This window comes from Microbispora rosea (assembly GCF_900156315.1).
Classification (GTDB): Bacteria; Actinomycetota; Actinomycetes; order Streptosporangiales; family Streptosporangiaceae; genus Microbispora; species Microbispora rosea.
Window position 1 is genome coordinate 225,440 of the sequence record NZ_FTNI01000001.1, and the last position, 228,317, is coordinate 453,756.

At 72.4% G+C, this 228,317-nt stretch carries 203 protein-coding genes, 3 pseudogenes and 3 riboswitches (2 of these 209 running past the window's edge); of the genes and pseudogenes, 126 read left to right on the forward strand and 80 right to left on the reverse strand.

Annotated features, from left to right (window positions below; translation table 11 throughout):
- Both BXA11_RS01060 and BXA11_RS01065 read right to left on the reverse strand, forming a co-directional pair.
- Window positions 1-641, reverse strand: partial view of an acyltransferase family protein gene (locus BXA11_RS01060; RefSeq protein ID WP_076431974.1) — the 5' portion only. 526 nt of this gene lie to the left of the window's left edge; 641 of the gene's 1,167 nt are visible here — the first part of the coding sequence; it begins with the start codon at window positions 639-641; its stop codon lies off the left edge, out of view.
- Window positions 631-1,683 (reverse strand): alpha/beta hydrolase, encoded by a 1,053-nt coding sequence (locus tag BXA11_RS01065; RefSeq protein WP_275409671.1) that lies wholly within the window; start codon window positions 1,681-1,683, stop codon window positions 631-633. The genes BXA11_RS01060 and BXA11_RS01065 overlap by 11 nt, the downstream gene beginning before the upstream one ends.
- 134 nt (window positions 1,684-1,817) lie before the next feature.
- Between BXA11_RS01065 and BXA11_RS01070 the strand changes: the two genes are divergently transcribed.
- Window positions 1,818-3,062 (forward strand): sensor histidine kinase, encoded by a 1,245-nt coding sequence (locus BXA11_RS01070; RefSeq protein WP_076431976.1) that lies wholly within the window; start codon window positions 1,818-1,820, stop codon window positions 3,060-3,062.
- A complete protein-coding gene (locus tag BXA11_RS01075) occupies window positions 3,059-3,712 on the forward strand; it encodes a response regulator (protein ID WP_076431978.1) in 654 nt (217 codons plus the stop codon). The genes BXA11_RS01070 and BXA11_RS01075 overlap by 4 nt, the downstream gene beginning before the upstream one ends.
- A 101-nt stretch (window positions 3,713-3,813) precedes the next feature.
- Here BXA11_RS01075 and qcrB read toward each other — a convergent pair whose 3' ends face one another.
- From qcrB to ctaE, 4 genes are read right to left on the reverse strand one after another with little or no spacing between them, the layout of a single operon-like run.
- Window positions 3,814-5,445 (reverse strand): cytochrome bc1 complex cytochrome b subunit, encoded by a 1,632-nt coding sequence (qcrB, locus tag BXA11_RS01080; RefSeq protein WP_076431980.1) that lies wholly within the window; start codon window positions 5,443-5,445, stop codon window positions 3,814-3,816.
- A complete protein-coding gene (qcrA, locus tag BXA11_RS01085; protein WP_076431982.1) occupies window positions 5,442-6,521 on the reverse strand; it encodes a cytochrome bc1 complex Rieske iron-sulfur subunit in 1,080 nt (359 codons plus the stop codon). Before qcrA ends, qcrB begins: the two co-directional genes overlap by 4 nt.
- On the reverse strand, window positions 6,518-7,327 hold the full coding sequence (gene qcrC / locus BXA11_RS01090; protein WP_076431984.1) for a cytochrome bc1 complex diheme cytochrome c subunit: 810 nt from the start codon (window positions 7,325-7,327) through the stop codon (window positions 6,518-6,520). Before qcrC ends, qcrA begins: the two co-directional genes overlap by 4 nt.
- Before the next feature lie 17 nt (window positions 7,328-7,344).
- A complete protein-coding gene (ctaE, locus tag BXA11_RS01095) occupies window positions 7,345-8,013 on the reverse strand; it encodes an aa3-type cytochrome oxidase subunit III (RefSeq protein WP_432871498.1) in 669 nt (222 codons plus the stop codon).
- A 111-nt stretch (window positions 8,014-8,124) separates the two neighbouring features.
- Between ctaE and BXA11_RS01100 the strand changes: the two genes are divergently transcribed.
- From BXA11_RS01100 to BXA11_RS01110, 3 genes are all read left to right on the forward strand, one after another.
- Window positions 8,125-8,520, forward strand: a complete 396-nt coding sequence (locus tag BXA11_RS01100; protein WP_076431986.1) for a DNA-binding transcriptional response regulator — start codon at window positions 8,125-8,127, stop codon at window positions 8,518-8,520.
- A gap of 308 nt (window positions 8,521-8,828) precedes the next feature.
- Window positions 8,829-9,878 (forward strand): anthranilate phosphoribosyltransferase, encoded by a 1,050-nt coding sequence (trpD, locus tag BXA11_RS01105; RefSeq protein WP_076431988.1) that lies wholly within the window; start codon window positions 8,829-8,831, stop codon window positions 9,876-9,878.
- 98 nt (window positions 9,879-9,976) lie between these two features.
- Window positions 9,977-10,780, forward strand: coding sequence for a sensor histidine kinase (locus tag BXA11_RS01110; RefSeq protein WP_076431990.1), 804 nt, complete (start codon window positions 9,977-9,979; stop codon window positions 10,778-10,780).
- A 122-nt stretch (window positions 10,781-10,902) separates the two neighbouring features.
- On the opposite strand, the gene BXA11_RS01115 is transcribed toward BXA11_RS01110, so the two are convergent.
- The 3 genes from BXA11_RS01115 to BXA11_RS01125 form a co-directional block, all read right to left on the reverse strand.
- Window positions 10,903-11,190: an Lrp/AsnC family transcriptional regulator gene (locus BXA11_RS01115; RefSeq protein ID WP_030508908.1), complete on the reverse strand. Its 288-nt coding sequence runs from the start codon at window positions 11,188-11,190 to the stop codon at window positions 10,903-10,905.
- Between the two features lie 94 nt (window positions 11,191-11,284).
- Window positions 11,285-13,006 carry a DEDD exonuclease domain-containing protein gene (locus tag BXA11_RS01120; RefSeq protein ID WP_076432433.1) on the reverse strand — a complete coding sequence of 574 codons (1,722 nt, stop codon included), beginning with the start codon at window positions 13,004-13,006 and terminating at the stop codon, window positions 11,285-11,287.
- Between the two features lie 66 nt (window positions 13,007-13,072).
- Window positions 13,073-13,654 (reverse strand): GNAT family N-acetyltransferase, encoded by a 582-nt coding sequence (locus tag BXA11_RS01125; protein WP_143734037.1) that lies wholly within the window; start codon window positions 13,652-13,654, stop codon window positions 13,073-13,075.
- A gap of 324 nt (window positions 13,655-13,978) precedes the next feature.
- On the opposite strand from BXA11_RS01125, the gene BXA11_RS01130 reads away from it, so the two are divergent.
- The 5 genes from BXA11_RS01130 to BXA11_RS01150 all read left to right on the forward strand — a co-directional run bounded on the left by BXA11_RS01130 (window position 13,979) and on the right by BXA11_RS01150 (window position 19,765).
- A complete protein-coding gene (locus BXA11_RS01130) occupies window positions 13,979-15,295 on the forward strand; it encodes an NYN domain-containing protein (RefSeq protein ID WP_076431994.1) in 1,317 nt (438 codons plus the stop codon).
- 148 nt (window positions 15,296-15,443) lie between these two features.
- The gene (locus BXA11_RS01135; RefSeq protein ID WP_030508912.1) at window positions 15,444-16,406 is read left to right on the forward strand and encodes a C40 family peptidase; all 963 of its coding nucleotides are present in this window, start codon (window positions 15,444-15,446) and stop codon (window positions 16,404-16,406) included.
- A gap of 318 nt (window positions 16,407-16,724) precedes the next feature.
- A riboswitch (cyclic di-AMP (ydaO/yuaA leader) is annotated at window positions 16,725-16,879 on the forward strand.
- Window positions 16,880-16,953: 74 nt separating this feature from the next.
- A complete protein-coding gene (locus BXA11_RS01140; RefSeq protein ID WP_239104794.1) occupies window positions 16,954-17,535 on the forward strand; it encodes a C40 family peptidase in 582 nt (193 codons plus the stop codon).
- 103 nt (window positions 17,536-17,638) lie between these two features.
- Window positions 17,639-18,556, forward strand: coding sequence for a gluzincin family metallopeptidase (locus BXA11_RS01145; protein WP_143734038.1), 918 nt, complete (start codon window positions 17,639-17,641; stop codon window positions 18,554-18,556).
- A gap of 99 nt (window positions 18,557-18,655) precedes the next feature.
- A complete protein-coding gene (locus BXA11_RS01150) occupies window positions 18,656-19,765 on the forward strand; it encodes a glycosyltransferase family 4 protein (protein WP_076432000.1) in 1,110 nt (369 codons plus the stop codon).
- A 7-nt stretch (window positions 19,766-19,772) separates the two neighbouring features.
- Here the strand turns inward: BXA11_RS01150 and BXA11_RS01155 are convergent, their stop codons facing one another.
- From BXA11_RS01155 to BXA11_RS01170, 4 genes and pseudogenes are all read right to left on the reverse strand, one after another.
- Complete coding sequence (locus tag BXA11_RS01155; RefSeq protein WP_083743866.1) at window positions 19,773-21,074, reverse strand: Nramp family divalent metal transporter; 1,302 nt, start codon at window positions 21,072-21,074, stop codon at window positions 19,773-19,775.
- A gap of 217 nt (window positions 21,075-21,291) precedes the next feature.
- Window positions 21,292-22,189 (reverse strand): annotated as a pseudogene (locus BXA11_RS01160) (manganese catalase).
- 243 nt (window positions 22,190-22,432) lie between these two features.
- Window positions 22,433-23,287, reverse strand: coding sequence for an SAM-dependent methyltransferase (locus BXA11_RS01165; RefSeq protein WP_239104796.1), 855 nt, complete (start codon window positions 23,285-23,287; stop codon window positions 22,433-22,435).
- A gap of 297 nt (window positions 23,288-23,584) precedes the next feature.
- Complete coding sequence (locus BXA11_RS01170; protein WP_076432002.1) at window positions 23,585-25,384, reverse strand: AMP-dependent synthetase/ligase; 1,800 nt, start codon at window positions 25,382-25,384, stop codon at window positions 23,585-23,587.
- Between the two features lie 237 nt (window positions 25,385-25,621).
- Between BXA11_RS01170 and BXA11_RS01175 the strand changes: the two genes are divergently transcribed.
- The 7 genes from BXA11_RS01175 (at window position 25,622) to BXA11_RS01205 (ending at window position 31,700) form a co-directional block, all read left to right on the forward strand.
- Window positions 25,622-26,389 (forward strand): metallophosphoesterase family protein, encoded by a 768-nt coding sequence (locus tag BXA11_RS01175; RefSeq protein ID WP_076432004.1) that lies wholly within the window; start codon window positions 25,622-25,624, stop codon window positions 26,387-26,389.
- 14 nt (window positions 26,390-26,403) lie between these two features.
- On the forward strand, window positions 26,404-26,841 hold the full coding sequence (locus BXA11_RS01180) for an SRPBCC family protein (protein WP_076432006.1): 438 nt from the start codon (window positions 26,404-26,406) through the stop codon (window positions 26,839-26,841).
- Window positions 26,838-27,998 carry an ArsA family ATPase gene (locus tag BXA11_RS01185; protein WP_076432009.1) on the forward strand — a complete coding sequence of 387 codons (1,161 nt, stop codon included), beginning with the start codon at window positions 26,838-26,840 and terminating at the stop codon, window positions 27,996-27,998. The genes BXA11_RS01180 and BXA11_RS01185 overlap by 4 nt, the downstream gene beginning before the upstream one ends.
- Window positions 27,995-28,444, forward strand: coding sequence for a hypothetical protein (locus BXA11_RS01190; RefSeq protein ID WP_076432011.1), 450 nt, complete (start codon window positions 27,995-27,997; stop codon window positions 28,442-28,444). The genes BXA11_RS01185 and BXA11_RS01190 overlap by 4 nt, the downstream gene beginning before the upstream one ends.
- A gap of 194 nt (window positions 28,445-28,638) precedes the next feature.
- On the forward strand, window positions 28,639-29,583 hold the full coding sequence (locus BXA11_RS01195; RefSeq protein WP_030508924.1) for an ROK family glucokinase: 945 nt from the start codon (window positions 28,639-28,641) through the stop codon (window positions 29,581-29,583).
- 4 nt (window positions 29,584-29,587) lie between these two features.
- Window positions 29,588-30,331: an endonuclease/exonuclease/phosphatase family protein gene (locus BXA11_RS01200; RefSeq protein ID WP_076432014.1), complete on the forward strand. Its 744-nt coding sequence runs from the start codon at window positions 29,588-29,590 to the stop codon at window positions 30,329-30,331.
- Window positions 30,332-30,500: 169 nt separating this feature from the next.
- Window positions 30,501-31,700, forward strand: coding sequence for a hypothetical protein (locus BXA11_RS01205; protein WP_076432016.1), 1,200 nt, complete (start codon window positions 30,501-30,503; stop codon window positions 31,698-31,700).
- Window positions 31,701-31,757: 57 nt separating this feature from the next.
- On the opposite strand, the gene BXA11_RS01210 is transcribed toward BXA11_RS01205, so the two are convergent.
- Both BXA11_RS01210 and BXA11_RS01215 read right to left on the reverse strand, forming a co-directional pair.
- Window positions 31,758-32,261, reverse strand: a complete 504-nt coding sequence (locus tag BXA11_RS01210) for a hypothetical protein (protein ID WP_076432018.1) — start codon at window positions 32,259-32,261, stop codon at window positions 31,758-31,760.
- Between the two features lie 12 nt (window positions 32,262-32,273).
- Window positions 32,274-33,038 (reverse strand): alpha/beta hydrolase, encoded by a 765-nt coding sequence (locus BXA11_RS01215; protein ID WP_076432020.1) that lies wholly within the window; start codon window positions 33,036-33,038, stop codon window positions 32,274-32,276.
- Window positions 33,039-33,156: 118 nt separating this feature from the next.
- Between BXA11_RS01215 and BXA11_RS01220 the strand changes: the two genes are divergently transcribed.
- Both BXA11_RS01220 and BXA11_RS01225 read left to right on the forward strand, forming a co-directional pair.
- Window positions 33,157-33,855, forward strand: a complete 699-nt coding sequence (locus BXA11_RS01220; protein ID WP_030508929.1) for a lysophospholipid acyltransferase family protein — start codon at window positions 33,157-33,159, stop codon at window positions 33,853-33,855.
- A gap of 253 nt (window positions 33,856-34,108) precedes the next feature.
- Complete coding sequence (locus tag BXA11_RS01225) at window positions 34,109-35,647, forward strand: MDR family MFS transporter (protein WP_051761868.1); 1,539 nt, start codon at window positions 34,109-34,111, stop codon at window positions 35,645-35,647.
- Window positions 35,648-35,934: 287 nt separating this feature from the next.
- Here BXA11_RS01225 and mmuM read toward each other — a convergent pair whose 3' ends face one another.
- The 3 genes from mmuM to BXA11_RS44265 all read right to left on the reverse strand — a co-directional run bounded on the left by mmuM (window position 35,935) and on the right by BXA11_RS44265 (window position 41,092).
- Entirely contained in the window at window positions 35,935-36,789 is an 855-nt protein-coding gene (gene mmuM, locus BXA11_RS01230; protein ID WP_076432022.1) for a homocysteine S-methyltransferase, read from the reverse strand.
- A 579-nt stretch (window positions 36,790-37,368) separates the two neighbouring features.
- The gene (locus tag BXA11_RS01235; protein ID WP_076432024.1) at window positions 37,369-40,044 is read right to left on the reverse strand and encodes a VIT domain-containing protein; all 2,676 of its coding nucleotides are present in this window, start codon (window positions 40,042-40,044) and stop codon (window positions 37,369-37,371) included.
- Window positions 40,045-40,048: 4 nt separating this feature from the next.
- On the reverse strand, window positions 40,049-41,092 hold the full coding sequence (locus BXA11_RS44265; RefSeq protein WP_244303558.1) for a helix-turn-helix domain-containing protein: 1,044 nt from the start codon (window positions 41,090-41,092) through the stop codon (window positions 40,049-40,051).
- A 461-nt stretch (window positions 41,093-41,553) separates the two neighbouring features.
- Between BXA11_RS44265 and BXA11_RS01245 the strand changes: the two genes are divergently transcribed.
- Complete coding sequence (locus BXA11_RS01245) at window positions 41,554-42,645, forward strand: alkaline phosphatase PhoX (protein ID WP_239104807.1); 1,092 nt, start codon at window positions 41,554-41,556, stop codon at window positions 42,643-42,645.
- A gap of 113 nt (window positions 42,646-42,758) precedes the next feature.
- On the opposite strand, the gene BXA11_RS01250 is transcribed toward BXA11_RS01245, so the two are convergent.
- The gene (locus BXA11_RS01250; protein ID WP_083743869.1) at window positions 42,759-43,979 is read right to left on the reverse strand and encodes an MFS transporter; all 1,221 of its coding nucleotides are present in this window, start codon (window positions 43,977-43,979) and stop codon (window positions 42,759-42,761) included.
- A 99-nt stretch (window positions 43,980-44,078) separates the two neighbouring features.
- Between BXA11_RS01250 and BXA11_RS01255 the strand changes: the two genes are divergently transcribed.
- On the forward strand, window positions 44,079-44,537 hold the full coding sequence (locus BXA11_RS01255; RefSeq protein WP_239104810.1) for a winged helix-turn-helix transcriptional regulator: 459 nt from the start codon (window positions 44,079-44,081) through the stop codon (window positions 44,535-44,537).
- A gap of 213 nt (window positions 44,538-44,750) precedes the next feature.
- Here BXA11_RS01255 and BXA11_RS01260 read toward each other — a convergent pair whose 3' ends face one another.
- A complete protein-coding gene (locus BXA11_RS01260; RefSeq protein WP_076432028.1) occupies window positions 44,751-45,659 on the reverse strand; it encodes a bifunctional helix-turn-helix transcriptional regulator/GNAT family N-acetyltransferase in 909 nt (302 codons plus the stop codon).
- A 263-nt stretch (window positions 45,660-45,922) separates the two neighbouring features.
- Here BXA11_RS01260 and BXA11_RS01265 point away from each other — a divergent pair, with 263 nt between their 5' ends.
- The 4 genes from BXA11_RS01265 to thiI all read left to right on the forward strand — a co-directional run bounded on the left by BXA11_RS01265 (window position 45,923) and on the right by thiI (window position 50,410).
- The gene (locus BXA11_RS01265; RefSeq protein WP_030508938.1) at window positions 45,923-46,948 is read left to right on the forward strand and encodes a 6-phosphofructokinase; all 1,026 of its coding nucleotides are present in this window, start codon (window positions 45,923-45,925) and stop codon (window positions 46,946-46,948) included.
- Window positions 46,949-47,132: 184 nt separating this feature from the next.
- Complete coding sequence (gene macS / locus BXA11_RS01270; RefSeq protein WP_076432030.1) at window positions 47,133-48,275, forward strand: MacS family sensor histidine kinase; 1,143 nt, start codon at window positions 47,133-47,135, stop codon at window positions 48,273-48,275.
- Between the two features lie 95 nt (window positions 48,276-48,370).
- Window positions 48,371-49,021, forward strand: coding sequence for a response regulator (locus tag BXA11_RS01275; RefSeq protein WP_030508940.1), 651 nt, complete (start codon window positions 48,371-48,373; stop codon window positions 49,019-49,021).
- Between the two features lie 192 nt (window positions 49,022-49,213).
- The gene (thiI, locus tag BXA11_RS01280) at window positions 49,214-50,410 is read left to right on the forward strand and encodes a tRNA uracil 4-sulfurtransferase ThiI (protein WP_036407118.1); all 1,197 of its coding nucleotides are present in this window, start codon (window positions 49,214-49,216) and stop codon (window positions 50,408-50,410) included.
- A gap of 87 nt (window positions 50,411-50,497) precedes the next feature.
- On the opposite strand, the gene aroF is transcribed toward thiI, so the two are convergent.
- Window positions 50,498-51,556 (reverse strand): 3-deoxy-7-phosphoheptulonate synthase, encoded by a 1,059-nt coding sequence (gene aroF, locus BXA11_RS01285; protein ID WP_076432032.1) that lies wholly within the window; start codon window positions 51,554-51,556, stop codon window positions 50,498-50,500.
- A 251-nt stretch (window positions 51,557-51,807) separates the two neighbouring features.
- Between aroF and BXA11_RS01290 the strand changes: the two genes are divergently transcribed.
- Window positions 51,808-52,428: a molybdopterin-dependent oxidoreductase gene (locus BXA11_RS01290; protein ID WP_076432034.1), complete on the forward strand. Its 621-nt coding sequence runs from the start codon at window positions 51,808-51,810 to the stop codon at window positions 52,426-52,428.
- Between the two features lie 27 nt (window positions 52,429-52,455).
- Window positions 52,456-53,598 (forward strand): sensor histidine kinase, encoded by a 1,143-nt coding sequence (locus BXA11_RS01295; RefSeq protein WP_076432441.1) that lies wholly within the window; start codon window positions 52,456-52,458, stop codon window positions 53,596-53,598.
- Between the two features lie 49 nt (window positions 53,599-53,647).
- Here the strand turns inward: BXA11_RS01295 and BXA11_RS01300 are convergent, their stop codons facing one another.
- Window positions 53,648-55,015, reverse strand: coding sequence for a sensor histidine kinase (locus BXA11_RS01300; RefSeq protein WP_076432036.1), 1,368 nt, complete (start codon window positions 55,013-55,015; stop codon window positions 53,648-53,650).
- A 214-nt stretch (window positions 55,016-55,229) separates the two neighbouring features.
- On the opposite strand from BXA11_RS01300, the gene BXA11_RS01305 reads away from it, so the two are divergent.
- Window positions 55,230-55,958, forward strand: coding sequence for a LytR/AlgR family response regulator transcription factor (locus BXA11_RS01305; RefSeq protein WP_030508946.1), 729 nt, complete (start codon window positions 55,230-55,232; stop codon window positions 55,956-55,958).
- 32 nt (window positions 55,959-55,990) lie between these two features.
- Here BXA11_RS01305 and BXA11_RS01310 read toward each other — a convergent pair whose 3' ends face one another.
- Complete coding sequence (locus BXA11_RS01310; RefSeq protein WP_030508947.1) at window positions 55,991-56,572, reverse strand: TetR/AcrR family transcriptional regulator; 582 nt, start codon at window positions 56,570-56,572, stop codon at window positions 55,991-55,993.
- A gap of 77 nt (window positions 56,573-56,649) precedes the next feature.
- Here BXA11_RS01310 and BXA11_RS01315 point away from each other — a divergent pair, with 77 nt between their 5' ends.
- Both BXA11_RS01315 and BXA11_RS01320 read left to right on the forward strand, forming a co-directional pair.
- Entirely contained in the window at window positions 56,650-57,594 is a 945-nt protein-coding gene (locus BXA11_RS01315; RefSeq protein WP_076432038.1) for an ATP-binding cassette domain-containing protein, read from the forward strand.
- Window positions 57,591-58,418, forward strand: coding sequence for an ABC transporter permease (locus tag BXA11_RS01320; RefSeq protein WP_076432040.1), 828 nt, complete (start codon window positions 57,591-57,593; stop codon window positions 58,416-58,418). The genes BXA11_RS01315 and BXA11_RS01320 overlap by 4 nt, the downstream gene beginning before the upstream one ends.
- 444 nt (window positions 58,419-58,862) lie before the next feature.
- Here the strand turns inward: BXA11_RS01320 and BXA11_RS01325 are convergent, their stop codons facing one another.
- A complete protein-coding gene (locus BXA11_RS01325; protein ID WP_076432042.1) occupies window positions 58,863-59,702 on the reverse strand; it encodes a deoxyribonuclease IV in 840 nt (279 codons plus the stop codon).
- Window positions 59,703-59,888: 186 nt separating this feature from the next.
- Between BXA11_RS01325 and uraD the strand changes: the two genes are divergently transcribed.
- From uraD to alc, 9 genes are all read left to right on the forward strand, one after another.
- Complete coding sequence (gene uraD, locus BXA11_RS01330; RefSeq protein WP_076432044.1) at window positions 59,889-60,362, forward strand: 2-oxo-4-hydroxy-4-carboxy-5-ureidoimidazoline decarboxylase; 474 nt, start codon at window positions 59,889-59,891, stop codon at window positions 60,360-60,362.
- Complete coding sequence (uraH, locus tag BXA11_RS01335) at window positions 60,359-60,706, forward strand: hydroxyisourate hydrolase (protein WP_030508952.1); 348 nt, start codon at window positions 60,359-60,361, stop codon at window positions 60,704-60,706. The genes uraD and uraH overlap by 4 nt, the downstream gene beginning before the upstream one ends.
- A gap of 1 nt (window position 60,707) precedes the next feature.
- Entirely contained in the window at window positions 60,708-61,580 is an 873-nt protein-coding gene (pucL, locus tag BXA11_RS01340) for a factor-independent urate hydroxylase (protein ID WP_076432046.1), read from the forward strand.
- A gap of 3 nt (window positions 61,581-61,583) precedes the next feature.
- On the forward strand, window positions 61,584-62,441 hold the full coding sequence (locus BXA11_RS01345) for an FAD binding domain-containing protein (protein WP_076432048.1): 858 nt from the start codon (window positions 61,584-61,586) through the stop codon (window positions 62,439-62,441).
- Entirely contained in the window at window positions 62,441-62,941 is a 501-nt protein-coding gene (locus BXA11_RS01350; protein WP_076432050.1) for a (2Fe-2S)-binding protein, read from the forward strand. Before BXA11_RS01345 ends, BXA11_RS01350 begins: the two co-directional genes overlap by 1 nt.
- Window positions 62,942-63,039: 98 nt before the next feature.
- Complete coding sequence (locus tag BXA11_RS01355; RefSeq protein WP_030508956.1) at window positions 63,040-64,407, forward strand: 8-oxoguanine deaminase; 1,368 nt, start codon at window positions 63,040-63,042, stop codon at window positions 64,405-64,407.
- A gap of 43 nt (window positions 64,408-64,450) precedes the next feature.
- The gene (locus tag BXA11_RS01360; RefSeq protein WP_076432443.1) at window positions 64,451-65,632 is read left to right on the forward strand and encodes a glycerate kinase; all 1,182 of its coding nucleotides are present in this window, start codon (window positions 64,451-64,453) and stop codon (window positions 65,630-65,632) included.
- Window positions 65,633-65,739: 107 nt separating this feature from the next.
- On the forward strand, window positions 65,740-67,032 hold the full coding sequence (gene allB, locus BXA11_RS01365) for an allantoinase AllB (protein WP_244303561.1): 1,293 nt from the start codon (window positions 65,740-65,742) through the stop codon (window positions 67,030-67,032).
- Window positions 67,029-68,006, forward strand: coding sequence for an allantoicase (gene alc / locus BXA11_RS01370; RefSeq protein ID WP_076432052.1), 978 nt, complete (start codon window positions 67,029-67,031; stop codon window positions 68,004-68,006). The genes allB and alc overlap by 4 nt, the downstream gene beginning before the upstream one ends.
- A 103-nt stretch (window positions 68,007-68,109) precedes the next feature.
- Here alc and BXA11_RS01375 read toward each other — a convergent pair whose 3' ends face one another.
- From BXA11_RS01375 to thiO, 5 genes are all read right to left on the reverse strand, one after another.
- Entirely contained in the window at window positions 68,110-68,859 is a 750-nt protein-coding gene (locus tag BXA11_RS01375; RefSeq protein ID WP_204053481.1) for an NUDIX hydrolase, read from the reverse strand.
- 172 nt (window positions 68,860-69,031) lie between these two features.
- Window positions 69,032-71,092: a Stk1 family PASTA domain-containing Ser/Thr kinase gene (pknB, locus tag BXA11_RS01380; protein WP_076432054.1), complete on the reverse strand. Its 2,061-nt coding sequence runs from the start codon at window positions 71,090-71,092 to the stop codon at window positions 69,032-69,034.
- A 210-nt stretch (window positions 71,093-71,302) separates the two neighbouring features.
- Window positions 71,303-72,067 carry a thiazole synthase gene (locus BXA11_RS01385; RefSeq protein ID WP_076432056.1) on the reverse strand — a complete coding sequence of 255 codons (765 nt, stop codon included), beginning with the start codon at window positions 72,065-72,067 and terminating at the stop codon, window positions 71,303-71,305.
- Between the two features lie 2 nt (window positions 72,068-72,069).
- Entirely contained in the window at window positions 72,070-72,270 is a 201-nt protein-coding gene (gene thiS / locus BXA11_RS01390; RefSeq protein ID WP_030508963.1) for a sulfur carrier protein ThiS, read from the reverse strand.
- Complete coding sequence (gene thiO, locus BXA11_RS01395) at window positions 72,267-73,403, reverse strand: glycine oxidase ThiO (protein ID WP_076432058.1); 1,137 nt, start codon at window positions 73,401-73,403, stop codon at window positions 72,267-72,269. The genes thiS and thiO overlap by 4 nt, the downstream gene beginning before the upstream one ends.
- A riboswitch (TPP riboswitch) is annotated at window positions 73,392-73,502 on the reverse strand. (Overlaps the previous gene by 12 nt.)
- Window positions 73,503-73,612: 110 nt before the next feature.
- Here thiO and BXA11_RS01400 point away from each other — a divergent pair.
- From BXA11_RS01400 to thiE, 4 genes are all read left to right on the forward strand, one after another.
- Window positions 73,613-74,152 carry a dihydrofolate reductase family protein gene (locus BXA11_RS01400; protein WP_076432060.1) on the forward strand — a complete coding sequence of 180 codons (540 nt, stop codon included), beginning with the start codon at window positions 73,613-73,615 and terminating at the stop codon, window positions 74,150-74,152.
- 148 nt (window positions 74,153-74,300) lie between these two features.
- Window positions 74,301-75,479, forward strand: a complete 1,179-nt coding sequence (locus BXA11_RS01405; RefSeq protein ID WP_030508966.1) for an NAD(P)/FAD-dependent oxidoreductase — start codon at window positions 74,301-74,303, stop codon at window positions 75,477-75,479.
- Window positions 75,480-75,522: 43 nt separating this feature from the next.
- Window positions 75,523-75,897 carry an Rv2175c family DNA-binding protein gene (locus BXA11_RS01410; protein ID WP_030508967.1) on the forward strand — a complete coding sequence of 125 codons (375 nt, stop codon included), beginning with the start codon at window positions 75,523-75,525 and terminating at the stop codon, window positions 75,895-75,897.
- A gap of 28 nt (window positions 75,898-75,925) precedes the next feature.
- Window positions 75,926-76,579 (forward strand): thiamine phosphate synthase, encoded by a 654-nt coding sequence (gene thiE, locus BXA11_RS01415; RefSeq protein ID WP_076432062.1) that lies wholly within the window; start codon window positions 75,926-75,928, stop codon window positions 76,577-76,579.
- A gap of 58 nt (window positions 76,580-76,637) precedes the next feature.
- Here the strand turns inward: thiE and BXA11_RS01420 are convergent, their stop codons facing one another.
- Window positions 76,638-77,705, reverse strand: a complete 1,068-nt coding sequence (locus tag BXA11_RS01420) for a polyprenyl synthetase family protein (RefSeq protein ID WP_030508969.1) — start codon at window positions 77,703-77,705, stop codon at window positions 76,638-76,640.
- Between the two features lie 140 nt (window positions 77,706-77,845).
- Between BXA11_RS01420 and metF the strand changes: the two genes are divergently transcribed.
- Window positions 77,846-78,775, forward strand: coding sequence for a methylenetetrahydrofolate reductase [NAD(P)H] (gene metF, locus BXA11_RS01425; protein ID WP_076432064.1), 930 nt, complete (start codon window positions 77,846-77,848; stop codon window positions 78,773-78,775).
- A 15-nt stretch (window positions 78,776-78,790) separates the two neighbouring features.
- Here the strand turns inward: metF and BXA11_RS01430 are convergent, their stop codons facing one another.
- Complete coding sequence (locus BXA11_RS01430) at window positions 78,791-79,369, reverse strand: GNAT family N-acetyltransferase (RefSeq protein WP_076432066.1); 579 nt, start codon at window positions 79,367-79,369, stop codon at window positions 78,791-78,793.
- Window positions 79,370-79,413: 44 nt separating this feature from the next.
- Window positions 79,414-79,890: a YbaK/EbsC family protein gene (locus tag BXA11_RS01435; RefSeq protein ID WP_030508972.1), complete on the reverse strand. Its 477-nt coding sequence runs from the start codon at window positions 79,888-79,890 to the stop codon at window positions 79,414-79,416.
- A 126-nt stretch (window positions 79,891-80,016) separates the two neighbouring features.
- On the opposite strand from BXA11_RS01435, the gene BXA11_RS01440 reads away from it, so the two are divergent.
- A complete protein-coding gene (locus BXA11_RS01440; protein WP_239104814.1) occupies window positions 80,017-80,904 on the forward strand; it encodes a L,D-transpeptidase family protein in 888 nt (295 codons plus the stop codon).
- Between the two features lie 401 nt (window positions 80,905-81,305).
- On the forward strand, window positions 81,306-81,743 hold the full coding sequence (locus BXA11_RS01445; RefSeq protein ID WP_076432068.1) for an SAV_6107 family HEPN domain-containing protein: 438 nt from the start codon (window positions 81,306-81,308) through the stop codon (window positions 81,741-81,743).
- A 223-nt stretch (window positions 81,744-81,966) separates the two neighbouring features.
- Here the strand turns inward: BXA11_RS01445 and BXA11_RS01450 are convergent, their stop codons facing one another.
- Entirely contained in the window at window positions 81,967-83,211 is a 1,245-nt protein-coding gene (locus tag BXA11_RS01450; RefSeq protein WP_076432070.1) for an arginine deiminase, read from the reverse strand.
- A gap of 203 nt (window positions 83,212-83,414) precedes the next feature.
- Window positions 83,415-83,909 carry a transcriptional regulator BldD gene (bldD, locus tag BXA11_RS01455; protein ID WP_030508976.1) on the reverse strand — a complete coding sequence of 165 codons (495 nt, stop codon included), beginning with the start codon at window positions 83,907-83,909 and terminating at the stop codon, window positions 83,415-83,417.
- A gap of 488 nt (window positions 83,910-84,397) precedes the next feature.
- Between bldD and pyrR the strand changes: the two genes are divergently transcribed.
- The 20 genes from pyrR (at window position 84,398) to BXA11_RS01565 (ending at window position 107,867) form a co-directional block, all read left to right on the forward strand.
- Window positions 84,398-84,955, forward strand: coding sequence for a bifunctional pyr operon transcriptional regulator/uracil phosphoribosyltransferase PyrR (gene pyrR, locus BXA11_RS01460; protein ID WP_030508977.1), 558 nt, complete (start codon window positions 84,398-84,400; stop codon window positions 84,953-84,955).
- On the forward strand, window positions 84,952-85,887 hold the full coding sequence (locus BXA11_RS01465) for an aspartate carbamoyltransferase catalytic subunit (protein WP_030508978.1): 936 nt from the start codon (window positions 84,952-84,954) through the stop codon (window positions 85,885-85,887). Before pyrR ends, BXA11_RS01465 begins: the two co-directional genes overlap by 4 nt.
- A gap of 26 nt (window positions 85,888-85,913) precedes the next feature.
- On the forward strand, window positions 85,914-87,215 hold the full coding sequence (locus tag BXA11_RS01470; RefSeq protein ID WP_076432072.1) for a dihydroorotase: 1,302 nt from the start codon (window positions 85,914-85,916) through the stop codon (window positions 87,213-87,215).
- Window positions 87,212-88,330 carry a glutamine-hydrolyzing carbamoyl-phosphate synthase small subunit gene (carA, locus tag BXA11_RS01475; RefSeq protein ID WP_030508980.1) on the forward strand — a complete coding sequence of 373 codons (1,119 nt, stop codon included), beginning with the start codon at window positions 87,212-87,214 and terminating at the stop codon, window positions 88,328-88,330. Before BXA11_RS01470 ends, carA begins: the two co-directional genes overlap by 4 nt.
- Window positions 88,323-91,601, forward strand: coding sequence for a carbamoyl-phosphate synthase large subunit (gene carB / locus BXA11_RS01480; RefSeq protein WP_030508981.1), 3,279 nt, complete (start codon window positions 88,323-88,325; stop codon window positions 91,599-91,601). The genes carA and carB overlap by 8 nt, the downstream gene beginning before the upstream one ends.
- A 133-nt stretch (window positions 91,602-91,734) precedes the next feature.
- Complete coding sequence (locus BXA11_RS01485; RefSeq protein ID WP_030508982.1) at window positions 91,735-92,592, forward strand: dihydroorotate dehydrogenase electron transfer subunit; 858 nt, start codon at window positions 91,735-91,737, stop codon at window positions 92,590-92,592.
- A 21-nt stretch (window positions 92,593-92,613) separates the two neighbouring features.
- Window positions 92,614-93,588, forward strand: coding sequence for a dihydroorotate dehydrogenase (locus BXA11_RS01490; protein WP_030508983.1), 975 nt, complete (start codon window positions 92,614-92,616; stop codon window positions 93,586-93,588).
- Window positions 93,585-94,283 (forward strand): orotidine-5'-phosphate decarboxylase, encoded by a 699-nt coding sequence (gene pyrF, locus BXA11_RS01495; RefSeq protein WP_030508984.1) that lies wholly within the window; start codon window positions 93,585-93,587, stop codon window positions 94,281-94,283. Before BXA11_RS01490 ends, pyrF begins: the two co-directional genes overlap by 4 nt.
- A gap of 219 nt (window positions 94,284-94,502) precedes the next feature.
- Window positions 94,503-94,826: an integration host factor, actinobacterial type gene (gene mihF, locus BXA11_RS01500; protein ID WP_030450375.1), complete on the forward strand. Its 324-nt coding sequence runs from the start codon at window positions 94,503-94,505 to the stop codon at window positions 94,824-94,826.
- A gap of 122 nt (window positions 94,827-94,948) precedes the next feature.
- Window positions 94,949-95,509: a guanylate kinase gene (gene gmk, locus BXA11_RS01505; RefSeq protein WP_030508985.1), complete on the forward strand. Its 561-nt coding sequence runs from the start codon at window positions 94,949-94,951 to the stop codon at window positions 95,507-95,509.
- 13 nt (window positions 95,510-95,522) lie between these two features.
- Window positions 95,523-95,786 carry a DNA-directed RNA polymerase subunit omega gene (gene rpoZ / locus BXA11_RS01510; protein ID WP_030508986.1) on the forward strand — a complete coding sequence of 88 codons (264 nt, stop codon included), beginning with the start codon at window positions 95,523-95,525 and terminating at the stop codon, window positions 95,784-95,786.
- A gap of 14 nt (window positions 95,787-95,800) precedes the next feature.
- Entirely contained in the window at window positions 95,801-97,078 is a 1,278-nt protein-coding gene (coaBC, locus tag BXA11_RS01515) for a bifunctional phosphopantothenoylcysteine decarboxylase/phosphopantothenate--cysteine ligase CoaBC (RefSeq protein ID WP_076432074.1), read from the forward strand.
- 68 nt (window positions 97,079-97,146) lie between these two features.
- The gene (locus tag BXA11_RS01520) at window positions 97,147-97,515 is read left to right on the forward strand and encodes a hypothetical protein (protein WP_076432076.1); all 369 of its coding nucleotides are present in this window, start codon (window positions 97,147-97,149) and stop codon (window positions 97,513-97,515) included.
- 165 nt (window positions 97,516-97,680) lie between these two features.
- A complete protein-coding gene (metK, locus tag BXA11_RS01525; RefSeq protein WP_030508989.1) occupies window positions 97,681-98,868 on the forward strand; it encodes a methionine adenosyltransferase in 1,188 nt (395 codons plus the stop codon).
- Between the two features lie 154 nt (window positions 98,869-99,022).
- Window positions 99,023-101,629, forward strand: coding sequence for a primosomal protein N' (locus BXA11_RS42975; protein WP_159454723.1), 2,607 nt, complete (start codon window positions 99,023-99,025; stop codon window positions 101,627-101,629).
- Window positions 101,630-101,669: 40 nt separating this feature from the next.
- Window positions 101,670-103,337, forward strand: a complete 1,668-nt coding sequence (locus BXA11_RS01545; protein ID WP_076432078.1) for a hypothetical protein — start codon at window positions 101,670-101,672, stop codon at window positions 103,335-103,337.
- A gap of 23 nt (window positions 103,338-103,360) precedes the next feature.
- Complete coding sequence (locus BXA11_RS01550) at window positions 103,361-104,602, forward strand: hypothetical protein (RefSeq protein ID WP_076432080.1); 1,242 nt, start codon at window positions 103,361-103,363, stop codon at window positions 104,600-104,602.
- A 46-nt stretch (window positions 104,603-104,648) separates the two neighbouring features.
- On the forward strand, window positions 104,649-105,197 hold the full coding sequence (gene def / locus BXA11_RS01555) for a peptide deformylase (RefSeq protein ID WP_030508993.1): 549 nt from the start codon (window positions 104,649-104,651) through the stop codon (window positions 105,195-105,197).
- Window positions 105,197-106,126 carry a methionyl-tRNA formyltransferase gene (fmt, locus tag BXA11_RS01560; protein WP_030508994.1) on the forward strand — a complete coding sequence of 310 codons (930 nt, stop codon included), beginning with the start codon at window positions 105,197-105,199 and terminating at the stop codon, window positions 106,124-106,126. Before def ends, fmt begins: the two co-directional genes overlap by 1 nt.
- 241 nt (window positions 106,127-106,367) lie before the next feature.
- A complete protein-coding gene (locus tag BXA11_RS01565; RefSeq protein ID WP_076432082.1) occupies window positions 106,368-107,867 on the forward strand; it encodes an RsmB/NOP family class I SAM-dependent RNA methyltransferase in 1,500 nt (499 codons plus the stop codon).
- A gap of 65 nt (window positions 107,868-107,932) precedes the next feature.
- On the opposite strand, the gene BXA11_RS01570 is transcribed toward BXA11_RS01565, so the two are convergent.
- Window positions 107,933-108,841: a winged helix-turn-helix transcriptional regulator gene (locus tag BXA11_RS01570; protein WP_239104820.1), complete on the reverse strand. Its 909-nt coding sequence runs from the start codon at window positions 108,839-108,841 to the stop codon at window positions 107,933-107,935.
- Window positions 108,842-108,863: 22 nt separating this feature from the next.
- Between BXA11_RS01570 and BXA11_RS44270 the strand changes: the two genes are divergently transcribed.
- The gene (locus BXA11_RS44270) at window positions 108,864-110,171 is read left to right on the forward strand and encodes an MFS transporter (protein WP_076432086.1); all 1,308 of its coding nucleotides are present in this window, start codon (window positions 108,864-108,866) and stop codon (window positions 110,169-110,171) included.
- Window positions 110,172-110,293: 122 nt separating this feature from the next.
- Complete coding sequence (gene rpe, locus BXA11_RS01580) at window positions 110,294-110,968, forward strand: ribulose-phosphate 3-epimerase (RefSeq protein ID WP_030508998.1); 675 nt, start codon at window positions 110,294-110,296, stop codon at window positions 110,966-110,968.
- 171 nt (window positions 110,969-111,139) lie between these two features.
- Here the strand turns inward: rpe and BXA11_RS01585 are convergent, their stop codons facing one another.
- The 5 genes from BXA11_RS01585 to BXA11_RS01605 all read right to left on the reverse strand — a co-directional run bounded on the left by BXA11_RS01585 (window position 111,140) and on the right by BXA11_RS01605 (window position 117,192).
- Window positions 111,140-112,171, reverse strand: coding sequence for an ABC transporter ATP-binding protein (locus BXA11_RS01585; RefSeq protein WP_076432088.1), 1,032 nt, complete (start codon window positions 112,169-112,171; stop codon window positions 111,140-111,142).
- A complete protein-coding gene (locus tag BXA11_RS01590) occupies window positions 112,168-113,232 on the reverse strand; it encodes an ABC transporter ATP-binding protein (RefSeq protein WP_051761873.1) in 1,065 nt (354 codons plus the stop codon). Before BXA11_RS01590 ends, BXA11_RS01585 begins: the two co-directional genes overlap by 4 nt.
- A 52-nt stretch (window positions 113,233-113,284) precedes the next feature.
- Window positions 113,285-114,265: an ABC transporter permease gene (locus tag BXA11_RS01595; protein WP_076432090.1), complete on the reverse strand. Its 981-nt coding sequence runs from the start codon at window positions 114,263-114,265 to the stop codon at window positions 113,285-113,287.
- A 78-nt stretch (window positions 114,266-114,343) separates the two neighbouring features.
- A complete protein-coding gene (locus BXA11_RS01600; protein ID WP_076432092.1) occupies window positions 114,344-116,140 on the reverse strand; it encodes an ABC transporter substrate-binding protein in 1,797 nt (598 codons plus the stop codon).
- Between the two features lie 32 nt (window positions 116,141-116,172).
- Entirely contained in the window at window positions 116,173-117,192 is a 1,020-nt protein-coding gene (locus tag BXA11_RS01605; RefSeq protein WP_076432095.1) for an ABC transporter permease, read from the reverse strand.
- Between the two features lie 339 nt (window positions 117,193-117,531).
- A riboswitch (FMN riboswitch) is annotated at window positions 117,532-117,682 on the forward strand.
- Between the two features lie 132 nt (window positions 117,683-117,814).
- On the opposite strand from BXA11_RS01605, the gene ribD reads away from it, so the two are divergent.
- The 6 genes from ribD (at window position 117,815) to BXA11_RS01635 (ending at window position 122,666) form a co-directional block, all read left to right on the forward strand.
- Entirely contained in the window at window positions 117,815-118,978 is a 1,164-nt protein-coding gene (gene ribD, locus BXA11_RS01610) for a bifunctional diaminohydroxyphosphoribosylaminopyrimidine deaminase/5-amino-6-(5-phosphoribosylamino)uracil reductase RibD (RefSeq protein ID WP_239104821.1), read from the forward strand.
- Window positions 118,979-119,587: a riboflavin synthase gene (locus BXA11_RS01615; RefSeq protein WP_076432100.1), complete on the forward strand. Its 609-nt coding sequence runs from the start codon at window positions 118,979-118,981 to the stop codon at window positions 119,585-119,587.
- Entirely contained in the window at window positions 119,584-120,216 is a 633-nt protein-coding gene (locus BXA11_RS01620; protein ID WP_076432102.1) for a nicotinamide mononucleotide transporter family protein, read from the forward strand. The genes BXA11_RS01615 and BXA11_RS01620 overlap by 4 nt, the downstream gene beginning before the upstream one ends.
- On the forward strand, window positions 120,213-121,493 hold the full coding sequence (locus tag BXA11_RS01625) for a bifunctional 3,4-dihydroxy-2-butanone-4-phosphate synthase/GTP cyclohydrolase II (RefSeq protein WP_083743872.1): 1,281 nt from the start codon (window positions 120,213-120,215) through the stop codon (window positions 121,491-121,493). Before BXA11_RS01620 ends, BXA11_RS01625 begins: the two co-directional genes overlap by 4 nt.
- A 76-nt stretch (window positions 121,494-121,569) precedes the next feature.
- Window positions 121,570-122,040 carry a 6,7-dimethyl-8-ribityllumazine synthase gene (gene ribH, locus BXA11_RS01630; RefSeq protein ID WP_076432106.1) on the forward strand — a complete coding sequence of 157 codons (471 nt, stop codon included), beginning with the start codon at window positions 121,570-121,572 and terminating at the stop codon, window positions 122,038-122,040.
- A gap of 176 nt (window positions 122,041-122,216) precedes the next feature.
- Window positions 122,217-122,666, forward strand: coding sequence for a PH domain-containing protein (locus tag BXA11_RS01635; protein WP_076432108.1), 450 nt, complete (start codon window positions 122,217-122,219; stop codon window positions 122,664-122,666).
- A 69-nt stretch (window positions 122,667-122,735) separates the two neighbouring features.
- Here BXA11_RS01635 and BXA11_RS01640 read toward each other — a convergent pair whose 3' ends face one another.
- The 5 genes from BXA11_RS01640 to BXA11_RS01660 form a co-directional block, all read right to left on the reverse strand.
- Window positions 122,736-123,893, reverse strand: a complete 1,158-nt coding sequence (locus tag BXA11_RS01640; RefSeq protein WP_076432110.1) for an LLM class flavin-dependent oxidoreductase — start codon at window positions 123,891-123,893, stop codon at window positions 122,736-122,738.
- Entirely contained in the window at window positions 123,890-124,882 is a 993-nt protein-coding gene (locus BXA11_RS01645) for an ABC transporter substrate-binding protein (protein ID WP_076432112.1), read from the reverse strand. The genes BXA11_RS01640 and BXA11_RS01645 overlap by 4 nt, the downstream gene beginning before the upstream one ends.
- Window positions 124,879-125,640, reverse strand: a complete 762-nt coding sequence (locus tag BXA11_RS01650; RefSeq protein ID WP_373320534.1) for an ABC transporter ATP-binding protein — start codon at window positions 125,638-125,640, stop codon at window positions 124,879-124,881. Before BXA11_RS01650 ends, BXA11_RS01645 begins: the two co-directional genes overlap by 4 nt.
- Window positions 125,637-126,482: an ABC transporter permease gene (locus BXA11_RS01655; protein ID WP_076432114.1), complete on the reverse strand. Its 846-nt coding sequence runs from the start codon at window positions 126,480-126,482 to the stop codon at window positions 125,637-125,639. The genes BXA11_RS01650 and BXA11_RS01655 overlap by 4 nt, the downstream gene beginning before the upstream one ends.
- Before the next feature lie 79 nt (window positions 126,483-126,561).
- Window positions 126,562-127,521: a helix-turn-helix transcriptional regulator gene (locus tag BXA11_RS01660; protein ID WP_076432116.1), complete on the reverse strand. Its 960-nt coding sequence runs from the start codon at window positions 127,519-127,521 to the stop codon at window positions 126,562-126,564.
- Between the two features lie 90 nt (window positions 127,522-127,611).
- Between BXA11_RS01660 and BXA11_RS01665 the strand changes: the two genes are divergently transcribed.
- The gene (locus BXA11_RS01665) at window positions 127,612-128,745 is read left to right on the forward strand and encodes an epoxide hydrolase family protein (protein WP_076432118.1); all 1,134 of its coding nucleotides are present in this window, start codon (window positions 127,612-127,614) and stop codon (window positions 128,743-128,745) included.
- 33 nt (window positions 128,746-128,778) lie between these two features.
- Here the strand turns inward: BXA11_RS01665 and BXA11_RS01670 are convergent, their stop codons facing one another.
- Window positions 128,779-129,375 (reverse strand): hypothetical protein, encoded by a 597-nt coding sequence (locus BXA11_RS01670; RefSeq protein ID WP_204053483.1) that lies wholly within the window; start codon window positions 129,373-129,375, stop codon window positions 128,779-128,781.
- 1,237 nt (window positions 129,376-130,612) lie between these two features.
- Between BXA11_RS01670 and BXA11_RS01675 the strand changes: the two genes are divergently transcribed.
- Complete coding sequence (locus BXA11_RS01675; protein ID WP_076432122.1) at window positions 130,613-130,879, forward strand: DUF4031 domain-containing protein; 267 nt, start codon at window positions 130,613-130,615, stop codon at window positions 130,877-130,879.
- Between the two features lie 114 nt (window positions 130,880-130,993).
- Here the strand turns inward: BXA11_RS01675 and BXA11_RS01680 are convergent, their stop codons facing one another.
- The 7 genes from BXA11_RS01680 to BXA11_RS01710 form a co-directional block, all read right to left on the reverse strand.
- Window positions 130,994-131,608, reverse strand: coding sequence for an HD domain-containing protein (locus tag BXA11_RS01680; protein ID WP_076432124.1), 615 nt, complete (start codon window positions 131,606-131,608; stop codon window positions 130,994-130,996).
- Between the two features lie 79 nt (window positions 131,609-131,687).
- Window positions 131,688-132,341, reverse strand: a complete 654-nt coding sequence (locus BXA11_RS01685) for a UbiX family flavin prenyltransferase (protein WP_076432127.1) — start codon at window positions 132,339-132,341, stop codon at window positions 131,688-131,690.
- Window positions 132,338-133,177: an ABC transporter permease gene (locus tag BXA11_RS01690; RefSeq protein WP_030509020.1), complete on the reverse strand. Its 840-nt coding sequence runs from the start codon at window positions 133,175-133,177 to the stop codon at window positions 132,338-132,340. Before BXA11_RS01690 ends, BXA11_RS01685 begins: the two co-directional genes overlap by 4 nt.
- Window positions 133,174-133,974, reverse strand: a complete 801-nt coding sequence (locus BXA11_RS01695; protein ID WP_030509021.1) for an ABC transporter ATP-binding protein — start codon at window positions 133,972-133,974, stop codon at window positions 133,174-133,176. Before BXA11_RS01695 ends, BXA11_RS01690 begins: the two co-directional genes overlap by 4 nt.
- Window positions 133,971-135,011, reverse strand: a complete 1,041-nt coding sequence (locus BXA11_RS01700; RefSeq protein ID WP_076432130.1) for an ABC transporter substrate-binding protein — start codon at window positions 135,009-135,011, stop codon at window positions 133,971-133,973. Before BXA11_RS01700 ends, BXA11_RS01695 begins: the two co-directional genes overlap by 4 nt.
- Window positions 135,008-136,501, reverse strand: coding sequence for a UbiD family decarboxylase (locus BXA11_RS01705; protein ID WP_076432133.1), 1,494 nt, complete (start codon window positions 136,499-136,501; stop codon window positions 135,008-135,010). Before BXA11_RS01705 ends, BXA11_RS01700 begins: the two co-directional genes overlap by 4 nt.
- A 180-nt stretch (window positions 136,502-136,681) precedes the next feature.
- The gene (locus BXA11_RS01710; protein ID WP_076432135.1) at window positions 136,682-137,440 is read right to left on the reverse strand and encodes an IclR family transcriptional regulator; all 759 of its coding nucleotides are present in this window, start codon (window positions 137,438-137,440) and stop codon (window positions 136,682-136,684) included.
- 272 nt (window positions 137,441-137,712) lie between these two features.
- Here BXA11_RS01710 and BXA11_RS01715 point away from each other — a divergent pair, with 272 nt between their 5' ends.
- The 14 genes from BXA11_RS01715 (at window position 137,713) to BXA11_RS01780 (ending at window position 150,135) form a co-directional block, all read left to right on the forward strand.
- Entirely contained in the window at window positions 137,713-138,933 is a 1,221-nt protein-coding gene (locus tag BXA11_RS01715; protein ID WP_239104822.1) for a flavin-dependent oxidoreductase, read from the forward strand.
- A gap of 146 nt (window positions 138,934-139,079) precedes the next feature.
- The gene (locus BXA11_RS01720) at window positions 139,080-139,400 is read left to right on the forward strand and encodes an ArsR/SmtB family transcription factor (protein ID WP_030509026.1); all 321 of its coding nucleotides are present in this window, start codon (window positions 139,080-139,082) and stop codon (window positions 139,398-139,400) included.
- Between the two features lie 107 nt (window positions 139,401-139,507).
- Entirely contained in the window at window positions 139,508-140,410 is a 903-nt protein-coding gene (locus tag BXA11_RS01725; protein WP_076432139.1) for an AAA family ATPase, read from the forward strand.
- Window positions 140,403-141,608, forward strand: a complete 1,206-nt coding sequence (locus tag BXA11_RS01730; RefSeq protein ID WP_076432142.1) for a vWA domain-containing protein — start codon at window positions 140,403-140,405, stop codon at window positions 141,606-141,608. The genes BXA11_RS01725 and BXA11_RS01730 overlap by 8 nt, the downstream gene beginning before the upstream one ends.
- Window positions 141,601-142,701: an XdhC family protein gene (locus tag BXA11_RS01735; RefSeq protein WP_076432145.1), complete on the forward strand. Its 1,101-nt coding sequence runs from the start codon at window positions 141,601-141,603 to the stop codon at window positions 142,699-142,701. The genes BXA11_RS01730 and BXA11_RS01735 overlap by 8 nt, the downstream gene beginning before the upstream one ends.
- Window positions 142,698-143,273: a nucleotidyltransferase family protein gene (locus BXA11_RS01740; RefSeq protein WP_076432147.1), complete on the forward strand. Its 576-nt coding sequence runs from the start codon at window positions 142,698-142,700 to the stop codon at window positions 143,271-143,273. The genes BXA11_RS01735 and BXA11_RS01740 overlap by 4 nt, the downstream gene beginning before the upstream one ends.
- 77 nt (window positions 143,274-143,350) lie before the next feature.
- The gene (locus BXA11_RS01745) at window positions 143,351-144,151 is read left to right on the forward strand and encodes an SAM-dependent methyltransferase (protein ID WP_076432149.1); all 801 of its coding nucleotides are present in this window, start codon (window positions 143,351-143,353) and stop codon (window positions 144,149-144,151) included.
- A 95-nt stretch (window positions 144,152-144,246) separates the two neighbouring features.
- Window positions 144,247-145,281 (forward strand): LLM class F420-dependent oxidoreductase, encoded by a 1,035-nt coding sequence (locus tag BXA11_RS01750; protein ID WP_076432151.1) that lies wholly within the window; start codon window positions 144,247-144,249, stop codon window positions 145,279-145,281.
- A 145-nt stretch (window positions 145,282-145,426) separates the two neighbouring features.
- Window positions 145,427-146,488: a M24 family metallopeptidase gene (locus BXA11_RS01755; protein WP_076432153.1), complete on the forward strand. Its 1,062-nt coding sequence runs from the start codon at window positions 145,427-145,429 to the stop codon at window positions 146,486-146,488.
- A gap of 25 nt (window positions 146,489-146,513) precedes the next feature.
- On the forward strand, window positions 146,514-147,074 hold the full coding sequence (efp, locus tag BXA11_RS01760) for an elongation factor P (RefSeq protein ID WP_030509034.1): 561 nt from the start codon (window positions 146,514-146,516) through the stop codon (window positions 147,072-147,074).
- Between the two features lies 1 nt (window position 147,075).
- On the forward strand, window positions 147,076-147,486 hold the full coding sequence (gene nusB / locus BXA11_RS01765) for a transcription antitermination factor NusB (protein ID WP_030509035.1): 411 nt from the start codon (window positions 147,076-147,078) through the stop codon (window positions 147,484-147,486).
- A 114-nt stretch (window positions 147,487-147,600) separates the two neighbouring features.
- Window positions 147,601-148,323 (forward strand): methyltransferase domain-containing protein, encoded by a 723-nt coding sequence (locus tag BXA11_RS01770; protein WP_030509036.1) that lies wholly within the window; start codon window positions 147,601-147,603, stop codon window positions 148,321-148,323.
- A 42-nt stretch (window positions 148,324-148,365) separates the two neighbouring features.
- Window positions 148,366-149,610 (forward strand): DNA polymerase IV, encoded by a 1,245-nt coding sequence (locus BXA11_RS01775; protein ID WP_076432155.1) that lies wholly within the window; start codon window positions 148,366-148,368, stop codon window positions 149,608-149,610.
- A 147-nt stretch (window positions 149,611-149,757) separates the two neighbouring features.
- Complete coding sequence (locus BXA11_RS01780) at window positions 149,758-150,135, forward strand: DUF3040 domain-containing protein (RefSeq protein WP_030509038.1); 378 nt, start codon at window positions 149,758-149,760, stop codon at window positions 150,133-150,135.
- A gap of 120 nt (window positions 150,136-150,255) precedes the next feature.
- On the opposite strand, the gene BXA11_RS01785 is transcribed toward BXA11_RS01780, so the two are convergent.
- The 3 genes from BXA11_RS01785 to BXA11_RS01795 form a co-directional block, all read right to left on the reverse strand.
- Entirely contained in the window at window positions 150,256-152,700 is a 2,445-nt protein-coding gene (locus BXA11_RS01785; RefSeq protein ID WP_076432157.1) for a transglutaminase TgpA family protein, read from the reverse strand.
- Window positions 152,701-152,735: 35 nt separating this feature from the next.
- On the reverse strand, window positions 152,736-153,992 hold the full coding sequence (locus BXA11_RS01790; protein WP_076432159.1) for a DUF58 domain-containing protein: 1,257 nt from the start codon (window positions 153,990-153,992) through the stop codon (window positions 152,736-152,738).
- A gap of 77 nt (window positions 153,993-154,069) precedes the next feature.
- Window positions 154,070-155,050 carry an AAA family ATPase gene (locus tag BXA11_RS01795; RefSeq protein WP_030509041.1) on the reverse strand — a complete coding sequence of 327 codons (981 nt, stop codon included), beginning with the start codon at window positions 155,048-155,050 and terminating at the stop codon, window positions 154,070-154,072.
- Between the two features lie 499 nt (window positions 155,051-155,549).
- Between BXA11_RS01795 and mraZ the strand changes: the two genes are divergently transcribed.
- The 18 genes from mraZ to BXA11_RS01885 all read left to right on the forward strand — a co-directional run bounded on the left by mraZ (window position 155,550) and on the right by BXA11_RS01885 (window position 177,216).
- A complete protein-coding gene (gene mraZ / locus BXA11_RS01800; RefSeq protein WP_030509042.1) occupies window positions 155,550-155,981 on the forward strand; it encodes a division/cell wall cluster transcriptional repressor MraZ in 432 nt (143 codons plus the stop codon).
- A 283-nt stretch (window positions 155,982-156,264) separates the two neighbouring features.
- Window positions 156,265-157,188, forward strand: a complete 924-nt coding sequence (rsmH, locus tag BXA11_RS01805; RefSeq protein ID WP_083743875.1) for a 16S rRNA (cytosine(1402)-N(4))-methyltransferase RsmH — start codon at window positions 156,265-156,267, stop codon at window positions 157,186-157,188.
- On the forward strand, window positions 157,185-157,964 hold the full coding sequence (gene ftsL / locus BXA11_RS01810; protein WP_143734039.1) for a cell division protein FtsL: 780 nt from the start codon (window positions 157,185-157,187) through the stop codon (window positions 157,962-157,964). Before rsmH ends, ftsL begins: the two co-directional genes overlap by 4 nt.
- Window positions 157,965-158,899: 935 nt before the next feature.
- Window positions 158,900-160,630, forward strand: coding sequence for a peptidoglycan D,D-transpeptidase FtsI family protein (locus BXA11_RS01815; protein WP_239104823.1), 1,731 nt, complete (start codon window positions 158,900-158,902; stop codon window positions 160,628-160,630).
- Window positions 160,631-160,709: 79 nt separating this feature from the next.
- Window positions 160,710-162,281, forward strand: coding sequence for a UDP-N-acetylmuramoyl-L-alanyl-D-glutamate--2,6-diaminopimelate ligase (locus BXA11_RS01820; RefSeq protein WP_076432457.1), 1,572 nt, complete (start codon window positions 160,710-160,712; stop codon window positions 162,279-162,281).
- Between the two features lie 63 nt (window positions 162,282-162,344).
- A complete protein-coding gene (locus BXA11_RS01825) occupies window positions 162,345-163,712 on the forward strand; it encodes a UDP-N-acetylmuramoyl-tripeptide--D-alanyl-D-alanine ligase (RefSeq protein WP_030509047.1) in 1,368 nt (455 codons plus the stop codon).
- Window positions 163,709-164,785 (forward strand): phospho-N-acetylmuramoyl-pentapeptide-transferase, encoded by a 1,077-nt coding sequence (gene mraY, locus BXA11_RS01830; RefSeq protein ID WP_030509048.1) that lies wholly within the window; start codon window positions 163,709-163,711, stop codon window positions 164,783-164,785. The genes BXA11_RS01825 and mraY overlap by 4 nt, the downstream gene beginning before the upstream one ends.
- On the forward strand, window positions 164,767-166,143 hold the full coding sequence (gene murD / locus BXA11_RS01835; protein ID WP_076432164.1) for a UDP-N-acetylmuramoyl-L-alanine--D-glutamate ligase: 1,377 nt from the start codon (window positions 164,767-164,769) through the stop codon (window positions 166,141-166,143). The genes mraY and murD overlap by 19 nt, the downstream gene beginning before the upstream one ends.
- Window positions 166,140-167,624: a putative lipid II flippase FtsW gene (ftsW, locus tag BXA11_RS01840; RefSeq protein ID WP_083743877.1), complete on the forward strand. Its 1,485-nt coding sequence runs from the start codon at window positions 166,140-166,142 to the stop codon at window positions 167,622-167,624. Before murD ends, ftsW begins: the two co-directional genes overlap by 4 nt.
- 1 nt (window position 167,625) lies before the next feature.
- Window positions 167,626-168,705: an undecaprenyldiphospho-muramoylpentapeptide beta-N-acetylglucosaminyltransferase gene (gene murG, locus BXA11_RS01845; protein WP_030509051.1), complete on the forward strand. Its 1,080-nt coding sequence runs from the start codon at window positions 167,626-167,628 to the stop codon at window positions 168,703-168,705.
- A complete protein-coding gene (gene murC / locus BXA11_RS01850) occupies window positions 168,702-170,126 on the forward strand; it encodes a UDP-N-acetylmuramate--L-alanine ligase (protein ID WP_076432167.1) in 1,425 nt (474 codons plus the stop codon). Before murG ends, murC begins: the two co-directional genes overlap by 4 nt.
- Before the next feature lie 55 nt (window positions 170,127-170,181).
- Window positions 170,182-170,853 carry a cell division protein FtsQ/DivIB gene (locus BXA11_RS01855; RefSeq protein WP_076432170.1) on the forward strand — a complete coding sequence of 224 codons (672 nt, stop codon included), beginning with the start codon at window positions 170,182-170,184 and terminating at the stop codon, window positions 170,851-170,853.
- Window positions 170,854-171,100: 247 nt separating this feature from the next.
- Entirely contained in the window at window positions 171,101-172,564 is a 1,464-nt protein-coding gene (gene ftsZ / locus BXA11_RS01860; protein WP_076432172.1) for a cell division protein FtsZ, read from the forward strand.
- Between the two features lie 33 nt (window positions 172,565-172,597).
- Entirely contained in the window at window positions 172,598-173,311 is a 714-nt protein-coding gene (locus tag BXA11_RS01865; protein WP_076432175.1) for a YggS family pyridoxal phosphate-dependent enzyme, read from the forward strand.
- 134 nt (window positions 173,312-173,445) lie between these two features.
- Entirely contained in the window at window positions 173,446-173,973 is a 528-nt protein-coding gene (locus tag BXA11_RS01870; RefSeq protein WP_030509056.1) for a cell division protein SepF, read from the forward strand.
- An 83-nt stretch (window positions 173,974-174,056) separates the two neighbouring features.
- Window positions 174,057-174,344, forward strand: coding sequence for a YggT family protein (locus tag BXA11_RS01875; protein WP_030509057.1), 288 nt, complete (start codon window positions 174,057-174,059; stop codon window positions 174,342-174,344).
- A gap of 49 nt (window positions 174,345-174,393) precedes the next feature.
- Entirely contained in the window at window positions 174,394-175,257 is an 864-nt protein-coding gene (locus BXA11_RS01880; RefSeq protein ID WP_076432178.1) for a DivIVA domain-containing protein, read from the forward strand.
- Between the two features lie 45 nt (window positions 175,258-175,302).
- Complete coding sequence (locus tag BXA11_RS01885) at window positions 175,303-177,216, forward strand: hypothetical protein (RefSeq protein WP_076432180.1); 1,914 nt, start codon at window positions 175,303-175,305, stop codon at window positions 177,214-177,216.
- A 34-nt stretch (window positions 177,217-177,250) separates the two neighbouring features.
- On the opposite strand, the gene BXA11_RS01890 is transcribed toward BXA11_RS01885, so the two are convergent.
- The 6 genes and pseudogenes from BXA11_RS01890 to ileS form a co-directional block, all read right to left on the reverse strand.
- Window positions 177,251-177,586: an SH3-like domain-containing protein gene (locus BXA11_RS01890; protein ID WP_076432182.1), complete on the reverse strand. Its 336-nt coding sequence runs from the start codon at window positions 177,584-177,586 to the stop codon at window positions 177,251-177,253.
- Window positions 177,583-178,302, reverse strand: coding sequence for a thiocyanate hydrolase subunit gamma (scnC, locus tag BXA11_RS01895; RefSeq protein ID WP_076432185.1), 720 nt, complete (start codon window positions 178,300-178,302; stop codon window positions 177,583-177,585). The genes BXA11_RS01890 and scnC overlap by 4 nt, the downstream gene beginning before the upstream one ends.
- Window positions 178,299-178,604, reverse strand: coding sequence for an SH3-like domain-containing protein (locus BXA11_RS45225; RefSeq protein WP_076432186.1), 306 nt, complete (start codon window positions 178,602-178,604; stop codon window positions 178,299-178,301). Before BXA11_RS45225 ends, scnC begins: the two co-directional genes overlap by 4 nt.
- Entirely contained in the window at window positions 178,601-179,041 is a 441-nt protein-coding gene (locus tag BXA11_RS45230) for an SH3-like domain-containing protein (RefSeq protein ID WP_076432187.1), read from the reverse strand. Before BXA11_RS45230 ends, BXA11_RS45225 begins: the two co-directional genes overlap by 4 nt.
- Before the next feature lie 86 nt (window positions 179,042-179,127).
- Window positions 179,128-180,189, reverse strand: a pseudogene (locus BXA11_RS44280) (HoxN/HupN/NixA family nickel/cobalt transporter).
- Between the two features lie 324 nt (window positions 180,190-180,513).
- Window positions 180,514-183,672: an isoleucine--tRNA ligase gene (gene ileS / locus BXA11_RS01915; protein WP_076432188.1), complete on the reverse strand. Its 3,159-nt coding sequence runs from the start codon at window positions 183,670-183,672 to the stop codon at window positions 180,514-180,516.
- A 699-nt stretch (window positions 183,673-184,371) separates the two neighbouring features.
- Here ileS and BXA11_RS01920 point away from each other — a divergent pair.
- Genes BXA11_RS01920 through BXA11_RS01930 form a run of 3 tightly spaced genes read left to right on the forward strand, consistent with a single transcriptional unit; the run spans window position 184,372 to window position 186,291 of the window.
- Complete coding sequence (locus tag BXA11_RS01920) at window positions 184,372-184,764, forward strand: TraR/DksA family transcriptional regulator (protein WP_076432189.1); 393 nt, start codon at window positions 184,372-184,374, stop codon at window positions 184,762-184,764.
- A 53-nt stretch (window positions 184,765-184,817) separates the two neighbouring features.
- A complete protein-coding gene (lspA, locus tag BXA11_RS01925) occupies window positions 184,818-185,369 on the forward strand; it encodes a signal peptidase II (protein WP_239104824.1) in 552 nt (183 codons plus the stop codon).
- Window positions 185,362-186,291, forward strand: coding sequence for an RluA family pseudouridine synthase (locus BXA11_RS01930; RefSeq protein WP_030509066.1), 930 nt, complete (start codon window positions 185,362-185,364; stop codon window positions 186,289-186,291). The genes lspA and BXA11_RS01930 overlap by 8 nt, the downstream gene beginning before the upstream one ends.
- 92 nt (window positions 186,292-186,383) lie before the next feature.
- Here the strand turns inward: BXA11_RS01930 and BXA11_RS41845 are convergent, their stop codons facing one another.
- Together BXA11_RS41845 and BXA11_RS01940 are read right to left on the reverse strand one after the other, a co-directional pair.
- Window positions 186,384-187,967: a serine/threonine-protein kinase gene (locus tag BXA11_RS41845; protein WP_076432190.1), complete on the reverse strand. Its 1,584-nt coding sequence runs from the start codon at window positions 187,965-187,967 to the stop codon at window positions 186,384-186,386.
- A 93-nt stretch (window positions 187,968-188,060) separates the two neighbouring features.
- Window positions 188,061-189,947 carry a serine/threonine-protein kinase gene (locus tag BXA11_RS01940; RefSeq protein WP_076432191.1) on the reverse strand — a complete coding sequence of 629 codons (1,887 nt, stop codon included), beginning with the start codon at window positions 189,945-189,947 and terminating at the stop codon, window positions 188,061-188,063.
- Between the two features lie 360 nt (window positions 189,948-190,307).
- Between BXA11_RS01940 and BXA11_RS01945 the strand changes: the two genes are divergently transcribed.
- Window positions 190,308-193,142 (forward strand): M14 family zinc carboxypeptidase, encoded by a 2,835-nt coding sequence (locus BXA11_RS01945; protein WP_204053485.1) that lies wholly within the window; start codon window positions 190,308-190,310, stop codon window positions 193,140-193,142.
- 65 nt (window positions 193,143-193,207) lie between these two features.
- Entirely contained in the window at window positions 193,208-194,638 is a 1,431-nt protein-coding gene (locus BXA11_RS01950; RefSeq protein WP_076432193.1) for a M1 family metallopeptidase, read from the forward strand.
- A gap of 68 nt (window positions 194,639-194,706) precedes the next feature.
- Here the strand turns inward: BXA11_RS01950 and BXA11_RS01955 are convergent, their stop codons facing one another.
- Window positions 194,707-195,378, reverse strand: coding sequence for a response regulator (locus tag BXA11_RS01955; protein ID WP_076432194.1), 672 nt, complete (start codon window positions 195,376-195,378; stop codon window positions 194,707-194,709).
- Entirely contained in the window at window positions 195,375-196,520 is a 1,146-nt protein-coding gene (locus BXA11_RS01960; protein ID WP_076432195.1) for a sensor histidine kinase, read from the reverse strand. The genes BXA11_RS01955 and BXA11_RS01960 overlap by 4 nt, the downstream gene beginning before the upstream one ends.
- Window positions 196,521-196,642: 122 nt before the next feature.
- On the opposite strand from BXA11_RS01960, the gene BXA11_RS01965 reads away from it, so the two are divergent.
- Window positions 196,643-197,449, forward strand: a complete 807-nt coding sequence (locus tag BXA11_RS01965; RefSeq protein WP_083743879.1) for a CPBP family intramembrane glutamic endopeptidase — start codon at window positions 196,643-196,645, stop codon at window positions 197,447-197,449.
- A 55-nt stretch (window positions 197,450-197,504) separates the two neighbouring features.
- Here the strand turns inward: BXA11_RS01965 and BXA11_RS01970 are convergent, their stop codons facing one another.
- Both BXA11_RS01970 and BXA11_RS01975 read right to left on the reverse strand, forming a co-directional pair.
- Window positions 197,505-199,367: a cellulose binding domain-containing protein gene (locus BXA11_RS01970; protein WP_076432197.1), complete on the reverse strand. Its 1,863-nt coding sequence runs from the start codon at window positions 199,365-199,367 to the stop codon at window positions 197,505-197,507.
- A 158-nt stretch (window positions 199,368-199,525) separates the two neighbouring features.
- Complete coding sequence (locus BXA11_RS01975; protein ID WP_076432198.1) at window positions 199,526-200,248, reverse strand: DUF2470 domain-containing protein; 723 nt, start codon at window positions 200,246-200,248, stop codon at window positions 199,526-199,528.
- A gap of 68 nt (window positions 200,249-200,316) precedes the next feature.
- Between BXA11_RS01975 and rpsD the strand changes: the two genes are divergently transcribed.
- Complete coding sequence (rpsD, locus tag BXA11_RS01980) at window positions 200,317-200,931, forward strand: 30S ribosomal protein S4 (RefSeq protein WP_076432199.1); 615 nt, start codon at window positions 200,317-200,319, stop codon at window positions 200,929-200,931.
- A gap of 33 nt (window positions 200,932-200,964) precedes the next feature.
- On the opposite strand, the gene BXA11_RS01985 is transcribed toward rpsD, so the two are convergent.
- On the reverse strand, window positions 200,965-201,726 hold the full coding sequence (locus tag BXA11_RS01985) for a GNAT family N-acetyltransferase (RefSeq protein WP_239104825.1): 762 nt from the start codon (window positions 201,724-201,726) through the stop codon (window positions 200,965-200,967).
- 138 nt (window positions 201,727-201,864) lie between these two features.
- Here BXA11_RS01985 and BXA11_RS01990 point away from each other — a divergent pair, with 138 nt between their 5' ends.
- Together BXA11_RS01990 and BXA11_RS01995 are read left to right on the forward strand one after the other, a co-directional pair.
- Window positions 201,865-202,638: a MerR family transcriptional regulator gene (locus tag BXA11_RS01990; protein WP_076432201.1), complete on the forward strand. Its 774-nt coding sequence runs from the start codon at window positions 201,865-201,867 to the stop codon at window positions 202,636-202,638.
- Window positions 202,639-202,868: 230 nt separating this feature from the next.
- The gene (locus BXA11_RS01995) at window positions 202,869-203,360 is read left to right on the forward strand and encodes a hypothetical protein (protein ID WP_076432203.1); all 492 of its coding nucleotides are present in this window, start codon (window positions 202,869-202,871) and stop codon (window positions 203,358-203,360) included.
- Window positions 203,361-203,445: 85 nt separating this feature from the next.
- On the opposite strand, the gene BXA11_RS02000 is transcribed toward BXA11_RS01995, so the two are convergent.
- Window positions 203,446-206,103, reverse strand: a complete 2,658-nt coding sequence (locus BXA11_RS02000) for a serine/threonine-protein kinase (RefSeq protein WP_076432204.1) — start codon at window positions 206,101-206,103, stop codon at window positions 203,446-203,448.
- 340 nt (window positions 206,104-206,443) lie between these two features.
- Between BXA11_RS02000 and BXA11_RS45600 the strand changes: the two genes are divergently transcribed.
- Both BXA11_RS45600 and dnaE read left to right on the forward strand, forming a co-directional pair.
- On the forward strand, window positions 206,444-207,460 hold the full coding sequence (locus BXA11_RS45600; protein ID WP_083743880.1) for a chorismate mutase: 1,017 nt from the start codon (window positions 206,444-206,446) through the stop codon (window positions 207,458-207,460).
- Window positions 207,461-207,539: 79 nt separating this feature from the next.
- Window positions 207,540-211,061, forward strand: coding sequence for a DNA polymerase III subunit alpha (dnaE, locus tag BXA11_RS02010; RefSeq protein WP_076432206.1), 3,522 nt, complete (start codon window positions 207,540-207,542; stop codon window positions 211,059-211,061).
- A gap of 345 nt (window positions 211,062-211,406) precedes the next feature.
- Here dnaE and BXA11_RS02015 read toward each other — a convergent pair whose 3' ends face one another.
- Window positions 211,407-214,286, reverse strand: a complete 2,880-nt coding sequence (locus BXA11_RS02015) for a transglycosylase domain-containing protein (protein ID WP_076432208.1) — start codon at window positions 214,284-214,286, stop codon at window positions 211,407-211,409.
- Between the two features lie 52 nt (window positions 214,287-214,338).
- A complete protein-coding gene (murA, locus tag BXA11_RS02020; RefSeq protein ID WP_076432210.1) occupies window positions 214,339-215,643 on the reverse strand; it encodes a UDP-N-acetylglucosamine 1-carboxyvinyltransferase in 1,305 nt (434 codons plus the stop codon).
- Window positions 215,644-215,744: 101 nt separating this feature from the next.
- On the opposite strand from murA, the gene BXA11_RS02025 reads away from it, so the two are divergent.
- A complete protein-coding gene (locus BXA11_RS02025) occupies window positions 215,745-216,236 on the forward strand; it encodes a hypothetical protein (RefSeq protein WP_076432212.1) in 492 nt (163 codons plus the stop codon).
- On the opposite strand, the gene BXA11_RS02030 is transcribed toward BXA11_RS02025, so the two are convergent.
- From BXA11_RS02030 to BXA11_RS02040, 3 genes are all read right to left on the reverse strand, one after another.
- Entirely contained in the window at window positions 216,233-217,645 is a 1,413-nt protein-coding gene (locus tag BXA11_RS02030) for an amidase (protein ID WP_076432214.1), read from the reverse strand. The genes BXA11_RS02025 and BXA11_RS02030 overlap by 4 nt on opposite strands.
- A 94-nt stretch (window positions 217,646-217,739) precedes the next feature.
- Window positions 217,740-218,237, reverse strand: coding sequence for a Cys-tRNA(Pro) deacylase (ybaK, locus tag BXA11_RS02035; protein ID WP_030509932.1), 498 nt, complete (start codon window positions 218,235-218,237; stop codon window positions 217,740-217,742).
- A 56-nt stretch (window positions 218,238-218,293) separates the two neighbouring features.
- Window positions 218,294-218,650: an arsenate reductase family protein gene (locus BXA11_RS02040; RefSeq protein ID WP_076432216.1), complete on the reverse strand. Its 357-nt coding sequence runs from the start codon at window positions 218,648-218,650 to the stop codon at window positions 218,294-218,296.
- 132 nt (window positions 218,651-218,782) lie between these two features.
- Between BXA11_RS02040 and BXA11_RS02045 the strand changes: the two genes are divergently transcribed.
- On the forward strand, window positions 218,783-219,436 hold the full coding sequence (locus BXA11_RS02045; RefSeq protein ID WP_076432218.1) for a hypothetical protein: 654 nt from the start codon (window positions 218,783-218,785) through the stop codon (window positions 219,434-219,436).
- On the opposite strand, the gene BXA11_RS02050 is transcribed toward BXA11_RS02045, so the two are convergent.
- The 5 genes and pseudogenes from BXA11_RS02050 to BXA11_RS02065 form a co-directional block, all read right to left on the reverse strand.
- Complete coding sequence (locus tag BXA11_RS02050; protein ID WP_076432220.1) at window positions 219,425-220,831, reverse strand: NAD(P)/FAD-dependent oxidoreductase; 1,407 nt, start codon at window positions 220,829-220,831, stop codon at window positions 219,425-219,427. The two genes, BXA11_RS02045 and BXA11_RS02050, sit on opposite strands and share 12 nt — an antisense overlap.
- Window positions 220,831-221,175 (reverse strand): (2Fe-2S)-binding protein, encoded by a 345-nt coding sequence (locus BXA11_RS45605; RefSeq protein ID WP_308441004.1) that lies wholly within the window; start codon window positions 221,173-221,175, stop codon window positions 220,831-220,833. Before BXA11_RS45605 ends, BXA11_RS02050 begins: the two co-directional genes overlap by 1 nt.
- 30 nt (window positions 221,176-221,205) lie before the next feature.
- Window positions 221,206-222,404: pseudogene (locus BXA11_RS44300) on the reverse strand (NAD(P)/FAD-dependent oxidoreductase); the annotation flags it as partial.
- A complete protein-coding gene (locus BXA11_RS02060; RefSeq protein ID WP_076432222.1) occupies window positions 222,290-223,738 on the reverse strand; it encodes an FGGY family carbohydrate kinase in 1,449 nt (482 codons plus the stop codon). The gene BXA11_RS02060 and the pseudogene BXA11_RS44300, both read right to left, overlap by 115 nt.
- Before the next feature lie 43 nt (window positions 223,739-223,781).
- Entirely contained in the window at window positions 223,782-224,546 is a 765-nt protein-coding gene (locus tag BXA11_RS02065) for a DeoR/GlpR family DNA-binding transcription regulator (protein ID WP_076432224.1), read from the reverse strand.
- 199 nt (window positions 224,547-224,745) lie between these two features.
- On the opposite strand from BXA11_RS02065, the gene hisD reads away from it, so the two are divergent.
- The 5 genes in view from hisD to hisH are tightly spaced (each overlapping or abutting the next) and all read left to right on the forward strand, a layout consistent with a single transcriptional unit that may run on beyond the window.
- A complete protein-coding gene (gene hisD, locus BXA11_RS02070; protein ID WP_076432225.1) occupies window positions 224,746-226,053 on the forward strand; it encodes a histidinol dehydrogenase in 1,308 nt (435 codons plus the stop codon).
- Entirely contained in the window at window positions 226,050-227,126 is a 1,077-nt protein-coding gene (locus BXA11_RS02075; protein ID WP_076432227.1) for a histidinol-phosphate transaminase, read from the forward strand. The genes hisD and BXA11_RS02075 overlap by 4 nt, the downstream gene beginning before the upstream one ends.
- Window positions 227,123-227,728 carry an imidazoleglycerol-phosphate dehydratase HisB gene (gene hisB, locus BXA11_RS02080; protein WP_030509942.1) on the forward strand — a complete coding sequence of 202 codons (606 nt, stop codon included), beginning with the start codon at window positions 227,123-227,125 and terminating at the stop codon, window positions 227,726-227,728. The genes BXA11_RS02075 and hisB overlap by 4 nt, the downstream gene beginning before the upstream one ends.
- Entirely contained in the window at window positions 227,728-227,880 is a 153-nt protein-coding gene (locus BXA11_RS43600; RefSeq protein WP_167769238.1) for a hypothetical protein, read from the forward strand. The genes hisB and BXA11_RS43600 overlap by 1 nt, the downstream gene beginning before the upstream one ends.
- Window positions 227,877-228,317, forward strand: partial view of an imidazole glycerol phosphate synthase subunit HisH gene (gene hisH / locus BXA11_RS02085; RefSeq protein WP_167769239.1) — the 5' portion only. 192 nt of this gene lie beyond the right edge of the window; 441 of the gene's 633 nt are visible here — the first part of the coding sequence; the start codon lies at window positions 227,877-227,879; the stop codon falls past the right edge of the window. Before BXA11_RS43600 ends, hisH begins: the two co-directional genes overlap by 4 nt.

Consider the following 228,317-nt stretch of genomic DNA (forward strand, 5'->3'; position numbering starts at 1 on the left):
AGCCGTCCGCGCGCCCACAGGGCGCCCAGACAGTACGGCACCAGCCAGCCGGTCCCCACGTTGAGCCAGCCGGCCCAGGACGGCCCGTCCAGGCCGAACCTGACGAGGTCGGCCAGCGCGACGGCGGCGAGCGGCCACGCCGGGTGCAGCCGGGCGGCGAGCGGAGTCGCCGCCGTCAGAGCGGCGAAGACCAGCAGGAACCACATCGGCGACCACACCAGCTTGACCAGCGCGTAGACGGTCCCCGGATCGGCCCCCCACGCGAGCATCGCGACCGCCGCCGCGGTCCACACCCCCACCAGAGGCACCACCGGGCGGAACAGGCGGGCCATCCGGGCGGCGGCCCACCGCCCGTGGCCCTCGCCCCGGGCCCGCGCGCGGCCGTGGCTCTCGACGGCCACCCGCCCGCCCACGAAGAAGAACACGGCCATGGTCTGGAGCAGCCAGGAGGCGGGCGCGAGTTGCGGCATGTACTTCAACGGGCTGGTGACGCGCAGCACGCCGCTGTCGGCGACGGGGGCGGTCACCAGCCAGTGACCGGCCACCACACCGGCGACGGCGAGGGCGCGCAGCGCGTCGACGGCCCGGTCGCGCCCGCCGGGTGTCGCCGCCTCCACGCGCTGGACGAGGTCACGAAGCATGGCTCACTCCGGTGGGAGCATGCCCCGACAGGATCCGGGCGATGTTCGTCAGAGCGGGCGATCCGTCTTTCAGATAGTCGCTGTGACCGCCGTCGCCCGCGGCGAAGATCCGGGCGCCGAACCGGGGGTCCACGGGATCCTCTCCGAGCCCGATCGTGGCGAAGGGCAGGCGCACCGCCGCGTGCGGCAGGCCGCCGACCCAGTCACCGGTGCTGCGTGCGGCCCACACGGTCGCCCGGGTGCGCATCGCCGCCACGTCGTCCACGCCCGCGCCTGGACTGCCGTACAGGATGATGTCCGCGACGTCCAGACCGTGCGCGGCCCGGCCGCACAGCACGCTCCCGTACGAGTGACACAGCAGGCCGATGCGGGCGGCGGGCCTGAGCCGGGCCAGGTCGCGGACGAAGGCGCGCAGTGCGGGGACGGCCTCGTCCGCGCGGCCGGTCGTCAGCGCCTGGAAACTCACGACGCTCGGGGGCCGGTAGCCGAGCCAGGCGACGACGGCCCCCCGGCCGCCCAGCGCCCGCTGCAGCCGCATCGAGCCGCCCCGCAGGAGTCCGTAGGTGTCGAGGCCGGTGCCGGAGCCGGGGACGATCACCGCGATCCGGTCGGCCGCCGCCAGGTCGCCGAACACCTCGGCGACCCGGCCGCCGTCGCGGCCGTCGAAGGACAGGAAGCTCCGGGCGGGGTCGGCCATCGCCCGCAGCATCGCGGCCCGCCATCGGTGACCGGCGGCCGTGGCGGTCGGCATCGCCGCCTCGATCGCGCCGCGGGTGGCGGCGTACCGCTCGGCCAGGCTCGCGGCCGTCACGGCCCGCAGTGGGGGCAGGCGGGGCGGGACGGGCGCGGCGACCGCCTCGGGACGCGTCGCACCGGTCACCGGGAAGGCGAGCGCGGCGGCGACGAACGCGGCGAGCAGCCTCCGGCGCAGGCGCCCCCCGGCCGGGCGGGGGTGGCGGCGTTCGCCCGTGCCGCCGCGGGGGAGGGGGAGTGGGGAAGGCCGCCGGTCGTGGGCGCCCGTCGGCTGCGTGGTGTCGATCACCCGATTCACGGTGCCGCGAGCTGCGCCCCCGCCACATCGGACTGTCAGCGACATTCGCCGCGACACCGGTCAGACCGTGGATGTAAACCCCTGGTCGGATGCTCGCAAATGGGACACTCGTCTACGCTCTGAGCATGCCGGTCGCGCCCCCGAGTCCCTCCCTGAAGCGGCTGCCGCCCGGGACCTGGGTGGTCCTCGCCTGGTGCGGGGGCATGGCGGTCACGTTCCTGCTGCGACTGCGGCTGCCCGGAGAGTGGTACCCCGCCATGCGGCCGGCGGCGCAGTTCTTCCGCTGGGACGGCCTGGTCCACATGGCGCTGGCCACCGCACTCGTGCCGGCCTGTGGCGCCCTGCTGCGCCGCCGCCCGTTGCCGGCTCTGGTCCTGGGGCTCGCCGCGTCCGTTTTCGGGACGTTGCCCCTGGGCGTGGCGGAGATTCCGCTGCCGCAGTTCCTCGCGGCCGAGGTCGCGGTGTTCTTCATCGCCGCGGAACGGCCGCGCGGAACCGGCGTCGTCGCGGTCGTCATGGCCCTCGCCACGCTGGGCGCCCATCTGGCGGTGCGGCTGATGTGCGGGTGGCCGATCGGGGTGTCGTCCGAGACGGCCGTGGCCCTCACGACCGTCATCGCCTGGCTGCTCGGCAACTCGGTGCGTGAGTCGCGTGAGCATGCCGAGGAGCTGCGCGCCCGGGCGGCGACCCAGGCGGTCAGTGACGAGCGGCTCAGGATCGCTCGTGAGCTGCACGACATGGTCGCCCACAGCATCGGAGTCATCGCCCTGCAGGCGGGCGCCGCGCGGCGGGTCATCGACACCCAGCCGGAGCGGGCACGGGACGCGCTCGGCGAGATCGAGACGGCAGGCCGCCAGACGCTGTCGGGGCTGCGCCGGATGCTCGGCGGACTGCGCGGCCCCGGGCAGGGGCGTCCGGCGTCGCCCGGGCTCCTGGGGACGGCGTCCCTGGAGACGGCGTCCCTGGAGACGGCGCCTCTGGAACCGGGCGCCGGCCTCGCCGGCGTCGACCGGCTGGCCGCCACGACCACGCAGGCGGGCGTACGGGTCGACGTGCGCCGGCTGGGGGAGCCTCGTCCACTGCCGCCGGAGATCGACGTGTCGGCCTACCGCATCGTCCAGGAGGCCGTGACCAACGTGGTGCGTCACGCCGGCACGGCGTCGTGCCGCGTGTGGATCGACTACCGGGACGACGAGGTGCGCATCGAGGTGCTCGACGACGGGCGCGGCGGTGACAGCGGGGAAGGTTACGGCCTGATCGGGATGCGCGAGCGGGTCGGCGTCCTGCACGGGACCTTCGCCGCCGGCCCGCGTCCCGAGGGAGGCTTCCGGGTCGAGGCCCGGCTGCCCGTGCCCGCGGAGGTGCGATGACCGTCCGCGTGCTGCTCGCCGACGACCAGCCGCTGGTCCGCGCCGCCCTGCAGATGGTGATCGCCGACGCGCCCGACCTCGACCTCGCCGGGGAGGCGGGCACCGGCGCGGACGCGGTGCGGATGGCAGAGGAGGCCGGGCCCGACGTCGTGGTGATGGACATCCGCATGCCCGGCATGGACGGGATCGAGGCCACCCGGCTGATCACCGAGGGCTGCGGCGCCCAGGTCCTCGTCCTGACGACCTTCGACGACGACGAGTACGTCCACGGCGCGCTGCGCGCCGGGGCGTCCGGGTTCCTCGTCAAGGACATGGCCCTGGACGACATCCTCGCCGCCATCCGGGTGGTCGCCGCCGGGGAGGCCCTGATCGCGCCGCGCGTGACCCGCCGGCTGATCGAGGAGTTCGCGGGCCGTCCCGCGCCCGGCCCGCGGCCTCGTCAGGCCACGGGGCTCACCGAGCGGGAGGCCGAGGTGCTGACCCTCGTCGGGCGCGGCCTGTCCAACGCGGAGATCGCCGCCGAGCTGTTCATCAGCGCCGCCACCGTCAAGACGTACGTGACGCGGCTGCTCGCCAAGCTCGGCGCCCGCGACCGCGTGCGGCTCGTCATCATCGCCTACGAGACGGGCCTCGTGTCCCCGACCGGCTGAGCCGGATACGCGCAGATGGCGCGAGGCGGGAAGCACAACGGCCCGGCGGGGGAGTGGTCTCCCCCTGCCGGGCCGCTTCGTGCCGGTCGGTCAGGTGCCCGTCAGTGGAGCTCCTTGCGGTCGCCGGCGCCGACGCCCGCGTGCTCCTCCTCGTGGCCCTCCTCGTGGTGGCCGTCGGTCAGCGGAACCCGGTCGGTCCCGTACGCCTGACTCATCTTGAGCCGGAGCCGGCCGAGGGCGCTGCGGGCGCCCTTGGGCGGGATGCCCTCGCCGTCCTCGGCGCTCTCGAGCATCGGGATCTCCTGCTTGCCGCGGATGTGCTCGGCGATGTCCTCCGCCGGCGGCGTGTGGACCTCGATGTACTGGCCGTTCGGCATTCGCTTGATGACGCCGGACTCCACGCCGTGGGACAGCACCTCGGCGTCCTTGCGCTGGAGGCCGATGCACATCCGGTAGGTGATCCAGTACGCGATGGCCGGGCCGATGAAGATGGCGAACCGTCCGAACCAGGTCGTGCTGTACAGGTCGAGGTGGAAGTTCGCCGACAGCTCGTCGTTGGCGCCCAGCAGCCACAGGATGCCGTAGAACGTCATGCCCGAGATGCCGATGGCCGTGCGGTGCGGGTTGTTGCGCGGCCGGTCGGCGATGTGGTGCTCGCGGCGGTCGCCCGTGACCCACTGCTCCAGGAACGGATACAGCGCCAGGCCCGTCATGACGAGGCCCAGCGGCACCAGCGCCGGGATCAGCACGCTGAACGTCACCGTGTGGTCGAGGAAGTTGATCTCCCACGACGGCATGAGGCGGAGCGCGCCCTCCAGGAAGCCCATGTACCAGTCGGGCTGGGATCCGGCCGAGATGTCCGCCGGCGTGTACGGCCCGAACAGCCAGATCGGGTTGATCTGGGCGAACGTGCCGAGCAGCGCGATGACGCCGAACGTGAACAGGAAGAACGCGCCCGACTTGATCATGAAGGCGGGGTAGAACGGGGCGCCCACCACGTTCTTGTCGGTCCTGTTCTTGCCCGGCATCTGCGTGTGCTTCTGCACCCACATGAGGATCATGTGGGCCGAGACCAGCGCGAGCAGGATGCCCGGGATCAGCAGGATGTGGATCGAGTAGAACCGCGAGATGACGTCGTGGCCCGGGTACTCGCCGCCGAACAGGAAGAACGAGACGTAGGTGCCCACGATCGGAATCGACTGGGCGACGCCCTGGGTGATCCGCAGACCCGCGCCGGAGAGCAGGTCGTCGGGGAGGGAGTAGCCGGTGAGGCCCTCGAGAAGCGCCAGCGAGAGCAGGAGGATGCCGATGATCCAGTTGAGCTCACGCGGCTTGCGGTACGCCCCGGTGAAGAAGATGCGGAGCATGTGCACCGTCATGCCGCCCACGAACAGCAGCGCCGCCCAGTGGTGGATCTGCCGCATGAGCAGACCGCCACGGACGTCGAAGCTGATGTTCAGCGCCGAGGCGTAGGCCTCCGACATCTTCACCCCGTACAGCGGGGCGTAGTTGCCGGTGTAGGTGACCTCGGCCATACCCGGCTTGAACCAGAACGTCAGGAACGTACCGGTCAGCAGCAGGATGACGAACGAGTAGAGCGCGATCTCCCCCAGGAGGAACGACCAGTGGTCGGGGAAGATCTTCCTCAGGTTGCGCTTGAGGAAGTTCCCCGCGCCGATGCGGTCGTCGACGAACGTCGAGGCGCCTGCGATGGCCTTCGGGGGAGCGTTCATGATGCGTTCTCCCTAGCTTCGGCTTCAGCGTCGCCGCGCTCCCAGAAGCTGGGACCGACGGGGACCTTGAAGTCGGACTTCGCGACGAGGTAGCCCTCCTCGTCGATTCCGATGGGGAGCTGCGGCAGCGGCCGGGCGGCGGGGCCGAAGACGACCCTCGCTCCGTCCGCCGCGTCGAAGGTCGACTGGTGGCACGGGCAGAGGATGTGGTGCGTCGTCTGCTCGTAGAGAGCCGCCGGGCAGCCCACGTGGGTGCAGATCTTGGAGTAGGCGACGATGCCGTCGTGCGTCCAGTTCAGGTTCGTGCCGGACTTGAGCTCCTCCGGCCGGAACTTGAGCAGGATCAGCGTCGCCTTGGCCAGCGCGTTCAGGTCCTCCTCGTAGCCCTCGGGGACCACGGAGAGAATGCCGCCGGGCGAGTTGAAGTCGGCCGCGCGGATCGGCTGGCCGGAGCCCTCGACCACGAGGCGGCGCGGCTTGCCGTCCTTGGTGGGCTCACCCCAGACGGTGTGCCTGAGCGCGGTCCCGGGGAGCGGGCCGAGGTCCTTCAGCAGCACCAGCGGGGCCAGGCCCAGCGGAGCGGCGGCCAGCAGCAGCGTGCGGCGCAGCAGCCGGTGCTTGACGAACCCGCTCTCGTCGGCGCCCTGGACGAAGGTCTCCTTGACGTACTCACGCGTGCCGTCGTCGGAGCGCATGTCGTGGCGCTCCTGGACGAGGTTGTACTTCGGCATGATCTGCCGTACCCAGACCGTGAGTCCCGCGGCCAGCGCGAGCAGGGCCAGGGCCAGGGTGCCGCCGAGCGCGAAGTTCGAGGCGGCCGTCTTGTCGATCGTGCCGACCTGGAAGATCACGTACGAGGCGATGAAGCCGGCCCCGGCCAGGAAGGTGACCAGGAACAGCAGCGCGACGAGGCGCTCGGCCTTGCGGGCCTTGACCGGGTCCTGCGGGATCACGCCCGGAACGCCCTCGGGGGCGTGGATCGGGTCGGTGTCGACGATCGGCGCGTCCGCGGGCGGAGTGCCGATGACGCGGGCGCGCACCCGGCCGCTCTCGGGGTACTCGTTCTGCTCTGTCATGCCGCCCGTCGCTTCTTCGCTGTGATCCAGATGGAGGCCAGGATCAGGAGGCTGAGACCCACGACCCACGCTACAAGGCCCTCGGTGACGGGGCCGATGCGGCCCAGACCCGAACCGCCCGGGTCGACCTGCGACCGCACGTGGGTGATGTACGCGATCATGTCGCGCTTCTGTTCCGGCGTGATCGTGGAGTCGTTGAACACCGGCATCGCCTGCGGGCCGGTGGCCATCGCCTCGTAGATCTGCGTCGGCGTCGCCGGGTTCAGCGGCGGCGCGTACTTGCCGTAGGTCAGCGCGCCGCCGGCGCCCACGAAGTTGTGGCACTGGATGCAGTTGGCGCGGAAGAGCTCGCCGCCCTTGGCCGGGTCACCCTTGGCCGGGTCGACCTGCTCGGCGCTGGGCACCGTCGGGCCGCCGCCCAGCGACTGGACGTACGCCGCGAGCTGGTCGACGGCCTGGTCGGTCGCCCACTCCGCGCGCGGCTTGCGCGGAGCCTGGGGACCCGCGTCGGCGGCGGGCATGCGGCCACTGCTCACCTGGAAGTTCACAGCGGCGGCTCCGACGCCGATGAGCGTCGGAGCCTTCTTGGTGCCCTCGGCGTTCAAGCCGTGGCAGCTCGCGCAGTGCGCCACGAACAGGCTCTTGCCCTGCGCCACGTCGTCGGCCTTGCCGGACGCGATCGCGGCGTCCGCGGTGCTGCCGTTCGGCGCCGTGAGCGCGTAGCCGCCGCCGAGCAGGCCCAGCGCGAGCGCCACGACGGCGACTCGCGCGAGGGGATGGCGCCGTCGGGCGGTGATGGAGTTCACCGAAATCCCCGTTCCGATCATTTGATGATGTAGATGGTCGCGAAAAGGCCGATCCAGACCACGTCGACGAAGTGCCAGTAGTAGGACACGACGATCGCGCTGGTCTGCTGCTCATACGTCAAGCGCTTCGCGGCGTACGTACGTCCCAGGATGAACAGGAACGCGATCAGACCACCCGTCACGTGCAAGCCATGGAAGCCCGTGGTCAGGTAGAACACCGAGTCGTACGGAGAGTGCGAGAGGATGTGACCCTCCTCCGCCAGGTGCCCGTACTCCCAGAGCTGTCCGCCCACGAAGAACGCACCCATCAAGAAGCTTACGACATACCAGAATCGCAGCTTCTTGACCTGGCCTTTCTCGACGGCCCACACGCCCAGCTGGCACGTGACGCTCGACAGAACCAGGACGGTCGTGTTGAAGGTCGCGAACGGGACGTTGAGGTCCGCCTCGGGCCAGTGCGTGCCCTGCCCCAGGCTGACCGACCGGATGGTGAAGTACATCGCGAACAGCGCCGCGAAGAACATGAGCTCAGAGGACAACCACACGATGGTGCCGACCTGAACCAGGTTCGGCCGGCTGGACCCGTGCGGTCTCGTCGTCGTAGTAATTGCGGATGCTGTCGCCACGCCCAGCATTATTGCGGCTCCCCAGGTCGGGTCGCCCCACGACCCCCCGCTAGGGTCCATCTGCGCCTACGAAACGGGCATGTCATGGCAATCGCCCCGGGGCTGCGAGCCCTGCAGCCGCGCCGGTAGCATCACGATGACCATACCCCGCGATTCGACAGTGAGCGTGAAATGAGGGTTCTCGTCTACAGCGACGACGCAAGCACCCGGGAGAAGGTGCGGCTGGCCATCGGGCGGCGCCCCGCCGCGGACGTGCCCCTCGTCGAGATCGTCGAGTGCGCGACCCAGCCGGCCGTGATCAAGCACCTCGACTCCGGCGAAATCGACGTGGCCGTCCTCGACGGCGAGGCGCAGCCGGCCGGCGGGATGGGGGTCAGCAGGCAGGCCAAGGACGAGGTGCACAACTGCCCGCCGATCCTGCTGCTGATCGCCCGCAGGGACGACCGCTGGCTGGCCAACTGGTCCCGCGCCGACGCCGTCGTCGCGCAGCCCATCGACCCCGTCGTCCTCGCCGAGGCGGTGGCCGATCTCATGCGGCGCCGCCTCAGCCTCACCAGGGCGCACTGAGCCGCGCGCACCGAGCCGCGCACCGGCCCGCGCGCCCTCAACCGGGCGTACCGAGCCGGGCGCACTCAACGGGCGCACTGGACCGGGCGTACCGGACCGGGCGCACTCAAGCGGGCGCACGGAGCCCGGGCGGGCCGAGCCCCGGCGCATCGTCGGGCGGGCCCGTAACCGGGAACGCCGGCGCCGGACGCACGTCGACGCCAGGCGCAGGCGCGCCCGGCCCACCGGTCCCGTGCCCCGGCCCGCCCGGCCGTACCGCACAGCCGACACGCCGACCCGACCCCACATCGAATCCCGCGGAGCCCACCATGGACACGCGCACCACCTGGCCCTCCACGCTGAACGCCCTGCTGGCGGGCGAGAACCTGACGGCCGACGAGACGGCCTGGGTAATGGGGGAGATCATGTCGGGGTCGGCCACCCCGGCGCAGATCGCCGCCTTCGCCGTCGCCCTGCGGGCCAAGGGCGAGACCGTCGCCGAGGTGACGGGCCTCGTCCGCACCATGTTCGAGCGCGCGACCCCGCTCACGGTAGAGGGGCCGGTGGTCGACATCGTCGGCACCGGCGCCGACCGGGCGCACACCGTCAACATCTCGACCATGGCCGCGATCGTCGCGGCGGCGGCCGGGGCCCGGGTCGTCAAGCACGGCAACCGGGCCGCCTCCTCGCTGTGCGGCGCGGCCGACGTGCTCGAACACCTGGGCGTCGCCCTCGACCTGTCGCCGGAGACCACCGCCAGGGTCGCGGTGGAGGTCGGCATCGCCTTCTGCTTCGCGCCCGTCTACCACCCCGCGCTGCGCTTCACCGGCCCGCCGCGCAAGGAGATCGGCGTGCCCACGGTGTTCAACTTCGTCGGGCCGCTGGCCAACCCCGCGCGCCCCGCCGCCCAGGCAATCGGCGTGTTCGACGCGCGCATGCTGCCGGTCATGGCCGGGGTCTTCGCGGAACGCGGCGTGTCGGCGCTGGTCTTCCGGGGCGACGACGGCCTCGACGAGCTGTCCACCGCGGCCCCGTCGACGGTCTTCGTCGTCCGGGACGGCACCGCGACCCAGACGACGATCGACCCGGCCGACCTCGGCATCCCCCGCTCCCAGCCGGGCGACCTGCGCGGCGGCGACGTCGAGTTCAACGCCGGGGCGGTGCGCGACCTGCTGCGCGGCGAGACGGGACCGGTGCGCGATGCGGTGCTGCTGAACGCGGCGGCCGGCCTGGTCGCCTACGACGGGCCGGGCGACGACCTGATCGGCGACCTGCGCGCGGCGTACGCCCGCGCGGCCGAGGCGGTCGACTCGGGCCGGGCCGCGCAGACGCTGGAGCGCTGGGTCGAGATCAGCCGCGCGCTCGGCGGCAAGGCCTGATCACGCTCCTGATCCGGATCTCCTCCACCGCGGGAGGGATCAGCGGTCCGTCTTGATGGGGACGTGCCGGGTTCGGCCTGAGCCGTACCGTTCCCGCCATGATGCGCCTGTCCGCCCTTCGCGTCATCCACTGCTGGGCCGCGTCGGCCCGGGGTGGGATGGCCTCACTCGCCGCCGGTCTCCGTGGTGCGCCCTCCGCCGGTCGTCGCCCCGGCGCGGTCTCCCCCGGAGGAGACCGCGCTAGGGGCGGCCGGCGGGTCGGGGCGGAGGGCGGGGACGGCGCGCGGCCTGGAAGGCCCGCTCACCTCGCGGCCGAGGACGACGTCGTCAGGGAACGCCTGCGGATCGCCTCGGAACTGCACGACCTGGTGGCCCACGACCTCAGCGTGATGACGCTGGGCGTGGGAGCGGGCCGGGTGATCATGGACCAGGACCCGGAACGGGCGCGGCGGACCTTCCGCGAGGCCGAGGAGTCGGGCCGGCGCGTCCTGTCCGACCTGCGCCGGATGATGGGCCTGCTGCGCGTGGAAGGGCAGCGCCACGGCCCCCAACCGGGCCTGGGAGAGCTGCCCGGGCTGATCGACGACTTCCGGGCGAGCGGGCTCGCCGTCCGGCTCACCGAGGTCGGCGCCCGGGGGAGCGGCCCCACGCTGGAGCTGTCGGCCTACCGCATCGTGGAGGAGGCACTGGGCAACGCCCTGTGGTACGGCATGGCCCGCTCGGCGACGGTCACGCTGCGGTGGCTGCCGGCCCTCCTCGAGGTCGTCGTCCACGACGACGGGCTGCCCCGCGACCGGCTCGTCGGCACCTGGGAACGCGCGGCGCTGTTCGGCGGCTCGGTCGCCGCGCACCGGCTTCCCGGCGGGTTCGAGGTCCGCGTCCGGCTGCTCCGCCCGGCCTGACCCGCCGCGCCGCCCAGCCTTGCTCCGTGCCGCTTGAGCCCGCCCGGCGTGCTCGGCGCCGCTTCAGCCCGCCGAGCCTGCTGCGCGCCGCCCCGGGCGACCATGGCGCGTGGCCGGCGGGATCAGTCCGCGTCGGCGAGGCCGATGGAGAAGGCCGCCTCCAGGTCGTGGCGGGAGTAGGTGCGGAAGGCGATGTGCGTCTCGGTGTGACGCACCCCGGGCACCTTGTTGACACGGCCGGGCACCACCTCTGCCACCGCCTCGTAGCGGCCGACCCTGACCATGGCCAGCAGGTCGAACTCGCCGGTGATCGAGTACACCTCGCTGACGCCCTCGATCTCGGCGATGGCCTCGGCGACCTCGGGGATCCTGTCGACGTCCGCCTTGATGTGGACGATCGCGGTGACCATGGGCGTCTCTCCTGCTGTCTCGCGGCTCGGGTCTGTCGACCCCGACATTAGTGCCACCCCCGCGGCCTCACCTCCGCGGCCTCACCCCGCGGGCTCACCGCAGGGGCCGTCCCTCCCGGCGGTCGCCGCGCTGGTGCCGGTAGGCGCGCTCGATGCGCTCGACCAGCCGCCCCGCGCCGTACGCGGGAAGGCTCCAGGTGCCGTCGACCTGGACGAGACGCACGCCGGGGGAGTCGAGCCAGCGCAGCACGCACTCGGTCTCCTCGGCGCTGGCGGCCGGGGTCGGGCCGGGGCCGGGGACGACGGTCTCCGCCGTGGCGACCAGCGCGTCCACGTACGGCGTGGGGTGGGCGCCCCGGGGCATCACGCCGGCCGCGGCGAGCCTGCCGTGCCGGATGACGTGGATGTCCCAGCCGCCGTCGAAGGCGGGGCTGGCCGCGACCATCTGCGGGATGCCGGTCAGGGAGCGCAGGCGCTGCATGCGCGCGGCGGTCCTGACGTATGCCGCGAGCCGGTCCCGGTCGACGGCCGCCTCCTCGTATCGCTGCTCGGCCGACAGACGGCTCATGCGCGCCTCCATCGCCGAGAACACCGCCTCCGCGTCGAGCTCCATCGCGTGCCGGGCGCGGCGGGCGTGGCGGGCGTAGCTCTCCTCGCTCTCGCGGCCCTCGCAGGGCGCGCCGCAGCGGCCCATCTCGGCGAGCGCGCACGCGGGGCGCCGCACGCGGGCCGACAGCCGTTCGGTGCACTGCCGCAGCGGCAGCGCCTCGTGCATGGCGGTCCGCGCGTCGTCGGCGGTGCGGCTGCTGCCGAACGGGCCGAGATAGGCCGCGCCGTCGTCCTTCACCTCGCGCACGACGCTGAGCCGTGGGAACGCCTCGTCGGTCAGCTTGAGCCAGACCGCCCGCTCCGGGAAGCGGGACCGCCTGTTGTAGCGGGGCTTGGTGGCTCCGATCATCCGCAGCTCGCGGATCTCCGCCTCCAGCGCGGTGGCGCAGACGATCGTCCTGACCCGCTCGGCGATGCCGACCATCTCGCGGATGCGGGAGCGCGTCTCGCTCGCGGTGAAGTAGCTGCGCACGCGGTTGCGCAGGTTGGAGCTCTTGCCGATGTAGAGCGCCTCACCCTTGACGTCCTCGAAGATGTAGACGCCGGGCGCGCCGGGCACCCCCTCGGCGAGGTGGCGCTTGCGCTGCTGCTCCGGGGTGGGGGCGCGCACGAAGCCGCGCAGGTCTTCCAGCGTGTGCACGCCGAGCGACCCGACCCGCGCGATGAGGCCGTGCAGCACGTCGACCGTGGCCTTCGCGTCGGCCAGCGCCCGGTGGCAGGGCTCGGTGGAGCTGCGGAAGACCCGCGCGAGGGTGGCCAGCTTGCAGTTGGGGGTCTCGTCGCGGGTGAGCACGCGGCGCGCGAGGTCGGCCGTGTCCACCACGGGGTTGGCCGGGGGCGGGTAGCCGTTGACCTGGCACGCCGCCTTCAGGAACGACATGTCGAACGGAGCGTTGTGCGCCACCAGCGCGGCGCCGGCGACGAACTCCAGAAAGCTCGGCAGCACCTCGGAGAACTTCGGCGCGGCCACGACCATCGCGTCGGTGATGCCGGTCAGCACGGAGATGAACGGCGGGATCGGGCCGCCGGGGTCGACCAGTGTGGCGAACTCGCCGATCACCTCGCCGCCGCGCACCTTCACCGCGCCGATCTCCGTGATGGCGTGCTCCGCGGCCGACCCGCCGGTGGTCTCCAGGTCGAAGACGACGAACGTCACCTCCCGCAGGGGAGTGCCGAGCTCGTCCAGCGTGCCCTGTACCGCATCCACGCCCATGACCATAGAAGTCCCGACCGACAATTGCCGCCCCCGCCCCAGGCGAAGGCAAAGCGACGGTCAGGCGGGCGGCCGCGCGCCGGCCGCTCCTGCGTGCCATTCGCGGGCCAGCATCGCGTAGATCAGCTCGTCGCTCCACGCGCCGGCGAAGAACTCGTTCTCCACCAGGTGGGCCTCCTTGCGCATGCCGAGCCGCTCCATGAGGCGGGCGGAGGCGGTGTTGCGCGCGTCGCAGTTGCCGTGCACGCGATGCAGCCCGAGACCCTCGAATGCGATGCGGAGGACCTCGCGGGCCGCCTCGGTGGCCAGCCCGCGGCCCTGGTACGCCGGGTTGAAGACGAAGCCGATCTCGCCCTGGCGGTGCTCCCGGCTGCGCAGGAACAACGTGAGGTCCCCGATCACGGGCCCGCCGCCGGCCGACTCGGCGGCCACGCACAGCATGTCGCCGCCCTCTCCGAGCGACGCGCAGGCGATCTTCCGGTCGAGCGCGGCCTTCGTCTCCTCCCGCGTGCGGGCGTCCCAGTAGAGGTATCTGGCGACCTCGGGCAGGGAGTGGAAGGCGTGCAGGTCGTCGAGGTCGGTCTCGGTGAAGGGGCGCAGGACCAGCCGGGGGGTCGTGATCGGATAGGGCGGCGTGAACACGCCGCCAAGCGTACGGGCGGGGACCGGGCGCCCCATCGAGGGGTTGTGCCGCGCCCGGGCCTCCGGTGCGGGACGCCGTGACAGATCATGAACGCGACATGGACACGGTGCGACGGCCGTACCCTTGAAAGAAGACAGGAACAAGGGAGTGTCTCGCAGATCTTGCCGTGTGATGGCGGTCCGGTGGGCGCGCCGTGAGGCCCACGCCTCGCGGACGGCGGGCATCGGGACGTTCTCGCACTCGGGGGCGACAGCACCGCGAGGCGCCGCCGGGGCGACCGCAGTGGGCAGCAGATCCGTAGGACACGGCCGAGGAGCGACGAGATGAGTTCAGCCGGAGAAGGCCTGTCTCGTCCGTTGCCCGAGCAGGTGCGTTTACAGGTGGTGGAGGTCGCGGCGCAGGTGCTGGGCTCGATGCCCGCCGCGGCCGTGCCGCCGCCGTTGCGCAACATCGCCAAGTTCGACCCGCGCAAGCGCGCCCGTCTGGGCAGCGCGCCGATCGCGGCCCAGCTGGAGAACGACAAGGAGTTCCGCGAGCGGGTGGCCGAGGCGGTGGAGGTCGCCTGGCCCGAGCTGGTGGGGAGCCTGGCCGAGGGCACGGTGCCCCCCGCGGCCGAGCCGGTGCTGGTCGCGGCGGCGGCGTACCTGACCCGCCCGCCCGGCTGGCCGGACCTGGTCGAGCAGGCGCGGACCGACCTGGAGCAGGCCGCCGCCGCGGGCACCCAGCGGGAGCAGGCGGAGACGCGGCTGCGCGAGCAGCTCGCGGCGCAGCGTGCCTCCGCCAAGGAGGAGATCGACCGGGCACGCGAGCAGCTCAAGGCGGCCCGCGCGGAGAACTCCGACCTGCGGCGCAAGCTGCACGACGCCCGCGAGCGGGTCAGGGCCGCCGAGGCCAGGGCGGCCGAGCTGGAGGCCGAGACGGCCGAGGCGCGGACCAGGGCCGCGAGCGCCAACGGCGCGGCCGAGACCGAGGTGCGCCGGCTCAGGGAGCGCCTGGCGGACGCCGAGCGCCAGCTGGAGGCCAGCCGCAGGGCCGCCCGCGAGGGCCGCAGCGTCGAGGACGCCCGGGTGCGGGTGCTGCTGGACGCGCTCCAGGACGCCGCCTCCGGGCTGCGCAAGGAGCTCGGGCTGCCCACGACGATCACCAGGCCGGCCGACCACGTGAACGCGGTGCAGCCCGGCGAGCCGGGCGTGACGGCCGTTCCCGCGCGGGCGCTGGCCAACGACGACCCGCAGCTCCTCGACCAGCTCCTGGCCATCCCTCATCTGCATCTGATCGTCGACGGCTACAACGTGACCAAGACCGGCTACCCGTCGCTGACCCTCGCCGACCAGCGGGCCCGGCTGCTGACCGGGCTCGGCGGGCTCGCCGTGCAGACGCGGGCGGAGGTGACCTGCGTGTTCGACGGCGCCGAGCTGAACGGGCCCGTCCAGGTCTCCGCGCCGCGTGGGGTGAGGGTGAGGTTCAGCGCGCCCGGGGAGATCGCCGACGACCTCATCCGCGCACTGGTGCGGGCGGAGCCGCCCGGGCGGGCCATCGCCGTGGTCTCCTCCGACAGGGAGGTGGCCGAGTCGGTGCGCCGCATGGGCGCCCGGCCGGTGCCCTCGCTCCTGCTGCTGCGCCGTCTCGGCCGCGGCTGAGCCGCCGCGCGCGCAGCCCGCGACAGCGTCGTCACCAACGGTGATGACTGCCGCGAATACCTGCGAATAGGTTGAAGCTTCAAGATCGCCTAGATAGAGTCGCGCCGCAGGTTCGTTGATCTAAGAGGTTGATCCTCAAGGGGGCTCAGTGCGAGGGCGTGTGCCGGTGGCCGCCGGTCTGGCCGCCGTGGTCCTGCTGACGCCGATGACGGGCGCGGAGGCGGATCCGAAGCCCACGGTCGCGCAGGCCAAGGCGAAGCTGAGCAAGCTCAACGAGCAGGCCGACAAGCTCGTGGACCGCTACAATGCGGCCAACGAGAAGTGGAAGAAGTCGCGGCAGAAGTACCTCGCGATCAACGAGGACTACAAGAAGCAGAACGTCCGGGTCGAGGCGCTGCGCTCCGGGCTGGTCTCGATGGCCGTCAGCAGTTATCAGGTCGGCGAGATGGGGTCGTGGGGCGGCGTCTTCTACAGCTCCAACCCCGATGCCATGCTCAGCGGCCTCGCCACGCTCAACCACATGTCGGCCGAGCGGGCCGGGCGCCTCAGGGAGTATGAGGGCGCCATCAAGGACCTCAAGGACCGCCGCGACCAGAGCAAGGTGGTCTACAAAGAGGCCGCCGACGTCAAGGACGAGCTGGCCGGCGAGAAGGAGAAGGTCGACAAGCTCGTCCGGGAGCAGATGAAGCTGCTGCGCTCGCTCGGGACGTTCAACCCCGGCAACCCCAACAGCGCCGGCGTCGTCTACACCGGGCCGGCGTCCGGCAACGCGCTGGAAGCCCTCCAGTTCGCCTACAAGCAGGTCGGCAAGCCCTATCGCTACGGGGGCACCGGACCGGGCGCCTGGGACTGCTCCGGGCTCGTGCAGGCCGCGTGGGCGGCGGCGGGCGTGCGGCTGCCCCGGACCAGCTACGAGCAGTGGGCCTGGGGTGCGAGCCGCCGGGTCTCGCTGGACGAGCTCCAGCCGGGCGACCTGCTCTGGCACGCCGGATACGGGCACGTCGGCATCTACGCCGGCGACGGCAAGGTCGTCCACGCCCCTCAGACCGGCGATGTTGTGAAGATTGTCTCACTTGCGGAGTATCACGCGATCGGAGCTGTGCGCCCCTGAGGGGTTGGCCGCCTCTGTGACGGTGTGTGGTTTTCGGGGCTGTTGTGACCGCGTTCAGCCCTTGTTGCGCAGATTGTGAGCAGAGTCACACTTGGGCCCCTCGCGAGGTGGGTACGCTGCGATTTCTTCTCCGCGGCCTTCGTTATCCGATCTTTATCCGGCGGGCGGGCTTTGCCGAACGCCGCGAGTCCTCGGTAGCTTCTGGGCCGCGGCGAGCACGCCTCGCCGCCGCGCGTCCCGGTCCGGCCGGCCGGGCCGCGCAGTCATCCACCGGCATCGGCGTCCTCCAACACCCTCCCCCTCGCGGGATCCCCCGGCGCCGATGACCAGCCGAGTCCGTGCAGTCAGGAGGCACGGAGCCGGGGAACCATCGACCTTCACGCGAAGGTCCGGGGTGAATCGGCGCATCGCGCGCCGTAGGGCGACTTCCCCGCCCGAACCCGTCAGCTAACCCGGTAGGCGTGAGCGGAAGACCCGAGGAGAGATCCTGTCTACCACCCCCGCTAGTCTGTCCCGTCTTGCCCGAATTGCCGTTGGTGGTGCCGCGTTGACGGCATCCGTAGGGGTCGCCGGAGCACATCCGGCGGCGGCCGATACGGCGGCCGACACGGTGACGGTCACGGTCGTCAAGACGGCCACAGCGACGAAGACGGCCACGAATACGAGCGACGGGAACAGCGCGAAAACCGCCGCCCGCAAGGCCGCCGCGAAGAAGCGGACCAAGAAGCACGCCGCCAAGCGGAAGATCAGCAGGACCTCGCTCCAGCGGGCCAAGGCCCGGCGCGCGGTGAAGACCGCCGAGAAGCAGATCGGCGACCCTTACCGCTACGGAGCCACGGGACCGGGCGCGTTCGACTGCTCGGGCCTGGTCCAGTACGCCTGGCGCAAGGCGGGCGTACGGCTGCCGCGCACGACGTGGTCCATCCGCGGCGCGGTCAGGACGAAGGTGTCCTGGGGGCACTTCGAGCCCGGTGACCTCATCTTCACCAGCGGCGGCGGCCACGTCGGCATGTACGTCGGGCACGGCAAGATGATCCACGCTCCGCACAGCGGCACGCGGGTCAGGATCGACAAGCTGGACGCCTACCGGAAGAGCACCTTCGTGGGTGCCGTCCGTCCGGGCGTCTGACGGGCGCCGGTCACCAGCCCCCTCGACCGGCGCCGTCCCTACGGCCCCGTCCATCTCGCCGAGGTGGACGGGGCCGTGACATGTGCTGGCTACCATGCACGGCGTGACTGTCACGAGCGGCGTGCCCGGGGGCGGCCTGCCGAGCGTGCGCGCTGGAACCGACCGGCGCCGGCCCGAAGCCGCGCCCCGCGGGGTCCCTCCCCGCCGGGTCGTGGCCGTGGCCGTCGCGCTGGCCGTGCTGCTGGCCGGGCTCGCCGCTGCGGCGCCGCCCGACCCGCTGCGCGCCCTGCGGCTGGACGCCCGCGCCGCCGTGCGCGAGCATCCGGGCATGTGGACCGGCGCCTCCGTCGCCCGCGGCGAGCGTGCCGTCGTCGTCGGGTCGCCCCGGCCGCTGGTCGCCGAGGTCGCCGCACTGGCCGATCGCGCGGGCCGCACGGTCACGAGGATCTGGGGCGGGCGCGGCGGCGCGGTGGTCCTCGTGCCGCGCACCGAGGAGCAGGCCGCCGTGCTGGCGACGCCGGCGAAGGTGGACGGCCTGGCGGCGGTCGCCACCGGCGGCCGTGTGATCGTGCAGCCGGCCGCGTTCGCCCGCCTGTCCGCGACCGGCCGCCTGGTCGTCGTGACCCATGAGCTGACGCACGTCGCGACCTCCGGTCCCCACGCGGTGCCGATGTGGCTCATGGAGGGCTTCGCCGACTACGTGGGCTACCTGGACAGCGGACTGCCGGTCCGTACGGTCGCCGCCGAGCTGGCCGCCGACGTGGCGGCGGGGAGGGCGGCGCTGGACGGCCTGCCGGGGCCCGCCGACTTCGCCGCCAGGCCCGCCCAGGCGTACGAGGAGGCGTGGCTCGCCTGCCGCTACATCGCAGCCCGCTTCGGCGAGCGGAGGCTGGTCGCCCTCTACCGCGCCGCGCTGCGCGAGGAGATCGGCGCCGCCATCGGAGAGCAGCTCGGGCTGACCGCCGACGGCCTGACCAGCGCCTGGCGGTCGTGGGCCCGCGAGCAGCTCGCCCGGCCCTGATCCCGATCTTCTAGGGACGACGGTGCGGCGGCGGCTGCGACAATGCGTTCTCGGGCGGCGCGGGCGGACCGTGCGATCACGCCGGCAGCGGGGGTGAGGATGACGAAGCGGACGCTGATCGTCACGAATGACTTCCCGCCCAGACCGGGCGGCATCCAGGCGTTCGTGCACGGCCTCGCCTCGCGCCGGCCGCCCGGCTCCGTGGTCGTGTACGCCCCGCGCTGGAAGGGATGCGAGGAGTTCGACTCCCGCCAGCCGTACGAGGTGGTCCGGCATCCCTCCTCGCTGATGCTGCCGACGCGCTCGGTGGCGAGAAGGGCGGCGGCGCTCGTGGAGGACGGCGCCACCGTCGTCTTCGGCGCGGCCGCGCCGCTGGGGCTGCTCGCTCCCGTCCTGCGCGCCGCCGGCGCGGGCCGGATCGTCATGCTCACCCACGGGCACGAGGCGTCGTGGGCCCGCCTGCCGGGCGCGCGCGCCCTGCTGCGCCGCATCGGCGCGGGGGCCGACGTGGTGACCTACCTCGGCGACTACACCCGCCGCCGGATCGCCCGGGTCGTGCCCGCCTCCAGGCTCGTACGGCTCGCGCCCGGCGTGGACACCGCACTCTTCCATCCGGGGGCGGGCGGCGACCGGATCCGCGCGTCGCTCGGCCTGGGCGACCGGCCGGTGGTCGTGTGCGTCTCCCGGCTGGTGCCGCGCAAGGGCCAGGACGTGCTGCTGCGGGCCTGGCCGCTCGTTCTCCGGCGGGTTCCCGGCGCGGTCCTCCTCCTGGTCGGCGGCGGCCCCCTGCGGCGGTCGCTGGAGCGGACGGCCGCCGGGGCCGGGCCGCGCGGCTCGGTGGTCGTCACCGGGTCCGTCCCCTGGGCGTCCCTCCCGGCCTACTACGACGCGGGCGACGTGTTCGCCATGCCCTGCCGCAGCAGGTTCGGCGGGCTCGACGTCGAGGGCCTCGGCATCGTCTACCTGGAGGCGTCGGCCACCGGGCTGCCCGTGATCGCGGGCTCCTCCGGCGGCGCCCCCGACGCCGTACGGCACGGCGAGACGGGCCTGGTGGTCGACGGCACGTCGCACACGGCGGTGGCCGGCGCGCTGAGCGATCTGCTGGCCGACCCGGCCCGCGCCCGCGCGATGGGCGAGCGGGGCCGGGCCTGGATCGAGGAGGAGTGGCGCTGGGACCTCGTCGCGGCCCGGTTCGCCGCACTGCTGTGAGGCCGCCTCAGCCGCTGAACACGTCCACGAGGAGGAAGCCGTTCAGCGCGCTGATCACGGCGGCGACGGCGACGCCGGCGACCGTGGTGAGGCGGCGGTTGACCAGCTCGCCCATCAGCTTCCTGCTGCCGGTGAACGCCACGAGCGGGACCAGGGCGAACGGGATGCCGAAGGACAGCGCGACCTGGCTCAGCACGAGCGCCCGCGTGGGGTCCACCCCGGCGGCCAGCACCGCCATGGCTGGGATGATCGTGACCAGCCGCCGCGCCAGGAGCGGCACGCGGCGGCGCAGGAACCCCGCCATGATCACCTGCCCGGCGTAGGTGCCCACGCTGGAGGAGGCCAGGCCCGAGGCGAGCAGCGCGAGCGCGAACGCGACGGCCGCCCCGGGGCCGAGGACCTGCCCGAGCCCGGCGTGGATGGCCTGCAGGCTGCCGGGATCGCCGCCGCCGAACGTGACGGCGGCCACGGTCAGCATCGCCATGTTCACCAGCCCGGCGGCGCCGAGGGCGACGGCGATGTCCACCCGGCTGGCGCGCACGGCCTCCCTGCGCACGGCCTCTCTACGCACATCCTCGCTGCGCACCTGCTTTCCGGGCCCGCCGTGCGCGCCCTGGTGCTGGGTGAGGGCCGAGTGCAGGTAGACGACGTGGGGCATGACGGTCGCCCCGACGATCCCGGTGGCCAGCAGCAGGCTGTCGGTCCCGGCCAGGCGGGGCACGAAGCCGCCCGCCACACCCGAGAGGGACCCCGACAGCAGCACCTGGTAGGCGAATCCGGCCAGGACGACTCCGAGCATCGCCGCGACGGTCGCCTCGAACCGGCGGCGCCCGCGCGGCGCGAGCATGAGCAGCAGCGAGGAGACGACGGCCGTGATGGCGGCGGCCGGCAGCAGCGGCACGCCGAACAGCAGGTTCAGGGCGATCGCGCCGCCGATGAACTCGGCCAGGTCGGTGGCGGCGGCGACCAGCTCGGCCTGCACCCACAGCGGCAGGCTCACCCGGCGCGGCAGGTGGTCGCGGCACAGTTCGGGCAGGTTGCGGCCGGTGGCGATGCCGAGCTTGGCCGAGAGCGCCTGCACGAACATGGCCAGCACGTTCGCGAGCGCGATCACCCACAGCAGCATCGTCCCGTATTGGGCCCCGCCCGCCATGTTGGTCGCGAAGTTGCCCGGATCGATGTACGCCACGGAGACGACGAAGGCGGGGCCGCACAGCCCGGCCAGCCGCGCCAGGCGGCCGGGCGCCGCCCGCCCCTCGGCGCGTACGGCGGGCGCGGGCCCCTTCAGGGGACGGCGGGAGTCGAGCACGAAAGCCTCACAGGAAACACGGGAGCCTCAGGCGGGAAATGCGGGGTGCGGCAGGGCGGGCTCCCGGCGGGCGTGCCAGGGGCCCGGGCCGGGCGCCGTGGTGCGGCATCTGCGGAACGGCGCAGGCGCCGTCAGGTCGCGCGTGGTGCGAGGGAAGGAGCGGAGGGCGGAGCCCGACCGGCCCCCGCGTCCGGCTCGCGGGCTCGGCGAGGCCCGGTCAGGTGAGCTTGTCCTTGAGCTTGTCCATCGGGCCCACCTCCGTGCCGAGGGCGGGGCTCTTCGGTTCGCCCATGCTGCCGTCGTAGGTGTCGTACAGATTCGGGTCGGGCGGCGGCGCCATGGCGAGATCCCCGAGCGGCTCGGGGTTGAGGAGATAGGAGAACTGGTGGCGGCCGTCGGGCTGCGGGCCGCTCGCCCAGCCGCCCGCCTGGGCCTCGGCGCCGTCGGACAGGTCCCAGATCGTCTCCGCGTGCTCGGCGTGCTCCTCGTCGAACAGCGCGTTGGGCACGACGACGTCCTCCAGGCCGTCCGTCCGGAGTTCCTCGATGGCCTTGAGCCACAGGTTCTGGTGCAGGGTGTCGCGGGCGAGGTTGAACTTCAGCGTCCTTCACGCCCCGGTCGTCCGTCATGTGATAGAGCCGGGCGGTCTGCAGCCTGCCGTGCGCCTCGGCCGCGACGTTCGCCTGGAAGTCCGCCAGCAGGTTGCCGCTCGCGACGATGTAGCGGCCGTTCCAGGGATGCCCGTTGCTGTCGGCGGGCATCGGGCCACCGCCGGCCACGATGGCCTGCTGCGGGTCCATCCCGCCGAGGACCGCGCCGAGCACGGGGTCGACGGTGGCCATCTTCGTGACCGCCGTGGAGGGCGCGCCTTCGAGGAGGCGGGCGACCATCGTGGCGAGCATCTCGACGTGCCCGATCTCCTCGGTCGCGATGTCCATGATCAGGTCCTTGTACTTGCCGGGCATGCGGCAGTTCCAGCCCTGGAACAGGTACTGCATCGTGACCGTCATCTCGCCGAAGGCGCCGCCGATGAGCTCCTGGAGTTTGCGCGCGTACACCGGTTCCGGCTTTTCTGGCTTGGCCTCGAACTGCAGGCGGCGGTTGTGCCGGAACATATGACTCCTTGAGTGGAAGACCACAGGGAGCCGCAGGCCCTACGGCGGGCCAAGGGCGCGACCCCGCTGGTGCATGTGGTGGGGGGTCACGCATAAATCCCAACACGTGGCGCAACGGGACCACAGGAGCGACACCTAACGAAGGGTCCAATGGATGGACAGGTGCCGCCCCACGCCTTGATTAGGTGCGAAAAACCAGCTGTTCGCGCAAATGCGACACACCGGCCCGCGCGAGCGGCGCGGTCAGGGTTTGCGGCCGACGCCGCCGGCGACGCAGATGCCGCCGAGGTCGAGGGGGTGGCGCACGGGTTCCTCGGGACGCCACTCGGGCACGTGCACGACGCCGGGCTCGACCAGGTCGAGGCCGGCGAAGAACCGCGCGATCTCGGGCATGTCCCGTGCGCGGCCGGTGCCGAGCATCTGCAGCAGCACCGCCTCCAGTTCGCGCATCTCCGGCGCGCAGGAGCAGAAGTGGGTGAGCTGCATGTAGCTGCCCGGGGCGAGGCGCGCCTTGTAGGCGTCCACCAGGCCGTTCGGGTCCTCCGCGTCGGCGAGGTGGTGGACCACGGCCACCAGCAGCAGGCCGATGGGGCGGGAGAAGTCGAGGAAGCCCTCGACGTCGGGGTGGTCGAGGATCACCTCGGGCTCGCGCATGTCCGCGGTGATCACGCGGGTGCGCTCGTCGGTCTGCAGGATCGCCCGGGCGTGGGCCAGCACGATGGGGTCGTTGTCCACGTAGACGACCTTCGCGGCGGGATTGATCCGCTGCGCGACCGAGTGGGTGTTGTCCATGGTGGGCAGGCCCGAGCCGATGTCGAGGAACTGGTCGACGCCCTGCTCGGCCATGTACTTCACGCCGCGGAACAGCATGGCCCGGTTGTTGCGGGTGCCCTCGCCGCGGTCGGGGAAGTGCCGCATGCCTTCCATGGCGATCGCGCGGTCCACCGCGAAGTTGTCCTTGCCGCCAAGGAACGCGTCGTACACCCGCGCGATGCTGGGCTTCGTCGTGTCGATCTCCGGGGGGAGATAGTCGGGATCGCGGTGCGTCCAGTCCCAGCTGCCGGCCCTGTCGCCCATCGCCCGCCCTTCTCCAGCCATCGATCATGGATGCGTCTGGAGCATAACCAAGCAAGGCGCAACATTGCGGGGCCGCCCCGATATTTTCGGGGACCGTGCGGGGCCGGCAAGGCATCGCCACAGGTCGCCTGTCGCCGGCGACACGGAGGATCCGCACCTGTCACGGTATTCCGGTCGTCCCGATCACGGGGCATCGTGGTCGATTTCGTGACCGTATCCCGCTTCGTCCTGGCGGTGCGCCGAGAATCGCTGAAACTTTCAAAGACTCATCGACAGATTTCGGCGCACCGTGTCGTGTCGCGGCCGGCGGTGCGCCGCTCAGCCGCCGTACAGCTCGTCGATCTGCTTGGCGAAGTCGCGGGCGACGACGTGCCGCTTGATCGACTGCTTCGGCGTGACGTGGCCGCTGTCCTCGCTCAGCTCGATGTCGAGGATGCTGAACTTCTTGATCTGCTCGGCCTTGGAGACCATCCGGTTGGCGTCGTCGACGGCCTGCTGCACCTCCGCGACGACGGCCGGGTCCGAGCAGAGTTCGGCCATGGAGGCGCCGGAGCGGCCGTTGGCCTGCTTCCACTGCTCCATCGCCTCCTGGTCGAGGGTGACGATCGCCCCGATGAACGGTTTGCCGTCGCCGACGACCATGACCTGACTGATCAGGCGGTGCGCCCGGATGGCGTCCTCCAGCGGCGCCGGCGCCACGTTCTTGCCGCCGGCGGTGACGAGGATCTCCTTCTTGCGGCCGGTGATGCTCAGGTAGCCGTGTTCGTCGAGGCGGCCGACGTCCCCGGTGTGGAACCAGCCCTCCGGGTCGATCGCCTCCTTGGTGGCGCGCTCGTTGTTCCAGTAGCCGTCGAAGACGTGGCGGCCCTTCACCAGGATCTCGCCGTCGTCGGCGATCCGGATGCTCACGCCGGGGAACGGCTTGCCGACCGTGCCGATCTTGTTGGCGCCCGGGATGTTGACGGTCGAGGGCGCGCTGGTCTCGGTCAGCCCCCACCCCTCGAACACCTCGATGCCCACCCCGCGGAAGAAGTGGCCGAGCCGCTCGCCGAGGGCCGAGCCGCCGGAGACGGCCGCCGTCAGCGCGCCGCCCGTGGCCGCCCGCAGCTTGCCGTACACGAGCTTGTCGAAGGCCGCGTGCTTGAGCCGGGCGCCGAGGCCGGCCCCGCCGGAGCTCTCGGCCTTGCTCCACTCGATCGCGGCCCGTACGGCGGCGTGGAAGATCTTGCCCTTGCCCTCCGCGTTGGCCTTCTGCTCGGCGGCGTTGTAGACCTTCTCGAACACGCGTGGCACGCCCAGCAGGAACGTGGGCTTGAACTCCCGCAGGTCGGGGGCCACGTTCTTCATGTTCGGGCTGTGCGCCAGCACCGTGCCGGTCTCGATCAGCACGACCTGGATGAGCCGGGCGAAGCTGTGCGCCAGGGGGAGGAAGAGCAGCGCGGCCCGGCCCTCCACGTCGAACAGCGCCTCCAGCGGTCCGCGGGAGACGTTGCGCGCGGTGAACAGCAGGTTGTCGTGGGTCAGGCGGCAGCCCTTCGGCATGCCGGTGGTGCCCGAGGTGTAGATGATCGTGGCGAGGTCGCGCCCGCCCCGGCTCGCCCTGCGCTCGGCGAGCGTGTCGTTGGACACGTCGGCGCCGAGGCGCTCCAGCTCGGCGAACCCGCCGCCGTCGATGCGCCACAGCAGCGGCAGCCCGGGCACGGCCTCGCGGACGGTCTCCTCGTGCGCGGCCGTCTCGACGAACGCGGCCTTGGCGCCGCTGTCGGTCAGGATCCACTTCACCTGCTCGGCGGAGGAGGTCTCGTAGATCGGCACCCCGACCGCGCCGGCCGCCCAGATGGCGTAGTCGGCGACCGTCCACTCGTAGCGGGTGCGCGACATCAGGCCGACCCGGTCGCCGGGCTCGATCCCGGCGGCGATCAGTCCCTTGGCGACGGCCGCCACCCGGTCCCTGAACTGCGCGGCGGTGACCGGTGTCCACGGCGCGGCCGGATCCTCACCCTCCTTGCGGCGGATGACGACGGCGTCCGGCTCGTCCACGCCGCGCTGGAACACCACGTCGGTGCAGTTCGCCGACAGGGGCACGTCCACCAGCACGGGAACGCTGAACTCGCGCACGGGTCACTCCTTCGCGCACGGCCGCGCGACCCCCGGAGCGCAGGGCGGGGACCGCGTTGCGGGCATAACTCTTCGTGTCTCACCGGACGCTACCGCGCCAAGTTACGCATGGGTAGGTCCGTCACCCAGGCGTTATCCAGGGGCAAATCGACGCTATCAGTGTCCCCCGCGCCGCGGGCCCGACACCTTTCCGTTACCCAAGCGGGTGCTAGGTAAAGCGGCCGTTACCATGTCCGCATGCGCATCCACGTCGTCAGCGACGTCCACGGCCGGGCCGACGCGCTCGCCCGCGCGGGCGACGGGGCCGACGCCCTGATCTGCCTCGGCGACCTGCTCCTCTTCATCGACTACGCCGACCACTCGCAGGGCATCTTCCCGGACCTGTTCGGCGCGGAGAGGGCGAGCGAGTACGTGGGACTGCGCGCGGCGGGCCGCTTCGACGAGGCGCGGCAGCTGTCGGCCGGGCTGTGGGCCACCCTCGACGGCGACCCCCGCGACTTCATCGAGGCAGCCGTCCGCCGCCAGTACGAGCAGATCTTCGCCGCCATGCCGACGCCGGCCTACCTGACGTACGGCAACGTGGACCTGCCGCGCCTGTGGACGGACCATCTGCGGCCCGGCCAGCGGGTCCTGGACGGCGAGGTGGCCGAGATCGGCGGGCTGACCTTCGGGTTCGTCGGCGGCGGCCTGCGCACCAGATACCGCACGCCGTACGAGATCGACGACGAGGAGTACGCGCGCAAGGTCGAGGCGGTGGGCGAGGTGGACGTGTTGTGCTGCCACATCCCGCCCGCCATCCCCGACCTGCTGTACGACGTGGTGGCCCGGCGGTTCGAACGGGGGAGCGAGGCCACGCTGGAGGCGATCAGGAGGACGCAGCCGCGCTTCGCGCTGTTCGGCCACGTTCACCAGCCACTGGTCAGCCGCACCCGCGTCGGTCGCACGGAATGCGTCAACGTCGGCCACTTCCGCGGCCGTGGCACGCCTTTCGCCCTGGAATGGTGAAGTACGGTTGGCGCATGGCTGATCGCACTTCGTCGAGCATCACGATCGGCGCCGGCCGGTCGACAATCATGGCCGTCATCGCGGACTTCCCCGCCTATCCGGAGTGGGCCGGCCAGGTGAAGAAGGCCGACGTCCTGGAGACGGACGCGGACGGCCGGGCCTCCCGGGTCCGCTTCGTCCTCGACGCCGGCGTGATCAGCGACGAGTACGTCCTCGGGTACGACTGGGACGGCGACGCGGGCGTGAGCTGGCGGATGGTCGAGGCCGGGAAGATGCTGTCGGGCCTGACCGGCAGCTACCGCCTGGACGACAGCGGCGGCGGCACCGAGGTCACCTACGACCTCGCCGTGGACCTCAAGGTCCCGATGATCGGCTTGATCAAGCGCAAGGCCGAGAAGGTCATCGTCGACACCGCGCTGAAAGGGCTCAAGCGGCGCGTCGAGAGCCGATGAGGATCCTCCTCTTCACGGGGAAGGGCGGGGTCGGCAAGACCACGGCGGCCGCCGCGACCGCCACGCTCGCCGCCGAGCGGGGCAACAAGACGCTGGTCGTCTCCACCGACACCGCGCACTCGCTCGCCGACGCGCTCGGCGTGCCGCCCTCGTCCGAGCCTGTCGAGGCCGCGCCCGGCCTGCACCTGCAGCAGGTGGACACCCAGAGGTCGCTGGAGCGGCACTGGGGCGAGTTACGCGACTACGCAGGCAACCTGCTGGCCGAGCTCGGTCTCGACGAGGTCACCGCCGAGGAGATCACCGTACTGCCCGGCGCCGAGGAGATCCTCGCGCTGCTCGAACTGCGCGAGCAGGCCCGCACCGGCCGCTGGGACGTGATCGTCGTCGACTGCGCGCCGACCGCCGAGACGCTGCGCCTGCTCGCCCTGCCGGAGGCGCTCGACTGGCACGTCAACCGCCTGCTCCCCACCGGTAGGCGGATGCTCAGGGCGCTGTCGCCGGTCATCCGGCACGTCGCCAAGGTGAGCGTGCCCGAGGGCGAGGTCGTCTCGGCGGGGGAGCGGCTGCACCGCGGCCTGCTGGAGGTGCGCGCGCTGCTGACCGGCGACGACGCGTCCGTGCGGCTCGTGCTGACCCCCGAGGCGGTGGTCGTCGCCGAGGCCCGCCGCACCCTCACCTCGCTCAGCCTGTACGGCTACCGCGTCGACGCGGTGATCGCCAACCGGGTCTTCCCCGCGGAGGGCGCCGACGAGTGGCGGCTGGGATGGGTGGAGGCCCAGACCAGGCAGCTCGCCACGGTGCACGAGTCGTTCGCCCCGCTGCCCGTCCTCACCGTCCCCTATCTCCCGGCGGAGCCGGTCGGGACCGCCGCTCTGTCGGGCCTCGCCGCGCGGATGTACGAAGACCGGGACCCCTTCGCGCGCCCCGGCGTCGAGCCGCCGCTGAGGTTCACCAACGACGAGCTGGCGCTGTCCCTGCCGCTGGCCGACCGCGACGACCTCGACCTCGCCCGCAAGGGGGACGACATCATCGTCACCGCCGGGTCCTACCGGCGCGTCATCGCCCTGCCCGCCGCCCTCGCCCGCCGTGAGATCTCTTCGGCCGCGCTCCGGGACGGCCGGCTCCGGGTACGGTTCGAGGCAGGAGGGGCGAAATGACGGATTCCAACGACACAACTCCGCGCAGCCAGGACCCGCTCGGGTCGGCGGCGGAGGAGGCGATGAAGCTGCTGGACGCCGTGCAGCGGCGCATGGGCCGGGAGTTCGGCAAGGGGCTCGTGAAGGGCGGCGTGAGCGGCTTCGGATCCGCCTTCGCCGGCGTCGGCGCGGGCGGCCGGGGCGGCGACGACGTGTGGAGCGAGGCCGTCGCGGAGGACCACGACGAGTACGTCTGCCGGGCCTGCCCGGTGTGCCGGGTCATCGCGGCACGCCGCGAGGCCGGCGGCGACGTCACCGGCCACCTGATCGCGGCGGGCGGAGAGCTGTTCGCGGCGTTCCGGGAGGCGGTCGACGCCCTGCAGCGTCCCTCGGCGAGCGGCAGGGAGCGCCCGGCCGGGGAGCGGCGACCCGGCGAGCCGAAGGTCGAGCACATCGACCTCGGTTGACGGGCCGGCCGAGGGCGGGCGACGACGGGATTGCCACAACCCGGCTCGATCGGCTTCAATCGGCGCGGCATGATCGCTCGGGCGGTAGCGGCCCGGGCGCAGGCGGATCCGGGCGAGAAGCCGATCTGGGCGAAACGCGGATCTGGTCGAGAAGCGGATCCGGGCGAGAAGCGGATTGGGCGGGAGGAAGACGAATGGCGCTGACCATCGGCGTGGACGTGGGCGGTACCAAGATCGCGTACGGTGTCGTCGACGAGCACGGCGCCATCCTCGAGCGGGGCCTGCGGCACAGCCCGGCGGGCAGTCCCGAGAAGATGGCGCTCACGATCGCCGATGCGGTGACCGAGCTCGCGGCCCGGCACTCGGTCGAGGCCGTCGGCATCGGCGCGGCGGGCTTCGTCGACGAGACCCGCTCGATCATCCGCTTCGCCCCCAACCTCGCCTGGCGCGAGGAGCCGCTGCGCGAGAAGGTGGGCGAGCTGGTCGGCCTGCCGGTCGTGGTCGAGAACGACGCCAACGCGATGGCCTGGGGCGAGTACCGGTTCGGCGCGGGCCGGGGCGAGAGCCACGTCGTGTGCGTGACCGTGGGCACGGGGATCGGCGGCGGCATCGTGCTCGGCGGCGAGCTCTACCGCGGCCGGTGGGGCATGGGCGCCGAGCTGGGCCACATGCAGGCGGTGCCGGGCGGCCGTCCCTGCGGCTGCGGCAACAGCGGCTGCTGGGAGCGGTACGCCAGCGGCAGCTCGCTGCTGCTGGAGGCCAGGAACAACGCGCAGGCCGACCCCGACGGAGCCGAGCATCTGCTGCGGCTCGGCGGCGGCTCGGCCGAGGGCATCCAGGGCGAGCACGTGACCGAGGCGGCGCGCCAGGGCGACCGGGCGGCGCTGGCCGCCTTCGAGTCGCTCGCCCAATGGCTCGCCCAGGGGCTGGTCGACATGGCGGCCGTCCTCGACCCCGGGTGCTTCATCATCGGCGGCGGCGTCTCCGGCGCGGCGGACCTGTTCGTCGACCGGGTGCGTGAGGAGTTCGCCGCCCGGCTGACCGGCCGGGGCCACCGCCCGCTCGCCGAGATCAGGGTCGCCGAGATGGGCCCGTCGGCGGGGCTCGTGGGAGCCGGCGACCTCGCCCGGCTCCGCTGACGGCGTGCTGCGGGTCGCGACCTACAACGTACGGGGACTCAAAGACGACCGGAGGGCGCTGGTCCGGGTGATCCGGGCCCTGCGGCCCGACGTGCTGTGCCTGCAGGAGGCGCCCCGCCTGCCCGGCTGGCAGCGGGAGCGGCGGGCGCTGGCCCGCGCGGCCGGTCTGTCCGTGGCCGCCGGAGGCCGCGTGGGCGGGACCGCCGTCCTCACCGCCCCGGCCGTACGGCTCCTGCGCGGGCGGGGGCACCGCCTGCGGTGGTTCGCCGGGCTCGAGTGGCGGTCCGTCGCGCTCGCCGTCGTGGAGAAGACGGTGGGGAAGGACCGCGAGCGGTACGCCGTGTGCTCGGCCCACCTCGACCTCCTGGCGGGGGCGCGCCTGAGTCACGCCGCGCAGATCGTGCCGATCCTGGAGCGCGCGGCCCGGGAGTTCGAGGCCGCGCCGGTGCTGGCCGGGGATCTCAACGAGGTTCCCGGGGCTCCCGTCTGGCGTCTCCTCGGGGGCCGCTACACGGACTGCTTCACCGCCGTGCGGGACGCCGCGCCGCGGATCGGGGCGGACGGAGACGACGGCCGGGAAGGTGCGACGTTCCCGGCCCGCGACCCCCGCGTGCGGATCGACGCGATCTTCGCGGGACCGGGCCTGACCGTCGTGTCGTACGGCGGCACGGAGATCCCGGCCGAGGACCTGCGCGCCGCGAGCGACCACCGGCCGGTCGTCGCCGAGATCGCCCTGACGCGGCCCTGACGACGCCCTGACGCCGTCCGCCCGGGCCAGACCCGCCGCGGCCGTGCCGGCGGCGGCGCGGATTCCGGCCGGCCGGAGAGGGCCGATACGGCCGCGCCTCCGCATCTCTAGGTAGTCGGATTCGCGACCTGTGTGACGGGGAGTGCCCGGCCACCCGTACGATCGTTTCATGACCCGCCGCCTCACACGGCGTGCGGTGCCGTTGTGTGTGCTGTTCGCCGGTCTGCTGACCGGTCTCCTCCCGCGCGCCACATCGGTCGCGCACGCGCACGCAGGGATCGTCCGCGCCCAGACGGAGCGCGGCCCGTCGGGGAACGAGGTCGCCCAGGACGCGGGCTCCTCCACCGGACGGCTCCAGCCCGACGGCTCGCTGTCCGACGTGGCCGGCCTGTCGGCCACGGACATCTGGGCCGTGGGCCAGCAGAACGCCTGGGACTTCTGGCGCAACCAGGGGATCATCACGCATTGGGACGGCTCCTCCTGGCGTGAGGTGCCGATCCGGGGCGACGCCACCGGCGCCGGCCACCTGCGGTCGGTCGCCGCCGCCTCCGCCACCGAGGTCTGGGCCGTCGGCGACGGCCACGACGGCCTGCCGTACGTCGCGAAGGGCACGCGCGACGGGTTCGACCGCGTCGGCGTGCCGCAACTGCGCACCGGGGACTGGCTCGGCGGGCTCGCCGCCTCGTCCGGGCGGGTGGTCGCGGTCGGCAGCCGGGACGGCAAGGCGTTCCTGCTGAGCAGCGGCGGCTCCGGCAAGGGCACGGTCTGGAAGACCGGCCAGGGCCCGGCGGGCGCGATGTACGGCGTGGCGCTCGCGGGCAGGTCGGACGGCTGGGCGGTGGGCGACTCCGGCTCCGGGCCCCTGGCCATGCACCTGACCGGCAGCGGATGGAAACAGGCCGACCTGCCGGAGATCAAGGGCGGCTTCCTGCGGGACGTGTACGCGGACGGCCGCAAGCGCGCGGTCGCGGTCGGCGGCGTCTACCAGCGCGACGGCGGCATCGCCCCGCTGGTGCTCGACTGGGACGGCAGGCACTGGAAGCGGGTGACGCCGCCGGAGCGGCGCGCCGAACTGTACGGCGTCACGGGGGACGGCGACGGCGCGTTCTGGATCTCGGGATACGACCCGAGGCACGAGGCCGAGGGCTTGCTGCTCCGATACGACGGATCGCGCTGGACCACGCTGCGGGGCCCGGCGACGACGGAGGAGCGCACGGTGCGGCTGCAGGCGGTCGCGCACGTCGGCGACCTCACCATGGCGGTCGGTCACAGCCTGGACGACAAGGGCCGCTACACCGACCTCGTGGAGCGGTTCGGCCCGCCTCCCGTCGACGGCGGCACGGTGAAGGCGGCCTCCGAAGCCGAATGAACGCCGGCGCGGCCTGACCAGGACCGGCCGGGGCGTGCGCCGTCGTCCCGGCCGAAGTCAGACGACCGCGCCGTCGTCCCAGCCGGAGTCGGCGGGCGGGCCGTCGCCCATGCGCACGACGAGGATCACGAACCCCGCGATGAACGCCGCCACCGCGGCGAACACGATCCAGCCGTCCATGGGCCACTGCAGCAGGGCGGCCAGGAGCAGGTAGGCCGGGCCGCCGAACAGCGCCAGCCAGGAGAGCCGGCTGAGGGCGTCGCCGTGCGGAAGCGGCGGAGGGGGCGGCGGGATGTAGTGGTCGTCGTCGCCGGGGGTGGGAGCCCGCTCCTCACCGGTCCGGTCGTCGTCCCCGACCCCGTCGCCGAGAGCGTCGTCGCCGAGAGCCACGCCACCCGGAGCACCACCGCCGCGGGCGTCGTCGCCGTCGCCCGCGTCGGCCTGCTCGGTGACGTTCTCCCGGTCGGGCCATGGTTGTTCGGCCGAGGCGTCCTCGGCTGTCTCGTTGAACGAGGCGACGATCTGGCGCCAGACCTCGTCCTCGTCACTTTGCGGCGTCACGTCGATCCCGGGTCACAAGTCCTTCGTCAAGGGTACCGAGGCATGGGAGCGGATGAACTCCAGGCTCCCTTCGAAGATCACAGGCGCGTCGTTGTCGAGGGTGGCGACGTGATAGCTGTCCGCCAGCTCTCTGACCTCCAGATTGTTTCCCATTCTCGCCTGCAGGAACGCGACGCTCCCCGGCTTTACCACGTGGTCGTCGCTGCTGTGGAACACCAGCACCGGCTGGGTCACCTTGGCGATGTCGGATTGGACGAGCTTCCACAGCCGGGGCAGCGTGGCGGCGGCCCGGACGGGCGTGCGCGGATAGCCGAGCTCGCTCGCGCCCTCCTTCTTGATGTCGCCCGCCACCCCCGGGGTCGAGCGTACGACGTACTTGAGCGCCGGGGCCAGGTGCAGCAGCGGCACGTCGTTGATCACGGACGGGTTGACCACCACGACGCCCGTGACGGCGTTCCCGTGGACCTCGGCCAGGCGCAGCGCCATGCAGCCGCCGAGGGACAGGCCCATCACGAACGCCTGCGCGCACCGGCCGCGCAGGTCGGCGAACGCCTTGTCCAGCTCGGCGTACCAGTCCTCCCAGCGGGTGCGGCTCATCTCCTGCCACGTCGTGCCGTGGCCGGGCAGGCGGGGCAGGGACACCGTAAGTCCCGCCCGGGCCAGATGCTCACCCCACGGTCGCAGGGATTGCGGCGAGCCGGTGAACCCGTGGCAGAGCAGGACGCCGGTCTCACCGCCCTCGTGGTGGTACGGCTCCGCACCCGGTAGCACTGGCATGGGAGACCTCCGCGAAACGGTGGCGTGTTCCGCCCGATACTCGCACGTTGGTCAGCGTTAGTGCGAGAGGGCTGCGCGTGCGAAGATGACTGCACATCTGAGCCGAGGGGGTGCCCGAGTGTTCTACTGGGTGGTCAAGGCCATCATCTGGCCGATCCTCCGCTTCGTGTTCCGCCCCTGGGCAGAAGGGGTGGAGAACGTGCCGAAGGAGGGTCCGGTCATTCTGGCCGGCAACCACCTGTCGTTCGCCGACCACTTCTTCGGGGCCGGATTCCTCCCGCGCAAGGTCATCTCTCTGGGCAAGGCCGAATACTTCACCGGCCGGGGGGTCAAGGGGCTGGTGAGCCGCGCGTTCTTCTCCGGCGTCGGCACCGTGCCCATCGACCGCTCCGGCGGAAAGGCGAGCGAGGCGGCGCTCCGCACCGGCCTGCGCATCCTCAAGGACCGCCAGGTGCTCGGCATCTACCCGGAGGGCACTCGCTCGCCCGACGGGCGTCTCTATAAGGGCAAGACCGGTGTGGCGCGGCTTGCCCTGGAGTCCCGCGCACCGGTGATCCCGTGGGCGATGGTCAACACGTTCGAGATGATGCCCCCCGGCCGGCCGCTCCCCAAGTTCGGCATCCGCCCCGGCGTCCGATATGGCAAGCCGATCGACTTCTCCCGTTACTACGGCATGGAGAACGACCGCCTCGTGCTGCGGGCGGTCACCGACGAAATCATGTACGCGCTGATGGAGCTGTCGGGCCAGGAGTACGTCGACAAGTACGCGGCGGCGGCCAAGACGGAAACGACCAGGGCAGCTCGCGAGAATTCCTAATACTTCCGGACCGGACGGGTAACGTTGCGGTGTTCGCCGCGCACATTGGGACGTTCAGACACGTTCGGATCGGAAGGCGTAGGAGCATGCCAGCACGCAGGCACCGCATTTGGGCCGAGCCCGGCGCCGCGAGGCACGGAGCGGACGACAGGGCGGACGACGGAGCGGACGGCGCGTCCACGACCCCGGCGAGCAGGTCCGCCGCATTCCGCAGGACCGCGGCCGTCGGAGTCGCCGCTTGCGGGTGCCCCGCATGAGCGTCCGCGAGGAGCAGCAGGCCGACACCGGATATCTGCCGCACCGCCAGATCCTGGTCGTGCTCTCCGGAGTGGCGGCCGGAATGCTGCTGGCCGCCCTCGACCAGAGCATCGTCGGCACGGCCCTGCCGCGCATCGTGAGCGAACTCGGCGGCCTCGACAAGCTGTCGTGGGTGGTCACCGCCTACCTGCTCACCTCGACCGCGGCGACCCCGCTGTGGGGCAAGATCTCCGACCTGTACGGCAGGCGGATGATCTTCCAGGCCGCCATCGGCATCTTCCTGCTCGGCTCGGTGCTGGCCGGGCTGAGCCAGAACATCGGTCAGCTCATCGGGTTCCGGGCGATCCAGGGCCTGGGCGGCGGCGGGCTGATGGCGCTGGCGTTCAGCATCATCGGCGACGTCATCCCGCCCCGTGAGCGCGGCCGATACCAGGGCTACTTCGGCGCCGTGTGGGGCACCTCCAGCGTCGCCGGGCCGCTGCTCGGCGGCTTCTTCACCGACGGCCCCGGCTGGCGGTGGATCTTCTGGATCAACCTGCCGATCGGGCTGATCTCGCTCGTCGTGACCTCGATGGCGCTGCGGATCCCCTTCACCCGCCGCAGCCACCGCGTCGACTACCTGGGCGCGGCGCTGATCGTGGCCGGGGTGTCGTGCTTCCTGCTCTACCTCGACTGGGCGGGCGGCGACATCGGCTGGACGGCTCCCGGCTCGCTGGCCCTGCTGACGGGCTTCGTGGCGTTCGCGGCCCTGTTCGTGTTCGTCGAACTGCGGGCGCCCGAGCCGATCCTGCCGATGCGACTGTTCCGCAACAAGATCTTCAGTGTGGGCAACGGCTTCAGCTTCCTCGCGGGCCTGGCGATGTTCGGCGGCATGATCTTCCTGCCGGTCTATCTCCAGGCGGTCCAGGGCATGTCGCCCACCGTGTCCGGACTGGCGCTGCTGCCGGCCGTCTTCGGCATCTTCTCCACGTCCATCACCTCCGGCCAGATCATGAGCCGGACCGGCCGATACAAGATCTTCCCGATCCTGGGCGGAGCGGTCCTCCTGGTGGCCATGTGGCTGCTGTCCACGATCAAGGTGGGCACGCCGTACTGGCAGGTGGCGGTCTACGCCTACCTCTTCGGCGCCGGGCTCGGATTCACCATGCAGACGATCGTCACGGCCATCCAGAACGCGGTGGAGCGCGCCGACATGGGCGTCGCGACGAGCTCGGCGACGTTCTTCCGGATGATGGGCGCCGCCATCGGCACGGCGATCATGGGTGCGGTCCTCACCAGCCGGCTCACTCACTACCTGACCGCCGAGTTCGGCGGCAGGATGCCGCCGGGGCGGGTGGACGCCAACAACGTGCAGGCGATCCAGCAGTTGCCGCAGCCGTTCAAGGATCACGTGCTGGTCGCGTTCACCAGCGCGATCGACGACGTGTTCCTCGCCAGCCTGCCCTTTGTCGCCCTCGCGCTGGTCGTGGCCTTCTTCCTCAAGGAGATCCCGCTCGCCGCGCGGAGCACCGAGGGCCCGGCCGCCATGGGCTGATCACGCGTGTAGCCGACGGCGGCGTACGGCCCGGGAGCGGGCGGTTCGCCGCCGGTGCGGAGCGCCGCCGGGTGACGGCCGGAACGCGGCAGTGTCTTCGCGCCCGGCTCTCGCGGTCTCTGCCCGGCCCGGCTCCCGCGGACCTTGCCCGCCCGGCCGGCACGGTCTTGGCGCGGCCCGGCTTTCGCGGTCCTTGACCCGGCTTTCGCGGTCTTCGTGGGGCCCGGCTTCCGCCACCGGTGGAGGGAGCCGGGCGACGCCGGTCTTTCCGCTCTCCGGAAGCGGGCTCAGGTGAGGTGGGAGCGGATCTCGCGAATGTGGGCCGGGGTGGTGCGGCAGCAGCCGCCCACATGACGGGCGCCGAGCGCGGCCCATTCGGCCGCCGCCCTGCCGAACTCGACGGGATCGGCGAGACCCAGCCAGCGCCGGTTCGCCGGGTCCCACGTCTCGCCGGAGTTCGGGTAGACGATCGAGGCTCCGCGTTTGATCAGGTCCGGGATGAACCGCGGCGCGGTGCAGTTCGCGCCCACGGCGACCACCTGAGGGAGGTCCGTGAAGATCGCCGCGGACTCCTCGAACGGCGTTCCGTCGCTGATGTGCTCGCCGTCCCGGCAGGAGAAGGTGACCCACGCCTGCACGGACGGAGTCTCGCGCAGGAGCCTCGCGAGCGCCCGCGCCTCGGCCTGCGAGGGGATCGTCTCGCACGCCAGCAGGTCGGCCCCTGCATCGGCGAGGATCTCGAACCGCTCCCGATGCCACTCAGTAAGGCCGTCCTCGTCGAGGTCGTAGTCGCCGGTGTACTCCGCGCCGTTGGCCAGGTAGGCGCCGTACGGTCCCACGCTCGCGGCGACGAGCCCGTGCCCGGCTTCGTCCCTCGCCTGTACGGCAAGCGTCACCGACAGCCGTATGAGGTCGCGGGCCTCCTGGGAGGTGAGGCCGTGCCGTACGAACCCGGGGACGCTCGCCTGGTAGCTCGCCGTGGTGGCGACGTCGGCTCCGGCCCGGAAGTAGTCGAGGTGCGCTTGACGGATGACGCCGGGGTCGTCGGTGAGCAGCCGTGCCGACCAAAGGTCGTCGCTCAGGTCGCAGCCGAGTGTCTCCAGGTGCGTGGCGAGACCGCCATCGAGGACGATTGGGTTCATACCGGGCAACACTACGTGCTCACATGCATCGGCGTGCGGCCCCGTCGCCGGCTGGACCGAGGCTCCGGCTCGGCCGGCCGAGCCGGAGGCCGCGACTCGCGTGCCGGGAACCGATCGGCGATCCCCGGCGTTGGCGGCATATGGGGCTGAAAGGGCTCATCAATCGGTTGCTGCGCCGCCGGTCTCCCGTCCCCGCAGGTGGACGCGACGATCGGCCCGACACGGGAGGGGTGAGGGAGCCGCGGCGTCCCGCACCCACCCCGCCGTCCGATGTCATTCGCCTACCCGAACCCTCGTAGGGGCTCCGCTCACAGCGGAACCCGAACCGATGCGGCCGGGGCCCGGCTTCCCCGCCGGTGCCCCGGTCGCGCTGGTTCTCCTCTCGGCAGGCCGATCCCTCCGGGCGGCGCCGTCCGATGAGCCGGCGGTCGGCTGACCGCACTTCGCGTGGCCGAACTGCTGGCGACAGAGCTGGACGGCACGCCGGGTGGTGCGGCGCGGTGGGCCGGCCCTCCTCGCCGGTGTCCCGGCCGCGCTCGCTTCAGCCCCGTCGTGCGGTTGCCTCTCCCGGACGCCGTCTCACGATCGTTTCCAGAAGGGACGCCGGCCCTCCTTCGCTCCGGGCGCGGACCCCGGGAATGTGGATCCCGGGGATGTGGACCCGGGGGACGTGGGATCCGTCGTGGAGGCGGAGCCGGAGCGGCCGGTCAGGGCCGTCAGCAGGTCGGCCGTCCGCCGCCACAGGTCGTCGAGTGAGACCTCGGCCCACTCGGCCCTCTCCAGGTCGGTCGCGAGCGTGGCGAGGTCCGGGTGACCACCCACCATCTGGGCGACGACGCGGAGGCGACTGGCGAGATCCGCCAGATAGCGCCGCCGCTCCCGCTCGGGCAGCGACTCCGCCTGGCCCAGCCTCGCGAGCTCCTCGGCCAGCACAGGCCGGATGCCCTCGACATCCGTGACAGGGGCGGTTCCTTCGCCGGGATGCGGAAGGAAACGACCGACGGAGAACCCGCGGGACGCCCGTCTCCGAGCCGGTGCGGGCGCCGCGGCGTAAGGCGGGGCAGCGGGTGCGGCAGGAGGTGCGCCGGGCGGCGGAGCCGCTGCGATGGGCCGGTCCGCCGCCGAACCGGGAGGCGTCTCGGGCCCGGCCGGGATGAACGCGGCCATCTTCGCCATCATCGGAGCACCGGCCGCCATCATCGGCATCGCTGTCGGCATCTCCCAGCCGCTCGGCGGTTCGACGGGCTGGATCACCCGGTGCTCCGGGCCGCCCTCGCCGGTGACGCGCGTGTCGACGGCCACGAAGGCGGTGAACCGGCACAGCACGCCAAAGCGCAGCGACGCGTCGACGATCCGCTGTTCGAGGGAGTGGTCGCCCATGGCGTATCGGTCTTCCAGACCGCGCAGATGCGCCCGCGCCCACACGGCCCGGGCCGCCGGGCCGTGGGCGCGACGGCCCTCGATCCGCTCCTCCCAGGGGCGGCCGTCGGCCGTGCGGCCCTGCACCGTGAGGGCTCCGGCGGGCCGCCGCCCTCGGTAACGCCCGCTCACGACCAGGGGGACGCCGGGGTAGAGCGAACCGGCATGCGTGACGGTGTGCGCTACGAGATCCAGGCCTTCCGCCTTCAGCGCGACGTCCGTCACCAGTGGCGAGCCGATGCGGCGGTGGATGTGCTCCATCGCCGCGTCGAGCCGGTCCTCCGACTCGACCAGCTCGCACCGGCCCGAGCCGAGCAGGGCCAGCCTCCCGAGGAACCCCGCGTTCACCGCCCTGTCGATGCCCACGGTGTGCACCCGGATGCCGTGCAGCCGGGCGCCGATGCGTTCGAGGATCTCGTCCTCGTTGCCGACCTGGCCGTCGGTCACCAGGACGAGCACCCGGTCTCGTGCCTGCTCGCCGTACACTCCGGATCCGCCGTGCCGGCCGTCCTCACCCGGCTGACCGGGGTTCGTGCCGGTGGCCTTCCCCGGAGCGGGCGCGGTGTGGCCGTCGAGCAGCCGCAGGGCCTCCTCCAGGGGAGCGAGCATCTCCGTCCCTCCGCGCGCGTCGAGCCGGGACAGGTGCTCGACGGCGCGGTAGCGGTTGCGGTCGCTCGCATCCACCAGTCCGCCCGAGAAGGCCCGCTCCACGACCGAATCGAACGAGAGCACGGCGAACCGGTCATGCCGGGTCAGCGTGTCGACGATCCGGGCGGCGGCCCGCCGTGCGGCCACCATCTTCCAGCCCGTCATGCTGCCGGAGCGGTCGAGCAGCAGGACGACGTCACGGGACGCGGTCCGAGTGGCGTCCTCCGGCGGCGGCAGCAGGGTCAGCACGAAGGTTCCCTCGGCGTCGGCCGTGTCTTCCGCCGTGTCCTCCGCTGTGTCCTCCGCCGTGTCCCTCGCTGTGCCTTCGGCGGAGCCGCTGCCGTCGGTCGTGCCTTCGCCGGGTGAGCGGGCGTCCGCGGCGTCGTCCGGGACGAGCGCGAGCGACGAGGAGGCGTCGAACGCCAGGCGCAGGATGAAGTCACGGTCGAGCCGCTCGCCGGGCCGCAGCCTGATCGTGTCGCCCTCCCTGTCGACCTCATGCAGGCTGGAACGGACCTCACGCAGGTCGAGCCCCGTGGGGTCGATCGTCGTCGCGAGCGACAGCCGTACGGGATAGGGGAAGCCGGGAAGCAGGACGGGCGGCGTGATCCGGGAGGCGTCGGGCACGGCGTCGGTGTCGGGTGCCACGCCGCCACCGGCAGACGGGCCGGGCAGCGGTGCCCCGGGGATGTAGCGGGGGGCCACGACCAGCGGGAAGCGGAACTCGGCCGCGCCGTCCTCGTAGGGAAGCGGCTGGCTCAGCGTGAGGCGGACCACCACGCGCTCCCCGGGAACGATGTTGCCGACCCTGATCGTGAACACGTCGGGCCGGTCCTCCTCGGCGATCGCCGCGCGCCTGCCCTCGGCGAGCGCCCGGTCGTAGTCGGCCCGTGCCTGCCCGCGCTCCTTGAGCACGCCGTCGACCACCCGGTCGTCCGCCTCCATCCGGAAGGCGGTGACCGCGGCCCGCGGCGGCAGCGGGAAGACGTACGTCGCCTCCAGCGACACGTCGAAGGCATTGCGGAAGGTCTGGACGACCTCGACGCCGGCCACCAGTCCGGTGACGTGGGCGGCGACGTCCACGCTTTCCAGCGGAAGGTTGCCCTTCTCGGTCTCCAGTGCTCCGAGCCCGGCGTCCGGCACGGGCCGGCACTCCTCCGGCCGCAGAGGTGTGATGGGAACGGTCATGACGTCATCCCTCCAGCGTGTCGGGCATGTCGGAAGCGTGTGGATCGAGTGCCGAGGCGTCACGGGGGTCATGGGCGCTCTCGAACGGCCCGGCCAGACCGAGCGTGGCGAGGGCCGCGAGAAGCGGCGCCGCGGCCTGGCGCAGCGCGGCCACGTCGTGGCCATGTGGGACCCGGTGGGCCGGATCGAGCAGGACCGTCACCCCGGGCGCGAGCCGTACACCGTGCACGACGTCGACGGGCCCGCTGTTCACGGCCACGGTGTCGACGGGCCCGCTGTTCACGGCCACGGTGTCGACGGGCCCGCTGTTCATGGGCGCAGCGTCCCCGTGGGTGGTGTCCCCGTGCGGGGTGTCTCTGTGCGGGGTGTCTCTGTGCGCGGTCAGGAAGTGGCCGGAGTCCGCAGTGGCGGCGGATGAGGCCGGGCGCGCCCAGAAGCGGTCTCGCGCCGCCGGCCGCGCGACGTCCGGGATGGCGGGCTCGGTGCCGGTTTCCGGACTCGCCCCGCACCAGCCGGGGGCCGGCGATGTGGCGGTGTCCGGCGGGCCAAGAGGGCGGTTCGCGCCGTTCGGCGGGGCCGGGACCGCCGGGCTGCGCGGAGGGGGCGGGGAGAGCGGCCGAGGCGCCGGTCCGGACGACGGCTCGGCGAGCCCGGCGACGCGCTGGAGCATGGCGTCGGTCGCGCCCGCCAGTTCCGCCTGGATGTCGGCGATGGACAGGCCGTCCGCCTGGCGGCGCTTCACGGCCACAAGCTGGAGCAGGTGGCGGCGGCCGTAGAGGGCCACCCGGCCGCGCCGGCCCAGCGGGGGGTCGAGCAGCCCGATCGTCGTGTACCAGCGGATGAGGCGCTCGTTCGGCACTTCGCGGACCCTGCCGTTGGCGCGCGGCTCCGGACCGCCGACGCGCAGTTCCCGGTCCTTGGCCTGTGGCTCCGGACCGTCGTCGCGCGGCTCCCGGGCGTGCCGCTCCTGGCCGTGGACGTGCCGCTCCTGGCTGAGCAGGTCCGCCGCCCGCTCCGCCAGTTCGCCGATCGTCCAGGTGTCGCTCATGCCTCCACGATGACACTGTCACAATGACACTGTCAACATCGCTTCCGTTATGCGGCGGCATGGTTTTCGAAGAGTTCGTCTCGGCGAGGGACGCCGCTTCTCCCGTCGTTCACACGAGACGGCTCGACTGGGTGCCGCGACGTGTGCGACGTGCCGCCGCGGGACAGGAGAACGCGGGACAGGAGAACGCGGGACAGCAAACGCCGGACAGGCGGACGCGGAACCAAAGGCGCAGCAGCCCACGGCGGAGCATCCAAGCGCGGAGCAAGAAGACAACGGAACACGGCGCGGGACAGACGGACCCGGGGGCAGGAACCCCCGGTCGGGTGCCCGCCGGGCGGGCAGGGGAGCGAGGCGGCTCGGCCCGATCCGGCCCGGCGCGGCGGCCGTGCGGAAACGAGCGAACGGCCCGTCGGTGGGCGGCCGGCATGACCAGGGGCAGGTCAAGGAGGCGGTCAGCGGTGCAGGGTACTTCCGTCCGATCGGCGGCGCTCTCGGCGCTGCCGGGAGCGATGTGGCGCGCGACGTTCGCACGGCCTGACGACGGAGGCGAGCCGCCCGGCGGCGAGCCGTACGGGCCGGGGGACGGCCCGTTCCCGGCGGACGTGCTGCGGGCCCTGCCGCCGGGTTTCGCCGGCCGGGTCGTGGCGCGGTCGGGCGAGCGTGCCGGGGGAGTCCTCTGGCACGCGGCCCCGGACGGCGGCGGATGCTTCCCCGACGAAGACGGCTGGATATACGTGTCCAACTGTGCGCTGCCACTGCTCGGCGGCGTGACGGCGCTGCGTTTCGCCCCGGACGGAACCCTGCGCGGCGGTTATCGCATCCTGTCCGGCGCCGACCGCTGCGGGGCCGGCGCCGCGACACCGTGGCACACCTGGCTGTCGGGCGAGCGGACGCCGTACGGCCGGGTCTTCGAATGCGATCCGTACGGCCTGCGCGCCCCCATGCCCCGGCTCGCGATGGGCCTGTTCACCCATGGTGGCATGGCCTGCGATCCCGACCGTGGCGTCGTCTACCTGACGGAAGGGGAGCCGGACGGATGCCTGTACCGGTTCCGCCCTGACGACTGGGGCGACCTCACGACGGGCGTGCTGGAGGTGATGGCCGGCGACTCCGGCGAGGAGTCCGTGACCTGGGAACGGGTGCCGATCCCGGCCCTCCCTGACCACGTGCCCCTGCGTGAACAGGTCAAAGGGGCCAGGAGGTTCGCGGGCGGAGGTGACTGCCGCTGCTCCGACGGCCTGGTGCGGTTCGTCACCGAGGGCGACGGCCGGGAGTGGGCGTACGACGCCGGCCGCGAGCGCCTCATGGTGCTGCGCGAAACGGCAGGAGGGCAGGGCGGCGGTGCGGACGGCGAGATCGTCCTCGTCGCCGGTGACCGAGCGGTGCCGTTCCTGCGCGTCACGGGCGGCTGGACCGTCGCGGGCCCTTCGATGTCCCCGGCCGGCGACCGGCTCTACTTCTCCTGCCGTCCACCCAGGAACGGGTCGCCGGCCCCGGCCCCCGTGACCGTCGAGGTCCGCGGGCCGTTCCGCGATCTCGCCGGCGCCTGAGCCGGCGCCCCCACAAGCCGGGCTGCTCCGCGTCACGTCGAGGTCCACGCCGCGCGGCACACGCGGCGAGGTGATGACGATTCGGCGGATGCTCCGCGGACCGGACGGCTTGGTCAGCCTCTTGCGCTTCCTCCTGCGCCCGGCGCGCGTGCCTGCCTTCTCGGATCGGAGGTTCGCCCTGTCGAGGAGCGGTCCGGGCCGGCCGCCCAGACGACCAGCGCGCAGGCCGCGAACGCGGCCCCGAGGAGACTGCAGCCCGCCCAGCCGTGGGCGGTGAAGACGGCGGTGGTCGCGGCCGCGCCGAGGGCGGAGCCGAGCGAGTAGAAGACCATGTAGCCGCCGATGACGCTGCTGGTGCGCTCCGGATGCGCGGCGGTGAGCAGGTGCTGGTTGCTCACATGCACGACCTGGACCGCGAAGTCGAGAACCACGATTCCGGCGACGAGGAGCCACAAGGACCATGGCAGCCGCGCGATCGCTGCCCACGAGACGACGAGCAGGGTGAGCGCGAGACCGGTGACCGGGGTCGTCCGTCCCGCGTCCGCCCATCGTCCCGCGCGTGCCGCTCCGAGTGCACCGGCGAGTCCGGCGATGCCGAACAGTCCGATCTGGCTCTGGCTCAGCTGCCAGGGCATGCCGGTGAGCGGCAGGGAGAGTCCGCTCCACAAGGTTCCGAAGGAGGCGAACAAGAAGAACGCGATGAGCCCGCGTGTCAGGAAGAGTCGCTGCCCGAACAGTCCGCCGAGTGAGACGACGGCTTGCCTGTACCCCTGATGCCGGTTGGGGCGCTCCTCCGGCGGCAGGACGGCGAGGACGAGGGCCGCGAGCCCGAGTGACAGCGCCGCGAGCACGGCGTAAGAGCTTCGCCAGCCCCACGCCTCGGCGAGTGCTCCGGTGACGACCCGCGCGCCCAGGATGCCGGCCACGACGCCCGAGGTCACGACACCGATGTTCCGTCCGCGTTCGGCGGGCGGTGAGACCGACGCGGCGTAGGCCACGGTGGTCTGCACCACGACGGCGAACACCCCTGCCGCCGCGATCCCCGCGAGCGCCACCCATGCGGCTGACGCCGAGGCCGCCACGATCATGCCCACAGCGCTGATCGCCAGGTGCGCGGCGATGAGCGGGCGCCTGTCGACCACATCGCCGAGCGGCACCAGCAGCACCAGCCCTGCCAGGTAGCCGATCTGGCCGGTCGCGACGATCCATCCAGCGCGGTCCGCGGCCAGACCGAGATCTCGTCCCATCGGCTCCAGAACCGGCTGCGCGGCATAGATGCTCGCCACAGCGACACCACACACGACCGCGAGCAGTAACCGCCGCCACGCGTCCATCGCACCCCGAGCCCGATCCCGATCCCTATCAGTAGCAAAATGCAACCAATTCGACCGTAGGGCAGAATGGTTTCAATCCGCAACTGATTGGGAGGTGCCGTGTCGACCAGCGCCATGCGCGTCCCGGACCCGGGCTGGACCGACCCCGAGTGCCCGGTGGCTCGCACGCTCGATCTCGTCGGCGACAGGTGGAGCCTTCTCGTCATCCGTGACGCGATGGACGGGGCGCGGTCGTTCACCGAGTTCCAGCGGCGCACCGGCATCGCCCGCAACATCCTCGCCGACCGCCTCCGCAGGCTGATCGCTCAAGGGCTCCTCGCCCAGCACACCGCACCGTCGGGACGCCGGCAGGAATACGTGCTCACCGACGCGGGCCGCGACCTCTTCCCGGTCATCCTCACCCTGCGGCAGTGGGGAGAACGCCACGCCTTCGCCCCTGGCGAGACCCATTCCGTCCTCGTCGACCGGCACGGCATCCCCGTGCCGGAGGTCACGCCGACCGGCGCCGACGGCACCCCTCTCGACACCGGCACCACGCTCGTGCGGAAAACCCGATAAGGAACCCGGACGCGCCGTGACGAGGGGGCCTCGCCGGCTTCATCGGGCCTGCGCCGCGTCCGGGGGAGGAGCGGCAAGGCCGAATGCGGGGCGGGGCGAAAGCCCGCCCGGCCCCGCGCCGCCGGGGCCCTCATCGCCTAGTGTCCGGTCCACCTGCCCGAACGCCGTGATGTCACCGTTAGGGCCGCGGCAGCCGCCGGACGGAGCCGGAGGTCACAGGTCCTTGGCCCATACCTGGTCGGTGACGGGGATGCCCGACTCCTCGCCCGGATGCTGCTCCACCAGCTCGAATCCGGCGGCCTGGTAGATCCGGCGGGCGCTGACGAGCACGTCGCGGGTCCAGAGCACGATCCGGCGGTAGCCGGCGGACGCGGCGAAGCGCAGGCACTCGTCGACCAGGCGCCCGCCGATGCCCATGCCGCGGGCGGACGACTCGACCAGCAGCAGGCGGAGCTGGGCCGTCGTCTCGTCCTTGCGCACGCAGAAGATGCACCCCACCGGCTCGCCGCGCACCTCGGCGATCCAGGCCGCCTCCCCGCGGGGGTCGTGGTCCTCGACGTACTCGGCGACGATCCGCGCGACCAGGGCCTCGAACGCGGCGCCCCAGCCGTACTCCTCGCTGTAGAGGACCCCGTGCCGGTGCACCACCCAGCCGAGGTCGCCCGCCCGCGGCGGCCTGATCACGTACGGCTCGCGCCGCTCGGCAGGCTCCAGCAGGCTCCGCACGGCGCCCATCGCGGAGACGAGCCGACGGCGCTCCGGATCGGTCAGCTTCGCCAGCAGGGTCTCGATCTCGGCGGCCGAACGCCGGTCGAGCACGGCGAAGGTGTCGCGACCCTTGGGGGTGAGCCGTACGACCTGGCGGCGGGCGTCCTCGGCCGACCGCTCCCGGGACACGAGCCCGTCGCCTTCGAATCTGGCGAGGATCCGGCTCAGGTAACCGGGGTCGAGACCGAGCATGGCCCTGATGTCGGCGGTGTCGGCCGCCTCCCTGGTGCCGAGTTCGAACAGCACCCGCGCTTCGGTCAGGGAGTAGGAGGTGTCGTGCATTCCGGCCCCGAGTACGCCGATGACGGACGTGTAGAAGCGGTTGAACGCACGGACTTCGGGAACTATGTCCATTTTTCCCTTGCCTAACTCAAGGAAATGATTGACGGAGTCAAAGATAGAGCCGCGGCGGGTCGTTGGGAAGACGCCACTTACGACGCGGGTGGTCTCGTCGTGCGAGACTGAGTTGGTCCGGTCGGCCGGGTGGCGTAGCCTCTCCTTTTGGTCTAGACCATTGAGACAGGCTCAGGCAGAATGCGATGCGGTGGAGCGCCGGGGCCTGCGTCGGGCCGGCCGCGCCATTCCACGCGTAATCCCAGATGGAGGAAGAACCCGTCATGCGTATTGGAGTCCTGACCGGAGGCGGCGACTGCCCCGGGCTGAACGCGGTGATCCGCGGCGTCGTCCGCAAGGGCGTCGGCGTGTACGGGCACGAGTTCGTCGGATTCCGCGACGGCTGGCGTGGCCCTCTGGAGGGCGACACCATGCCGCTCGACATCCAGGCCGTCCGGGGCATCCTGCCGCGTGGCGGCACCATTCTCGGCTCCTCCCGCACGAACCCGATCAAGATCGAGGGCGGCGTCGAGCGGATCAAGGAGAACCTCGCCGCGCAGGGCGTCGACGCGCTCATCGCCATCGGCGGCGAGGACACGCTGGGCGTGGCCAAGCAGCTGTTCGACCGCGACGTGAAGGTCGTCGGCGTGCCCAAGACGATCGACAACGACCTCAACGCCACCGACTACACCTTCGGCTTCGACACCGCGGTCAACATCGCGATGGAGGCCATCGACCGGCTGCACACCACCGCCGAGTCGCACCACCGCGCGCTGATCTGCGAGGTCATGGGCCGTCACGCGGGCTGGATCGCGCTGCACGCGGGCATGGCCGCCGGCGCCAACGTCATCCTCATCCCGGAGAAGCCGTTCGACATCGAGAAGGTCTGCGCCTACGTCGAGTCGCGGTTCAAGACCCGCTACGCGCCGATCATCGTCGTCGCCGAGGGCGCCCACCCGCTCGAGGGGCAGATGGCGCTGCAGGCGGGCGAGCTGGACGCGTTCGGCCACGTGCGTCTCGGCGGCATCGGCGAGCTCCTCGCCAAGGAGATCGAGAAGCGCACCGGCAAGGAGGCCCGCACCACGGTCCTCGGCCACATCCAGCGCGGCGGCACCCCGACCGCCTACGACCGCGTGCTCGCGACCCGCTTCGGCCTCGGCGCGATCGACGCGGTGAACGAGGGCGACTTCGGCAAGATGGTCGCGCTGCGCGGCACCGACATCGTCCGCGTCCAGCTCGCGGAGGCGACCGCCGAGCTCAAGACCGTGCCGGCCTCCCGCTACGAGGAGGCCGAGGTCTTCTTCGGCTGATCGGTGGCGGGCCCGTCACCGCGGCCCGCGCACGATCCGGTACGGCTCCCGCGTCGCCCCGCGGGAGCCGTACGCATGTGCGGTCTCGAACGGCACGAAGTGAACCCCCGGGGCGCGGCGATTGCCCGAGTATGTGAGCGGAGGGCCCGGCCCTCCCGGCTCGATCACGAGAGGGCGCCGCGCGATGGGCATCGAAGGACCGTTCTGGCGGGCGATCGCCGTCTTCCGCGTGGCGTCGCTCGCGTACGCGGCGCTGCTCGTGCTCAGGGCCGGCGGCTACGACCGTCCCGCCGTGGCCTGGGCCGTCGTCGGCGTGATGGCCGTCTGGACGGTGGTCATGCTCGTCCCGCCTCCCGCCGCGCGGCGGGCACCGCTGCTGGCCGCCGACCTCGTCGTCACGGCGGCGTGCCTGCTGGCCTCGCCGTACGCGCAGAGCCGCGACGACATGCTGGCCGGGGCGATCCCGATCACGGCGACCTGGGCGGCCGGGCCCGTCCTGGCGTACGGCGTGGCGCGGGGACGCCGTGCCGGTGCGGTCGCCGCCGCGGTCATGTCGGCGGCCGACCTGTGGCTGCGCAGCGGCAACGGGGTCGACCTCGCCTCCATCCCGGTGAACGGCGCCGTGCTCATGTTCATGGCCGGCGTCGTCGTCGGGCACGTCGCGCGGCTCGCGCGGGAGGCCGAGGAGCGCATGCGGCGCGCCGCGCGGATCGAGGCGGCGGGCCGCGAGCGGGAGCGGCTGGCCCGCGGCATCCACGACTCGGTGCTCCAGGTGCTGGCCCTGGTGCAGCGCAGGGGCGCGGAGATCGGCGGCGAGGCGGCCGAGCTGGGCAGGCTGGCGGGGGAGCAGGAGGCGGCGCTGCGGGCACTGGTGCAGGTTCCGTCAGGCGCGGCGGAGGCCGAGGCCGACCTGCGTGAGCTGCTGCGGCCGTACGGCACCTCGCGGGTGACCGTGTCCGCGCCCGCGACGCCGCTGCCGCTGCCGGCCGAAAGCGCGCGGGAGGTGGCGGCGGCCGTCGGCGCGGCCCTCGACAACGTCGCGCGGCACTGCCCCGAGGGCACCCGGGCGTGGATACTCGCGGAGGAGGACGGCGGCGCGGTCGTGGTCACCGTACGCGACGACGGACCGGGCATCCCCGAGGGCCGGCTGGAGCAGGCGGCCCGCGAGGGGCGCATGGGCGTGGCCCGCTCGATCCGGGGCCGGGTGGCCGACCTCGGCGGCACGGTGGCCATCACCTCGTCGCGGACGGGAACGGAGATCGAGCTGTCGGTTCCGGTGAGCGCGGACGAGGCGCGGGCGGACGAAAAGAGCGGGAGGCGGTCGTGAGCGGAGACGAACGGCCGGGCGCGGATGATGCCGCGCGTCCGGCCGCCGGCGCAGGGGCGGCGGCCGACGGCCGGGAACGCGCGCGGGTGCGGGTCATGGTGGTGGACGACCACCCGATGTGGCGGGAGGCGGTCGCCAGGGACCTGACCGAGGCCGGGTACGACGTCGTCGCCGCCACCGGGGAGGGCCGCCAGGCGCTGCGCGTCGCGGCGGCGGTGCGGCCGGACGTGGTGGTGCTGGACCTGCGGCTGCCGGATCTGCCGGGCGTCGAGGTGGCCCGGGGGTTCGGCGCGTCCGCCGCCCCGCCGCGCGTGCTCGTCCTGTCGGCCAGCGCCGAGGAGGCGGACGTGCTGGAAGCGGTCAAGGCGGGAGCCTCCGGGTATCTCGTGAAGTCGGCGAGCCGGGAGGAGTTCCTGGACGCCGTCCGGCGCACCGCAGAGGGCGACGCCGTCTTCACTCCCGGCCTGGCCGGGCTGGTGCTGGGGGAGTATCGCCGGCTGGCCCATGGGGCGGCCGGCCCGGGCCGGGACGCCGCGCAGGACGGCCCCCGGCTGACCGACCGGGAGACCGAGGTGCTGCGCATGGTCGCCAAGGGCCTGACCTATCGGCAGATCGCCGAGCGTCTGGTGCTGTCGCATCGCACCGTGCAGAACCACGTGCAGAACACGTTGAGCAAGCTCCAGCTCCACAACCGGGTCGAGCTGGTCCGCTACGCGATCGAGAAGGGCCTGGCCGAACTCGACTAGCGACGACGACGCGGCGGGGCGATGCGGCGAGGCAAAGAGTGGAGGGGCGCCGGGAGCCGATCGGCGCTGGTACGGCGGCGGCATTACAGTGGGAAGCCCGTATCGCCGTGACGCGTTGTCCCTGGCGTATGTCCCCTGGCCGTGCCCTCCCCGGCGTGACGGCCGTCCATGTCCGTCCGGAGGTTTCCACAGATGACCATGACCGCCCTCGGAGAGCCCTCGGTGCTGCTCAAGTTAGGCGAGGTGGTTCTGAAGGGCCGGAACCGCGAGATCTTCGAGATGCGCCTGCGGGCGAACATCAAGCACGCTCTCAAGGACCACCGGGTCGACATCCGCCAGCGGCACGGGGTGATCGCCCTGTTCCTGCCCGCGGGGACCGAGGTGGAGGAGGCGGAGGTGGTCGCGGCCCGCGTGGCCGACGTGCCCGGCATCGTGCTGGTCCACCTGGCCTGGCGGGTGGCGAAGGACACGGACGCGATCACCAAGGCCGCGATCGAGCTGATCAGGGACAGCGACGAGGTGGCCCGCAAGGCGCGCTTCGCCGTACGGTCGCGGCGTCGCGACAAGCGCTTCCCGCTGCGCTCGAACGAGCTCGACCGCGTGGTCGGCGGGGCGATCAACGACACCTACGGGCTGCCGGTCGACCTGAGCAACCCGGAGCTGACCGTGCACATCGAGGTGGACAAGGACGAGGCGTTCCTGTTCACCGGCGGCCGGCCGGGTCAGGGCGGCCTGCCGGTCGGCTCCAGCGGCCGGGCGCTGGCGCTGCTGTCCGGCGGCATCGACTCCCCGGTCGCCGCCTACCGAATGATGCGGCGCGGCCTGCGCGTGGACTTCCTGCACTTCTCCGGCATCCCGTTCACCACCTCCGAGTCGATCTACAAGGCGTACGCGCTGGTGCGCAACCTGGACAAGTTCCAGGGCAAGTCGCGCCTGTGGGTGGTGCCGTTCGGCAAGGCACAGCAGTCGATCAAGAACTCCGGCCAGGACAGGCTCGCGGTGATCGCGCAGCGGCGGCTGATGCTCAAGACGGCCGAGGAGGTCGCCCACCGCATCCACGCCGAGGCGCTGGTCACCGGCGACAGCCTCGGCCAGGTCTCCTCGCAGACCCTCACCAACATCACGGCCCAGGATCACGCCGTGGACCTGCCGATCCTGCGTCCGCTGATCGGCCTGGACAAGACCGAGATCATGGCCGAGGCCCGCAGGATCGGGACGCTGGAGATCTCCGAGCTGCCCGACGAGGACTGCTGCACGCTGCTCGCGCCCCGGCAGGCCGAGACCCGCGCGAAGATCGAGGACCTCAAGCAGATCGAGAAGCGCCTGGACGCCGAGGACCTCGCCGCCCAGCTGGCCGATTCGATCCAGCCGTACAAGCTCGACGTCTGAGCCCGCGTCGTCCTCCGGCGCCGCCGGGGCCCGGGGCCGCGTGACGCGGTTCCCGGGCCCCGGCGGACCGGTCCGGCCGGGACGGGGTCAGGCGGGGATCGGGGACGCCGCCGTCGCGCCGGCGGTCGTGACGGTCGCGGTGCGGCCCACCAGCGGGGGGAAGTCGCGCATGACGGCCGCGAGGTCGTCCAGGTCGCCGTTCACCAGGGCCTGCGGGCCGTCGCACAGGGCCTGCTCGGGGTGGGGGTGCACGTCGACGATCAGGCCGTCCGCCCCGACCGCGACGGCGGCCCGCGACAGCGGCAGCACGAGGTCGCGCCGGCCGCCGGAGTGCGACGGGTCCACGATCACCGGCAGGTGCGACAGCCGCTGGACGACCGGGACCGCCGAGATGTCGAGCGTGTTGCGGGTGGCGGGCTCGTAGGTGCGGATGCCGCGCTCGCACAGCACGATGTCGAGGTTGCCGCGCTGGGCGACGTATTCGGCCGCCATCAGCCACTCCTCGATGGTCGCCGTCATGCCCCGCTTCAGCATGACCGGCTTGCCGGCCGCGCCCACGGCCTGCAGCAGCGCGAAGTTTCCCGCGTTGCGGGTGCCGACCTGGAGCATGTCGGCGTACGACGCGACGAGCGCCACGTCGTGGGCGTCCACGACCTCGGTGACGATCGGCAGCCCGGTCTGCTCGCGCACCTCGGCCAGGATGCGCAGGCCCTTCTCGCCCAGCCCCTGGAAGGCGTACGGCGAGGTGCGCGGCTTGTAGGCGCCGCCGCGCAGCAGCGTCGCGCCCGCCGCCTTGGCCATCAGCGCGGCCTCCAGCGTCTGCTCCGGCGTCTCGACCGCGCACGGGCCCGCGATCAGGGTGACGGTGTCCGGGCCGATCGGCACGCCGCGCACGGTCACCGTGGAGCGCTGGGGATGGTTCTCCCTGCTCACGAGCTTGTACGGAGTGGAGACCCGCACGACGTCCGCGACGCCCGGCATGGCGCGCAGGTTCAGTGTGGCGAACTGCTCGACGTCGCCGATGAGGCCGACGATCGTGCGGTTCACGCCGCGGCTCGCGAACGCCTGCCCTCCGGCGGCGGCCACGACGCCGGCGATCGCCTCGACGTCGTCCTGCGTTGCCTCGGGGGTCATGACGATGACCATGGTGACTCCTGTCGCTGTGAACGGTGCGGGTCCGGAAAAACGACGAAGGCCCCGGGTCCGTGTGGACCCGGGGCCTTCGTTCGCCGTGGCTGTCAGCGCAGCGCATGGAGGCGATCGGTCCTCACGGGTCCGTCGCCATACCAAAACGACCAAGCGGTGCGCATGTGACGCAATATAGCGCACGCTTCCTTGATCGTGCCGCATTCGCACGCCCGGGGGCCGGTGCGGTCGTCCTCCGGGCGGATGGCAGGATGGCGTGCGTGCCGGAGAACCCTGAGGAGGAGACGCGCCTGCCGCCGGGCCAGTACGTCCCGCGCGGACGGCCCGTCGTCCACTACGGGCGGGTCCCGGCGTTCCGCCCCGAGACATGGCGTTTCCAGGTTTTCGGCGCCACGGCCTCGGGCCGGGTCCACGAGTTCTCGTGGGAGGAGTTCTCCGCGCTGCCCAGGATTACGGTCGTCGCGGACTTCCACTGCGTCACCAAGTTCTCCCTGATGGGCAACGAGTGGGGTGGCGTTCCCACATCGGCGCTGCTCGACCGCGTCCCCCCGGCGCCGGGCGTGCGCCACGTCATGGTGTGGGCCGAGTACGGCTACAGCGCCAACATGCGCATGTCGGACTTCGACCGCCCGGCCACGCTGTTCGCCACACACCTCGACGAGGCCCTGCTGTCCCCCGAACGCGGCTATCCCGTACGGATCGTGGTGCCGCACCTGTACGCCTGGAAGAGCGTGAAGTGGGTGCGCGCGGTCGAATACCTGACCGAGGACCGGCGCGGCTTCTGGGAGGAGCGCGGCTACCACAACGTGGCCGATCCCTGGAAGGAACAGCGCTACTCATACCAGGAGGACCCGGGCGACGGCCCTCCGTGAGGCCGCCGAGCGGCTACGGTGTCCGGCGTGTCTTCAGCCGTCTGGGTCACGCTGTGCGCGCTCTGCGGGGTCTGCGGCGGCGTGCTGGCCCGCACCCTCGCCTGCCGCGGGCCCGCCCCCGGCGAACTGCGGGGGGAGGGGACGTTCCTCGCCCTGCGCGTCGCCGGGCTGGCGGCCGGCTCGCTGCGCGGCGGGCTGACCCGCGGCTCCGCCCGCCGCGCCGCACGGCACCTGCGGACGTTGCTCGGCACGGCAGGACTCGTGGTCGCCACGAGCGACCGCGTCCTGGCCAGGGACGGCACGGGCGCGCCGGCGGATGAGGCGGTCCTCGCGGAGGTGCGCGCGACCATGGAGGGCGGCAGGCCGCGCCTCGTCTCCGCCCCGGGCGGCGACCGGCACGGAGTGGTCGTCCCCCTGACCGTGGAGGGCAGGGCGGTCGGCGCGCTCGCGGCGTACGACGCCGAGATCGGCACCGGCCTGGTGCGCACGGCCGCCGAGGTGGGCCGCTGGATGTCCGGCCAGCTCGAACTCGCCGAGCTCGACGCCTCCCGCAGGCGCACCCTGGAGGCGGAGGCGCGGGCCCTGCGGGCGCAGATCTCGCCCCACTTCGTGTACAACTCGCTGACCACGATCGCCTCATTCGTCCGGACCGATCCCGAGCGCGCCCGCGAGCTGCTGCTCGACTTCGCCGACTTCATCCGCTACGCGCTGCGCCGGGCGGCCGACTTCACCTCGCTGGCCGACGAGCTGAGCTGCGTGGACCGCTACCTGCTGCTGGAGCAGGCGAGGTTCGGCGACCGGCTGCGCTTCACCGTCCAGGTCGCTCCCGAGGTGCTGCGGGTCGACGTGCCGTTCCTGTGCCTGCAGCCCCTGGTGGAGAACGCCATCAAGCACGGCATGCCGGGGGAGGTCCGGGTCGTGATCAGGGACGCCGGGCCGGAGGCGCACATCTGGGTCGAGGACGACGGCGTCGGCATGGACCCCGAACATCTGCGGGCCGCGCTCGCCGAGGAGAGCAGCGGGATCGGGCTGAGCAACGTGGACCTGCGCATGCGCCACCTCTACGGCCAGGACTACGGGCTCATGGTCGAGACGGCGCCCGGCAAGGGGACCCGCATCCGGCTGCGCATTCCCAAGGCCCGCTCCCGCCCCGTCCCGGCCCGCTCCTGAACCCCGGCGGGGAACCGGCCGGGGAGCGGGGGCGACGGCGACCCGGGGCTCAGCCGGTCAGGATCGGAAGCCGGAGGACGAACCGCGCGCCGCGCGGGGAGTCCTCGACGCACAGGCTGCCCTCGTGCGCCACCGCGATCGCCCGGCACAGGGCCAGGCCGAGGCCGCTGCCGTGGGGATCGAGGCGCCGCCCCGCCTCCAGCCGGATGAAGGGTTCGAAGATGCGCTCCCTGTCCTTCTCGTCGACACCGTCGCCGTCGTCCTGCACGACCACCCGCGCGTGGGCTCCGGCGCGCTCGGTGCTCACCTCCACCTGACGGGTGGCATGGCGCTGCGCGTTCACCAGCAGGTTCGTCACGATGCTGGCCAGCTGCACGCGGTTGCCGAGGACCTGGACGTCCGGCTCGGTCCTGCTGCGCACCGGCACGCCCGTGGTGCGCGCCGCCGCCTCGGCGCGTACGAGCGCTCCGAGGTCGACCGGCTCGGCCGAGCACGGCGTGTTGCGCAGCCGGGCGAAGGCGAGCAGTTCATCGATGATCTGCTGCATGCGCTCGGCGGCCGGCAGCGCCCTGACGATCGCCTCCCGTGGGTCGATCTCCGGGAAGAGCAGCGCCTCCTCCAGCCCCGTGCGCAGGCCGGTGAGCGGGGACTTGAGCTCGTGGGACACGATGGCGGCGAACTCCCGTTGCCGCGTGACCGCCGACTCCAGCCGGTCGAGCGTCTGGTTCGCGGTGCGGGCCAGCCGGGCGACCTCGTCGTGGCCGGACGACTGCGGCACCCGCATGGACAGGTCATTCGCGGTGATCTCCGACATCCGCTGCCGGATCGCGTCGATGGGGCGCAGGATGCGGCCCGTCCCCCGCCAGGTCGTCCACGTCCACAGGGCCACCAGCAGCACTCCGCCGACGCCGACGAGGAGCTCCAGCCTCCGCCCGCGCAGGGCGGGCGGCTGGTCCGTGCCGGCGTAGACGAAGTGGGGCTCGCCCTGCCAGAGCTCCCCGGACTGCAGCGACGGGACTCGGGCGGCGGTGAGCATGACGCACCTCTCGCTGCTGGGGCACTCGGTCACGTCGTGGATGCGGTTCTCCTCGGTCGGCCTGACCGTGCTCAGCGGCCGATCTCCGGCCATGGGCCCGGCCGTCACCACCCGGCCCCGCGAGTCGACGAGCTGGACGAGCGGGGCCCGCGCCGTCGGCGTCGGCGCCGGAACCTGCCCGCGTTCCATCAGGCCGATCCACTCGGTCGCGACCCGGCGGGTCTCCCTGAAGATCTCGGCTTCGAGCCGGTGCCGGACGAGCAGGCACAGGCCGACGCCGATCACCACGGCGAGGAGTACGGACACCGTCGCCACGGTCAGCGTCACACGCGCCTGGATGGAGTTGGAGAGAGGAGGGAGCGTGACCGGCCTTATGCTCATCCAAGTTCCTCGTTGGCTTGGTCTTGTTGTCAACGGTAAGCGGCCCTAGTAGACAAAATGGCTGCTAGACGCCCAAAGCCGGATAGTTCTACCTAGTCTTGGCCTGGACCTTGCCTCGGAATCGCGGGTGATGGTGGCGGAGAGTATCGGGAATGTCACCTACCGCTCAGTCACCTCTTGCGCGGAGGGCTGAACACGCGGCACGGTGGACGCCATGCTGCGTGTCCTCGCGGTGGACGACGAGGTCCCCGCCCTGTCCGAGCTCGCCTTCCTGCTCCGCCAGGACGCCCGGGTGGAGCACGTGAGCACGGCGACCGACGGCGGGGCCGCCCTGCACGACATGGTCCAGATGATCGCCGACGGGGAGCGCCTCGACGGCGTCTTCCTCGACGTGCGCATGCCGGGCCTCGACGGCCTCGACCTTGCCCGGCTCATCGGCGGGTTCCCCGCGCCTCCCCGCCTGGTCTTCGTCAGCGCCCACGACTGCGCGGTCCAGGCGTTCGAGCTGGAGGCCGTGGACTACCTGCTCAAGCCCGTACGCCCGGAACGCCTGGCGGAGGCCGTACGCCGGCTCTCGGCCGCCGTCGCGCCACCCGGCGCGGAGGAGGACCTGGAGACGATCCCGGTCGAGCTCGGGGGCCGCACGAAGTTCGTGGCCCGGCAGGACGTGTGCTACGCCGAGGCCCACGGCGACTACGTCCGCCTGCACACGGCCGAGGCCGTCTACCTCGTACGGATGTCCCTGGCGGCCCTGGAACGCCGCTGGGCGGGCGCCGGGTTCGTCCGGGCCCATCGCAGCACCCTGGTCAACGCCCGGCACGTCAGCGAGCTCCGCTTCGACGCCGGGCGGGTGGTCCTGCAGGTGGGCGGCGAGACGCTGCCGGTGAGCAGGCGGCACACGCGGCAGGTGCGCGAGCAGCTCGTCCGGCAGTTCCGTCCCTGAGCCTGCGCGCGCCACCCGCACCGTAGAGCGCGTCAGGGGCGGGCCGGGGACACGACCATGCCGCTCTCGAAGGCGCGGGTCACGGCGGCGGCGACGCCGTGCCGGGGGAGCAGCCCTTTCTCGGCCGCCTCCCATCCGGTGTAGGTGAGGGCCCACAGCACCTGCTGGATCCACTCGGCGCTGACGCCGGGGTCGAACACGCCCTCGGCCTGGCCGCGCTCGATGAGGGTGACGGTGGTCGGCACCGACAGATCCGGCTCGAAGCAGGCCGTGAACTCCTCGAGCACCCGGGGGTCGCCGAACAGGAACGCCAGGCGGTCCCCGGCGTCCACCAGGGCGGCGATCAGCCTGCGCATCGCCTCGATCGGCGGGCCCTGGTCGATGGCCGCCCCGGCCGTCGATTTCTCCACCACGCGGAAGGAGTCGACGACGGCCGCGTTCACGAGGTCCTGCCGGTCGGAGAAGTAGCGGTGCAGCGTGCTGCGGCCGATCTGGGCGGCTTCGGCGATGTCCGCGAGCGTCGCGCCGCGGTCGCGGGCGAGGACCGAGGCCGCCGCAGCGAGGATGGCACGGCGCGTACGGCTGCGCGTGCCCGATTCCCTGGTGTCGGTCACCTCCGGAAGGCTAGCAGCGCCTCCATTAGGAGACGATCGAGGTTGATAATGAGACATCGAAGTCTCATTATGAGGTGATGAACTCTTACTCAATCGTCGCCGAGGGGCTGGGCAAGCGCTTCGGCGACACCACGGCCCTCGACGGGTTCGACCTGAGGGTCGCCGGCGGGAGCGTGTGCGCGCTTCTCGGCCCGAACGGCGCGGGCAAGACCACCGCCGTCCGCGTGCTCACCACGCTGGCGCGGCCGCACTCCGGCCGCGCGCTCGTGGCCGGGTTCGACGTCGCGCGCCGACCGGCCGAGGTGCGCCGCCGCATCGGCCTGGCCGGGCAGGAGGCCGCCGTGGACGAGATCCTCACGGGACGGGAGAACCTCGAGATGTGGGGGCGGCTCCACCACCTCGGCGCGGCGGCCGCGCGACGTCGCGCCGGCGAGCTCCTGGAGCGGTTCGGGCTGGCCGAGGCGGCCGACCGGCGGGTCAGGCACTACTCCGGCGGCATGCGGCGGCGTCTCGACCTGGCCGCCGCGTTCATCCAGGCCCCGCGCGTGCTCTTCCTGGACGAGCCGACCACCGGGCTCGACCCCCGCAGCCGCACGGAGGTCTGGCGCACCGTGCGCGCCCTGGCCGACGCCGGCAGCACCGTGCTCATGACGACGCAGTACCTCTTCGAGGCCGACCAGCTCGCCCGGCAGATCGCGGTGATCGACGGGGGGCGCGTGATCGCGGACGACACCCCCGAGCGCCTGAAGTCGCTGATCGGCGGCGACCACCTCGACCTCGTCGTGCGCGATCCCGCCCGCCTCGGCGACGCCGCCGCCGTCCTCGCGGGGGTCGCGCAGGCCGAGCCCGTGGCCGACGCGGACGCGCGCCGCCTGACCGCCCCCGTGCGCGACCGCGTCGCGGCGCTCACCACGGTCGTGCGCGAGCTGGAGCGGCGCGGAATCGAGGTCGAGGACGTCTCCCTGCGCCGTCCGACGCTGGACGAGGTGTTCCTGAGCCTGACGGCGGAGGCGGCCGCGTGAGCGCCCTCGCCGCCCCGGACGCGCCGCCTCGGTGGAGCGAGCGGCTGCGCTGGACGCTCTCGGACGCGTCGGTCATCGCCCGCACCAACCTCACGCACTGGGTCCGCAACCCGGCCGCGGTCCTCAATCTGACGCTGTATCCGATCGTCATGGTCGTGCTGTTCGGCTACGTCCTCGGCAGCGCGATGAACGTCGCGGGCGGCGGCGACTACCGCGAGTTCCTCATGCCGGGCATGTTCTCCCAGACGATGGCGATGGGGGTGATGACCACGATGACGGTGGTCAGCCTGCAGACCGCCCGCGGGGTGACCGACCGCTACCGCTCGACGCCGATCTCGCGGCCCGGCGTGGTGCTCGGCCGCGCCTTCGCCGACATCGTCAACTCGGTGCTCGAACTGCTGATCCTGCTCGCGTGCGGCCTGGTCGCCGGATGGAGCTGGCACCGGGGGATCGGCGACGCCCTGGCCGCCGTGGGCCTGCTCCTCCTGCTGCGCTTCGCGCTCATCTGGGTGGGGATCTACCTCGGGCTGGCGCTCACCCCGGAGGCGGCGAGCGCGGCCTGGCTGCCGCTGCTGCCGCTCACGATGCTGGCCAACACCTTTGTGTCCCCGGCGCTCCTGCCGGGCTGGCTCGGGGCGATCGCGGAGTGGAACCCGCTGTCGGCGACGGTCGCCACCTGCCGGATGCTGTTCGGCAACCCCGGCTGGCAGGGCGACTCCTGGGCCGCCGAGCACGCCCTCACGCTGGCGATCGGCTGGCCGCTGCTGATCACGCTCGTCTTCCTGCCCCTGTCCGCCCGCCGCTACCGCCGCCTGGGCGGCTGAGCTGCGCACACTCGTCGGGTGCGCGCGGCTGGACCGGGGGCGCCTTCGCGCGCCCCGATCTACCGCTCGTCGTCTTGAGGGGCCCGCTCGTCGCGCGGGAGCGGGCCGCATGGCGCTAACTAGAGACCGCTCGTCCGAAGGGCCATCCCGCCCCCCGACTACACCTCGTAGTCTTTCGCACGTCGCAAGACACGCGGGGTAATCACAAAGTGAGCAGGTTGTCACCGAATGGTTACCATGCGGGGCCCTACTCGGGGGGGAAGGGCCCCGCCAACGCGTACCGGGGGGTGCGCGGCGATCCGGCCATACGGGGGCGCCGGATCGCCGCGAACGCCCCGGCCCGGCGCACCCCATCCGCTCGTCCCGGAAGGGCCGCTGCCCCCGGACGCCCGGTCCTCGCCGTGGCCCGGTGACCGCTGGGGCCCGGTGACCGGAACGCGCTGGTCAGTCGCCGCGCAGCTTCTTGAGCAGTTCGATGTCCTCGCGGTGCTTTTCCACCTTGCCCGGTGTCTCGATGCAGACGGGCACCCCGGCGGCCGTGGGGTGGCGCATCAGCTCGCCGAACGCCTGGGCGCCGATGTGCCCGACTCCGATGTTCTCGTGCCGGTCCCGCTTGGAGCCGCAGGGGTCCTTCGAGTCGTTGGCGTGGATCAGCTTGAGCCGGCCGGGGGCGACGTCGTTCAGCGCGTCCATCATCTCCTTCACCCCGCCCGGCGCGGCCAGGTCGTGTCCCGCGGCGAAGGCGTGGCAGGTGTCGAGGCACACGCCGACCTTGGGGTGGTGGTCCAGGGCCTCCAGATAGGGGCCGAGGTCCTGCACGGTCGCGCACAGCATCTGGCCCTGGCCCGCCATCGGTTCGAGCAGGAGGTCGGGGCCGTCGTCCCCAAGCTCGTCCAGCACCGGCAGCAGGTGCTCGTGGATCTGGCGCATGGCGGCCTCGCGCGACTGGCTCACGGCGGAGCCGGTGTGGACGACCACGCCGAGCGCGCCGGTCTCGGCGCCCCTGCGCAGGGTGTGGCGGATCACCGCGATCGACTTCTCCAGGGTCTCCCGCGTCGGCGACCCGCAGTTCACGAGATAGGCGGCGTGCAGGAAGACCGGTACGCCCGACTCACGGAGCTTGGCGTCCTCCGTGGGGTTTCCCTCGCTGAGCGCCCAGCCCCGCGGGTTGGTGACGAAGACCTGGATCATCTCCGCGCCGATGTCGGCCGCGTACTTCAGCCCGCCCTTGGCGAGACCGCCGGCGACGAAGACGTGTCCGCCGATGAGATTGGAAGGAGTCATGATGCCCCCCAGATTATTGGCACAGAGCGTTGGCACAGAGTGTTGGCACGGGCATTGGCACAGGACGTCGGCGCAGGCCGATGCCGCCCCCTTGTCACAACGTACAAAGCGGCCCCCGGAGCAGGGCGCCCGGTTCGGACTTCGCGCCGCTGGATTCGCCCCGGGCCCGGCGGTTGACTGACGGGCATGCGCGAACTCAGCCGGGAGGACCTGCGGTCCTGCTGCGCCTCCGCCAGGTGGGTGGAGGCGGTCGCCGCACGCGGGCCGTTCCGCGATCCCGACGGGCTCCGGCGCGCGAGCGAGGCCGCTCTCTCGGCGCTGACCTGGGACGACGTGCTGGAGGCGCTGGCGGCGCACCCGCGGATCGGTGAGCGGCCCGACGGCGCGGGACGCGAGGCCGCGTGGTCGCGGTCCGAGCAGTCCGGGACCGCGGACGCCAGTCGGGAGGTGCTCGGCGCGCTCCGCGAGGGCAACGCCGCCTACGAGAGCCGCTTCGGTCACGTCTACCTGGTCTGCGCGACGGGCCGGGAGGCCGGCGAACTGCTGGCGCTGCTGCGCGACCGGCTCGGCAACGACGAGGAGACCGAGCGCAAGGTCGTCAGGGACGAGCTGTCGAAGATCGTCGCGTTGCGGCTGGCCAAGCTCTGGGAGGGCCGGTGAGCCTTTCGACGCACGTGCTCGACACCGCGGCGGGGCGGCCGGCCAAGGACCTGTTCGTACGGCTGTCGCGGCGCGCCGCGCACGGGTTCGTGCCGGTGGCGGAGGGCCGCACCGACGGCGACGGCCGCATCCGGGAGTGGACCCCGCTGGGCCGGGAGTGGGACCCGGCCGGGGATCCGCGCCCGGGGACCTACCGGCTCGTGTTCGACACCGGCGCCTACCTGGGGGACGAGGCGTTCTTCCCCGAGGTGAGCGTCGTGTTCTCCATCCGGGAGGCCGGCGAGCACTACCACGTGCCGCTGCTGCTGAGCCCGTTCGCCTATTCGACCTACCGGGGGAGCTGACGTGGCCGTTCTGGGGCCGAACAGGTATGGCAAGGCCGAGACGCGAGTCGTGCGGGTGACCCGGCACGGCGACGCCCACCGGATCAAGGACCTCACGGTCAGCACGTCGCTGTCGGGCGACATGACCGAGGTGCACCTGAGCGGGGACAACTCCGCCGTCCTGCCCACCGACACGCAGAAGAACACGGTCTTCGCGTTCGCCAAGAAGCACGGCGTCGGGGCGATCGAGGACTTCGCGCTGCTGCTGGCGCGTCATTTCGCGGACTCCCAGCCCGCGATCCACCACGCCCGGGTCGCCGTCGAGGAGCACGCCTGGGAGCGCAACGGCGCGTTCGGGCACTCGTTCGTCCGCGCGGGCCGCGAGGTCCGCACCTGCGTGGCCCACTACGACGGGACCACGGCGTGGGTGGTCTCCGGCCTGCGCGATCTCGTCGTGCTCAACACGACCAACTCCGAGTTCTGGGGCTTCGCCAAGGACGAGTACACGACGCTGCCGGAGACCCGCGACCGCGTCCTGGCCACCGCCGTGGACGTGGCGTGGCGGCACGCGGACGCCTCCCAGGACGTGACACAGGACTGGGACAAGACCTACGAGAACGCGCGGGCCGCCCTCCTCGCGGCCTTCGCCGACACCTACAGCCTGTCGCTGCAGCAGACGCTGTACGCCATGGGCACCCGGGTGCTGGCCGAGTGCCCGGGGGTCTGCGAGGTGCGGCTGTCGCTGCCCAACAAGCACCACTTCCTGGTGGACCTCGCGCCCTTCGGGCTGGACAACGACGGCGAGGTCTTCTTCGCCGCCGACCGGCCGTACGGGCTGATCGAGGGCACGGTGCTGCGCGAGGACGCGCCCGCCGCCGGCCCGGCCTGGGAGTAGCCGATGGACTTCCTGCGACCGCCGACCTGGCCGGACGCCCTGGCGCTGAAGGCCGAGCGGCCCGAGGCGACGCCGATCCAGGGCGGCACCGACGTCATGGTGGAGATCAACCTCGACAAGGGCCGTCCCGCCGCCCTGCTCGATCTCACCCCGATCCCCGAGCTCCGGGAGTGGTCGCGGGAGGGCGGCGAGATCCGCGTGGGCGCGGGCGTGACCTACTCCCGGCTGATCGCCGAGCTCGGGACCGACCTGCCCGGCCTGGCCCAGGCCTCCCGCACGGTCGGGTCGCCGCAGATCCGCAACCGGGGCACGGTCGCGGGCAACCTCGGCGCGGCCTCGCCCGCGGGCGACAGCCATCCGCCGCTGCTGGCGTGCGGCGCGGTCGTGGAGGCCGAGTCGGTGCGCGGCACCCGGCTGATCCCGATCCGGGAGTTCTACACCGGCGTGAAGCGCCACGCCCTCGCTCCCGACGAGCTGATCCGCGCCGTGCGCGTCCCTGTCGCCACCGGCCCGCAGTACTTCTCGAAGATCGGCACCAGGAACGCCATGGTGATCGCGGTGTGCTCGTTCGCGGTCGCCGTCGACCCGGGCGAGCGGCGGGTGGGCACCGGCATCGGCTCGGCCGCGCCGACCCCGCGCCACGCCCCGCAGGCCGAGGACTTCGCGTCGGGGAGACTGGACTGGGACGGCCACGGCCCGCTCGATCCCGGCGTGGCGCGCCGCTTCGGCGAACTCGTGGCCGCGTCCGCCGCGCCGATCGACGACGTGCGGGGCCGCGCCGCCTACCGCACGCACGCGCTGGCGGTGATGGCGCGCCGCGCGCTGGGCTGGGCCTGGGACGACTTCAGGGGGAGCGCGTGATGAGGGTCAACGTGACCGTGAACGGCCGCCCGATGACGGCCGACGACGTGTGGGAGGGCGAGAGCCTGCTGTACGTCCTGCGCGAGCGGCTCGGCCTGCCGGGCGCCAAGAACGCCTGCGAGCAGGGCGAATGCGGCTCCTGCACGGTCTATCTAGACGGCGCCCCGGTCTGCGCGTGCCTGGTCGCCGCCGGGCAGGCGGAGGGACGCGAGGTGGTGACGGTCGAGGGGCTGGCCGTCGGAGGCGGGCCCTCCGGTGAAACCGGTTTGCACGAGGTGCAGCGCGCGTTCGTGGACGCGGGGGCCGTGCAGTGCGGGTTCTGCACCCCCGGTCTCGTCGTCCAGGCCCACGCGCTGCTCGCGGGCGCCGAGGGGGTGCCGCCGGACGCCGACATCCGGGAGGCCCTGGCCGGCAACCTGTGCCGCTGCACCGGGTACGAGAAGATCCTCGACGCGGTCCGCCTCGCCGCCTCCCGCCGCCACCCCCACCCCCCGCCGTGATCTTGTAGTTTGTCGCACTCACGCGCCGCCACCTGCGCCGGAACCCTCCGTGATCATGCAGAAAATCGTGCTCACCGCACCCGACCAGGGAGTCTCCATTGCGTGATCTCGCACCACGAGGAGTGGTCATCGAGAACGCCTACGTCGTCCCGGTCGTGGGAGAGGAGATCCCGTCCGGCCACGTCGTGGTGGAGGACGGCCTGATCACCTCGGTCGGCCCCGGCCCGGCGCCGGTCGTGCCGGAGGGGGCGGAACGCGTCGACGCCTCCGGCTGCCTGGCCACTCCCGGCCTGGTCAACACCCATCACCACCTCTACCAGTGGGCGTCCCAGGGGGTGACCCCGGACGGCACGCTGTTCGAGTGGCTGGTGGCCAGCTACCGGCTGTGGGCCCGGATGGACGCCGAGGTGGTGTCGGGCGCCGCGACGGCCGGGCTGGCCTGGCTGGCCCTGTCGGGTTGCACCACCTCCACCGACCACCACTACGTCTTCCCCAAGGGCAGGGGAGACCTCTTCGAGGCGGAGATCGAGGCCGCGCGACGAGTCGGGCTGCGCTTCCACCCCTGCCGGGGGTCGATGGACCGGGGGGCCTCGCAGGGCGGCCTGCCGCCGGACGAGGTCGTGGAGGACGTCGACGAGATCCTCCGGGCCACCGACGACGCGATCCGGAAATATCATGATCCGTCGTTCGGGTCGATGCTGCGCGTCGCGGTCGCCCCCTGCTCGCCGTTCTCGGTCAGCGGGGAGCTCATGACCCGTTCGGCCGAGCTCGCCCGCTCCCACGGCGTACGGCTGCACACGCACGTGGCGGAGACGGCCGACGAGGACGAGCACTGCAGGGAGCAGTTCGGCGTGCTGCCCGTCGAATACCTCGACCGGCTCGGCTGGCTGGGCCCCGACGTGTGGCTGGCCCACTGCGTCCACCTGACCGACAAGGACGTGCGGCGCTTCGGCGAGACCGGCACGGGTACGGCCCACTGCCCGTCGTCCAACGGACGCCTCGGCGCGGGCATCGCCCGCATCTCCGACCTGCTGGCCGCGGGCGCGCCGGTCGGGCTCGGCGTCGACGGCGCGGCGTCCAGCGAGATGACCCCGCTGGCCGGGGAGATCCGCATGGCCGTGCTCATGCAGCGGGCCCGGTACGGCCCGCGCGCGCTGACCGCCCGCCAGGCCCTGGAGATGGCCACGCTCGGCGGCGCCCGCTGTCTAGGCCGGGAGGCGGAGATCGGCTCACTGGAGCCCGGCAAGCTCGCCGACGTGGCGCTGTGGCGGCTCGGCGGCTTCCACGCCGCGATCGACGATCCCGTCGTCGCGTTCGCGTACGGCCCGACCCCGCCGCTCGCCCGGCTGCTCGTGGGCGGCAGGACCGTCGTGGACGGCGGCGAGCTGCGCACCGTGCCCGGAGAGGAGGCCGCGCGGGCCGGGGCCGCCGCCCATCGCAGGCTCACCACCATGGATCATGTCTGAAACGTTCCCGGACACGATCGAAGGGCCACAGGTGAGCCACACCATGACAGGACACGTCGTCATCGCGCCGGACAAGTTCCGGGGGTCGCTGACCTCGCCCGAGGTGGCCGCGCACGTGGCCGCGGGATTGGGTGACGTCCCCGTCGTCGAGCTGCCGGTGGCCGACGGGGGTGACGGCACCGTGGACGCGGTCGTGGCGAGCGGGTTCACCCGGGTCGAGACGGAGGTGACCGGGCCGGTCGGCGATCCGGTCCGGGCGAGCTACGCCGTGCGCGACGAGCCCGGCGCACGGGCCGCCGTGATCGAGCTGGCCGAGGCGTCCGGCCTGCGCCGGATCCCAGGCGATCCGGCGCCGCTGACCGCCACCAGCCGCGGAACCGGCGAGCTGATCGCCCACGCCGTACGGCACGGCGCGACGCGGATCGTGCTCGGCCTGGGCGGCAGCGCCTGCACCGACGGCGGCGCTGGCATGGCCCAGGCCCTCGGCGTGCGGCTGTTGAACGCGGCAGGAGACGAGCTGCCCGCGGGCGGGGCCGCTCTGCGCGACCTGCACAGCATCGACGCCTCCGGCCTGCTGCGCGGGTTCGAGGTGATCGTGGCGAGCGACGTGGACAACCCGCTGCTCGGGCCGTACGGCGCGGCGGCGGTGTACGGCCCCCAGAAGGGCGCGAGCCCGCAGGACGTGGCCGTGCTGGAGGCCGGGCTGGCCCGGTTGGCGGCCGTCGCCGCGCACACCCACGGCCTGGCGGGCGCCGCCGAGCACGACGGCGTGGTGCGGGCGATGGGGGTGGCCGGGCGGCCGGGGGCGGGCGCCGCCGGCGGGGTGGGCTTCGGCGCGCTGACGTTCCTCGGCGCGGAGATCCGGCCCGGCATCGGCTATCTGCTGGACCTTGTGGAGTTCGACCGCCACGTGGAGGGAGCCCGGCTGGTGATCACTGGTGAGGGCTCGATCGACGAGCAGACCCTGCGCGGCAAGGCTCCGGTGGGCGTCGCCGCCGCGGCGGCCAAGCACGGCGTGCCGGTCGTGGCCGTCTGCGGGAGGCGCACCGTCGGCGACGACGAACTGCGCGCGGCCGGCATCCAGGCGGCGTACGCGCTGACCGACGTCGAGCCCGACGTGCGGCGGTGCATGGCCGAGGCCGGGCCGCTTCTCGAACGGCTCGCGGCCCGGATCGCCACCGCGCATCTGGTGCAAGATCACAAACAGACAATGCCCAGGTCGTGAGGGGAGAGGCGGGTTTCGTGCATGATCACGAAGGTGATCGCCGCAGGTCGGCGGCATGGTCTGCGACAAACTACAAGATCACGGGGGGAGGGGGGGAGTACGACCTGGTGGTGAGGTCCCGGCGGACCGTCACCCCGGAGGGGGAGCGTCCACTGGCCGTCGCCGTGCGCGGCGGCGTGATCGCGGCCCTGCGCCCATACGACGAGCCGCCGGCGGCGGCGGAGTCCGCCGACCTCGGCGACCTGCCGCTGCTGCCCGGGCTGGTCGACTCCCACGTGCACGTCAACGAGCCCGGCCGCACCCACTGGGAGGGCTTCGCGACCGCCACCAGAGCGGCGGCGGCCGGGGGCGTGACCACCATCGTGGACATGCCGCTCAACTCCCTGCCGCCGACCGTGGACGTGGCGGCTCTGGAGGTCAAGCGGAAGGCCGCCGAGGGCCGGTGTCACGTGGACGTCGGCTTCTGGGGCGGCGCGATCCCCGGCAACCTCGCCGGCCTCCGGCCCCTGCACGAGGCCGGGGTGATGGGCGTCAAGTGCTTCCTGTCCCCGTCCGGAGTGGACGAGTTCCCCGCGCTCGACCGCGACGGGCTGCGGGCCGCGCTGGCGGAGGTTGCGTCGTTCGACGGCCTGCTGATCGCCCACGCCGAGGACCCCGGGCTGCTGGCCGAGCCCGGCGGCCCCGCGTACGACGACTTCCTCAGGTCCCGCCCGCAGGAGGCCGAGCGCAGGGCCGTCGAGCAGGTGATCGCCCTCGCGGCGGAGACCGGCGCGCGGGCGCACATCGTGCACGTGTCGGCCGCCGCCTGCGTCGAACCGCTGCGCGCCGCCCAGTCGGCCGGGGTGCGCGTCACCGCCGAGACCTGCCCGCACTACCTGACCCTGGCGGCCGAGCAGGTCACCGGTCCCGCCTACAAGTGCTGCCCGCCGATCCGGGAGGCCGCCAACCGCGACGCGCTGTGGCGAGCGCTCGCCGACGGCGTGCTCATGGGGATCGTCTCCGACCACTCCCCGTCGACGCCCGACCTCAAGGTGCCCGACTTCGCCGCCGCCTGGGGCGGGATCTCCTCGCTTCAGGTCGGCCTGCCCGTCGTGTGGACCGCCGCCCGCGCCCGCGGCCACGGCCTGGCCGACGTGGCGCGCTGGATGGCCGAGGGACCGGCCCGCCTGGCGGGCCTGCCGCACAAGGGGGCGATCAGGGAGGGCAACGACGCCGACCTCGTCGCCTTCGACCCCGACGCCGGGTTCACCGTGGACGTCGCGGCGCTCCACCACCGCAACCCGGTGTCCCCTTACCACGGCGCGCGGCTGGCGGGCGTGGTGCGCACCACCTGGCTGCGCGGCACGCCCGTCGATCTCGCCACGCCGCGCGGCCGGCTGCTGACGAGGGGAGCGCGATGACCGGCTTCACCCGCCTGCCCGACCTCGCCCTGCGCACGTACGGCGGGTCGGTCGTGGCCGCCAACGACGAGTCGTTCGCCGAGCGGGAGGCCCTGATCCGGCCGGGACCGGCCGAGTTCCGGCCGCACACCTTCGGGGCCAAGGGGCAGGTCTACGACGGCTGGGAGACCCGGCGGCGGCGCGAGCCCGGCCATGACTGGGCGATCGTGCGGCTCGGCCTGCCGGGGATCATCAGGGGCGTGGTCGTGGACACCGCGTGGTTCCGCGGCAACTACCCGCCGTACGCGTCGGTCGAGGCGTGCGCGGCCGAGGGCTACCCCTCGCCGGAAGAGCTGGACGGCTGGGTGGAGATCGTGCCGAAGAGCTCGCTGAAGGGCGACGCGGTCCACGAGTTCGGCGTGACCGACCCTCGCCGCTTCACCCACGTGCGGCTGAACATCTTCCCCGACGGCGGCGTCGCGCGGCTGCGGGTCCACGGGCGGGTCGTGGCCGACCGGGCGTTCCTGGAAGGCCTCACCGTCGACCTCGCCGCGCTCGAGAACGGCGGTCTCGTGACGGCGTGCTCCGACGAGTTCTACTCCTCGCCGAACAACGTCCTCGCGCCCGGCCTGGCCCGCAACCAGGCCGAGGGCTGGGAGACCGCCCGCCGCCGCGACGGCGGCAACGACTGGCTCGTGGTCGCCATGGCCGGGCCGGGCCGGGTGGCGGTCGCGGAGATCGACACGACCAACCTGGTGTTCAACGCCCCCGGCTGGGCGTCGCTGAAGGGGGCGGACGCGGATCGGACGCCGCTGGAGGACGAGGACGCCTGGTTCCCGCTGCTGCCCAGGACCCGCCTGCAGCCCGACACCCGCCACCGCTTCCGCCTCGACGACGACCGCCGGATCACCCACGCCCGGCTCGACATCTACCCCGACGGGGGACTCGCCCGCCTCCGCCTCCTCGGCACCCTCGCCCCCTGGTCCCCGCCCTGACGCCGGGCTTCACGATTCACGCTCAGGAGCGGGCACCGCACCGCCGGTGAGTGGGGCGGCGGCCGAGGGCGCGCGGGCGGCGACCCGGGGCGTTCGGGAGCGATCACGACCGCCGCGCGGCGTACCGGCGGACGACCGGTTCCAGGTAGTCGGCGTGGGGCCCGCTGAGCCGCGCGAGCTCGGCGGGGGAGCGGACGAGGGTGATCCGGTCCAGCTCCGGGTCGCGGCCCAGAGCCGTCTCCGACGCCACGAGATCCGCGAATCGTTCGTGCAGGAACGGCGCGGGCCGGGGCGGAGCGAGGAACAGGACACCGGCGCTTCCGCCCTCGTCCCGGATGACCAGCCACAGGGTCAGTTCATCGGGCGCCGTATCGGCGCCGATCTCCTCGGCCAGTTCCCGAGTGGCGTGCCGGCGCAGGGCGGCCGTATCGAGGAGCCCGTCGTCCTCGGGAGGTTCGGCGGAACCGCCCGGCAGTTGCCAGCGGCCCGGAGCGGCCGTCCACGAGGACATCCGCACCACCAGGAGGCGCCCGTCGTCCGTCGGCTGCACGACGTTGACGAACAGGGACGGCAGCCACACCGCGGCGCCCGGGACACGGCGCAGGGCATGGAGCCGGTAGGTGGTCCGTGCCCACATGATGACCAGGCCGTCCGGATCATCCCGTCGCAGTCCCGCGCATGACACGGCCGGTCCGTCGAAGAGGGCCGGATTCGCCCGCACCGCCTCATCCCACGCGCGGTTCACGGCCGCCTGCTCGTCGGGCGGGATCCGCGGCGCGGCGGCTTCGACGAGGCGGAGCCGGCGAGTCTCCAGGAGTTCGACGCCGGCGGGTGCCGGCAGAGCCTCGCTCACCGGCCCATGTTCGCACGAGCACCACCCGCCGGAGGCGACTCGCACGCGCACGCGACTCGTCAGGGGCTCCTGTCACCGCTCCCCGCAGGCGTCGCCGGCCGGGCTCCGCACCGTGGAACGGCCTCGGAGGACTCCGCGACCGGTACGGCGGCGGGAACGCCCGTCCCAGGCGTCAGTGCCAGATCGTGATGGTGGTGCCCGGCGGCTGCTGGCCGAGCGGATTCTCGCCGACCACGCGGTCGGTGCCCACCAGCCTGCGGGTCTTGACGTTGAAGCCGGCCGCCTTCAGCTCGTTCACCGCGTCCTTGATGGCCTTGAAGCGCACGTCGGGCACGTTGACGACGGCGGGCGGGCTCTGGCCGGGGTCGGCGGGGTTGACCTCCCACGGCCAGTGGAAGCCCTGGTCCGGGCCGCGTGAGGCCGTCAGGTGGACGGTCGCCCCGGCCACCACCTCGGCGCCGCCGGGCGGGTCCTGGGCGATCACCGTGCCCGGCGGGGCGTCGTCGGTGGTCTCGTCGATCTGGACGTTGAAGCCCTTCTCCCGCAGGAACTTCTCCGCCTGGTCGCGCATCATCTGCGTGACGTCCGGCATCAGCAGTCCGGCGCTGACGACGAAGTTGACCGTGCTGCCCTTCTTGACGCGCTTGCCCACCGGCGGGTTGGTGCGGATGACCTGGTCGCGGGGGATGGTGTCGCTCGCGCTCTTGCTCACCCGCCCGGGGGTCAGCCCGGCATCGGCGATCTTCGCGCGGGCGTCCGTAAGGCTGAGCTTCTCGACTATCGGCACGGTGATCAACTGCGGACCGGCCGACGGGATCAGGGTGAGCACCGAGCCCTTGACCACCTCGGCGCCCGCTCCCGGATCGGTGTCGAGGACGATGTCCTTCGGCACCTTGTCGTCGAACCGCGCCTCGCCGACCCGGACCTCGAAACCGGCCTGCTGCGCCACCTGCCTGGCGACGGTGACGGGCTTGTTCACCAGGTCGGGGACCTTCGTGTAGCGGCCCTGGGAGAACCACCAGCCGGTGAAGGCGATGCCCGCCAGCATGACGACGGCCAGCGCGGCGACGAACCAGACGGGCCTGATCCTGCCGCGTCCCCGGCGTCGCCCCGTCTCGGCCCGGCCGGTCAGCAGTTCCGAGCGCGGCTGGATCATCGTGTGGCCGAGCGGTGAATCGGGCTCGGCGAGCGCGTGCTGCCCTGTGCCAAACGACCCAGTGCCCAGCGACCCAGTGCCCAGCGACCCGGTGCCAAGCGACCCTGTGCCGAACGGCGAGGAACCGCCGGCCGGCGGGATGGTCCGGTGCGCGCCCGTCCGTACGCCGCTGTGGGCGCCGGTGTCCGGGGCCCCGTGGCGCGCGGCGTGCGCACCGGTGTTCCCCGTCTTCGGCAGCGTGCGGTGGATCTCGACGGCGGCGACGAGCATGGCGGTCGCGTCCGCCGGGCGCCCGGCGGGGTCCTTGTCGGTGGCCGCGGCGACGAGCGCGTCGATCACCGGCGGCGCGTCGGGCACGATCGAGGACGGCGGGGGGACGGTCTCGTGCACGTGCCGGTACGCGACCGACATCGGCGTCTCGCCCGTGTACGGCTGCCGGCCGGTGAGCAGCTCGAAAAGCATGATCCCGGCGGCGTACACGTCGCTGCGCGCGTCGGCCATGCCGGTCGTGACCTGCTCGGGCGACATGTAGCCGATCGTGCCGATCATCATGCCGGTCTTGGTCTGGTTGGTCGCCTCGATCGCGCGGGCCAGGCCGAAGTCCACGACCTTCACCCGGCCGTCGTCGGCGAGCAGCACGTTCTCGGGCTTGACGTCGCGGTGGATGAGCCCGGCCTGATGGGCCGCGCCGAGGGCGGCGAGCACCGGGATGACCATCTCCAGGGCCTCGCGGGCCGGGAGACGGCCGCGCCGGCGAAGGACGTCGCGCAGCGTCCGGCCGGGGACGTACTCCATCGACAGGTAGACGTGCGCCCCGTCGGTGCCCTGGTCGAAGACCTGCACGATGTTGGGGTGCGAAAGGCTGGCCACCGACTTGGCCTCGCCGATGAACCGCCGCACGAAATGCGGGTCCTCGGCCAGCGAGCGGTGCATCACCTTGACGGCGACCGTGCGGTCGAGCCGGACGTCCAGAGCCAGGTAGACGGAGGCCATGCCACCCCGGGCGATCCGGGACTCGACGCGGTATCGCCCGTCGAGCAACTGCCCCACGAGCGGGTCGGTTAGCGTCGTGTCCACTCGCCAGAGTTTACGGGTGATTTGCCGCCGGGCGTGTTCCCGAATCCCAAACCGAGACCTATTCGGCCGCCTCCCGCGCCGTCCGAAAAGCCATGCCGATTCCGAAAACCGGGCTTACCAGACGAGGGACCGGCCGCCGTCCGCCCCGCCCGCGCAGACGTTCGGGGCGGACGGGCGAGGGGAGGACGGCTGGTCGCGGCGGTGGCGGATTCAGGACGCGCGAGCGGGGGAGGACGCCTCGGCGTAGCGGCGGCGCGGGATGCGCCCGGCGAGACGGGCGAGCCGCCCGGCCGTGACCGCCTGCCGCATGGCCGCGGCCATCAGGCCGGGCCGGTGCGCCCGCGTCACGGCACTCGCCAGCAGCACGGCGTCGCAGCCCAGCTCCATCGCCAGCGCGGCGTCGCTGGCCGTGCCGATGCCGGCGTCGAGGATCACCGGCACCGTGGCGGCCTCGACGATCAGCTCGATGCTGTGCGGGTTGCGGATGCCCAGCCCTGAGCCGATCGGGGCGCCGAGCGGCATCACCGCCGCGCACCCGGCGTCCTGGAGCCTGCGGGCCAGCGCCGGGTCGTCGCCGATGTACGGCAGCACCGTGAAACCGTCGGCGACCAGCCGCTCGGCGGCGTCGAAGGTCTCGATCGGGTCGGGCAGCAGGGTCCGCTCGTCCGCGATGACCTCCAGCTTGACCCAGTCGGTCTCCAGCGCCTCGCGGGCCAGGCGGGCGGTCAGCACCGCCTCCCCGGCGGTGAAGCAGCCCGCCGTGTTCGGCAGCACCTTGATGCCGCGAACGCGCAGCAGCTCGAGCACCGAACCGCGGGACTCCGGGTCGAGCCTGCGCATCGCGACGGTCGTCAGCTCGGTGCCGGAGGCCTCCAGCGCCTGGTCGAGCACCTCCAGCGACGGTGCGCCGCCGGTGCCCATGATGAGCCGCGAGGTGAACTTCTCCCCGCCCAGCACGAGGACGTCGTCGGTCATGCTCACCCTCCCTGCACGGCCGTGAGCACTTCGACGCCGTCGCCGTCGGCGACCTGGGTGGAGTCCCAGGCGCTCCGGCTCACGACTTCGCCGTTCAGCGCCACCGCGACCCCCGACGTGAGGGCCGTGAGGGTCCGTACGGCGTCGCCGATCGTGGCGCCGTCCGGCAGTTCGGCCGCGCTTCCGTTGATCGTGACTTTCATTGGCTGAATCTCCCTGGATCGCAGAACCGGGCGACCGGGGGCACCTCGTCGCCGGTGAGGAACGCGGCGACGGCGTCGGCGGTGACCGGGGACAGCAGCACCCCGTTGCGTCCGTGCCCGGTCGCCGCGAGCACGCCGGGCGGCCCGGCGGGACCGATGAGCGGCAGGTTGTCGGGCGTGCCCGGGCGGAAGCCGGTCGTCGTCTCGGCCAGTTCGAGCTCGGTGATGCCGGGCACCAGTTCGCGGGCGTCGCGCAGCAGCTCGTACACGCCTCCGGCGGTGACCCGCGCGTCGTACCCCATCTCCTGGGTGGTGGCGCCCAGGGTGATCTCTCCGTCGCCGCGGGGGACCAGGTAGGCGGGGGAGCCGTGCACCAGCCCCCTGACGCACCGGGTGAGGAAGCCCCGTGGCCCGCGCAGCCGGAGGATCTCGCCCTTGACCGGGCGCACCGGCAGGCCGGGCAGCAGGGACGCCGACCACGACCCGGCCGCCACGACGACCTGGCCGGCCGTGACGGCGCCGCCGGACTCCAGCCGTACGCGGGGAGCGCCCGGCCCCTGGGCGTCGATTCCGGTGACGCGCTCGTTCACCAGCATGCCGCCCGCCTTCTCGAACGCCGCGAGGAGGGCGCGCACGACCCTGCGGGGGTTGACCCAGGCGTCGTCGCGGGCCAGCAGCCCACCGCGTACGGAGGGGGAGAGCATCGGCTCGAAGGAGCGGCACTCGCGCCCGGTGAGCCGCTCGACCCGCAGGCCGAGCGTCCGCTCGAAGGCCGCGAGGTCGTCGAGGACGGCCATGTCGTCCGCGCCGCGGGCGACCTCCAGCGTGCCCTCGGTCCGGTAGTCGAGGTCGGCGCCGGTCTCGTCCTCAAGCTCCGCCCGGAACGCCGGCCAGGCCGCCAGCGACGCGAGACCGAGCCGCAGCAGGGGCTCCTCCGTGTAGGTCACCTCGCTGACCGGCGCGAGCATTCCCGCCGACGCGTGGGTGGCACCGCCTCCGGGCGAGGGGTCGATCACCGCCGCCGACAGGCCGCGCCGGGCGGTGCGCCAGGCCGCGGCCAGACCCGCCACCCCACCGCCCACGATCACGACGTCGTAGCCGGACTGGACGCCGGATGGCGGTGTGCGGGACACAGCGCTCCCTTCGCCGGCATTACCCGGATCAGGTCGGGGCGGTCGAGAGCCTCACGCTCTCCTCTCAGCCCGGTCCGCCGGGCTCCCGCGCGTCTTACCCCAATAAGGGTAGTACGCCGCCTATAACGGGCGATCGCCGGACCGATGAGTACGGGGGCCGGCCGCCGTCATAGGAGACCGGACGTTCAACGACTCTGCGGAGGCACCTCATGGCCACGATGCTGTATTCGGCCACCATGTCCCTGGACGGCTTCATCGCCGGGCCGGGCGGCGACATGTCCTGGCTGACCGAATATCTCGGGCCCAATCCGGACGCGGACGGGCTCGTCGGCGACATCGGCGCGCTACTCGTCGGCAACCGCACCTTCCGCGGCGACGACCCGAACCGCGGCACCCCGAAGGAGGGCGCGTTCGGCGGCGCGTGGAGCGGGCCGCAGATCGTGCTCACCCACGACGTCCCGGCCGCGCCGGTGCCCGGCGTGACCTTCGTGACGGACCTCGGCGCCGCCGTCGAGGCGGCCAGGGCGGCCGCCGGGGACAGGTATGTCAACGTGCTCGGCGCCGACGTCGCCGCGCAGTGCCTCGACGCGGGCCTGCTCGACGAGATATTCGTGTGCGTGGCGCCCGTGATGCTCGGCGACGGCGTCCGGCTGTTCTCCCGCCCCGGCGGGGCCCGGGTCCGGCTCGAACGGACCGGCGTCTCGCATGTGCCGCACGCGACGAACATCCGGCTGCGCGTGCTCCGGTGAGAACGCGCGGTGGGAAGACGCGGTGGGAAGGCGCGGTGAAAGGCGCGGGGCTCACAATGCGGGCCCCCGTGGAAGTGCGCGTCAATTACCCAACTCGTTATGGGGGCCCCGTTGGCCAGGGCCCCCGTTGACAATCTATGGTCAAGCTGTGGATCACGTCGTGGTGGTGGGTGCCGGCCTGGCCGGCGTGCGAAGCATCGAGGCGTTGAGGTTCCGTGGGTTCACCGGACGCATCACGCTCATCGGCGAGGAACACCATCGCCCCTATGACCGGCCGCCGCTGTCGAAGGCGGTGCTGCTCGGAGAGACCGACTCCACCGTGGTCGACTCCGACCTCGACGCCCTCGACGTACGGCTGTGTCTCGGCACGGCGGCCAAGGGCCTGCGCGACGGCGTGCTGGAGACGACCGAGGGCGAGCTGGAATACGACGGCCTGGTCATCGCCACCGGCGCCACGCCGATCCGCCTGCGCGGGGAGGGCCGTCAGCACGTGCTGCGCACGATCGAGGACGCGCTCGCGCTGCGCGAGCGGCTGGTCCCCGGCGCCCGCGTGGCCGTCGTCGGGGCCGGCTGGATCGGCGCGGAGGTCGCGACCGCGGCGGCCAGGGCCGGTTGCGCGGTGACCGTCGTGGAAGCGGGGGAGAGCCCGCTCGCCGTGGCCCTCGGGCCCGCCGTGGGCAGCCACACCACCGGCTGGTACGCGCAGGCGGGCGTCGAGCTGCGCCTCGGGGCGCTGGTCGGCACCGTGGACCCCGACGGCCTGACGCTCATGTCCGGCGCCCGGGTGCCGGCCGACGTGGTCGTGACCGGCGTCGGAGTGCGCCCGGCCGTCGACTGGCTGAAGGGGTCGGCGGTCCGGGTCGACGACGGGGTGGTGGTCGACGAGCACCTGCGCACATCGCTGCCCAACGTGGTCGCGGTGGGCGACTGCGCGAGCTGGTGGTCGCGCAGGTTCGGCTCCCGGCTGCGCGTCGAGCACTGGGACACCGCGCTCCAGGCCCCCGACGTGGCCGCCGCCACCCTGCTGGGCGGGGAGGCGGTCTACGACCCCGTGCCGTACTTCTGGTCCGAGCAGTTCGGTCACATGGTGCAGTTCGCCGGTCACCGGGAGGCCGGCGACCGCATGGTGCTGCGCGGCGACCCGCGCAGGGACGCGAAGTGGGCGGTGTGCTGGCTGACGGCGGACGACCGGCTCGCCGCGGTGCTCACCGTCGACCGGCCGCGCGACGTGGTGCAGGGCCGGAAGATCGTCGAGGGCGGTCAGCGGCTCGATCCCCTGCGGGTGGTGGATCCGGCCCGGCCGCTACGCGACTGCATTATGGCCTAATCAAGGTGTTTCCCGGCAGCGCGTATGTGGTAATGGTGGTTCCGTGACGCTTACTGTTGCGCAGATCGACCGGGAGACCGACCAACTGGTAGGGGAGTGGCTCCCCCTCTCGGAGGCCGCCAAGAAGCTGGGACTCAACGTCGGCCGCGCCAAGCAGCTCCTCAAGGACAAGAAGCTCGTCGGCGTCCGGCGGGGTGGCGGCGAGCCGCAGATCCCGGCGGTGTTCATCGTGGACGGCGAGGTGCTCAAGGGCCTGCCCGGCACGCTCACCGTCCTGTCCGACGCCGGGTACGACGAGGTGGAGTCGATCCGGTGGTTGTTCACCCCGGACGACTCGCTGCCCGGGGCCCCGATCGACGCGATCGTGAAGGGCCGGCACACCGAGGTCAAGCGCAGGGCCCAGGCCCTCGGCTTCTGACCCCGCCGCCGCATGGCATTGTGGTCGGGTGGACGACATCCGGCGAAAGCGGCTCGCGCAGGCCAGGCTCTACCTCTGCACTGACGGCAGGAGGGACCGCGGCGACCTGGAGAAATTCCTCGACGCGGTCCTGTCCGGCGGGGTGGACATCGTGCAGCTCAGGGAGAAGGGCCTGGAGGCGCGCGAGGAGCTGGACCTGCTCGAGGTCTTCCGCGCGGCCTGCGACAGGCACGGTGCGCTGCTGGCGGTCAACGACCGGGCGGATGTGGCCTACGCCGCCCGGCCCGACATCCTGCACCTCGGCCAGGACGACCTCCCGGTCCCGGTGGCGCGGGAGATCCTCGGTCCCGATGTCCTCGTCGGCAGGTCCACGCACTCGGCGGCCGAGGCGTCGGCCGCCGCCGTGGAGCCGGGCGTGGACTACTTCTGCTGCGGGCCGATCTGGCCCACGCCCACCAAGCCCGGCCGCCCGGCGCCCGGCCCCGCGCTGCTGGAGCATGCCGCGGGCCTGGGCGCCGACCGGCCGTGGTTCGGCATCGGCGGCATCGACCTGGGCAACCTCGACGAGGTGATGGCGCACGGCGTGCGCCGCGCCGTGGTCGTCCGGGCGATCACCGAGGCCGACGATCCGGGCGCCGCCGCCGCCGCGCTCAAGGCCCGGCTGTCCGCCGTCCCGCTCTGAGCAGGACGCTCGCGTCGGGTACGGCGGAACACGCGTCGGCTACGGCGGGCCGCGCGCCTCAGGTGCGGCGCGACGTGGCGGCCACGGCCAGGGCGGCCAGTGCCGTGCGGGCCTCCTCCTCGATCGGCGCCTGGCCGAGGGCGTGCAGCGCGTCGTCGAGGTAGCGCTTGATCATGCCTTCGCACGCGGCCAGCGCGCCGGTCTCCTCGATCACCGCGCGCAGCCGCCCGACCCCGTCGGCGTCCAGCTCGGGGTCGCCGAGCAGGTCCCGTACGACCGCCGTCTGGGCGGGGGTGGCCGAGGCGAGAGCACGCGCGATCAGGACGGTCCGCTTGCCCTCGCGAAGGTCGTCCCCGGCGGGCTTGCCGGTCTCCGCCGGGTCGCCGAACACGCCGAGGATGTCGTCGCGGAGCTGGAAGGCGATGCCCACCTGCTGGCCGTACTGCACGCAGAGCCGGTCGATCCAGGCGTGGTTGGCCTGAGCGGCGAGGACGAGCCCGAGCCGGAGCGGCTGCTCGACCGAGTATTTGCCGCTCTTGTACAGCGCCACCCGCAGCGCGCTGTCGAACGTGCTCTCCCCCTGGGCCTGTTCGAGCAGGTCGAGATACTGCCCGCACATCAGCTCGGTGAGCATGTAGTCGTGCATCGGCTGGGCGACGGCGATCGCCTCGGGCGCCAGGCCGCTGTTGCGCCACATCTCCCCGGACCACACCAGCAGCAGGTTGCCCAGCAGCACCGCCGAGCCCTCGCCGAACTGCCGGGCCGAGCCGAGCCAGCCCGCCTCGGCGTGTATCCGTTCGAACCGGCGGTGCGCCGACGGCATGCCCCGGCGCACGTCGCTCGCGTCCATCACGTCGTCGTGGATGAGCGCGCTGGCCTGCAGGAGTTCCAGTGAGGCGGCGGCGAAGCGCAGGCCCGGTTCGTCGCCTCCTCCGGCGGCGCGCCAGCCCCAGTAGCAGAAGGCGGGCCGCAGTCTCTTGCCGCCGGCCAGGAAATCCTCCGCGGCGGACAGCAGGACGGCCAGATGAGGGTCACTGAAGTGTGGTCGCTGCCGGTCGAGGAACTCCCGGAGTGCGAGGTCCACCTCCGTACGGATGGAATCGAGCGAGGCGGCGGAAGCGGTCATGTTCTGAGACTAACCGGGGTTGATCCAGACACCCATCAGCAGATCCCCTCCAAGTGGGCCAACTCGCTCTGATAGGGCAAATGTCCACATAGCAAGACCGTGACGGTCGCGAAAACCGCCATCGCTGTACCCTTGCCGGTATGGCTCTCGGTCTGCCCTCGCGGCTTCCTGATCGCGTCCCGACGGTCCGCGAACTGCTGGCCGCGGGCGAGCGCTCGTTCTCGTTCGAGTTCCTCCCGCCGAAGACCGACGAGGGGGAGCGGCAGCTGTGGCGGGCGATCCGTGAGCTGGAGGCGCTGCGCCCGACGTTCGTCTCCGTGACCTACGGCGCCGGCGGCTCGACCCGGGACCGCACGGTGGACATCGTCGAACGGCTGGCGCACGAGACGACGCTGACCCCCGTCGCCCACTTCACCGCGGTCGACCACTCCATCCGCGAGCTGCGCCACCTCGTCGGCAGGTTCGCCGACGCGGGCGTGCGCAACATCCTCGCCGTACGCGGCGATCCGCGCGGCGGCAACCCCCTGGACGAGTGGGTCAAGCACCCGGAGGGCGTCCTGTACGCCGAGGATCTGGTGCGGCTGATCCGCCAGGCGGGCGACTTCTGCGTGGGGGTGGCGGCCTTCCCGTACAAGCACCCCAGGTCGGCGACCATCGAGTCGGACACGAAGTATTTCGTGCAGAAGTGCCGGGCCGGCGCGGACTACGCGATCACGCAGATGTTCTTCAGGGCCGAGGACTACCTGCGGTTGCGCGACCGCGTGGCGGCCCACGGGTGCGACACCCCGATCATCCCGGGCATCATGCCCGTCACGCAGATGAGCACGATCGCCCGGTCGGAGCAGCTGTCCGGCGCGCCGTTCCCGCCGGAGGTGGCCGAGCGGTTCGCGGCCGTCGCCGACGACCCGGCCGCGGTCCGCCGTCTCGGGATCGAGCACGCCATCGAGATGTGCCAGAAGCTCCTCGACGAGGGCGCTCCCGGCATCCACTTCGTCACCTTCAACCGGTCGAGCGCGACCCGCGAGGTGTTCCAGGCGCTGCACAGCGTGCCCGCCGCCGTCACCGGCTGAGCCCGGCCGGTCGCGTTAGCCTTCCGCGGCCTCGCGGACCTCGCTGCCGGCCAGCGGCAGCCGCACCCCGGCGATGACGTACTCCTCGTAGCCGCCGGGGAAGACGAACCGGGTCATCAGGTCGGCGAACCCGACGTCCCGGTAGAGGTGCCGGGCCACCGTGGGGGCGTCGTGCGTCGACAGCACGGCCGTACGCTCCGGGCGGCCCTCGCACAGCGTGTGGATCAGCCGCCGGCCGATGCCCCGGCCCTGGTGCTCGGGGCGCACGTGGACCTCGGCGATCTCCAGGGCGTCGCCGAACCAGTCGTTCGCCACCACCGGCCCGGCCCGGTCCTGCAGCGCCCCGCGCACGACGTCATGCCACCACTGCCCCTGGCCGCCGTGGAAGCCGTACGCGAAGCCGGCGATGGCGGAGGTCTGCGTGTCCTCCGCGAGCACGCAGTCGAAGTCGGGATAGGTGGCGTGGTTGCGCATGATCGCCATGCGGCCCGCCAGCTGGTCCGACGGCGGGCGCATGGCGACCGTGTAAATGTCCAGCACGGTGTCCAGCACAGCCCTGAACTCGTCAGGCCCCACCCGTAGCAGTCGGATCACTCGTCGCACACTAGCAAAACGACGCCGGACCGGTCCGGCAGGTGTCACTCCACCTCTGCGGGCGTGCCCCCGGTGATGCGCAGCAGCTCGTCGTAGGACGCGGGGAAGACGGTGTGGGGGTGCCCGGCGGCGGCCCATACGACGTGGTGCTTGCTCAGCCAGGTGTCCACCAGCGTCCGTACGGGCGCGGGGTGCCCGATCGGGGCGACGCCGCCGATGGGCTGCCCGGTGTGCTCGCGGACGAACTCCGGCGTGGCCCGCCGCACCTTCGCCGCGCCCACGAGCCGCGCGATCAGATCGGTGTTCACGCGGTGGGCGCCGCTGGTCAGCACCAGCAGCGGCGCGCCGTCCGCGTCGAAGATCAGGCTGTTGGCGATCGCGCCGACCTCGCAGCCGAGCTGGGCCGCCGCCGTGGCGGCCGTCGGCGCGGCCTCGTCGAGCACGACGACCTCGCCCGTCACCGCGTGAGCCCGCAGGGCCTCCTGAACCCGGACGACGTTCGGATGCAACTTTTCTGCCACCTGGTCACTCTAAACGGATTGCCAGGACATACGCGGCCGATTATGGCCACTTACGATCACGCGGCTCACAATCAGTCCGTAAGGTGAGTCCTTTGATCGAGAAACGGGCTTATGAGGGGGTTGGTCATGATGAGGGGTCGACGGCGACTGCTCGTCGCGGTCGGGGCCGCGACGTTCGCGACGGCCTTCGCGGCCACCGGCGTCGCCGGCACGGCGCAGGCGCGCACCGTCGTGCCGGCGGGGGTCGTGACCACGGGGACCGCGCTCCCGGCGCTCCCGGCGCTCCCGGCGTCCGCGGAGTCCTCGGCGCTCACGGCGCTCACGGCGCGAGGGGCCGTCCCCGCCCGCGCCACCGGTTACCCGGCGTTCACCGCGCCGGGCAAGACGCTCAAGCTCGGCGCCAAGGGCTCCGCCGTGAAGGCGCTGCAGGCCCGGCTCAAGGAGCTCGGGTACGTGCCCGGCAGCGTCGACGGCCGGTACGGCGGGGCCACGCTGACGGCGGTCTGGGCGTTCCAGAAGGTGCAGGGGATCACGCCGACCAGCACGGTCGCCGCCCGCACCTGGAGGGCGCTGGAGAACCCCCGGGCGCCCAAGGTCCTGGTGCCCAGGGGCAAGGCGACCCGCGTCGAGGTGAACCTGACCAAGCAGGTGATGGTTCTGTACCGGGGTGGCGCGCCGGTGCTGATCAGCCACATCTCCAGCGGCAGCGGCATCCCCTACACCGAGTACGCCACCTGGAACGGCAAGCGGCAGCGGTTCTCCGGCAGCGCCCGCACGCCGACCGGCGACTACAAGACCACCTGGCGGGTCAAGGGCTGGCACCGGTCCTACCTCGGGCAGCTCTACAACCCCATCTTCTTCAACGGCGGCATCGCGCTCCACGGCGCGCTGTCGGTGCCGCTCTACCCGGCGTCGCACGGCTGCGTGCGGCTGCCCATGAACGTGGCCGAGATGCTGCCGGGCATGCTCGGCAAGGGCGTCCCGGTGCACGTCAGGGGCGCCTTCAGGCGCTAGCTCCCCACCCGGAGGGGCCCCGGGCGACACTGTCGCTCGGGGCCCCTCCGTCGTCTCCGGCCCCGCGTCGAACGCGGTCCTCGAACATGTATTCGTTGACAGCCTTGACAGGGGGCATGATCGAATCTATGTTCGATGGAGTGGGCGTGGGACTCGCGGCTCGCGCCCACCCCGTCGGATTCGTGCCTTCGTCGTCGGCGGAGACGGATGCGGCACGGCCCGCGGCGTGGGCCGGACGGGGAGAGGGGAAGCTCCTCGTCCGGCCGCCCACGGGAGGCTGAGAAAGCGCCGGGTGATCTCGAGCGGTCGGGATCTCCCGGCCGGCGAAATTGTCGGTGCGGTCTGCGACTGTGAAGTCACCGGCGACCTTCGCCGGAGTGCCACGACTCAAGGAGGCGGGCATGACTGAGCAGAACGACGATCAGAAGAGCGGGCCCCGGCTCTCGCAGGCGGTTCTGGCACACCTCGCGGACGCCAGGGCCTGCCTCGCGGACGCCACCGTCGGGCCCACTCCGGCGGACCGCTACGTGTCGGCCCACCTGGCGGCCCTCCGTGCGGCCGCCGGGATCCTCGCGGCCCGTCCGCGGCCGATGGACGGCCGCAGGCGGCGGCTGCGCAGCGCCTGGGAGCTGCTCCCCGAGGCCGAGCCCAAGCTCGCGGACTGGGCGGCCTACTTCGCGGTGAGCGCGACCAAACGCGCGGCGGCCGAGGCCGGCATGGTCCGAGCCGTCACGCAGAACGACGCGGAGGAAATCATAGCGGAGGCGGACAGGTTCGTGGGCGAGGTCGAATCGATCCTCGGCCTGCCCGGCCGCCCCACCCTGCCCATGGCCGGCTGAGCCCATGGCCGGCTGACGCCGCATCCTGGGCCGTGCGCCGCACCGGTGATCGAGCCGGACCGGTGGGCCGGCAGGAGCCGACGGCCGTGGCGCTGGTGGAGGCCTACCAGGTCATCGCGGTGATCGATGGGCTGGATGAGATCGGCTCCCGCCTGCAAACCGCGGGGGAGACAGAGCGACTCGGGCTGTGGTCACATCGCGGCCGGCATGATCGTGGCGGAGGTCAGACGGGGTCGCGCTCCAGGGGGCAGCTCATGCACCGCGGCCCGCCGCGTCCGCGGCCGAGCTCGCTGCCCCGGATGGTGATGACCTCGATGCCGTGCCTGCGCAGGTGGTTGTTGGTCGTGGTGTTGCGCTCGTAGGCCACGACCACGCCGGGTTCGAGCGCCAGCACGTTGCAGCCGTCGTCCCACTGCTCGCGCTCGGCCGCGTGCACGTCCTGCGTCGGCGTGAGGACCTTGATGTCGTCGAGGCCGAGGGCCCGGGCGATCGCCTTGTGCATGTCCTCCGGCGGGTGGTCGGTGACCTTCAGCTCCTTGTCGGTGTCGCCCGGCTCCACCGTGTAGGACGGCAGCATGCCGAGCCCGGCGTACTTGGTGAACACGCCCACGTCGACGTTGGTCATCACGGTGTCGAGGTGCATGAACGCACGGGTCTTGGGCAGGTCGAGCGCCACGATGCGGGTCGCCGACCCCGCCCGGAACAGGTTGGTCGCCAGCATCTCCACGGCCTGCGGCTGGGTGCGCTCGCTCACCCCGACGAGCACGACGCCGTCGCCGAGCACCAGGACGTCGCCCCCCTCGACGGTGGCCGGAGCCATGCGCACGCCCTCGTACCAGACGTTGAAGCCGCCGCCGTCCGGGTTGCCGTACCCCGAGGCGAACAGCGGGTGCCACCGGTAGACCGCCTCGTAGTTGACGGTCTCCCGCCTGCGCGCCTTCTTGCGCATCGGATTGATCGAGACCCCGTCGTACACCCAGCAGGAGGTGTCGCGGGCGAACAGGTGGTTGGGCAGCGGCGGGAGGACGAAGTCGTCCACGCCGAGCGTGTGGAACGCGATGGAGCCCGGGTCGCAGCCCAGCTCAAGGATCTCGCGTTTGGTGATCCCGCCGGTCAGCAGCGGCGCGAGCGCGTCCGCGTCGAGCGCGTCGAGCGCGTTGCGGATCGCGTCGGCGGCCAGCGGGCCGAACCAGTGCTCGTCGACGCTGCCGTCGAGGATGTGCTTGCGCGCGTCGGGGATCTCGATCACCTCGCGCAGGAGGTCGCCGAGGTGGTGCACTTCGACGCCGCGCCCGGCGAGCACCTCGCACCACTCCCGGTGCTCCTCCAGTGCGCGCTGCACCCACAGCACGTCGTCGAACAGCAGGCCGTCCTTGTTGCCCGGGGTGAGCCGCTTGAGCGCGAGTTCGGGTATGTCCACCAGAACCCGGCGAAGCCTGCCCACCTCGGAGCCCACGTAAAACGTCATGTCCTGCCTATCCCCGCAGGGCGGGAATCAGTCGTACCGGCGGCTCCCCGTTGCGGAGGCGCCGCCCGTGACGACGGTGTGTCCGGTGGCCGGCGCCGACGCGCCGCCCGGGCCACACGCGGCAGGGCTCGGCCCGTCGGACACGGCCCGTGCCGGAGAAGCCGGACATCGTCACGGGAGCCGCGTACGGACCGGGCGGGAGGTCAGAAGGACTCGACGGCGCGGCGGGCCTCCGCGTCGAGCACACCCCAGTGGATGAACTCCTCGGTCAGCTCGACCGGCGACTTGTCATAGATGACCGCGAGCGAGCGCAGGTCCTCCTGCCGGATGGACAACACCTTGCCGTTGTAGTCGCCCCGCTGGCTCTGGATGGTTGCGGCGTAGCGGGCAAGCGGGCCGGCCTTGTCCTTGGGCAACTGCGACAGGCGCTCCAGGTCGATGACCAACTTGGGAGCGGGCGCAAGCGGACTGGGGGCGGCTCCGCCCGGAAGAAGCTCCGACACCGGCACTCCGTAGAAATCCGCGAGCTCGGCGAGCTTCTGCACGGTCACCGCGCGGTCGCCCCGCTCATAGGAGCCCACGACGACGGCCTTCCACCGTCCACGGGACTTCTCTTCCACACCGTGCAGGGACAGCCCCTGCTGGGTTCGGATGGCGCGCAGGCGCGCGCCCAGCGACTTGGCGTAGTCAGACGGCATCGTGTGGCCCCCGGCTTTCTATGTCTCTTCTCACTTGATTGTGCGTCCTTGTCCTAAGCGTTCCGAACACCGGGGTTGGTGCCGTGACCGGCACCTTCGGTGACCGCTGCGTCGGGTTTTACCCAGGAAGGTCGCGTGTTGTGGTTACGGACAGTGACGGTAAAGCCGACACTCCCAAAGGTCAAGCTGATTGGAAAAAAGAGCGTGAAACAGTGCTCTCACCGAAATCACCGACACCCGGTGCGATGCGGCTTCCGATCCCCGGCACGTCCCTCGCCCGTTCCCCCGGAACGTCCCCGCCGCGTCCGCGGAACGGCGCCGGAAGGCTCCAGGTCCCCGGCACGTCCTCGTCACGCCGAGGGCGAACGCCCCCCGCGGTGGCATCACCCCTGGCGGGAGGGGGGTTCGCAGACGGCCCTGATACTCTAAGCAGAACCGACACCCTTTTAAGACCCGTCCCGTGAGGCGGGAAAGGTGGTGACTTTTTGATGTCTGATGCCCGAAATCAGGCCCGCGCCGTTCTGGAGGGGCCCGACATCCACCGGGCGCTCACCCGGATCGCGCACGAGATCCTCGAACGCACCAGGGGCGCGGAGAGCGTCGTCCTGATCGGAATCCCCACCCGCGGCGCCACGCTCGCGCACCGCATCGCCGGGCGCATCGCGCAGTTCGAGGGGATCAAAGTCCCCGTCGGCGCCATCGACGTCACGATGTACCGCGACGACCTGCGCCTGCGGCCCGCGCGCCCGCTCGGCCGCACCGAACTGCCCCCGGACGGCGTGGACGGCAGGACCGTCGTCCTCGTGGACGACGTCCTCTACTCCGGCCGCACCGTGCGCGCCGCGCTCGACGCGCTGAACGACGTGGGCAGGCCCAGGGCCGTCCAGCTCGCCACGCTCGTCGACCGCGGCCACCGGGAGCTGCCGATCCGCGCCGACTACGTCGGCAAGAACCTGCCGACCTCCAAGAGCGAGAAGGTCAAGGTCTTCCTGGAGGAGACGGACGGGCGCGACGCGGTCGTGCTCATCAAGGAGGACGACCGATGAAGCATCACCTGATCTCGACCGGCGACCTCACCCGCGACGACGCGCTCCTCATCCTCGACACGGCCGAGGAGCTGGCGCGGGTCTCGCAGCGGTCCATCAAGAAGCTGCCGACGCTGCGCGGCCGCACGGTGGTGAACCTCTTCTTCGAGGACTCCACCCGGACCCGCATCTCCTTCGAGGCCGCGGCCAAGCGCCTGTCGGCCGATGTGATCAACTTCTCGGCCAAGGGGTCGAGCGTGTCCAAGGGCGAGTCGCTGAAGGACACCGCGCTCACCCTGGAGGCGATGGGGGCCGACGCGGTGGTGATCCGGCACAGCGCCTCGGGCGCGCCGCACCGCCTGGCCACCTGGGTGCGCGGCAGCGTGGTCAACGCCGGGGACGGCACCCACGAGCACCCCACCCAGGCGCTGCTCGACGCCTTCAGCATCCGCCGCCGGCTGGGCCGGCTGGAGGGCCTGAAGGTCGCCGTCGTGGGCGACGTGCTGCACAGCCGGGTCGCCCGGTCCAACGTGCTGCTGCTGCACACGCTCGGCGCGGAGGTGACGCTGGTCGCCCCGCCGACCCTGCTGCCGGTGGCGGTCGAGACCTGGCCCTGCCAGGTCTCCTACGACCTCGACGCCGTGCTGCCCAAGTCGGACGTCGTGATGATGCTGCGGGTCCAGCTGGAGCGGATGAACGCGGCCTACTTCCCCTCGGCGCGGGAGTACAGCCGCCGCTACGGCCTCGACCGCGACCGCTTCGCCCGCCTGCACGACGACGCCATCGTCATGCACCCCGGCCCGATGAACCGCGGCATGGAGATCTCCGCGGAGGTCGCCGACTCGCCGCGCTCGACGATCGTCGAGCAGGTCACCAACGGCGTGACGGTCCGGATGGCCGTCCTCTACCTGCTGCTCGGCGGTTCCGAGCCCGCGATCGGAGGCGCCGAATGAGCACGTACGACCTTCACGAGGGGACTGTGACCACCATCCTCATCAGGGGCGCCCGGATCCTGGGCGGCGCCCCGAGCGACATCCTGCTGCGCGACGGCGTCGTGGCGGAGACCGGCGACCTCGCGGGCGCGAAGGCCGGCCATACGGTCGACGCCGACGGGCTGATCGCCCTGCCCGGCCTGGTCGACCTGCACACCCACCTGCGCGAGCCCGGCCGGGAGGACGCCGAGACCGTCGAGACCGGCACCCAGGCCGCGGCGCGGGGCGGATACACCGCCGTCCACGCGATGGCGAACACCTCCCCGGTGGCCGACACCGCGGGCGTGGTGGAGCAGGTCTGGCGGCTCGGCCAGGAATTCGGGCACTGCGACGTGCAGCCCGTCGGCGCGGTGACCTCCGGCCTGGAGGGCCGCCAGCTGGCCGAGCTCGGCGCGATGGCGGACTCGGCGGCCCGCGTGCGGGTCTTCTCCGACGACGGCAAGTGCGTGTCCGACGCGGTCCTGATGCGCCGGGCACTGGAGTACGTCAAGGCGTTCGGCGGCGTCGTCGCCCAGCACGCCCAGGAGCCCAGGCTGACCGAGGGCGCCCAGCTCAACGAGGGCGAGGTGTCGGCCAGGCTCGGCCTGACCGGCTGGCCGGCGGTCGCCGAGGAGGCGATCATCGCGCGCGACTGCCTGCTCGCCGCGCACGTCGGCTCCCGGCTGCACGTCTGCCACGTCTCCACCGCGGGCTCCGTCGAGATCATCCGCTGGGCCAAGTCGAAGGGCTGGGACGTGACCGCCGAGGTCACCCCCCACCACCTGCTGCTGACCGACTCCTGCGCGGAGAGGTCGCCGCTCGGGCCGTACAACCCGATCTACAAGGTGAACCCGCCGCTGCGCACCGCCGACGACGTGCGGGCGCTGCGCGAGGCGCTGGCCGACGGCACGATCGACTGCGTGGCCACCGACCACGCGCCCCACCCGGTCGAGGACAAGGAGACCGAGTGGGGCGCGGCGGCCATGGGCATGATCGGCCTGGAGACGGCCCTGTCCGTGGTCCAGGAGGCCATGGTCGAGACCGGGCTGCTCGACTGGGCCGGCGTCGCCGACCGGATGTCCGCACGGCCGGCCAGGATCGGCCGGCTCGCCGGTCACGGCCGCCCGATCGAGGCCGGCGCCCCCGGCAACGTCACGCTGTACGACCCGTCGGTCCGGCAGCCCGTGGACCCGTCCGCGATGGCGTCGAAGAGCCGCAACACCCCCTACGAGGGGCTGACCCTGCCCGGCCGCGTCGTCGCCACGTTCCTGCGCGGCCGCCCCACCGTTCTCGAAGGGAAGCTCGTATGACAGCCCTGCTCGTGCTCGAGGACGGACGCGTCTTCGAGGGAACGCCGTACGGCGCCGTGGGCGAGACGTTCGGCGAGATGGTCTTCAACACCGGCATGACCGGCTACCAGGAGACGCTCACCGACCCCTCCTACCACCGCCAGATCGTGGCGATGACCGCCCCCCACATCGGCAACACCGGTGTCAACGACGAGGACCCCGAGTCCCGCAGGGTCTGGGTCGCGGGCTACGTGGTGCGCGAGCCGTCCCGGATCCCGTCGAACTGGCGTTCCCGCAGGACGCTCGACGACTACCTGCGCGACCAGGGCGTGGTCGGCATCGCGATGCCCGGCACCCGGGCTCTCACCCGCCACCTGCGCGAGCGCGGCGCGATGCGCGCGGGGATCTTCAGCGAGGGCGGCGAGCTCGCCGACCTGGTCGAGCGGGTGCGGCGCTCGCCCGGCATGGAGGGCGCCGACCTTGCCCGCGAGGTCAGCACGGCCGAGCCGTACGTCGTCCCGGCGCGTGGCCGCAAGCGCTTCACCGTCGCCGCGGTCGACCTGGGCATCAAGGCGATGACGCCGGAGCGGATGTCCGAGCGGGGCTGCGAGGTGCACGTGCTGCCCGCCACGGCCAAGGCGGCCGACATCCTCGCCCTCAACCCGGACGGCGTCTTCTTCTCCAACGGCCCTGGCGACCCCGCGACGGCCGATTACGCGGTCGAGTCGCTGCGCGAGGTGCTGGGCGAGGGCGTGCCGTTCTTCGGCATCTGCTTCGGCAACCAGATCCTCGGCCGGGCGCTCGGCCTCGGCACCTACAAGCTGCGCTACGGCCACCGCGGGGTGAACCAGCCGGTGCAGGACCGCAGGACCGGCAAGGTCGAGATCTCCGCGCACAACCACGGCTTCGCCGTGCGCGCGCCGCTCGACGGGCCCTTCGAGACCCCGTACGGCGCGGCCGAGGTCAGCCACGTCAACCTCAACGACGACTGCGTGGAGGGGCTGCGCCTGCTGGACCGCCCCGCGTTCAGCGTGCAGTACCACCCCGAGGCGGCCGCCGGCCCGCACGACGCCGCCTACCTGTTCGACGAGTTCTGCCAGCTGATGGACGACAAGAAGGGGGCCAAGGGTGCCTAAGCGTACGGACATCAGGTCCGTCATGGTGATCGGCTCCGGCCCGATCGTCATCGGACAGGCGTGCGAGTTCGACTACTCCGGCACCCAGGCCTGCCGCGTCCTGCGCAGTGAGGGCTTCCGGGTCATCCTCGTCAACAGCAACCCGGCCACGATCATGACGGACCCGGAGTTCGCCGACGCCACCTACGTCGAGCCGATCACGCCGGACATCGTCGAGAAGATCATCGCCAAGGAGCGGCCCGACGCGCTGCTGCCCACGCTGGGCGGCCAGACGGCGCTCAACACCGCCGTGGCGCTGCACGAGGCGGGCGTGCTCGACAAGTACGGCGTCGAGCTGATCGGCGCCGACATCGACGCCATCCAGGCGGGGGAGAACCGCGAGCGGTTCAAGGAGATCGTCGCCAAGGTCGCCGCCGAGCGCGGCCTCAACGCCGAGTCGGCGCGCAGCGCGATCTGTCACACGATGGACGAGTGCCTGCGCGCGGCCGGTGAGCTGGGATACCCCGTCGTCGTCCGCCCGAGCTTCACCATGGGCGGCGCCGGCTCCGGCTTCGCCCACGACGAGCACGAGCTGCGCCGCATCGCGGGCGCCGGCCTCGACGCGTCCCCGACCACCGAGGTGCTCCTGGAGGAGTCCATCCTCGGCTGGAAGGAGTACGAGCTGGAGGTCATGCGGGACCGCAACGACAACGTGGTCATCGTGTGCTCCATCGAGAACATCGACCCGATGGGCGTCCACACCGGCGACAGCGTGACGGTGGCGCCCGCGCTGACGCTGACCGACCGCGAGTACCAGAACATGCGCGACGTCGCGATCGCGGTCATTCGCGAGGTCGGCGTGGACACCGGCGGCTGCAACATCCAGTTCGCGGTCGACCCGGAGACCGGCCGGATGATCGTCATCGAGATGAACCCGCGCGTGTCGCGGTCGTCGGCGCTGGCGTCCAAGGCCACCGGCTTCCCGATCGCCAAGATCGCCGCCAAGCTCGCCATCGGCTACACCCTGGACGAGATCCCCAACGACATCACCAAGGAGACCCCGGCGTCGTTCGAGCCGTCGCTCGACTACATCGTGGTCAAGGTGCCGAGGTTCGCGTTCGAGAAGTTCGCCGGGGCCGACCAGACGCTGACCACCCACATGAAGTCGGTCGGCGAGGCGATGGCGATCGGCCGCTCCTTCCCCGAGGCGCTGCAGAAGGCGCTGCGGTCGATGGAGAAGAAGGGGTCGTCGTTCAGCTGGGCGGGCGAGCCCGGCGACCTGGACGAGCTCCTGGAGGCCTGTCGCAAGCCGCACGACGGACGGCTGCGCACCATGCAGCAGGCCATCAGGGCGGGCGCGACCCCCGAGCAGGTCCACGAGGCCACGTCGGTGGACCCGTGGTTCGTCGACCAGCTCTTCGCGATCGACGAGGTCGCCCGGTCGATCACCGCGCTCGACCGGCCCACCCTGGAGCTGGCCAAGCGGCACGGTTTCAGCGATGCGCAGATCGCCGAGATCCTGGGCGTGCCGGAGCCCGAGGTGCGGGCCACGCGCTACGAGTTCGGCGTCCGGCCCGTCTACAACACCGTGGACACCTGCGCCGCCGAGTTCGCCGCGCGCACGCCGTACCTCTACTCCACGTACGACGAGGAGACCGAGGTGCCGGTGGGGGACCGGCCCAAGGTGATCATCCTGGGCAGCGGGCCCAACCGCATCGGCCAGGGCATCGAGTTCGACTACGCCTGCGTGCACGCGTCGTTCGAGCTGGCCAGGGCCGGCTACGAGACCGTGATGGTCAACTGCAACCCCGAGACCGTCTCGACCGACTACGACACCTCCGACCGGCTCTACTTCGAGCCGCTCACGCTGGAGGACGTGCTGGAGGTCGTGCACGCCGAGCAGGAGACCGGGCCGGTGGTCGGCGTCATCGTGCAGCTCGGCGGGCAGACGCCGCTCGGGCTCGCCCAGGCGCTGAAGGACGCGGGGGTGCCCGTGGTCGGCACCTCGCCCGAGTCGATCCACCTCGCCGAGGACCGGGGCGCGTTCGGGCAGGTCCTCGCCGAGGCCGGGCTGCCCGCGCCCAGGCACGGCACCGCGACGACCGTGGAGGAGGCGCAGGCGGTCGCCGAGGAGATCGGCTACCCGGTGCTCGTGCGGCCGTCGTACGTGCTCGGCGGCGCCGGCATGGCCATCGTGTACGACGAGGACACCCTCGGGGCGTACATGGCGAAGGCGGCCTCCGAGCACCCGGTGCTCATCGACCGGTTCCTCGACGACGCCATCGAGATCGACGTGGACGCGCTGTTCGACGGCGAGGAGCTCTACCTCGGCGGCGTCATGGAGCACATCGAGGAGGCCGGCATCCACTCCGGCGACTCGGCGTGCGCCCTGCCGCCGATCACGCTGGGCGGCTTCGACATCAAGCGGATCCGCGCGGCCACCGAGGCCATCGCCCGAGGAGTGGGCGTGCGCGGCCTGCTCAACGTCCAGTACGCCATGGCCTCCAACGTGCTGTACGTCCTGGAGGCGAACCCGAGGGCCAGCCGCACGGTGCCGTTCGTGTCCAAGGCCACGGCGGTGCCGCTGGCCAAGGCGGCGGCGCGGCTGATGCTGGGCGCGACGATCGCCGAGCTGCGCGCCGAGGGCATGCTGCCGGCCGGCTACGACGGCGGCACGCTGCCGCTGGACGCGCCGGTCGCGGTCAAGGAGGCGGTGCTGCCGTTCAACCGGTTCCGCGGCGTGGACATCGTCCTCGGGCCGGAGATGCGCTCGACCGGCGAGGTCATGGGCATCGACGAGTTCTTCGGCACGGCCTTCGCCAAGTCGCAGTCGGCGGCGTACGGAGCGCTGCCGACCAAGGGACGGGCGTTCGTCTCGGTCGCGAACAAGGACAAGCGGGCCATGATCTTCCCCGTGAAGGCGCTCGCGGACCTCGGCTTCGAGATCCTGGCCACGGAGGGCACCGCCGAGGTGCTGCGCCGCAACGGCGTACGTGCCAAGATCGTGCGCAAGCACAGCGACGGGACGGGGCCCGACGGTGAGCCGACGATCGTGCGGCGCATCCTCGACGGAGAGGTGGACCTCATCGTGAACACCCCGTTCGGCAGCCCCGGCCAGGGCGGGCCGCGCCTGGACGGGTACGAGATCCGCACCGCCGCCGTCAACCGCGGCATCGCCTGCATCACGACCGTCCAGGGCCTGGCGGCGGCCGTGCAGGGCATCCAGCACATCGTCAGGGGCGACATCGACGTGCGTTCCCTCCAGGAACACGCCAGGAGGCTGCGAGACTGAACGCGGAGGGCGCGCTGGCAATCTGGACTGAGGAGCGAGGGGAGCGAGGTACGAGCGACCCGGAGCGACGAAGGAAGATGCCAGCCTAGGCGCCCGGAGCCGCGCGAGCGGAGCGAGCGCAAAGGAGTGGAGAGTGGCCGGCAGTCCGGTTCAGGTCACGGGAACGGTGCTGACGACGCGCCGCGTGGACGCCTACCATGCGCTCACGGTCGTCGCGCCGGGAATCGCCGACCGGTTCCGGCCCGGCCACTTCGTCACGGTCGCCGTCGGAGGCCGCGACTCCTCCATGCTCACCCGGCGGGCCTTCACGATCCACGATGTGAAGCCGGACTACGGTGGCACGGTGGAGCTCGTCTTCGGCGTGCGCGGTGCCGGGACGGCCTGGCTCGCCGATCTGCGGGCGCGCGACACGCTCGACCTGGTCGGCCCGCTCGGCCGTCCTTTCCCCCTGCCCCGCGACCCCTGCACCTGCGTACTGGTCGGCGACGAGCACGGAGCGGCGGCGCTGTTCGCGCTCGCGGACGCGCTGCAGCAGCGGGGCTGCCGCGTCGACTTCGTGCTCGGGGCGCCGTCGGCCGACCGGGTCTTCGGGGCGCTGCGGGCCCGCAGGATGGGCGAGACGACCACGCTGACGACCGAGGACGGCTCACTGGGCATGCGCGGCAGGGTGACCGACGTGCTGCCCGGCGTGATCGCCGACGCGCGGGCCGACGCGGTCTACGCGTGCGGGCCGATGGAGATGCTGCGCGGCGTCACGACGGTCGCCGTCGAGTTCGACATCCCCGTGCAGGTGGCCGTGGAGGAGTCCATGGCCTGCGGCATCGGCGTCTGCATGACGTGCGTGGTCCCGGTCATCGGCGACGACGGCGTGACCCGCATGGTCCGCGCCTGCACGGAGGGGCCGGTGTTCCGGGGCGAGCGGGTGCGGTTCGACGACGTCGGGACGATCCCGTTCGACGCGCTCGGCGCGCCCGGCGGACGGCATGCCTGAGCCGGGGCGGGGGAGGCGGCCGTGACCGCCGACCTGCGGACCTACCTGGCCCATGTGGAGCTGCCCAACCCCGTGCTGACCGCCTCGGGCTGCGGCGGGACCGGCCGCGAGCTGGCCCAGTTCTCCGACGTCCACCGGCTGGGCGCGTTCGTCACCCGGTCGATCACCATGGCCCCGCGCGCGGGACGGCCCACGCCGCGGATGGCCGAGACCCCCTCCGGGCTGCTGAACGCCGTGGGCCTGCAGGGCCCGGGCGTCGAGGCGTTCCTGGAGCGCGAGCTGCCCTGGCTGGCCGAGCGCGGAGCCCGCACGGTCGTGTCGATCGGAGGCGGCACCGTGACCGAGTACACCGCGCTGGCGCGGCGGCTGGCCGGCGTCGACGGCATCACCGCCGTGGAGATCAACCTGTCGTGCCCGAACGTCGAGGATCGCGGCAGGGTGTTCGCCCGCGACGGGGCCGCCGCGGCGGAGGTCGTGGCCTCGGTGCGCGCGGCCACGCCGTACGAGGTGCCGGTGATCGCCAAGCTGTCCCCGGACGTGGCGGACGTCGTCGCGGTCGCGCGCGCGTGCGTGGACGGCGGCGCCGACGCCCTCGCGATGATCAACACTCCGGTCGGGATGAGCATCGACGTGGACACGATGCGTCCCTCGCTCGCGGCCGGCACCGGCGGCCTGTCCGGCCCCGCCGTACGGCCCCTGGCGGTGCGCTGCGTGTGGCAGGTGCACGCGGCGCTGCCCGGAGTGCCGATCATCGGCATGGGCGGCGTGACGACGGGCAGGGATGCCCTTGAGCTCGTCCTGGCGGGCGCCTGCGCCGTCGCGGTGGGCACGGCCCTGTTCCACGACCCCTACGCCTGCCCGCGCGTGCTGAGGGAGCTTGAGGAGCTTCTGCAGGAGCGCGGGTTCGACCGGCTCGCCGACGCCGTGGGCCTGGCCCACCGCCCGGCGGGCGCGCAACCACGAACACGCACAGATCTCGAGGAGAGTTCGCTTTGACTACGCCCGCTCCCATCGCCGTCGCCCTGGACGCGCCCGACATGGAGACCGCGGCCCGCTGGGCCGGCCTGGTGACCCCGCACGTCTCCACGGTGAAGGTGGGGCTGGAGCTCTACCTGCGGCACGGGCCCGACGTGATCGCCTCGGTGCGCGGCGCGAGCGGTGTGCAGGTCTTCCTGGACCTCAAGCTGCACGACATCCCGAACACCGTCGCCGCGGCCGCCCGGGCGGTCGCCCGGCTCAAGCCGACGTACCTCACCGTGCACGCCGCGGGGGGCCCGGCGATGGTCAGGGCGGCCGTCGAGGCGGCCCCCAACACCCAGATAGCGGCCGTGACGCTCCTGACGTCGCTTTCCGAGGCCGATCTCCGCGAGATCGGCATCCAGGGACCCCCTGCGGACGTCGCGCGCCGTATGGCCGCCGTGGCCGTCGGGGCGGGCGCCCAGGCCCTCGTCTGCTCGCCCAGGGAGGTCGCCGCCGTACGCGCGGAGGTCGGCCCGGACGTGACATTGATCACTCCCGGCGTACGGCCCGCGGGCGCCGACACCCAGGACCAGGCGCGGGTGGCCACGCCGGAGGACGCGATCGCCCAGGGGGCCGATCTCCTCGTGATCGGACGGCCCATCACGGGGGCGCCCGACCCGGGGGCGGCGGCCGCCGGGATCGCCGCCGCGCTGCGCCGCGTGAGCCCCTGAGCGAGCGCTCGCCGGCCTGGGACGCCGTCACCATGCGTCATCCCGCTCCGGGCCTGCTGAGGCGGTTTTGATCTACGAAGAGTGACTTTTCCAATACCAAAAGTAGTAAAATCAATTTTGTGGTCCGAGAAACCGCCCTTGACGTTGCCGTTACGGCCAAGACCAGCTAGTTTCCCCTCCCGTCCGAGTACATCGACAAGAAATTCGAGGTGACCCGGCGTGGCTCTTCCTCCCCTGACCCCCGAGCAGCGCGCCGCAGCTCTTGAGAAGGCTGCCAAGGCACGCAAGGAGCGTGCCGAGGTCAAGAACCGGCTCAAGCACGGCGCGGTTTCTCTGGCTGAGGTGCTGAAGGATGGGCAGACCGACGACGTCATCGGCAAGATGAAGGTCTCGGCTCTGCTGGAGTCGCTCCCTGGCGTCGGCAAGGTCCGCGCCAAGCAGCTCATGGAGCGCCTTGGTATCGCCGAATCCCGCCGCGTGCGGGGTCTCGGCGCCAACCAGCGCGCCTCCCTGGAGCGCGAGTTCGGCGGCGCCGAGAGCTGATCTCGGCGGCGTACGAGCGAGTTACACGGGGGTACGGAGTGACCGACATGTCCCGGTCCGCTGGAGATCGGGCCCACGAGGCAGTCGCGACCAGCGGGTTCAGGACACACGGCGGTGACTCCATGCCCCGCCCGCGCCTGACGGTCCTGTCCGGTCCGTCGGGTGTGGGGAAGTCCACGGTCGTCGCCGAGCTCCGGCGGTCCCACCCCGAGGTGTGGCTGTCGGTCTCGGTGACAACCCGGAAGCCCCGCCCGGGGGAGCAGCACGGCGTGGAGTACTTCTTCGCCGGCAACGACGAGTTCGACGGGCTCGTCGCCTCCGGTGAGCTTCTGGAGTGGGCCGAGTTCGCCGGCAACCGGTACGGCACGCCCAGAGGGCCGGTGCTGGAGAAGCTGGCGGCGGGCGTCCCCACCCTTCTGGAGATCGACCTGCAGGGCGCCAGGCAGGTGCGCACGACGATGCCCGATGCCCTGCTGGTGTTCCTCGCCCCGCCGAGCTGGGAGGAGCTGGAGCGGCGGCTGCGCGGCCGCGGCACCGAGCCCCCCGACGTGATCGCCCGGCGCCTGGAGATGGGCCGGGTCGAGCTGGCGGCGGAGAAGGAGTTCGACCTCACGATCGTCAACACGTCCGTCAAGGACGTGTGCCACCGGCTGATAACCTTGATGGGAAACTCACCTAGCTAGGGGAATCACTGACGTGGCAAGCAGCTCCGCCTACGCGGAAGGCATCACCAACCCGTCGATCGACGCGCTTCTCGACATCGTCGACAGCAAGTACAGCCTCGTGATCATGGGTGCGAAGCGGGCGCGCCAGATCAACGCCTACTACTCGCAGCTCGGCGAGGGCCTGCTGGAGTACGTGGGGCCCCTCGTGGAGACCCACGCCCAGGAGAAGCCGCTGTCCATCGCCCTGCGCGAGGTCTCCGAGGGCCTGCTCACCTCTGAGCCCATCGAGGGCTGAGCACCGCCTCCGTCATGACGTCTGTCGTGCTGGGCGTGAGCGCCGGCATCGCGGTCTACAAGTCCTGCGAGCTGCTGCGCCTGTTCACCGAGTCGGGACACGACGTGCGCGTCGTGCCGACCCGGGACGCGCTGCGGTTCGTCGGCGAGCCGACCTGGGCCGCGCTGTCGGGCAATCCGGTGACCACCGAGGTGTGGGAGTCGGTGCACGAGGTGCCGCACGTGCGCATCGGGCAGTCCGCCGACCTGGTGGTCGTCGCCCCGGCGACGGCGGACGTGCTGGCCCGCGCCGCGCACGGCATGGCCAACGACCTGCTCACCAACACCCTGCTCACGGCGCGGTGCCCGGTGGTGTTCGCGCCCGCGATGCACACCGAGATGTGGGAGCACCCGGCCACGCGGGCGAACGTGGCGACCCTGCGCGAGCGCGGCGCGATCGTGATCGAGCCCGCCGTCGGCAGGCTCACCGGAGCCGACACCGGTCCCGGGCGGCTGCCCGACCCCGCCGAGATCTTCGAGGTGTGCCGCCGTGTGCTGGCGGGGCGGCGCGAGGACCTGGCCGGCCGGCACGTCGTCGTCTCCGCCGGAGGCACCCGCGAGGCGATCGACCCCGTGCGCTTCATCGGCAACCGGTCCTCAGGGCTGCAGGGATACGCCCTCGCCCGTACGGCCGTCGCCCGGGGCGCGGAGGTCACGCTGGTGGCGGCGAACGTGGCGCTGCCCGATCCCGCGGGCGCGAAGGTCGTCCGGGTCGAGTCGGCGCGGCAACTGCGCGACGCGGTCCTGACGGCGGCCGAGCACGCCGACGCGGTCGTCATGGCCGCCGCGGTCGCGGACTTCCGGCCCGTACGGCAGAGCGACACGAAGATCAAGAAGTCGTCCGCCGAGCCCGATCCGATCCATCTGGCGAAAAATCCAGACATCCTGGCCGAGCTGGGGGAGATCCGCCGGTCCGGGCGGGAGGCGTACGCCGCGGCGGCGGGTGACGGGCGCGAGACCGGCGACGGGCCTGACGCCCGCGAGGCGGCCGGGGCCGGCGGGCCGCGTCCGCGGGTGATCGTGGGATTCGCGGCGGAGACCGACGACGTCCTGGCCAACGGCAGAGCCAAGCTGGAACGCAAGGGCTGCGACCTGCTCGTGGTGAACCAGGTCGGGGAGAATCTGGCGTTCGGCACGCCGGACAACGCGGCCGTCGTCCTCACGGCGGAGGGCGGATCCGTGGAGATTCCGAGGGGTCCCAAAGAGGATCTGGCCGACGTAGTGTGGGATTTGGTGGCGCAGCGTCTCGCCTGACCTTCGTGTGGTGCCGGCGCGGGCGCCCGCCCCGCCCCCACAGGTCGTGCAGCGAGGGAGCGATCGCCATGCCGGTGTCCGCCACGATCAGGGAGCGCTGCCGGGCGATGCTCGGCCCCGGCGAGGACATCCGCTACGTGTTCCGCGCGGTGGCCCTGCCGCCTCCCGCCACGATCGGTTTCCTCGTCGTGGTGACGGACCGGTCGATCACCCTGCTGTCCACCAAGATGTTCAGCAGGGACGAGCCGTCGGGGGTGTGGGCACGTTACCCCCGCCGCACCCGCCTCGGGCCGGTCGAGTTCGGGTCGGGGCCCCGCATCGAGATCGGCGGCATGACCCTGGAGGTCGACGACGAGTACGCCGCGGTGGTTGCGGCGGCGGACGCGGAGGCGTTCTCGCCCGGTGACCTGCCCAGAGATCCCCTGCCCGACCTCTGACACTCCGTGCGCGGGCCGCCGATCCTGCGACCCGACCCCGGATGGCTTCGCGGCTCCGCAGCGCCTGGGGCTAGACTCGCGTGAGCATCGAGTGGCCGCGGTGGGGCTGGGCTCTACCGCCGGCCACTCATGGACGTCAGCAGCCGCTGCATGAGGAGCCCTGAGTTGTCCCGTCGCCTGTTCACCTCCGAGTCGGTCACCGAGGGCCACCCGGACAAGATCGCCGACCAGATCAGTGACGCGATTCTCGACGCAATGCTCAAGGACGACCCCAAGAGCCGGGTCGCCGTCGAGACGCTGATCACCACTGGCCAGGTCCACGTCGCCGGCGAGGTGACGACGGAGACCTATGTCGACATCCCCGCCCTGATCCGCGAGAAGATCCTCGAGATCGGCTACGACGCCTCTCACAAGGGCTTCGACGGCGCCTCCTGCGGCGTGTCGGTGTCCATCGGAGCGCAGTCGCCGGACATCGCGCAGGGTGTCGACGACGCCTACGAGCACCGCGCGGGCGAGGGCGCCGACGACTTCGACCGTCAGGGCGCGGGCGACCAGGGCCTGATGTTCGGCTACGCCTGCCGTGAGACGCCCGAGCTGATGCCGCTGCCGATCCAGCTCGCGCACCGGATGGCCCGCCGCCTGTCCGAGGTGCGGAAGAACGGCACCGTTCCCTACCTGCGCCCCGACGGCAAGACCCAGGTCACGATCGAGTACGACGGCGACCGCCCGGTCCGCCTCGACACCGTTGTCGTCTCCACCCAGCACGCCCCGGAGATCGACCTGCGGGAGATGCTGACGCCCGACATCCGGGAGCACGTGGTCGAGCCCGTGCTGGCCGACCTGGAGATCGAGATCGAGGGTTACCGCCTGCTGGTCAACCCGACCGGCCGCTTCGAGATCGGCGGGCCCATGGGCGACGCCGGGCTCACCGGACGGAAGATCATCATCGACACCTACGGCGGCATGGCCCGCCACGGCGGCGGCGCCTTCTCCGGCAAGGACCCGTCCAAGGTCGACCGCTCGGCCGCCTACGCCATGCGCTGGGTCGCCAAGAACGTCGTCGCGGCCGGCCTGGCCGACCGCTGCGAGGTCCAGGTCGCCTACGCCATCGGCAAGGCCCAGCCGGTCGGCCTGTTCGTCGAGACGTTCGGCACCGAGAAGGCGCCGGTCAACGTGATCCAGGACGCGGTGCTCCGGGTCTTCGACCTGCGCCCTGCCGCGATCATCCGCGACCTCGACCTGCTGCGCCCGATCTACTCCGAGACCGCCGCCTACGGCCACTTCGGCCGCGAGGGCTTCTCCTGGGAGTCCACGGACCGGGCCGACGCCCTGCGCGAGGCCGCGGGTCTGTGACACGCGCCTGACGAGCACCGCGAACATCGTCGCCACGAGCGGCGCCCGCCCCTGACGGCGGGCGCCGCTCAGGCGTGCCCGGCGGATGCGCGGAAGTCCACAGGCGGTGGGCGTACGTGCGATTGCGGCTCGCCGGGTCTGGTAGGACGTAGACGTGACCGAGCCGACCCGCGCCCCGCATCCGCAGGAGGCGCTCCTTCCGGCGCCCCCGGCCGCCGCACGGCGGTCCTCCGAGCGGGCGCGGGGCGCGACCGCGCGGGGGCAGGGCGCGGGCGCGCGGGGCCGGGGCGCCGCGGGGCAGGCGCGGGCGGGCGCGTCCAAGGGCGCGCGAGAGGCGGCGCAGAACCTCCCCGTCGCCAGGGTCGTCGTCGACACGCCGCTGCCGCACCTCGACCGCCCCTTCGACTACCTCGTCCCCACCACGCTGGACGCCGAGGCGGTGCCCGGCTGCCGGGTGCGCGTCCGCTTCGCCGGGCAGCTCGCCGACGGCTACCTGCTCGAACGGCTCCCCGCGAGCGAGCACGAGGGCCGGCTGTCCTTCCTGGAACGGGTGATCTCCCCGGAGCCCGTCCTCACCCCCGACATCGCGCGGCTGGCCCGCGCCGTGGCCGACCGGTACGCCGGAACCATGTCGGACGTCCTGCGCCTGGCCGTGCCGCCGCGACACGCCCGGGTCGAGGGCGAGGCCAGAACCCCCGCGCGCCGGGCGGACTCCTCCCGTGACGGCGACGTTCCCGCGGCCGCCCCCGAGCCCGTACGCGCGACCACGGACACCGGCGGCCCCCGTGCACACCCCGCCGAGGCCGCGGAACCGGGGCAGGAGGCGCCCCCCGAAGACGCGCCCTCCCACGACGCGGCCCCCGAAGACGGGGCTCTCGAAGACGGGGCCCTCGAAGACACGGCGCACGCGGCGACGGTCCGCGAGGAGACGACGCCGCACCAGCCCACGCCACACCAGACCGGGCCACACCAGACCGGGCCACACCAGACCGGGCTACACGAGGCCGTGCCGCACGAGGAGGCGGGGCGGCGGGCGGCGCGGGCATACGGCGACGCCTGGAGGGCCTACCCGGCGGGCGCATCCTTCCTGGAGGCGCTGGCCGAGGGCAGGGCCCCGCGCGCCGTGTGGACGGCCCTGCCCGGCACGGACGCGGACGGGCCGTCGTGGCCGCGCGCCATCGCGGCCGCCGCGCGGGCGACGCTGGACGGCGGCCGGGGCGTCGTCGTGGTGGTGCCCGACGGCAAGGACGTGGCGCTCGTGACCGCGGCCCTGGGGGAGACGCCGCACGTGGCGATCACGGCGGACCTCGGCCCCGCGGAGCGCTACCGGCGCTGGCTCAAGGCGTTGCGCGGCGAGATCGGGATCGTGGTGGGCAACCGCCCCGCGGCGTACGCGCCGGTGGCCCGGCTGGGGCTGGCTGTCGTCTGGGACGACGGCGACGACCTGCACGCCGAGCGCCACGCGCCCTATCCGCACGCCCGCGAGGTGCTCGGCCTGCGGGCGCACCAGGCCGGGGCGGGCCTGCTCGTCGGCGGCTACGCCCGCACCGCCGAGGCCACGGCGCTCGTCGAGACGGGCTGGGCGGCCCCGCTCGTCCCCGACCGGGCGGCGGTCAGGGCCCGGGCGCCCCGGGTGCGCCCGGCGGGCGACGACGCGGAGCTGGCTCGGGACCAGGCGGCCAGGGCGGCCCGCCTGCCCAGCCTTGCCTGGCGGGCGCTGAGAGAGGGACTGGAACACGGCCCCGTCCTCGTCCAGGTGCCGCGCAGGGGCTACCTGCCCGCGCTGGCGTGCCGCCACTGCCGTGCCCCCGCCCGCTGCTCGGGCCTGCCGCCGGCGCGCCCGGCGCCGGACGCCCCGGGAAACGCGACGCCCGGCAGCGGACCGGGCGTCCATCAGCCCGGTGTCCCCGGCGTACCCGGCGGGACCGGACAGGCGGGCGGCAGGGCGAGGCTGCTCGCGGAACCGGTGTCCGCGCCGTCCCCGGCCACCGGACCGGTGTGCTCGGGTCCGCTCGCGCTGCGCGGCGGGCACGCCGTGCCCTACTGCCGCTGGTGCGGCAGGATCGCGGGCGATTGGCGCTGCCCGTCCTGCGGCGGGACCGGCGTACGGGCCGTCATCGTGGGCGCGCGGCGCACCGCGGAGGAGCTGGGCCGGGCCTTCCCTTCGGTGGCCGTGCGCACCAGCGGGCGCGACGGCGTGCTGGCGACGGTGAGCGGCGCCCCCGCGCTGGTCGTGGCGACGCCCGGGGCAGAGCCGGTGCCGGACGGTGGCTACGCGGCCGCCGTGCTGCTCGACGGGTGGGCGCTGCTGGGCCGTCCCGACCTGCGTGCGTCCGAGGAGGCGCTGCGGCGCTGGACGAACGCCGCCGCCCTGCTGCGGCCGGCGGGAGAGCTGGTCGTCCTGGCCGACGCCGCGGTGCCCGCCGTGCAGGCTCTGCTGCGCTGGGACCCCGTCACCTTCGCGGAACGCGAGCTCGACGAGCGGGCCGAGCTGGGCTTTCCCCCGGCCGTGCGGATGGCGACGCTGACGGGCCCGGCCGCGGCCGTGAGGGAGACGCTTGCGGACGCCGGGCTGCCTCCCGGAGCGCAGGTGCTGGGGCCGGTGCCGGTTGAAGGCGAGCTCGAACGGGCCATGGTCCGGGTGCCGCGCCACCTCGGGTCCGCGCTGGCCCGCGCGCTCAAGGGCGCCTCCGGTGTGCGCTCCGCACGCAAGGCGCCGGACGTGGTACGTGTGAACATTGATCCGCTCGACCTCATCTGACCGATTCGCCTCGCACAAAGCGAGCCGTTAGCGTGCCTCTGTGTCGATCGAATGGGTGAACCGGGCCATCGACGGCCTGCGTGCCTGGGGGCGCGACCGGAACGTCGAGGTCGACGTCGACGAGGTACGTCTGCTGTGCGACTACGCCAGCGACTACCTGGAGGTGAACGAGCTGGGCGATTTCCGGGCGGGCACCTTCGAGGAGCTCCTCCTGGAGATCTATCCGCGCAAGGTCATCGCGCCGCCGGAGAGCGCGCCGGAGACGGTCGCCGCGGCGCGGACACTGGTCGAGTTCCTGCTGGACACGGGCGAGATCGGCAGCAAGACGGCCGTACGGATGCGGGAGACCATCGACCGCATCGAGCCCGAAATGCCGCAGGCGCTCGCCGACACGTCCAAGTTCGGCATGGCCAAGAGCCTGTTCAGCGCCATCGGGCCCGACTCCCTGGAGCTCGACGCGGCCCAGTCCGCGCGGGCGGAGGACGCGGCGGACGGCGACGAGTGCGACTGCCCCGGCTGCGCGCCCCTGCCGCCCGTACGGCTCGCGCCGCGCGAGGAGGTGGCGCGGGCCGTGCGCGAGGTGCCGCTGCTGCGCGACGCCCACCGGGTGGTGACCTGGCTGGTGGAGGGCGGCCGTACGGTGACCACGCGCCGGTCCCTGCGGGTCAGGGACGCGCGGGCGTGCACGGCCGAGCTCGGCGTCGGGTGTCCGGAGCCGGCGTGGCGGCTCGCGCTCGACCTGGGCCTGGCCCGGCTCGACGGCACGGCCGTCGTGGTCGCGGAGGACTTCCGCGAGCTGGACGCGCGTGGTGAGGACGAACTGCTCGACCTGTGGCGGTCGGCGGTGGAGTTCCTCGTCGAGAGGCCTGTGCCGCTCACCGGGGAGGCGGTCGTGGACGAGGGGATGTCCCAGATCCACGATCTGCTCTACCGGCTGCAGTCGCCCGTCCCGGTGGACGCGCTCGCCGACTACCTGCGCGAGGTGGCCGCAGGGCGCCCCGTCGGGAGGCTGGACGAGGCGCTTACGGCCCTGGTGTACGCGGGAACGGTCCAGCGCACCGAGGACGGCCTGGCCCTCACCGCGCACGCCCTGTGGGGCCTGCGGGAGCTGTACGCCGGCATGGGCCTGGACGCGCCGCTCGCGCCCGCCCCGGCCGAGGGCGACGCGAGCGGGCTGATCGCCGGCCTGATCGGCGACGGAACGGCGGACGAGGCGGCCGAGCGGGACATCGCCGAGTGGCTGTCGCGGCGCACCGCCGAGCAGGCGGCGTCGGAGCTGCTCGCCGCCGTGGCCGGCGCCCCGGCGGAGGTGCGCGGGGTCGCCGTGACCATCGTGGACCGGCTGGACGTCGAGGCGGCGCCGGTCGTGCGGTCCTACCTGGACGACGCCGAGCTGCGCCCGCACGCCATCCACTGGCTGTCCTCGCGGGGCCTGGACGCGCCCGCGCTGACCCCCGAGGAGGTCCTGTGGGTGAGCGTCGACATGCTCGCGCTCGCGCTGCCCGCCGCCGAGGCCGACCCGGAGGGCTTCGCGGAGAACATCGCGGCCTCGGGGCCGCCCGCCCATCTGATCGAGGACATGTGGCGGGTGGAGCACCCCGACGTGGTCGAGGTTCTCGAACTGCTCGGCAGCACGCTGACGGACCAGGCCGCGGCCAAGGCCGCCCGGAAAGCGGCTTTCAAGGCTCGTTCGCGGGGCATCAGGTGACTGCTGTGCAGTAAGTTGCTGGAATGGCCGACAGCGACGTGCTCACCTTCCCGCCGGTCGACATCGCCCCAGACGAGCAGCTCGTCCACGCGGTGCGGGAGGTCCCGCTCGTGCGGGACGCCCGCCGCGTCGCCGAGTGGGTCCGGGCCCGCTGCGCGGCCTCTCCCCGCGGTGTGTGCGAGGTCACCGAGCAGGGGCTGCCGCACCCCGCCGAGGCCGAGGCGGTCGTCGCCGAGCTGGGCCTGGAGGCCGCCAGGCTACGCCTGCTGTGGGTGGTCGCGGTCAACGGCCGCCTCGTGGAGGTCACGCGGCAGGGCGCCCGCCCCGGGCCCGGCGTGCCCGACCCCATGGAGTTCTGGGACGGCGTGGTCATGGACGTGCTCGACCGGACCGAGGAGGGCCTGACCGGGTCGGCCGTCATCGACGAGCACCTCACCGAGATCCTCGCGACGATCTACTCGGTGCGCGAGGGCATGCCGCTCGCCGCCCTGGCCGGCGGCATCCTCCAGGCCCACGAGGTGGGCTGCGGGGCGCGGCCGGCCGACCTGCGGCGGCTGCGGATGACCCTCCCGGGGGAGCTGGCGGCGGCCATGGCGCTGCTGGAGTACTGCGGGCTGATCGAGCTGACCGGGGAGCTCGTCCGGCTCACCCAGCCGGGCGTGTGGGCCGTGCGCCGCGACCTGCTCAGGGAGGGCCACGACGCGCCGTCGCTCGGCGAGGTGGCCGCGCTCGCCGAACTGGGCGCCGCCGACCTCATCGACGCCATGCTGACCGGCCGGGCCTCCGCCAGCGCCGCCACGCTGTGGCTGGAGCGCCGGGTGCCGGAGGACGCGGCGCGCGAGCTCATCAAGATCGCCGCGTCGGGCAACGCCGCCCAGCGCGGCACCGCCGGGACCGTGCTGGAGGAGCTGGGCCCGGAGGCCGCGCAGGCCGTACGGGAGGCCCTGGACGAGCCGATGATGTGGCGCTACGCCGCGGCCTGGCTGGGCGTTCGGGACCTGGAGGCGCCGGCCCTCGGCGAGGGCGACGGGGCCTGGGTGGCGGTGGACACCCTCGCCGCCCTGCTCTACATCGGCGCCCCGGTCGACTCGGTGGCCCATTTCGACCTCCTCGGTGAGGACCTGCTGACGCTGGTGCCCCAGATGGGCCGGGCCGACCACCCCGACGCCCTCGCGGTGCTGGAGATGCTCGGCAGGCACCATCCCGATCCGCTGATCGCGAAGACCGCCAGGAAGACGGCGATGAAGGTGCGTTCACGCCCGTAGACTGGGGTGATCCTCCTCGTGTATGTGACGTGAACGGAGCCGACCCTTGGCCATTCAGCCGATCCGCCTGTTCGGCGACCCGGTGCTGCGCACCCCGGCCGAGCCGGTGGTCGACTTCGACAAGGAACTGCGCAAGCTCGTCAAGGACCTGACCGACACCATGATGGACGCGCCGGGCGCCGGCCTGGCCGCGCCGCAGATCGGCGTCGGCCTGCGCGTGTTCACCTACTACGTGGACGAGCAGCTCGGGCACCTCATCAACCCGGATCTCGACCTCGGCGGCGAGGTGGACGAGGAGGGCGAGGAGGGCTGCCTGTCCTTCCCCGGCCTGACCTTCCCGACGCCCCGCGCGATCAGGGCGGTGGCCAAGGGCTTCAACATGCACGGTGAGCCGGTGACGCTCGAGGGCACCGATCTCATGGCGCGCTGCTTCCAGCACGAGACCGACCACCTGGACGGCGTGCTGTTCATCGACCGCCTGGACTCCAAGCAGCGCAAGCTCGCGATGAAGGCGATCCGCGAGGCCGAGTGGAGCGGCCTGTCGGCGCCGGTGGTGAAGATCTCACCGCACGCCACGCAGGGAAGGGCTCTGTAGTGCGCCTGGTCTTCGCCGGCACGCCCGACACCGCGCTCCCGTCGCTGCGCGCCCTGCTGGACTCGCCCCGCCACGAGGTGGCGGCCGTGGTGACCCGGCCGGACGCGCAGTCGGGCCGGGGACGCAAGATGCATCCCAGCCCGGTGGCGCAGCTCGCGGAGGAGTCGGGGATCGAGGTGCTCAAGCCGGCGAAGGCCGCAGACCCGGAGTTCCTCGACCGGCTGAGGGCGATCGGCCCCGACTGCTGCCCCGTGGTCGCGTACGGCGCCCTGCTGCCGCAGGCGGCGCTCGACATTCCCGCGCAGGGGTGGATCAATCTGCACTTCTCCGTGCTGCCCGCCTGGCGCGGCGCGGCGCCCGTGCAGCACGCCGTGCTGCGCGGCGACGACGTCACCGGGGCCTCGACCTTCCGCATTGTGAAGGAGCTGGACGCGGGGCCGGTGTTCGGCGTGCTCACCGAGCAGATCCGGCCGGACGACACGAGCGGCGCGCTGCTGGCCCGGCTCGCGGAGGCCGGCGCGGGCCTGCTGCTGGCCACGCTCGACGGGGTCGAGGACGGCACGCTGGAGGCGCGTCCGCAGCCCGCGGACGGCGTCAGCCTGGCCCCGAAGATCTCCGTCGAGGACGCCAGGATCGACTGGACGGCGCCCGCGATGCGGGTGGACCGGCTGGTGCGGGCCTGCACTCCGGCTCCCGGCGCGTGGGCCGAGTTCCGCGGTCAGCGGGTCAAGATCGGCCCGGTACGGCTCGCGCCCGACGCGGGCAAGCTCGCCCCCGGCGAGATCGCGGCCACGCCGAAGGTCGTCCTCGTCGGGACCGGCAGCCACCCGGTGGAGCTCGGCGAGGTGCAGCCGCAGGGCAAGCGGCAGATGACCGCGGCCGAATGGGGCCGCGGCGTCCGGTTCTCGGACGGTGAGACCCTGGTCTGAAGGGCCCTGCCCGCCGTGACTGCGGCCCTGGCATTCTGCCGGGAGGACCGCATGGCGGGCAGCGGAAGGTGGGCCGCTGAGCCGGAAGCCGAGCCGGAGCCGTGTCGGTGACCGGCGGAGCCGAGGCGGCGGATCGGCGAGTGACAGGGCCGAGGGCGCGTCAAGCGCGGCAGCGTCGAACGCGGCGGCATCGAGGTGGACAGGGTCGTGGCAGGGTCGTGGCAGGGTCGAGGGTGACAGCGTGAAGCAGGGCAGAGGTCAGGGCGGCGGCGCACGGCGCGGTCAGGGGAGCGGCCAGGGAAGCGGCCAGGGCGGCGACTCCGGGCAGGTCCGCCCGGGACGCGGCGGCAGGCCGGGCCGCGGCGGGCAGGCCGCTCACGCGGCGAAGGCCGGGCAGCCGAAGCAGGGCCGGGGTCGCCCGCCCCGCGACGAGGCGCGCAACGCCGCCTACGACCTGATGCGGGCCGTCGACGAGCGCGACGCGTACGCCAACCTGCTCATGCCGACCCTGCTGCGGCAGCGGCGGATCACCGGACGCGACGCGGCCCTCGCCACCGAGCTGGCGTACGGCACGCTGCGCGGCCTCGGGACCTACGACGAGGTCATCGCGGCGTGCAGCGACCGGCCACCCGAGGAGGTGGACCCGCCGCTGCTCGACGCCGTGCGTCTCGGCGTCCACCAGCTTCTGCGCACCAGGATCCCGCCCCACGCGGCGGTCAGCGCCACCATCGACCTCGTGCGGCTGCGCGTCGGGCCGGGCCCGTCCCGTTACGCCAACGCCGTGCTGCGCAAGGTCGCGGGCCGCACGCTGGAGCAGTGGCTGGAGATCGTCGCCCCGCCGCGTGACCAGGACCCGATCGGCAACCTGACGGTCGCCTACAGCCACCCGCGCTGGATCGTCACGGCCCTGCGCGACGCGGTCGGCGGGGACGTGGACGAGACGGCCGCGCTGCTGGAGGCCGACAACGAGCGGCCCCGCGTGGCGCTGGTGGCGCGGCCGGGGCGGGCAACCGTGGAGGAACTGGTCGCGGCAGGCGCCGAGCGCGCCGCCTACTCGCCGTACGCCGCCTATCTGCCGGAGGGCGACCCGGGCGCCATCCCCGCCGTGGGGGAGGCCCGGGCCGCGGTGCAGGACGAGGCCAGCCAGCTCGTCGCGCTCGCGCTGACCCGGGTGCCGCTCGACCAGGACAGCACGTGGCTGGACATGTGCGCGGGCCCGGGCGGGAAGGCCGGGCTGCTCGACGCGGTGGCGGCGCAGCGGGGCGCCCGGCTGCTCGGCGCCGACGTGCAATATCACCGCGCCCGGCTGGTGTGGGGCACCACCCGCGAGGCGAAGGTGATCACGGCGGACGGCACGCGGCCCGCCTGGCGGCCGGGCGCGTTCGACCGGGTGATGCTCGACGCCCCCTGCACCGGGCTCGGCGCCCTGCGCAGGCGCCCGGAGGCCCGCTGGCGGCGCGACCCCCGGAGCATCCCCGAACTCACCGCGCTGCAGCGGCGGCTGCTCGGCTCGGCGCTCGATGCCGTCCGGCCGGGCGGCGTCGTGGCGTACGTCACCTGCTCGCCGCACCTGGCCGAGACCAGGGCGGTGGTGGAGGACGTGCGCGACCGCGTGGAGGTGCTGGACGCCCGCGCGTTCCTGCCGGAGGTGCCCGGTCTCGGCGACGGCCCGTACGCGCAGTTCTGGCCGCACCGGCACGGGACGGACGCGATGTTCCTCGCGCTGCTGCGCCGCTCCTGACGGACGCGCGACGGGTGACGAAGCCGCGGACCGTCGTCATCGACCGCGGAGGCGCCGGATCGTCGTCATCGACCGCGTACGAGGGCGAGCATCTCGTCCACTGAACCGGCCGGATCGTTGATCGGAAACTGCACCGCCCGGATGATCCCGTCGGGGTCGGCCAACAGAGTGAGGCGCTTGAAGCGGTCGACGCCTGCCGTTCGGAAGGTCGGCAGCAGCAGCCCGGCGGCGAGCCTGCTGTCCTGGTCCGATAGGAGGGGGTAGGGCAACCGCGCGTGCGCGACGAAGGCGGCCAACTGGTCGGGTCGCTGCGTGCTCACGCCCCGGACCGCGGCGCCTGCCGCCTCGAAGTCGGCACTCCGTGACGCATAGGTGAGAGCCTCCAGCGTGCACCCCTTCGTCCCCGGGATGTCGGTCCAGCCGGGCGGGTAGCCCTGGGCGCCCGGGGCGAAGGCGCCGGGGAAGAAGAAGAGCACGGTCCAGACGCCCGGTGCGCTGGGCGTGACCGGCTCGCCGTCGTGTCGTTCCAGCACGACATCCGGGAGTTTCCGGCTGACCAGATCGTGCACGCGACGGCTCTCGGCGGACCCGTCCTCGCTGGTCGCGGTCAGCACACCGTCGCCCATCACATGTCTGGTGCCCCAATCCTGCAGGGCGATGAGCGCCGGCAGCAGGCCTTCACCCTTCGCGGTCAGCACGTAGTCGTAGCGCGGCGGGTGATCGGAATAGGGCCGCCTCTCGAGCACCCCATGTTCGACAAGCCCGGCCAGGCGTTCGGCCAGAGCTCGACGGCTGACGCCGAGCTCACGCTGGAGGCCGTCGAAGCGGGTGATGCCGCCCGCGACGTCGCGCACGATCAGGAACGTCCACCAGTCGCCGATCACTCCGAGCGCTTGCGCGATGCCGCAGTCGGAGTCGGAAAGATCGGCGCGCCTCACGTGCTCCAGTATAGTGCGTTTCAGATTGGAACTCACTCGAGGAGAGGCGGGCACCGGGATGGGAATCGACAGTGGAGGTGGGGCGGGCGTCTTCTGGCGGTGGTGGGCGGCGGGCACCACCAGCGCGGTCGGCTCGGCGGTGGGCGCGGTGGCGCTGCCGCTGACGGCCTTGACGGTGCTCGACGCCTCCGCGTTCCAGATGGGCATGATCGCCGCCGCCGGCTACGTCGCCTGGATCGTGATAGGCCTGCCCGCCGGGGTGGTCGTGCAGCGGCTCCCCATGCGGAGGGTGCAGGTCGGCGCCGACGTGGCCCGCGCGGCGGCGGTCGTCTCCATCCCGCTGGCCTGGTGGCTTGACCGGCTGACGGTCGCCCAGCTGGTGATCGTGGCCCTCGTGACGAGCTTCGCGACCGTCGTCTTCGACGTCGCCAACTCGACCTTCCTGCCGTCGATCGTGAGCAGGGAGCAGTTGCAGTCTCGCAACAGTTTGACGTCCGGCACCCACGCCACCACTCAGCTCGGCGGCCCGTCGGTCGGCGGCCTCGTCGTCCAGGTGCTCGGTGCGGTGCCCACCCTCCTCGTCGACGCGGCCGGCTACCTTGTCTCGGCCCTGCTGCTGCGGACCCTGCCCGAGCGTCGCGCACAGGCGCCCGACCGCTGGCCGCCGATACGCGCGATGATCGGCGAAGGCTGGCGTTTCGTCGTGCACCACCCGCTCATGGGTCCGTGCATGTGGGCCGCCACCGCGGCCAACACGGTCTGCGGGGCACAGCAGGCGCTCTACGCGCTGTACCTCGTACGCGAGCTGCACGCCGAGCCCGGCCTCGTCGGCCTGCTGCTGGCGGCGGACGGCGTCGGCACGCTGATCGGCGCGGCTTTGACGAACCGGGTCACGGCCAGGCTCGGCACCGCCCGCGCCCTGATCGTCGCCGGTTTCGTCGCGGTCGCCGGGGCGCTCGTCGTTCCTCTCGGCATCGGTTGGCAGGCCTTCGCCGCCTTCGCCGCGGGCAACGTGGTGTTCGCCGCCGGCGTCGTGGTGCTCAGTGTCGTGACCCGCACGTATCGGCAGATCGCCAGTCCTCCCGACCTGCTGCCTCGGGTGATGGCCACGGTCCGCTTCGTCTCCTGGGGTGCGATCCCGATCGGCGGGTTGATCGCCGGAGTGGTCGCCGGGATGCTCGGCGGCCGGATCACATTGTTGATCTTCGTCGTCGCGGCCGTCTGCGTACCGCTGGTCCTGCTGGCCTCACCGATCCGGCACCTGCGCGACCTTGCCGACTATCGGCAGAGCGGCGAATCCACCGGCCCGCCGGCACATCGCCCGCGGCTCGCACCCGAAGCCCGAGCGGACACGTCCACCTCGTGACGCCCTGTACGCGAACTCTCGCCCGTCGGGAGCCGGCGCTGGGCCGGTGAGCAGCGGCGTCCCGGCGTCCCGGCCCGTGACCGTCGTGGCCGCCGGGGGAGGGGAAATAGACTGCAGGCACTATGGCCGTTCAGATCTCGCCCAGCATCCTGTCCGCAGACTTCGCCCGCCTCGCCGACGAGGCCGCACGGGTGGAGAACGTCGCCGACTGGCTCCACGTCGACGTCATGGACTACCACTTCGTGCCGAACCTGACGCTCGGCCTGCCGGTCGTCGAGTCGCTGCTGAAGACCACCGCGACGCCGGTCGACTGCCACCTCATGATCCACGACCCGGACCGGTGGGCGCCGGACTACGCGGAGGCGGGTGCGGCCAGCGTCACGATCCATGCCGAGGCGGCCAAGGCCGCCGTGCGCACGCTGCGGGCGATCCGCGCCGCCGGGGCGCGGGCCGGTCTGGCGCTGAACCCGGCGACCGCCGTCGAGGGGTATGAGGACCTGCTGCCCGAGATCGACATGATGCTCGTCATGACCGTCGAGCCGGGCTTCGGCGGGCAGCGCTTCCTCGACATCGTGCTGCCGAAGCTGGCGCGGGCACGGGCGCTGATCGACAAGCACGGCGGCGAGGTGTGGCTCCAGGTCGACGGCGGCGTCTCCGCGGAGACGATCGAGCGCTGTGCCGAGGCCGGGGCCGACGTCTTCGTGGCGGGCAACGCCGTCTACGGCGCCGACGACCCCGCCCGCGCCGTCCAGGAGCTCAGGACCCTCGCCGAACGAGCCACCCCACCCAGGTGGTGATCTTGTAGTTTGTCGCAGTCGTATGGCTTGACCTGCAACTCCATGCTTCGTGATCTTTCAGCGTTCCACTGCTTCATGCCCCCGAGCAGGGAAAGCGCCGTCCGTGATCTTGCAGTGTGTCGCTGGGTACAAGATCACGGACGGTGAAGAGATCACGCGGGGGGAGGGGGGTTAGGCGAGGGCGGGGTCGAGGACCACGTCCTCGCCCTGGGTGGTGGGTGCCTCGGGGAAGTGGCAGGCGGTCAGGTGGCCCTCGCGGTTGCCGCTGAGCCTGACCAGGGGCGGCACCTCCGTGGCGCACTTGTCCTGGGCCTTCCAGCAGCGCGTGCGGAACCGGCAGCCGGACGGCGGGTTGATCGGCGAGGGCACGTCGCCGGCCAGGCGGATCCGCTCGCGCGGCTCGCTCGACACGTCCGGCTCGGGCACGGCCGACAACAGGGCGTGCGTGTACGGATGCCGGGGCCGCTCGTAGATCGACTCACGGTCGCCCACCTCCACGATCTTGCCGAGGTACATGACGGCGACGCGCTGCGAGAAGTGCCGCACGATCGCGAGGTCGTGGGCGATGAACAGGAACGCGATGCCGAGGTCGCGCTGCAGCTCCTGCAGCAGGTTGACCACCTGGGCCTGGATGGAGACGTCCAGCGCCGACACCGGCTCGTCGGCGATGATGAGCTTGGGGTCGAGCGCGAGGGCCCGGGCGATCCCGATGCGCTGCCGCTGGCCGCCGGAGAACTCGTGCGGGAAGCGGTTGTAGTGCTCGGGGTTGAGGCCGACGATCTCCAGCAGCTCCTGGACCCGCTTCTTGCGCCCGCCGGGCGGGTTGATGTCGTTGACCTCCATCGGCCCGCGGATGATCGTGCCCACGGTGTGGCGGGGGTTGAGCGAGCTGTAGGGGTCCTGGAAGATCATCTGGATCTCGGACCGGATCGGCTTGAGCTGCCGGCGCGAGTTGTGGCTGATGTCCTGACCTTGATAGAGGACCTTGCCCGTGGTGGGTTCGAGCAGGCGGGCCGCCAGGCGGCCGGTGGTGGACTTGCCGCAGCCCGACTCGCCCACCAGGCCGACGGTCTCGCCCGCGCCGACCGTGAGGTCGATGCCGTCCACCGCGTGGACGGCTCCGACCTGACGCTTGATCAGCGCGCCACCCCGCACGGGGAAGTGCTTGACCAGCTCCTTGAGCTCCAGCAGCGTCTCGTTCATGCGTGGTCCTCGGTCTTCGCGGTGCGGAGTTCCCTCTTCTGCTCGAGGGTGAGGTAACAGGCGTCGCCGTGCCCGGTCTCCGGGGAGATCGACGGCCGCTGGTTGAAGCACAGCTCCGGCCCGGCGAGCTTCGGGTAGTCGCAGCGCGGGTGGAACGGGCAGCCGGACGGCGGGTTCAGCAGGCTCGGGGGAGTGCCGCGCACCGGCATCAGCGGGACGTCGACGGACGAGTTCAGGCGCGGCATCGACGACAGCAGGCCCCAGGTGTAGGGGTGGCGCGGCTCGCGCAGCACCTCCCGGACGGTGCCGCGCTCGGCCGCCCGCCCGGCGTACATGACCATGACGTTGTCGGCGGTGCCGGCCACGACGCCGAGGTCGTGGGTGATCAGGATGATCGCGGTGCCGAACTGCTGCTGGAGTTCCTTGAGCAGGTCGAGGATCTGCGCCTGCACGGTCACGTCGAGCGCGGTCGTCGGCTCGTCGGCGATGAGCAGGTCGGGGTCGCACACCAGCGCCATCGCGATCATCGCGCGCTGCCGCATGCCGCCGGAGAACTCGTGCGGGTAGTGGTCCACCCGCGTCTCCGGCTGGGGGATGCCCACGCGCCGGAGCATCTCGACGGCGCGGTCGCGGGCCTCCTTCTTGCTCGCGCCCTTGTGCTTGCGGTAGACCTCGCCGATCTGCCGGCCGATCGTGTGGAACGGCGACAGCGCGGTCAGCGGGTCCTGGAAGATCATCGCGACGCGGTTGCCGCGGAGCTTCTCCATCGTGGTGCGGTCCGCCGAGATCAGCTCCTGGTCCTCCAGCCAGATCTCCCCGCCGATCTTCGTGTGGGCGGGGTCGTGCAGGCCGAGGATGGCGAGGTTGGTCACCGACTTGCCCGATCCGGACTCGCCGACGATGCCGAGCGTGGTGCCCTTCTCCAGATCGAAGGACAGGTTGTCGACGGCGTGCACGATGCCGTCCTCGGTGCTGAACTCGACGCTCAGGTCGCGGACGGACAGGAACGGCCCGGGGCCGCGCGAGGTCCCCGGCTCGCTGCTCCACGACACGGTGGTCACTTGCTGCTCCAGTTCCCGGTTCGACTTGGTGAGGCGTTGGCAGGGCGGGGGCTCAGCTGAGGCGGACCCGCGGGTCGATGAACGCGTAGAGCACGTCCACCAGGATGTTCAGCAGGACGATCGCCGCCGCGCCCACGATGGTCACGCCGAGCAGCATCGGCAGGTCGGTGTTCTGCACGGCGCGTACGGCCAGCTCGCCGATGCCGTGCAGGCTGAACGTCTGCTCGGTGATGATCGCGCCGCCCAGCAGCGTGGCGAGGTCGACACCGAAGATCGTGACAATCGGGATCATCGCGCCGCGCCAGGCGAAGCGGAAGAAGACCGACCTGCTCGACATGCCCTTGGCGCGCGCCGTGCGGACGTAGTCCTCGGCGAGCTGCTCGACCATCTGCGAGCGGGTCATGCGCGTGTAGTTGGCGGTGAAGATGATCGACAACACCACCCACGGCAGCAGCAGGTGGGTGAACCAGTCCAGCGGGTTCTCGGTGATCGGCACGTACGACGGGCGGGGGATCAGCTGCAGGGTGTCCACGAGGTAGAACGCCAGCAGCGGCCCGACGAAGTAGATCTGGAGCGAGGCCCCGACGACCGACGACGCGCTGGCGATCTTGTCGAGCGGCTGCCCGACCTTCCAGGCCGCGATCATGCCGGTCATGATGCCGAACGCCAGGATGACCACCGACGCGCCCAGGGTGAGCGACAGCGTCACCGGGAAGCGGTCGACGATGGCGCCGAAGACGGGCTCCTGGGTGGCGAAGGAGTAGCCGAGGCAGGGCGCCGGGCACTCGCCGAACTGGACGAACTCGCGGCCCGTGAAGATGCCTGCCAGCCAGTGCCAGTACTGCACGAAGAGCGGCTCGTCCATGCCCAGGTTGTGCCGGATCAACGCCAGCGTCTCGGGCTGGCAGATCTTGCCGCAGAACGCCCGGGCGGGGTCACGCGGCACGGCGTAGAAGAGGTAGAACGTGATCGCGCTGATGATCATCAGGATCACGAGGGCGCCGGCGACGCGGCGTACCAGATAGCTGGTCATGGTCTCGGACTTGCTCCTGCGGGCGGGACGGGCAGGGGGCCCGCCGCCCCGGTGAAGGGGCGGCGGACCCGGTTGCTGCTACTTCACGTAGATGTCGAGCGCCGACTGCTCGCCCTCGACCGGGTCGAACTTGACCCCGCCGAGGCCCGAGCCGTACAGGCCGAAGTAGGTCTGGTAGAACTCGGGGACGATCGCGGCCTTGTCCATGATCTGCCGGTCGATCGCGGCCCACGCCTTACCCGCCTCGGCAGGGTCGCTGATGGCGTTGGCCTTGTCGATGGCGTCGTTGATCTCCGGCAGGTTGAGGTGCGTGTAGTTCGGCTGGTTGTCGGAGATCAGCCGGCCGTCGTACTGCGGCTGGATCGAGGTCGATCCGGTCGGCCAGTCGGCCGCCCAGCCGCCCCAGTAGATGTCGAACTTGTTGTCCACCGGGCCGATGGCGTCGTAGTACGTCGTCGGGTTGAGGGGCTTGGCCACGACCTTGAAGCCGGCCTTGGTCAGCGCCTCCTTGATGGCGACGGTGACCTTCTCCTGGACCGGCGTCTGGTTGTAGGCGTAGACGACGGTCGGGTTCGGGTCGCCCGACTTGGCGAGCAGCGCCTTGGCCGCCTCGGGGTCGCCCTCGGGCTTGGCGAGCTTGTTGTACAGGTCGAACGCCTCGTAGCCGAGCACCGTCGGGCTCATGACCGTCGTGGCGATCTTGCCGGCCGAGATCTCACCGCCCTGGAGCTGCTGGATCTGCTTGGACGGCCAGGCGGTGATGATGGCCTTGCGGACGTTGACGTCGGTGACCCGCGTGGTGTTGATGTTGTAGAAGGTCGTGAACGGCGTCAGGCCCTGCAGCGACCGCTTCATCAGCTCGGGGTCGCTCAGCACCTCCTGGATGCGCTCGGGCGCGACCGGGTTGTGGAAGGTGAACGCCTGCTTGTCGTTGCCCGTGTCGGCCATGAAGCGCTCGGTCGTCTGCTGCGACTGAAGGCCGAACTCCATGTGGAACTTGTCCGGGTACGCGTGCCGAATGGGGTCGGTCTTCGGGTCCCAGTTCTCGTTGCGCTCCAGGTCCATCGACTTGTCCGTGATGTGGCTCACGATCTTGTACGGACCCGAGGAGAACGGCTGCTTGTCGTATTTCTGCTTCGTGTCCTGCGCCTTGGGCACGGCGCCGTAGCCGGTCATGGCCACGGTGAAGTTGAAGTCCGGGTGCTCCCCGTTGAGCTTGAAGATCACCGTCTTGTCGTCCGGAGTCTCGATCGTGTCGAGCTCCTTGCCGTCGTACGGGCCCTTGTACTGGTCGCGGAACGGCTTCTTCGGGTCCGGGACCAGCCACGTCTCGGCGTAGTCCGGGCCCTCGGTGATGAAGTCGGCGAACAGGCGCTCGAAGCTGTACTTGATGTCAGCGGAGGTGATCGGCGTGCCGTCCTGCCACTTCAGGCCGTCCTTGAGCGTGAACTGCCACGTCTTGCCGTTGTCCGTGGTGGTGCCGGTGTCGGTGGCCAGGTCGCCGACGAGCTTGATGTTGCCCGCGTCGTCGTGCTTGTACGCCGTGAGCTGGCGGGTGAACAGGTGGGACACCGAGGAGTTGTAGTTCACGTAGACGCGGCCCGGGTCCAGGTGGCTGAAGTCGTCCCGGTCGATCATGTAGACCGTGCCGCCGGACTTGGCGCCGGACACCTCGGGTGCGGGGCCCGTGGAGTCGGCCGCGGTGCCGACCGAGATGGCGCTGACGGCCTTGTTCTCCAGGGGCTTCTGCGAGGCGGTGCCCGCTGCGCCCTGGGGCGCCCCGCCGCCTCCGCCCTTGGCGCAGCCGGCGAGGGCGAGCGCGCCCGCCGCGAGCACGGCCGTCATCGAGGCGATCCGCCTGCTATGCGATCTCATGTGGTCCTTCCTATGGGGGAGAGCGCGCGTGGTCAGCGCTTTGTCTTGGGGTCGAAGGCGTCGCGGATGGAGTCCCCGAGCAGGTTGAACGCGACGACGAAGATCAGCATGGACACGCCGGGGAACAGGAGGTAGGTCACGTCGGAGTGGTAGACGTTCACCCCCACCTGGAACATCCGGCCCCAGTCGGGGGTGGGTTCCGTCATGCCGACGCCCAGGAAGCCGAGACCGGCCTCGGCGCCCACGTACAGCGGGAGCGCGAGCGTGGACTGGATGATGATCGGCGTCCAGAGGTTGGGCAGGAGCTCCTTGAAGATCACTCTGGCCGGCGACGCGCCGGTGACGCGGGCCGCCTCCACGAACTCGCGCGCCCGCAGCGACAGCACCTGCGCGCGGAGCAGGCGGGCGATCGTGGCCCAGCCGAGGACGGTGAGGACGACGCAGATGGACACGTAGCGCAGCCAGACGGGCGTCTCCTCCTCCGGCAGCACGATCGCGGCCTCGACGACCGGCAGGAAGACGATCAGGAAGAGCTGCGAGGGGAACGCGAGCAGCGTGTCGATGACCCGCCCGATCACGTAGTCCGTCTTGCCGCCGAGATAGCCGGAGGTGATGCCCATCGCGACGCCGATGACGGTGGTGATCACCGTCACGACGATCGCGATGCTCAGCGAGGTGCGGATGCCGTACACGAGCTGGGTGAACACGTCGCGGCCCAGGCCCGGCTCCAGGCCGAACCAGAAGTCGCCGCTCATGCCGCCGTTGGGCGCGATCGGGTAGCCGAAGTCGTTGAGCAGGCCGGGCTGGTTCTGGCCGTAGGTCGTGTACGGATCCTTGCCGTACAGCGCGGCGATCACGGGAGCCAGCAGCGCGATCAGGAAGAACGCGAGCACGATGAAGGCCGAGACCACGCCCGTCTTGTCGCGCCGGAAACGGCGCCACATGAGCTGGCCGGGCGATCGGCCGACGACGGCGGAACCGGAACCGGCGGCGCCCGCGGTGTCCGCGGACTCGGCGGCGGCGTCGGTCGCGGTCGAGGAGGGGAACGTCATGGTGCGGTGCTCCCGGGTGGACCATTAACGATCGGAAGAGATCCGACTATAGGGAACCCTGGCAACTAATTTTGCAGGGGTCAATCACTTGGGGCGGGCAGTCCGCCACTTGTTTGCTTCGTTGTGCAAAGTAAATCACCTTGTGTCCTGCGACCGCATTGACCTCGGTATACGTGGCGCGGAACACTACTTATTACACAAATGCTTTTGTGTCACAGCTTTGTGACACAACCCGCACACCGCTGAGACGAACCCAACGGGGTAAGCGTGTGCCGCAGATCACCACAATCCCGCCCTACGGCTACAAGCCGGGCATGGCTACACTGACGGGTAGCAGAGCAGCGTGCTCCGGGGTCGGTGTAATTCCGAACCGGCGGTGACACCCCTGTCCCCAGGGGTGAAGTCCGCGACCCGGCCGAAGCCATCGGCCGGTGGACCTGGTGAGATTCCAGGACCGACGGTGAAAGTCCGGATGGGAGGAAGCGCGCGAACGGGCGGCCGTGGTGCCGCCGGGCGGCCGTGTGGCCGCGCCGGCGGTGGTGCCTTCCGTGCAGGTGATGCGAGGCCGCATCCCGAACGATCCCCGGGGCCCGCCGTAGACAACGGCGAGAGGAAGACCGGGGTGACCTCAGCGGACATCCTTCACATGCGGCGCGCGATCGCGCTCGCCGCCCGGGGCCTGGGCGGTACCAGCCCCAATCCAGTCGTCGGCTGTGTGATCCTCGATCCGTCGGGCGAGGTCGCGGGAGAGGGCTTCCACGCCTACGCCGGAGGGCCGCACGCCGAGGTCGTGGCGCTGCGCGAGGCCGGCGAACGGGCCAGGGGCGGCACGGCCTACGTGACGCTGGAGCCCTGCAACCACACCGGCAGGACCGGCCCCTGCTCCGCCGCCCTCCTGGAGGCGGGCGTGGCCCGGGTCGTCGTCGCCGTCTCCGACCCCAACCCGAAGGCCGCGGGCGGCGCCGCCGTGCTGCGGCGGCACGGCGTGGTGGTGGACGAGGGCGTGCTGACCGCCGAGGCCGAGGAGGTCAACGCCGCCTGGCTGACCTACGTGCGGGCCGGCAGGCCGCATGTGACCTGGAAGTTCGCCGCCACCGTGGACGGCCGCTCCGCGGCCGAGGACGGCACCAGCCAGTGGATCACCTCGCCCGAGGCCAGGGCGGACGTGCACCGCCTGCGGGCAGGCAGCGACGCCGTCGTCGCCGGCATCGGCACCGTGCTCGCCGACGACCCCCGGCTGACCGCCAGGCCCGCCGCGGGCGTCCCCGTCCCCGCACGCGCGGCGCCCGTGCTGCGCGTGGTCGTGGATTCCGACGCCCGCACCCCGGCCGCCGCCCGTGTCCTTGACGGCGAGGCCCCGACGCTGGTGGGCGTCGCAGAGGACGCGGCCGTCCCCGCCCATCTGTCCCCTCACGCCGTACGGCTCCCGCGCGTCCCCGGCGGGATCGACCTGCACGCCCTCCTGGCCGAGCTGCACGGCAGGCAGGTCGTGAGCGTGCTGATCGAAGGCGGGCCCACCCTCGCCGGCGCCTTCCTCCGCGAGGGCCTGGTCGACCGGGTCGTCGGCTACCTCGCCCCGGCGCTGCTGGGGGCGGGAGCGGCCGCGCTCGGCCCTGCGGGCGCCTCGACGATCACCGAGATCCACCGGCTGGAGTTCGCCGAAGTCACCCCCGTCGGACCGGACCTCAGGCTGGTCCTGCGTCCCAAGTCCTCCGGCATCGCGTCCTCCGGCATCGCGTCCTCCGGCCCCGAGTCCTCCAGCCTGCAGTCCCCTAAGGAGAGCTGAATGTTCACCGGAATCGTCGAGGAGCTCGGCGAGGTCGTGGCACTCGAGGCGCGGGGCGACTCCGCGCGTCTCACCGTGCGCGGCGCGGTCGTCACCTCGGACGCCGGGCACGGCGACTCCATCGCCGTCAACGGCGTCTGCCTCACCGTGGCCGGCGCCGAGGGGGACTCCTTCACCGCCGACGTGATGAAGGAGACCCTCGACCGGTCGTCGCTCGGGGCCCTGCGCCCCGGTTCACGGGTCAACCTGGAGCGCGCCGTACGGGCCGACCAGCGGCTCGGCGGGCATATCATGCAGGGCCACGTCGACGGGACCGGGGAGGTGCTGTCGCGCGAGCCCGGGGAGCACTGGGAGATCGTGCGGCTCTCGCTGCCCGCGAACCTCGCCCGATATGTCGTGGAGAAGGGCTCGATCGCGGTGGACGGCGTCAGCCTCACCGTGACCGCCGTGACGGAGGACACCTTCTCCGTCAGCCTGATCCCCACCACCCTCGAACTCACCACGCTCGGCCGCAAGCAGCCGGGCGAGCCGGTCAACCTCGAGGTCGACGTGATCGCCAAGTACGTCGAGAAGCTCACCGCGGCGACCGCCAAGGGAGTCTCGGCATGAGCTGGACGGAGGCCGGGTTCGACGTCTTCGGGCAGCATGTCCTCTGGACCGACCTGGTGGGCAACGTGTGCGCGCTGGGCACGGTGTGGCTCGCGATCAAGAAGACGATCTGGACCTGGCCGGTGCAGCTGCTCGGGTCGGCGCTGCTGTTCGTGGCGTCGTTCAGCGCGCACATCACCGGCAACGCGCTCAAGCAGGCGCTGTTCGGCATCCTGGCGGTCTACGGCTGGGTGAAGTGGTCGCGCGGCACGCGCGGCGGCGCGGAGCTGCCGATCCGCTCGGCGCGCGTCCGGGAGCGCGTCACGCTGGTGATCGTCATGATCGCCGGGACGGTCGCGGTCGCGCTGCTGTTCACCCTGCTCAACTCCCGCGGCTGGAACATCTCCTGGGCGCCGTGGCCGGACGCCTACATCTTCGTCGGCAGCGCGGTGGCGACCTGGGCGCAGGGCAAGGCGCTGGTCGACTTCTGGATCATCTGGGTGGCCGTGGACCTCGTGGGGGTGCCGCTGGCGTTCAGCTCCGGGCTGGTGGTCTCCGGCCTCGTGTACGGATTGTTCTTCGTGATGGTGATGATCGGGTTCCGGGACTGGCTGCGCCAGTCGCGCGAGTTGCGGGCGGTGACCGCATGAGTGAGGGAAAGCGCCACATGGGCGGGATCAGGCTGGATCCGATCGAGCGGGCCGTCAACGACATCAGGGACGGCAGGCCCGTCGTGGTGGTGGACAACGAGAACCGCGAGAACGAGGGCGACCTCATCTTCGCGGCGTCGAAGGCCACGCCCGAGCTGGTCGCCTTCATGATCCGCTACACGAGCGGCGTCATCTGCGTCGGCATGGAGGGCGCCACGCTCGACCGGCTCGGCCTGCCGCTGATGGTGCAGGACAACCGCGAGCGCCTGCGCACCGCGTACACGATCAGCGTGGACGCCAGGGACGGGGTGACGACGGGCATCTCCGCCGCCGACCGGGCCAAGACGATCAGGACCCTGTGCGACTCGGCCACCGAGCCGTACGAGCTGGTCCGGCCGGGGCACATCTTCCCGCTGCGTTACCGGGAGGGCGGCGTGCTGGTGCGGCCCGGGCACACCGAGGCGTCGGTGGACCTCGCCAGGCTCGCCGGGCTGACCCCGGCCGGCGCGCTCGCCGAGATCGTCAACGACGACGGCACGATGGCGCGCCTGCCCCGCCTGCGCGAGTTCGCCGACGAGCACGACCTCGCGCTGGTGTCGATCGAGCAGCTCATCGAGCACCGCCGCAGGTCCGAGCGGATGGTCACCAGGGTCGCCGAGACGCGCATTCCCAACCGGTACGGCGTCTGGCGGGCGTACGGCTACGCCAGCGCCGTCGACGGCGGCGAGCACATCGCGCTGGTGTACGGCGACATCGAGGACGGCGAGAACGTGCTCGTCCGGGCGCACTCGGAATGCCTCACCGGCGACGTGCTCGGCTCGCTGCGCTGCGACTGCGGCGTGCAGCTCGACACCGCCATGCGCATGATCGCCGAGAACGGGCGCGGCGTGATCGTGTACCTGCGCGGCCACGAGGGGCGGGGCATCGGCCTGCTGGCCAAGCTGCGCGCCTACAGCCTGCAGGACAACGGCAGCGACACCGTCGACGCCAACCTGGAGCTGGGGCTGCCGGTGGACGCCAGGGAGTTCTCCAACGCCGGGCAGATGCTCGCCGACCTCGGCGTGAAGTCGGTGCGGCTGCTGACCAACAACCCGGCCAAGGTGCGGGGCATGGACGGGTACGGCATCAAGGTCCTGGGCCGCGAGCCGATGCCGGTGGCGATGAACCCCTACAACGAGCGGTATCTGACCGCAAAGCGCGACCGGCTCGGTCACGAGATCTCGGGCGGCGTCCCCCGCGACATCCACGGCGAACACTTCGGCAAGGAGGCTTCGTGAGCGCGCGAAGCGAGCGAATCGGTGAACACGGCGCGGTCCGCTCATGCGGATCCGAGCCCTCAGGCGAGGAGGCATCATGAGCGGCGAGGGACGGCCGGAGGCGGCGGCGGTGGACGCGGGCGGGCTGACCGTCGGCATCGTCGCCGCCCGGTGGCACGAGAAGATCACCGACCAGTTGCTCGCGCGGGCGGAGCAGGCGGCGCGGGACAGCGGGGCGGCCGTGGTCGCGGCCCGCGTGGCCGGGTCGCTGGAGATCCCGGTGGTCGCGCAGGCCCTGGCGCGGCGCTGCGACGCCGTCGTCGCGCTCGGCGTGGTGGTCCGAGGGGAGACGGCCCACTTCGACTACGTCTGCGACTCGGTGACCACGGGCCTGACCAGGGTCTCGCTCGACGAGTCGACCCCGGTGGGCAACGGGGTGCTCACCTGTGACACCCTTGATCAAGCGGTTGAGCGGTCCGGCGTGCCGGGCAGCAAGGAGGACAAGGGGTACGAGGCGACGATCGCCGCCCTGGAGACCGCCCTCTTCCTTCGCGGCCTCACCGGCTGACCTCGCCCGGTCTTCGAAGCCGCAGCCCGCGAAGCCGCAATCCTGGAAGTCGCAGTCCTCGCATCCGCAGCGCCGAGCCGGGAAGACTTGACTGGTGATCACGCAGTATCCGCACGCCGCCCCGGAGGCCGGGGACGCCGTACGCCGCTTCGCCGTGCCGGCTCGCGGGGGTCGTCATGCCTGAGAGCACGCCTCCGCTGCCCGTCACCTGGCGTCCCCGCGCCACGACGATCATCGCGTACGGCATGGCGGCGGTGATGGTGATCGGCTCGATCCTGATGGCCGTCGTGCTGCCGGAGCAGTTCGGGCTCGCCGACCGGCTGGGGATGGTCGCCTTCGGCGTGGCGGTGGCGTGCGTGCTGCACCTGCTCGGCCGCCTGCGGGTGCGGGCGGACGAGAAGGGGATCACGGTGGTGAACCCGCTGCGGGTCCACCGCTTCGAGTGGGCCGAGGTGCTGGACGTCACGATGGTGGAGGGCGACCCCTGGCCCAAGCTGGACCTCGCCAACGGGATCAGCCTGGGCGCCATGGGCATCCAGAGCACCGAGCGGGAACGGTCGCGGCGGGCGGTGGCCCAGCTCACCGCCCTCATCCGCGAGCGCGGCGAGGCCCCCGACCGCCTGTGACGGCGACCGCAAGGGACGACGGCGAGGCCCTCGACCGCCTGTGACGGCGGCCGGGGCCCCGGCGGGTCGTCAGGCGCTCAGCCGTACGGGCTCGCCGGCGCCGAGCAGGCCCCGCCGGCGCAGTTCGGGCAGCACGCCCTCGCCGAACCAGAAGGCCTCCTCCAGGTGCGGGTAGCCCGACAGGACGAACTCCTCCACGCCGAGTGAGGCGTACTCCTCCACGAGGTCGGCGACCTCCGCGTGGCTGCCGACGAGCGCGGTGCCCGCGCCGCCTCGCACCAGGCCGACCCCCGCCCACAGCCCCGGGTGGATCTCCAGGTCCCTGACCCCACCGCCGCGCGAGCCGCCGCCGGTGCCGCCGCGGAAGCCCTCGTGGAGCGCGAGCATCCGCTGCTGCCCGACCGACTCGCTGCGGGACAGGACGGTCCGCGCCGACGCGATGTCCTCGGGGGAGATCTGGTCGAGCAGCCGCCCGGCCTCCGCCCACGCCTCCTTGGAGGTGTCTCTCGTGATCACGTGCAGCCGGATGCCGAAGCGCAGGGTGCGGCCCTCTGCCGCGGCAAGTTCGCGCATCCAGTCGAGCTTGGCCGCGACCTGGGACGGCGGCTCGCCCCAGGTGAGGTAGACGTCCACGTGCCGGGCCGCGACCGGGCCCGCGGCGGCCGAGGAACCGCCGAAGTACAGCTCGGGCACGGGGTCGGGCCGCTCGGCGACCGTCGCCCCTTCGACGTCGTAGTAGTCGCCTCGGAAGTCGAACGGGCCGTCCCACGCGCCGCGCACGATCGACAGGAACTCCGCGGTCCGCGCGTAGCGCTCGTCCTTGCCCAGGTGGTCGCCGAACCGCCGCTGCTCGGCCGTCTCACCGCCGGTCACCACGTTCAGCAGCAGCCGGCCGCCGGAGAGCCGCTGGTAGGTGGCGGCCATCTGCGCCGCGAGCGTCGGGGACAGCGCCCCCGGCCGGAACGCGACCAGGAACTTCAGCCGGGTCGTCACCTGGGTCAGCGCGGCGGTGACCAGCCAGGCGTCCTCGCAGTAGGTGCCCGTGGGGGTGAGCACGGCCTCGAACCCGGCCTGTTCGGCCGCGCGGGCCACCTGGGCGAGGTAGTCGATCGTGGGCGGCCGGAAGGCGGCGGCCGGGGACTGCCCGTGCACGCGGCGCAGGCCGTGCCCGCCGCCGGTGATCGCTCTGCCGTCGCCCGAGGTGGGCAGGAACCAGTGGAATCTCATCGCTGTGCCTTTCTGACGACGTCGTTGAAGCGGTCGTCGACGAACTGGGAGAAGGTGATGGTGCCCGGCACGAGGCCCTCGGCGGTGAACGCGTCGGCGATCTCCTGTTCGGAGGAGACGACCGAGTCGTCGATCACGACGGGGCTGGCGACGGCGTTGGCGACGGCCGCGTCCGCCACCTCGACCGGCAGGCCCGTCTCCTGCGCCCACACTTTCGCCCACTCGTCCAGGTGGGTGGCGGCCCAGTTCCGCGCCTTGGCGAGCCGGGTGAGGAAGTCGCCGATCGCGGCCCGCCTGCCCGCGTCGTCGAGCGCGGCGGGAGCGGCGACCTGGAAGCCCAGGCCGTTGACGATGCCCGCGCCGTCGACCAGGAGCCGGGCCTTGTGCTGGATCTCGGCCTGTGAGGTGAAAGGATCCCAGATGGCCCAGGCGTCGACGGTGCCGGACGAGAACGCCGCCAGGGCGTCGGCGGGCTGGAGATACTGCGGCTGGATGTCCTTGAACGACAGCCCCTCCTTCTTCAGGACCGCCAGCAGGTGGTAATGGGCCGAGCTGCCCTTCGCCACCGCGATCTTCCTGCCCTTGAGCTGCGCGGGCGAGGTGATCGCGGACCCGTCGGGGACGACGATCGCCGATCCCTTGGCGCTCTGCCGGTACGCCGCCACGATCTTGATCTTCGAGCCGGAGGCGGCGGCGAAGACGGGCGGGGTGTTGCCCACGCCGCCGATGTCGACCGCGCCCGCGTTGACCGCCTCCAGCAGGGGGGGTCCGGAGGTGAACTGCGACCACGTGATCGCGTAGGAGGTGCCGTCGAGCAGCCCCGCGGCCTTGAGAAGGGCCTGCGACCCGGCCTTCTGGTCGCCGACCCGGAGGGTGACGCGGCCCGCGGCCTGACCGTCCTTCCCCCCGGACGTGCCCTGTCCCGTCGAGGCGCAGGCCGTGGCGGCCGCCAGGACGATCAGCAGCGCGGCGAGCGGTCTCCTGGTCATGCGGGTCCTTCCGGGGTGACGCCCAGCGCGGACAGCAGGGCGGCGCGCAGGGTGAGCAGGTCGGGGTGGTCGCGGTGCCGGGGGCGCGGCGCGGCGACGGTCCACTCGTGCGCGAGGCGCCCGCCGTCGAGCACCAGAACCCGGTCGGCCAGCAGCAGCGCCTCGTCCACGTCATGGGTCACCAGCAGCACGGCCGGGCCGTGCGCCGCCCACAGGTCGAGCACAAGGCGGTGCACGGTGATGCGGGTCAGCGCGTCGAGCGCGCTGAACGGCTCGTCGAGCAGCAGCAGCCCCGGCTCGCGGACGAGCGCGCGGGCCAGGCTCGCCCGCTGCGCCTCGCCGCCGGACAACGTCAGCGGCCATGCCCGCGCGCGGTCGGTCAGGCCCACCTCGGCCAGCGCCGCCTCCGCCCGGCCGGCCGGGTCGGGCCCGTTCAGGCCGAGCGTGAGGTTGTCGCGCACCCGCTTCCACGGCACCAGCCGCGGCTCCTGGAAGGCCACGGCCACCGAGCCGTCCACCTTCAGGCCGCCCTCGACCTCCTCGTCCAGGCCGGCGAGCGCGCGCAGCAGCGTGGACTTGCCCGAGCCGCTGCGGCCGAGGAGCGCGACGAACTCGCCGCGCCGGATCGTCAGGTCGAGGCCGTCGAGCACGGTGCGGTCGCCGAAGCGCCGGGTGAGCCCGCGCACGGTGGCCACCACCGGGGCGGTCACCGTGTCGTACACCGTGTCGTTCACCGGGGCGTGCACGGTTTCATTCACCGGGACAGGAACTCGCGTCGCCATACCAGCGCCCTCCTCTCCAGGAGCCGGACCAGGGCGTCGGTGAGCAGGCCGAGCGCGCTGTAGACGAGCAGGCCGACCACGATCACGTCGGTGCGCAGGAACTCCCGCGCGTCGTTGATCATGTAGCCGAGGCCGGCGTCGGCGTTCACCTGCTCGGCCACGATCAGCGCCAGCCAGGCCACCCCGAGGCTCTGCCGCAGCCCGACGAGCGTCTGGGGGAGCGCGCCGGGCAGCACGATGTGCCGTACAAGCGCGGTCCGGCCGAGCCGCAGCGTCCGGGCGACCTCGGCGAGCTTGCCGTCCACGCCCCGGATGCCCGCGAACGTGTTGAGGTAGAGCGGGAAGGAGACGGCGAGCGCCACCAGCAGCACCTTGGGCGTCTCCCCGATTCCGAACCAGAGGATGAACAGCGGGATCAGGCCGAAGAACGGCAGCGCCCGGAGCATCTGCATGATCGGGTCAACGGCGTTCTCGCCGGTCCGGCTCAGCCCGGCGACCAGCGCGAGGCCGACGCCCGCGACCGCTCCGGCGGCGAAGCCGAGGAGCACCCGTTCGAGGGACACCGCGATCGCCGTGGGCAGCGTCCCCGAGCCCACCAGGTCGAGCGCGGTCACGGCGATCTGCGACGGGGCGGCGAGCAATCGGGCGGGCAGCAGCCCGAGCACGCTGGCGAGTTGCCACAGCAGCACGACGACGAGGGGGCTGACCCATCTGTGCCACCCCCTCCACGGGCCGCGGGCCGAGGCGGAGCGGGGACGCGGCCGGGGATCCGCCCGGACCGCGCTCCGTAACTCGCCCTGGAGTTCGACGACGGACATGGACACACCTCGCTGTTGACGACGGAGGATTCGCCACCAGGGTTGCCCACATTTCCTACCAAGTCAATAGGATTATGCCTCAGGACGCCGAGGCGCGAGCGGCGCGGGCGATCAGCGCACGCAGATACGCCCGCAGTTCCGGCGGCTCGTGCACCTCGAACTCGCAGCCGAGCATGAGCAGACGCGACGCGAGCCACTCCAGGGTGTCGGCCCGTCCGCGCAGGCGGCAGCTGTGGTCGTCGATCGGTTCGACGCTCCCCGCGGCGGCGCCGAGCCGCTGTGCCGCCTGTCCCGCCGGCAGGCGCAGGGTCGCCACCACCTCGTAGACCGGTGCGGACGAGTACAGCTTGGCCGCGACGAACTCGGCCGGGTCCTGGTCCGGCGGCACCCGGGCCGGGAACCGTACGCCTGTCGCGTGAGGGTCGCCGATCCGGTCGGCACGGAAGATCCGCCAGTCGTCTCGATCGTTGTCGTATGCCAGCAGGTACCACCGGCGTCCGGCCGCGACCAGGCGGTAGGGCTCGGTCAGGCGCCTGGTCTCGGCGCCGTCGCCCGACCGGTAGGCGAAGCGCAGCCGCTCGCGGTTGGCGGCGGCCCCGGCGAGCACCACCAGGGTCCGCGGGTCGACGGGCGCCTCGGCTCCGGCGAGCATAGGCACCGTGGCGGCGGCGAGCGCGCCCACCCGGTGCCGCAGCCGGGACGGCAGCACCTGCTCCAGCTTGGCCAGGGCGCGCACGGACGCCTCGTCGATGCCCTCCACCGGATGCGCGGCGGCCGTGCGCAGGCCGACGGCGATGGCCACCGCCTCCTCGTCGTCCAGCAGCAGGGGCGGCATGGCCGCGCCCGCGGCGAGCCGGTAACCGCCCACCGCGCCCATCGTGGCCTGGACCGGATATCCCAGCTCGCGCAGGCGGTCGACGTCGCGGCGGATGGTCCGGGGGCTGACCTCCAGACGCTCGGCCAGCTCGCTTCCCGGCCACTCGCGGGGCGTCTGCAGCAGCGACAGCAGAGCGAGCAACCGTGCGGACATGTCACCCATGGCGCCAAGCATGCCCGGTCATCTAGGTCAGGTCATGACCTACATGGCCTCTAGCGTCGATTTCGTCAGCGCGACCGCCGGGGGAGAGACATGAGCACCGAGATCCGCCCATTCCGCATTGAGATCGCTACCGCCGACCTGGACGACCTGAACGACCGGCTGGACCGCGCCCGGTGGCCCCGTGAGCTGCCCGGCGAGGGATGGAGCCGCGGCGTCCCCGGCGCCTTCCTCCGGGAGCTCGCCCGCTACTGGCGCCAGGAGTACGACTGGCGCGGGCACGAGGCGCGGCTGAACGAGTTTCCGCAGTTCATGACCGAGATCGACGGTCAGGACATCCACTTCCTGCACGTGCGGTCGGCCGAGCCCGGCGCCCTGCCGCTCGTCCTCACGCACGGCTGGCCGAACTCGTTCCTGGAGTTCACCGAGCTCGTCGACCGGCTCACCGACCCCGGTGCGTACGGCGGCGACCCCGCCCGGGCGTTCCACGTCGTGGTGCCCTCCCTGCCGGGCTTCGGATTCTCCGCGCCGCCGCGCGGCACCGGCTGGACCGCGGCGCGCGTGGCGCGGATCTGGGTCGAGCTGATGCGTCGTCTCGGCTACGAGCGGTACGGCGCGCAGGGCGGGGACTTCGGGGCCTACGTCGCCCCGGAGGTGGCCAAGGCGGCGCCGGACGACGTCGTCGGCGTTTACGTCATCAGCGGTCTCGGCTTCCCCTCGGAGAAGGACCTTCCGGAGATGACCGAGGACGAGCGGGCGGCCTACGCCCGGCTGATGGAACAGGACTGGATGAACGGCGTCGACCACCACGGGCTGCTGCGGGCGGCGCCGCAGACGTTCACGTACGGCTGGCACGACTCACCGGTCGCGGCGCTGGCCTGGATGATCCAGAAGTTCCACGAGTTCAACGCCTCCGGCAGGCCTCTCGATGAGGTGATCGACCGGGATCTGTTCCTGACCAACGTGAGTCTGTACTGGTTCACCGGGACGTTCGGGACGTCGGCCTGGCCGTACTACGAGAGCACCGGCTTCGGCTGGCCCGAGGGCCAGACGGTCGCGCCGACCGGCGTGTACAGCGGACCGCCCGGCATCCGCCGGCTCGCGGAGCGGCACAACACCATCCTCCACTGGCCGGAGGACAACCCGGGCGGCCACCACTTCATCGCCATGGACCAGCCGGATCACCTCGCCGCCGACATCCGCGCGTTCTTCGCCAAGGTGGGCTGACCAGCGCGGACCGGCGGCGTCGTCACCACCAGGTCAGCTCGTGCCGGGAATGGTGACGTTCTGCTCCTTGAACCCGTAGCCGGTCTTCGAGGCGTCGCGCTGCAGGCCCGCCATCGAGCTGTTGCCCGCGGCGATGTCGGCCGGCGTGGCGGTGCCGTTCTGCAGCTTTCCGGTCAGCGCGGAGAACTGGTTGCTCACGCCCTGCACGGCCCTGCACAACGTCGGATTGGCCGCGGCGAAGCCCCTGGCGACCTTCAGCTGGTGCAGGGCGAAGGCGCCGGCGATCGCGGCCTTCGCGATCGTGCGCTTGCGCTTGTCCGCTCCGGCCCTGAAGCCGCCGCTGCGCAGCGGTTTGTAGATGTAGCGGTGGAAGGCGCCGAGCGCGAGACCCGCGTGCAGCGCGAACCGGGTCTTGGCGAACTTCCTGGCGTTGCCGCCGGTCGGGCACGGCGAGTTGTACTCGGTCTCGGCCGCGGTCGGCGTCGCGAGCGCCGCCGGGCCGGCCGCGGCGGCGCCCCCGGACACCGGGACGGCGGTGGTCGTGCCGCCGCCGCAGCCGACGAGCAGTGCCGTCATCAGCACGGCCGCCGCCGCGAGCGCGGTAAGGGACCGAACAGTTCGTGCAGCCATCGTTTTCCCCCTGTGCCCCGGATCCTGTGACCCCCGGATCCTGTGACCCCGTGCCTGTCGACCCGTGCCTGTGGACCCCGTGCCTGTGGACCCCGTGCCTGTGGACCCTGCGGTTCCGCGGCGCACCGCCCTTGATCACCCCGGGCCCGCGCACCGTATGGCGTCCCGAATCCGGGCCGTCGCGTGTGTGTGATCGGCGCCCTTCGCCGCGGCGCTCACCGAGCCGCGGATGTCGCGGGGCCATGCCGGCCTCCAACGCGAGGGCGTTCTGGACGACGGTTGCCGCCCAGGCGGCGAGTATGCGGGCTTTTGCCGGGTCGGGGCGCTTTCCATGCCGCGGCGGGACGGACATTTTGGGGCAGCCGCACGGTTGGCATGGCGAAAGCGGGAGAAGCGGGCCAATTCGCCGGGAGAATCGGGCCTTGCCCGGTCCGGCGCATCGGGGGGACGTAGATCCCGCGTCGGCGGAAAGCCGGGGCCGGGCCATTCGGGGGCCGGCCCCGGTCCGTCTTTCATCGATCCCCGTCAATCGCCGTATCCGGATTCGCATCGGATTTTCCCTGGATCATGCGCGATGGCGGGCGTTGGGCTGGACGCCTCCCGGAGGCGATTCGGACAATGAGGGGGAAACAGCCCGATCCGCCGCGTTGCGGCTTGATCGAGAGGGAGAAGGGCCATGCGAGGTGGGCGAATCAGCATGATCGTCGGCTCGGCGCTGCTCGGCACGATCGCGCTCTGGCCGGCCGCGGCGTCTCCGGCGTCGGCGGGCACGGGTGGCGCGACCATCGCGCAGGCGGCTCCCGGTGATTCGTACGCGAAGCCGAAGCCGCCTAAGTGCACTTATCGATGCACAAACCACCGTAAGTTCAAATGCTGTCCCAAGTGCACGCGAGTTGCGGGGAAATGCTAGGGAGTGTCGCGACGCGACCTAGAAGGTAATCCCTGCCGGGGCAGCCCCCGGAGGCCGTCGGCGCGCTATCCGGTCATCTGCCATTCGCTCCGAATCCGCCTCGAATTCGATCTGAATTTCGATCCGAATTCGAGGCGATTCCACGCACCGCCGTGGCGGCGCCGGCTGCCGTATCGCCGGAGGGGCGGCGGGGCGGGCGGCGGGGTCGTGGCCCGCGCTCCGGGCTATGCTCACCCGGGACGACACCGGGGGACGACCCCCGGACCCGCAGGCGCGGTCAGGTGATCCTCTGCTGCGGGTTGCCCGACCGGCCCGGGGGAGGGGCGCATGGCGGTTCTGATCGACCGGCCGAACTGGCCGGGACCGCGGGGCCTGCTGTGGTCCCACCTGGTCAGCGATTCCTCCCTGGAGGAACTGCACGACTTCGCCCGCCTGCTCGGCGTGCCCGAGCGGGCCTTCGACCGGGACCACTACGACGTGCCGGAGACGGTCTACGACCGGGCCGTGCTCCTCGGCGCCGAGCCCGTCGGCAGCCAGGAACTGGTGCGCCGCCTGCGCGAGTCGGGCCTGCGCCGCCCGAAGACCCGCATCTGATCTACATCGTAAAGGCGTCCGACCGGCGCCAGATCTTCGCGGGAGTATGACGGGCAGCGGCTCCCGAGCCGGCCCGGCGGCGCCCCGCACGGCTCGCCGTGTGCGCGTCGCCGGTCAGAGACCGGCCAGCTCGGCGGCGACGTTCTCACGTGCCCGCGGCTCCCACAGGTCCCGGCCCACAGGGGTGCCGAACAGGCGGGGCTTGCCGAGCAGCTCCCGCAGCACCCCGGCACGTCCGGTCCTGAACGCCTCGTCCGGCACGTGCCGGTACTCCTGCCGTACGGCCCTCGTGTACGCCTCGTAGGCGCCGGGCGGCGCCGCGAGGATCGCCAGATCGGCGTCGCACAGGACGGCCGCGTTCATGTCGCCGGGCTCGTAGCCGTGCCCCGCCGTGAGCCGTACGAGCCGGGCCACCTCGCGCACCCGATCCGCCGGCAGGCCGCAGGCGGGCAGCCTGGCCTGGGCGAGCTGGGCGCTGCGCTCCTCGTCCCACCCCGGCCGCCCCTCGTAGACGGCGTCGTGGAACCACGCCGCCAGCCGTACGGCGTCGGCGTCCCGGGCCTGGGCGGCGAGCGGCTCGATCGCGGCCAGGACCGCCCGCAGGTGGGCCGTGGTGTGGTAGCGCCGGTGCGGCTCGGCCCAGCGGGCCTCCAGCTCGGCGGCGAGCGCCCGCCCGGCCGGCGAGCCGGTGAGGCAGCCGGGCCGGGGCAGGCTCCGATCGTCGGTCATGTGCCGAACCCTAAGCGCCGCCCCGCCGACCTGCTCGTCCGGGCTCGCACCGGGGGAGGGCGACCGCGGGCCGGCCGGCCTATCTGCCGGGACGATCCAGCGCGGTCGCCGGGTCCGCGCCGCCGAGTTCGCTCTGATCGCCGGTGCGTGCCGCCGAGGCGGGAGTCCCCTGCCACGGCGGCGCCCCGGGCACGTGCACGCCGATCAGCGACAGCGCCCGGGCCACGATGTGGTCCACCACGTCGTCCAGCGACTCCGGGGCGGCGTAGAAGGCCGGCATCGGGGGCGCGATGATCGCGCCGATCTCGGTCGCGGTGACCATCGCCCGCAGGTGTCCCAGGTGCAGCGGCGTCTCACGTACGCACAGCACCAGCCGACGGCGTTCCTTGAGGGTGACGTCGGCGGCCCGCACCAGCAGGTTCTCCGACACCCCCGAGGCGATGGCGCCCAGCGTCTTGACGCTGCACGGGATCACGATCATCCCGTCCACCGGGTAGGAGCCGGACGCGATGGACGCGCCGATGTCGCGGAAGTTGTGCACCACCTCGGCGTCGAAGGTCGCGTCCGGCATCTCGTACGCGGCCGTGCGCCGGGCGGCGGGGCTGACGATGAGATGCCGTTCCACCCCCGCCGCGCCGAGCAGCTGGAGTGTCCGTACGGCCAGGGCCGTCCCGGTCGCGCCGGAGACGCCGACGACGACCCGGCGCGGCGCGCCGGCGATCGGGGTGTTCATCGCGAGCCTCCCGCGATCGACCGGTTCCAGGGGGCCAGCCGCCGCTCGATCAGGCCGATCAGCCCGGTCAGCGCGACCGCGGCGGCCATCAGCACGACGACGGCGGCGAACATCCGGTCCGGCTGGAAGCTGTGCCCGGCGTCCACGATGACCCCGCCGACCCCGCCGATCGCGGTGAAGAACTCGGCGATCACGATGCCGACCACGGCCTTGCCGATGCCGATGCGCAGCCCGGTCATGATCGACGGGATGACGGACGGGATCACGATCTGGCTGAGGATGCGCGACTGCGAGGCGCAGAAGACGGTGCCGACCTCGATGAGGGTCCGGGGCACGTGCTGCACGCCGTTCCAGGTGTTGATGGCGATGGCGAAGACCGTCATGGTCATGACCATCGCGGCCTTGACCGCGAAGCCCAGACCGAACCAGAGCATGAAGACCGGGGTGAGGGCGATCATCGGCATCGCGTAGCCCGCGATGACCAGCCAGCCGATCGCCGCCTCGACGACCCGGAACCGGCCGATGAGCAGGCCCAGCGGCACCCCGACAACGATGGCCAGCACGTAGCCGGTCAGGAAGGGCTGGGCGCTCTCCCACACCGCCGTGAGCATCGTGCCGTCCCCGATCATGCTGATCAGCGCCTTGAGGACGGCACTGGGCGGCGCGGCCAGGATCGGGTCGACCTGCCGGGCGGCGAGCTCCCAGATGACCAGCAGGACGACCACGCCAGCGGCGGTGACGAGGCGGTCACGGCCGCTGCGGCTCTGGGACCGGATCTTCCTGGACAGCGCGGTCTCGTCGTCGGCGGGCGCCGCCTGGTCTACCAGAGCGGTCATGCGGACACTCCATCCTGCTGCCGGATCTCGCGGCCGTGCACGAGTTGCAGCAGCTCGTGGCGGCGCTGGGCGAACTCCGCGGAGCCGCGGCGCTCGTCGATGGACGTGGAGCGGCCGAAGGCGGTGTCGAGCACGCCGTGCACCCGGCCGGGATCGGGCACGAGGGTGACCACGCGGTCGGCGAGCAGCACGGACTCGTCGATGTCGTGGCTGACGAAGATGATGGTCTTGCCGGTCCGCTCGTGGATTTCCAGCAGCTCGGCCTGCATCTTCTCCCTGGTCTGCGCGTCGAGCGCGGAGAAGGGCTCGTCCATGAGCAGCACGGCGGGGTCGATGGCGAGCGCACGGGCGATGCCGACCCGCTGCCGCATGCCGCCGGACAGCTCGTGCGGCCGGCGGTTCGCGGCCTGCGTCAGCCCGACCAGCTCGATCGCCCGTTCCGCGGCCGCCCGCCGTTCCGCCTTGGGCAGGCCGCGGGCCTCCAGGCCGAACTCGACGTTGGCGAGCGCGGTACGCCAGGGCAGCAGCTCCGCGTTCTGGAAGACGATGCCCCGGTTGGGCCCGCAGCCGTGTACCGGCTCGCCGTCCACCTTCACCGTGCCGGAGGTCGGGTGCTCCAGGCCCATGATGATCCGCAGGAGCGTGGTCTTGCCGCACCCGCTGCGCCCGGTCAGGGCCACGATCTCCGAGCGGCGCACCTGGAACGTCACGTCCCGCAGCGCGTGCACCTCGCGCCCCTTGTCGTCCGCGAAGACCTTGGACACTCCCTGTACGTCCACCGCCAGGTCGTCGCTCATTGGCTGTCCCCGTAGTAGTTCGACGGGACCTGGCCGAGCTCGCCGACGGCCTTCTGCCGATAGCTGTCGTCCACCAGCGGGTCCACCGGGATCGCCGTCTTGGTGATGCCGAGCTTCACCTGGAGGTCGGCGAGATAATTGATCTGCTTGACCGGGATCTCGCCGTTCATGGCCAGGTAGCCGCCGTCGTGGAACTCCTTGTACGCCTCGGAGATCATCGGGTCGTCCGCCGCCACCTTGAGCGTCTTGGCGGCCAGCGCCTGGGCCTCGTCCGGGTGCCCGTCGGCGTACCGGATGCCCTCGACCAGGCCGGCGATGAGGCCGGTGACCGCGTCGCCCTTCGACTGGAGCACGTCGTCCCTGGTGATCAACGCGTACCTGGGGAAGTCGGGCACCACGTCCTTGGCCCGGGCGAGCACCTTGACACCGTCCTTGGCGGCCTGCGCGGTGTAGTCCAGCGGCGCGGAGGCGGCCTGCACCTGCCCGGAGACGACCGCCTTGTAACGGTCGGACGACCCGCCCGAGTTGACGAGCTTCACCGAGGACGGATCGACGGACGACTGGAGCATCATGGCCTTGGCGACGACCGCCGGCAGGCCGGTCGGGGTGGAGATGGCGAGCGTGGCGCCGGACAACGCGGACATGGAGGCCAGGTCGCTCTTGCCGTAGATGGCGTAGTTCTGGCCGGGCATGGTGGACCCGACGAACTTCAGCTTCGCGCCCTTCTGCGCCGCGAGCAGCGCCTCGCTGGGGTTGCCCTGGATCACGTCGACCTGCTTGGCCAGCAGCGCGGGGAAGGCCTGTGCGGCGCTCTTCAGCTGGACGACCTCGACCTTGACGCCGTGCTTGGCGAAGAAGTCCTTCTCCTGCCCCATCAGCAGATAGCCGGAGTCGGCGCCGGGCTCGTAGATGCCGTAGGTGATGGTGGCGCCGTCGCCACCATCACTGGCGGCGGTGTCGTCGCCGCCGCACGCGGTGACGCCGAGGGCCAGGGAGGCGGTCACCGCGACGACCGCGGCCAGGCGAAGCCTGATCATTGTGCTTCCTCCGGTTGCTGTGCGTGGGGGGATGGGGAGCCGAGTCCCGCCAGGACGTCGGCGAACTTGCGCGCGACCTGGTCACGCAGTTCCGGGCTCGCCTCGGCGACGGGCGGGAACTCCTTGAGGCGGTCGTACGGGCGGACGGCCATGATGACGGCCCGCGAATTGTGCGTCTGGCCGTGCGGGATGCGCGGGTCGAGCGGCCCGCTCCACGCCCGGCGGATGATCTCGATGTCGTCCACCGGGTCGCACCGGGTGGACATGGCCCACAGCACGTCGAACATGTCGGTCGGGTCGATGTCCTCGTCCACCACGACGACGAAACGGCCGAGATAGGAGCCGGACTGGCAGGAGGCCGCGAGCAGCCCGGCCTGCTTGGCGTGGCCGTCGTAGGCCTGCTTGACGGATATGACGTTGAACAGCCGGGCCGCACCCGCCTCGTGGCACCACACGCCCTGCACGCCGGACAGTCCGGCCCGCTCGACCTCGTCCCAGATCATCCCCGCCTTCATCACGCACTTGCTGTAGGAGAAGTTGGAAGGGGGCCTGATGGGGGAGGCGACGGTCACGATGGGGTCGTTGCGGTGGTAGATCCGGCGGATGCGCACCACGGGCTGGTCCGAGCGGCCGCCTGCGTAGTAGCCGGTGAACTCGCCGAACGGCCCCTCGGGCGCGACCTCGCCCGGATACATCTCGCCCTCGAGCACCAGCTCGGCCCGGGCGGGCATGGGCAGCCCGTGGAGCTCGGAGGCCACCACCTCGAACGGCCGGCCGCGGTGCCCGCCCGCGTAGTCGTACTCCGACAGGCCGTAACGCAGCTCGTTGCCCGAGGCGAGGAAGAGCAGCGGGTCGTGACCGCAGGAGATCAGGACCGGGCAGGGCTCGCCGCGGGAGAAGTACTTCTCCCTGATCTGCCTGCCCTGCTTGCCGGGGGACATCCACAGGCCCACCCGGTCGGGGCCGTGCACCATGACCCGGTAGGTGCCGATGTTGACCCAGCCGTCGTCGGGGTCGCGCATGATGACCAGGTCGTCGGTGCCGATGTACCGGCCGCCGTCCCGCTCGTGCAGGAGCGGCGCGACCAGCGCCGTCACGTCCACCTCGTCGTCGCGCAGGACGTTCTCCAGCACCGGGCCGTTGTCCACGGTGACCGGCGGGATGGGCTCGTGGGTCTTCATCCGGTCCCGGTACGCGCGCACGACGTCGAGCGGATGACCGGGCGTCGGGAGGCCGAGGGTGAGGGCAAGCCGCTCGGCCGAGTTCGTGGCGCCGGAGAAGGCGCGGTGGCCGGGCTTGGCGCCCACGAGGTCGTCGAACAGGACGGCCGGGCCGCCCTCGCCGCCGCGGTGCGCGATGAGCTCGATGAGGGTGCCGAGCTCAAGGTGGGGGTCGACACCGCCGAGCCGTACCAGCTGACCGGACCGGTCGATCCGCTCGATCAGCTCGCGCAGGTCGGCGTGGGGAGCGTCGTAGTCGTTGTAGCTCACCGGCGCCACCCGCGCGAAAGCATGCTGAAGTGACCGTTTTGATGGAGAATCATGACAGGTATCCGTCTCATGGCACAGCGTCCGGATCGTTTCGTGCCAGAAGTTACGGTGCGTTTTCACAAAAGGGAATCACGCGGACATAGATTCTGTATAGCGCAACAAATCGTGGCGGCCGCGCGGTCACAGATCCTGGCTGATGCCCTCGGCCGCGGCGCGCAGCAGGGGGAGCATCGTGTGCAGGTTGCCCTGCGTCATGCGCTGGTGGGGCAGGCTGACCGCCAGCGCCGCGAGCGCGCGGCCGAGATGGTCGCGTACGCAGACGGCCACCGCGTCCAGCCCGGCGGCGCTCTCCTCGTGATTCACTCCGTAGCCCAGGTCGCGCACACTGCGCAACTCCGCGCGCAGGGCGTCGGGGTCGGTGATGGTGCGGTCGGTGACCCGGATGAAACCGTCGGGAAAGAGCGCGAGCACGTCCTCGTCGGGCAGCTCGGCGAGCAGGACCTTGCCGCCCGAGGTGCTGTGCGCGGGCAGCAGCGTGCCGGTGCGTGACGACACGCGCAGCGGCCGGTCGCCCTCCACGCCGTCGATGAACCGGGCGCCGTTGCCCTCCAGCACGATCAGGTTGATCGTCTCGTGAAGCTCGGCCGCCAGCCACTCCATGTGCCGCCTGGCCTTGCGCCGCACGTCGAGCCCGCCCACCGCGGTCAGCCCGATCTCCACCACGACCCGGCCGGCGCGGTAGGCCCTGGTGACCCGGTCCTGGGCGACGAATCCGCGGTGCGCCAGCGTGAGCAGCAGCCGGTGGGCCGTGGAGCGGGCGACGTCGAGCTCGTCGCTGACGTCGGTGACCCGCACCTCCCCCCGGTCTCTGATCATGAGCAGGATCTGCAGCGCTTTGTCCACCGAGCCGATGGCGTATGGGGGGAGGGCGTCAGTCATGGTGTTCTGTATAGCAGAAAAATCGCGCCAAACCCGTCTGTATTGGACAACGTGATGGCACCATGTGCTCGGTGCCGGACCAGGCGCCACCCATCGCAGGCCGTCGTCAACCGCCCGCCCCGCGACCCGGACCGCCTGATGAGCGGACGTACCGGGACGGAGCCGCCGGCACCGGCCATCCCCCGCCTGACGGCCCGACAGCACAGGAGCCAGGAGTCCTCATGCCGCCACGGTCCCCCGATCCCGCAAGCCTCTCGGTCGAGGAAGATGTTTTGATCGTCGGCGCCGGCATCGCCGGCCTGGTGCTCGCGCTCGAACTGCACGACGCCGGGATCGGCTGCCGTGTCTACGAGGCCGTGCCCGATCTCGGCGCGCTGGGCGTCGGCATCAATCTGCTGCCTCACTCCACCCGCGTCCTGCACCGGCTCGGCCTCGGCGACGCGCTGGCCGAGGCCGGCGTCGTCACCAGGGAATCGGTGTTCTTCAACCGCTTCGGCCAGCTCATCTACCGGGAGCCCTCCGGCCTGTACGCCGGATACGAGCATCCGCAGTACTCCATCCACCGCGGCGACCTGCAGGCGGTCCTGCTCGCGGCGGTGCGGGAGCGGATCGGCGAGGACGCCGTGGTGCTCGGCCACCGGTGCGCCGGAGCGGAGCAGGACGAGAACGGCGTGACCGTCCGCTTCACCGGTCCCGGCGGCGACCCGCTGCCCTCCGTACGGGCCCGGGTGCTGGTCGGCTGCGACGGCATCCACTCGGTGCTGCGCAAACAACTCCACCCGGACGAGGGCACGCCGCGCTACTCGGGCATCAACATGTGGCGGGGCGTGACCAAGGGCCGTCCGTTCCTGTCTGGAGCCAGCATGGTGCGGGCCGGCTGGATCGACCGGGGCAAGCTCGTCGCCTACCCCATCAGGAACCTGCCCGACGGCGACCAGCTCATCAACTGGGTCGTCGAGATCCAGACCCCCCGGCACCTGCAACGCGACTGGAACCGGCGCGGCCACCTGGAGGACTTCATCGGGCCCTTCGAGGACTGGCACTTCGACTGGCTCGACGTGCCGGCGATGATGCGGGCCTCCGAGACCATCCTGGAATATCCGATGGTCGACCAGGATCCCCTGGACCACTGGAGCGTGGGCCGGATCACCCTGCTCGGCGACGCCGCCCACCCCATGGTGCCGCGCGGCTCCAACGGCGCCGGCCAGGCGATCCTCGACGCCCAGGCGCTCCGCAACCACCTGAGCGGCACGCCCGACCCGGTGACCGCGCTGCGCGCGTACGAGGCGGAACGGCTGCCCGCGACCGGGCAGGTCGTGCTGGCCAACCGGAGCATGCCGCCGGACGTGATCATCCGCGAGGTGTGGCAGCGGACCGGCGACCGGCCGTTCGAGTCCATCGACGACGTGATCAAGGTGGAGGAGCTGGCCGCGATCTCCCAGCGGTACAAGGAGATCGCGGGCTACTCCGCCGAGGCTCTGCGCGACCGCTGAGCCGGTCCCTGCTCCGGACGCCGGCCGGCGCCGCCCGGGGGGCTGCACAGCCGGAAGGCGGCAGTTCCCCCCGCCGGTGGCGACCGGGCAGGGAAAACCGGTGCACCGTACGACGCGGTGCCCGATTGTTCGACTACTATCGAACCATGCCTGGAGCCAGGGACCTCCCGCACCCCGACGCCGCGAGCCTCGTGCTGACCGACGTGCTGTTCGCGCTCAGCGACCCCTCGCGGCTGGCGCTCGTACGGCGGCTCGCGCAGGGCCCGCTGGAGGTGGCCGCGTGCCAGCCCACCGGGGGAGAGGTGCCGAAGTCGACGCTGTCGCACCACCTGAAGACCCTCCGCGAGGCCGGTGTCGTCCGCAACGTCCCGGAGGGCCGGCAGCGATACGTGAGCCTGCGGAGAGAAGACCTGGACGACCGCTTCCCCGGGCTGCTGGACGCCGTGCTCGGCACCGCTGCGGAGTAGGACCCGCACGGATCTGTGCGATCGTGGCGACGCGACCCCGTCTGACCCGTCCGGCTTTGGTGGATTCGGCCAGAGCCTCGCGGGACGCCGCCACGTAGCCTGTCCCTGTGCTGCGGCGGACGACCACGATTTCGGACATCGACGCGCCGGTGAGGCTGGCGGAGCTGCTCGACCACCACGACTACCTGGCCGACGAGGGCGTGACGACCGCGGCCTACCTCGCGCTCAAGATGGGCCGGCCGCTGTTCCTGGAAGGCGAGGCGGGCGTCGGCAAGACCGAGCTGGCCAAGACGCTGGCGGCGATCCTGGACGCGCCGCTGATCAGGCTGCAGTGCCACGAGGGGCTCGACGCGGCGCAGGCCATGTACGACTGGGACTTCCCCCGGCAGCTCCTGCATCTCAAGGCGGCCGAGGCGGCCGGCGTGGCCGACGTCGCCGCGATCGAGGGCGAGATCTACGACCGGCGGTTCCTCATCGCGAGGCCGCTGCTGCGGGCCCTGGAGACGCAGCCCTGCGTGCTGCTGGTGGACGAGATCGACCGGGCCGACGACGAGTTCGAGGCGTTCCTGCTCGAGGTGCTGTCCGACTTCACGATCTCGGTGCCGGAGATCGGGACGATCAGCGCGGCGACCCCGCCGGTGGTCGTCCTGACCTCCAACCGGACCCGCGAGGTGCACGACGCGCTCAAACGGCGCTGTCTGTATCACTGGCTGGAGCATCCCGGGTTCGACCGGGAGGTCGCGATCCTGCGGCGGCGCCTGCCCGGATGCGCGGAGCGGCTCGCGGCCGACGTGGCGCGGACGGCGGGCCGGATGCGCGAGGCCGGCCTGGTCAAGCCGCCCGGCATCGCCGAGACCCTCGACTGGGCCGAGGCGCTGCTCACGCTCGGCGCGGTGGAGCTCGATCCGGCCCTGGCCGCCGCGACGCTGGGCGCGGTGCTCAAGCACCGGGAGGACCAGGAGACGGTCCGGGCCCTGGGGCTGCTCACGCCGGGCGGCGGCCGTGGCTGACGACGCCGCCGTCACCGGCAGGGGCGGGCACGGCAGCGGCCCTGGCCCGCTCGCGTCGCCGGGCGGCGGCCCGGAGCCGGTCGCGGTGCTGACCGGGTTCGCCCGGACGCTCCGGGCGGCGGGGGTCGCGGCCGACCACCATCGCACGCAGACCTTCCTGAGGGCGGTCGGCCAGCTCGACGCCACCGACGGGCGGAACGTCTACTGGGCGGGCCGTCTCACCCTGTGCGCCGGGCCCGACGACCTGCCCCGCTACGACCGCTGCTTCGCGGCCTACTTCTCCGCGGCCTTCCCCGCGCCGCGCCGCGTACGCGCGACGGTCGTGTCCGTGACCCGCCCGGTGGCGGCGGCGTACGGCGGCGGGGAGCCGGAACCGGCGGGCGAGACGGGCGCGCCCCCGGCCACGGCGAGCGAGATCGAAGTGCTGCGGCACCGGGACGTGGCGCGGATGAGCGAGGCCGAGCGGCGGGAGGTGCACCGCCTGCTCGCGCTGCTGCGCGGTGCGCGGCAGCCGCGCAGGTCGCGCCGCCACCGCCCGTCGCCCCACGGCGGCGCGACCGACGCCCGGCGCACGGTCAGGGAGATCCTGCGGCACGGCGGGGAACCGGCCCGGCTGCGCCGCCGCGTGCGCAGGGACCGGCCGCGACGGGTCGTCATGCTCGTGGACGTCAGCGGCTCGATGGCCGCATACGCCGACACGCTGCTGCGCTTCGCCCACGCGCTGGTGCGCGCGGAGCCGGGGGCGACCGAGGTGTTCAGCATCGGGACCCGGCTCACCCGGATCACCGCCGCGCTGCGCCACCGCGACCCCGGCCTCGCCATGGACGAGTGCTCGGCGGCCATCCCGGACTGGAGCGGCGGCACCCGGCTGGGGGAGGAGGTGCGGGCGCTGCTGCGCCTGTCCGACCCCCGGGGCGCGATCGTCGTGATCGCCTCCGACGGATGGGAGCGGGGCTCTGCCGACCTGCTGGAGGCGCAGATGGCCCGGCTGTCCCGGCTGGCCCGCCGCGTCGTGTGGGTCAATCCGCACAAGGGCGACCCTGCGTACCGGCCGCTGACCGCGGGCATCCGGGCGGCGCTGCCCCACGTCACGGACTTCGTCGCGGGGCACAGCCTGGCCGCGTACGAGGACCTGGCCGCGCTGCTGGCCGGCGACCGGCCCGTGTGGGCCAGGGGAAGGGGAGGGGCCGATGCGTGACGTGCTGGACCAGGTGCTGCGCTGGTGGGAGCAGGGGCGGCGATTCGGCCTCGCCACCGTCGTCGGCACCTTCCGCAGTGCGCCGCGCCCGCCCGGCGCCGCCATGGCCGTCCTCGACGGCGAGGCGGCCGGCAGCGTGTCGGGCGGCTGCGTCGAGGGAGCGGTCTACGAGCTCGCCGCGCAGGTCGTCGCGACCGGGACGCCGGTGCTGCAGCGGTACGGCGTGAGCGACGACGACGCCTTCGCGGTCGGCCTGACCTGCGGCGGGATCATCGACGTGTTCGTGGAGCCGGTCTCCAGGGAGGACTATCCGCAGCTGGGGGAGGTCGCCGCGGACGTCGCCGCGCGGCGGCCGGTCGCCGTGGCCACGATCGTCGCGGGCCCCGGCCGCGTCGGGGCCCGCCGCGTGGTCTGGCCGGATCGGGCGGCGGGCTCGCTCGGCTCGGCCCGGCTCGACGACGCGGTGGACGACGATGTGCGCGGCATGCTCGCGCAGGGCCTGACCGGCGTGCGGCGTTACGGCTCCGAGGGCGAGCGGCGGCTCGACGACCTGCGGGTGTTCGTGCAGTCGTTCGCGCCGCCGCCGCGCATGCTGGTCTTCGGCGCGATCGACTTCGCCGCGGCCGTCGCGCGGATCGGGCGCTTCCTCGGCTACCACGTGGTGGTGTGCGACGCGCGGCCGGTCTTCGCCACGGCCAAGCGGTTCCCCGAGGCCGACGAGGTCGTGGTGGCCTGGCCGCACGACTACCTGGCCGCCGCCGAGGTCGACGAGCGCACCGCGATCTGCGTGCTCACCCACGACCCGAAGTTCGACGTGCCGCTGCTGGAGGTGGCCCTGCGCACTCCCGCGGCGTACGTCGGGGCCATGGGGTCGCGGCGCACGCACGCGGACCGGCTGGCACGGCTGGGCGAGGCGGGCCTGACCGAGGACGAGCTGGCCCGGCTGAGGTCGCCGATCGGGCTCGACCTCGGGGCGCGCACGCCGGAGGAGACGGCCGTGTCGATCGCGGCCGAGCTGATCCAGCTGCGCTGGGGCGGCAGCGGCAGGCCGCTCACCGAGACGTCGGGGCGCATCCACGGCGAGTCGCGGTGAGCGGCGCGGCGGTCGCCGGGCTGCTGCTGGCCGCCGGAGGCGGCAGCAGGTTCGGCGGGCCGAAGGCGCTGGTGGAGTTCGAGGGGGAGCGGCTGGCCGACCGCGGGGTGCGGCTGCTCGCCGAGGGCGGGTGCCGCCCGGTGCTGATCGTCCTCGGGGCCGCCGACGTGCCGGTCGCCGGTGCGGTCGTCGTGCGCAATGCCGGCTGGGCGGCCGGCCTGGGGTCGTCCCTGCGGGCCGGGCTGCGCGCGCTCCCTCCGGCCGCCCCCGCGGTGGTGATCGCACTGGCCGACCAGCCGCTGGTGCGGCCCGAGGCGGTGCGCCGGCTGATCGCGGCGTTCGAGGCGGGCGCCCGTGTCGCCGTCGCGGCGTACGGCGGGGCGCCGCGCAACCCGGTGCTCGTCGCGCGCGAGCACCTGGCGGAGGTGGCCGCGCTCGCCGAGGGCGACGTCGGCGCGCGGCCCTTCCTGCGCGCGCATCCCGAACTGCTCACGGCCGTGCCCTGCGACGACGCGGGCGACCCCGCGGACGTCGACACCCCGGCCGACCTGCGCCGGCTCCGCGAAGGGTGATTCGCCCGATTCGCCGCCAATGGTGAGCCCCATCACAATGATCGCGCAAGCAGTCCGGCCGAGCAGGGAGCGGTGTCATGACGGAGCAGGCGCCCGGCGGGTTCGACGTCACTCACCCCAACGTCGCCCGCATGTACGACTACTACCTGGGCGGCAAGAACCACTTCCCGGCCGACCGGGCGGCGGCCGAGCGGATCATCGAGCTGTCTCAGGGGCACGTGCGGGAGGCCGTGCGGGAGAACCGCGCGTTCCTCGGCCGGGCCGTGCGCTACCTGGCGGCCGAGTGCGGCATCCGCCAGTTCCTCGACCTCGGCGCCGGGCTGCCGACGCAGGGCAATGTCCACGAGATCGCGCTGAAGGAGGCCCCCGACTCGGTCGTGACGTACGTGGACAACGACGCGGTGGTGGCCGCGCACGCGCGGGCCCTGCTGGAGGGCGATCCGCGGGTGCGCTTCCTGGAGGGCGACCTGCGCAGGCCCGAGGAGATCGTCGCCGCGGCGTCGGCGGCCGGTCTCATCTTCGACCGGCCCGTCGCGCTGCTGCTGGTGGCCTGCCTCCACTTCGTGCCGGACGAGGAGGACCCGGAAGGGATCGTGGCGGCCTACCGGGAAGTGCTTCCCTCCGGGAGCCACGTCGTCATCTCGCACGCCTGCTCCGACCCCGTTCCGGAGGCGATGGCCGCGGCGGGCGGCGTCTACGGCAGGGCCAACGCGCCCTTCGAGGCCAGGCCGGCGGCGCGGATCGCCCGGTTCTTCGACGGGTTCGACATGGTCGAGCCGGGCACGGTGCCGCTGAACGAGTGGCGCCCCGAGTTCGACGCGCTGCCGTTGCGCGGCGGCTTCCTGCCGGTGCTCGGAGGCGTCGGCCGCCGCCCCTGACGGTGGTCACGACCGCTCCCGCTGGCTAGCCTTGGGACCCGAGTACGGAACATCATTCGGTTACTGGCGGGTTCAAGCGCGGAAGGACGAAGCGGATGCGGATCGGGATGGCCCTCAACTACTCGGGGGGCTTCAAGGAGACCGTCGCCGAGCTGGCCGACTACGAGAAGGCCGGGCTCGACATCGTGTTCGTGGCCGAGGCGTACAGCTTCGACGCCGTCAGCCAGCTCGGTTACATCGCGGCGAGGACCGAGCGGCTGCAGATCGCCTCGGGCATCCTGCCGATCTACTCCCGTACGCCGGCCCTGCTGGCCATGACGGCCGCCGGTCTCGACTACGTCTCCGACGGGCGGTTCACGCTCGGCCTCGGCGCCTCCGGCCCGCAGGTGATCGAGGGCTTCCACGGCGTGCCGTACACCGCGCCGCTCGGCCGCACCCGCGAGGTGATCGAGATCTGCCGCAAGGTCTGGCGGCGCGAGCGGCTGGAGTACTCCGGCAGGCACTACACGCTGCCTCTGGAAGGCGGCACCGGCCTCGGCAAGCCGCTCAAGCTGATCAACCACCCCGTGCGCGAGCGCATCCCGATCGTGATCGCCGCCATCGGGCCGAAGAACGTGGAGCTCGCCGCCGAGCTGGCCGAGGGCTGGGAGCCGATCTTCTACATGCCGGAGAAGGCCGGCGAGGTGTGGGGCCCCTCGCTGGCCGCCGGTCGCGAGCGCAGGGATCCCGCTCTCGGCGAGCTGGACGTGGTCGCGCAGGCCGTGCTCGCGATCGGCGACGACGTCGACGGCGTGCTTGAGCTGGGCCGATCCATGGCCGCCCTCTACATCGGAGGCATGGGCGCCAAGGGCAGGAACTTCTACAACGACCTCGCCCGCCGCTACGGCTACGAGAAGGAGGCCGAGCAGATCCAGGACCTCTACCTGGAGGGCAAAAAGAAGGAGGCCGAGGCGCTGGTGCCCAGGGAGCTGCTGGAGCGCGTCTCGCTGATCGGCCCGGAGGGCCACGTGCGGGAGCGGCTGGCCGCGCTGCGCGAGGCCGGGGTGACCACGCTCAACGTCGCCCCCGTGGCCCACACCCACGAGGAGCGTGTGCGGCTCATCGAGAAGATCAGGGACATGGCGGCCTGAGCCGTCCGGCCGGCGCGGGCAACCGGCGCCCCCGCGCCGTCCTGCGCCGTCGCCCCGCGCCGTCGCGCCGCCCGAGTGGGCGGCGCGGCGCGGGATGCCCCGGCCGCGGCGTGTGAGGGGCGCCGTGCGGGCGTAGAGTCCGGGCGTGACGTACGAAACTCGCCGCGCGCGGCTGGCCGCGGCGCTCCCCGGGCACGACGCGGCCGCCGCTCTGGTCACCTGGCCGGTCAACGTCCGTTATCTGACCGGCCTGAGCAGTTCCAACGCCGCCGTGCTCGTCACCGCGACGGGTGAGGCCGCGCTCGCCACCGACTCGCGCTACCTGGAGACGGCCCAGGCGGTGTGCCCGGGCGTCGAGGTGATCGAGGACCGCGACGTCGCGGGGGTGCTGCTCGGCCGCGTGCCGGGCGCGGCGCGGGTCGCGGTGGAGGCCGACCACATGCCGGTGGGGCTGTTCCAGCGGCTGACCGCCGAGCACGCCGGCCTCCATCCGGTCGGCGGCCTCGTGGAGGCCGTCAGAGCCGTGAAGGACGAGGGGGAGATCGCCGCGCTGCGGCGCGCCTGCGCGATCACCGACGAGGCGTTCTCCGCGGTCCTGGGGCGCATCGCCCCCGGCGTCACCGAGCGGGAGATCGCCCGGTGGCTGGAGGCCGTCATGGTCGAGCTCGGCGCCGACAAGCCGGCCTTCGACTCCATCGTGGCGAGCGGCCCCAACGGCTCGATCCCGCACCACTCGCCCTCCGGCCGGCAGGTCGAGCGGGGCGACCTGGTGACCATGGACTTCGGCGCCCGCTACGACGGCTACCACGCGGACATGACCCGCACGGTCGCGGTGGGCCCGCCCGCCCCCTGGCAGCGTGACCTCCACGACCTCGTACGGCAGGCCCAGCGCGCGGGCCGCCACGCCGTACGGGCGGGGGCGACGGCGCACGAGGTGGACGCGGCGGCGCGCGAGGTGATCGCGGAGGCGGGTCACGCCGAGCGGTTCGGCCACGGGCTGGGTCACGGAGTCGGACTGGAGATCCACGAGCTGCCGTTCCTGGGCCCTGGCAGGACCGGTAGACTAGAGGATCGAGTTCCGATCACCGTCGAGCCGGGGGTCTATCTCCCGGGCAGGGGCGGTGTGCGCATCGAGGACACGCTTGTGACGCGTGGTGACGGGCCGGAGCTTCTCACACTGACGACCAAGGAGCTGCTCGTCCTGTAGGGCAGCCGCACGCGGGAGACGCTACGTGGCGACGACGAACGACCTGAAGAACGGACTCGTGCTCAAGCTCGACGGTGGGGAGCTGTGGACCGTTGTCGAGTTCCAGCACGTCAAGCCGGGTAAGGGCGGTGCGTTCGTCCGCACCAAGCTCAAGAACATCCTGTCCGGGAAGGTCGTCGACAAGACCTTCAACGCCGGCGTGAAGGTCGACGTGGCGAACGTCGACAAGCGCGACATGCAGTACTCCTACCTCGACGGCGACGACTTCGTGTTCATGGACACCGAGACCTACGACATGGTCAACATCCCGCGTGACGTGGTGGGCAGCGCGGCCAACTACATGCTGGAGAACACGACCGCGACCATCGCCTTCAACGAGGGCAACCCGCTGTACGTCGACCTCCCGGCGGCCGCGGAGCTGACGATCTCGCACACCGACCCGGGCCTGCAGGGCGACCGCTCCACCGGCGGCACCAAGCCCGCCACCCTGGAGACCGGCGCCGAGATCAAGGTCCCGCTCTTCATCACGACCGGCGAGAAGGTCAAGGTCGACACTCGCACCGGCGAGTACCTCGGTCGGGCCTGACGTGTCGGCTCGGGGGAAGGCCCGCCGCCGCGCGCTGGACATTCTCTTCGAGGCCGAGGCCCGGCAGCTCAGCCCACTCAACGTGCTCGCCGAGCGGGTGGAGCGGGCCGACCCGCCGGTCAACGAGTACACCTCCTTCCTCGTCGAGGGCGTGGTCCGGCACCTGGACCGCATCGACGAGCTGATCTCGACGTACGCCGAGGGCTGGACCCTGGAGCGCATGCCGGCCGTGGACCGCAACGTCCTGCGCGGCGGGACCTACGAGATGCTGTGGTCGGAGGAGGTTCCGGAGGGCGTGGTCATCAGCGAGTGGGTGCACCTGGCCGCGGAGCTGTCGACCGACGAGTCGCCGCAGTTCGTCAACGGGCTGCTGGCCCGCTTCAAGCAGCTCAAGCCCTCGCTTTCGCTCTGACCCCACGGCCCCTCGGTCCGGCAGCCCGGCAGCTCCCGCGGCTGCGGCGGTTCCGGGAGGCCGACAGCTCCGAGAGGCCCGACAGCTCCGTCAGGCCCGATAGGGAGGCCGTAAGTGCGTGACGCCACACGCCGCGCCGTCGTCTGGGAGGCGCTTCGCGCGCTCCTGGCCGAGCGGACGGCCGCCACCGGGCGCGACACGCTCGACATCGTCGACGCCGGCGGCGGCACGGGCGGTTTCGCCGTGCCGCTGGCCACGCTCGGGCACGCCGTGACCGTGGTCGACCCGACCCCCGACTCGCTGGCCGCGCTGGAGCGCCGCGCCGCCGAGACGGGCGTCGGCGTGAAGGGCCTGCAGGGCGACGCCGCCGACCTCGGCGACCTGCTGGAGCCCGGCAGCGCCGACCTGGTGCTGTGCCACAGCGTGCTGGAGTACGTCGAGGACCCGGCGGGGGCGCTGGGCGCGGTCGGCGGCATCCTGCGGCCGGGCGGCGTGGTGAGCGTGCTGGCCGCCAACTCGGTCGCCGCCGCCGTCCACCGCTCGCTGGCCGGTCACTTCGACGAGGCGCGCCGGGTGCTGTCGGACCCGGCGGGCCGCTGGGGCGACCGCGACCCCACGCCGCGCCGCTTCTCCCGCGAGACGCTGGGCGCGCTGCTCGCGGGCGCCGGGTTCACCGTCGGCGAGGTGCACGGCGTGCGGATCTTCGCCGACCTCGTCCCGGGCATGTTGGCCGAGGGCGACCCCGAGGGCCTCGTCGCGCTGGAGCGGGCGGCGGCCACCCATCCCGTGCTCCGCGACGTCGCCACCCAGATCCACGTCATCGCCTACCGCCAGTAGAAAAGACGTTCGGATAGCGCGGTGGTCGGGTAGGGTGACCTCATGTCCCGGAACCAGCTGCTGCCTCGGGATCCGTCGCCACCGCCGGACGGGCCGGTCGACGACAGCGGCTGCCACATCCTGCACGTGGACATGGACGCCTTCTACGCCAGCGTCGAGCTGCTCGACCGTCCGGAGCTGCGGGGCACCCCGGTCATCGTCGGCGCCACCGGCGCGCGCGGGGTCGTGCTGAGCGCCACCTACGAGGCCCGCAGGTTCGGGGTCCACTCGGCGATGCCGATGACCCGGGCCCGGCGCATCTGCCCGCAGGCCACGGTCATCCCGCCCCGCCACGCCGCGTACGCCGAGGTGTCCCGCGGCGTGATGGAGATCTTCAAGGCGATCACCCCCGAAGTGGAGCCGATCGCCTCCGACGAGGCGTTCCTCGACGTCGGCGGGGCCCGCCGCAGGCTCGGCAGCCCCGCGGACATCGCCCGGATGATCCGCGCCCAGGTGGCCGAGCGCTTCGGCATCACCTGCTCGGTGGGGGTGGCGAGCACGAAGTTCGTGGCCAAGCTCGCCTCGCGCCAGTGCAAGCCGGACGGCCTGCTGGTGGTCCCGGCCGACCGGGTCGTGGAGTTCCTGCACCCGCTGCCCGTCGCCGCCCTGTGGGGCGTGGGAGAGCGCACCGAGCAGGCCCTCGTACGGCTGGGCATCCGCACCGTGGGAGACCTGGCCCAGGTGCCGGTGGCGACGCTCCAGCGCGAGTTCGGCGCCGTCGGCGCGCACCTTGCGGCCCTGGCCTGGGGGCGCGACGAACGCCGGGTGGTGCCGCACGCGCCCGACAAGAGCATCGGCAACGAGGAGACGTTCCCGCACGACGTCGACGACCCCGAGACGATCAGGCGTGAGCTGCTGCGACTGTCGGAGCGGGTGGCCGCGCGCCTGCGGGCCGGTGGGCACGTCGGCCGCACGGTCAGCGTCAAACTCCGTCGATCCGACTTCACGACCATCACCCGGTCGCGTACGCTGCGCGAGGCGACCGACGTCGCGAAGGAGATTTTCGACACATCATGCGAGCTCTACGAGGCCGCCGGGCTGGAGCGGGTGCGGTTGCGGCTGGTCGGCGTGCGTGTGGAGAACCTGATCCCGGCCGCCGCGGCGACGCGTCAGCTGGGCCTGGGGGAGCGGGAGACCGGCTGGCGGGAGGCCGAACAGGCCATGGACCGGGCGGCTCGCCGTTTCGGCCCGGACGCGGTGAAGCCGGCATCGCTTGTTCGGCGTCCGTTTGGTCCAATAGGTCTATGACGTCACCTCCGGTTTGGACCGCGTTGGACGTTTTCTTTCGCCTACGTCTGAGGCCTCGTATTCTGGGGATAACCGACCGCGAGGTTCGGACACCCCGTGTCGTCCGTTGCCGTCTTCCCCTGAATGGGGCCGTCCTTGGGAGGCGCCGTGCCGCTGTCTGAGCACGAGCAGCGCTTGCTCGACCAGATCGAGCAGGCCCTCTATGCCGAGGACCCGAAGTGGGCGAACACCGTACGGATCAGCGATCCGCGCAGCCACTACAAGCGCCGCCTGGTGAAGGCCTCCATAGGCTTCGCACTCGGCGTGGTCCTGCTGATGGTCGGCGTCGTCGCGGCCCAGATCTGGCTCGGTGCCGCCGGCTTCGTGGTCATGCTGGCCACCTGCCTGTGGGGCCTGTCGAGCTGGAAGCGTATGAACGGGTTCGGTGACTCCCCGCCGACCCGCAGCCGCGGCCGCCGCCCCCAGCGCCAGAGCTTCATGGAGCGCATGGAAGAGCGCTGGCGCCGCCGCCACGACGAGCACTGATCCCCATCTGAATCCGAGCCACCGCCGGTGGGCCCGCTTCCCGGGCCCACCGAGTCGTCTGCGGCGACCGGCGCCCCCGGCCCCCTCTCGTCTGACGAGCGGCCGCCGGGGGCCGGCCGATCAGCGGCGGGAGCCGGTGAGGGTCCGCTCCCTGTCGAGGTCGCCCGCTCCGGCCCGGGCGTCGCCCGGGCGCTCCGGCGTGACCGTTCGCGTTCCATCGGGCCGCGCCCGCCAGAGCCGGGGCCGCAGTCCCTCCAGCCGGTCGAACACGTCGAGCGCGCCCTCGCCGGCCGCCCGCACCCGCAGCAGGACGGACATCGGGGCGAACACGGCCCCCAGGCGCCGCCACCGTGAGGCCTTCGACGCCAGATCGCGCCTGATCCGGTGCAGGTCCGCCGGTGCGGGCCCCGACGCCGAGGGCGTGGGAGCGTACCTGAGTCGTTCCTCGGACGTGACGACGCGGGTGAGCGACTCGGCGGCCTGCGGCCCGAGCGCGTATCGCTCGCCGATCCTGCGGCCGAGCGCGCGCGGCGTCTCGCTCGGCTCCCCGGCCATCCCCAGGTCCGTGAGCATGTCGCGCAGCTCGGCCCAGGCCGCGTGGCCTCCCGTCGCCGTCCGCGTGATCCGGCGAAGGCGGCGGCGGCGCATCGCGAGCCGCGCGGCGGCGGGCAGCAACAGCAGCGCGAGCGCGGCGGCGGCGCCGATGCCGATCTTGACGGGCACGGGCGTGCCCGGGTCGGCCGCGATGGCCGTGCCGTCGAGGTCGCGGTCGAGCTGGCGTGGGTTCGGCCGGGCCGGCCCCGCGCTCTGGTCGCCGTCGTCCTCCTCGTTCGCCGACGGCCCGTCGGACGGGTTCGCCGTGGGACCGTCCGTCGGCGTGACGGGCAGCGAGTACAGCGGCACCTGGGCCGTGCCCTGCCCGGCGGCCCCGGCGGGGGTGGGCTCGAACCGCAGCCAGCCGATCCCGTCGAAGAACAGCTCCGGCCAGGCGTGGGCGTCGTGGGTGCGGACCGTCCACTCGTCGCCGATCTTGGTGCCGCCCGTGTATCCGATCGACACCCGCGCCGGGATGTTGAGCAGGCGCGCCATCACGGCCATCGCCCCGGCGAACTGCTCGCAGTAGCCGGTGCGGTCGCGCAGCAGGAAGCGGGACAGCGCCTGCGCGCCCGACCCCGACGCGCGCACGTCGTAGGTGAACCGGCCGTTCCGGGTGAACCACTCCTGTAGCGCCACCGCGGCCTCGTACGGTGTGGCGGCGTCGGCGGTGACCCGGCGCGCGAGGGCGGCCACCCGGGGGTCGATCCCGTCGGGCAGTTGCAGGTAGCGGTCGCTTTCCGGGAGGGTCACCGCCGTGCGCAGCTCGGTCACGGTGGGATCGGGCTCCTCGGTCACCACCCGATAGTCCAGCCCGGCCGCCTCGTCATCGGTGGAGAAGACCATGAGCGAGGACCGGTCCGCCCGCCAGTCGCCGTCCGCGTCGACCTGCCTGGCCGGATACGGCAGCGGCAGGAAGTTGAGCTTGTCGATCTCATCGCTCATCGTGACCCGCATCTCGGCGCGCTTCACCGAGACCCCTGGCCGGAGCCCGGGAGCGGGCGGCAGCGGCCCCTCCGACACGCGGTCCTCCGGGCGTCCGCGCAGCGGGGCCAGCGTCCACTTCGTCCCGTCGAAGATGTCGAGAGAGTAGATCCGCAGGTAGCGCGGCACGTTGTCGCTGCTGGTGTAGGTGAGCACGGTCGCGTTGCGCTGCTGCCTGAGCTGGCCGCCGAGCTTGGCGATGGCGTCGGGGATGCCGATGTTGCCGCCGCCCCCGCCGAGGCCGTTGCCGACGCCGAAGCCGAACAGCGGATCGGGGGAGAGGGCGGGTAGCACCGCGGGCACCAGGACCGCCAGCGCGATCGCCGTCACGCCGATGCGCTTGCCCGACAGGGCGAGCCGCTCGGTGTCGGGAGCGGCGCCGCGCGCGGAGCCGGCGGAACGGCGTACCACGACGGCCCGGCCCCAGCGGCTCAGGCGCTCCCGCCCGTCGGCGACGAGCAGGCCGACGTAACCGAACGCCGCGACGACGAACGCGATCCACCCGATCGGCTCCGTGATCACCGCTGCGGGCACGGTGAACAGGGCGAGCAGCGGCAGCCCGGCCAGCGCCGCCCGGCGCAGCCGCACCGCGAGGACGTCCACGAGCAGGGCGATCAGCGCCACGCCCGCCGTGGTGAGCAGCATGATGCCGGCGTTGTCCGGCACCGGGGCGGCGTACCGCTGGATGTCGTCGAACCCGGAGCCGATCAGCTCGGCCAGCCCGGCGAGCGAGTCCTTGGTCGGGATGATCCGCAGCCATGCCTCGTCCGGCGTGAAGACGAGCGTCAGGTAGAGCAGGACCGCCACGGGTGTCACGGCGGGCGCCACCCACGGGCGGGCGCCCAGGTGGGAGGCCACCGCCCCGGCCACGGTGGTGACGAGGATCGCCCCCAGACAGGACCAGAACCAGGTGCCGCCCTCGAAGAGCGGGTAGAGCGTGATCGTGACGGCCGCCGTGGCCAGCCCTGCCGCAACCGGCAGTTTCATTGCTTCCTACCTTCCGTCCCGCCGGAGCGGCCGGCTCAGGCCGCGCTCCTCTTGTTTCCGGCCTCCGGCCACACGCCGGCGAGCGAGGCGCCCGCGGGCAGGTCGAGCACCCGCCACCCCGCACCGGTCAGGATCGACCGCGCGGCTCGCGCGTTCTCCTCGGCGACGGCGTCCCAGGAGGCCCCGTGCCCGGAAGCGCGGTCCCAGGAGGCGAGATCGAGCAGGATCGCGACGGCGGTCACGCCCGCGTGCCTGAGCTGGGCGAGAGTCCGGGCCTCCTCGGGGTCGAGCGCCCCGAGGACCGCGATGATCAGCCCCTCACCGCCGCCCTGGCGCAGCGCGCCGACGCCGTGTTCCAGTGAGCGCGCCGTGCTCGGCCGGACGACGGCGAGGGTGTCGAGCAGCGACCACGACTGGCCGGTGTCCACCACGTGCCGCGCGCCCTGGTCGGTGACCAGGCGCAGGGCGAGCCCCTCCGCGGACAGGTGCACGCCGATGGACGCGGCGGCGGAGACCGCGACCTCGAACGACGAGCGCGGCCCCTCGCCCCGGTGGGCGTGCCTGCGGGTGTCGAGCAGCAGCGCGCCCCGGCTCTGCCACTCCTGCTCCTCGCGCCTGACCATCAGCTCGCCGTGCCGCGCGGTCGAGCGCCAGTGGACCCGGCGCAGGTCGTCGCCCTGCCGGTACTCGCGGGGCGCCACGTCGTCGTCGCCCGCCGCCGCGACCGACCGCGTACGGCTGTCGCCGCCGCCGCTGTACTCGCCGGAAAGGCGCACCGGCGGCAGCGGCACCACCTCGGGCGTGACCACGAGCGTGTCGGTGATGGTGAACGAGCGGGCCAGCTCGACCAGCCCGAACGGGTCGGCGATCCGCACCGAGAGCGGCCCGATCGGGAAGCGCCCGCGCAGGTCCGAGCTCACCTTGTAGTCGATCTCCCGGACGCCGCGCGACTCCATCCGGTCGAGGACGAACCTCGGCCGCGTGCCCAGCGCGTACTGCAGGGTGTCCTCCACCAGCAGCAGTCCGGTGGGCAGCCGGGTGACGTTCTCCAGCCGCAGGGTGACCGTGGTCTCCTCGCCGGCCTGTACCCGCGCCGGGGTGAGCCGTCTGGCGCAGGCCAGCCGGTAACGCGTGCGGGCCACGACCAGCGACGCGATCAACGGCATCGCGATGATCATCACGGACACGCGCAGCAGGTCCTGCTCGCCGAGGACGAGGGCGCACAGCAGGGCCGCCACGCCCGAGGCGAGGAACGAGCGTCCTCGCGGGGTCAGAGCCTTCAGCCCGATCATGGGCCCTCCGTCACTTGCTCACTGTCGCGTCGCCGGGCGCGCACCGGCCCCACTCGCACCCTGCTCACTCGCGTCCGCTACTTGGCGTCGGGGACCGGGACGCGCCGCACCAGCTCGCCGACGAGCTGTTCGGGGTGGCGGCGCTGCCCCTGCGCCTCCAGGCTGGGCAGCAGGCGGTGCGCCAGCACGGGGACGGCCAGGTCCTGCAGGTCGTCCGGGATCACGTAGTCGCGGCCGGACAGCGCGGCGTGGGCCCGCGCGCTGCGCACCAGATGAAGGGTGGCACGCGGGGAGGCGCCGAGCCGCAGGTCGGGGGAGTGCCTGGTGGCCGAGACCAGGTCGACGGCGTAGCGCTTGACCGGCTGGGAGACGTAGACCGCGCGCACGGCCTGGATCAGCGCGGCCACCTCGGTCGTGGTCGCCACCGCCTCCATCTTGTCCAGCGGCTGTGAGGCGCCGTGCACGTCGAGCATCTCCAGTTCGGCGGCCGGTTCCGGGTATCCCATGGCGATCTTGGCGGTGAAGCGGTCGCGCTGCGCCTCGGGGAGGGGATAGGTGCCCTCCATCTCGATCGGGTTCTGGGTCGCGATGACCATGAACGGCGACTCCAGCGCGTAGGTCACGCCGTCGACCGTGACCTGATGCTCCTCCATGCACTCAAGGAGGGCGGACTGCGTCTTGGGGGAGGCGCGGTTGATCTCGTCGCCGACGACGATGTTGGCGAAGACCGGTCCGGGCTTGAACTCGAACTCCCGCGTCTGCTGGTTGTACGCGCTGACACCGGTGATGTCGCTCGGCAGCAGGTCGGGGGTGAACTGGACGCGCTTGACCGGGCAGTCGATAGAGCGCGCCAAGGCCTTGGCGAGCATCGTCTTGCCCACGCCGGGCACGTCCTCGATCAGCAGGTGGCCCTCCGCCAGGAGCACGGTGATAGTGAGGCGGACGACGTCGCTCTTGCCCTCGATCACTGATTCGATCGAGTTGCGGATCCGGTGGGCGGTGTCGATCAGATCCTCGAGCCGGGCTGAAGCATCGGTGACGTCGGGAGTTACTGCCACCAGGCCTCCATGAGGGTGCGTCCCCGAGAATGGGGCGTTATACGTTCCTTTTCCATTCTGTGTACCGACCCTATGTCCCCTCTGGTTCTGGGGCGACTTTGTCCGGAAATCCGGGTGAACTGCCCACAGTGTTGTGGCATCCCTTCACGGTCACGTGGCGCGTTCGTCCGAATCCCGTGACATCCCGTGACACGTGAAGCCGCGGCGCCCCGGCGCGCTCCACTTCCCCCCACCGAGTTCCTCCACCGGGCTCCCGGTGCCGCCGGGAACCCCGTACGCGCCGGGGTTTCCGTGATGCCCGACACGCCCGCGCGAGGGGTGGGGGCGCCGCCGCGCCCCACTCCGACCCACCCCGTTTCACCTGCGAAAACGCCGCCGATTTTGAATGCCGACACGTTCAGAATCAGTTGACGGTGGGGAGAAGTGGAGTATGGTGGTGCGCAGTGGAGGGCAGGGGCTATAGCGCTGAGCGCTCCGCAAGGCACAGGAGGTGGGTCCGGTGTTCCTCGGCACCCACCACCCGCGCCTCGACGACAAAGGACGGCTGTTCCTGCCGGCGAAGTATCGCGAGGAGCTGGCGGAGGGTCTGGTGATCACCAAAGGCCAGGAGCGCTGCCTCTACGTCTTCCCCGTAGAGGAGTTCCAGCGCATCACCGAGGCCCTGCGTACCGCTCCGGTGACGGCGAAGGCGGTCCGCGACTACAGCCGTGTCTTCTTCGCCAGCGCGTCCGACGAGGTACCGGACAAGCAGGGACGCATCACGATTCCCCAGACGCTGCGGCGGTACGCCGGGCTGGAACGTGACTGCGTCGTGATCGGCGCCAACACGCGACTGGAGATCTGGGACGCCCAGGCATGGGACACCTACCTGGAGACCCAGGAGCAGGCATTCTCCGATCTGTCGGAGGAGGTGCTGCCCGGGATTCTGTAGATCGGTCCATTCTTTTGATCAATTGACCCGTCGGTGACGTTCGGCGAGGTCTCCACCCGCTCCCATGTGGCAGCTGATGCACCTTCCCCGGTGTCAGACGCCACGGCCGGCGACGCGGATGGGGACCTGGCCGGACGGGTCGGTTCCCCGGGAACCGGCATGGGTGGGGGTCCGTTGGGTAGTCACCGGCGGCACAGCCGCGAATCCGCGAGTACTGCGGCGTAAATGGGGGTTGGAAGCGTTGTCGCAAGAGCCCGGTCAGCCGGGTGGTCACGTTCCGGTCATGCTCGATCGCGTGCTGGAGTTGCTCGCTCCGGCGTTGTCCGGACCGGACCCGGTGGCCGTGGACGCCAACCTCGGCCTCGGCGGGCACGCCGAGGCGCTTCTGGCCGCCCACCCCTCCCTCCACCTCGTCGGCATCGACCGCGACCCCACCGCCATCGAGCGTTCCACCGCCAGGCTCGCGCCGTACGCGGACCGGATCACCCTGGTGCGCGCCGTCTCCGACGAACTGGCCGACGTGCTCCGTGACGCCGGACGGCCCCGCGTGAACGCCGCCCTGTTCGACCTCGGCGTGTCCTCCCCTCAGCTCGACGAGGCCGAGCGCGGTTTCGCCTATTCCTACGACGCCCCCCTCGACATGCGGATGGACCGCGAGCAGGAGCTCACCGCCGAGGTTGTGGTGAACACCTACTCCGCCGCGGACCTCACCCGCATCCTGCGCGACTACGGCGAGGAGCGCTTCGCGGCACGCGTCGCGAACCTCATCGTGAAGGAGCGCGCCAAGGACCCCATCACCAGCACGAAACGGCTTGCCGATCTGGTCCGCGCGGCGATACCCGCCGCCACGAGGCGGACCGGAGGCAACCCGGCCAAGAGAACGTTCCAGGCGCTGCGCATCGAGGTGAACGGAGAGCTGTCGGCGCTCGAGCACGCGCTCCCCGCCGCGCTCGGCGCGCTGACGCTGGGCGGGCGCGTGGTCGTGCTCGCCTACCACTCCCTTGAGGACCGGCTCACCAAGCAGGTTCTCGCGGCGCGAACCAGGGACACCAGCCCCCCCGGGCTGCCGGTCCCCCTGGAGGCTCACCAGCCCCGGTTCCGCCTTCTGACGAGGGGAGCGGAGCTCCCGGACGACGAGGAGGTGGCCCGCAATCCGCGGGCGGCCTCGGCCCGCTTGCGGGCGGCAGAGAGGATCCGCGAGGGATGAGGACAGAGCAGGAGAGCAGGAGGACGGCCGGGCGCACGGCCGCGCCGCCCCGCGTGCCCGGCCGCACGCCGGGCCGGACCGCCGCGACGGCGGACGAGGCCGTCGCCGCTCCGGACAAGCGCCGCGTCCGTCCCGGCGCGCCCACGACAGGCGACGCCCGAGCGCGTGAGGCGGTCCCGGCCCCCCGCGGCGGCGCGGCGGCGTCCGCGGGATCCGTCGCGGCCCCGAATCGCGACGGCTCCCGGGCGCGTACGGCCGCCCCCGCCACTTCCGGCACGGCCGCATCGCGTACGGCCGCGTCCCGCACGCCCACATCGCGCACGGCCACCCGTCCCGCGCCGTCCCGTGAGGCCCGCGGCCTCCCCGAGGTCGCGCCCGCTCCGCGGCGCGTCCGGCGCGGTGGTTCGGAAACCCGGCCGGCGGCGACCGCGCGTGCCACAATGGCGCGGCGGGCGTTCCGGCGGCCGCCGCGTGCGCCCTTCGTGCTGCTCGTCGTGGGCCTTATGTGCGGTGGCCTGGTGACCCTCCTGCTGCTGAACGTGGTCCTCTCGCAGGACTCGTTCAGGCTGAGCGACCTGCAGTCGAGCATCGACGAGCTGCACGAGCAGGCCGCGGAGCAGGAGAACCAGCTCCGCCAGTGGACGCAGCCGAACGCGGTGAAGGAGCAGGCCGCGGCGCAGGGACTCGAACCCGACGCGTCCCCGCCGAAGTTCATCGACGCGGGAGGCGGCGCGGCGACGCAGGAGCAGGCCCAGAAGGAGGGCACGGACCGGTGAGAGACAGCGGCCGGAACCCGGGTCCCGGCCGCGGGGGTCCCAATGGGCGAGGCGGTGGCCAGGGCCCGGGCGGTGACAGGAGGAGCCCGGGCTCCCCGGGGCGGCCGTCCCGCCAGGACGGGCCGCCGAGGCCGGGCCGTCCCGGCCGTCCTGCCGACCCCGGACGCGACGACGCGACGGGCGGCCCGTCCCGGCGCGGCCGGACCGGAGGCGCTCCGGAAGGCGGAGGCGGCCGGGGCGGCGGCCGGGCGGACGGTGCTCGCGACGCCACGGGCGGGCGCGACGACATCAGGAACGGCCGTGGCGGCGAGTCGCCCGGCCGGCGCACCGGCGGGCCGCGCAGCGGCGTGCCGGGTCACGGCGGGCGAGGAGGCGCGTCCGGCGCTGCCGGCCGCCCACGCACCGCGGCCGCCGGCGATCCGCGTCCCGGCGCTTCCGGAAAGTCCGGCTCCTCGGGAAAGCCCGGTGTCTCAGGAAAGTCCGGCGCCCCAGGAAGGCCCGGCTCCTCGGGAAGGCCCGGCGTCTCCGGAAAGCCAGATGTCTCCGGAAAACCCGGCGCTTCGGGAAAGTCCCCCGGAAGGTCAGGCGCCCCCGGAAAGCCCGGCGTTTCCGGCAGACCCGGCGTCCCGGGGACATCGGGAACGACCGGAGACGGTGTTCCCTCGACGGGAGGCGCTCCGGGCAGGTCCGGCGCGCCACGGCCCTCCACGCCGAGGCCGTCCGCGCCGAGGCCGTCCACGCAGGGAGCGCCCGGCGGGGCAGGCGGCACCGGCGGGGGCCGTTCCCGCGCCGGCGGCGCCCCGCCGCGCCCTTCCGGCTCGCAGCGCCCCTCCGGTCCGCAGCGGTCCTCGGGCCCGCCGCGCCCCTCCGGCCCGCAGTGGCTGCCGGGCTCGCAGCGTTTCTCGGGCCCGCCGGGCCCGCCGCGTCCGCCCGCCGTGCTCCGGCTGGGCAACCCCGCCCGGCGGCTGCGGGCGGCGCTGGTCGTGATGGCGATCGTGCTGTCGCTGTTCGCCGGCCGGTTGGTCCAGCTCCAGGGGTTCGACTCCAAGGTGCTGCAGGCGAGGGCCGCCGAGCAGCGCGTGCGGCCCGAGACCCTGCCGGCGAAGCGCGGCTCGATCACCGACGCCGGGGGCCACGACCTCGCCGTGACGGTCGAGGCCAGGGAGATCTACGTCGACCCCAAGGACGTCGACCCGGCCAAGCGCGACCTGGTCGCCACCACGCTGGCGCGGGAGCTGAACAAGCCCAAGGAGGAGATCGCGGCCGCGCTGGCCAAGACCACCCAGCGGTACATCCCGCTCGCCCGCGACGTCGAGCCGCCGCGGGCCAAGCGCATCATGGGCTTCGAGCTCAAGGGCGTGGGCGCGAAGGAGACCTACCGCCGCCTCTATCCCGGAGGCACGCTCGCGGGCGGCCTGCTCGGCTTCGTCGGCGTCGACGGCAGGGGCCTGGAGGGCCTGGAGAGCGCGTACGACGACATCCTGGCGGGCAAGGACGGCAAGCAGAGCGTCGAGCTCGGCGCGAACCGGCAGCGCATCCCCATGACGCGCAGCCAGCGCGAGGCGCCGGTGCCCGGCCGGGACGTCCGCCTGACCATCGACAGGGACCTCCAGTGGGCCGCGGAGCAGGCGCTCGACCGGCAGGTCCGCGAGAGCCGGGCCCGCAGCGGCAGCGTGATCGTCATGGACGTGCGGACCGGGCAGATCCTCGCCATGGCGAACGCGCCCCAGGCCGACCTCAACGACTGGCAGTCGGCCCCGGCGGATGAGCGCACCAACCGGGCCGTGTCGGAGGTGTTCGAGCCCGGCAGCACCAACAAGGTGATCACGGCCGCGGCGGCGATGGAGGCGGGCGCGGTCACCCCCGAGACCGTCTTCCGCGTGCCCGACCACATCCAGTGTGCCGACCAGCAGCTCAAGGACGCCCACCCGCACAAGCCGGAGCCGCTGACGTTCACCGGGATCCTCGCCGAGTCGAGCAACGTGGGCACGATCATGGTATCGGAGAAGATCCCCAGCCAGCGGCTGTACGACATGTTCCGGTCCTTCGGATTCGGTGCGCGCAGCGGATCCGGGGTCCCCGGCGAGCAGGCCGGCCTGCTGCCCCAGTGGCAGACGTGGTCGGGCAGTCAGCGCTGTACGATCGCCTACGGCCAGGGCATCTCGGTCACCGCGCTGCAGATGGCCAGCGTCTACCAGACGATCGCCAACGGCGGAGTGCGGATGACCCCCTCGATCGTGGCGGGCACCACCGACGCGCACGGCGCGTTCGTCCCCAGCCCCCCGGCCAAGGGCACCCGGGTGATCAGCCAGACCACCGCAAACAAGATCGCGCTCATGCTGGAGGCCGTGGTGGGCCACGAGGGCACGGGAGAGGAGGCCTCCATCGAGGGCTACCGTGTCGCGGGCAAGACCGGCACCGCCATGCGGTACGACGAGAAGTGCGCGGGATACTGCGGGTACACCGCCACGTTCGTCGGTTTCACCCCCGCGGACCAGCCCCGGCTGATGGCCCTGGCGGTCATCCAGGACCCGAAGAAGGACCACTACGGCGGCTCCGTCGCCGCCCCGGTGTTCAAGGACGTCATGACTTTCGCGTTGAAGAACAGGAAGATCCCGCCGACCGGCACGAAGGCGCCCGCGATGGTCCTTCGCCCGTCGGAGTGACGGCGGCGTGACCGGAGCCGGAGTGGCCGGGACGGGCGACGGAGAGGGGTACGCTCTCGCCGTGCGTTCCCCGTCGTCCATGCGTCCAGAGGCCGCCCAGGCCCGTCCGCTGTCCGCCCTGGCGTCCCTGCTCGGCACGTCGTCGGCCGTCCCGTCCCCAGGAGCGCGGGCGGTGCGCGGCACGGTCACCGGCATCACCCTCGACTCGCGCCGGGTGCGGCGCGGCGACCTGTACGTGGCCGCGCCCGGGAAGGCCCGGCACGGCGCGGAGTTCGCCGCCGACGCCCTGGCGTCGGGCGCGACGGCGATCCTGACCGACGCCGACGGCCGCGACCGGGCCGTCGCCACCGGGTTGCCGGTGCTCGTCGTGCCCGATCCGAGGGCGGTGCTCGGGCAGGTCGCCGCCTGGGTGTACGGCAAGCCCGCGGCCGGCATCACGCTCATCGGCGTCACCGGCACCAGCGGCAAGTCCACCTCGACGTTCCTGCTGGAGGCGGGCCTGCGGGCGGCGGGCCACCGCACCGGCCTGGTCGGCGGCGTGGAGATCCGCGCGGGCGACGTGCGGTTCGTCCCCGAGCTCACCACCCCCGAGGCGACCGACCTGCAGGGGCTGTTCGCGCTGATGCGCGAGCGGGGCGTGAGCGCGGCGGCCATGGAGGTCTCCAGCCACGCCCTGGCCCTCGGCCGCGTGGACGGCCTGTTCTACGACGTGTCGATCTTCACCAACCTCTCGCAGGACCACCTGGACTTCCACCGCGACCTTGACGACTACTTCGCGGCCAAGGCACGGCTGTTCACCCCCGAGTTCAGCCGGGCGGGCGTGGTGAACGTCGACGACGCCCACGGACGGGAGCTGGCCGCGACGGCCAAGATCCCGATCACCACGTTCTCCGCCACCGGGGCGCCGGAGGCCGACTGGCGCGCCGAGGACGTGCGCCTCGGCTCCGCGGGCAGCACGTTCCGCCTGGTCGGTCCCGGCGGGGTCGAGGCCGATGTGTCGGTGGCCCTGCCCGGCCCGTTCAACGTGGCCAACACGCTCGGCGCGCTGGTGGCGCTGGTGGAGGCCGGGGTCCCGCTGCAGGCCGCGGTGACCGGCGTCGGCGAGTTCGGCGGCGTGCCGGGCCGGATGGAGCGGGTGCCGGGCGCGGACGACGTCCAGGTGATCGTGGACTACGCGCACAAGCCGGGCGCGGTGGAGTCGGTCCTGCGCTCGCTGCGCGCCGTGCTGGACGACGGGCCGGGAGGCCGCCTGGTGATCGTGCTGGGCTGCGGCGGCGACCGCGACCGCGGCAAGCGCCCGATGATGGGCGAGGCCGCCGTCCGCCTCGCCGACCTCGCCGTGTTCACCAGCGACAATCCTCGGACGGAGGACCCGCTCGCGATCCTCGCCGCGATGCTGGAGGGCGCGCTGCGGGTACCTATCGAGGAGCGGGCCCACGTGGTCGTGGAGCCGGACAGGGCGGCCGCCATCCGTCTGGCGATCGGCGGTGCGGTGCCCGGAGATGTGGTAGTTGTGGCCGGCAAGGGGCACGAGCAGGGGCAGTATGTCGGGGGCGAGGTCATTCCCTTCGACGACCGTGAGGTGGCCGCCGCGGCCGTCGCCGAGCGGAGCGGGGCACGGCGGGCGGCGCGAGAGGCCGCCGATGCGTGAGCCGAGGCCGGGCCGTGCCCTGGCGGCCGAGTTAGCGACGCGAAAGAGAGCAGGAAAGACACCATGATCCCGTTGCCGCTGGCCCGGGTCGCCGAGATCACGTCCGGAGCGCTCAACGAGGCGGCCGACCCCGCGGCCGTGGTCCGGGGGCCCGTCGTGATCGATTCACGGGCGGCCGGACCGGGCTCGCTGTTCGTGGCGATCAAGGGGGAGCGGGCCGACGGGCACGACTTCGCCCGGCAGGCCCGCGACGCCGGCGCCGTCGCCGTCCTCGCCACCCGGCCCGTCGACGCGCCGGCCGTGATCGTGGGCGACCCGCTCGCGGCCCTGGCCTCGCTCGCCACCGCCGTGCTGTCGGAGCTGCCCGGCGCGACCGTGGCCGGGGTGACCGGCTCCGCGGGCAAGACCACGACCAAGGACCTGCTGGCCGGTCTCACCGCCCGGCTCGGCCCCACGGTCGCCCCCGTCGGCTCGTTCAACAACGAGATCGGCCACCCGCTGACCGTCCTCAAGGCCGACGAGACCACGCGCTTCCTGGTCCTGGAGCTGAGCGCGCGCAACATCGGCCACATCGCCTACCTCGCGGGGATCGCCCCGCCCCGCATCGGCGTGGTGCTCAACGTCGGCACCGCCCACCTCGGGGTGTTCGGCGGCAAGGAGGCGATCGCGCAGGCCAAGGGCGAGCTCGTCGAGGCGCTGCCCGCCGACGGGGTCGCCGTGCTCAACGCCGACGACCCGCTGGTGCGCGCGATGGCCGGCCGTACACGCGCGCGGGTGACCTACTTCGGACGCTCGCCTGAGGCGCACGTGCGGGCGGAGGACGAGACGCTCGACGCGGCCGGCCGGGCCTCGTTCACGCTGCGCACGCCGTCCGGCGCCGCCCCGGTCCGGCTGCGCCTGTACGGCGCGCACGCGGTGGAGAACGCCCTGGCCGCGGCGGCGGCCGCGCACGAACTGGGGCTGCCGGTGGCCGGCATCGCCGAGGAGCTGTCGGCGGCCGAGCCGCGCAGCCGCTGGCGCATGGAGGTCGGCGAACGGCCCGACGGCGTGACCGTGATCAACGACGCCTACAACGCCAACCCCGACTCCATGCGGGCCGCCTTCGGCAGCCTCGCGGTGATCGGTGAGGGACGGCGGCGGTTCGCGGTGATCGCCGCGCTGCGCGAACTCGGCGAGGACGGCCCGGCGCTCAACGAGGACCTCGGGCGGCTGGCCGCGGGCGCGGGCCTGGAGGCCGTCGTCGTCGTGGGGGAGGACGCCGAGCCGGTGCTCCGGGGCGCGCCCGGCGCGATCCACGTCCCGGACGCCGCGGCGGCGGTGCGGGAGTTGTCGGACCGGCTCGCGCCGGGCGACGTGGTGCTGGTGAAGGGGCCGCGTGCGGCCGCGCTCGAGCGGGTCGCCGAGGCGATCCTCGGAGGTGACGCCCGGTGAGGAACATCCTCATCGCGGGGGCGATCTCGCTGATGCTGTCCATGGTCGGCACGCCGCTGGCCATCCGGCTGTTCGCCCGCAGGGGTTATGGCCAGAACATCCGGGAGGAGGGCCCGTCGGGGCACTACGACAAGAAGGGCACTCCCACGATGGGCGGCACGGTGATCGTCATCGCGTCGTTGATCGGCTACTTCGTGGCCCACGGCGTGACCGTCTTCTCCGCGGTCACCGACCCTCCGACGGCGTCGGGACTGCTGGTGCTGTTCCTGATGACGGGCCTCGGCGCGGTCGGCTTCCTCGACGACTTCATCAAGATCTACAAGCAGCGCAGCCTGGGCCTGCGCAGCGGCGCCAAGGCGGGCGGGCAGCTCCTCATCGGCGCGATCTTCGCGGTGCTGGTCCTGCGGTTCCCCAACGCCTACGCCGTCACCCCGGCCGACACGCACGTGTCGTTCCTGCGGGACATCGGGCCGTCCATCGGGCTCATCGGGTTCATGATCTGGGTCGTGTTCTTCATCGTGGGCTTCTCGAACGCGGTGAACCTGACCGACGGCCTCGACGGCCTGGCCTCCGGCGCCACCTGCCTGGTCCTCGCGGCGTACGTGCTGATCGGCAACTGGCAGTTGCGCAACAGCTGCACGACGGTCGGCTTCGGCCCCAACTGCTACTGGGTGCGGGATCCGCTCGACCTGGCGGTTGTCGCGGCCGCGGTGCTGGGCGCCTGCCTGGGCTTCCTGTGGTGGAACGCCCCGCCCGCCAAGATCTTCATGGGTGACACCGGCTCGCTGGCCCTCGGCGGCGTGATCGCCGGCCTGGCCTTCACCACCAGGACCCAGCTCCTGCTCGTCATCCTGGGCGGCCTTTTCGCGATCATCACGATGTCCGTGATCATCCAGGTCGGGTCCTTCAAGCTGACCCGCAGACGCGTCTTCAGGATGGCGCCGCTCCAGCACCACTTCGAGCTGTCGGGCTGGGCCGAGACGACGATCGTGGTGCGCTTCTGGCTGATCGCCGCCCTGTGCGTCGCCGCCGGTCTCGGGCTGTTCTACCTCGAATGGATGCCGAAACAGTGAACGTCGTCGTCGCCGGCCTCGGCGTGTCCGGCGCCGCCGCGGCGCGGGCCCTGGCGGCGCGCGGCGAGCGCGTGACCGTGCTGGAGTCCGCGGACGGCGAGCGGCAGCGCGCGACGGCCGCCGAGCTGGCCGAGCTGGGCGTGGAGGTGCGCTTCGGCGAGCCCGCGCTGCCCGCCGGGACCTCGCTCCTGGTCACCTCGCCGGGCTGGCGGCCCACCCACCCGCTGCTCGTCGCCGCCGCGGACACGGGCGTCGAGGTCATCGGGGAGGTGGAGCTGGCCTGGCGGCTGCGGCAGGAGCCCGCCGCCCCCTGGCTGGCGCTGACCGGCACCAACGGCAAGACCACCGCCGTCCGCATGCTCACGTCCATGCTGTCCGCGGCCGGGCACAAGGCCGTGGCCGTGGGCAACGTCGGCGTCCCCATCGTCGAGGCCGTCGACGGGCCCTACGACGTGCTGGCCGTGGAGCTGTCGAGCTTCCAGCTCCACTGGTCCTCGACCCTGGCCCCGCTCGCGGGGGCCGTGCTCAACGTGGCGCCCGACCACATCGACTGGCACGGCTCCATGGAGGAGTACGCCGCGGCCAAGGCGCGTATCTTCGCGGGAGCGGGGACGGTGGTCTACAACGCCGACGACGCGTCGTCGTCCCGCCTGGCCGAGCCGTACGCCTCACGGGTGGGCTTCACGCTCGCCGTGCCCCGGCCGGGGCAGCTGGGGGTCGTGGAGGACCTGCTGGTCGACCGGGCCTTCGTGGCCGACCCCGCCACCTCGGCGGAGGAGCTGTGCTGCCTCGCCGACGTGCGGCCGTTCGCGCCGCACAATGTCGCCAACGCGCTCGCCGCCGCCGCCCTGGCCCGCGCGTACGGCGTGCCGCCCGAGGCCGTGCGGCGCGGCCTGCGGGAGTTCACGCCCGACCCCCACCGGATCGCCCACGTGGCCCGGGTCGGCGAGGTCGACTACGTGGACGACTCCAAGGCCACCAACCCGCACGCGGCCGCCGCGTCGCTGGCCGCCTACGAGTCGGTCGTGTGGATCGCGGGCGGCCAGCTCAAGGGCGCCGACATCGACGACCTCGTACGGCAGGCCGCGCCCCGGCTGCGCGGCGCGGTGCTGCTGGGGACCGACCGGGATGTGATCCGCCGCGCATTGGCGCGACACGCCGCGAATGTCCCCGTGGTGGACGTGCCGGGGCAAGACACTGGGGTCATGGACCGTGTCGTCACCGAAGCCGCCCGGCTCGCCACCCCGGGTGACACCGTGCTGCTCGCCCCCGCCGGGGCGTCACTGGACATGTTCGCGAGTTACGGAGCGCGTGGGGAGGCCTTCGCCCGAGCCGTGCGGCGGCTGGCGGCCCGGTGACGGGGCCCGCGACCGGCCCCGCCGGCGCCGCCACCGCCCGGAAGGCGGAACGCCAGGGGCCCGAGCCCGTCGGCTGGGCCGCCGCCCAGCTCGCCGCCCTGCGCGAGCTGCTCGCCCGCCCGCTGACGTCCTACCACCTGGTGCTCGGGTGCAGCGCGCTGCTGCTGGCGCTCGGGCTGATGATGGTGCTGTCCGCGTCGAGCATCGAGGCGCTGCAGCGGACCGGCGACCCGTTCTACTGGTTCCTCAAGCAGGTCACGTCGGTGGCGATCGGGCTTCCCCTGATGTGGGTCTGCGCCCGGTTGCCACAGCGGTTCTTCCGTCTGGCGGGCTATCCGCTGATGGGCCTGTCGATCCTCGGCCTGCTGATGGTCATCTTCCTCGGCCAGGAGCTGCTGGGCGCCCAGCGGTGGATCGTCATCGGCCCGTTCTCGGTCCAGCCGTCGGAGCCGGCGAAGCTGGCCCTGGTGCTGTGGGGGGCCGACCTGCTCGCGACGCGGGCGCGCTCCGGCCGCATCGAGTGGCGCCAGCTGCTGATCCCGCTGATGCCGGGTGTGGCCCTGCTGGCCGTCCTGGTCATGCTGGGGCGCGACCTCGGCACGACGCTCGTGCTCATGATGATCTTCCTGGCGCTGCTGTGGGTGGTCGGCGCGCCGGTGCGGCTGTTCGGTGGGATCCTCGCGCTGCTCGTGCTGGCGACCGCCACTATGATCGTCGTCGAGCCGTACCGGCTCGGCCGCCTCACCGGCTTCATGCACGTGTGGGAGACCGCGCAGAACGAGGGGTTCCAGTCCGCCCAGGGACTGATGGCCATCGGCTCGGGCGGATGGTTCGGCCTGGGGCTCGGCGCGGGCCGGCAGAAGTGGAACTACGTTCCGCACGCGGAGAGCGACTTCATCTTCTCCATCCTGGGCGAGGAGCTCGGGCTGATGGGGACGCTCGTGGTGGTCGCCCTGTTCGGCCTGCTCGGGTACGCCGGGCTGCGCATCGCCATCAGGACGAAGGACCCCTTCGTCCGGCTGTCGGCCGCCGCCGTCACCGCCTGGATCGCCGGGCAGGCCGTCGTCAACATCGGCGCGGTCATCGGGGTCTTCCCGGTCACCGGCATCCCGCTGCCGCTGGTGTCGTACGGCGGATCGGCGCTGCTGCCGACGCTCGCCGCGCTCGGCATGCTGGTGTCGTACGCCAAGCAGGAGCCCGGAGCGGCCGAGGCGCTGGCCGCCCGTGGCCCGGGACCGGCCGCGCGGGCTCTAAGCTGGCTTGGCCTGAACGGCCGCGCCGGGCGGCGGCCCGCGGCCTCGCGGGCACCGGCCCGTCAGCAGGCGGCACGGCCGCCGACGGCACGAAGAGGAACGACAGGGAACGCACGCGGGAGCATTCGCGAGAAAATCCGGGAAGACGTCCGCGAGAACATCCGCGGCGACGTCCGTGGGAACATTCGCGAAGACGTCCGCGAAGACGTCCGCGAAGACAGGGAGTGACATGAGGGTGGTCCTCGCCGGCGGCGGGACGGCCGGCCATATCGAGCCGGCGCTCGCGCTGGCCGACGCGCTTCGCCGGCTCGACCCGAGGATCGGCATCACCTGCCTCGGCACCGAGCGCGGCCTGGAGACCCGCCTGGTGCCCGCCCGGGGCTACGAGCTCGAACTCGTCCCCGCCGTGCCGTTGCCCCGCTCGCTCAGCCCCAAGCTCCTCACCGTGCCCGGCCGCCTCGCGGGGGCCATCGGCAGCGCCGCGGGCATCCTCGACAAGGTCGGCGCGGACGTCCTGGTCGGCTTCGGCGGGTACGTCGCCACGCCCGGCTACCTCGGCGCCCGGCGGCGCGGCGTGCCGATCGTGGTCCACGAGGCCAACCCCCGGCCGGGTCTCGCCAACCGGCTCGGCGCCCGGCTCACCGAGCACGTCTTCACCGGCCACCCGGACGCCGTGCTCCCGAACGCCGAGTACATCGGCATCCCGCTGCGCCGTGAGATCAGCATGATGGACCGCCTGTCGATGGGCGACAAGGCGCGGTCGTACTTCGGGCTGGAGTCCGACCGGGTGACGCTGCTCGTGTTCGGCGGCTCCCAGGGCGCCCGCTCGGTCAACCAGGCGGCGCTGGAGGCCGCGCCCTACCTGCGGGCGGCGGGCGTCCAGGTGCTGCACGTGATCGGGCCCAAGAACACCGTCGAGGTGGAGCCTCCGCCGGGCGACCCGCAGTACGTCATCCTGCCGTACGTCGACCGGATGGACCTCGCCTACGCCGCCGCCGACCTCGTGCTGTCCCGCGCGGGCGCCATGACCTGCGCCGAACTCACCGCCGTGGGGCTGCCCGCGGCGTTCGTGCCGCTGCCGCACGGCAACGGCGAGCAGCGCCTCAACGCCGAGCCCATCGTGCGGGCCGGGGGCGGGCTGATGGTCGACGACGCGAACCTGTCGGCCGCCTGGATCGTCCAGACGCTTTTGCCGATCCTGAACGACCCCGAGCGCGTGGTCGCGATGTCCGAGGCCGCATCCCGGATGGGCCGCAAGGACGCCGACATGGCGCTCGCCCGCAAGGTGCTGGAGATCGCTCACCGATGAGTCTCGTCAAGCTCGTGGATCCCGTCCCGGCGGCCGACCTGGGGCGGGTGCACTTCATCGGCATCGGCGGCGCAGGCATGTCCGGCATCGCCCGGATCCTGCTCAAGCGGGGCGTGCCGGTGTCGGGCAGCGACGCGCGGCCCTCCGAGCTGCTGGCCGAGCTGCGCGAGCTGGGCGCCGTCATCCACGTCGGCCACGCCGCCTCCCACATCAAGGACGTGGACACGGTCGTGGTGTCCACCGCCATCCGCGACTCCAACCCCGAGCTGGGGGAGGCGCTGCGGCAGAACCTGCGGGTGATCCCGCGTGCCGCCGCCCTGGCCTCGGTCATGACCGGCCGCACCGGCATCGCCGTCGCCGGCACGCACGGCAAGACCACGACCACCTCGATGCTGACCGTGGCCTTGCAGAAGTGCGGCGAGGATCCGTCGTACTGCGTCGGCGGGCAGCTCGTGACGACCGGGCTCGGCGCCGACGACGGCGCGGGCGAGGTGTTCGTCGCCGAGGCCGACGAGAGCGACGGCTCGTTCCTCATGCTCGCGCCGCGCGTCGCCGTGGTCACCAACGTCGAGGCCGACCACCTCGACAACTACGGCGACCCCCAGGCCGTCCACGACAGCTTCGCCCGCTTCGTCGAGCGGATCGGGTCGCTGCTCGTGGTCTGCGCCGACGATCCGGGCGCCGCCGCCCTCGTGCCCCTCGCCCGCGAGCGCGGCCTCACCGTCGTCACGTACGGCGAGAGCGCCGGCGCCGACCTGCGCACGACCGACGTGGTGCCGCGCGGCCTCGGCGTGGAGTTCGGCGTGGAGCTCGGCCCCGACGTGCCCGGAGGTCCGGGACGCGGCGAGGTGCGCCTCGCCGTGCCGGGCCGGCACAACGCGGTCAACGCCACCGCGGTGATCGCCGTGGCGCTCCACCTCGGCCTGCGCTTCGACGACGTCAAGGAGGGCCTGGCCGCCTTCACCGGGGCCAAGCGGCGATTCGAGTCCAAGGGCGAGGCCGCGGGTGTGACGGTCTTCGACAGCTACGCCCACCACCCGACCGAGCTGACCGCCGATCTGCGCGCCGCCCGCGACGTCGTGACCGGCGACGGCCGGGTCATCGCGGTCTTCCAGCCGCACCTGTACTCGCGCACCCGGTTCTTCGCCGACGAGTTCGGCGCGGCGCTCGGCCTCGCCGACGAGGTGATCGTGCTGGACGTGTACGGCGCGCGTGAGGATCCCGAGCCCGGGGTCTCCGGCGCGCTGGTCGCGGGGAAGATCCCGCTTTCCGCCGAGCAGGTCGTCTACGCGCCCGACCGACGGGCGGTGCCGGAGCTCGTCGCCGGCCGGGCCCGCCCCGGGGACATCGTGCTGACCATGGGTGCGGGAGACGTGACGGAGCTCGGCCCGAAGATCGTCGCGGAGCTGTCCGCCCGGTGATGGGCGCCGTGGTGCGCGCCGTGACCCGCGCCCCGATCGGGAGCGTGGGGGACCGGTGAGGCGGGCCGTCCGGCGTTCGGCGCTCGCCACCCTGCTGACCGGCGGGGTGGTGGGCGTCGCCACGTGGGTCGTGTTCTTCTCGCCCGTCCTCGGCGTGCGGGACGTCGAGATCACCGGCAACAACCGGATCCCCGCCGAGCAGCTGCGGCAGGCCGTCGCGGTGCGCACCGGCACTCCGCTCGCCACCGTCGACCTCGCCGGGGTCGAACAGCGGTTGCGGGCGATGCGCGCGGTCGAGTCGGCCACGGTCGACCGCGGCTGGCCGGGAACGCTGCGGGTCAGCGTGGTCGAGCGCGTCCCCGCCGCCGCCGTGCCCATGGGCGTGACGACCGCTGTCGTCGACCGGTACGGCGTCGTCCTGCAGCAGGTGACCGTGGCCCCGCCCCGGCTGCCGGTGCTGCGCGTCCAGCGGGCCGCCGTGGACGACCCCGCCACCAGGGCCGGGCTCACCGTGCTCCGGGCACTGCCGGACAGCGTCCTGCAGCGCCTGCGGGAGCTGCGCGTCCCCACGCCCCGGTCGATCACGCTCAAACTCGCGGACGGCCGCACGGTCCTGTGGGGCGACGCGGGACGCTCGGCGCAGAAGGGACGTGTCCTGCTCGCCGCCCTCGCCAAGCCGGGAACCAGCTACGATGTCAGCTCGCCGCAGGTGGTGACGGTCAAGTGAGAAATCTCACGGGCCGTTTACCCACGGTCCGGGACCGGCTTTCAGCGGGGCATCGTGCGAAAAGGACAGCGCGCGACACGCCGGACGGCCTTGCGGCGCGGTTAGTTGACCCTGGGGGATCCACAACCCTACTGTCCGTATCAATCCTCAGGTTGACATAACTCTAAATCTCAACTTGAGGGTGAGAGTTCAGAAGACGGCGGGCCCTGCCCGCATGAAACGCAAACGAGCGGAAAGGCCCCTCGTCGTGGCAGCACCGCAGAACTACCTCGCGGTCATCAAGGTCGTCGGCATCGGCGGCGGCGGAGTGAACGCCGTCAACCGGATGATCGAGGAGGGACTCAAGGGCGTCGAGTTCATCGCCATAAACACTGACGCCCAGGCGCTGCTGATGAGTGACGCCGACGTGAAGCTCGACGTGGGCCGCGAGCTCACGCGGGGTCTCGGCGCGGGCGCCAACCCGGAGGTGGGCCGCAAGGCCGCCGAGGACCACCGGGAGGAGATCGAAGAGGTCATCAAGGGCGCCGACATGGTCTTCGTGACCGCGGGCGAGGGCGGCGGCACCGGAACCGGCGGCGCGCCGGTCGTGGCCAGCATCGCCCGCTCGCTCGGCGCGCTGACGATCGGCGTGGTCACCCGGCCCTTCAGCTTCGAGGGCAAGCGCCGGGCCATGCAGGCCGAGGCCGGCATCGAGACCCTCCGCGAGGAGGTCGACACGCTGATCGTCATTCCGAACGACCGGCTGCTGTCGATCTCCGACCGCCAGGTGAGCGTGCTCGACGCGTTCAAGGCCGCCGACCAGGTGCTGCTGTCCGGTGTGCAGGGCATCACCGACCTCATCACCACGCCCGGTCTGATCAACCTGGACTTCGCCGACGTTAAGTCGGTCATGTCCGGCGCGGGCTCGGCCCTCATGGGCATCGGCCACGCCAGGGGCGACGACCGGTCGGTCGCCGCCGCGGAGATGGCGGTCTCCAGCCCGCTGCTGGAGGCGAGCATCGACGGCGCCCACGGCGTGCTGCTGTCCATCGCGGGCGGCTCCGACCTGGGCCTGTTCGAGATCAATGAGGCGGCCCAGCTGGTCAGCAACGCCGCCGCGCCCGACGCCAACATCATCTTCGGCACGGTCATCGACGACGCGCTCGGCGACGAGGTGCGGGTGACGGTCATCGCGGCCGGGTTCGACGAGCCGGAACCGGCCAAGCCGGCGGCCGCGCCGCTGTCGCGGCCCCAGCAGGCTCGTCCTGCGACGCCCGCACCCGCGGCCCGTCCCGCGCCCGCCCCGGCCAAGCCGGAGCAGCGCGCGGAGCCCGCGCAGCCGCCGGTGCGTCCGGTGAGCGGCGTGGCGCAGCCCGCGCCCGCGCAGGCGCAGCCCGTGAATCCGCCGGTGACCCAGTTCTCGGTGAACGCGCTTCCGGCGAACCCGGTGCCGCCGCCGTCCCAGCCCGTGAGCCAGCCGGTCCAGCAGGCGACCTCGCAGGCGGCGTCCCCGCCGGAGGCTCAGCAGGCCGAGCCGGTCACGCCGTTCCCGCGCGACGCCGCGGCGGACGGCGGGCGCGACCAGGGCGCCACCGGACCGCTGTCGATCCCGCGCCCGGCTCCCGAGCCGCCGACCCCGATCACCTCCAGGACCACTCAGCCGGGCCCCCGGCGTCCGGTGGTGTTCGAGGAGCAGGAGGAGGAGCTCGACGTGCCGGACTTCCTCAAGTGACGTTGCACGTCCGTACGGCCGGGGGCGCGGTCCGTGGGTGACCGGCGCGAGGACCTGGCCGCGGCCCTGGCCGAGGTGGAGCGGCGCATCGGCGACGCCTGCCGGGCCGCGGGCCGGTCGCGGTCGGAGATCACCCTGATCGCGGTGACGAAGACGTACCCGGCCTCCGACGTGCGGCTGCTCGCGGAGCTGGGCGTGTCGCACGTCGGCGAGAACCGCGACCAGGAGGCGGCGGCCAAGGCGGCCGAGTGCGCCGGTCTCGGCCTCACGTGGCATTTCATCGGCCAGTTACAGACGAACAAGGTCCGCTCGGTCGCCTCCTACGCCCACATGGTCCACTCGGTGGACCGCCCCCGTCTGGTGGACGCGCTCGGCCGCGAGGCCGTACGCGCGGGGCGCGAGGTGGACTGCCTCATCCAGGTCGCCCTGGACGCCGAACCGGGCGAGGGCGGGGCCGGGCGGGGCGGCGCCGCGCCGCAGGAGGTGCCGGCGCTCGCGGGACTCGTCGCGAAGACGGAGGGGCTGCGTCTGCGGGGTGTCATGGCGGTCGCCCCGCTGGGGGAGGACCCGTCCGCCGCGTTCGCCCGGCTGCGGGCCGTCGCGGAACGGGTTCGCGAGGAACACCCCGCGGCCGATGTCATATCGGCCGGAATGAGTGGAGACATCCCCCAGGCTGTGGCGAACGGCGCGACACACCTGCGTGTCGGTACGGCGTTGCTCGGCCGCAGAAAGCCCTTCGTCAGGTAATGTCCCCCAAGTGGACCATGGTGTCCGCGCTCAGGTAGAGGTCGATCAGCGGTGAGCTCCAAGGGGGGTACGGCTACCGCCCTGGCCTTCCGAAGGGACCTTGAAGGCACCAGTAACGCGGAGGACGACGAGCGATGGCCGGCGCGATGCGCAAGATGGCGGTCTACCTCGGTCTCGTGGAGGACGACCGCTACGAAGACAGGTACGCGGCAGAGTACGGCACCGACGAGGAGTACGGCGACGAGGAGTACGAGTCGCCGCGGCGCGGCTTCGCCGCTCCCTCGGGCGCGCACTCGGGGCCCTTGGAGCGCGAGGACGACACCGAGACGGCCGTCCCCGCCCCGCGTCCTCCCACAACCGTGCTCGAGCGCCGTACGACCGATCTGGCGCGCATCACCACCCTGCATCCCCGCACGTACAACGAGGCGCGGACGATCGGCGAGCACTTCCGCGAGGGCACGCCGGTCATCATGAATCTGACAGAGATGGTCGACAGCGACGCCAAACGCCTTGTCGATTTCGCGGCAGGTCTCGTCTTTGGCCTACACGGCAGCATCGAACGTGTTACCAACAAGGTGTTCCTGTTGTCCCCCGCCAACGTTGAGGTGACCGCCGAGGACAAGGCCAGAATCGCGGAACGCGGCTTCTTCAACCAGAGCTAGAGTTCCATACATGAACAGTGACCGGCTTAGCGGTGCCCGTGTGGCCCGGGGACGGCTGGACCGAGGGGAGGCGGGGCTCGACCGTGGGGATCATTAGCGAGATCTTGGTCATCGCCCTGACCCTCTTCCTGGTTCTGCTGATCGGCAGAATGATCATAGATACGGTGCAGGCGTTCGCCCGCGCCTGGCGGCCCACCGGGGTCGTCCTGGTGCTGGCGGAGGTCGTTTACACAGTGACCGACCCGCCTCTCAAGTTCCTCCGCCGTTTCATTCCGCCCCTCAGGTTGGGTACGGTGGCCTTTGACCTGAGCTTCACAGTGCTGTTCATTGTGGTTTTGGTCTTGATCCAAGTCGTGAACGCGCTTCGTTGATCGGGTACCGTCCGACCGGACAGACTCCAAGCGCGCCAAGGAGACCCAAATGCCGTTGACGCCCGCTGATGTGCGGAACAAGCAGTTCAGTACCACCCGGCTGAGGCCGGGGTACGACGAGGAGGAGGTCGACGCGTTCCTCGACGAGGTCGAGGCCGAGCTGGACCGCCTCATCCAGGAGAACGAGGAACTCCGCGCGAAGCTGGCCGAGTGCCTCAGAGGCAAGGTGCCCGGGGGCATGGGCATGCCCGGCTCCATGCAGATGGCGCCCGCTCCCGTGGCCGAGCCGAAGCCCGAGATGATGGCTCCCCAGCCGGAGCCGATCAAGCCTCCGGAGCCGGCCCGTCCCGAACCGGTTCCCGTCGGCATGGGTCTGCCGCCCGCCGAGGACAACATGGACACCGCGGCCCGCGTGCTCGCCCTCGCCCAGCAGACGGCCGACCAGGCGATCGCCGACGCCCGTCGCGAGGCGGACGAGACCGTGACCCGCGCCCGTCGCGAGGCCGACGACATCCTCGGCAAGGCCCGCCGCCAGGCCGAGCAGATCATCGGCGACGCCCGCGCCCGTGCCGAGACGCTGGAGCGCGACGCCCAGGAGCGGCACCGCCAGGCCATGGGCACCCTCGTGCAGACCCGCGACGAGCTGGAGCGCAAGGTCGAGGAGCTGCGCAGCTTCGAGCGCGAGTACCGCAGCCGCCTCAAGCTGTACCTGGAGAACCAGCTCGCGGAGCTCAACGTCGCCGGTGAGGGCAGCGGAGGCTTCCCGATCGTGGGCGGCGCCCCGGCCATGGCCCACGCCGTCGCCCCCGCGCCCCCGCAGATGGGCGCCGCCCCCAACCCGTTCGGCCAGGAGCCCTCGCAGCACTCCGGCGCCTTCCCCGGACCCGACGGCCCCCACAACGACCGCCGGTAGATAGTGGCGGGTCCCCACAGGACCCGGTAGCTCGGAGAACCCCCCGTGATCCTCATCAGTGCCGCACTGGTCCTCGCCGCAATCGTCCTGCTCATCGCGGGCGTCGTGCTGGGGACGCCTCCTCTCGTGATGTGGTCGATCGTCGTCAGCGTGCTGTCGGCGGTCTGTCTGCTGATCGGGGCACTGCTGAGACGCCACGAGCTGTTCCCTGCCGGTGGGCGTGCCGCCGAGGGAACCGCTCCCACCCCCCAGGGTTCGTCCGTGCCCCAGCTCGCGCACGTCGGTGCCGTGAGCGGGGCGTACGGCGGAGCCCTCGCCGGGGCACCGGCGCATCCGGTGGCCACGCCCATGCTGGCGGCCCCACCGGTCACACATCACGGGGCATTGCCCCCGCAGACCTTCCCGTCCCCGCCGCCCCAGCGGACGGGACCGATCACGCGGCCGCCGGCCGGTTCCGGCCGCGGCCTCGCCCCCGACGCGATCGTCCTCGTGATCCCCGGGCGCAAGCGCTTCCATCTGGCCACCTGCCGCCAGCTCGCCGGGCGTGAGACCGAGGAGCTGACGCACGAGGAGGCCCGCGAGGAAGGCTTCACCCCCTGCACCACCTGTCTCCCCGAGATCTCCAGCCGCACGGCGGAGCCGGAGGAGGCCCCATCCCGTGGCGACACCGCCCGCGACGACGCGGCCCCCGACGAGGGCCTCCGCGCGGAAGCCGCCCCCACGACCACCACGCCTTCGGCCGGGACCTCCGGCACGACCGGCAGGGAACCGTCCCGTTCCACGCCCGCTGATCGTGAGCCGCCTGTCGCGCGGTTCCCTCAGCCCGGCGTCCCGGGGCCGCGCCTGCCCGAGCCGTCCGACGACGAAGCGCGTGAAGAGCCCCGCGAGACGGCGGAAGAGGCGTCCGGGAAGACAGCCGGCGACGGCGAGGCCGATGAGCACGACGGTCCGGCGCGCGACACGGCCTCGCAGGCCGATGGCGGGACCGAGGGCGAGGGGCACGCTCCGGTGGACTGGTTCGGCCGGGGCGCGCCGGCGGAGTCCGGCGCGGAGACGACGACCCCGCGGTCTGCCGCTTCCACCCCGCCGTCCCCGCCCGCGGGCTCCACTCCGCCGTCCTCGCCTTCCGCCTCGTCCTCCGCGGCATCTTCGGGATCGTCGTCCGATTCCTCCGCGCCGTCCCGGCCTTCTGCCACGTCATGGTCCGCACCGGCCTGGTCTCCGCCGGCTGCGGGATCGGCGTCGGGTCCGGCGGACGACGAGACGGACGACTCGCTGACCGACACCGCGGAGCACGACTGGTTCAGGCCCGGGGCGCCCCTGCCGTGGGACCCCGCACTGTCGAAGGCCGCTGCCGGCGAGGCGGCGAAGGGAACCCCGTCGTCGGAGGACGGCGAGTCCGATGGACCCGCTGCTGGGGGCAAGGCCCGGGCCGCGGCCGCGCCGCAGCGGGCCGCCTCCTCCCGCTCGGACGACGAGCGGGACCGTGACGACCAGAGCGGATCCGGGGCCGGGGACGCGCACACGGCGTCCCGCCCTGAGGACGCCCCCACGCCCCCGCCCACGGGGGCCCGAAAGCCGGTGGAGCCGGCAGAGACCCCCGGATCCGGGCGCGCCGGATCCGCGGCCTCGGCCGGCTCCACCACCGGCCCGGCGCCCGCCGCCGGGAGCACCGCCGACGAGAGCGCCGGAAAGGGCACTGCGAAGAGCACCGGGAAGACCGGCACGGCCGGCGCCGCCGGTGCGCAGGACGGCGAGGGCGAGGACGACGGCGCCGACGCGGCGGAGCCGTCCGCCGACGGGGACGCGCGGGTGCGGGTCATGGTCGGCACACGGCGCTACCACGAGGCCGGGTGCCCCCTGATCAGTGGGATGGGCGAGTCGGGCATCGAGACCATGACACGGGCCGAGGCCGACGAGGCCGGCCTCACCCCCTGCTCGGTCTGCCAGAACGACTGACCGCGGAGCACCTCCGGGCTCCCGCCGGTGGTGGTCAGTCCTCTCCGAACCGGATACGCAGTTCCGCCATCTTGGACCGAAGCTCGCTTTCGGTGAACACGCCCTTGTTCATCAGCGCGTGCGCGACGGCCAACGCGGAACGCGTGTGGACCGGGAAGCGGCGATAGACGGTCTCTCCGAGCAGGTCCTCGGCCTGACGGCGTTCCAGGGTGTCCAGTGCGCCTCGCCAGGACAGGCACTCGCAGGTCGCCTGCATCCGGGACTCCCACGGAGTACGGACGCGCTCCAACGACGGCAGGTCGGTGTCGTCGCGCTCTCCGATGGCCTCAAGCGTGTCCATGAGCACCGTGTAGGGTGTCTCACTGCTCACTTGCCACCTCCGGTGATCTCCGCCGACTGATGGGCGACTCCGGAACGCGGGGGTGCCTCGGCGGCGGTCCAGCCCGGCTGTGGAAGAGCCACACCGATCATCGTGTCACGGGTGACGATGGCCGCGAGCTGCTCCTCGGTCCAGCCCTCGGTGCCTGCCGGGCGCATCGGCATCACCATGAACCGTGACTTCTGGTTGGAGTCGTGGACGCGTATCTCGACGTCGGCGGGGAGGAACAGTCCGAACTCCGCGAGCACCTGGCGCGGCTGGCGCACCATGCGCCGGCGGTAGTTCGGGGTCCGATACCAGTCGGGTGACATGCCGAGCACCGGCCTCGGGTAGCAGGAGCACAGGGTGCACACGATCACGTTGTGCACCTGCGGGGTGTTCTCCAGGACGTAGAAGTAGGTGTAGTCGCTCGGCGTGCCCGTCCCGGTCGGATCGAGCCAGTTCACCCCCACCTCCTTGGAAGCCTCTGTCCCGTCGGCGAGCAGGCGTTCCTTGAATGCCGGATCGAGCCAGGCCTTGGCCACCAGCTTCGACCCGTACATGGGGGTGCGGCTTTCGGCCCATTCGGAGAAGCGGCGGTGGTCCTCCGCGGAGAAGACGCCCTTCTCGATCGCCAGTTCCCGTACGGCGAGCTCGAGGATCTCGAACTCGTCGGTCCCGTCCGGCTCCTGGACCGGGGCGTGCGGATCATGACTGTGGGTGCTCATACGCTGTGCTCTCCCTCGCCGGCCGGTTCCAGCCAGCGCTCCGAGAATTCCGATTCCAGGGTGTCGAGGTCCGGGCCGGCGTAGTCCGCCCAGAGCTCTGTCTGCTTGAAGCGCACGACGTAGAACGGCTCGTGCCGCCCATCCTCGTCGCGGCCCCACGCCTCGTCCTCGGGGATGACCCACGCGGGCCGGTCCTCGACCACGGTGCCGATCCGCCCGCGCATGTAACCCTGGCAGCGCGTGTGGAACAGCGTCGTCTCGTCGCGGACGACGACGCGATCTCCGACCTTGAACCGTCTCATGAGAGCACATCCCCACGCCGGGCCCGGATTTCGTCGATCTTCCTTCCGAGCTCGTCGGTCGTGACGATCCCCTTCTCGACGAGCACCCGGGCGGCGGTGGTGATCCACCGGGCGTAGTAGGGCAGCCCGTAGTACTGGGTGGCTCCGAGATCGTTCTCCATGCGCCGGCGTATCTCGGCGTTCCACACCCCACGCCAGGCGAGGCACTCGCACGTGACGTAGGTGTCCATCTCCCACTGTCGTTCGGCCTCGTGCCGCGACTCGTACGCCACCTGGACGTCGGGCTGACCGCCGACGTCGTGCAGCACATGGCGCAGGGCGTCATATAGCTCGGTGCTGATGTGGTAAGGAGAGTCCAACGGCCGGCGGAAATCGGGCCGCAGCCTGTTCGTGTCACGGAGAAAACTGTCGTACGACCCCGTTCTGTCCTCTGTCATCTTAATTCACCCCGCGCTGCCCTATACCCTCGGGTCTGATCGCAACTCAAGCATTTGGGGATTTTGCCGTAACGGGAGATAGGGAATCAGTTGACGGTGAAACGCTCGCCCAATTTGAACACGCGCCACACGAGTGCGGCGATGCTCCATGCCGCGACGAACAATGCGACGATGACGTATCCGAGGATCTCGAAATGGCCCGCGAGCGACGCGTACGCCGCGATTGGCCCGCCCGCGCCGGTCGCGTCCACGGTCAGCTTGGCCAGGTACACCGTCGCGACGAACGCCGCCACCACCACGGTCATGCCGGTCGTCGCGGCGTTGTAGTGGAGCCGTCGCGCCGGGTCGCGATAGGCCCACGAGTAGGCGCGCGACATGATCAGGCTGTCGGCCGTGTCACAGGCCGTCATCCCGGCGGCGAACAGCAGCGGCAACGTGAGGACGGCCGTCATCGGCAGCCGGCCCTGCGACGCCGTGCCCGCCGACAGCGCCAGCAGCGTCACCTCGCTGGCCGTCTCCAGCCCGAGCCCGAACAGCAGGCCGATCGGCTACATGTGCCACGACGAGCGGATCAGCCCTCGAACGCGGTCGCCCAGAAGGCGGTTCATCAGGCCGCGGTTCAGAAGCTGCAGCTCCAGTTCCCTCCGGTCGATCCGGCCGTGGGCCATCCGCCGCCACAGTCCGATCAGGCCGGCCAGGACGAGGCCGTTGAGCACGGCGACGAGCAGCAGGAACGACATGGCGACGAGCTGGGAGACGAGCCCTCCCACATGCCGGAAGCTCTCGACGCCGTGCCCGGCGGCGCCGGCGGCGAGGGCCACGATCAGGGCCAGGACCAGCACGACGGTGGAGTGGCCGAGGGCGAAGAAGAAGCCCACCCCGACCGGGCGGCGACCACGCTGCGTCATCAGCCGCGTCGTGTCGTCGATCGCCGCGATGTGGTCGGCGTCGAAGGCGTGCCGGACGCCCAGGCTGTAGGCCAGTGTCCCGGCACCCGCGAACCCCCCGGCGCCTGCCGGGCCGTCGACGTAGTACAGGTACAGGGACCAGCCGGCGACATGGAGCAGAGCGACGAAGGTGACGATCCCGCCGACCCGCGCGCGCTCCCTCGCCGTCCAGCGTACGGGGACGTATACGGGCAGGCTCATGTCGTGACTCCGGGAGCGAGGCGGCCGCGAGGACGTGGGTCGCGGACGCCCCGGCCCTTTTCCCGCATCGCGCCCCGCGCAACCCCGCCCCACCGGTGGGGTGGGTGCGTCTTGACCGGAGTAAGCACGTGATGCACGTCGCCTCCCGCTTTCCTGGGGAAATAACGCCTATTTCCTCGACAGTCAGTCCCTCGCGAGGGCGCTGTCAACGAGTGGTGATTTCCGGCATTCGGCGGGTGGACAGAAGCGGCGGGGAAAACTCCCGCAAAAAGAATTGCCCGGGCACCGGTCGGATGACCGGCGCCCGGGCACTGTCCAGCCCGGTCAGGCCTTACGGAGGCGGAAGGACAGGCCGAGGTCGGCGTCCTCGTGCACCGGCAGGTCCTCGTCCGGGGCGCCTTCGGTGAGGCTCGCCGCCAGCACCTCGTCGGCGACGGCGTCGCCGCCCTCGCGCAGCGCCTCGGCAAGCTCACCCTCGGCCGACCACCACAGATCGATGCGGTCGGTGATGGACAGGCCGGTGGACTTGCGGGCCTCCTGGACGAGCCGGATCACGTCGCGGACCAGGCCGGCCCGGCGCAGTTCGTCGGTGATCGCCAGGTCCAGCGCCACGGTCTCGCCGGTGCCGGTGTCCACCGCGCCGGTCTCCACGGCCCAGCCCGACTTCGGCTGCTCGGTCACGATCACGTCGTCCGCGCCCAGCTTCACCGTGCCCAGCTCCCCGGCCTCGACCGTCGCGGACCCGCCCGAGCGCAGGGCGCGGGCCAGCTCCGCCGGGTCGGCGCCCGCCACGGCCGCGGCGACGAGCTTGGTCTGCGAGCCGAACCGCTTGCCGAGGCTGCGGAAGTTGGGCTTGACCGTGAAGGTCACCAGGTCGGCGGAGAACCCGGACAGGTCCTCCAGCCGCTGGACGTTGAGCTCGTCGGCGATGAGGTCGCGCAGCTCGCCGGGGAGACCGGCCCAGCCGGGGGCGCCGACCAGGGCCCGGCCGAGCGGCTGGCGGGTCTTGACCGACGACGAGGCGCGCGCCGACCGGCCCAGCTCCACGAGCCGGCGCACCAGCGCCATCCGCTCCGACAGCTCGGGGTCGAGCAGCGCGGCGTTCACCTCCGGCCAGGTGGCCAGGTGCACCGAGGCGGGGGCGTCCTGGTCGCGCAGCACGTCCCACAGGTAGTCGGTGAGGAACGGCACGAGCGGGGCCATGAGCCGGGTGACGGTCTCCAGGCACTCGTAGAGCGTCGCGAACGCCGACGCCTCGCCGGACCAGAAGCGGCGGCGCGAGCGGCGGACGTACCAGTTGGACAGGTCGTCCAGGAACTCGGTGAGCCGTCGCCCGGCCTTGGCGGTGTCGAACTCCTCCATCGACGCGGTGACGTCGGCCACCGTGCGGTGCAGCTCCGCCAGCGCCCACCGGTCGATCAGCGGCCGCTCGGCGTACGCCGGGGCCTCGGCCACCCGCGAGGGGGACCACGACTCGGCGTTGGCGTAGAGCGTGAAGAACGACGCGGTGTTCCAGTAGGTCAGCAGGACCTTCCGGACGATCTCCTCCAGCGCCGCGTGGCCGATCCTGCGGGGAGCCCAGGGGGACCCGGAGGTGGCCATGTACCAGCGCAGGGGGTCGGCGCCGTGCTGGTCCATGAGCGGCATCGGCTGGAGCACGTTGCCCAGGTGCTTGCTCATCTTGCGGCCGTCCTCGGCGAGGATCAGGCCGAGGCAGAGCACGTTCTCATACGACGACCGGCCGAACACCAGCGTGCCGACGGTCATCATCGAGTAGAACCAGCCGCGGGTCTGGTCGATCGCCTCGCAGATGAACTGGCCGGGGAAGGAGTTGTCGAAGACGTCCTTGTTGACCAGCGGCGCACCCCACTGCGCGAACGGCATGGCGCCCGAGTCGTACCAGACGTCGATCACGTCGGGCACGCGCCGGGCCTCCGCCTGACACGTCGGGCAGGGGAAGGTCACGTCGTCGACGTACGGACGGTGCGGGTCGAGGCCGGTCAGGTCGCGGCCCGCCAGCTCGCCCAGCTCCTTCAGCGAGCCGACGCAGGTGACGTGGTCCTCGTTCTCCGAGCAGACCCACAGCGGCAGCGGCGTGCCCCAGTAGCGGGACCGCGACAGCGCCCAGTCGACGTTGTTGCGCAGCCACTCGCCGTACCGGCCGTGCTTGATCGTCTCGGGGAACCAGTTGGTGCGCTCGTTCTCGGCGAGAAGCCGGTCCTTGATCGCGGTGGTCCTGATGTACCAGGACGGGAGCGCGTAGTAGAGCAGCGGGGTGTGGCAGCGCCAGCAGTGCGGGTAGCTGTGCTCGAAGTGCTCGCCGCGGAACAGCAGGCCGCGCTCGCGGAGGTTGCCGGTCAGCGGCTCGTCGGCGTCCTTGAAGAACAGGCCGCCCACGAACGGCACGTCCGGCAGGAAGCGCCCGTCAGGGCCGATCGGGTTCACCACCGGCAGGCCGTAGCGCTTGCAGACGGTCATGTCGTCGGCGCCGAAGGCGGGGGCCTGGTGGACCAGGCCGGTGCCGTCCTCGACCGTGACGTACGTGCCGAGCACGACGTAGTGGGCACCCTCGATGTCCACCAGGTCGAAGGGGCGCCGGTAGACGGTGTGCTCCAGCTCGGAGCCCTGGTAGGTGGCCAGCACCTCGGCGTCCTCGCCGAGGACCCGCCGCAGCAGCGGCTCGGCCACCACCAGCACCTCGTCGCCGCGCCGGGCCGCGACGTACGTCACGTCGGGGTGCACGGCGACCGCGGTGTTGGACACCAGGGTCCAGGGGGTGGTGGTCCAGATCAGCAGCGAGGCGCCCATCTCGGCCAGGGGACCGGAGACGACGGGCATCCGCACGTACACCGACGGGCTGGAGACGGTCTCGTAGCCGCCGGGCTGGCCGAGCTCGTGGTCGGACAGGCCGGTGCCGCAGCGGGGACAGTACGGCGTGATCCGGTGGTCGCGGAACAGCAGGTCCTTGTCCCAGACGACCTTGAGCGACCACCAGACGGCCTCGACGTACTGGGGGTCCATCGTGCGGTAGGCCTGGGACATGTCGACCCAGTAGCCCATCCGCTCGGTCATCTCCTCGAACGCGTCCACGTGCCGCAGCACCGACTCGCGGCAGCGCGCGTTGAACTCGGCGATGCCGTACGACTCGATCTCGGGCTTGCCGGACAGGCCGAGTTCCTTCTCGACGGCGACCTCGACGGGCAGGCCGTGGCAGTCCCAGCCGGCCTTGCGGGGCACGTGGTAGCCGCGCATCGACTTGTAGCGGGGGAAGACGTCCTTGAAGACGCGGGCCTCGACGTGGTGGACGCCGGGCATGCCGTTGGCGGTCGGCGGGCCCTCGTAGAACACCCAGGACGGGCCGTCGGCGTTCTGCTCCAGCGAGCGCTCGAAAACCTTCCCGTCCCGCCAGCGTTCGAGGACCTCGTGCTCGAGGGCCGGCAGGTCGACCTGCGCGGGAAGTGAGCGGAAATAGTGGGAAGACATCGTCGGGCGGGACCTCCACGCGGTGGCTGTGACAGCGCTGCTGACATGGCGTGAAGGGACGAAGCCGGGGACGGCTCCGCGGTACCACCCTTCTTGACGCCCGGCGTGGCCGGGCGCCCTCTCGTTTCTCTCCGCTGCCGGTTCTACTCGGCCGGGACGGCCTTTCCTCCGGCGGCTCCGGGGTGATCTTCCCTGCGCGGCCCGCCCCGGGCTCACACCGTCCCCGGGTCGCTGAGCGGGCGGATGCGGAGGTACTCGTCCCCATCAACGCCTTGCAGACTACGACGATAACGCAACGCGGGCGGAAGGGCTTCCCGATATACGGCCGACGTTCCGGGTGAGACCCGGCTCGTCCCGGGAATACGTGGGAGGAACACAGGCGGGCCCCGCGATTGTTGTGGGGGTGTGCGGGTGGGGCCCGGTGGCCGTCCAGGACGATCGGAGGCGGTCCCGTGGGACGCCGCCTCGGGATTCGGGGCATGGGTCCCGGTGGCACCGTCCGCAACAAAAAGATCGAAATAGAGTGCGACGAGGAGGAGCTGGCCAAATACGCCACCCGGTTACGGATGGGGTAAAAGCCTCGGCGATTCCGTTGCCGACCTGTTATCGGCGACTTATTCTGCCCGGACCGGCTCGAATCGCACCCGCCGGAAGGGTGCCCCGGGCCCGAAGGGTTCTGGGCGAAGGGGGAGGCCCGCAATGACGCGCACGGCGAGAACCGCCACCAGTGACGACGTCTGGTCCGACGAGGAGCTCGCCGAGGTCCGCGAGCGGCTGCGGCACGAGATCGAGGAGCTGCGCTCCGACATCTCCCGGGCGGAGGAGCAACTCGCGTCCGGGGACGTGAGCCAGGGCGCGGGGGACGATCCGGCGGACGCCGGGGCCAAGACGTATGAGCGCGAGCGTGAGATCGCCCTTACCCTGAATGCGCGCGACCTGCTCGCGCAGAACGAGCGGGCGATCGCCCGCGTCGAGGCAGGGACTTACGGAGAGTGCGAATCGTGCCACAAGCCGATCGGCAAGGAGCGTCTTCGGGCATTCCCGAGGGCGACGCTGTGCGTAGCGTGCAAGCAGCGGGAGGAGCGCCGCTGAGCGGTGCGCCGGCGCGGCCCGACCGCGCGCGGAAGATCGCTCTCCTCGTTGTCGTGGCCGCGGTCGTGTACGCCCTCGACCAGGTGAGCAAGTTCCTCGTCGTGGAGTTCCTGGAGCACGAGGAGCCCCTCACCGTCGTGCCCGGCGCGCTGGTGCTGACCGTGATCCGCAACGCCGGCGCCGCCTTCAGCATCGGCACCGGCATGACGATCGTGTTCACGGTGATCGCCCTGGCCGTCGTCGTCGCGATCGTGCGTACGGCGCGGAAGCTGCACAGCCTGCCGTGGGCGATCACGCTCGGCCTGCTGCTGGGTGGCGCGCTCGGCAACCTGACCGACCGCATCTTCCGCTCGCCGGCCCCGTTCCAGGGGCATGTGGTCGACTTCATCCAGGTGTTCCCGGTCACCCGGTTCCCGGTGTTCAACCTCGCCGACTCGGGCATCGTGTGCGGCGGCGTGCTCGCCGTGTTCCTCGCCTGGCGCGGCCACCAGATCGACGGAACCCGCCAGACGGACGAGCCGGTCGAGGGCCGCGAACACACCCACGCGGAGGGCGAGACGGACACGCAGGCCGGCGAGCCGGCGGGGGAGCGGGCCGATGGGTGACCAGCGCAGCCTGCCCGTGCCGGACGGCCTGGAAGGCGAGCGCCTCGACGCCGCGCTGGCCCGCCTCTTCGGCTTCTCCCGCACCCGCGCGGCCGAACTGATCGCCTCCGGGGACGTGCTGGTCGACGGCGCCGTCCCGGCCAAGTCCGACCGCGTCCACGCCGGGGCCTGGCTGGACGTGACGATCCCGCCGCCGCCCGCCGCGCCGATGCCCGTGGCCGAGCCGGTGCCGGGCATGACGATCCTGTACGAGGACGACGACGTGGTCGTGGTGAGCAAGCCGATCGGCGTGGCGGCGCACCCGACCGTCGGCTGGACCGGCCCCACCGTGATCGGCGGCCTGCTCGGCGGCGGCCACCGGGTCTCCACGAGCGGCGCGGCGGAGAGGCAGGGCATCGTGCACCGGCTCGACGCCAACACCACCGGCGTCATGGTCGTCGCCAAGAGCGAGCGGGCCTACTCCCACCTCAAGCGGGCGTTCAAGGAACGCACGGTCGACAAGCGCTACCACGCGCTCGTCCAGGGGCACATGGACCCGCTGCGGGGCACCGTGGACGCCCCGATCGACCGCCACCCGTCGGGAGACGGGCGCTTCGCGGTGGTGGCGGGGGGCAAGGACTCGGTCACGCACTACGACACGATCGAGGCGTTCCGGGCGGCGTCGCTGCTCGACATCAAGCTGGAGACCGGCAGGACCCACCAGATCCGGGTCCACATGGCCGCGCTCAGGCACCCGTGCGTGGGCGACCTGCTGTACGGCGCCGACCCCACTCTCGCCGCCCGCCTCGGGGTGGGCCGGCAGTGGCTGCACGCGGTCTCGCTGTCGTTCGAGCACCCGGCGACGGGGGAGTGGATGACCTTCACCAGCGACTACCCCGCGGACCTGGCCCACGCGCTGGAGATCCTCGCGGACGAGGGCTGAGCCGGGCGCTCCAGGTCCCCGGTCCCTGAGCGGCGCGTCTCGCCCCGGCTCCGGGGGAGGCGCCTGTGCGCCAAGGCCCGGCCGGGCGGAGGTCAGGCATCCCAGTCGGTCTCCGGCTGGGTGTAGCCGTCGGGGATGTCACCGACGTCACCGAGGTCGTCCGTGGTGGCCTCCTGGCCCTCGCCTTTTCCCTGGCCCCCACCCGTGCCCTGGGACGGCTTGGCGCTTCCGCCGCCGTTCCCGGGCTTGGCCGCGGAGGGCTTCCCCTTGCCGTTCTGCTTCGCCGGGGGAGACCCCTTGGGCTTGCCCGCGCCCTTGGACGCGGCGCCGGCGGGCTTGTCCTTGGGCTTTCCCCTTCCGGGCTGCTCAGGTGGCCTCCCGGCGGGCCCGCCGCGATCCTCCGCACGGTGCCCGCCGTCGGCGCCGCCCGCTGGGTTCGCCACCGGCTGGGTGGTCGTCTTCTCCGCCTCGCGGCTCTCGGTCCGCTTGCCGGTCTTGGCGGCCTCGGCGGTCTTGGGCTCGGCGGTCCTGGTCGCGAAGACCGTCACCGTGGGCGTGCTCACCACGGCGGTCCCCCTCGGGTCGGCCGGAAACCTGGCGGTGGCGAACGCGATGGCGCCGGCCGCCAGCCCGACGAGCGCGACGAGCGCTCCGGAGCCCGCCGCCAGCGCCCAGGGCCTGCGGCGTCCGCTCAGCGGCACGGGGGCCGGGACCGGCGTCGGGGTGTCCTCGCCGAGGGGCACGTGCGCGGGCGTGGAGACGGGAGCCGCGGGCGAGGTGTCGAAGACGGGCATCAGCCGGGCGAGCCGGGGCGGCTGCCGCGGACGCGGCACGACCGGGTCGGTCACCTGGCCGGTCGCCACGGCGTGCAGGTGCTGCGCGGCGTAGTCCGCGGTCATCCTGCGGGCCGGGTCCTTGATCAGCAGGCCCTCGATCACCGGTGCCAGCGGCCCGGCGTTGCGCAGCGGGCCCGCCTCCTCGTACATGACCGCGGCGAGCGTCGCCAGCGCGTGACCCCGGTGGAACGGCGAGCGCCCTTCGACGGCCATGAACAGCGTCACCCCGAGCGACCACAGGTCCGACGCCCGCTGCGCCTGCCGTCCCGCCGCCCGCTCCGGTGCGATGAACGCCGGGGTGCCGATCAGCATCCCGGTGCGGGTGACCGGCGAGTCGTCCTCCATCGCGGCGATGCCGAAGTCCGTCAGCACGACCCGGCCGTCGCCGGCGAGCAGCACGTTGTCGGGTTTGACGTCCCGGTGCAGCACCCCGTTCGCGTGGGCGACGCGCAGCGCGGCCAGCACCCGGGACCCGATCTCCGCCACCCGCCGCGGAGGCAGCGGGCCCTCCTCTCGGATGACCGATCCCAGCGTCCGGGACGGGATCAGTTCGAGGACGATCCAGGGGTAGCCGTTCTCCTCGAAGGCGTCGTACACTGCCGCCACGCTCGGATGGCTCAGCCGCCCGGCCGCCCGGGCCTCGCGGAAGGTCCTGATGGTGAAGACCTCCCGCTCCGGCCCGGTGAGCTCGGACGACGCGAGCAGCTCCTTGACGGCGACCTCCCGTTCGAGCACCTGGTCGACGGCTCGCCACACGGTGCCCATGCCGCCCCGCCCCAGCGGCTCGATCAGGCGATAGCGTCCTGCCACGACACGTTCGGAGGTCTGCGCTTCAGCCATGGTTGTCGCGCTACCCGTCTTGGGCGAACGCATGCGACAACATTGCTGTTCTGGGGCGAAACCCCCCTTGAACTGCGGATCTTCACCGAATCGTTATAGCGGCTGGAAGGTGCGCGTGAAGGCGTTGAAGTATGACAAACCGGACGTCCACCGAGAGTCGGCGACCTGCCAGTAGAGGGCGACGCAGCGGCCGTCGGCGAGCCTGAAGGCGCGGTCGAGCACCCGCACCTTGCCGGCGCCGGTCGTGTGGGTGAACTCCCAGTCCGCGGCGGGAACACCGAGGTATTTCCTGGACGTCAGCCCGATGAGCTCGTAGCCGCGCAGGTAACCCTTCTTGGTCGAGGCCGCCTCGACCGTGCGCAGCGCGTCCACCGGGTCCGTGGTCTCCCAGGGGGTGAAGTCGACCTGCAGGTAGTCGCGCCCGCTCGGGGCGTGGAAGCGCACGCGGGTGGCCTCCCTCTGGAACGGGACCCAGCCGGCGGGCAGGGCGATGGAGAAGCCCAGCGGGTCGCGGTGGGTCTCCCACCCCTTGGGGGGCTTGGCCGTCGCCGTCGTCGGATACTCCGTGGAGGGCTTGTCCGACGGCTCCTTCGAGGGATCGTCCGACGGCTCCGCCGTCGGCTCCTCCGACTGCGACGCGGGCGACTGGACGGAGGCGCTCGGTTCGGTGTCCCCCGACGTGTTGTCGGTGCCCGTGGTGGGACCGATCTCCGTAGGCGTGAGGCCCTCGGCGACGCTCCCGCCGCCGGCCAGCGAGCGGTAGCCGTACCAGCCGCCCGCGACGACGGCCACGAGCAGCAGCGGTAACAGGACGAGCAGAGTCACCTTGGTCGCGGAGCCGCGTCCCGGAGGGCGCGCACCCGGCGCGGCGTACGGGCCGGGGCGGCTCCCGGGCGGGACGGCGGGCCCGCCGGGACCCGCGTACCCCCCGTGGCCGTTCGGTGCCGTCGGGTGGCCCGCCATGCCCGCGCCGCCGCCGGGGCCGGGCGGCCCGGCAGGACCGGTGACCCCGGGCCAGGGGGCGGAGCCGCCGGACTGGTGCGGGACGCCGTAGGGCTGGGCGCCGTACGGGGGGCCGTACGGGGGCTGCGACGGCCCGGACGGCGCGCCGCTCCACGCGCCGGGCTCGGGCCGGTTCCCCGGCAGATCGGGGGCGGCGTGTCCCGGACCGGCCGTCAGGGCGGCGTTGAGCAGGGCCGCGGCCTCGGCCGCGCCCATGCGCCGGGCCGGGTCCTTGCGCAGCAGTCCTTCGAGCACCGGCGTCAGGGCGCCCGCCCGCTGGGGCGGGGCCGGGTCGTCGTGCAGGATGGCCGCCATCGTGGCCACCGGGGAGTTTCGGTCGAACGGAGTCCTGCCCTCGACCGCGGCGTACAGCGTCGCGCCGAGCGACCACAGGTCGGACTCGGGGGTCGCGGGCTCGCCGTCGAGCCGCTCGGGCGGCATGAACGCGGGGGTGCCGGTGATGCCGCCGGTCATGGTCAGCGCGGCCTCCTCCGGCATCGTCGCGATGCCGAAGTCGGTGAGCACCACCCGGGTCTCCCCGTTGAGCAGCACGTTCTCCGGCTTGACGTCCCGGTGCAGCACCCCCGCGGCGTGCGCGGTGCACAGCGCGTCGAGCACCTGCAGGCCGATCGCGGCGACCCGGCCGGGCGGGAGCGCGCCCTGCTCACGCAGCACCTGGCCCAGGGACACCGACCGCACCAGCTGCATCACGATCCAGGGACGGCCGTCCTCCTCGATGACGTCGTGGACGACGACGACGTTCGGATGGTCGATGCGGCCCGCCGCCCGCGCCTCACGGATGGTGCGCCGGTTGAACGTCTCCCTGTCCTCTTCGGAAGTGGGGTGGTAGAGCACCTCTTTGACGGCCACCGTGCGGTCGAGCAGGTCGTCGTGGGCGCGCCACACGACGCCCATGCCTCCGCGGCCGATCGGTTCGAGCAGGTGATATCTGCCCGCGACCCGACGCTCCTCGTCCACCCTGTCCTCCTCCAAACCCCCTGAATGGTCCCACAGCCCGGCGCGCGGCCGTCCGTCTTCGATCTCACGGAACCGGCGCCGGCGGAGGAACTCGCAGGTCGGGCCGGTCGGCCGTGACCGCCGCCGAGACGGGCGAAGCCGATGCTCAGTTGTTATCGGACGTTACAAAAGGACGATTCGGCCAGTCACTCCCACATTGACTTGCGGAAACGCCATTGCTCACAGTTTCGGCTCGAGTGTCGTTATGTTTCGCGATGGCTTGTCCGGTTTATTCCCTTCTAATACTGTCCGCAGTGACTTTGTCGTTTCCCGGACGGGTGCTCCTCCGAGACCTCCCCCGTCCCCCCGCCTGGAGGCTAGATGCGGTTACGCACGCTGTTGTGCGGAAGATCCCCTTACGGCATGGCGCTCGGCACCGCGGTCCTGGTGTCGGCCGCGCTCACGCTGACGCCCGCGGCCCCCGCGCAGGCCGACCCGGCCGGCGCGGGCAAAGCGCCGGGACGGTGCAGCACCGACCCGAACGCCCGCCTGGGCACGGTGCCGGCGCCCGAGCAGTTCTTCGGCTTCCCTCTGGGCAAGGGACAGTCCCGGGTGCTCACGACCGAAGAGATCAAGAAGTACGTGGAGGCCGTGGGAGGCGCCTCGGACCGCGTCGTCACGGGCACCGTGGCGCACAGCGTGACCGGCCAGGAACTGCCGTACGCCATCGTGTCCGACTCCCACCACATGGTCCCGGGGCAGCTCAAGAAGATCGCGGACCAGATCCGCTCGCTGCGCGACCCGAGGAAGCTGAAGGCGGACAAGGCGGCGCGCATCGCCGACGACTCGCCCGCCATCGTCTGGATCGCCGGCAACGTGCACGGTGGCGAGAAGAGCGGCGCCGACGCCGCGCTCAAGACCCTGTACGAGCTGGCGAGCGGCCTGTCCTGCGACGTCGCGAAGCGCAACGACAACCTGGTCACGGTCATCGTGCCGACCCAGAACCCCGACGGCCGCGACGCGAGCCGCAGGACGAACGAGTACGGCTTCGACCTCAACCGGGACTGGTTCGCCCGCACCCAGCCGGAGACCGACGGCAAGATCGAGATGCTGCGGAGCTATCCGCCGCAGGTCTTCGTCGACGCCCACGAGATGGGCGGGCGGCAGTACTTCTTCCCGCCCAACGCCGACCCGATCCACCACGAGATCGCCGACCAGCCGGTGAACTGGATCAACCGCATCGGCGCGGCGAACGCCGCCGGCTTCGGCTACAACGGCGCCTGCGGCGACGCGGTCACCACCGAGTGCTACTTCAACTACGCGACGTACGACCTGTTCTACATGGGCTACGGCGACAGCGTCCCTGCCGCGGGCTTCGGCGCCGCCGGGATGACGTTCGAGAAGGGCAGCACGTCGGCGGTCGAGGACCGGGTGCAGCAGCAGTTCAACACCCAGTGGGCGACGACCGGCTGGGCCGCCGACAACAAGCGCGAGGTCCTGAACGGCTACTACTCGATCTGGCAGACCGCGCTCGCCGAGGGGGCCGCGGGCGCCCTGGAGCCCAACGAGGTCGTCCAGCCGTCCAACACCGTCCGGTTCCCGGTGCCCGACATCGCGATCCGGTCGTACTTCCTGCTGCCCGACCGGCAGCTCGGCGACGTGCGCCGGCTGGTCGAGCGGCTGCGCCGCATGGACGTGGAGGTCTACCGGGTGAGCAAGCCCGTGAAGGTGCCCTCCGCGCGGGTCTTCGGCGGCCGGACGGCCAGTGACATGACGGTCCCCGAGGGGGCCTACTGGATCCCCATGGACCAGCCGCAGAAGCACTGGATCCAGGCGGTCATGGGGGAGGACCCGTACGTCCCGTTCCCCTACTTCTACGACGTCTCCTCGTGGAGCAACCCGCTGCTCGCGGGCGTGGACGTCATCTCCACCGGCGACGCGCTGTCGCCGAAGGCCGCCCTCGTGAAGGACGTCGACGGCGGCGTGGCCTCCGCCGCGCCCAAGGGCGGGTCGTACTCCTACCCGATGGACTCGGCCGCCGCCTCCGAGCTGACCTTCCGGCTGCTCGGCGCGGGTGTGCCGCTCACGCGTGACGACCGGACCGGGGTGGTCGGCCTGGCCGCCACCGCGATGAACCGCGGCGAGCTGGACAAGCTCGCCCGCTCGCTGGGCGTGACGGTCGAGGGCGGCAGCGCCCCCGCCTCCGGCGCGGCGCTGCGCACGCCCGACGCCGGCCTGTTCGCCGGCACCGGCGTGTCCACCACCTCCGGGTCGTACGGCGAGGCCCGCTACGTGCTCGGCGACCGCTGGGGTCTCGACCTCAAGCCGGTGACGACGGCGGACGTCAACGGCAACACCCCGGCCTTCACCGAGCGGACCGTCCTGCTCGTCCCGGACGGCAGCAGCTCCAACGGCGGCCTGACCGAGCAGGGCCTGGCCAACCTCAGGCAGTGGGTGGCCGCGGGCGGCACGTACGTCGGGCTGCGCAACGAGGGCACCCGGGTCGCCAGGGCCGCCGGCCTCACCTCCACGACCGAGAAGGCCAAGCCGACCGGCTACCAGGTCATCGGCTCGCACTTCCGGGTGGACGTGGAACAGGGCAGCCCGGTGGCGCTCGGCCGGCCGGCGGAGGACTTCCAGTTCAACAACGGCGACCCGATCCTCAACCCCAGCCAGACCGGGGTGAACGTGCTCACCTACCCCACGGATGACACGTTCTGGTCCAACGGCTACACGGTGGGGGCGGAGGCGCTCAAGGGCACGGCCTCTCTCGTCGACGAGCCGACCGGCGCGGGACACGCCGTGCTGTTCGCGTACAACCCGCTGTTCAGGGCGTACAACGAGAACGGCATCCACCTGCTCGCCAACGCGCTGCTCTACCCGGCGGGCGCGTCGCAGGCGTCGCCCCAGGCGAAGCAGCGGATCGCGGCGGCGCCCGACCCGCTGCGCATCGCCGCGGCGACGACGGAGGAGCCGCCGAACCTCGGCGGGGAGTGGCGGCCGATCGTCATCCAGGTGGCCGACGCCGACCTCGCGCGGACGCAGGCGGTGGTCGAGCGCTACACGGACACGGCTCAGACCGCGTCCGCGGACGGCTCGTCCTACATCACCATCCCGAACCCCGACGGACTGTCCGCAGACGAGCACCCGTTCGTCCGCGACCTGGTCCGCGACCTCGGCGCGGCGGGCATCCCGCTCCGCTCCGTCGTCGCCTGATCCCACGTAAGACACCGGGCCGGGCGGCCGGTCTTCCGGCCGCCCGGTTCTTCGAAAGGAACCTCATGACCTCGTTCCGCTCGCGCCGGGCGGCGCGGCTCGGCGGCGCGGCCCTCGCGGCCGCGCTGCTCGCCGCCACCCAGGCGACCACGGCTCTGGCGGCTCCCGGCAACCCCGGCGCGCCGCGCTACTCCGCGGGCGCCCCCTCGCTCGGCGACCCGTACTTCCCGGACCAGGGCAACGGCGGCTACGACGTGCGGCACTACGACGTCACGTTCTCCTACGACCCCGCCACCAAGGTCATGGACGCCACGACGGTGATCACCGCGGTCGCCACCCAGGACCTCGACCAGTTCGACCTGGACTTCCGCGGGCCGGAGATCACGTCGCTGAAGGTGGGCAAGCATCCGGCCGACTACCGGCGGGACGGGCAGGAGCTCGTCGTCACGCCGCGGCCGAAGCTCAAGACCGGGGAGACCTTCACGGTCACGGTGACGTACGCCGGGACGCCGCCGGTCGTCACCGACCCCGACGGCTCGATCGAGGGCTGGGTGCCGACCGACGACGGCGCCTTCGTGCCGGGCGAGCCGCAGGGCGCGCCGGCCTGGCTGCCCTCCAACGACAGCCCCGCGGACAAGGCGACGTTCACCTTCCGCGCGACGGTCCCCGAGGGCGTCACGGTGGTCGGCAACGGCCGCCTGGTGTCCAAGACGACCGCGAACGGCAAGACGACGTTCGTGTGGGACTCGGCGGAGCCGATGGCGACCTACCTCGCCACCGTGACCCTGGGGAACTTCGTCGTGAACGAGACGACCACGCCGAGCGGCATCCCGGTCTACACGGCCGTGGACCCGCGGCTGGCGACCCAGTCGGCCGCGGCCGTCGCGCAGATCCCCGGCATCCTGGAGTACTTCTCCTCGATCTTCGGGCCGTACCCCTTCAACCAGGCGGGCGCCATCATCGACCGCGCGCCGGACGTCGGCTACGCCCTGGAGAGCCAGACCAAGCCGATCTTCTCCAGCGCGCCCAGCGTCGGCACGATGGCGCACGAGCTCGCGCACCAGTGGTACGGCGACAGCGTGAGCGTCGGCAAGTGGTCCGACATCTGGCTCAACGAGGGCTTCGCGACGTACGCGACCTGGCTGTGGACCGAGCACACCGGCGGCGCCACCGCGCAGCAGACGTTCGACAGCTCCAGCAACTACGGCCGGGCGGCGACCTCGTCGTTCTGGCAGATCGTCACGGCCGACCCGGGCCCCGAGGACATGTTCGGCAACGTGCCGTACAACCGCGGCGCGATGACGCTGCACGCGCTGCGCGGCAAGATCGGCGACGCCGCCTTCTTCGCGCTGATCAAGGACTGGACGACCCAGCACCGGCACGGCAACGCGAGCACCGCCGACTTCATCCGGGCGGCGGAGAAGGTCTCGGGCATGGACCTGAAGGCGTTCTTCGACGTGTGGCTGTTCCAGAAGGGCAAGCCCGCCTCCTGGTGACCCTCCTCCGGCGGCTCCCGTTCGCGGGAGCCGCCGGTTTCTCCGGCGTAGGCGGCCGGGGGAGCGGCTCAGGGACGCAGGTGCAGGGCGAGCTGGATGCGGTCGCGCAGGCCCAGCTTGCGCAGCACGCTGGACACGTGGTTCTTGACCGTGCCCTCGGTGATGAACAGGCGCGCCGCGATCTCCCTGTTGGCGGCCCCGGCGGCGACCATCCGCGCCACCTCCACCTCGCGGGCCGACAGCAGCTCCTGCCCGTGGAAGGCGACCGGGTTCACCGGCAGGTGCCGCAGCTCGGCGACGAGCCGGGCCGCCACCGGGCTGCCCAGCACGGTCTCCCCGCGGCTCACCCGGTGCACGGCCGAGACCAGCTCCTCCGGCGAGCAGTCCTTCAGCAGGTAGCCGGTCGCGCCGCCGCGCAGCGCGCCGAAGATGTACTCGTCCTCGTCGAACGTGCTGAGCACGACGACCGCCACCTCCGGATGCTCGGCGGCCAGACGGACGATCAGCTCCACGCCGTTCATGCCCGGCATCCGCATGTCCACGAGCGCCACGTGCGGGCGGCGGTCGCCGATCACCCGCAGCGCCTCGTAGCCGTCGGCCGCCTCGCCGACGACCTCGACGCCGTCCTCGACCTCCAGCAGCTTGCGCAGCCCCTGGCGCAGCAGCGCCTGGTCGTCCACCAGCACCACCCTGACCGGCACACTGACCGGCACCGTGGCCGGCACACTGACCGGCGTCATGCCCGCACCCCTGACAACGGCAGCTCGGCGCGCAACTCGAACCCGCCGCCCGGCCTGTTGCCGCCGGCCAGCGTGCCGCCGAGCGCCCTGGCCCGATCCGCCAGCGACGACAGCCCGAAGCCGCCGCGCGACCGGTCGTCCCTGCCCGTTCCGTCGTCGCTGACCACGAGCGCCACCTGACTGTCGCCGAACGTGAGCGTGCCGTGCACGTGCTCCGCCTTCGCGTGCCGCAGCGCGTTGGTGAGCCCTTCCTGCAGCACCCGGTAGAGGACGAGTTCGGTGTCGGCCTCCAGGCGCCGCTCCTCGCCCCGCACCTCGAAGCTCACGCTGATGCCGGTGCCGTCGAACGACGCCGCGAGCCGTTCGAGCGCGGCGCCGCCGACGCGGCCGTCCAGCGCGAGCGGCCGCAGCGCACGCACCCAGCGCCGCGCGTCGGCCAGCGCCTCCACGGTGAGCTCCTTGGCCTGGCGGACCTCCCCCCAGGCGGCGTCAGGGCGGCGCTCGCGGAACCGCTCGGCGTTCTCCAGGCCCATCTTGATGACGGTGAGGTGATGGCCGACCGAGTCGTGCATCTCCGCCGCCATCCGCGCCCGCTCCTCGGCGACGGCCAGCTCCCTGATCCGCTCCAGCAGGCCCTGGGCCTCCTCGCGCCTGCGCCGCGCCTCCAGGGTGGATGCCGCCATGCCCAGGACGAACGCGGAGAACACCGCCATCGCGGTGGCCTGGACGATGCCGTTGGCGATCGTCGATCCGAGAAGCGGGGGCACGAACACGGAACCGACCACGACACAGGACAGGATGGCCGTCGCGACGCGCATGCCGTACAGGAACGCGAGGTTGGCCACCGCGAGGAGGATCAGCGGCAGGTGGGTCTCCCGGGAACCGGTCATCCCCAGCAGGATCGTCGCCGCCAGGAACAGCGGGGCCACCCAGAGGCGGCCCCGCGCCCGGCTCCAGGGCAGCGCCGGCCAGAGCGCCGCGAGCAGCACCAGGTCCGCGCCGAAGAGCACATGTAGTGGGGTGGCGGCGCCGGTCACGACCCACTGCGCGAGGCCGGAGGTCAAAATGGCCGTCATCGCCCAGAACACGAGGTTGAACAGGAACGGCCGGTCGGCGTCGCGAAGCCAGTCGAAACGCGCCATGGTCTCGACCCTAGAGCGATTCGGATCGGATGCAATCGCCCATCGGAACCATGACCATGGTCATGCCTGCGTCTATCCGCCGCTCGATGTGCCCGCGAGCAGGGCGAATCTAGCGTTTTCCCATGAAAGCCACCACGCCCGTGTGGGCGGTATCGATCGCCGTCGTCGTGATGTTCGTCCAGGCGTTATGCGGCCCGCTGATCGTGTCGCTGCTGACCGACGACCGCGGCGTCCTCGTCGCGACGCTGAGCGCCCTGTCCGTGACCCTCGTCTCGCTCGCTCTCGTGTACGCGGTCCGCCGGTTCCTCGGCCGCCAGGACTGGTCGGGCGTACGGCTGACCTGGTCGTGGAGCGCCTTGTGGCAGGCGATCGCGGGCCTGCTCGCCGGAGCGGTGGCCGTCGCGTCCGCCAAGGCGCTCGCGGTGGCGCTGGGCCTGACCGACTGGGTGCCCTGGTGGGAGTCGGCCCGCGACATGCTCCCCTACCTGCCGCTCGCGTTGGCGATTCCCGTGCTCAACCAGGCGTTCCCCGAGGAGCTGCTGTGGCGGGGGCACGTCTACGACACGCTGTCGGCCCGGCTGTCCACCCGCGCTGTGGTGATCACGGTGACGGCCGTGTTCGGCGCCCTGCACATCATCTCGCAGAGCGGCGCCGACACCCTGACTGAGAAGCTGCTCTACGTCGTCATGGCCACCGCGCTCGGCTTCGCGTGCACGGTGGCCCGGATGCGCAGCGGCGCGGTGTGGATGGCGGTGGGCGTGCACGGCGGCTTCCACATCGGCCTGCGGCTGACCCCCACCCAGCACGCCGGTTTCGCCGCGCAGCTGGTCCTGATGGCCGCCGCGCTCATTCTGGCCGCGTGGGTGATCGACATGGCCTATCGCGCGCGTGCGGGGCGCGAGCCGGTGGCCGCCCCGGAGACGGTCTGAGAGCAATGGCGGGCCCGCGCCCGCCCGCTCGTGCGTACGGGCGGGCGGGCGGATGTCAGCCGATGGTGCAGGAGATCGGCGCCGGGACGTCACCCGCGCCGTTTCCGGTGAAGCCGAACGACGTGGACGCTCCGGCGGCCAGGCCGCCGTTGTAGCTCACGTTCCTCGCGGTGACGGCGGCGCCCGACTGGGTCACCGTGGCGTTCCACGAGGAGCTGATCGTCTGGCCGCTCCGGAAGGACCAGCCGACGGTCCAGCCGGAGATCGCGGTGGCGCGGGTGTTCGTCACCGTCACGTCGGCCTGGAAGCCGCCCGGCCAGGAGTTGGTCACCTTGTACGTCGCAGAGCACCCCGAGCCGCCGGCCGTGGGGGAGGCCGAGGGCGACGGGGACGGCGTGCGCGAGGGCGAGGCGGACGGCGAGGGCGACGGCGTGCGCGAGGGGGACGGAGTGGGGGACGGAGTGGGGGACGCCGTGCCGCCGCCGGACGCCTTCAACACCGTGATGGAGTACGGCGGGAGCGTGATCGAGGTGGCGGACGACGCGGTGCTCGTGCCGATCGAGGTGGCGCCCTTGCGCCACTGCACGACCGAGGCCGTGCCGCCCGGGGAGAAGCCCGAGTAGGACAGCGAGACCGTCGTGGAGTTGTTCAGGTCCTTGTTGACGAGCACGACGTTGACGCCGCCGGAGGTCCTCACCGCGTGCGCGGCGAGCAGCGAGCTGGACGAGGACGCCTTGACCAGCGTGTCACCCGGCGATCCGGCCCTGCCGACCATGGCCAGCCCGTAGTAGGGCGGGAGAGGCGTGTTCACCGGGGGCTCCCCGGAGCTGCCGGAGGACAGGATGCCGAAGTCGTTGTAATCGGTGGTTCCGTCGTCGTTGGTCTTCGGGCTGCTGCTTGTGCCGTTGTGGAGGCTCCACCAGTCGACGTTCATCACCCCGTTCTCGAACCAGGTGAGGTAGCTGTCGGCGGCGCCCAGGGCCGTCGTCGCGCTGTTGAGCTGGTAGTTGAGGTTGGCCTCCGTGACCGCGATGCCGATGCTCGACGCCCTGCTCCCGGCGTACCTGCCGAGAAGGGAGCGGATCGTGCTCACCATCGGGGCGATCTGCGAGACCTTCGTCAGGCTGTCGGCCGCCGACGTGGCGCCCGGGTACCAGTGGACGATCACGAAGTCGGCCTTGTCCTGCACGATGGACATGACCGTGTTGTTCCAGTCGGCACTGTCGCCCGAGCCTACGACGCCGTCCGGCCAGCCGCCCGGGGTGGTGAGCACGACGCCCACCTTGATCGAGGAGTCCACGGCCTTCATCGCCGAGATGTACTGCAGGACGTTGTTCGCGTACGCCCTCGGGCTCTTGTCGGAGTGGTTGTCCTGCTCCCAGCCCGAGCCGTAGTGGCCGTTGCCGTAGACCTCGTTGCCGATCTCCCAGTACTTGACGCCGTAGCCCTTGGTGACGTTGGCGTAGCGCACCCAGTCGGCGGCCTCCTGGGCCGTGCCCGTGCCGTAGTTGGCGATGACGACGGGCTGCGCGCCGGCCGAGCGCACCGTGCTCACATAGGTGTCGAAGTCGGTGCCCGGGGCCACGTAGCCGCCCTCGGTGGTGTGGGTCTTCCAGTGGTAGATGTCGCCGTACGACCCGCCGGGGTAGCGGACGGCGGTGAAGCCGGCGTCCCGCAGCAGACCCGAGACGGGGGAGCTGTTCATGTTCCCGTCGTAGACGGCGACGTTGACGCCGTGCCCGGCGGCCGGGATCGTGCCGAGGCTCGTGCCGGTGTTCACCGTCACGGTGGCGGAGGTCGCGGCCGAGGCGGGCGCGCTGACGGCCGTCGCCGCCACGACGGCCGACGCGGCGGCGAGCGCCGCCGACGTCAGCAGGGCCAGGCCGGCGCGCCGCCGGCGGGTGAGCGAGCCGTGCATGGGAGCTCCTTCGAGCGGTCGCGCTGTCGCCTTTTCCGGGCGAAGGTCGAGCCGCATCCTTTGCCTCGCCACGCCGTACGGTCAACAGCTCAGGCGGCCGGCAAGTCCCTGAGCTGGGGGTGATTTCGTTTGGACGTGCAACTTTCATCGGAGGTCACTCAGGAGGGGTGCATGAGGCAGGCCAGGGCGTGTTCGAGCGCCGCGGGCGTCGCGACGGGCGCCGGCCAGGGGACCCTCACCAGGTGGCCGGGCCCCGGCCGCAAGGTGGCGCCGTAGCGGTCCAGCTCCCACAACCACACCTCCTCCTGGGCCGGTTCCCCCGTCAGCCGCTCCGCCGCCTCGCGCAGCTGCCGCGAGTGGGACTCGTTGACGTGGCGCACCATGCGTTCGGCCGGGGGGAGCAACGGGTCGGGCGCCGAGGCGAGGTAGCTCTCGGCGTCGAGGACGCCCGACTCCTGGCCGGTCATATAGATCACGTGGCAGACGTCGACGCGCAGCAGCGCGGGACCGCCTCCTTCGACGGCCGCGAACAGGTCCTCGTCGGGGCACGCCTCCGCGATGGCGACGGCGGCCGCGCGCGTCTCCGCCGCCGGTACGGGCTGCGTCCACCCCCGCACCTTCAGCAGCGCGCGGGGCCGCTCGACCCCGCCGACCTCCCTGCTCGCCGTGAGGTCGACCGTCACCAGGGTCTCCGCGGGCGCGCCGTGCAGGGTCTCGCCGGGCTTCACCAGCAGGACCGGCCGGCCTCTGCCGTCCACGCCGCCGCGGGCGGCGGCCGTGGGCACGCCGGACCCGGCGACGGAGACGTGGGTGGGCGCCGCCAGGGCCGCGAGCGTCCGTACGCGCTCGGGGGTGGGGGCTGCGGTGACCGGGTGGCGCATGGGGAGCTCCTCGCTTCAGTAGGTTAGGCTTACCTTAGTAAGGCTTACCTAACTTGGAAAGAGGCGTCATGCGCTACACGGGACCGAAGGTGCGGCTGTCGCGGCGGGCGGGCGTCCCGCTCACCCGCAAGGCGGTGAAGTACTTCGAGGCGCGGCCCTACCCGCCGGGGGAGCACGGCCGCAAGACCAGCCGGCGTAACACCGGCGACTACGGGATGCGGTTGCTGGAGAAGCAGAAGCTCCGCTGGTATTACGACGTGTCGGAGCGTCAGCTCCGCCGCTACTGGGACCTCGCCGTCCGCCGCCCCGGCAGGTCAGGGGAGGAACTGGTCGCGCTGCTGGAGACCCGGCTCTCCTCGCTCGTCCTGCGGGCAGGCCTGGCACCGTCCATCTACGCCGCCCGGCAGTACGTGAACCACGGGCACATCACGGTCGACGGCCGCAAGGTGGACATCCCGAGCTACCAGGTCAGGCCGGGCCAGCGGGTGGGCGTACGGGACCGGTCGGCCAGGATGCAGCCGTTCGCGGCCGCCGCCGAGGGCACGTACGCGGACGAGCGGATCGCCCCCTACCTGGACGTGGACCACCGGACGCTGCGCTTCACGCTGCTGCGGCGCCCCGTACGCGAGGAGGTCGCGGTCCCGGTGGACGAGCAGCTCGTGGTCGAGCACTACTCCCGCTGAGGCCTCGGTCGGCGGCCCGGCCGTGACCGACCCTCACGGTGTGCGGAACCCCCGGAACGTCACGCGCCTGCGGACCACGAAGCCCAGCCGCTCGTAGAGCGCCATCGCGTCGACGTTGGCCTCGGCCACGTGGAGGAACGGGCGCTCGCCGCGAGCCGTGATGCGGGTGACCAGGGCGCGCACCAGGCGGGAGGCGTGACCGCGCCCGCGGGCTTCCGGGGCGGCGCAGACGGCGCTGATCTCGGTCCACCCGGGCGGGCGGAGCCGTTCGCCCGCCATGGCGACCAAGGCGCCGTTCTCGCGGACACCCAGATAGGTGCCGAGCTCGTGGGTCCGGGGCCAGAACGGCCCCGGCCGGGTCCGCGCGGTGAGATCGAGCATCTCGGGCACGTCGCCGGCGCCCAGCTCGACGATCCGCGCGCCGGCCTCGGCCTCCGCGCGACCCGGGTGGGCGCCTGCGGGCCAGATCATCTGGAAGCCGTCGAGAGTGAAGAGCGGTTCCCAGCCCGCGGGCGGGGTCGCCGGGCAGCTGAACATGTCGGCGAATCCGCCCCGGCCGAGCAGTCGCGCGAGGTCGTCCCATTCCGCCGGGCCGGGGTCGGCGGACACCGTGGAGAAGGACGCGACCTCCGGCAGGTAACCGGCCGCCCGGCCGAGCCGGCGGGCCAGGTGCGCGTGGTGGCCGCGAAGCGACTCCCCGACGGGGTCGTCGAGTGCGACGGCGTCGCGGTCGGCCATCGTGCCGTGCCTTCCCATCCGCGCGTGAGCGCCGCTGACCAGCCGTCGACGGGTCACGGCCGGAGGTTCCGCAGCGCAGTGTAGTCAGGCGGGATCCCGTGCTCGCCGGCAGAGGGGCGCCGCCGGGCGGGTGACGATGATCGCGCACTCGCGGGGGTTGAACCCTACGCGGCGGGAGGTCGTAGCGTTTCGAGCGTGATCGGGGCAGACGACGCCGGACGGCGATGGTCGATCGGCGAACTGGCGCGGGCGACCGGGATGACGGTGCGCGCGCTTTACCACTACGACGAGATCGGGCTGCTGAGCGCGAGCGAGCGTACGCCCGCAGGGCACCGCCGCTACACCGAGCGGGACCTGCGGCGGCTGTACCGCGTGCGCGCCCTGCGGGCGCTCGGCCTGTCGCTGGAGGAGATCGCGGGCGTTCTCGACGGCGCGGCGGACGACCCCGAGTCGATGCGCGACCTGCTGGCAGAGCAGTTGCGCAGGCTCGACGAGCACGCCGAGCTGATCGGGGTGCTGCGTCAGAGGATCCGCGGCCTGCTCCGGCAGGCCGGCGACTCGTCCGGCCTCGATCCGGATCGGTTGATGACCACATTGGAGTTGATGTCGGTGTTCGAGACCTATTTCACGGAAGAGCAGCGCGAGCGGCTGGCCGAGCGCAGAGACGCGCTGGGCGGCGAGGGCGTCGAGGCGGCCAAGGGCGCGTGGGCGGGGCTGGTCGAGGAGGGCCTGCGGCTCGTGGAGACCGGCGTGCCCGCCGAGGACGAGCGCGCCCGCGACCTCGTACGCCGCTGGGACGCCCTCGCGGGCGGGTTCCACCCCGAAGGACCGGAGGGCGAGCGGACCAGGGCGGCGGCCCGCAGGATGTGGCAGGACAACAGCGAGGAGATCGGCCGGAGCCTGCCCTGGCCGGCCGAGCGGATGGCCGCCCTGGTGACCTACCTGGAGCGGGCCCGCCAGGCCGGCTGAGCGCGTCACCGAAGCGGTCCGTCAGCCGCGCCCATCACTCGCGCAGTAGTGAACAAGTGGGGGCGGGCCGCTCCGGACGCGGCGGTCCCGGGGCGGGGTGAACCTTTCACCCGTTCCGCCGCGTCTACCGAGCGCCGGTAGAGCGGGGGAGGGCGAACGTTGACCGGCGGGAAGGACCGGCCTACCGTCCGGGTCGCCCGCCCCCGCCCCTGTCGTCAGCCGGAGGTTCCGTGTTCCGCACCGCCGCAGCGCGCCTTGCCCCCCTGGCCGTCGCCGTCCTCGTGGCGGCCACCGCGCTCCCCGCCTCGGCCGAGGTCGTCGACCCCGCTCCCATTGGCCCCCACCAGTACTTCTACGGTTTCGTCAATGGCCAGACCGGCCACACGATCATCAAGATGGCATGCTACGGGCCGGTATTCCCGGGACAGACCGGTCATCCGTTCCCCGGGCAGACGGTGGAGGTGCGGCCCGTCGCGATCTCGTCGTCGTCGGCGAGCGTCGGCTACACCGGCAGCGGCGGCACGTCTATCGCGGTGGACCTGGGCGACCCGTCGACCGTCGCGAGGGCCCTCGTGCTGCGCTACTACGGGGTCAAGGCCGAGATCCCGGCCACCGCGACACTGCCGTGCTACGGCTCCGGGAAGGTGACGTTCACGCCCGTGGCCGACAGCTGGACCGCACGCCAGGCGACCGTCCTGGTCGACTACGTCGGCCAGCCCTGACCCGCATCGCGTCGCCGCCGTGCCGTGACCGCGGGCACCCGCGCAGGGGTGCCCGCGGTCACCGGCGTGACACGCCTGCCGGTCACTACTTCGCCGGCTTGAAGGTGGAGGCGATGGTCTCGAAGAGCTCCTTCTTCTTCTTCCAGTCCTTGTCCTGGGTCTTGTAGAGCAGCGCGTAGCCGTTGTGCTTGTCGGTGACGAAGCCGCGGTCGATCACACGTGACCGGTAACGGCTGTCGCCGAAGGTGAACTCCCAGTCGGCCGCGGTCTTCCAGTACCCCTTGACCTCTCGGATCTCGACGAGCTTGTAGCCGGGGAAGTTCCGGCTCATGCCCGGGACGTCGCGCCGCCACACCTTCAGCGCGTCCGACTCGGGACTCGTGGTGTGGTGGACCTCCAGATAGGTGTGCGAGTCCCCGCGGAAGCGGACCTCGCCGTTGCCCCTGCCGTCGACGTGCCATCCCTTCGGCAGTGCGAGGGAGAACCCGCTCGAGTGCTTGTACGTGTGCCAGCCCTCGGGGACGTCGGCGGGCTCGGAGGTCTTGGGGCTCGGGGAGGGCTCGGGAGACTCCGTCGCCTCGTTCGAGGCGGACGCGGACGGCTCGGCGGAGGACGGCGCGTCCGAGGGGGGCGCCGAGGCGGAGGGCTCTTCGCCGCCCTTGCCCGTCGCGGCCGTGGCCGCGTCCGACCCGGCGGCGGGGTCGCTCCCCGAGTCGCCCTCACCCGCCCGCAGGCCGAGGTAGCCCGCCACGCCCGCGATGATCAGCAGCGCGGGGATGAGGATCAACGCGACCTTCAGCAGACTGTTCGACGACCGCGGCGAGACCGGGCTGGTCAGCGATCCGTGCCACTCCGCCCCGCTCTGCGGAGGCATCGTCGCGGACGCCTGCCGCAGCCCGGCGATCGGGCTCCCGGGGCCGGCGAGCCCGGCCGTGCCCGAGGCCTCCTGCGTCCGGTCCGCCGTGGCTGCGCGCCGCTCGTCGCCCGCGCCCGGCGTGGGCCCGCCGCTCGCGAAGGGCCGGGACGCGCCAGCGCGGTCGCCCGTCCGGTCCGTACGGCTGTCGCCCCCGGAGCCGCCGGAACCCCCGGAGCTCCCGGAGCCGCCGGAGCCCCCGGAGCCGGTGGAGCCGAGGGAACCGGAGGAGGCGGACGACGCCGAACCCGCCGCGCCCTGCGAAGCGGTGCTCTGCGAAGCGGTGCCCTTCGACGCGGCGCTCCCGCCCCCGCCCTTCTGCGTCCCACCCGCCCCGGAGGGAGTGGAGGACTGCGCTGCCGAGGACTGCGCTGTCGAAGACTGGGCCGCCGGAGACTGCGCGGGCCTGGCGGGGCGCTCGCCTGAGGAGGTGCCGGAGTTCTTCGTCTTCCCGGCGGCGGGTGAGCCCTCCGGCGCCTTACGGTCCTCCCTGCCCGAGGCAGCGGAGGGCCCGGAGGCGGAGGCGGGGGCGATCCTGGTGGTGCCGTCGCCCGCGTCCGCGGCCGGGCCGTCATCCTTCCCGCGCCCTTCCTTGGCGGGAGCGCCGGTCGAGGGCTTCGTACGGGCGGGCGGGGCGGCCTGCGCGCCGGTCTCCGGCATGGTCGCCGGCGCCTTCCCCGCCTGCTCCCCAGCCGGGCCGTCCCCCTGCTCGGGGGCCACTTCGTCGCGTATGACCGGAAGGGGTGAGGTGATCTCGCCCGGACCCGCGGCCTCGCTCGCGGCCCCGGCTCCGGCGCGGCCGGCCGCTCTCTCGCCTGCGGCGGGTGCGCGGCCCGCCCCCGCCGCCTCGTCGCGCTCGGCGGGACGCTCGTCCGGCCGAGCGGAGGACGCGGGCGGGTACGGCGCCGCGCCCCGGGACGCCTTGCCCTGCCGGGAGGCGGGCGTTTCCGGCTTCGCGGCCTGCGGGGAGGCGTCCTCTGCGGGCGGGGCGGCGGGCCGGGGCGGCGGCGGGGCCAGGTCCCGCGACGCCCGCTTGAGCAGCCGGGTGAGCTCGTCGTAGCCGGGACGGTCCGCCGGCTCCTTGGCGAGCATCCTGTGAAGAACGGAGCCCAGCGCGCCCGCGTGGCGCGGCGGGGCCGGATCGTCGTTCAGCACGGCGTGCATGGTGGCCATCGCCATGCCCCGGTCGTGCGGGGGCTTGCCCTCCACCGCCGTGTACAGCGTGGCGCCGAGCGACCACAGGTCCGATTCACGCTGCGCGGCCTCGCCGCGGAGCCGTTCGGGAGCGATGAAGGCGGGGGTGCCGACGAGGCCGGTGCGGGTCATGGTGGAGTCGGCTTCGAGCCTGGCGATGCCGAAGTCGGTCAGGACCACCCGGCCGTCATCGGTGAGCAGCACGTTCTCGGGCTTGACGTCGCGGTGCAGCACGCCCTGGCGGTGGGCGGCGCGCAGCGCGTCCAGGATCTGCAGGCCGATCTCGACGGTGCGCTCGGGCGACAGCGGGCCGTCCTCCCTGATCACCTGCCCCAGCGAGCGGGACGCCACCAGCTGCATGATGATCCAGGGGCGGTCGTCCTCTTCGATCACGTCATGGACGACCACCACGTTCGGGTGGGTGAGGCGGCCCGCGGCCCGGGCCTCGCGCATGGTCCGGCGATTGAGGTCGCTGAGCTCGTCGCCCATCGCACTGTCGTAGCGGACCTCCTTGACCGCGACCGCGCGGTCCAGCAACTGGTCGTGGGCGCGCCAGACGACGCCCATGCCACCCCGGCCGATCGGCTCCATCAACTGGTACCGGCCTCCGACGAGCCGGCCTTCCGCACGCGACACTCGAACCCCTTCCTGGACCAATGAATCGTCCCACGGATGGCAAAGGGATCAACCGCGTCCATGACTGGCGATCCCGAAATTCGAGACAGATCGGTTCGAGTCGTGGGCCCGCCGCTGCTAAGGTCCTTGTTATGGGTAGGTACAGCTCGTTTACGAGGCCGGCTCCGGAGGGCCGGTCGCGTGAGGTGAGCTAGCGACCATCCGGAGCCGGCTTGAGGCAGGGACGCCAGCGTCTCTGCCTTTTTCGTTTTCGGAAGTTCGTTTCTCAGCCAGTCCCGATCTCAGCGAGCCCCCATGACGGACGGCCGGTTCCGCGGGGGCGGCACACGGAGGAGCCCACATGTCGAAGGCGGCCCAACTCGACCGCGATGCCGTACGGATCGGCGATCTCGTGATCGGCGACGGGCTCCCCGTTGTGGTCATCGGGGGCCGGGACGCCCGCTGGCTGCGCCTGCGCGGCGACGGCGGCACGCCCGGGGACGGAGCGGAGACCCTGCGGGACATGCCGGGGGACTCCACGGAGGATGGTTCTTCCGGGGACGGTTCTCCGTGGAACGGTGCGGCCGCCGGGGCCGGGGCGCGCCCGGCGGGCCCGCTGCTGGTGGAGCCCGCCACGGCCGCCGACCTGCCCGCCGTGGCCCGGCACGCCGACGGAGTGATGATCGGGGCGGCCTGGGCGGCCGACCCCGATCTCGTCCGGGCCGCGGCCCGGCTCGGGCTCCCCGTCGTCATCCAGCGGGGAATCGACCGGCACGGGCGCGTGGCGACGCTGGAGGAGTGGCTGGCCGCGGTGGACGACTGCGCCGCCGAGGGCAACGAGGCGGTCGTGCTCTGCGAGAGCGGCGGTCGCGGCGAACCGGAGGACGCCGCGCCCGATCTCGGGCTCCTGCGCGCCGCGCGGGAGCGCGCCGGCCGCCCCGTCCTCGCCGGGCTGGGCGGCGACGGCGGGCTGGCGGACGCGGCGGTGGCGGCGGGGGCGGACGGCCTGCTGGTCGGCCCGGGCGCGCCCGCGAGGACCCTCGCGGCGGCGCACGAGGCGGCGACCGTCATGGCGGCGCTCGTGCGGCCCGACGATCCCGAGACCCTCGACGCGGCCCGGGCCGCCATCGACCGGGTGGACGCGGCCCTCGCCACGCTGATCGAACGCCGGGCCGCGCTGGCCGGGCGCATCCAGCGGCTCAAGCCCGTCGGCGGCTTCAGAGGGCGGGACATGGAGCGCGAGCGTCGCCTCGTCGAGGCCATGGCCCGCCGCGCCCCCGGCCTCGGCGCGAGGCTGCTCGCCCCCATCATGAACGCCGTGATCGAGGCCGGGTTGCGCCTGTCGGAGGAGACGCGGGACGGCGAGGACCGGAGATAAACTCTGTTTCACCTGAGTCCCACTGGCTCGCGATCACGGCGTAGGCTCTGGTCCGCGGTCCGGTGACGATGGGGGTCTCATGGGTGATTCGTTTGTTCATCTGCACGTCCACACCGAGTATTCGATGCTCGACGGAGCGGCGCGGCTGAAGCAGATGTTCAAACTCGTGGGCGAGCTGGAGATGCCCGCGATCGCGATCACCGACCACGGCAACATGCACGGCGCCTACGACTTCTACAAGCAGGCGACCGGCGCCGGGGTGAAGCCCATCCTCGGCATCGAGGCGTATGTCGCGCCCGAGTCGCGCATGCACAAGAAGCCGGTGCTGTGGGGCGAGCCGCACCAGAAGAGCGACGACGTCTCGGCGGGTGGCTACTACACCCACATGACCATCTGGGCGCGGAACAAGACCGGCCTGCAGAACCTGATGAAGCTCAGCTCGCGCGCCTACACCGAGGGCTTCGTCCGCAAGTGGGCCCGGATGGACGCCGACATCCTCGCCGAGCACGCCGAGGGCCTGATGGCCACCACGGGCTGCCCGTCCGGGGAGGTGCAGACCCGGCTGCGGCTCGGCCAGTACGACGGGGCGCTCAAGGCGGCCGCGAAGTTCCAGGACATCTTCGGGAAGGACAACTACTTCCTCGAGATCATGGACCACGGGCTCGACATCGAGCGCCGGGTCCGCGACGGCCTGATCCGGATCAGCCGCGAGCTGGACATCCCCCCGGTGGTCACCAACGACTCCCACTACACGTACGAGTCGGACGCCGCCGGTCACGACGCGCTCCTGTGCATCCAGACGGGCAAGCAGCTCAGCGACCCCGACCGGTTCCGGTTCGACGGCAGCGGCTACTACGTCAAGTCCGCCGACGAGATGCGGGCGGTCGACTCCTCCGACATCTGGCAGGAGGGCTGCCGCAACACGCTGCTGGTGGCCGAGAAGGTCGAGCCCGAGGGCTTCTTCCCCTACCACAACCTGATGCCGACCTACCCGATCCCCGAGGGGCTGACGGAGGAGGAGTACTTCCGGCAGCAGGTCTGGGAGGGCATGAAGCGGCGTTTCCCCGGCGGGGTGGACGAGGAGCACCGCGTCTGGGTCGAGAACGAGATCGGCGTCATCCTCCAGATGGGCTTCCCGAGCTACTTCCTCGTGGTCGCCGACTTCATCATGTGGGCGAAGAACAACGGCATCCGGGTCGGTCCCGGCCGTGGTTCGGCCGCCGGCTCGCTGGTCGCGTACTCGCTGGGCATCACCGACCTCGACCCGATCCCGCACGGCCTGATCTTCGAGCGGTTCCTCAACCCCGAGCGCGTCTCGATGCCCGACATCGACATCGACTTCGACGAGCGCCGGCGCGCCGACGTGATCCGCTACGTGACCGAGAAGTGGGGCGCCGACAAGGTCGCCATGATCGCCACGTTCGGCACCATCAAGGCGAAGGCGGCCGTGAAGGACGCCGGCCGCGTCCTCGGTTACCCGTACGCGCTGGGCGACCGCATCTCCAAGGCGTTCCCCCCGGCGGTGATGGGCAAGGACATCCCGCTCTCGGGCATCTTCGACTCCGACCACCCGCGCTACAACGAGGCGGGCGAGCTGCGCAAGCTGTACGACGAGGACGTCGACGTCAAGGCGACGATCGACCTCGGGCGCGGCCTGGAGGGCCTGATCCGGCAGACCGGCGTGCACGCCGCGGGCGTCATCATGTCGGCCGAACCGCTGACCGACCACATCCCGATCATGCGCCGCGACTCCGACGGCGCGATCATCACGCAGTTCGACTACCCGACCTGCGAGACGCTCGGCCTGCTGAAGATGGACTTCCTGGGCCTGCGCAACCTCACGATCATCGACGACTGCCTGAAGATGATCGAGGGCAACACCGGGAACAAGATCGAGCTGCTGGAGCTCCCGCTCGACGACACCAGGACGTACGAGCTGCTGGCCAAGGGCGACACGCTCGGCATCTTCCAGCTGGACGGCGGCGGCATGCGCACGCTGCTGCGGCTGATGAAGCCCGACAACTTCGAGGACATCTCCGCGGCCCTCGCGCTCTACCGGCCCGGCCCCATGGGCGCCAACTCGCACACCAACTACGCCCTGCGCAAGAACGGCCAGCAGGAGATCATCCCGATCCACCCCGAGCTGGAGGAGCCGCTCAAGGACATCCTCAACACGACCTACGGCCTGATCGTCTATCAGGAGCAGGTCATGGCCATCGCCCAGAAGGTGGCCAACTACACGCTCGGCGGCGCCGACCTGCTCCGCCGTGCGATGGGCAAGAAGAAGAAGTCCGAGCTGGACAAGCAGTTCGAGTTCTTCGAGAAGGGCATGAAGGAGAACGGGTTCTCCGCCGCGGCCATCAAGGCCCTGTGGGACATCCTTCTCCCGTTCTCCGACTACGCCTTCAACAAGGCGCACACCGCCGGATACGGCCTGGTGTCGTACTGGACCGCCTATCTCAAGGCCAACTACCCGGCCGAGTACATGGCGGCGCTGCTCACCAGCGTCAAGGACGACAAGGACAAGTCGGCGCTCTACCTCAACGAGTGCCGCCGCATGGGCATCAAGGTGCTCCCGCCGGACGTCAACGACTCCGACTTCGACTTCACCCCGCGCGGCACCGACATCCGGTTCGGCCTGTCGGCCATCCGCAACGTCGGCGCGAACGTCGTGGACGGCATCATCGCGGCGCGCAAGGAGAAGGGCAGGTTCACCGACTTCAAGGACTTCCTGCGCAAGGTCCCCGCGATCGTCTGCAACAAGCGCGTCATCGAGTCGCTGATCAAATCGGGCGCGTTCGACTCGTACGGGCACGTGCGCAAGGGCCTGCTGATGGTGCACGAGCAGGCCGTCGACGCGATCATCGACATCAAGAAGAACGAGGCGATCGGCCAGGACTCGCTGTTCGGCGCGATCGACGGCGCCGAGGACCAGACCTTCGACGTGCAGATCCCGCCGGGGGAGTGGGACAAGACGACGCTGCTGCAGTTCGAGCGGGAGATGCTCGGCCTGTACGTCTCCGACCATCCGCTGTTCGGCGTCGAGCACATCCTGTCGTCGGGCGCCGACTGCTCGATCGCCGCGCTGCAGGACGACAGCCGCCCCGACGGGCAGGTCGTCACGGTCGGCGGCATCCTGTCGGGCCTGCAGCGGAAGGTGACCAAGAAGGGCGACACCTGGGTCCTCACCATGCTGGAGGACCTGGAGGGCTCGATTGAGGTCATGATCTTCCCGTCCGCCTACCAGCTCTGCGCGACCGTGCTCGCCGAGGACGCGATCGTCTTCGTCAAGGGCAGGATCGACAAGCGGGAGGACGTCGCGAAGATCATCGCGATGGAGGTGACCGCGCCGGACCTGACGGCCGAGTCGGGCGGGCCGCTGGTGGTGAGCATGCCGATCAATCGCTGCACGCCGCCTGTCGTCGGCCGGCTCAAGGAGGTGCTGACCACCCACCCCGGGACGACGGAGGTCCACCTTCAAGTGCACAACGGGCCGCGTACCACGGTCATGCGGCTGGACGACCGGCTCCGCGTGAGCCCGTCGCCCGCCTTGATGGGCGACCTCAAACAGCTGCTCGGGCCGGCCTGCCTGGCCGGTTGACCGGGCGCCCGGTCAACCGGCCGGCGACGTGACGAGGCGGGCCGCCGCGCGATCCGCCTCGCCGTACGTCGGCCGGGCCGGCCTCGGCGACAATCCCGGAGGCTGATCCCCGCCGGCTCGCGGCTCAGCCGACGTCGCGCCCGGGGGTGAGCACGTCATGGCGCGTGGTGGCCTCCTGGTGCCCCGCCGACAGCCGGGACAGCTTCAACCACAACGAGACTGCACCGGGCTCGAAGTCGCGTTGTCCGTGGCGTCGTTCATTTCGCCCGCGAGCAGGTCCGCGCGTGTTCCCGAATTCGCCCCCACCACATCCCAGCGCAGGTGCGATCGTGACACGCGCGGCCCTCACCGGTGGGGCCGGTCCGGCCGCCCGCCGTGCGAGGCGCGCCGGCTCTTTCCGGCCGCGGCACCGGGCCGATGGCCGGACCCGGAGGGCCGGGCGGACCGAGCAGCCGAGGTGGAGCGCCCCTGCCGGTGTCCGCTCCCCGCCGCACCGGCATAGGACCTGCGGGGCGGAACCGCCGCGCCGTGTCGTGTCGCGCCGTGTCGTGCCGTGTGTTGTGCCGTGCTGTGCTGTGCCGTCTCACGCCGGACCGCGGCACGTCGGACCTTGGCTCCCGCCGTGGCATGTCCGGCCTTGGCACGTCCGGCCGTGACGCGTCCAGGGGCGGCGCGCTGGGTTCTGGCGTGCCGGACGGCGGGCCGTGCCGCTGGAGGAGCGGCGCGAGGTGGGGTCAGGCTCGCCCAGCCCGTCCTGCTCGCCGGCGCGCTGCCGGCGCCCCTGCGGAGTGGCGCACGGGGTGAGGAGCCACGGGCCGCCGTGTGGGCTCCGGTGGAGACCGGCGTGCCACGGGTGGAGCGGGCCGTACTGGATCGGGCCGTGGTGGAGTGCGCGGTGGTCGAGCGGTTCAGAGGGGCGGCGGCGGGGGCGGCCCGGGGGGCGGGGGGAGTGGTCCTGCCGCCTCCGGCCAAGGGACTGGTCCTGGCGCTGCCGGAAGCCGCCTCACCGCCGTTCGCCGCGCCGTCCGTCGCGTCCTGCGCGGAGGCGCTGTCGCCGTCGTCGTGCTTGTCGCGCTCGGCCTCTCGCTTCTTCTTCTCCTTCTTGCGCTGCTTCTCCAGCGCCTCCTTGAGCCCGGGCGTGAAGCCTCCGCCGAACCGGGCCATGTCGGGCGGGACGAAGCCGTACGCCGGGGTGTCCCGCAGGGCCGCGCGCATCGAGTCCACCCAGATCGGGCCGGGCAGCGAGGCGCCCTGCACCGCCCCGTAGTACCGGCCGCCGATGGTGACGCCGGTGAGCGGATAGCGGTAGGAGCCGCGGATGTCGCCCACGCTGACGGCGGCGGCGAGGGCGGGCGTGTATCCGGCGAACCAGGCCGAGGTGTAGCCGTTGTTCGTGCCGGTCTTGCCCGCGACGGGCCGGTCGATGGACTGGCCGCGCATCGTGCCCTTGGTGAAGACTCCCGTGAGCACATGGCTCACCGCGTCGGCGACCGCGGGTTCGAGCGCGGTCACGCAGGCGGGCGGTGTCTCGGTGCGGGTGCCGTCGCGCTCCACGACGGCGGTGACGGCCATCGGCCGGCAGTAGCGTCCCCGGGCGGCGAACGCCGCGTACGCCGCAGCCACGGTCGTCGGGTCCATCTCGTTGGCGCCCAGCGTGAACGTCGGCACCTCGTGGAGCGGCGTGCCGTCCGCGCGCTTGATGCCGAGCGACTTGGCCGTCTGCACGACGTCGCACAGGCCGACCTCGCGCTCCAGCCGCATGTAGAAGATGTTCACCGACTGCCAGGTGCCCATCTCCAGGCTCAACGGCCCGCCGCCGCCCTCGCCGCCCGCGTTGTGGATGACCGTGTTCGGGTCGTTGACGGCCTTGCCCGAGCAGTCGCGATAGCCGTACGACGGGACGTACGCGCCGGGGATCGAGAAGCCGTCGCCGAACCGCATCCCCTGCTTGAGCGCGGTGGCCAGCGTGAACACCTTGAAGGTGGACCCCGCCTGCAGGCCGAGCCCGCCGCCGTGCGCGGTGTCGGCCGCCAGGTTGTAGGTGGTGCTGGGCCCGAGGTCGCGGTCGTGCGGGTTGCGCCCGTAGTGCTTGCTCACGGCCATCGCGCGGATGTGCCCGGTGCCCGGCTCGATCATCGTCTCCGACGCCACCTGGTTGTCGCGGGGCCTGACCCGCGCGGCGATGGCACGCTCCGCGGCCCGCTGCGCGACCGGGTCGATGGTCGTCCAGATGGTCAGCCCGCCGCGCTGCAGGCGCCGCTCCCGGTCGGCCCTGCTGTAGCCGAAGGCGGGGTTGGTGAGCACCTCGCGCTCCACGTACACGCAGAAGAAGGGGTGTGCGCTGCCCGCGCAGCCGCCGGGCTCGGGACTCAGGTGCAACTCAAGCGGCTCGGCCGTGGCGGTGCGCGCCGCGTCCTTGCCGATCATCCCGAGCTCCGCCATCCGGCCCAGGACCAGGTCGCGCCGGGTGCGCAGCCGGTCACGGTGCTCGTCGCCCAGCGAGGGATCGGTGTCGTACGGCGTTCGCACGGCACCGGCGAGCGTCGCGGCCTGCGTGAGCGTGAGGCTGGCGGCGTCGACGCCGAAGAACCGCTTGGCCGCCGCCTGGACGCCGAACGCCCCCGCGCCGAAGTAGGCGATGTTGAGGTAGCGCTCGAGGATCTGGTCCTTGGTGTATTTACGCTCCAGCGCCAGCGCGTACCGCAGCTCGTCCAGTTTGCGGCGGAACGAGCGGACGAGCGCCTGCGCGCGCTCCTGCTCCGACTCGGCCTGGGTCAGCATGATGTTCTTGACGAGTTGCTGGCTGATGGACGAGCCGCCCTGCCGGATCCCGCCGGCCCGGGTGTTGGTGACGAAGGCACGCAGCGTGCCCTTGAGGTCCAGGCCGCCGTGCTCGTAGAACCGGGCGTCCTCGATGGCCACGATGGCCTGGCGCATGACGGGGGCGACCGCGCTCAGCGGCACCGACTGCCGGTTCTGGTAGTAGAACTGGGCGATCTGGTGCCCGTTGCGGTCGAGCAGCCGTGTCACCTCGGGCAGCGGCTCCTCACGCAGGGGCGTGGGCAGGTAGGTGAGGGTGGACGCGGCGCTCCTGGCCGCCAGGCCGGCTCCGCCCACGAAGGGCATCACCAGCCCGGCGACCAGGGTGCCCCCGGCCGCGCCGCACATGCCCAGGGCGAGGACGGCGCGCCCGAGATTGACGTGGCCGAGAAGACGAGAGGTCACGGGATATCAGTGCGACCTCTGGCGTTTCTCCAAACCCAGCAGCCGCAAAGCTTTACGTAAGCCTGTTGATCTTCAATCCGAGGGAGGTGAACTGTTCGAACGGCCTGTGGTAACCGCGTTCGATGTGGTTGACGCCGCGCAGGGTCGAGGTGCCCTCGGCCACGGCGGCGGCCAGCACGGCGGAGAACCCGGCGCGGATGTCGGGGAGTGTGACGTCGGCCCCACGCAGGTTGGAGATTCCGCGCACGACCGCCGAGTGCTTGGCGTTGGTGTCGTGGTAGCGGCACGCCGGTCCGCCCAGGCACTGGGCGAACACCTCGATCTCGCACCCCATCTTCTGCAGCGCGGGAACGTACACGAGCCGGTTCTCGAACACCGTCTCGTGCAGCACCGACATGCCCTCGGCGCGGGTGAACAGCACCATCAGCGGCGTCTGCCAGTCCGTCATGAAACCGGGGTGGGTGTCGGTCTGCACCGCCGCGGCGCGCAGGCCGTCCGGGGCGGAGGCGCAGAGCCAGTCGTCGGTTATCTCGAACCGCGCGCCCATCCTCGCCAGCGTGGTGATGGCGGTGACGAGCCGGTCCTGGTGGCAGCCGTGCACGCGCACCTCGCCGCCCGTCACCAGGCCCGCCACGAGGTAGGAGAACGCTTCGATGCGGTCGCCGGCCAGCCAGGTGGAGGCGCCGTGCAGCCGTTCGACGCCCTCGATGACGATGCGCCGGTCGGGGCTCAGCTCGATCATCGCGCCCATGCGCTGGAGGAACAGCGCCAGCTCCACCACCTCGGGCTCCATCGCCGCGCCCTTGATGACGGTCTTGCCCTCCGCCAGCACCGCCGTCATGAGGATCGTCTCGGTGGCGCCCACGCTGGGGTAGGGGAGCGTGATGCGGCTGCCGCGCAGCCGGGCCGCCTTGGCGGTGATGCCGTTGTCGCCGACCTCGATCTCCGCGCCCATCGACCGCAGCGCCTCGACGTGGAAGTTGACCGGCCTCCTGCCGATCGGGTCGCCGCCGACGAGGGGGACGAACGCCTCGCCCGCCAGGTGCAGCAGCGGGCCGAGCATCAGGATCGGGATGCGGTTGAGCCCGGTGTACTCCTCCGGCACCCGCGGCCGTATCTCGGTGCCCCGCTCGATGGTGATCTCACCCGGGGTGATCTCCACGTGGATGCCGAGGGCTTCGAGCATGGCGGCGGTGAGCCCCACCTCGCCGACCTCGGGGGCGTTGTGTAGCGTGCTCGGACCCGTGCCGAGCATCGCGGCCACCATGTGTTTGGAGACCGCGTTCTTCGATCCCCGGACCTCCACGTCCCCCCGCAGGGGGCCGGACGGGTCGATCTGCCATACCTCTTCGCTCACTCGGCCTCCTTGGCCCACACCGATGCCGTGTGTCCCCTGCACCCGGCTCAAGCAAGAGTAACGGGACCGGAGCCGATCACCACGTGGGTACTATCGGGACGGTGCGGCATCTGAGGGGCAATCTGGCGGCGATCGGCCTTACCGTCCTCGTGCTCGCCGTCCTCGGGGTGGTCGCCGGATACGTGTGGTCGGCGCTCGCCCCCACTGCGCAGTACGTGCTGATCGACGGGACGCCGCATCTGGCCGATCCCGAGTCGCAGTCGCTCATCGAGGCCGACGGCTGGTTCGCCGTGGTCACCGGCGCGTTCGGCCTGGCCTGCGGAGTCGCGGGCTACGTGCTGTCGCGCAGGCGGCCGGTCGAGGTCCTCATCGGGCTCGCCGTCGGCGGACTGCTCGCCGGATACGTCGCGATGCTGGTCGGCGGCACGGCCAAGGGCGGGATCCAGGCGGCGGGACCGGACGGCTACACGACCACGACCTCGCTGGACCTGACCGCGCACGGCGTGCTGTTCGCCTGGCCGCTCCTGGCCACCGCGGTCTTCTGGGTCATCGAGTTCGCCGTGACCTACAACCAGAGGGGCGGCCCAGCCTAAGCCCCGCCGCCGGGTCCGCCGAGGTCCGGCTCGGTCCGCCAGAAGCCGGTCGCCCGTTCGAAGGCGTGCCCGAGGCGCAGGACGTCCATGTCGGCCCACGGCCTGCCCACGATCTGCAGGCCGACCGGGAGGCCGTCGGGCGTGAAACCGCACGGCACCGACATCGCGGGCGCGTGCAGCACGCTGATCCAGTAGCACGACCGCATCCAGGCCAGGTAGTCGGGCATCTCCACCCCGGCCACCTGCGTGACGTACGGCTGCTCGACCGGGAACGGCGGCACCTGGCTGACGGGTGCCACCAGGAAGTCGTAGCGGCCGAAGAACTCGCGCATGCGGTGGAACAGGCCGGTGCGCAGCCGCTCGGCCCTGGCGAGGTCGGCCCCGGTGACCTTCCGCCCCTGCTCCACGTTCCAGGCCACGTTGGGGCCCACCTCGGGGAGGTCGCCGAAGTTGAGCGCGTAGTACCACGACCGGTAGACGCGGAACGCCTCCTCCGCGGCGGACAGGTCGAGGTCCACCCGCTCGACCTTGGCCCCCAGCGCGGCCAGCGTCTCGGCCCCCCGCGCCGTCGCGGCGGCCGTGCGCGGGTCGACCGGGAGGCCGCCGAGGTCGGGGCTGAAGGCGACGCGGACCCCGGCGAGGTCCATGTCGAGAGATCCCGCGAACGCCGAGCCGTCCTCGCGGATCGAGAACGGCGAGACCGGGTCGAACCCGGCGACGGCCGACATGAACAGCGCCAGGTCGCCCGCGGTGCGGGCCATCGGCCCCGGCACGCTGAGCGTGAACCAGGCCGCCGTCGCCGACTTCGCCGGCACCCGCCCCGGGGTGGGCCGCAGTCCCGCCACATTGCAGAACGACGCGGGGTTGCGCAGTGAGCCGCCCATGTCGGAACCGTCGGCGAGCGGCACCATCCGGCAGGCCAGCGCCGCCGCCGCGCCGCCGCTGCTGCCGCCCGCGCTCTTCGACGGGTCGTAGGGGTTGCGGGTCGCCCCGAACACCTCGTTGATCGTGTGCGAGCCGGTGCCGAACTCCGGGGTGTTGGTCTTGCCCAGCGCGATCCCGCCCGCCTCGCGGATGCGCCGCACGAGCGGGTCGTCCTCGGTGGGGACGTGGTCGGCGAACGCCCGCGAGCCGTAGGTGGTGCGCACGCCGGCGGTGTCGGCGAGGTCCTTGTGCGCGACCGGGATGCCGTGCAGCGGGCCGTGCACCAGGCCGCGCCGCAGGTCCTCGTCGGCGCGTGCGGCCTGGTCCAGCGCACGCTCGGCGGTCAGCGTCACGACGGCGTTGACCCGCGGGTTCGCCTCCTCGACGCGCCGCAGGCACGCCTCGGTCAGCTCGACCGCGCTCACCTCGCGCGCCCGCAGCAGCGCGGCCATCTCCGTCGCGGTCAGATCGGCCAGCTCGTTCACGTCTCCCCCGTTCGGTGTGCTTCCCGGCCAGTCTCATGGCCGGTGAGCCGTACGGGCGATGGCAACAGTAGACAGGCTCCAACAGTAGACAGGCTCAGAGCTTCGCGATGGGGGCGGTCACGGCCTGGGCGAGCCGGACGAGGTTGCCCGGCGCGGTCTCGATCTGCAGGCCGCGCCGTCCGGCGGAGAAGTAGATCGTCTCGAAGCCGAGCGCGGACTCGTCCACCACGGTCGGCAGCCGCTTGCGCTGGCCGAGCGGGCTGATGCCGCCGACCACGTAGCCGGTGACCCGCTCCACCTTGGCCGCCTCGGCCATCGCCGCCCGCTTGCCCTTCAGGGCCGCCGCGAACGCCTTGAGGTCGAGCTTGCCCGCCACCGGCACGACCGCGACCGCGAGGCCCGCCTCGGTCTCCGCCACCAGCGTCTTGAAGATCCGCTCGTACGGCAGCCCGAGCGCGTCGGCCGCCTCCTCGCCGTACGCCTGGGCGTTCGGATCGTGGTCGTAGGGGTGAAGGGTGAACTCCGCCTTCGCCTGCGTGAGGGCGACCGTCGCCGGAGTGCTCTGGCCGCCCTTGCTCTTGGTCTTGCTCACGACGGCAAGCCTAGTGTGGAGGCTCCTCTCCGATCCGCCCCCGGCGGACGACCCCGTCAGGGCAGGACGGAGCGCACGGCCTCGGGGGAGCGGGCCACCACGGCGGTGCCGTCGTCGGCGGTGATGATCGGCCGCTGGATCAGGATCGGGTGGGCGGCCATGGCCTCGATCCACCGCCCGCGGGCCGCCTCGTCGCGCGGCCACGACTGCAGGCCCAGCTCCTCGGCGACGGGCTCGCCGAGGCGGGCGACGTCCCAGGGCTCCAGCCCGAGGCGGCGCAGCACCTCGGCGAGCTCCTCCGCGCTCGGCGGGTCCTCCAGGTAGTGCCGGACGGTGTATCCGGCGCCCTCGGCGTCGAGCAGCGACAAGGCCGACCTGCACTTCGAGCAGGCTGGGTTGATCCAGATCTCCATGGGGCCATTGTCCCGCCCGGCTGCGCGTAAACAGGTCCTCATGCCCACCCGGCGAATGGCAAAACGATCTAAAGGGGACAATCTATCTACGTGGCCTTTGTCGATAGGAGCGGCCGAGCGGAAGGGCAGTCGATGGGAACGGTCGGGGGTTTCGCGGGCGGTGCCGGGGGCGGTGTCGCGGGTGACGTCGCGAAGGGGCAGGCATGCCTGTTCGGCGGGCTGGGGGTGTGCGTCACCGTGCGGCCGGAGGGCCTGGCGGTCAACCACGGCATGAGCTACTACGGGGTCCACTGGCAGACCCTGCTGCCGTACGCCGTGGGTCTCGCCGGAGCCGCGCTGTTCACCCACCGGGCGCTGCGCACCGCGGCGGCCCGCACGCCGTACCCGGCCCACCTGCGGGGGATGGCCGGCTGGTTCGTCGCGCTGCTGGCCGGGATCGTGCTGACGCCGTACACCCTGGGCGGGGCCGTCGACTGGGCGCACCGGGGGCTGGGCGCGGCCCTGTTCGCGCTCCAGCTCCTGCTGGCCGGGCGGCTCGTCGCGTGGGCCCACGGTGACGCGGTCGGTGTCGCGTTCTTCCTTCTCCAGCTCGGCGGGGGCGTCCTCGCCGCGGTGTACGTGCTCCAGACCGAGGGGCTGCTCATCCACGGCGAGGCGACGTTCCAGCTCGGATTCGCCCTGGTGCTGGCCAGGACGCTCCCGCTGATCGCGCCTCCGATCGCCGCGCCTCCGATCGCCGCGCCGGCCGCCGCCCCGGGATCGGCGGCGGCGGTCTCAGCCCAGTGAGATGACGATCGGCCCGCCGCGCGGGTCCGCGCCGGACAGCAGGGACGACGGCACCCGAAACACCCGGCCGGGGGAGACCGGCCACGGCAGGACGCGGCGGGCGATCTCGCGGCCGTCCTGCGCCACCACCACCCTGGCGACGGCGCGGTGCTCGTCCGCCCACAGCAGGATCCGGTGCCGGGGCGGCGCGCCGGCACCCGGCCTGACCAGGCCGGGGGACACCCACCGGAACGGCGCCTCGGCCCGCAGCGGGATCGCACCCGCGAACATGCCGCCGGTCTCGCCGCCTCCGGCGTCCCCGTGCTCGCCGCCCGTACGCGTGCCGGAACTCGTCGCGCCGCCCGAGGGACGCGCCGCGTCCGGGAGATCCCTCCCGGCGGGCCGGTCCACGGTGCGGGAGGCGGCGGGGGAAGCCGCGGCGAGGTAGGCCAGGACGTGCCGGACCACGTGGCGGCCGTCGAGGGCCGCCACGTCGGCGGTGTCCACGGGGTGGACCAGGTTGCCGACGGCGAACACGCCGGGGCGGCTGGTGGCCAGGGTGTTGTCCACGACCGGGCTCCTGCTGCCCGGGTCGATCGCCAGCCCGGCGGCCCGGGCCAGTTCGTTGTCGGGGATCCAGCCGCCCGTGAACACCACCGTGTCGCAGGGCACCGTGCGGCGCTCGCCCGTGCGCAGGTCCTCGACCTCGACCGACTCCACGGCGTCGCGGCCGTTGATCCGCACGACCCGGGTGACGGTGGCGACGGGCACCCGCAGCACGGCCCGCCCCGGCACGCTGAACGCCGCGTACGACTCGGCGCGGGCGTGCTCGGTGGTCATCAGCACCGTGCGGCAGCCCGCCGCGCGAAGGGTGAGCGCGGCCGACCAGCTCACCGGCTCGGCCCCGACGACGACGGCCCGCGTGCCGACGCTGCCGTGGTGCAGGTGGACCACGTTCTGGAGCTGCCCGGTCGTCAGCACGCCCGGCGGGCGGTCGCCCGGCACCATCCGGGCCGCGCGGGGACGTTCCCTCGCGCCGGTCGCCAGGACGACGGCGCGGGCGTCCACCCGCAGACGTCCCTCCGGGGTGGTGACGTCGAGGGCGTGCGCACCCTCCCCGCCGGCCCCATCCCCGCCGGTGGCCGAGGCCCATCCGGTGACCATGGCGGAGGTCCGCACGCGCGCCCCGGCCTCCAGCGCCCGGTTGGCCAGCAGGCGGGCGTACGCCGGGCCGGTCATCACCGTGCGCAGGTCGCGCAGGCCGTAGCCGGTGTGGGGGCTGTGCCGGGGGATGCCGCCCGCCTCGCGCTCCCGGTCGAGCACCAGCACCCGCAGGCCGGCCGCCGCGAGACCGGCGGCGGCGGTCAGCCCTGAGGGGCCGCCGCCCACGACGGCGACGTCGGTGGTGAGGCGCATCACGATCCCTCCACGCGGGCGAGGCGCCCGGCGATCTCGGCTCCGCAGAAGAAGCCCTGGCAGCGGCCCATCATGGCCCGGGTGCGGCGGCGCAGACCGTCGAGGTCGGCCGGGGGAAGCGGGGAGGCCAGGGCGTCCCTGATCTCCCCGGCGGTCACCCGCTCGCAGAAGCAGACCACGGTCCCGTACGCCGGGTCCCCGGCGATGAGGTCGTCGCACATGTACGGCCGGGGGAACGCCTCGCCGATGTTGGGCATCCGGGGCGGTTCCGGCACGTCGCCGCGTACGGAGGTGAGCAGGCCCGCCTCGGCCAGCAGCTCGGCGGCGTGCTCGGCCAGCGCCATGGACGCGGTCAGCCCGGTGGACCGGATGCCGCCGAGCACGAGATAACGCCGCGCGGTGTCGAGGTGGACCTGGTAGTCGCCGTGCTCGGTGGCCGCCCGCAGCCCGGCGTAGGAGGCGGTGACCTCCTCCCGCATCAGTGCGGGCATGAGCGCGAGGCCCTTGTCCACCAGGAACGCGAACCCCTCCTCCGAGGTGGAGGTGTCGGCGCGGTCGCGCAGGTCCTCGGCGGTCGGGCCGAGCATCACGTTGCCGTAGATCGTCGGGCTGATCAGCACGCCCTTGCCGCGCGAGCCGGGCACGGGCAGCACGATGCGGTTCGCCAGCGGCCCGGCCATCTTGTCGAAGACCAGCAGCTCGCCCCGGCGCGGGGTGACCGTGTAACGCTCGTGCCCGAACAGGCGGTCGACGGCGTCGGAGCCCAGCCCCGCGGCGTTGACGACCCAGCGGGCCCGCAGCGGGCCCCGGTTCGTCAGCAGCACGGTCTCCCCGTCGCCGTCCCCGCCCCCGTCTCCGTCTCGCCGCACGCCGTCGACCCGCGTGTTCAGCAGCACGGCGGCGCCCCGCGCGAGCGCCTCGGTGGCGAACGCGAGCGTGGTGGTCCACGGGCAGATGATCGACTCTCCGGGCACGGTCAGCCCGCCGAGCGCCCCCGGGCCGAGGGCGGGGACCTGCCGGTAGACCTCGTCCGCGCCGACGACCTCGCACTCCCGGCAGCCGTTCCGCGCCGCCTTGTCCGCCAGCCCGTCGAGCGCGGCCAGCTCCTCGCCGGTCCACGCGACCAGCAGCGCGCCGGTCCGCTCGACCGGGATGCCGGCGCGCTCGGCGTACCCGCCGAGCAGCTCGTATCCCCGCCGCACCAGGCGTGACTCCAGGGTGCCGGGCCCGCGTCGAAGCCGGTGTGCAGGATCGCGGTGTTGGCCTTGCTGGTGCCGTCGCCGACGTCCGGGCGCGCCTCGACCAGCGCCACCGACAGGGGCCGCCCGTCCGTTTCACGCCCGGCCGGCTCACGTCCCGCCAGCTCGCGGGCCACGGCGGCGCCCACCACGCCGCCGCCGACCACCGCCACGTCGACCGTCCCGCCGGGCAGCGGCCCGGACCTGCTGACTCCTCCGCTCACGCGTCCCTCCCCGTCTCGATCGCCGCGCGGACGCCCCGCCGCCAGCGCGTCATGAACTCCTCCGCCCGCTCCGCCGGCCGGCGCGGCTCGTACGTCGTCGCCGGAGCGCACGCGGGCACGGCGCCGGCCAGCGTGAGCGAGGGGGTCACCGCGAGGCGGGCCAGCGCGGCGGCGCCGAGCGCGGTCGCGTGCGGCGACGGATAGACGTCCACCGGCGCCTGCAGCAGGTCCGCCTGGGCCTGCATGAGCGCGGCCGACCGGGTGAGGCCGCCGTCCACCCGCAGGCGCGCCGGCGGCCGCCCGAGGTCGGCCGCGACGACCGCCGCGAGGTCGGCCACCTGGGCGGCGATGCCGTCCAGGACGGCGCGGATCAGGTGCCCGGGCCGGGTGGACAGCGTCATGCCGAGGAACGCCGCGGTCGCGTCCGGCCGCCACCAGGGCGCGGCCAGCCCGGCCAGTCCGGGGACGAACAGCACGCCCTCGGCGTCCGGCGCGGCCAGCGCGTCCAGGTCGGAGGCGTCGCCGACGAGGCCGAGGCCGTTCAGCCACCGCACCGCGGAGGCCGCCGTGTAGACCTGCCCGTCCACGCAGTAGGACGTGGCCCCCCTGGCCCGCCACGCCACCGACGTGGTCAGGCCGGAGGACGAGCGCACGGCCCTCTCACCGGTGTTGGCGAGCAGGAACGCCCCCGTGCCGTACGTGCACTTGGCCTCGCCTGCCGACAGGCAGCCCTCGGCGAGCAGCGCGGCCTGCTGGTCGACGACCAGCCCGCCGACCGGGATCTCCCCGCCGAAGGCCCGGGTCGTCCCGGCCACCTCGTCGCAGGCGACGATCGCGGGCAGCCGCTCGCCGTCCAGGCCGAACAGGCCGAGCAGCTCCCCGCTCCACTCGACCGCGTCGAGGTCCAGCAGCGCCGACCTGCTCGCGGTCGCCGCGTCGGTGACGAACTCCCCGGTCAGGCGGTGGACGAGCCAGGTGTCGCTGGTCGTCACCACCCCCTCGCGGGTCAGGTTGCGGCGGATCCACGCCATCTTCGGAGCCGAGAAATACGGGTCGAGCACGAGCCCGGTCAGCTCGGCGATCCTCTCGGCGTGCCCGGTCAGCCCGGCGCACACCTCCTCGGCCCGCCGGTCCTGCCACACCAGCGCGGTGGTCAGCGGCTCGCCGGTCGCCGGGTCCCAGGCCAGCACGGTCTCGCCCTGGTTGGCCAGCGCGACCGCGCCGACGGGCACGCCCGCGGCCGCGACCGCCTCCCGCCCGGCGGCCAGCACCGAGCCGAGCAGTTCCCGCGGATCCTGCTCCACCCGCCCGCCCGGCAGGTACGCGGGACGGACCGGCGCCTCGGCCAGCGCGAGGACGGCGCCGTCGCCGCCCACCACGATCGCCTTGGTGCCCGAGGTGCCCTGGTCGATCGCGAGCACGGCCGGGGCGGAGGGGTGGGACATGGATCGTCTCCTGGCTGGAGCTGGGGGAGTCGCGACGGCCAGCCTATGGGTTGATCACCTGGGCGCCCGCGCTGACCAGGGCGGACGCGAGCGCGGGAGGGGGTGCCGCGTCGGTGAGGAGACCGGACAGGCCGTCCAGGGCGCACACCCGGTAGGCGGCGACCCTGCCGTGCTTCGAGCTGTCGGCGAGCACGTACGTCCGTGCGGCGCCGGCGAGGATCACGCGCTTGGTCGCGACCTCGTCGAGGAAGTAGTCGGTGAGCCCGGCTTCGGCGTCCAGCCCGCCCGAGCCGAGGAACGCCACGTCGGCGCGCAGGTCCTGGAAGAACCCCAGTGTGTGGGCGTTGGAGACGGCGAGGTCGCCCTGCCGGACACGCCCGCCCGCCACCAGCACCTCCACGCCGGGACGGCCCGCGAGCTCGGCCGCCACCAGCAGCGAGCAGGTGGCGACCACACCCCGGAAGGACGGCGGGACGGCCCTGGCGAGGTGGACGGCGGTGGTGCCGACGTCGATGATCACGGTCTGGCCCGGGCGCAGGAGCCGCGCCGCGAGCTCGCCGATCACGGCCTTCGCCTCCGACTGGCTGGTCGAGCGCTCCAGGTAGGACAGTTCCTCGCCGGTGCCGGACGGCGCCGAGGTCGCCCCGCCGTGCACGCGGACGAGCAGCGCCCGGCGCTCCAGGATCGCCAGGTCGCGCCGGACGGTCTCGTGGGAGACGCCGAGCAGCGCGGCCAGGTCCTCGGTGCGCACGGTTCCCTTCCGCCCGAGGCTTTCGATGATCCGCTGGTGACGCTGCGCCGGAAGCAAGAGATCCGCCCCTTGACCGAATGTGACTGTTGTCGCCCGAGAGTGTGGATCGGTGCCCGGAAACCTGTCAAGGGCAGGGGCCGGAAATCGGGCGGAGGAGAGAATTCCCAGCTCCCGGGGGGTGCGCGCGCCGGTGAAACGCCCGTCCCGAATGCTGGACACACGCTGATCCGTGCCCGGTCGTCCGTAGACTGGGACGGTGATTTCCCGTATCGACCTGCGCGGGTCCCTTCCTGCCGACCTGCGCGACGTGCTGCCCCGCGCCGAACTCGACGTCGAGGCCGCCCTGGAGAAGGTGCGGCCGATCTGTGAGGACGTACGCCATCGTGGCGCGGCAGCCGTACGGGAGCTGACCGCGAGATTCGACGGCGTCGAGCTGGAGTCCGCCCGGGTGCCCGCCGAGGCGCTCACGCGCGCCGTGGAGGAGCTGGACCCGGCCGTGCGCGCGGCGCTTGAGGAGTCGATCCGCCGCGCCCGCATGGTCCACCGCGACCAGCGGCGCACCGACACCACGACGCGGGTCGTGCCGGGCGGCACGGTCACCGAGCGCTGGGTGCCGGTCGACCGCGTGGGGCTCTACGTGCCCGGCGGCCGGGCCGTCTACCCCTCCAGCGTGGTCATGAACGTGGTCCCCGCCCAGGAGGCGGGCGTGCCCTCGCTGGCCGTCTCCTCGCCCCCGCAGAAGGAGTTCGGCGGGCTCCCGCACCCGACCATCCTCGCCGCGTGCGCGCTGCTCGGCGTCGAGGAGGTGTACGCCGTGGGCGGCGCCCAGGCCGTCGCGATGTTCGCCTACGGCACCGAGGAGTGCCGCCCGGCCACGATGGTGACCGGTCCCGGCAACATCTGGGTGGCCGCGGCCAAGCGCCTGCTCAAGGGCCGGATCGGCATCGACTCCGAGGCCGGGCCCACCGAGATCGCGGTCCTCGCCGACGAGACCGCCGACCCCGTGCACGTCGCGGCCGACCTGATCAGCCAGGCGGAGCACGACGTCATCGCCGCCTCCGTGCTGGTCACCACCAGCGTGGAGCTGGCCGACGCCGTGGAGAAGGAACTGCCCGGCCAGGTGTCGGCGACCCGGCATCGCGAGCGCATCACCGAGGCGCTCGCCGGCCGCCAGTCGGGCATCGTGCTCGTCTCGGACATCGAGGCCGGGCTGAAGGTCGTGGACGCCTACGCCGCCGAGCACCTGGAGATCCAGACCGCCGACGCCCGCGCGGTCGCCGCCCGGGTGCGCAACGCCGGTGCGATCTTCGTCGGGCCGTACGCGCCGGTGTCGCTCGGCGACTACATGGCGGGCTCCAACCACGTGCTGCCGACCGGCGGCTGCGCCTGTCACTCCTCGGGGCTGTCGGTGCAGACGTTCCTGCGCGGCATCCACGTGGTGGACTACAGCCGCGAGGCGCTGGCCGGGGCCGCGCCGTACGTGTGCGCCCTCGCCGACGCGGAGGACCTGCCCGCCCACGGCGCCGCCGTACGCGCCCGCTTCGACTGGGAAGTGCCCGCATGACGACCCTCGACGACCTGCCGATCCGCGACGACCTGCGGGGCAAGCAGCCCTATGGCGCGCCGCAGCTCGACGTGCCGGTCCAGCTCAACACCAACGAGAACCCCTACCCGCCGTCGGCCGCGCTGATCGACGACCTCGCCCGCGCCGTACGGCGGGGCGCGGCGACGCTGAACCGCTACCCGGACAGGGACGCCGTCGAGCTGCGCAAGGATCTCGCCGACTACCTCGGCCACGGGCTGACGGCCCGCCAGATGTGGGCGGCCAACGGCTCCAACGAGATCATCCAGCAGATCCTCCAGGCGTTCGGCGGCCCCGGCCGCTCCGCCGCAGGGTTCGAGCCGTCGTACTCGATGCACCCGATCATCGCGGGCGGCACGAACACGCGGTGGATCGAGGGCCTGCGCGAGGAGGACTTCGCGATCGACCCGGACGCCGCCGTGCGGCTGATCGAGGAGCACCGGCCCGACGTGGTGTTCCTGACCTCGCCGAACAACCCGACCGGCACGGCCCTGCCGCTGGAGGTGATCGAGCGGATCCTCGCCGCCGCGCCCGGCATGGTCGTGGTCGACGAGGCGTACGCCGAGTTCGCCCGCACCGGCACGCCCTCGGCGCTGACCCTGCTGCCGGGAAACCCCCGGCTGATCGTGACGCGGACCATGTCGAAGGCGTTCGCGATGGCCGGCACCCGGCTCGGCTACCTCGCCGCCGACCCCGCGGTGGTCGACGCCCTGCTGCTGGTCCGCCTGCCGTACCACCTGTCCACGCTGACCCAGGCGGCGGCCCGGGTGGCGCTGGCGCACCGCGAGGAGCTGCTCGGCACGGTGGACGCGCTGCGCGCCGAGCGGGACGCCGTCGTGGACTGGCTGCGCGGGCGCGGTCTGAAGGTCGCCGATTCCGACGCCAATTTCGTGCTGTTCGGTACCTTTGCGGATCGGCGGTCCGTATGGGAGGGACTGCTCGAACGCGGGGTGCTGATCCGGGAGACCGGCCCCGCGGGCTGGCTGCGCGTGTCGATCGGCACGCCGGAAGAGATGGCGGCGTTCCGCGCCGCGCTGGAGGGGGTCCTCGCATGACCGAGCTCAACGAGCGCCGCGGCCGCGTCGAGCGCACGACGAAGGAGACGTCGGTGCTGGTCGAGGTGGGCCTCGACGGCACCGGGATCGTCGACGTGTCCACCGGCGTCGGGTTCTACGACCACATGCTCGCCCAGCTCGGCAAGCACGGCCTGTTCGACCTGACCGTGAAGACCGAGGGCGACCTGCACATCGACGCCCACCACACGATCGAGGACACCTCGATCGCGCTCGGCGCGGCCTTCCGCGAGGCCCTCGGCGACAAGTCGGGCATCCGGCGGTTCGGCAGCGCCTCCTGCCCGCTTGACGAGGCGCTCGCGCAGGTGACGGTGGACCTGTCCGGCCGGCCCTACCTCGTCCACACCGAGCCCGAGGGCATGGCCCCGATGATCGGGCCCGACTACGACACCACCATGACCCGGCACATCCTGGAGTCGTTCGTCGCGCAGGCGGCGGTCTGCCTCCACGTGCACGTGCCGTACGGGCGCAACGCCCACCACATCGTGGAGGCGCAGTTCAAGGCCCTCGCGCGGGCGCTGCGCGAGGCGTCGGAGCGGGACCCCCGGGCGACCGGCGTGCCCAGCACCAAGGGCGTGCTCTGATGACCTTCGCGTCCGGCGGGATGCTCTTCATCGGCCTCTTCCTGATCGGCGGGGTCATCTCGGGCATTCGGCAGGGCCTCAAGCTGCTGGCGGCGCTCGCCGGCGTCGGGGCCGTCATGGCGATCACCGCGGGGGTGATGTGGTGGCAGTGAGCAGACGGGTCGTCGTTCTCGACTACGGCTCGGGCAACCTCCGCTCGGCCGAGCGGGCGCTGGCCCGCGTGGGGGCCGACGTCACCGTCACCGCCGACTTCGACGCGGCCCTCGACGCGGACGGGCTCGTCGTCCCCGGCGTCGGCGCGTTCGCGGCGTGCATGGAGGGGCTGAAGGGCGTGCGCGGCGACCAGATCGTCGGCCGCCGCCTGGCCGGCGGTCGCCCGGTGCTCGGGATCTGCGTCGGCATGCAGATCCTGTTCGAGAAGGGCGTCGAGCACGGCGTCCACACCGAGGGCTGCGGCGAGTGGCCCGGCACGGTCGAGCGGCTCGAGGCGCCCGTGCTGCCCCACATGGGGTGGAACACCGTGACCGCGCCCGAGGGCAGCGTGCTGTTCCGCGGCCTGGAGGAGGGGACCCGCTTCTACTTCGTCCAC

Bases quoted from the DNA above. Each gene is read 5' to 3' on its own strand.
- BXA11_RS01070 (WP_076431976.1), top strand. From the start codon at position 1,818: ATGCCGGTCGCGCCCCCGAGTCCCTCCCTGAAGCGGCTGCCGCCCGGG.
- BXA11_RS01075 (WP_076431978.1), top strand. From the start codon at position 3,059: ATGACCGTCCGCGTGCTGCTCGCCGACGACCAGCCGCTGGTCCGCGCC.
- qcrB (WP_076431980.1), bottom strand. From the start codon at position 5,445: ATGAACGCTCCCCCGAAGGCCATCGCAGGCGCCTCGACGTTCGTCGAC.
- qcrA (WP_076431982.1), bottom strand. From the start codon at position 6,521: ATGACAGAGCAGAACGAGTACCCCGAGAGCGGCCGGGTGCGCGCCCGC.
- ctaE (WP_432871498.1), bottom strand. From the start codon at position 8,013: ATGGACCCTAGCGGGGGGTCGTGGGGCGACCCGACCTGGGGAGCCGCA.
- BXA11_RS01100 (WP_076431986.1), top strand. From the start codon at position 8,125: ATGAGGGTTCTCGTCTACAGCGACGACGCAAGCACCCGGGAGAAGGTG.
- trpD (WP_076431988.1), top strand. From the start codon at position 8,829: ATGGACACGCGCACCACCTGGCCCTCCACGCTGAACGCCCTGCTGGCG.
- BXA11_RS01110 (WP_076431990.1), top strand. From the start codon at position 9,977: ATGATGCGCCTGTCCGCCCTTCGCGTCATCCACTGCTGGGCCGCGTCG.
- BXA11_RS01115 (WP_030508908.1), bottom strand. From the start codon at position 11,190: ATGGTCACCGCGATCGTCCACATCAAGGCGGACGTCGACAGGATCCCC.
- BXA11_RS01130 (WP_076431994.1), top strand. From the start codon at position 13,979: ATGAGTTCAGCCGGAGAAGGCCTGTCTCGTCCGTTGCCCGAGCAGGTG.
- BXA11_RS01150 (WP_076432000.1), top strand. From the start codon at position 18,656: ATGACGAAGCGGACGCTGATCGTCACGAATGACTTCCCGCCCAGACCG.
- BXA11_RS01165 (WP_239104796.1), bottom strand. From the start codon at position 23,287: ATGGCTGGAGAAGGGCGGGCGATGGGCGACAGGGCCGGCAGCTGGGAC.
- BXA11_RS01175 (WP_076432004.1), top strand. From the start codon at position 25,622: ATGCGCATCCACGTCGTCAGCGACGTCCACGGCCGGGCCGACGCGCTC.
- BXA11_RS01180 (WP_076432006.1), top strand. From the start codon at position 26,404: ATGGCTGATCGCACTTCGTCGAGCATCACGATCGGCGCCGGCCGGTCG.
- BXA11_RS01185 (WP_076432009.1), top strand. From the start codon at position 26,838: ATGAGGATCCTCCTCTTCACGGGGAAGGGCGGGGTCGGCAAGACCACG.
- BXA11_RS01190 (WP_076432011.1), top strand. From the start codon at position 27,995: ATGACGGATTCCAACGACACAACTCCGCGCAGCCAGGACCCGCTCGGG.
- BXA11_RS01195 (WP_030508924.1), top strand. From the start codon at position 28,639: ATGGCGCTGACCATCGGCGTGGACGTGGGCGGTACCAAGATCGCGTAC.
- BXA11_RS01205 (WP_076432016.1), top strand. From the start codon at position 30,501: ATGACCCGCCGCCTCACACGGCGTGCGGTGCCGTTGTGTGTGCTGTTC.
- BXA11_RS01215 (WP_076432020.1), bottom strand. From the start codon at position 33,038: ATGCCAGTGCTACCGGGTGCGGAGCCGTACCACCACGAGGGCGGTGAG.
- BXA11_RS01225 (WP_051761868.1), top strand. From the start codon at position 34,109: ATGAGCGTCCGCGAGGAGCAGCAGGCCGACACCGGATATCTGCCGCAC.
- mmuM (WP_076432022.1), bottom strand. From the start codon at position 36,789: ATGAACCCAATCGTCCTCGATGGCGGTCTCGCCACGCACCTGGAGACA.
- BXA11_RS01235 (WP_076432024.1), bottom strand. From the start codon at position 40,044: ATGACCGTTCCCATCACACCTCTGCGGCCGGAGGAGTGCCGGCCCGTG.
- BXA11_RS44265 (WP_244303558.1), bottom strand. From the start codon at position 41,092: ATGAGCGACACCTGGACGATCGGCGAACTGGCGGAGCGGGCGGCGGAC.
- BXA11_RS01250 (WP_083743869.1), bottom strand. From the start codon at position 43,979: ATGGACGCGTGGCGGCGGTTACTGCTCGCGGTCGTGTGTGGTGTCGCT.
- BXA11_RS01260 (WP_076432028.1), bottom strand. From the start codon at position 45,659: ATGGACATAGTTCCCGAAGTCCGTGCGTTCAACCGCTTCTACACGTCC.
- BXA11_RS01265 (WP_030508938.1), top strand. From the start codon at position 45,923: ATGCGTATTGGAGTCCTGACCGGAGGCGGCGACTGCCCCGGGCTGAAC.
- macS (WP_076432030.1), top strand. From the start codon at position 47,133: ATGGGCATCGAAGGACCGTTCTGGCGGGCGATCGCCGTCTTCCGCGTG.
- BXA11_RS01275 (WP_030508940.1), top strand. From the start codon at position 48,371: ATGGTGGTGGACGACCACCCGATGTGGCGGGAGGCGGTCGCCAGGGAC.
- thiI (WP_036407118.1), top strand. From the start codon at position 49,214: ATGACCATGACCGCCCTCGGAGAGCCCTCGGTGCTGCTCAAGTTAGGC.
- aroF (WP_076432032.1), bottom strand. From the start codon at position 51,556: ATGGTCATCGTCATGACCCCCGAGGCAACGCAGGACGACGTCGAGGCG.
- BXA11_RS01290 (WP_076432034.1), top strand. From the start codon at position 51,808: ATGGCGTGCGTGCCGGAGAACCCTGAGGAGGAGACGCGCCTGCCGCCG.
- BXA11_RS01300 (WP_076432036.1), bottom strand. From the start codon at position 55,015: ATGAGCATAAGGCCGGTCACGCTCCCTCCTCTCTCCAACTCCATCCAG.
- BXA11_RS01305 (WP_030508946.1), top strand. From the start codon at position 55,230: ATGCTGCGTGTCCTCGCGGTGGACGACGAGGTCCCCGCCCTGTCCGAG.
- BXA11_RS01315 (WP_076432038.1), top strand. From the start codon at position 56,650: ATGAACTCTTACTCAATCGTCGCCGAGGGGCTGGGCAAGCGCTTCGGC.
- BXA11_RS01325 (WP_076432042.1), bottom strand. From the start codon at position 59,702: ATGACTCCTTCCAATCTCATCGGCGGACACGTCTTCGTCGCCGGCGGT.
- uraD (WP_076432044.1), top strand. From the start codon at position 59,889: ATGCGCGAACTCAGCCGGGAGGACCTGCGGTCCTGCTGCGCCTCCGCC.
- BXA11_RS01345 (WP_076432048.1), top strand. From the start codon at position 61,584: ATGGACTTCCTGCGACCGCCGACCTGGCCGGACGCCCTGGCGCTGAAG.
- BXA11_RS01350 (WP_076432050.1), top strand. From the start codon at position 62,441: ATGAGGGTCAACGTGACCGTGAACGGCCGCCCGATGACGGCCGACGAC.
- BXA11_RS01360 (WP_076432443.1), top strand. From the start codon at position 64,451: ATGACAGGACACGTCGTCATCGCGCCGGACAAGTTCCGGGGGTCGCTG.
- alc (WP_076432052.1), top strand. From the start codon at position 67,029: ATGACCGGCTTCACCCGCCTGCCCGACCTCGCCCTGCGCACGTACGGC.
- BXA11_RS01385 (WP_076432056.1), bottom strand. From the start codon at position 72,067: ATGACCGACGACGTCCTCGTGCTGGGCGGGGAGAAGTTCACCTCGCGG.
- thiS (WP_030508963.1), bottom strand. From the start codon at position 72,270: ATGAAAGTCACGATCAACGGAAGCGCGGCCGAACTGCCGGACGGCGCC.
- BXA11_RS01400 (WP_076432060.1), top strand. From the start codon at position 73,613: ATGGCCACGATGCTGTATTCGGCCACCATGTCCCTGGACGGCTTCATC.
- BXA11_RS01420 (WP_030508969.1), bottom strand. From the start codon at position 77,705: ATGACCGCTTCCGCCGCCTCGCTCGATTCCATCCGTACGGAGGTGGAC.
- metF (WP_076432064.1), top strand. From the start codon at position 77,846: ATGGCTCTCGGTCTGCCCTCGCGGCTTCCTGATCGCGTCCCGACGGTC.
- BXA11_RS01440 (WP_239104814.1), top strand. From the start codon at position 80,017: ATGATGAGGGGTCGACGGCGACTGCTCGTCGCGGTCGGGGCCGCGACG.
- BXA11_RS01445 (WP_076432068.1), top strand. From the start codon at position 81,306: ATGACTGAGCAGAACGACGATCAGAAGAGCGGGCCCCGGCTCTCGCAG.
- BXA11_RS01450 (WP_076432070.1), bottom strand. From the start codon at position 83,211: ATGACGTTTTACGTGGGCTCCGAGGTGGGCAGGCTTCGCCGGGTTCTG.
- bldD (WP_030508976.1), bottom strand. From the start codon at position 83,909: ATGCCGTCTGACTACGCCAAGTCGCTGGGCGCGCGCCTGCGCGCCATC.
- pyrR (WP_030508977.1), top strand. From the start codon at position 84,398: ATGTCTGATGCCCGAAATCAGGCCCGCGCCGTTCTGGAGGGGCCCGAC.
- BXA11_RS01465 (WP_030508978.1), top strand. From the start codon at position 84,952: ATGAAGCATCACCTGATCTCGACCGGCGACCTCACCCGCGACGACGCG.
- carA (WP_030508980.1), top strand. From the start codon at position 87,212: ATGACAGCCCTGCTCGTGCTCGAGGACGGACGCGTCTTCGAGGGAACG.
- gmk (WP_030508985.1), top strand. From the start codon at position 94,949: ATGCCCCGCCCGCGCCTGACGGTCCTGTCCGGTCCGTCGGGTGTGGGG.
- coaBC (WP_076432074.1), top strand. From the start codon at position 95,801: ATGACGTCTGTCGTGCTGGGCGTGAGCGCCGGCATCGCGGTCTACAAG.
- BXA11_RS01520 (WP_076432076.1), top strand. From the start codon at position 97,147: ATGCCGGTGTCCGCCACGATCAGGGAGCGCTGCCGGGCGATGCTCGGC.
- BXA11_RS01550 (WP_076432080.1), top strand. From the start codon at position 103,361: ATGGCCGACAGCGACGTGCTCACCTTCCCGCCGGTCGACATCGCCCCA.
- BXA11_RS44270 (WP_076432086.1), top strand. From the start codon at position 108,864: ATGGGAATCGACAGTGGAGGTGGGGCGGGCGTCTTCTGGCGGTGGTGG.
- rpe (WP_030508998.1), top strand. From the start codon at position 110,294: ATGGCCGTTCAGATCTCGCCCAGCATCCTGTCCGCAGACTTCGCCCGC.
- BXA11_RS01585 (WP_076432088.1), bottom strand. From the start codon at position 112,171: ATGAACGAGACGCTGCTGGAGCTCAAGGAGCTGGTCAAGCACTTCCCC.
- BXA11_RS01595 (WP_076432090.1), bottom strand. From the start codon at position 114,265: ATGACCAGCTATCTGGTACGCCGCGTCGCCGGCGCCCTCGTGATCCTG.
- BXA11_RS01600 (WP_076432092.1), bottom strand. From the start codon at position 116,140: ATGAGATCGCATAGCAGGCGGATCGCCTCGATGACGGCCGTGCTCGCG.
- BXA11_RS01605 (WP_076432095.1), bottom strand. From the start codon at position 117,192: ATGACGTTCCCCTCCTCGACCGCGACCGACGCCGCCGCCGAGTCCGCG.
- BXA11_RS01615 (WP_076432100.1), top strand. From the start codon at position 118,979: ATGTTCACCGGAATCGTCGAGGAGCTCGGCGAGGTCGTGGCACTCGAG.
- BXA11_RS01620 (WP_076432102.1), top strand. From the start codon at position 119,584: ATGAGCTGGACGGAGGCCGGGTTCGACGTCTTCGGGCAGCATGTCCTC.
- BXA11_RS01625 (WP_083743872.1), top strand. From the start codon at position 120,213: ATGAGTGAGGGAAAGCGCCACATGGGCGGGATCAGGCTGGATCCGATC.
- ribH (WP_076432106.1), top strand. From the start codon at position 121,570: ATGAGCGGCGAGGGACGGCCGGAGGCGGCGGCGGTGGACGCGGGCGGG.
- BXA11_RS01635 (WP_076432108.1), top strand. From the start codon at position 122,217: ATGCCTGAGAGCACGCCTCCGCTGCCCGTCACCTGGCGTCCCCGCGCC.
- BXA11_RS01640 (WP_076432110.1), bottom strand. From the start codon at position 123,893: ATGAGATTCCACTGGTTCCTGCCCACCTCGGGCGACGGCAGAGCGATC.
- BXA11_RS01645 (WP_076432112.1), bottom strand. From the start codon at position 124,882: ATGACCAGGAGACCGCTCGCCGCGCTGCTGATCGTCCTGGCGGCCGCC.
- BXA11_RS01655 (WP_076432114.1), bottom strand. From the start codon at position 126,482: ATGTCCGTCGTCGAACTCCAGGGCGAGTTACGGAGCGCGGTCCGGGCG.
- BXA11_RS01660 (WP_076432116.1), bottom strand. From the start codon at position 127,521: ATGGGTGACATGTCCGCACGGTTGCTCGCTCTGCTGTCGCTGCTGCAG.
- BXA11_RS01665 (WP_076432118.1), top strand. From the start codon at position 127,612: ATGAGCACCGAGATCCGCCCATTCCGCATTGAGATCGCTACCGCCGAC.
- BXA11_RS01670 (WP_204053483.1), bottom strand. From the start codon at position 129,375: ATGGCTGCACGAACTGTTCGGTCCCTTACCGCGCTCGCGGCGGCGGCC.
- BXA11_RS01675 (WP_076432122.1), top strand. From the start codon at position 130,613: ATGGCGGTTCTGATCGACCGGCCGAACTGGCCGGGACCGCGGGGCCTG.
- BXA11_RS01680 (WP_076432124.1), bottom strand. From the start codon at position 131,608: ATGACCGACGATCGGAGCCTGCCCCGGCCCGGCTGCCTCACCGGCTCG.
- BXA11_RS01685 (WP_076432127.1), bottom strand. From the start codon at position 132,341: ATGAACACCCCGATCGCCGGCGCGCCGCGCCGGGTCGTCGTCGGCGTC.
- BXA11_RS01690 (WP_030509020.1), bottom strand. From the start codon at position 133,177: ATGACCGCTCTGGTAGACCAGGCGGCGCCCGCCGACGACGAGACCGCG.
- BXA11_RS01695 (WP_030509021.1), bottom strand. From the start codon at position 133,974: ATGAGCGACGACCTGGCGGTGGACGTACAGGGAGTGTCCAAGGTCTTC.
- BXA11_RS01700 (WP_076432130.1), bottom strand. From the start codon at position 135,011: ATGATCAGGCTTCGCCTGGCCGCGGTCGTCGCGGTGACCGCCTCCCTG.
- BXA11_RS01710 (WP_076432135.1), bottom strand. From the start codon at position 137,440: ATGACTGACGCCCTCCCCCCATACGCCATCGGCTCGGTGGACAAAGCG.
- BXA11_RS01720 (WP_030509026.1), top strand. From the start codon at position 139,080: ATGCCTGGAGCCAGGGACCTCCCGCACCCCGACGCCGCGAGCCTCGTG.
- BXA11_RS01735 (WP_076432145.1), top strand. From the start codon at position 141,601: ATGCGTGACGTGCTGGACCAGGTGCTGCGCTGGTGGGAGCAGGGGCGG.
- BXA11_RS01745 (WP_076432149.1), top strand. From the start codon at position 143,351: ATGACGGAGCAGGCGCCCGGCGGGTTCGACGTCACTCACCCCAACGTC.
- BXA11_RS01750 (WP_076432151.1), top strand. From the start codon at position 144,247: ATGCGGATCGGGATGGCCCTCAACTACTCGGGGGGCTTCAAGGAGACC.
- BXA11_RS01775 (WP_076432155.1), top strand. From the start codon at position 148,366: ATGTCCCGGAACCAGCTGCTGCCTCGGGATCCGTCGCCACCGCCGGAC.
- BXA11_RS01785 (WP_076432157.1), bottom strand. From the start codon at position 152,700: ATGAAACTGCCGGTTGCGGCAGGGCTGGCCACGGCGGCCGTCACGATC.
- BXA11_RS01790 (WP_076432159.1), bottom strand. From the start codon at position 153,992: ATGATCGGGCTGAAGGCTCTGACCCCGCGAGGACGCTCGTTCCTCGCC.
- rsmH (WP_083743875.1), top strand. From the start codon at position 156,265: ATGCTCGATCGCGTGCTGGAGTTGCTCGCTCCGGCGTTGTCCGGACCG.
- ftsL (WP_143734039.1), top strand. From the start codon at position 157,185: ATGAGGACAGAGCAGGAGAGCAGGAGGACGGCCGGGCGCACGGCCGCG.
- BXA11_RS01820 (WP_076432457.1), top strand. From the start codon at position 160,710: ATGCGTCCAGAGGCCGCCCAGGCCCGTCCGCTGTCCGCCCTGGCGTCC.
- BXA11_RS01825 (WP_030509047.1), top strand. From the start codon at position 162,345: ATGATCCCGTTGCCGCTGGCCCGGGTCGCCGAGATCACGTCCGGAGCG.
- murD (WP_076432164.1), top strand. From the start codon at position 164,767: ATGGATGCCGAAACAGTGAACGTCGTCGTCGCCGGCCTCGGCGTGTCC.
- murG (WP_030509051.1), top strand. From the start codon at position 167,626: ATGAGGGTGGTCCTCGCCGGCGGCGGGACGGCCGGCCATATCGAGCCG.
- murC (WP_076432167.1), top strand. From the start codon at position 168,702: ATGAGTCTCGTCAAGCTCGTGGATCCCGTCCCGGCGGCCGACCTGGGG.
- BXA11_RS01870 (WP_030509056.1), top strand. From the start codon at position 173,446: ATGGCCGGCGCGATGCGCAAGATGGCGGTCTACCTCGGTCTCGTGGAG.
- BXA11_RS01880 (WP_076432178.1), top strand. From the start codon at position 174,394: ATGCCGTTGACGCCCGCTGATGTGCGGAACAAGCAGTTCAGTACCACC.
- scnC (WP_076432185.1), bottom strand. From the start codon at position 178,302: ATGAGCACCCACAGTCATGATCCGCACGCCCCGGTCCAGGAGCCGGAC.
- BXA11_RS45225 (WP_076432186.1), bottom strand. From the start codon at position 178,604: ATGAGACGGTTCAAGGTCGGAGATCGCGTCGTCGTCCGCGACGAGACG.
- BXA11_RS45230 (WP_076432187.1), bottom strand. From the start codon at position 179,041: ATGACAGAGGACAGAACGGGGTCGTACGACAGTTTTCTCCGTGACACG.
- ileS (WP_076432188.1), bottom strand. From the start codon at position 183,672: ATGTCTTCCCACTATTTCCGCTCACTTCCCGCGCAGGTCGACCTGCCG.
- BXA11_RS01920 (WP_076432189.1), top strand. From the start codon at position 184,372: ATGACGCGCACGGCGAGAACCGCCACCAGTGACGACGTCTGGTCCGAC.
- BXA11_RS01930 (WP_030509066.1), top strand. From the start codon at position 185,362: ATGGGTGACCAGCGCAGCCTGCCCGTGCCGGACGGCCTGGAAGGCGAG.
- BXA11_RS41845 (WP_076432190.1), bottom strand. From the start codon at position 187,967: ATGGCTGAAGCGCAGACCTCCGAACGTGTCGTGGCAGGACGCTATCGC.
- BXA11_RS01945 (WP_204053485.1), top strand. From the start codon at position 190,308: ATGCGGTTACGCACGCTGTTGTGCGGAAGATCCCCTTACGGCATGGCG.
- BXA11_RS01950 (WP_076432193.1), top strand. From the start codon at position 193,208: ATGACCTCGTTCCGCTCGCGCCGGGCGGCGCGGCTCGGCGGCGCGGCC.
- BXA11_RS01955 (WP_076432194.1), bottom strand. From the start codon at position 195,378: ATGACGCCGGTCAGTGTGCCGGCCACGGTGCCGGTCAGTGTGCCGGTC.
- BXA11_RS01960 (WP_076432195.1), bottom strand. From the start codon at position 196,520: ATGGCGCGTTTCGACTGGCTTCGCGACGCCGACCGGCCGTTCCTGTTC.
- BXA11_RS01965 (WP_083743879.1), top strand. From the start codon at position 196,643: ATGAAAGCCACCACGCCCGTGTGGGCGGTATCGATCGCCGTCGTCGTG.
- BXA11_RS01970 (WP_076432197.1), bottom strand. From the start codon at position 199,367: ATGCACGGCTCGCTCACCCGCCGGCGGCGCGCCGGCCTGGCCCTGCTG.
- BXA11_RS01975 (WP_076432198.1), bottom strand. From the start codon at position 200,248: ATGCGCCACCCGGTCACCGCAGCCCCCACCCCCGAGCGCGTACGGACG.
- rpsD (WP_076432199.1), top strand. From the start codon at position 200,317: ATGCGCTACACGGGACCGAAGGTGCGGCTGTCGCGGCGGGCGGGCGTC.
- BXA11_RS45600 (WP_083743880.1), top strand. From the start codon at position 206,444: ATGTCGAAGGCGGCCCAACTCGACCGCGATGCCGTACGGATCGGCGAT.
- dnaE (WP_076432206.1), top strand. From the start codon at position 207,540: ATGGGTGATTCGTTTGTTCATCTGCACGTCCACACCGAGTATTCGATG.
- BXA11_RS02040 (WP_076432216.1), bottom strand. From the start codon at position 218,650: ATGGAGATCTGGATCAACCCAGCCTGCTCGAAGTGCAGGTCGGCCTTG.
- BXA11_RS02045 (WP_076432218.1), top strand. From the start codon at position 218,783: ATGGGAACGGTCGGGGGTTTCGCGGGCGGTGCCGGGGGCGGTGTCGCG.
- BXA11_RS02050 (WP_076432220.1), bottom strand. From the start codon at position 220,831: ATGCGCCTCACCACCGACGTCGCCGTCGTGGGCGGCGGCCCCTCAGGG.
- BXA11_RS45605 (WP_308441004.1), bottom strand. From the start codon at position 221,175: ATGGCGCTGGCCGAGCACGCCGCCGAGCTGCTGGCCGAGGCGGGCCTG.
- BXA11_RS02060 (WP_076432222.1), bottom strand. From the start codon at position 223,738: ATGTCCCACCCCTCCGCCCCGGCCGTGCTCGCGATCGACCAGGGCACC.
- BXA11_RS02075 (WP_076432227.1), top strand. From the start codon at position 226,050: ATGACGACCCTCGACGACCTGCCGATCCGCGACGACCTGCGGGGCAAG.
- hisB (WP_030509942.1), top strand. From the start codon at position 227,123: ATGACCGAGCTCAACGAGCGCCGCGGCCGCGTCGAGCGCACGACGAAG.
- BXA11_RS43600 (WP_167769238.1), top strand. From the start codon at position 227,728: ATGACCTTCGCGTCCGGCGGGATGCTCTTCATCGGCCTCTTCCTGATC.